This is a genomic window from Pseudomonas sp. fls2-241-TYG-175, from assembly GCF_030209155.1.
GTDB classification, from domain to species: Bacteria; Pseudomonadota; Gammaproteobacteria; order Pseudomonadales; family Pseudomonadaceae; genus Aquipseudomonas; species Aquipseudomonas viridiflava.
The window spans coordinates 57,672-267,123 of record NZ_JARVSO010000003.1; the positions used below are offsets into that span (position 1 = coordinate 57,672).

Consider the following 209,452-nt stretch of genomic DNA (forward strand, 5'->3'; position numbering starts at 1 on the left):
CCGCACCCGGACCTGAGTGGAAAGCGCGTTGACCACCGAAATCCCCACGCCGTGCAGGCCGCCGGAAAACTGGTAGTTCTTGTTGGAAAACTTGCCGCCCGCGTGGAGCTTGGTCAGGATCAGCTCGACGCCCGACACGCCCTCTTCCGGGTGAATGTCCACCGGCATGCCGCGACCATCGTCGGACACTTCAAGAGAGTTGTCGGCATGCAGAATGACCTGCACCGACTTCGCGTGACCGGCCAGGGCTTCGTCGACACTGTTGTCGATGACTTCCTGCGCCAGGTGGTTGGGCCGCGAGGTGTCGGTGTACATGCCCGGACGTTTGCGAACCGGATCGAGGCCCGAGAGGACTTCGATGGCGTCTGCGTTATAAGAGCTAGCGCTGGGATTGGCCATGGGTTCTCGTTATCAATCGTTCATTAAATTTCGGGAGTTGAATGTTCTTTATATGCCTTTGACCGGCAGTCATTTACAGCGCTGACAGATCAATCCCTTGCAACAGGCTCGGGGCAAACCCGGCAAAACTCAGCAGCGCCGGCATTTGCTCGGCAAAACCCTGATAGCTGTGGTCGCCACCGGGCTGGATGCGCAATGCGCAGGCACGGTAGAAAGCCTGGGCGCGGCGGTAATCCAGCGTCTCATCGCCCGTCTGCAGCCAGACCTGAATCTGCTGCGGATCCTGGGGAGCAGGCACTTCCAGCTCCGCCAGCGCGTCGATATGGTCTTGCGTCAGTTGCCACTGCTCACCGGTGTACAGATTCTGCTGCGTGCCAAGAAACCCGTCGAACAGTTGATGCGGATTGACGGCCGGGTTGATCAGCACGGCCTTGAGACCGTGGCGCTGCGCCAAATGAGTCGCATAGTAGCCGCCGAGCGAGCTGCCGACCAGCAAAGGCCGACCCAGCGCAGCAATGGCCGACTCAAGCTGAACCATGGCCTGGCGCGGATGATGATGCAGTTCAGGGACTTGAAGCTGTTCGGCGAGACCCAGCGTCTTCATCAGCGCGAGCAGTTGGCAGGCCTTTTTCGACAAAGCCGAGCTGTTCAGGCCATGGATGTACAGCAATGAGGGGGTTTCACTGGTCACGCTGCCGCTCCTGGGTGCAAAGCAAAGCCGCGCAGTTTACAGGGACTAACGCGACAAAACCTTACTGGAAATAGTTACGTAAGACGATTCAGTAGCCGGTGCCGCCGTAATCGGCCTCGAACACCATGCCGACCACGCGGGAAACCCCCGTTTCAAGCTGTCCGTCGTCGTGCAAACGCAGCCATCGATAGCCTGGCGCAAGGGTGTCCAGCTTGAAGTCTTCACTGCCCGGCGCGAACTGAATGCAGGTCGAAGGTGAAGCCAGCAACCGCACACCCTGGCGCATCTGGTCGAATTCCTGATGCACATGCCCCCAGAGCACGGCGCGAACCTGCGGAAACCGTTCCACAACCGCAAAAAACGCCTCGGCGTTGCGCAAACCAATCGGTGCCATCCATTCACAGCCGATCGCCACCGGATGGTGATGCAGGCAAACCAGATGATGCCGGTCGGGCGCTTCGCTCAACGACTGCGCCAGCAGTTGCAACTGTGATTCAGCCAGAAAACCCGGCACCGAGCCCGGCACCGCAGAATCCAGCAACGTGACACGCCACTGGCCAATATCCAGCACCGGCTCCAGCAACCCGGCCCCCTGCGCCACCTGTTCCATCTGCGGCAACTCGTCGTGATTGCCGGCAAACCAGCGCGCAGGCGCTGCGATCTGTCCGCTGAGCCGACGAAACGCCTCATACGACTCCACGCTGCCATCCTGGGAAATATCCCCACTGGCAATCACCACATCAATATCCGGTTGCTCGGCCAGCACCCGCTCGACCACCTTTTCCAGGCTGTTACGGGTATTCATGCCCAGCAACGTGCCGCCCGCCTCGGCAAACAGGTGGCTGTCGGATAGCTGGACCAGCAAAACTGACGATGAAGGGGCTGCGCTCGGCAAGGCCGTCTCCTGGAAGGGATTCAGCGCGATTATGTGACGGCGAGCGATACGGGTAAACCCGGAATGTGGGTGTGGGTCACATTTGCAGGATGTCAGGGGAAACGTTGGCTCTTGGCTCGAGCTTTGCGAACTGTCTGTGCAATCAACGCACCCAGCGCTATACCTGCCAAAACAATCTGCACAAAAGCATAGCTATTTCCAGTTGAACATTCACCGGATACCCATAAAGACTATATGGCTCTCACGGTCCGGCATATGCAACTTTGCCGGTGCGGCTCCTCACCATACGATCCAAGCTCCGCACAGCCATACAACGATCATATGCGGCTGACAGCGCTTGAGGAGGACTCTGTCTCGACCCTCTGCCTCGAAAACTGCCGCCGTTACTTGGAGCTTTGCAGACCCTTCGGGCGATGAGTAGTTTTACCCAACATCCATCGCCAAAGATATCTGAGAAAGTAATAAAGTGAGCTGCACAAGCGTTCGGCCATCCTCATCCGTAAACTCAACTTCGTACGCAGCTCCCGGCCCTACGCATTCGTGAACAACAGTTCCAATATCACCTGCAAACAATCCTTCTTCAGGAACATCAACATCGAGCCTCACGACATCATTTATTGTCAACTTCATAAATATTTCTACCTTACAAATAATGTTGTCAACCGTGGGACCGATGAGCCCGGATCGTAGATCCAACCTGTGCGAACAATACCTTCTCGCTTTGGACCTTTGACCAGAATATCCACTCTGAAGCGAGCCCCTCTGTCATTCACCACTCCAGGTGTTGAGCCTGTAGTACGAACTCCATGATGAAGCTGCCTTATCAATTCATCCGCATTCTCTATTGTAAAACCAAGAGCAGACTCAAAAACTCGTGCTTTTGGTCCTCCGGAAACATGGTCTTTGTTTAGTGCGTAACCCGTTATCTTTCTAGGGTCAATCAAGGCATTAGCAGCCCCCATCAGAATGCCTGCGGTAGGCGGCTTGGAAACTCTTGCAGGTGTAATACCCTTCGCCTGCGAAATCACAACCGTCTGCGATCCGCTCCCTTTGCCTTCAGCAATCCCTGCCTCGTAAACCCTGGCTTTCTTGAGATTAGCGCCCAACTTGCCCAGTGTCTCGCCTAACCGTGTGAGCAGTGGCGTCAATCGTGTGGACGCGACTGAAGCGCGGGCTGCGAGGCCGGTGCCGCCGGTCAGAAATACCAGCAAGGCTGCCAGTACGATCTCGAAAACCATACCCCCGGTGAACTGGAGAATGGATTCGTGGTTCTGGAGGCTGACGTATTCTGCAGCAAAGTCTCGGAGTGCACGCTTGCTGGCTGCATCTTCGAAGATGTAGTTCGCAGCCTCATAGGCCTGCGCCATTTTTTCCCGGCTAATAGTCGCGGGATCAAAACCAAGCGCAGCGGCCAGGTCGCGGTATTGAGCCGCCGTGTATTGCTCCTGAAATGAATCCAGCCAGCCTTTTCCGGGTTCCGGCTCCGACTTCCAGGCCGCCACTGCCGCCTGTGCAAGCTCATCAAAGGGATTGGCCAGATCAGCGAATTCAAGGCCTGACTCAACCAGCCCCCAGGCGCCGTACAAAAATCCCCGTCCCAGTGCGATCTGGGCATAAAAGCCATTGGCAACCGCGCTGCGCTGCGCCTGGATCGCTGTTAGACGGTCGGCTTCGACTCGCTCGGCAGCCAGGATTTCGTGCAGGATCTTTTGCAGTTCTGCTCGAATGCCACCCAACTGCGCTTTCGGATCGAACTGCGGATTGAGCCGAATCCGATGTGCACGCCCTTCAATGACCTGACTGAGAAAACTCTTGGAATCAAGCGTGCCCCGGATGACCTGACCGTCTTCCTGAGTAAGCCCCCAAGGACAGCCAACCAGACACTCACCGTTACTCCAGAGAAATCGAACCCCCACCAGACAGCTGGATTTGATTTCTTCCTTATAAAGCGTACGTGGCGGCTGATTTTCCCAGGTGTATTCGGGTGGCCGTGGCTCCGGCGGGGGTTTGGCAGGTCCGTTCGGCCGGCAAACACCCGGCGTCGGCGAATAGTTGCCTCTGGTGTCGTAAACACCCATGGCGGTGAACTCCTTGTATCAATGATCACGCGTCCATGCGCTGGGGCGGTGCAGTTCAGTCGGTCGTGAAACCCTGGCTGAACGTAAGCAGATGAAAAACAGCCGGCGAGTTTAAGCGCTGGCGCGAGGTCGTCCAGCGTCAAAAAGTATCGGGAAATTTCGGAAGCGAAGGCTGAAACGTATTCAGCAAAATGCCGCCCATGAATAGCGGCATCTGTCGGCAGAGCGTGTCAAAACGTATCGAAAGATGAATCAGCGGACCGCTTCGAACTCATGTCCGCAGGCCAGACAGTGGCTCAGCCATTCGCCCAGAAACAGATTGAGCTGGGCCTTTTCGTCCGGCTGGTGCATGTCGGCGTTGGGATACGGATAGATCCCCCGGAAGCGACGGGCGTGTTCGGCGCCGATGACTTCGGCCATGCGTGCGTCGTGGTAGACCTGTACTTCCAGACTGGGTATCGGCAGCCATGGCAGGCTGTGTTCCTGGCGCACCTGCAGGGTGGTGGTGTACGGACAGTCGAGCAGAACCTCGACTGCCAGCACGCCCAGCATCTGGTCACCCTGGGTCACCGCAACGCGCCGTGAGCGCTGTTCGTTGCGCATGTCCGGCAACAAACGCATCAAGCGCGCGTAGTTGGCCTCGCAGGCAGCCTGCAGCCCGGCAAGGTCAACACGGTAGCGCTCGCGCAGTAGATTCACGACCATAACCCCCTTATTTCAGCGCGGTTCAACGCCAGCCATTGCAAGGCGATGATCGTTGCCGCGTTCATGATTCTTCCATCAGCCACGGCCTGCATCGCATCGTCGAACGACCAGACTGTCACGCGGATGTCTTCGCCTTCGGATTCAAGCCCGTGCAGGCCGCCCGCCCCCTGACTGTCGCACTGCCCCATGAACAGGTGAACGAACTCGTCACTGCCGCCCGGTGAAGGAAAGTATTTGGTGATCGGCCATAGCGCGCCGAACACAAGCCCAGCTTCCTCTTCTGCCTCACGATGAGCAACTTCTTCTGGTTGCTCGTCCTTGTCGATCAGGCCGGCCACCAGTTCGATCAGCCAGGGGTTGCCAGTCTTCTCGACGGCACCTACGCGAAACTGCTCGATCAACACCACTTCGTCACGTTTGGCGTCATAAGGCAGCACGCAGACAGCGTCGTGGCGAACGAACAGCTCGCGGCTGATTTCCTTGCTGGTGCCGCCATCGAACAGCTCGTGGCGCAGGTACAGTTTGTCCAGTCTGTAAAAACCTTTGAAGCAGTTTTCCCGCCGGGTAATCTCGAAAGCCGTCGGTACTGATCGGGTGGTCTGAGTCATGGGTTTCTCGCTTGCGGCTATCTTGAACTTCCAACCATCCTAACGCGCATCGACCACCGGATGCAGCCCCCTTAAATAAGCAGGGTAGACGGCCGCTACGTAAAACAATTCTAATCCGCCCAGCGGCGAACCGAACCGGGCCTTTGCAGTCCAACCTGCCTGCATACGCACAACACGACCGCCTTTACTGACTCTGCCAAGGATCAACATGTCGTTACTGAGGATCACTTCACTGGCCTGCCTGGCTCTTTTGCTGGGCGCCTGCCAAAGCCTCTTCACGCCCAACATGCGCGCACCGCTGCAGGTTCAGCGTGATGCTTCCGAGCTGATCAAGCCGGGTTGCACCACTGCCGACTGCCCGCTGGTGAACATCGATACCGTGCATTTTCCTGACGAGCCAAAGCTGGACGCCATCGTCCAGAAGACGCTGCTGCAACTGACTGCCGCTGACAGCAGCACGCCGCCGCCCGCGTCGATCAAGGCTTATCAGGAGCAGTTCCTGAACCGCGCCCAAGGCCGCAACAGCAGCTACCTGCAAGCCAAGGTACGCGAGCAGCATGACGGTATCGTGGTCGTCGAGCTGTCCAGTTACCTGGATAACGGCGGCGCTCATGGCAACCCTGGCCGGGCGTTCATCAACTATTCGCGCCAGCAGCAGAAGGTGCTGACGCTGGCCGACATGGTGATTCCAGGCAAGGAGCAGGAGTTCTGGCAGAAAGCCGAACTGGCTCATCAGGGCTGGCTGGTGTCGAGCAAGATGAACGAAGACGCTGCATTCGTGCAGACCTGGCCGTTCAAGCGCACGCCGCACATTGCCCTGACTTACGGCGCTGTGATCCTCAAGTATCCGGTGGAAACCATCGCGCCCTACTCCATGGGCCACATCGAGCTGAAGATTCCTTACCCTCAGCTCAATGGCATCATCAAGTCGGAACTGTTTCCCGGCCGCGGCTGATCGCACGACCGATCAACAGTTGCAGCACGCCAGCGACGATGAGCGCTGGCAGTGTTGCGCCGACATCCGGATACAGGTTGGCCAGCAGGTGGTAGGTGCTGATACCGCCCAGCCAGGACAGCAGACTCATCCAGCGCAAGCCACTCGCCGCGACCTGACTGCCGCGACGACGCAGGATGAAATGATCCACCAGCACCACGCCGAACAGCGGCGCGAACACCGAACCGATCAATAACAGAAAATTCTGGTACTGCGCCAACGGTGCGAGACACGCGATCAGCGTGCAGACGATGCCGATGAACAGCGCCAGATGCTCGACCTTGATCCGGGTCAGCAACGCCGTGGAAACTGCCGCCGAGTGAATATCGGCAAAAGCGTTTTCCGACTCGTCCAGCAGAATCAACAGCAACGGAATCCCCAGACCCGCGCCGGCCAGCGCCAGCAGCAGCGCATTCGTTTCGCCACTCGGCGCGAACGCCAGGGTATAGGCGACGCCCAGCCCCATCAGCCAGAAGTTGCCGATAAAGAAGCCCACAGCGGTGCCACCGAACACGTTGCGTGCGCGCTGGCCGAATCGGGAGTAGTCGGCAATCAGCGGCAGCCAGGAAAGCGGCATGGCGATGGCGATGTCGAAACCCACCGCAAACGGCATCGACCCGTCACCGGTACGCGCCCAGAGTGCGGCGAGGTCAGCCTTGGTCAGCAGGTTCCAGGTCAGCCACAGGCAGGCGGCAAGTAACAGCCAGATGCCCCAGCGGCGCAGGATCTGACGCACAAAGGTCAACGGCCCGCCGACGGCCAGCAGGGTCGCCAACGCACCGAAGAACAACGTCCAGAGCAGCGGATTGGCACACAGGCTGCCTTCCGCGAAAGCACGTGCGCCGAGGAGGCTGGCGGCATCGCGCATGACGATGATCTCGAACGAGCCCCAGCCGATCAGTTGAAGCAGGTTCAGCACGGCAGGCAACGACGCGCCCTTGCTGCCGAGGCTGAGTTTGAGCGCGGCCATGGACGACAGGCCTGTGTCCGTGCCGATCACCGCCACGCTGGCCAGCAGCAGGACGCCGACCAGCGTGCCGAGAAGTATCGCCAGTAACGCGCCGGACATGCCCAGCCCCGGCGCCAGCAAGGCACCGGTCTGCAGCACCATCAGGCCGATGCCCAACGAGAACCACAGGGAAAACAGATCGCGCCCGCCGAATACCCGCTGACTGGCAGCGATGGGTGTGTCGGGGGAATAGGTGCCGGGTGTATTCACGGTTCTGGCTCGTTAGGAAATGAGTGATCTATCGTCTTGCGGTTCGGACGCGGAGCGTCCTGAGCGGCATTCCCATGCAGGAGCATGGGCATGCAGCCGTGACGCTCCGTGTCACATCACGGAGCGCACACAGACAGCAGGCGTGTCAGACCTTTTTATAGAGCTGACTGCCTTCCTGTTTGAAACGCTCGGCCTGATCCGCGAGACCCTGGGCGACGTCTACATCGACGGCCTCGATTCGCTGATTGGCTGCGTACTCGCGCACTTCCTGGGTGATTTTCATCGAACAGAATTTCGGGCCGCACATGGAGCAGAAGTGCGCGACCTTGGCCGAATCCTTGGGCAGGGTTTCGTCGTGATACGAGCGCGCGGTGTCTGGGTCCAGGCCCAGGTTGAACTGGTCTTCCCAGCGGAATTCGAAGCGGGCCTTGCTCAAGGCGTTGTCGCGAATCTGCGCGCCCGGATGCCCTTTGGCGAGATCCGCTGCGTGAGCGGCGATCTTGTAGGTGATGATCCCGGTCTTCACGTCATCCTTGTTCGGCAGGCCCAAATGCTCTTTCGGCGTGACGTAGCAGAGCATGGCGCAACCGAACCAGCCGATCATCGCAGCGCCGATACCCGAGGTGATGTGGTCGTAACCCGGCGCGATATCCGTGGTCAGCGGGCCAAGGGTATAGAACGGTGCTTCGTCACAGCACTCCAGCTGCTTGTCCATGTTCTCCTTGATCAACTGCATCGGCACATGGCCCGGGCCTTCGATCATGGTCTGCACGTCGTGCTTCCAGGCGATCTTGGTCAACTCACCCAGAGTCTCCAGCTCGCCGAACTGGGCCGCGTCGTTGGCGTCGGCAATCGAGCCCGGACGCAGGCCATCGCCCAGCGAGAAGCTGACGTCGTAGGCCTTCATGATTTCGCAGATGTCTTCGAAATGGGTGTAGAGGAAGTTCTCCTTGTGATGCGCCAGGCACCACTTGGCCATGATCGAACCGCCACGGCTGACAATGCCGGTCACGCGCTTGGCCGTCAGCGGCACGTAGCGCAGCAGCACACCGGCGTGGATGGTGAAGTAATCGACGCCCTGCTCGGCCTGTTCGATCAGCGTGTCGCGGAACAACTCCCAGGTCAGGTCTTCGGCCGCACCGCCGACCTTTTCCAGCGCCTGATAGATCGGCACCGTGCCGATAGGGACCGGCGAGTTGCGGATGATCCACTCGCGGGTTTCATGAATATGCTTGCCGGTGGACAGGTCCATGACCGTGTCCGAGCCCCAGCGAATGCCCCACGTCAGCTTGGCGACTTCTTCTTCGATGGAAGAACCCAGCGCACTGTTGCCGATGTTGCCGTTGATCTTCACCAGGAAGTTGCGACCGATGATCATCGGTTCCAACTCGACATGGTTGATGTTGGCCGGAATGATTGCGCGACCGCGGGCGATCTCTTCGCGCACGAACTCGGCAGTGATTTCTTTAGGGATGCTCGCGCCGAAGCTGTGCCCGGCGTGCTGCTGAGTCAGCAGGCCAGCCGCTCGGGCTTCCTGAAGCTTCATGTTTTCGCGGATGGCGACGTATTCCATCTCGGCGGTGATGATGCCCTGACGCGCATAGTGCATCTGGCTGACGTTGGCACCCGCCCTGGCCCGGCGCGGGTTGCGCACGTGGGCAAAGCGCAGCGCGGTCAGCTCGGCGTCGCTCAGGCGCTGCTGACCGAAGTTCGAGCTCAGGCCCGGTAGACGCTCGGTGTCGTTACGTGAGTCGATCCACGGGGAGCGCACATCGGCCAGGCCTTTGCGCACGTCGATGATCACGTTGGGGTCGGTATAGGGACCGGAAGTGTCGTAGACCGTGACCGGGGCGTTGATCTCGCCGCCGAAGTCGGTCGGTGTGATATCCAGAGTGACCTCGCGCATGGGCACGCGAATGTCCGGGCGCGACCCCTGGACGTAGATCTTCTGCGAACGGGTAAACGGCTGTACCGATCCGGAATCGACCTGCGCCGACTCGCTCAAGTGGGGTGCGTTTTTTGGTTTTATGCTCATCACGGTCTCTCCAGACATCCACTGTGGATTTATTGTCGGAGTAACCTGATCGGGACGGACGGGTGCACTGAAGAAGTGCTGAGTATCGAGAGAGGCGTGCTGTTCATTGATTGAACGATCGACCCCGGACGACACTCAAGAGGACTCGCCGGGTGACGAGAAATCTTGTTCCCTACGCAGGCGCTAACCTGATCAGGTTCAACGGGATCCGGTTTAACCGATCTCAGCCTCACAGCAAGGCACCCCGACAAGAACGGCATCAGTCTATGCCGCGTCGAGGCTGTAAAGCCAGCGCAATTGCGTGGGCATCGATAAATGGCTGAAATGGCCGATTGTTGCGGTCTGCGTCTGGCTCTACACTCGCTATCCCGGTTTTTTCCATCGAACCGTGACAATTTTCTTCATGAACAGGGAACGCCTCATGTTGCGCAAACTTTCGTTGGTCGTGGCTGTTTCATTTGCGTCCAACGGACTGACCTGGGCAGCCGATATGCCGCTGCCGACCAAGACGGGTCTGGTGAACGTCTACGAGCAGGCGGTGGACAACAACGCCGATCTGGCCGCTGCACGCGCCGATTACGCTGCGCGCAAGGAAGCCGTGCCTCAGGCGCGTGCCGGTCTGCTGCCCAATCTTTCCGGCAGCGCTCAGGCCAACAACACACGCACCAGCATCGATCAGCCCAGCAGGATCGCAACCCGTAGCGGTACGGTCTATCAGGCGACCCTGAGCCAGCCGATCTTTCGTGCCGACCGCTGGTTCCAGCTCCAGGCCGCCGAAGCGGTCAACGAACAGGCCGCGCTCGAGCTGTCGGCCACTGAACAGAACCTGATTCTGCAATCGGCGCAGAGCTACTTCAGTGTGCTGCGTGCACAGGACAGTCTGGCAGCGACCAAGGCCGAGGAATCGGCATTCAGGCGCCAGCTGGATCAGGCCAGGGAGCGCTTCGATGTCGGCCTGTCGGACAAGACCGACGTGCTGCAGGCGCAGGCCAGCTATGACACCTCGCGCGCCAGCCGCATTCTCGCCCAGCGTCAGGTAGACGATGCGTTTCAGGCGCTGGTAACCCTGACAAATCGCGAATACAACTCCATCGAAGGCATCGTCCACACCCTGCCGGTGCTGGCGCCGACGCCCAACGATGCCAAGGCCTGGGTCGACACCGCAGCCCAGCAGAACCTCAACCTGCTGGCCAGCAACTACGCAGTCAACGCCGCCGAAGAAACCCTGCGTCAACGCAAGGCCGGCCATGCGCCGACGCTGGATGCCGTCGCAACCTATCAACGTGGCGACAACGATGCGCTGGGGTTCAACAACCCCAACTACACCGGGCAGAACTACGGCGGTGATGTAGAGCAACGCACGATTGGCGTTCAGCTGAATATCCCGATCTACAGTGGCGGGCTGGTCAATTCGCAGGTGCGCGAAGCCTATTCAAGGCTGAGCCAGAGTGAACAGCGCCGCGAAGGCCTGCGTCGTCAGGTGGTGGAAAACACCCGTAACCTCCACCGTGCGGTGAACACCGACGTGGAGCAGGTTCAGGCGCGCAAGCAGTCGATCATCTCCAACCAGAGCGCACTGGAAGCCACGGAAATCGGTTATCAGGTGGGGACGCGCAACATCGTCGACGTGCTGGATGCGCAGCGTCAGCTGTACGCGTCGGTGCGCGACTACAACAACACGCGCTATGACTACATTCTCGACAACCTGCGCCTGAAACAGGCCGCTGGCACGCTGAATCCGGGCGACCTGCAGGACCTGTCGCGCTATCTGAAATCCGACTACAACCCGGACAAGGATTTCCTGCCACCGGATCTGGCAGCGGCGGCCCGCAAGAACTTCGAAAGACCGGCCCAGCGCTGAGGGCGGCAGCCTCGGCACTGATCGTGCCCACAGATCCGCGTCACACTCAAGAGCGGACGGGGCGCGTCCTGAGAGGCGTTACCACGCAGAGCGTGGGAACGATCCCATACCGCATTCCTTCAGGTCGATTTGTGTATAACGCCGAGCGCAGAGCGTGGGCATGCAGCCTGGACGCTCTGCGTCACATTCTCTGCATCAACCGCCCGATTCCATCCAGCAAACGCTGCAGTGCGCCCTGATTGGCCTTCATCACACCCAGACCCGCTTCAGCCATGGTGGCTGCCAGCTTCGGCTGATCGAACAGGCGCTGCACGGCGACCGCCAGTGCGGCTGAATCGCTCACCTCTTCCAGCGCTCCGGCAGTGCGTAGCATGGCGGCGATTTCGAGGAAGTTGAACAGGTGCGGGCCGCTCAGCACCGGCTTGGCCAATGCCGCAGGTTCCAGCAGGTTATGGCCGCCATTGGGCACCAGACTGCCGCCGACGAACGCGTTGTCCGCCAGCGCATACAGAAACAGCAGCTCGCCCATGGTGTCGCCCAAAAGTACCGACACGTCGGGGGTGACAACCTGAGCAGTGGAACGCCGAACGGTGCTGAAACCCTGCTGCTGACACAACCCATGCACGCTGTCGAAACGCTCGGGATGGCGCGGCACCAGAATCAGCAAGGCATCGGGATGGCTCGACAGCAGCGTGCGATGCGCCGCCAGCACGCTTTCGTCCTCGCCCGCATGAGTGCTCGCCGCGATCCACACCGGGCGTTGCGTGGCCTGCCACTCTTCCCGCAGCTTGGAAGCGCGCTCCAGCAATGCGGGGTCGATGCTCAGGTCGAACTTGATCGAGCCGGTCACCGTCACGCACTCAGGCCGCGCGCCCAGATCACGGAAACGCTGGGCCTCGACTTCGGTCTGCACAGCGAACCATGCCATCTCGGCGAGCATCGGCCTTGTCAGTTTCGCAAAACGGCCATAACCCCGCGCCGAACGCTCCGACAGCCGAGCGTTGGCCAACACCACCGCAATGCCGCGCTTGCTGCATTGATGAATATGATTGGGCCACAGCTCGGTTTCCATGATGATGCCCAGGCGCGGCTGCACATGATCGAGAAAACGCCCGGCCGCCCACGGCAGGTCATAAGGCAGGTAACAATGTTGAATGCGCGGCTCGTCGGCGAACATCGCCTTGATTCGCTCCGAACCTGTGGGCGTCATGCAAGTCACAGTGATCGGCAGTTCGGGATACTGCGCCAGCAAGGCGCGGATCATGGGCGCGGCAGCAATGCTTTCGCCGACCGACACCGCATGCACCCAGAGACCGCCACGCTGCATCGGCGGCAGGCCCATGGCGAAGCGCTCGCCGATGCGCTGGCGATACGCAGGCGCCTTGCGAGCGCGCAACCACAACCGCAGGGCAACCAGCGGCAGGCCCAGATGAAACAGGAAGGTGTAGAGGGTTCTATTCATGGGCGCGGAGTTTATCAGCCCGCCTGCGCAATGCCACAACGACATGAAGACGCAGACACGATGGCGGGCGGCGTGTGAATCATCAGGTCGGTCACCACCATCCTTTAGAATGCGCTGTCTCATACAAGGAAAAAATCATGAATCCGTATTACCTGCTGGGCATCGCAATCTGCGCCGAAGTCATCGCCACCACCTCGATGAAAGCGGTGAAAGGCTTCAACACACCGCTGCCCCTGCTGCTGGTCATTGGCGGCTATGCGATTGCGTTCTGGATGCTGATTCTGGTGATGCGCACCATTCCCGTCGGCATCACCTATGCCATCTGGTCGGGCATGGGCATTGTCATGGTGAGTATCGCGGCATTCCTCGTCTACGGTCAGAAGCTCGACCTGCCCGCTCTGCTGGGCATGGGAATGATCGTGGCGGGTGTCGTGGTCATTCAGGTGTTCTCGAAAACCGCCGGGCATTGAAAGTCCGTTCCCTTATAATGGCCGCAATCTTTACTCACTGAGGTGCCCATGCCATCTGTTATTTCCACTGACGTCCTGATTGTCGGGGCTGGCGTTGCCGGCCTCTGGCTCAATGCCCGGTTGCGTCGTCAAGGGTTCTCGACAGTGCTGGTAGAAAGCGCAAGCCTGGGTGGCGGACAGAGCCTGAAGTCTCAGGGAATCATCCACGGCGGCGCCAAGTACGCGCTGCACGGCGCCCTGTCGGGAGCCTCGGAAGCCATTGCCGACATGCCGCGTCGCTGGCGTGAAGCCCTCGACGGCAAGGGCGAGCTGGACCTCTCGGGCGTGCGCCTGCTATCCGACGCCCATTACCTCTGGTCGCCGGGCACGATCGCGGGCAACCTGACCAGCTTCTTCGCCAGCAAGGCCGTGCGTGGGCGCGTGGATCAGGTCAAGGGCGAGCAATTGCCGCCCGCACTGCAGCATCCGAAATTCAAGGGCAAGGTCTATCGGCTGGCAGAGCTGGTGGTCGATGTGCCGAGCCTGATCAATCGTCTCGCAGAACTGGCCGGTGACTCGCTGCTCGCCGGAAAACAGATTGAGCCGCTGTACGAAGGCGACGAACTGATTGGCCTGCGGGTCGATGGCACGGATATACATGCCCAGCGCATCGTACTCAGCGCAGGCGGCGGCAATGCCGATCTGCTGAAGGCGGTCGGTATCTCGCAACCCCAGATGCAGCGTCGTCCGCTGCACATGGTGCTGGTCAAAGGGCCGACCCTCAAACCGCTGTATGCCCACTGCCTGGGTGGCGGCACCAAACCGCGCATCACCGTGACCACGCACCCGGCGGCCGACGGCCAGTGGGTGTGGTACCTGGGCGGCGATCTGGCCGAGGCTGATGGCGTCGCCCGCGAGCCCGAGGCGCAGATCGCCGTGGCCCGCAAGGAGCTCGAAGCGCTGCTGCCCTGGGTCGACCTGAGCCAGGCGCAGTGGGCGACCTTGCGCGTTGACCGTGCGGAACCTGCACAATCGGGTCTGGTGCGTCCCGACAACGCCTTTCTGGACAGTCAGAAACGTTTGATGGTGGGCTGGCCGACCAAGCTTGCGCTGGCGCCGGACTTCGCCGACCGCGTATTGTCAGTCCTGTCCAGGGAAGGCATCCACCCGACGCCGCAACCGGCGCTGGCGAATGTGCCGAAGCCACCCATTGCCGTTCCTGTCTGGGATCAACTGCTGCCATGAGCCTGAAAACCCTGCACGACCTGCATCGCCCGTTCGGCAGCACCGGCCTGAGCGTCTCGCCGCTGGGTCTGGGCACCGTGAAGCTGGGACGCGATCAAGGCGTGAAATACCCCAGCGGCTTCAAGATCCCGGATGACCAGCAGGCCGCGATGCTGCTCAGGATGGCCCGCGACATGGGGATCAACCTGATCGACACCGCGCCCGCCTATGGCACCAGCGAGGAACGCCTTGGCCCGCTGCTGCGCGGCCAGCGTCAGGACTGGGTCATCGTCAGCAAGGTAGGCGAAGAGTTCGTGGACGGACAGTCGAGCCACGATTTCAGCGCCGAGCACACCCGTCTGTCAGTCGAGCGCAGCTTGAAACGCCTTGAAACCGACTTTCTTGATCTGGTACTCGTCCACTCGGACGGCAGCGATCTGGCGATTCTCAACGAAACGGCGGTGTACGAAACCCTTGCGGCGCTCAAAAGCGAGGGCAAAATCCGTGGCTTCGGCTTTTCCGGCAAGACTGTCGAAGGCGGCCTGCTTGCCCTGCGCGACGGGGACTGCGCGATGGTCACCTATAATCTCAATGAACAGGGTGAGAAACCGGTTCTGGATTACGCGGCTGCCCACGGCAAAGGCATTCTGGTCAAGAAGGCGTTGGCCAGCGGCCATGTGTGCCTGACGCCCGGGACAGACCCGGTCCAGGCCAGCTTCCAGTTACTGTTTGAACATCCGGGCGTCGCCAGTGCTATTGTCGGGACCATCAACCCCATGCACCTGGCACACAACGTTGCCACCGCTGCTGCCGTGATTTGCCGTCAAGCCTGATTTGGGCGGCCGACCCCAACGCAAGAAGGAGCCGATATGCCGCGAACATTGATTCGGAAGAATCCCAGCAACTTCAAGACCCTGCCGCTGTTCGTCGAAGCCACTCCTGAAAGCCTGAGTTATCAGAGTGTCGGCATGCCGATGAACTTCACGCAGACCTTGCAGCGACGCCGCAAGGTCGAGGTGCCGGACCCTGAGCGATTCGCCACCGAGCTGGCCAATCTCGGGGTGTCGATCCGCCTGACCATCAGTTGGCAGAACCGGGATTACTGGGTGCTGGTCCGGCAACGCCGTCAGGACCGTGGCGACGTGGTGCTCAAGCTGATTTCAGGCTATGTCCCGGCGCACGAGCTGACGCTGCCGCTGCACACCGCCATTCAGGAAGTCGCTGAAGAGTGCCTGATCGAAACGCCGCAGGGCTGGCTGAGCGGAATGTTCAAGGACACATGGCTGCCCGCTCCCTACGCAGCGGCGTTGCATTACCGGGAGGCGATGCCCTTCACCCTCAGCCCGCTCTCGGGTGCTGCCAGACCGGTACGGGCTGGCAACCTGACGCTGCTGGAACGCCCCCGCGCCTATGTCCACCTGCCCACTGCGTCGCTGCAGCTGATCTATGACATGCGTCTGGAAATCCCCAAGGAAGCCCGCCCGATCAGCCTGTTCCACGTCGATGAGGTGCTGGAAAACGATCAATTGGTCGCCCGCCTCAACCGAAGCAAGCCCGACCTCTACCTGATGCCGCTGGAAAACGGCTCGCCACTGCCAGAGCTGTACACGCTCAAGCGTGACAAGCTGACCCCAGCGGGCACGCGTGGTCTGTACCTGGCAGAGAGCTTTGCGGCACAGGATGGCTGGGTGGTGCGTGAGGAAAGGATTCGCTGGAAAGACTGGCTGCGCCAGCAAGGCATGACACCACCGCCAAAGAAGACGGGGCTGAAGCGTTTGACCAGCAAAGCCAGAGAGCTTCTGGGACTGGCACGCGGCAGCTTGAGCAAATAACCGGTTTGCCCGGAACGCTCCGGGCAAACCTGATCCACTCACTGTCCGCGAATTTTCTCGACGATGGCCGTGGTCGAGCTGTTTTCAACCAGCCCCAACACCTTCACTTCGCCGCCGTAGGCCTGCACGATATCGGCACCAACCACCTGATCGATCCCATAGTCGCCGCCCTTGACCAGCACATCGGGCTTGACGTGGGTCAGCAGGTTTTCAGGTGTGCCTTCGGGGAAACTGATCACCCAGTCCACAGCGCCCAGACCGGCCAGAACGGCCATGCGGCGATCCACGCTGTTGATCGGACGACCAGGGCCTTTGAGACGGCTCACGGAGGCATCGTCGTTGACCGCCACGATCAGACGATCACCTTGCGCGCGCGCCTGCTCCAGGTAGGTCACGTGCCCGGCATGCAGGATGTCGAAGCAGCCGTTGGTGAAAACGATCTTTTCCTTGTGTGCCCGCGCGTCATCGACGGCGAGCAGCAACTGCTCCAGCCCCAGAACACCACGCTCCGAGCCCTCTTCGCGCTGAATCGCACGACGCAGTTCAGGCGCGCTGATGGCCGCCGTACCCAGCTTGCCGACCACGATACCTGCCGCCAGATTGGCCAGCGCAACCGCATGTGGCAGTTCTTCACCAGCCGCAATCGCCGCCGCCAGCGTGGAAATGACCGTATCACCGGCACCGGTGACGTCAAAGACTTCACGCGCACGCGCTGGCAAGTGCAGCGCCTGTTGATCGGGGCGCAGCAAGGTCATGCCGTGCTCGCCACGGGTCACCAGCAACGCGCCCAGATCCAGCTCGCTCATCAGCTGCGCGCCCTTGGCAACCAGCTCGGCTTCGTCGACGCAATGGCCGACGATGGCTTCAAATTCGCTGAGATTCGGCGTGATCAGGCTCGCGCCACGGTAGATCGCGAAGTCCTTGCCCTTGGGATCGGCCAACACCGGAATGCCGCGCTCGCGGGCCGCCCGGATCAGTGTCTGATGGTTTTTCAACGCACCTTTGCCGTAATCCGACAGCACCAGCACCTTGACGCCATCCAGCAGGTTTTCGACTTCTGCGCTCAGGGCCTGTGCATCGGTGGCGAAGGGTTCTTCGAAGTCGATACGCAGCAGTTGCTGGTGCCGGCTCATCACCCGCAGTTTGACGATGGTCGGCTGGTCGGCGATGCGCTGGAAACGAGCCAGAACACCGGCTGCCTTGAGGCTGTTGCTCAGACTTTCTGCCGCTTCGTCTTCACCGGTGACGCCCACCAGCGAAGCTGGCGCGCCCAGTGCAGCGATGTTCAATGCCACGTTGGCGGCGCCGCCCGGACGGTCCTCGATCTGGTCGACCTTGACGACGGGCACTGGCGCTTCGGGGGAAATACGCGAGGTACCACCATGCCAGTATCTGTCGAGCATGACATCGCCAACCACCAGGACAGGGGCCTGATCAAAGCGCGGCATGGATAACTTCATCGAACAACCCGTACTAGAAAAATGGACAGGGGCGGAATCTTAGCACAGGGGGTTTGAACAGACAGGCTGTTCATAACCGGATTCCTGACGCTGACAAAAGACGATTCCAGCGGGAGAAAAGATGCGTGTAGTGATGCGGTGAAAAGCCGCTGCGCCGTGTTTGAAACACAGCGCAGCCAGGCTTGATCAGATCGCACCGACAGGCGCTGGCTCGTCCAGGCCCATAGCATGCAGGCGGGCGTAATAGCCGTTCTTTGCCAGCAGTTCGGCGTGGGTGCCGCGCTCGACAATCTGACCGGCATCCATGACCAGAATCAGGTCGGCTTTCTCGATGGTGGAAAGACGGTGCGCGATCACCAGCGTGGTGCGTCCTTTCATGACCTGATCCAGCGCGGCCTGAATGTGACGCTCCGACTCGGTATCCAGCGCAGAGGTCGCTTCATCGAGGATCAGCACCGGCGCGTTTTTGAGCAGCGCACGGGCAATCGCCAGACGTTGGCGTTGGCCACCGGACAGCAGCACGCCGTTCTCGCCCACCGGGGTGTCAAAACCTTGCGGCAGCTGGTCGATGAATTCCTTGGCGTAGGCGTCAGCGGCGGCCGCCTCGATGTCGGCACGCGGCGCACCCGCCAGATCACCGTAGGCGATGTTGTTGGCGATGGTGTCGTTGAACAGTGTGACGTTCTGGTTCACCTGCGCGATGTGGGTACGCAGGTTGCGCAGGCGATAATCGTTGATCTCGACATCATCCAGCAGGATATGACCCAGTTCGTGGGTATAGAACCGCGGAATCAGATTGGCCAGAGTCGACTTGCCGCTGCCCGAACGTCCTACCAGCGCAATCATCTGCCCCGGCGCTGCCGAGAAACTGATGTCGTTGAGGACCTGACGCTCGGTCTCGGGATAGAAGAAGCTGAGGTTCTTCACTTCCAGGCGACCCGAAACACGCTCGCGCTCGAGGGTGCCGGTGTCGATTTCCTGCTGCACATCCAGTTGTTCGAAGATGCTCTCGGCACCGGCAACACCCTTCTGGATGGTAGAACTGACTTCCGACAGCTGACGAATCGGCTTGGGCAGCAGGCCTGCGGCTGTGATGTATGCCACCAGATCGCCCGCCGTCGCATCGCCACGCAGGAACAGCACCAGGAACATCAGCACCGCCATGGCGGTATAGATGACCAGTTGCAGCATCGGCGTATAGATCGCGCCGGTCTTGGTCATGCGCAACTGCTTTTTGGTATTGCTGTTGCTGGCACGCGCGAAACGATCCTGCTCGTAGGTTTCGCCGCCGAAGCTGCGCACCACGCGATAACCCTGAATGGTTTCGGACGCAACGTGGGTCACGTCGCCCATCGCCACCTGGATCTTCTTGCTCTGCTTGCGGAATTTCTTGCTGGCGGTGCCGACCATGATGGCGATCACCGGCAGGATGGCGAGCATGACCAGCGTCAGCTGCCAGTTCATCCACAACAGATAGATGAACAGGAACACAACGGTCAGGCCTTCACGGATCACCACCTTGATGGCATCCGTGGCGGCACCCGTCACCATGGTGACGTTGAAGGTGATGCGTGAAATCAGATGGCCCGAATTGGTGGTGTCGAAGTAGCGATTGGGCAGTACCAGCAGCTTGTTGAACAGTTCGACGCGCAGGTCATGCACCAGCCCCAGCGATACCTTGGCCAGGAAGTAGTTGCCGAGAAACGAACCCAGACCCTGCCAGGCGGCGATCAGCACGATCAGCAGCGGCACGGCCTGCAGCAATTGCAGGTCCCTGAGGTAGGGAACATTGGGGAACAGCACCGCTTCCGGATTGCTCAGCCCATCGACGAAATATTTCAGGATGCCCGCCAGCATCGGCTGAGTGGATGCAAAGATCACGAAACCGAGGATGCTGAGCAGGAAAATGCCCACATACGGACGCACATAGGACAACAGGCGGAAGTAGATTTTCACGCTGGAAGTGGCGGACGATTCGGAGGTTGTCATGAGTATCCGTCGTGTTAAAAAGAAGCGGAATTGTATCACAAGCCGTTTTCGCAACAGCCTGCTGCGGTAACATAGGCGGCCCGTACAGCCCTTGGGGCGCAGAATCCGGAGTATCGATGCAAGCGCTCGACCACGCCCACTACCTTGCCCTGGTTCAAGGTGCCGAAGTGCTTGAAGCCGACGGCACGGGCGATAAAGTACTACGTCTGAATGACGGTTCAATGTTGAAACTGTTTCGACGCAAGCGGCTGATCAGTTCCGCCGCCTGGTATCCCTATGCCAAACGCTTCGCTGACAACTGCCTGACCCTGGCCAAACGCGCCATCCCCTGCCCGCATGTTCGCACTGTCTACAGAATCGCCGACATCGCCCGCGACGCGGTGCATTACGATCCGCTGGCCGGTCACACCCTGCGTCAACTGCTGGGCAAGGCTGCCAGCGATGATGACCTGCGCATGCAACTGGGGCGCTTCATCGCCAACCTGCATGAAAAAGGCATCTATTTTCGCTCAGCGCATCTGGGCAATGTGATTCTTACCCCGGAAGGCACGCTGGGCCTCATCGACATTGCCGACCTGAAAACCTACCGTCGCCCGCTGCGCAAAAATCTGCGGCTGCGCAACTTCAAGCACATGCTGCGCTATCTGGAAGACCGGCAATGGCTGCTGGGCGACGCCAACCCGGCCTTCCTCAATGGCTACCTGAGCGGTCAGAGCGTCTGCACCGCAGCGGAACTGACCCAGGCCATGAACTGAAAAAATGGCCGCTTGCAGGCGGCCATTTCAGCGCTCGGCACTCAGTGCCTTAGCCGATGTTCCTGAACTACCCTTCCCAGCACCATCGCCGCAGGCAGCAGCACCAGCACCCAAAGCTCATCCGGGTTGCCGACCAGCTTCGCGCCGTCGAAATTGAGCATCACCAGTGCGCACGCCAGGTAAAGCCCCCACGCGTCGCGCAGGCGCAATGCGTGCCACAGCGTCATGGCCATCACGATCAGGAATAGCACCAGCGACACCGCGCCGGTGTACAACCCCATCGAGACGTAGATGTTGTGCGGATGCTGAATCGCCATACCGCCTGTCAGCGTCTTGGTGGTGTAGAAATCAACGCCGCAGCCCAGCATCCATCCGCAATTACGCCATTCGCCGGTCATGATTTCGAACAGCTCGATGCGGTAGGAGTCGCCGCGCACCATCAGCAGTTTGATCCACTCCTCATCCCTGACCACCCAGAACAAGGCCGCGCAGATGAGTGCCAGCACCAGCAAAGTGATGAGACTGCGCTTCGGAAAGCGATACACCGAATACAGCGTACAAGCCGCAATAAGGAACGCCGCACCCACCAGCGCGGTGCGGGTCTGCACGATGAAGGCAGCAACGACCAGGGTCAGCACAATACCCGCAACGGCTTCGATCCAGCGCTGCTCCTTCAGCCAGACCGGCAACGCCAGGGCCAGGCAGCAGACCAGCCAGGCACTGGCGTAAATCACGTTAGCCATGCGCGCAGGCAATATCTCGACACGCTTGCCGAACGCGAACTGCCCGGTCATCCAGCTGTAAATGCTGGCCACCAGAATGTAAGCGCAAATGGCCCAGAAAAAGCTGCGTACGAACTGGCCTTGCTGGAAGAATCGATTGTCCGTCAAACCGGCCACAACAAAGACGAACAGGCTGACGTACGCCACATGTTTATAGAACTGGAAATCCTGTCCGTAGAAGGCAGGCACCAGAAACCAGGCCATGAACACTGCCCAGGCCACCCCCAGCGGCTGCGCAAACACGCTGGCGCCACGGTATTTGATCAGGAAAAACAGACCCGGCAATGCGGTCAGGGCGTAGAACAGATTATTGGTCGTCTTGGCTGAAGAGTTCAGGATGAAACTCAGCAGAAAGACGATCAGCGCAGCACCAAAATAGATTTGTGCCTTGCTTGAAGGCATACCAGCTCGGTCAACTGACATTATTAAGCAACCAACCTGCTACCAGTCCAATGACTACCGCGACAATCAATTTGACGCGATCACGACGTTTGCGACGCTTTTTGTCGAGGCGCTCCTGCGGCAGCACCACATGCTCACCAAAGCCGGTGTGCAGTACAGCATCGTTTTCCAGAATCAGAGCGTATCGGTTTTCCGACGCGAACAACTGTGAAAGTTTCTTCTCTCCACCATGGCCCGCATACGGCGCGTGCTGCTTGTAATCGGCCAGACGGCGCAACCCCGGATTGAACGAAAAACCTTGCCACTCGGGCTTGTGCGAACCCAGCTTGTAGAAAGGAATGCCCTGAACCACTTCGCGCTCGTTCAAATAGATGTAAGGGCTGTGAATCTGCAGATCATGATTGAAGCTGCGCAGCCACACCTGCAGCGCCTGCGGATCGTTCTCCAGCAGGATCATCGACTCTTCGATGAAGTGCGGGCGGTAGAAATCCCAGTCATCTTCGCAATGAAACACCCAGGACGTCTCGATCAGCGCATAAGCGGCGTCCACCGAGCGCATCTGTCCCAGCTTGGGATTGTTGATGAGGAAGCGGGTGTGTGCGCGCCAGTGCTCAGGAATACAGGCCTCGACCTGAACGTCTCCTGAATCTTCAGTGATCAGCACATGGCGGATGGCGGCGGTGTTGAAACGATCAAAGGTTTCCAGGGTGCGTTTCAACAGGTCGAATCGCCCGCAACTGGTCACCACCAGCGTGATGTCGCTATTTTCGCTGAATACCATCATCTGTTCCCAATCATTGAAAGTTCAAGAAGCATTACCATGCCCAACGCGAGCGCAGACGGTCGACCCAGCTCGCAGCCGGCATCGGCCGCAGCGGTGGACGCATGTGTTCGACAATGGCTTTGCCCAAAGCGTGGAACGTATAGCGCTCCTCGACGAGCGCCTGCCCGTTACGGGATATTTCATCGGCCAGTGCCGGGGCCGCGCGCAGTTGCGCCAGCTTTTCACGAAGCTGGGGAATATCGCGGTACAGCACGATGTTGTGCATATCCACGAAGCCCAGCGCGCGATTCTCTTCAGCGCCCTGATCGAAGGCAAGCAGCACGCAGCCGCAGGCCATGGCTTCGAAGTTCTTGATCATGTATTCGCCCATGCCGACATCGGCACTGACGAAAAAGCGGATGCGGTTCAGCGTGTCGCAGTATTCCTCGCCCGACTTGGTCCGCGTGACCAGCAGATTCTCATGCTGCCCCAACTCGTCGAGCAGCGCCTTGCGGCCGCTGTAGGCGACGCTGTTGGTGCTGCCGACGAACGCCAACTCGATGTCACGCTCGCGGTTCTGCGCCTGCAACAGCGTCTGATCGTAGCCCTTGGGCACGAACACCGCGTCGAAGCCTTCCTCACGCAGCCGCTCGCTGACCATGAAGCCCGAGCACAGCACCCGGACCCAGGGCAGCTTGCGATAGTGCGCGCTGAACTTGCCGGTGTACTTGCAGGCAATGTAGTTCTGGTAGGCGTCGTGCTCAAGAATGACCAGATTCGGAATCGTACGGATGAAGGCCACCTGACGCACTTCCTGCTTGAAGCGCAGAAAGAACACGATCCGGTCGTAGCGGCTCACATCGATTTCACGCCGGAAATAGCTGCGCAGGTTGCGCTGGTCATTGGAATCCAGCCAGCGCACGTCGCAGTCGCAGCTCGACGCGATGCCGTCGTAAAGACGATCCAGAATCGCACGCTGCTCTTTCTGAACCAGAAGTAGGACTTTCATTGTTTTCCTTGCAGTACTGCGCCTGCTGAATCAGAAATCACGGCTGCGCCAGAACAACTCGTGTCGTCGCACAGCCTTTCGGAAAAATTCGTTCTCGCCTTCTGCAGGCCAGCGGCGCCCAGCGAGCACCTGCTGCAGCCAGCGGCGCACTCGACGTTTGCCCGGCATCGGTGGTTGCAGGTCATGCATCATGCCCAGCGCCATGGCTTTGTCGCGCTGTGTCGGCACCGACAGCTCAAGGCTGTAGGGCTCAAGCTTCAAATCGGCATCGAAAACCGGCGGCAGGCTGATGCCGGTGTACGCATCGCCCATGGGCCAGCGGTCGTTGTCATGCAAGTGATTGGCATACCCCAGGATGACCTCCGGCTGCCATTCAAGCCCGGCCAGCGCCTCACGCACAGCGGCCTGCGCACAGATGTGGTCAGGATGCGGGTCGATGGCGGGGTGCGGCATGACGATGACCTGCGGCCTGGCCTTGAGGATCAGCGCGCGCAGATCGGCCAGCAGGTTATTCCAGGTCGGCTGGCCATCGTCGCCCGGCAGCGGCAAGGTGTTGAACTGGCGAAACAGACGCGTATCGAGCAGATCCGCTTCGCGAGAGCAGACCGGCGTATCCGGTGCGGCCTGCATGGCAGGCAGTTGCAGGCAGAAATAGCCCAGTTGCACACACTGTGCCTCCGCGACACCGCCCCAGCGCGCCACGGCAATGCTGTCCCAGGCACGCAGCCGCCCCTTCATGCGCGCCGCCTCGGCCTTGTCCAGGCCCATCTGCCGATAGTGATCGGCTTCGATTTCACCGGCGGTCAGGGTCACGATCCACGCATCACTGGCCTGGCTGTACAGACCAAAAGCGGCCAACTCGGCGTCATCAGCGTGCGGCGCGATCACCATTACCCGCTGCTGGCGTGCATCAGGTTGACGAAACACCCACAAACGCGGCTGTCCGCTCAGTCGGCAAAAACGTCCGCGCAGGGTTAACGCGCCTGCCGCCAACGGTTCACCGAGCCCGGTCAGGTTCAGATAGCGCACGGCGTCGACACCGCGCTCGAAGGCTTGCCGATCGACGAGACCTGAACCTTGCAACTCGACGACAGGGTCCAGAAAACGTCCCAGCCAGTTACTTTTGATGTTCAGGGCCAGTACCAGCGTTTCGCCGCCAGTCAGCCTCAGAGGTTCGGCGAACGTGAGTCGGCCATTCTCCAGACGCACACCCGAGACTTCGTTTTCGGCGGCGAAGTTGTACTGATAGTCATCGGCAGGCGAATAGAACAGGTGATCGGCGAACCAGGCCTCGTGAGCGATCCATGCGCTGATCGCCAGCACCGGTATCAACCACCACGCTACCGCCACGCCGAGGGCAATCAACAGTAACAGGCCACCCAGCAACGCCAGCCGCTTGTTACGGCGATGGCGTTTGAGCAACTCCTGCTTGCGGCTCAAATCTGGAACACCGGCACGGGGTTGCACCAGCGATCCTTGTATTCGCGGTCGGCGCGGCCGAACGAGAAGCGCAACGATTTGCCCAGCGCACGTGCATCTTCCCAGGCGCTCTGCGTGTTGACGAAACTGAGCACGCTGCCTGGACTGAAATCACGGGTTTCGGGGTCGACACCGCCGTTGACGTATTCGATGCTGACCCACTCGGGCGCTTCGACGCGGTACACCAGTTGAATGGCAATCGGCGCATCGTTGAGAAACACCACCGAGCCGATCAGCAGGTCGCGCAGCAGCTCGATCACTTCAGCCTTGTGCGCAGCACCGGTCGCTTCAAAGCCCCAGCGGCGCTGGAACAGCTCGCAATACATACGCGCCAGCTCTGCGCTGCTGAAATCGTTGACAGGCCGGACCGTGCCGCCCGCCTCTTCCAGCAGACGCAGCTCGCGACGCTGGTTGTAGCGAAACTTTTTGGACAGCTCTTCAGGTGTACGTGCCATGGCCAGTGACTCGGCCTGCGGCTTGAAGGTGCTGACCCGGCCTTCGTTCAACGACGAGATGTAACGCCCGCGATGACGTACCGGCACCTCGATGCCCTGCGCCACCGGCAGAATCAGCTCGGCGTTGCCCAGATCGAAAAGACCTTTCTTGCCGTGACGTTTGAGCTCGTCCTTGGACAGCGCCAGCGAGCGACCCCAAGTGGCAATCGCTGCCCTGATGTCGCCGCCCTGCTCCCAGCCCAGATAGCGCACGGGAATGTCAGCGAACACGGAAAGACGTTCGACGACCTGAGGGTGGGTGGCCACGCTACCGCCAAACCGGTGCCACGCCTGCGTATAGGCAGCGGCATCGATTTCGGTCCAGCCACGTTCACGCACGCCTTGAAATCGGTTGAGCATCAGGACTCCGCAACCAGGCGGGTGACCTGCGGCAGGCGCCAGAACACGTTGCGTACCGCGTGGTCGGAAAAGCGCTCGCGCAGACGCAGAAGCATGCGTTCGGCGCAATCCTGACGCTGATCCGCATCCAGCCCGGCCATGTGCATCAGGCCTTGAGCCAGACGCTGCTCGTCGCCCAGCGGGAACAGCAGACCGACGTCTTCGACCACTTCACGCGCACCGCCGCAGGACGTCGCAACGACCGGCACGCCTGCCACCATGGCTTCCAGCAGCACCATGCCGAACGGTTCGTGATCCGAACTCAGGGCAAAGACATCGAACGCCTTGAAATACCGACGTGCGTCCGCGACCTGGCCCATGAACATCACATTCGCGCCAATGCCCAGTTCACGGGCAAGCTCCTTGAGGGACTCTTCCAGCCGCCCCTTGCCAAGAATCACCAGCTGGCTGTTCTCGGGCAGGCTCGGCAGAGCAAGCGCGAAGCCGCGCAACAGGGTCGCCTGATCCTTGTCAGGATGCAGACGTCCGACATTGCCGACGATCCAGGCCGAAGGTGAAAGCCCCAGTTCGACGCGCGCGTCTTCGGCAGAAAACTGGCTGCCTTGCAGTTGCTCGACATCGATGCGGTTGTACAGGGTCTCGATGCGCTCTGCCGGCCATGCAGGCAGGCTTTTGCGCATGTCGTCGCGCACCGAATCCGAAACGCCCAGCAGGCTCAGGCGTTTGCGGAACAGATTGGCGAACAGCTTGCGGCTGCGGCGCTGATAATCGCCAAACGCGTGATGAACGCCGATCACCGGCAAACGTGTCGCCAAAAGCGCGATATAGACCGGTTTGAATCGATGCGCGATGCAGAAGCTGAAATGACGTGAAGCCACGATACTGCGCAATTCGCGAATGGCACCCAGCTTGAGGCCACGAATGGCCTTCGAGCTGAATTCCATGAACAGCACCTCGTCCGAACCGCAGTCGGCGACCACATCAGGGTCGGCGGCACCGGTCAGAAACACCGTGGTCACCCGATAGCCCTTGCCTGCGAACAGGCTGGCGTACTGACGCGCGCAGTCCAGAAACGGCCCGTCATAGCCGTGACAGAACTGCAGTACGTGACGTTCAGCCGAGCGTGTCATAAGCCTCGACGCCCTCTTTGACCACCAGAATGTCTTCCATGATCAGGTACTCGAGGTCGGAGCCGAAGAACATGTTCAAGGCATCGGTCGGCGAGCAGATCATCGGTTCGCCACGGCGGTTCAGCGAGGTGTTCAGCGACACGCCGTTGCCGGTCAGGTTTTCCAGCGCCTTCATCATGTCGTAGTAGCGCGGGTTGTATTCGCGCTTGAGCACCTGGGCACGGGAAGTGCCGTCTTCATGGACGACTTCCGGCACGCGGGTCTTCCACTCTTCCGCCACTTCGAAGGTGAAGGTCATGAACGGCGCCGGGTGATCGATCTTGATCATCTGTGGTGCGACGGTGTCGAGCATCGACGGGCAGAAAGGCCTCCAGCGCTCGCGGAACTTGATCTGGTGGTTGATGCGGTCGGCCACGCCGGCCACGCTCGGGCAACCGATGATCGAACGACCGCCCAGCGCACGTGGACCGAACTCCATGCGGCCCTGGAACCAGGCCACCGGGTTGCCCTTGACCATGATCTCGGCGATCCGCTCAGGGGTGTTTTCAATCTGGCGCCATACCGGTTTGCTCGGATGACGGGCACACGCGGCGATCACATCTTCGTTGCTGTAAGCGGGGCCGAGGTAGACGTGTTCCATCTTCTCGACCGGCACGCCGCGCGCGTGAGACACGTAGGCCGCCGCGCCCACCGCCGTTCCGGCATCGCCGGACGCAGGCTGAACGAACAGTTCCTTGACCTCGGGACGGGCAATGATGCGCTGGTTCAGTTTGACGTTCAGCGCACAGCCACCGGCGAACGCGATCTTGCCGGTTTCCTTGAGGATGTCACCCAGGTAGTGGTCCATCATCTGCAGCGCGAGCTTTTCGAACAGCGCCTGCATGCTGGCGGCGTAGTGGATGTACGGTTCGTCCGCCACATCGCCGACGCGCTTGGGGCCGAGCCATTCGATCAGTTTCGGCGAGAAGTAGAAGCCCTTGCCGTTCTCTTTGTAGCGACGCAGGCCGATGACGTTGGCCAGTTCGGTGTTGATGACCAGCTCGCCGTTCTCGAACGTGGCCAGACGCGAAAAGTCGTACTTGCTGGCGTCGCCGTACGGCGCCATGCCCATGACCTTGAACTCGCCGTCCAGCATCTCGAAACCGAGGAACTCGGTGATCGCGCCGTACAGGCCGCCCAGCGAATCCGGATCGAAGAATTCCTTGATCTTGTGGATCTTGCCGTTTTCGCCGTAGCCGAAGAAGGTCGTGGCGTACTCACCCTTGCCATCGATACCCATGATCGCGGTTTTCTCGGTAAAACCGGAGCAGTGGTAGGCGCTGGAAGCGTGGGCCAGGTGGTGCTCGACCGGCTCGATCTTGATCTTTTTCGGATCGAAGCCCAATTGCTCGAGGCACCAGACAATCTTGTTGCGATAGCGCTTGTAACGGCGATTGCCCATCAGCAGCGCATCGAGCGCGCGGTCCGGTGCGTACCAGTAACGCTTGGCGTAGTGCCAGCGGGCCTTGCCGAACAGGCTGATCGGCGCAAACGGAATCGCGACCACGTCGACATCGGAAGGCTTGATGCCTGCCTGTTCCAGACAGAACTTTGCCGACTCGTAGGGCATGCGGTTCTTTGCGTGCTTGTCGCGAACGAAGCGCTCTTCTTCGGCCGCTGCGATCAGCTTGCCGTCGATGTAGAGCGCCGCGGAAGGATCATGGCTAAGGGCGCCGGACAGGCCAAGGATCGTCAATGCCACTAGGGTCTAGCCTCTTTAGTCTGCGTACAGGCGCAGCGCGCCCGAGAAAATGTGTGCCCCCGCACAGCGGGCTGAGGGCAGCTAAAGGGCGGGATTATAGCGTAATGACCAAGGATTTGGCTCGGGGGCTGAGAGGGTTTAAACAAACAGATGACATCACGTCCTTCAGGACGCATCCGAAGAATCTCACCCACCCGCTGACATCCAATAACTATCTACGCTCCCGGCCCGCCGAATTCTGATTGATTGAAGGCCATGACTCACGGGCTTACCGCCCTCAATCAACCCGCGCACCTTGCGCTCGTCAGAACCGGAAAAACCATGCAAACACTGACACCCGTGTCACCCAAACCCGCCGACACCTTTATTGAAGCAACGGCGGCCCTCAAAAGACTCAATCAACTGGGCTCTCGACTGGGCGAAACGCTCAAGCTGCTGCCAACACCTGATGAAGCCTTGCTGGACGCACCCGCAGACGAGGCGTCCATTGCCAGCCTGCTCTCGCAGCTCGACGATTACTGGCATGCTGCCGTAGCGGCCGGCGATAGTCGTCACGACCAATTCCTGTCCGCCATGCAGCAGGCGCTGCGCGATGAATTCTGCGTCAAGCTGCACGAGGGTGAACTCTCGGCAGTGCATGCAGGCTGCCTACCCGTTTCAGCCTTGTCCCCCACAGAAACCAGGGCGCCCGACGCTTTCTCGCTGCATATACAGCTTGATGAAGAGATTCAGGCTGAAGTGAGCGGCGCCATGGTGCTGTCCCAGGCGCAGGGACCGACCTTGCTGGTATTGCCGGGCCTGGGCATCAAGGCGTTCGCGACCCAGGAGCAGATGCGCGAAGCGCTCACACAATGGCTCAATTCGCCCGCCCTGAAAGACGCTCTGATCCAGAACTTCGAGCAGATCCATCAGGCTCGGTCGGCACTCATCGACTCGGACCCCGACCTGTACGCCGAACCGTTCCTTGCCATCGATGTGCAGTTGCACGCCATCACCACGGAGCCTGTGGCCCACGCCTTGAAACGCCTGCAGGAAAAACAGCGCGTTGATGTGCGCTACGCCTGCACGCGATCCGGTATTGATGATCGTGAAGCGCGCCGCTTGCTGATTCAGCAGGCGATTGACCAGAAAGGCCTGTTCGGCCCGCAGGCCATGCTCGAACTGCGCGAAATGGCGCTACGCGAATCGCGCTACCAGCGCAGCCTGCCGGACTGGATCAAGCTCGCAAGCCCCAGAGACATGAGCGCCTATATCGAGCGCCTTGAGCACTACGAACAGGCTCGTGCAGCAACCCTGAGCGCGCTGGGCACGGCGGCGTCCGCAAAACAGTTTGCCAGGGCGCACTTGCAGGCACGCCTGGCGGACGATCTGGGCTACGGACTGGATCCGGCATTGATCTCGGTCAGTACGCAGCGAACGCTGCCAGTGACAGGCGAGACCTATACCGTTACGCGCTCGTGGGTGGAACTGGCGCTTTACGGCCTGCACCCCGGCGACCGCCTCCAGACATCGGCTTTTCTGAACCGAACCGCGCTCAGCCATGACGGCATGCCGCTGGCATCCGATTACCAGCACCTGGATGCCGCCTACATTGCACGCATTGTTGAAGAGCTGGACCTGCGGGTACGCTTCGGCACGCATCAGAAAGCGGCTTATCAGCACCCGCACAACCAGTCCCTGATGCGCACCCTGACTCGCACCCAGATCAATGCCCTCGCCTGCGCCGCCAAAATGCAGGGCCATATTCGCCCTGAAGATTTCGCCATCATCGAAGCCATCTCGCACGCAAAACCCGACCCGGCACTGAGCACCTGCCACATCAGGCTGAACGCGAAAAACGCCATGAGCAAACTGTTGGTGTTTCGCAAGCAAAACGCGCAAGGCGAGCTGGAACGTCTGGTCATGTTCATTCAGGACGCACCTGATCAACAGTTTTTCCGGGCATTCGACAACGAAATTCAGTTGGCCCAGGAACTGGTCAGCTGGACCGCGTCGGACGAGCACCGGGATTACCTGCTCCAGCAGACAGACGTCTCCGCACGACCGGAGCTCGAAACGCAACTGGCCGCCCTCAGACTCAAACCTCATCCCGACGAGGATTTCGTCCAGCTTATCGCGCTGCCGGACTACGACGCAGGTCTGGAGTTTTTCGCGAACGGCCACATTGAAGTCGCGCTGTCTGAACAGGACTTGCACACGCCTCGGTGGTACGTGAACGCCAGCCTCGACAAGCGTCAGGAGCTGGTTGCGCTGGAGGATGCAGCCACCGGCGCACAGCGCAATTACGAGGCGAAACCCCATACTCGCGTTCAACCGTTCGAGCAGTATGTTCACCAGCAAGCCAGCCAGCAGATCAACACGTTGCTGGGTGTGCCAGAAGGCACGGTGGATCCCGACCTTATCGTGATCACCAGTGAACGGGAAACCGTCACCTACACCCAACTGCTGCGCAATGGTTATGACGACAGCGTCAATCCGCTGCTTGCCACTGCCGACACGATGGCGACGTTCAAAGGCCCCGAGGGTGTGGACCTCAGCGTCCTGTCACCGGCCAGTGTGGCTGGCTCGGTGCGCGGAAACTGGGTGGCCGACCGCTACATCGCAGAGGTCAGGCTCACCCTGCTCAACCCGCAGGATGAAGGTTATGACTACCGCCGCAAGGCAAGCGCGCTGACGACCCAGTTGCAAATGAAAGCCGCCGCGCTGCGCAGCTATCTGAAAGGCCACATTGATGGCATTCAATACGCCTGGCTGAAAAGCTCGCTGGATCGCGCGCACTCAAGCGATGCGGCAACACGCGAGCAATACCCGCTCTACCCGTTGCAACTGCATGTCGACAAACCGTTCATTGCCTCCAACCTCAAGGTCGTGGACCAACTGGTGTTTCCCGATTCGCTGCTGACGCATACCGAGACCGTGCAAGGCTGCGTGGCGGTGCTCTCGACGCAGACCCGCCAGACCGCCCTGCTCTACACGCCTCAGGCGCCCGACGGGATCGAGTTCCGCCTGTTCAGCAGCTTCATGTCCTCGCTGGATACGCCAGGCATGATCGATTACTACAAGGACCGCTGCCGCTTCAACGCACGCCGGCTGCTGTCGTTCTTCCTGCGTGACATGCAACAGGGCGGCGCGAACAAGGCGCCTTTTCTGCCCAAGGCGTTCATCACCGACTTTGCCGATACCTGCTTCAACCAGACTGTCGAGCGACGATTGCTGGATACGGAGCAGACCACAACTGGTCGCAACGACATGCTGTCGAAGATGGCGTGGGTCAGCGTCGAGCTCATCGCGACGGCACTCACGCTGCCGTTCCCGCCTGCAAGTTTCGCAGTGGGCAGCCTGTTGTCCCTGCACGACAGCGTCCGTGCGGTGCAGGCGCTGACCGATGGCGACCATGAAACAGCTGGCGCCCATGTGATATCGGCGCTGCTCAACAGCCTGGGCGCTGCGGGCGATCTGCATTCAGGCCTCAAGGGTTTCGGCGGTATCGTGCACCAACTGGAGCGCGGCGCTCCGATGAGGTCGGTGCACTCGGTAAGTGCTGCGAACTCGATGGATTCGGTGACCTCGGCATTGCGCCCCCTGTCACGCCAGTCGTCACTGCCGCGCTATGAAGATCTATTCCCGGTCGACCTGCAGGAAAAAACCGTGTGGGTCGGCAAGAAAAACGCCAACGGCCACGCTCCGCTTTACCAGCAGGTCGATCCTTCGTCTTCGCAGGTCGGCCCCACCGGCCAGTTCATCGGCAGCAGGAGCGGCGACACGTGGCTGCCGCTGAGCTCGCCCCTGGACGCGAAACCCGACCTGTCCATCGACCTTCCACTGCACAACGTGCCGCGCATCAAGGACGGCCATGCCAAAGGCGTCTGCCTGGTGGATGGCCAATACTGTATCGGCATGTCCGGAAAGACTTACGTCGTGCAATTCGACGCCGGGCTGCGCTGTTGGCAGATCATCGACCCTGACACCCCGTTCGCGTTCTTCGGTAAACAGCCCGTGCGCCTGGACAGCCGGGGCCAATGGCAAAAAATCGACCGCCATCAGTTACGCGGTGGCGGGCTCGAGGATCAGGCTACCTGGCGGCCGCTACAGGAAGAAGGGGTTGAGTCTGGCGACGCTGTCGTCCGTTCGAGTGATTACGAAATGCCGGTGGCCATGAGGCCGGGTATTTACACCATCATGCACCGGAACATTCCAGACCCGACCAATATGGGCCTGGAGCTGTATTTCGAAAGCTATTTCGCCAGCATGCGTCAGACCCTGGCGGCGCTTCAAGACAAGCTCTATCACGACGCCAAAACCTTCTTCACAAAACCAGTCCTGCCAGCGCGCCCCACGATTCCGACGCTTGCCCCTCGCGCAGACGTCGATACGCTCGTTGAAAACATCTTCAACCACAGCAATGGCCTGGTCATGAGCGAAGCGGCCCAATCGATTGCCAGCAAGCGTCTGCTCATTCTCAACATGCCAATGCTGGCGGAACAAAAGGTTGAGGTTCTGTACATCCAGCATCTGTTCACCGACAAGCATCTCGAAAAGCTGGCCACTTATCGTCAGCTGGGTGCGAGAAGTCGATCCGGCTCTCACGAAATCAAAAGACACCTGAAGTACCTGAACAATGGCGCGCTGAACAATCACGCCTCCGAGTACGACTACTATCACCTGATCAAGGAAGCCCACAAACATGGCATAGAGGTTCGCCCGTTCAGTTCTTCGGCCAGCTACCCCCTGATCGAGAATCCGGTTGCCGCAGCGGCGGACGACCTGAGCGCTGCTCAAAAAATGAGCAACTTCTTTGGTCACACCTTGATCAGTGAAGACGTGGCCCGCCAGCCATCACGACGCTGGGTAGCCTTGCTCGACCAGAAACTGGCCACCACCCACGACAGCATTCCGGGCATCACCGAACTGCAGGGTGCAATCAGCGTTCACGTTCAGGATGTTCCCGCAGGCCGTGCGACTCGTGTACGCAAGAACAGTTTCCCGCCAGCCGCCGAATCGTCAGCCGATTTCACGGTCGAGTTTTGTAACCCGCTGGTGCCTGCGTCCGTCCCGCCACTGCAACCCGGTACCCAACTGGATGCGGTGTTGATGAACCGCATGGTCGATCGGGAAAGCATTGAGTCCGCGGAGCGCTGGGCAGGCGATTATGTCTTCCGCTGGGATACCGAAAAGGGCTGGCTGCGCGGCGACCCAGAGGGTAATCCCCGTTCGATGACAGCCATTCAACAATCTCTGGCAGACGCCACTTACGACGCCCCTGTCGAACACAGAGACGCGTTACACACACTGGCGAACTTCGAACACCGGGGTCTTGATGAGCGCTACTTTCTGTTCGATCCCGAACTGATGGACCCGAGGGAAGATTTTTTCAAGCTGCGCAAACAATTGCTGCGGGATTCGGAAGCGGTGCACACCACAGAATTGCCTGTCAGACCGCTGCTGCCTCAAGTACCGCCCGACATATCACCGGCAGACTTTCTTGAACGGCTTTATCAGCATACTTCCGGCGTGGTGGTGGGCGAATCACATGCCTCAGTCGCAAGCAAAAAGCTGATCATAGATAACCTGCCGCTGCTGGCCGAACAGAACGTCAAGACACTCTATCTGGAGCACCTGCTGAGCGACCTGAATCAAGCCGATCTGGATGATTTCCTCGACACCGGCCAGATGAGCAAGCGCCTGCTGCATGACCTTCAGGCGCTGGACAAGGGTCATCAGACAGATCCCAAGGGTATCTATACCTTCGAGAAACTGGTGATCAAGGCGCAGCAGCAAGGTATCGAGATTCGTGCCATCGATTGCCTGGCCAGCTATCACCTCAAAGGCCTGGCGAACGAAACGTCTACGACCCGCCAACAGATGATGAATTTCTTTGCTTCACGCACCGTTCGCAGGCATCAGGATGTGATGGGGTTTCACAAGTGGATTGCGCTGGTCGGCAATAGCCATTCCAACACCTTCATGGACGCAGTTCCTGGGCTGGCGGAGCTGGAAGGCGGCATCGGTTTGCGGGTCAGGGATGTCCTGCCGGGTGCGTCACGCGGCATCGTGCGCGACCCTGGCGAAGCGTTGCCCCTGGATCTCGGAAAGGCAAAGGTCCACATCCAGGGCGACTATCGGGTTGAAATCGAGATCCCAAGATCCCGCCCTGTCACGCGCCCCCGCTCCATCGAAAAGCGACTCGCCAAGCCTGGCATGTTCCTGATCGAGCAGAACGCTGATGGCTTGCAGATCATCGTGCATCGTTCACGAGACAGTCAGATCTATCGCACCCCCGTGAACACGGATGCCCAGGGCAAGCTGTCCGTTGATCGTCCGAGCTGGGTGCCGGTGCACCTGAAGAGTTACGACGACATGAACGCCCTGACCGTCGCACTCAGGGACATGAACCTCAGTCGCGTGGAATAACGCGAATCATCCGAAGGGCGGGACGACTCAGGCCGTCTCGCCCGTCGGCAAGCGCTGCTCCAGCTTCCGGTGCAGCGCACTTTGCTCCGGCCAGTTGCGCATGAAGCGTGCGCGATCACGGGCAAAAGCTGCAATAAACGACGCCTGAGAGCTGTGTTGCTGCATGGCATCCAGGTCGATCAGCGCCCAGCGGTCTTCCTGCCAGAACACGTTATGACCCTTGAAATCACCATGACTGATGCGCTCGCGAATCAATTGCGCGAACAGCGTATCGAGCGCCTGCAACTCGGCCTCGGGCACATCGCCGGTTTCAACATAGGGCGCAAAACGCTCGATGATGTCCGGACCCGGCAGGAACTCGGTAATCAGATAGGCTTTGCTGCGCATACCCAGCACGCGCTCTTCGCGCACCGCCAGAGGTTTGGGCGTCGCGATGCCCAGAAACGCCAGCCGGTTGGCTTCGCGCCATGAATGCCAGGCCCGGCTCGGGCGCCAGAAGCGCTTGAGCCAGTGGCTGAAATTCTTGATGTTGTAGCGTTTGATGACCAGTGCACGGCCGCCAACTTCGACACGCCCGACACTGGCGGCGCCGCCGGTCTTGTACAGATGCCCGTCATCGAGCAAGGCATCGGCCTGATCCAGTACCGGCAGCATTGCCGCCTCTTCTTCACGACGAATCGCCTGAAACACCGAAGCACTGTCCTTGACGCTGAACAGGCTGCAATCGCGACCGGTCTTGTCGAGAAAGTCCTTCAGACGCCAGTTGCGTATCTTGTCGATCTGCTTCTGCAGCGCTTCCATCGGCAAGCCATGCTCGGCGTTGCTCAACAGGTAATGCACCAGTAACTCTTCGGTGAACGGCTCGAAAGCCCGGGGCAACTGGGCAAAGAATACGCCGAGGTTTTCCAGCACTTTCTGACGTGACAACGGCTGTCCGGCCTGCTCGGCACGAATGCCTGCGCCGTCGATCATGTACAGCTTGCCGTCATGGCGCAGCAGGTTGTCCAGATGCAGGTCTTCCTGCCACAGGCCTTTGGCGTGCAGCAGGGCAATCGCCGAGAGCGCTTCGCCAAGCACGGTCTGTTGCTCATCGGTCAGCGGCGGTTGGTGCTGCACGGCATTCCAGGCGTCGCCCAGGCTTGGCGCGTTCTCAAGAAACTCGAACAACAGCCAGCCGCCCTCGCCTTCCTGCAGACCGTCGGCCAGCAGCAAAGGCGTCGTCACGCCCTGCTCGGCCAACAGCCGTACGCCGCTCAGTTCACGCTGAAAATGCCGGGCGGCCTTGCTGCCGACCAGCAGTTTGGCCAGCACCGTGCGACCACGCCAGACACCCGCTCCCACGTAGCGCTGACCGGGCAATACACGCAGCAGGGTCAGCAGTTGCAGTTCGGCGCTGCCTGCGGCATCGGCCAAGGTCAGGCTCATCGGCAGCTCAGGCTTGCGCCCGGCGTTCTTGAGATCGGACAAACGCATCAACGGGTCTCTTTCTGGTCACGGTGTTGAAGGTCACGCTTGTGCTGGCCTCGCTGCCCGAGGCGCGCACGCCAGGCATTGACCTGTTCGCTGTCGGGACCGGCCTGCAGGTAGGCGGCCAGCAGTTCGCGCTGATCGGCTTCTGTCCACATACGCGCACGGCGCAACAGCGGTTCCAGATCCTTGACCCGGTCACGCCGGCCAAAGATCACCGGCCGGGTCTTTTCCAGATCGATCAGTTGCGCCTGACAGCCCGCCTGATCGGTCCGCAGAAAAATATGCTTGGGATAGAAACACCCATGGATCTGCCCCGCGCCGTGCAGCGTGCGCGCCAACAGCCCACAAGCCTTGAGAATAGCTGATCGCGCGGCGCCGCCCAGTTCCGTCCAACCCTGTAGCAGTTCATCCAGATCGGTCCAGCCGTCCAGCGCGCGCGTCATCAGAATCGCCCGACGTTCGCCATCGACCCTGCTCTCGCCGTAAACCGCCGCCTGCAAGGCCGGGATACCCAGCTTCTGGTAACGGCTGATGTTACGAAACTCACGGGAAAACGACGGTTCGCCAAACGGATGATGCAACGTGTGGGTCAGGTAATTGCTCTGGCGCTTGAGGTAAAAACCCTGGCCGTCCAGATCCAGCCGGAACACGCTGCTCCAGCCGCCTCGTCCGGTATTGGGCTCATCGACTGCGTCCAGCTTCAGCTTCCACAGCGACTCGAAATCGGTCAGGCCGTGGCGCTCCAGCAGGGGCCGGTCGGCACTGGCAATAAACACGCTCATTCGCGCCCCTCGAAAAAGCTGACGACATGACGGATACGCTTTTTGTCGGAGGCGTTCAGACGCGCACGCTGACGGTATTGCAGGTAAAAGCGCAGCCGCTGGGTGGCGGACAGGTGGTACTTGGCGACCTTGTCCAGGCACGCCAGGTCCTTGGTGATCCGGTAGCGCAGCATGAAGCTCCACCAGAAGGCCCCGTTGGGGCAATCGATGAAGAACAGCCGGGCCTGATCGTCCACCAGCAGGTTGCGCCACTTCAGGTCGTTATGGGTGAAGTGATGGTCGTGCATGATCCGCGTGTAGGACGCAAGTTGACAGCTGATACCATCCACCCATTGCCTGTCGGACAACAGCGGATCCTTGCGCTGCGCCAGGGCAGACATGTCTTCGGTATTGGGCAGTTCGCGAGTGATCAACGCACCACGGTCATACGCTGCGCCGTTGCGCTCGAGCCCCCAGGCCACCACTTCAGCCGTAGGAATGCCCCACTTGGCGAAACGCTTGAGATTCTGCCACTCGGACTTGACCCGAGGCCGCCCCAGATAACGTCGCAGGCCTTTGCCAGCGCCCACGTAGCGTTTGACGTAGTAATTGACCCCGGCGCGCTGAACCCGAATCACCTCGGACAGCGGGTCACGGGTCAGGCGTTCACCCTGCAAGGCAAACACAGCGTCCAGGTCGCCGAAGTCTTCAGCCAGAAACGCGTACGCAGGCTCCAGGTTCCAACCCGCCATCAGAGCGCATCCCCGTATCGCAATTTACGCTGATAAAGCTTGTCGGCCTTTGTCTCCAGCCAGCCGAGCAGCTTCGCTTCCCTGACCAGTATTTCCCGCAACGGCTTCTGAAAGTAGCCTTTGAGAAAGCGCAGTTTGTCGCGACGCGTAAGACCGATGTCCAGCGCCGAGAAATACAGCGCCGCCAGGTCCTTGTTGCGCCAGCGCGGGGTGATCGCCCGACGGGTCTGGGCGCGGTGCAGGTCGATGACCGACAGCCTGAAGTCGTCGGCCGTGACGGGCTTGTCGGTGTGCAACAGAAAATGGCAGATGTAACAGTCGCGATGGTTGACCCCGGCGCGGTGCATCATCCCGACCAGTCGCGCGACCTCGGCGATGTACGCCCGCTTGAGGCGCGGCTCGGGCGGCTCGTTGCGCCAATTGATGCTGACGTCTTCAAGGCTGGTGGTGGGTGCCAGTTCTTCGGTGACGATGAACGAGTGCTGCGCGGCCGGATTGTTGCCGCGCTCGCCATAGGCCACGGCGGTCATGGTCGGTACGCCGACTTCATGCAGCCGCTCGATTGCGTCCCACTCCTTGCCTGCGCCCAGCACCGGCAACTTGGCGGTCACCAGGTTCTTGGCGATTTCGCCCCAGCCGATACCGCGATGGATCTTCACGAAATAGCCGCGCCCGTCGACTTCGGTGCGCAGTGTCCGGCGACCTTCGAGCTCGCGATACACCTCACCGCTCAAGGCCTCGACCTCGGCGAACGCATCGCGCCCGGCCCACAGGCTTTTGAACGGTTCAGCAAGGAACAGCTTCATCAATAGTGCTCCGCCAGAATCACATCGGCAGCGTGCTGCGGCATGCTGTAAAGGTCCGCCGTGTCAGCGAACGCCAGGCCGTTTCGGCCCCAGTTGCTGCGCGCCGTATCGTCCTTGAGCATGTCTGCCAGATAACGATTGAGCTGCGCCTGTTCGAACGGCTCATCCAGCACCAGACCGCAGTCGGCTTCGGCGATGTAATGGGCATAGCCACACACGGCGCTGACCAGAACGGGCAAACCCGCCACCAGCGCTTCAAGCAGCACGGTGCCGGTGTTCTCGTTGTAGGCCGGATGAATCAGAACGTCAGCGCCCATCAGGAAACGTGGAATGTCACTGCGACCTTTCATGAAGGTCACTTGATCGCCCAGTCCCAATGCAGCGCTTTGCAGTTGGAATACCTTGGGGTCGTCCTGGCCGATTACAAACAGCCGCGTGCGTTTCTTCAGGTCGGTCGGCAGTGCCGCCAGGGCTTTGAGGCTGCGATCTACGCCTTTCGTCTTGAAACCTGAGCCGATCTGCACCAATAACAAGTCATTTTCAGCAAGACCGAACTCCTGCCTGAAGCCTGAACGAATCTCCGGTGCTTCAGGGGGCGCCCGCCGATCCGGGGAAATGCCGGGCGGCAACAGATGGAAACGTGACAGCGGCGTGTCGTAATGCTTGATGAACAGCGGCTGCTGAACCTCGGAAATCATCAGGACCTGGGTCTTGGCGTCCCTGGCGAAAACAGCACGCTCATAGTCGGCAAAGTGGCGGTAGCGGCCCCACTTGCGATACAGCGGACTGCGCAGGTTCTGCGCCTTGTCCTCGAAGCAGCCATCTGCCGCGTAGTAAACGTCCAGACCTGGCATCTTGTTGAAGCCGATCAGGCGGTCCACCGGGCGTTTGGCCAGATCCGCCTCCATCCACGCGCTGAGCTTTTCATTGCGGCGATGGTTGAAAAAGGCTTTGACCGGCGCGACCAGCACCTCGAAGCCGGGAGGCACGTCGCCTTCCCAGATCAGGGTGTAGACGCGAATCTGATGACCGCGCTTCTGGCACTCCAGCGCGATGCGCATGAAGTCGCGCTGCAGTCCGCCGAACGGAAAGTATTTGTACAGGACGAAAGCCAGTTGCATCAGCCAGGTTCCTTTGCCAGCAACAGCGCGCCCAGTTGGCTCGCTACTCGCTCGGGATTCAGGCGAGTGAAGCACGGTGGCCACTCGCGTTTAAGGTCAAACCGGCGCTGATCGTCAGCGGTCGGCTGGTATGTGCATTTCTTTTGCAGGCACGGCGCGCAGCTTGGGTAATCGGCGGCCAGATGCACCTGCGATTTGCCATAGGCTCCAGTCAGCACCGGGTTGGTCGGTCCGAACAGCGAAACAGTCGGCACATCCAGCGCGGCGGCCAGATGACCGATACCGGTGTCCACCGCCACGCAGGCCTGCGCCTGAGCCAGCACCCGCGCCACGCCTGCAAGATTCAATTTGGGCAGCACCTGCGCCGCGTCCAGCCCGTCGGCGATACGCTCGGCACGGGCCTTTTCAGCCGGATTGCCCCACGGCAGGCGCACTTGCAGGCCTTGAGCGGCCATCCGCTCCGCCAGCTGTCGCCAGTACAGCTCCGGCCAGTGCTTGGTGTCCCAAGTGGTGCCGTGCAGAAACAGCACAAAGGGTGCCTGCGGCGCGTCATCCTGAGCGGTCGGTTTATTCAGCCCGTAGTCACCGATGCCGACCGGCACGCTGTAGCCCAGCGCCTGCGCGAACAGCTGGCGCAAACGCTCGACCGCGTGCTGTCCGCGTGCCACCGGGTAGCGCTTGTCATAGAAACGGCTGGCCAACGGCTCGCGTGCCGAGTCCCGGTCGAGACCGGCCACCGGCGCATCGATATAGCGGGTCAGCCAGGCGCTTTTGAACAGACCCTGAGCGTCGATCACCAGGTCATAACGCTGCTCGCGCAAACGGGCCTTGAAGCCACGCCACTCGCCGTTTCTGAAGGTCTGCCACAGGTTCTTGCGCCAGCGGCGGATCGCCACCGGGATCACCGCGTCGACAGCCGGATGCCAGGCCGGAATCTCGGCAAAGCCTTCCTCCACCACCCAGTCGAAGCGGATACCCGGCAGCGCACGGGCCGCGTCGGTCAGCGCGGGCAAGGCATGAATCACATCACCCAGCGAAGACGTCTTGATCAGCAATACCCGCAACGTCAGACGACCTCTACCGGAGTGCTGTCCAGGCGGCCCAGCGCCTGGATCACTGCGCCCGGCTCAAGCAGGCGCATGCAGTTGTAATGGCCGAAACGGCAAGTGCGGTCAAAGCAGGGGCTGCACTCGATGCCCAACTGGACAACCTCGACCTCGTCGGCCAGCGGCGGAGTAAACGCTGGCGATGTCGAGCCATAAACGGCCACCAGCGGACGATTCAGCGCTGCCGCAACGTGCATCAGACCCGAATCGTTGGAGACGACCGAGTCGGCACACGACAGCAGATCGATGGCTTCGGCCAGCGAGGTCTGCCCGCTCAGGTTGACGGACTCTTCACGCAGACCGGGAATCAGGTTCTCACGGATGGTCTCGCCGACCGGATGATCCTTCTGCGAGCCAAACAGCCAGACCTGCCAGCCTTCGCGGATTCGCGCATCGGCGACCTGCGCATAGTGCTCTGCGGGCCAGCGCTTGGACTCGCCGAACTCGGCACCAGGGCACAGCGCCAGCACCGGGCGGTCCAGCGTCAGCCCGAACTTGGCCAGCGCCGCATCGCGGGTTGCCGAGTCGATCTGCAGGCTGGGCTTGGGGTAAGGCCGAGGCAATTCCGCGTTCTTGTCGTAGGCCAGCGCCATGAAGCGCTCGATCATCAGCGGATAACGTTCTTTATCCAGAGTGCGTACATCGTTGAGCAGCCCGTAGCGGAACTCGCCACGCCAGCCGGTGCGCTGTTTGATGCCTGCGAAAAAAGGCACCAGCGCGGATTTCAGCGAATTGGGCAGCAGAATCGCCTGATCGTACTGACCGGCCAGGGACTTGCCGATGCGACGGCGCGTAGCCAGCTCCAGAGCGCCATGGCCGAGGGGAAAGCTGAGCGCAGCGCGCACTTCGGGCATGCGCTCCAGCAGCGGACGACTCCACTCAGGTGCCAGCACATCGATCTGGCACTCGGGATGACGCTGTTTCAGGCACTGGAACAGCGTTTGCGCCATCACCATGTCACCGACCCAGCTAGGCCCAACGATCAGAATATTCATGTTTCATCCAAAAACGACCGGAAACGATCAGGGAGGCCGATCAGACTGCGTGACGTTCCCACACAACCTGTCGCCTCCCTGTCATAGCTTTATATAGTCTTGTTGTGAACGAACGGCATGTCGTCCGTTCAGCTCAACCCCATCTGCGCCCAGATCCGCATCACTTCACGCCGTTCGCAATGAAACTGATCGCCGCTGACCACACCCGCTTGCTTCTGCAACGCCTGCCGGTGCGCCGCCGAACGGTACGCCTTGTAGGCTTCGCGCAACAGGCTGGCATCGGCATCGGGCAACAACCCGGCCTCTTCCAGCCCTTCGAGAATACGAATGTTATCGGTGTATTGCAGCAGCCCCGGATGCTCTCTGGACCACGCCAAGGCCGCGTATTGCACCATAAATTCGATATCGACGATACCTCCGGCATCCTGCTTGAGGTCGAACGGCATGGAGGACTCGAAGGCATTGGCTCCCCTGCCCGCCGCCGTCAGACGGCTGCCGAGGTTGTCACGCATCTTGGCGCGCATCTCGCTGACTTCGGCGCGCAGCTTGTCCAGATCGCGCTCGCGACCCAGCACGTCGGCGCGCACCTTCTCGACTTCGCGGCCCACATCGGGGCTGCCGGTCAATACACGGGCGCGGACCAGCGCCTGATGCTCCCAGGTCCAGGCTTCCTTGTCCTGATAACGCGAGAAAGCGCCCAGCGAACTGACCAGCAGCCCCGAGGCACCGGACGGACGCAGCCGCATGTCGACGTCATACAACTGGCCGGAGTTGGTCTGAGTGGTCAGCAGGTGAATGATCCGTTGCCCCAGCCGGGTAAAGAACTGCGCGCTGTCGATCGGTCTGGCGCCGTCGGTTTCGGTCTGCGGGTCGCCGTCATGAATGAACACCAGATCGAGATCGGACCCATGGCCCAGCTCGATGCCGCCCACCTTGCCGTACCCGACAATCACGAAACCCGGATCGCATAACGTGCCGTCAGGCCGCGACGGCGTGCCGTGTCGCGCCACGCTGTGACGCCAGGCCAGCGCCAGCACCTGTTCGAGTATCGCCTCGGCCAGCCAGGTCAGGTAGTCGCTGACCTTCATCAACGGTAGGCTGCCGGTGATTTCCGACGCCGCCACCCGCAGACTGTGGGCCAGCTTGAAGTGCCGCAGCGCTTCCATCTGCTGTTCAAGGTCATCCTCGGGAATGCGGATCAACCGTTCGCGCAGTTCGGCGGCCAGCTCAGGCGCCAGTGGCGGATTGAACAGACGGCCTTCATTGAGCAACTCATCGAGCAGCAACGGGAAGCGGGCGATCTGTTCGGCGATCCACGGACTGGCAGCGCACAGGGTCAGCAAGCGGCGCAGTGCATCGGGGTTCTCGGTGAGCAGCACCAGATAGGCCGAACGCCGGGCCACCGCTTCCACCAGCGGCAACACGCGCTCAAGCACCAGATCAGGTTTAGCATGCTCCACCGCCTGCGCCAGCAGACGTGGAATAAAGGCGTCCAGACGTTCGCGACTGAGGCGCTGCATCGAACGCAGGTGCGGACTGCCGCGCAGGTTCGCCAGATGTTTGATCGCCGTCTCGGCGTTGACGAAACCGGCCTGGGAAAGCTGGCGACTGGCGGCCTCTTCGTCCTGGGATTCTTCCCACAATGGCAGCCATTCGCCGCCGACGATGACTTCGCTGTCGTCTTCCTGCTCTTCATCAGGGTCGGAATCGGGATCGGCGATAACCTGACGGAAATGCCACGACACGCGGCCACGCCAGTACATCAGTCGTTCGTGAAAGCTCGCCCAGTCCGAAAAGCCCATCATCAGCGCGATGCGCGCCTGATCCTGCTCGTTGTCCGGCAGCATCTGGGTCTGCCGGTCGGCAATCGCCTGAATCGCATGTTCGGTGTAGCGCAGGAATTCATAACCCTCGCGCAATTCTTCGGTCACGGCGCTGGGCAGATAGCCTTGGCCTTCGAGGGTCTTCAGGACCTTGAACAACGGCCGTTGCTGAAGGCTCAGGTCGCGACCGCCGTGGATCAGTTGAAAGGCCTGGGCGATGAACTCGACTTCCCGAATGCCGCCCGCGCCGAGCTTGATGTTCTCGGCCATGCCCTTGCGCTTCACTTCCTGCTGAATGAGCTGCTTCATGGTGCGCAGCGCTTCGATGGCCGAGAAATCCAGATAACGGCGATAGACAAACGGACGCAGCATTTCCAGCAGCTCGGCGCCCGCCTTCTGATCGCCGCCCACCACACGGGCCTTGATCATCGCGTAACGCTCCCAGTCGCGGCCCTGATCCTGGTAATACTGCTCCAGCGCATTGAAGCTGAGCACCAGCGCCCCGGATGAACCGTAAGGCCGCAGGCGCATGTCGACGCGAAACACAAAGCCATCGACGGTCACCGGGTCAAGCGCCTTGATCAGCCGCTGCCCCAGACGAATGAAGAACTCCTGATTGTCGAGCGGGCGTTTTACGCCGACTGTCTCGCCGCCTTCCGGGTAGCCGAAAATCAGATCGATGTCGGACGACAAGTTCAGCTCGATCGCGCCCAGCTTGCCCATGCCCAGAATTACCATCTGCTGCGGCAGCCCCGTGCGACGCCCGGTGGGCGTACCGAACTGCTGGCAGAGACGCTCGTGCAGCCAGTGACAGGCCAGGTCGATGCAGGCATCGGCCATGTCCGACAGGTCGCGGCAGGTCTCGATCAGGCCTGCCTGACGCGTCAGGTCCCGCCAGATAATCCGCACTTGATGCCGCATGCGTTGGCGACGTAGATTACGCCCCAACTCATCGTCAGTGGTCGCGGTGCTTAATGCGTCGGCGATTTGCCCGCGCAACTCGCCTGCCGAGAAGCTACGCTCCAGTTCGCCTGAATCGGCTAGGTCCAGCAGCATGCGCGGATCCCGGCAGATCTGCTCGGTGACGAAGTCGCTGGCCGCGCAGACCCGGTCGAACGCAAGGCGACGCGACTCGGGCCAGGCGTCGAAAGAAGCCAGTGCTTCGGCAGATAAATCAGCGAGCACTGTACGAAAAGTCTGTTGTGCACGGGTAATCAGTGGCAGCAGGATGGCCGGAAAATCGGCCAGTAAAGGTAGGCTCATGGTCTATCCTTGATCGGCGTGCAACGGGCTACCTGCCATGACTGCGAGATTGACCTGCCACTGCCGCTTGTCGAACAAAGGTTATAAATTGCTGGAAAAATCGTTTTAGAAGCATAAAATTCCGACTTTTTACCGCAACACATTCGAAACACATCAACAGTAACGTTTTATCTCACAACACAACAGGAGCGATTTGGTCGCTTCTCTGTAGTTTTACTACTGGCTACGTAACTCGGAGGGCTGAAATAGTCGTCGATTTGTAGTAAAACTACACGCCGCCGGGCCAACCTCCGGTAATCCAAGAATTTATGTCGTCTGCCCACAAGGCCAGTCGCAAACTCAGGCAACCGATTCTGGAAGCCTTTCCGCCCTGGAGCAAGCCATGCAAGACCTCGATCCCGTCGAAACCCAGGAATGGCTGGACGCCCTGGAATCGGTTCTCGACAAAGAAGGCGAAGACCGTGCTCATTACCTGATGACCCGTCTGGGCGAACTCGCCACCCGCAGTGGTTCGCAGCTGCCTTACGCCATCACCACGCCTTACCGCAATACGATTCCTGTCACCCACGAAGCACGCATGCCTGGCGACCTGTTCATGGAACGCCGCATTCGCTCGCTGGTGCGCTGGAACGCGTTGGCCATGGTTGTCAAAACCAACCTGAACGACCCGGATCTGGGCGGTCACATTTCGAGCTTCGCCTCCAGTGCCACGCTGTATGACATCGGCTTCAACTACTTCTTCCAGGCCCCGACCGAAGAACACGGCGGCGACCTGATCTACTTCCAGGGTCACGCATCGCCAGGCGTCTACGCCCGTGCGTTCATGGAAGGCCGCATCACCGAAGAGCAGATGAACAATTTCCGTCAGGAAGTCGACGGCAATGGCCTGTCGTCTTATCCACACCCGTGGCTGATGAAAGATTTCTGGCAGTTCCCGACTGTATCCATGGGCCTTGGCCCGATCCAGGCGATCTACCAGGCACGCTTCATGAAGTACCTGGAACACCGCGGCTTCATCCCGGAAGGCAAGCAGAAAGTCTGGTGCTTCCTGGGCGACGGCGAGACCGACGAGCCGGAATCCCTGGGCGCCATCGCCCTGGCCGGTCGCGAGAAGCTGGACAACCTGATCTTCGTCGTGAACTGCAACCTGCAGCGTCTGGACGGTCCGGTTCGCGGCAACGCCAAGATCATCCAGGAACTGGAAGGCGTGTTCCGTGGTGCTCAGTGGAACGTCACCAAAGTCATCTGGGGCCGTTTCTGGGACCCACTGCTGGCCAAGGACGTCGACGGCATCCTGCAACGTCGCATGGACGAAGTCATCGACGGCGAATACCAGAACTACAAGGCCAAGGACGGCGCGTTCGTCCGTGAGCACTTCTTCAACTCGCCTGAACTCAAGGCGATGGTTGCCGATCTGTCCGACGACGAGATCTGGAAACTCAACCGTGGTGGTCACGACCCGTACAAGGTCTACGCGGCCTACCACGAAGCCGTCAACCACAAGGGTCAACCGACCGTGGTTCTGGCCAAGACCATCAAGGGTTATGGCACCGGCGCCGGTGAAGCGAAAAACACTGCGCACAACACCAAGAAGGTCGATGTCGACAGCCTGCGTCACTTCCGTGACCGTTTCGACATCCCGGTCAAGGACTCCGAACTCGAAGCCCTGCCGTTCTACAAGCCGGAAGAAGGCAGCGCCGAAGCCCGTTACCTGAGCGAGCGCCGTGCCGCACTGGGCGGTTTCGTGCCACAGCGTCGCGCACAGAGCTTCAACCTGCCGACGCCGCCGCTGGAAACCCTCAAGGCCATCCTTGACGGTTCGGGCGACCGCGAAATCTCCACCACCATGGCGTTCGTGCGCATCCTGACCCAACTGGTCAAGGACAAGGAAATCGGCCAGCGCATTGTGCCGATCATCCCGGACGAAGCCCGTACCTTCGGTATGGAAGGCATGTTCCGCCAGCTGGGCATCTACTCCTCCGTCGGCCAGCTTTACGAGCCAGTCGATAAAGAGCAGGTGATGTTCTACCGCGAGGACAAGAAGGGTCAGATCCTCGAGGAAGGCATTAACGAAGCGGGCGCCATGTCCTCCTTCATCGCTGCAGGTACCTCGTACAGCAGCCACAACCAGCCGATGATTCCGTTTTACATCTTCTACTCGATGTTCGGTTTCCAGCGTATCGGCGACCTGGCCTGGGCCGCTGGCGACAGCCGCACCCGTGGCTTCCTGGTCGGCGGCACCGCCGGTCGTACCACGCTGAACGGCGAAGGCCTGCAGCACGAAGACGGTCACAGCCACATCCTGGCGTCGACCATCCCGAACTGCCGCACCTTCGACCCGACCTACGGTTACGAGCTGGCTGTCATCATTCGTGAAGGCATGCGCCTGATGTTCGAAGAACAACAGGACGTTTTCTACTACCTGACCGTGATGAACGAGTCCTACACCCAGCCAGCCATGCCGGCCGGCGTGGAAGACGGCATCATCAAGGGCATGTACCTGCTTGAAGAAGACACCAAGGAAGCGGCGCACCACGTCCAGTTGCTGGGCTCGGGCACCATCCTGCGTGAAGTTCGCGAAGCGGCGAAGATCCTGCGTGACGAGTTCAACATCGGCGCTGACGTCTGGAGCGTAACCAGCTTCAACGAATTGCGTCGCGACGGTCTGGCGGTAGAGCGCAACAACCGCCTGCATCCAGGTCAGAAGCCTGAGCTGAGCTACGTCGAGCAGTGCCTGAACGGTCGCAAGGGTCCGGTCATCGCATCGACCGACTACATGAAGCTGTTCGCTGACCAGATTCGTCAGTGGGTTCCAACCAAGGAATACAAAGTACTGGGCACCGACGGTTTCGGCCGTAGCGACAGCCGCAAGAAGCTGCGTCACTTCTTTGAAGTCGACCGTCACTTCGTTGTGCTGGCAGCCCTGGAAGCCTTGGCTGATCGCGGCGATATCGAACCTAAAGTCGTGGCTGAAGCCATTGCAAAGTTCGGCATCGATCCAGAAAAACGCAATCCACTGGACTGCTAAGAGTCTGCTTCAAGAGCGCTGATCAGGGCGTGAACAGCCGAAGATGCGGAATTTACCTCGCGTAAATGAGCATCCAAGGCTGTTTTGCTGTAACTGAACCAGCGTATTCGTGAGTGAACAGGTTCTCCCAAGGAGATACAGAGTGAGTGAGCTAATTCGCGTACCCGACATCGGCAACGGTGAAGGTGAAGTCATTGAATTGATGGTCAAGGTCGGTGATCGCATCGAAGCTGACCAGAGCGTTCTGACGCTTGAGTCCGACAAGGCAAGCATGGAAATCCCTGCTCCCAAGGCGGGCGTGATCAAGGCCATGAAGGTCAAGCTGGGCGACCGCCTGAAAGAAGGCGACGAGTTGTTCGAGCTGGAAATCGAAGGCGAAGCGGCTGCCGCGCCGGCCGAGGCCGCACCTGCTGCAGCTCCGGCTGCTGCCGAGAAACCTGCTGAAGCCGCACCGGCTCCAGCAGCCGCACCCGCGCCTGCCGCTGCCGCTTCGGTACAGGACATCCACGTGCCGGACATCGGCTCGTCGGGCAAGGCCAAGATCATCGAACTGATGGTCAAGGTCGGCGACAGTATCCAGGCCGATCAATCGCTGATCACCCTGGAATCCGATAAAGCCAGCATGGAGATCCCGTCTCCAGCTGCGGGCGTTGTCGAAAGCATCGAAGTCAAACTGGACCAGGAAGTCGGCACCGGCGACCTGATCCTCAAGCTGAAAGTCGAAGGCGCAGCCCCTGCCGCCGCTCCTGCTCCGGCAGCCAGCGCACCGGCGGCCGCACCAGCCAAGACTGAAGCCGCACTGGCTCCGGCCGCAGCACCTGCTCCCAAGGCAGAAGCCGCGCCAGCACCGGCTGCACCGGCCAAAGACGGCGCCAAGGTCCATGCAGGCCCGGCGGTTCGTCAACTGGCCCGCGAATTCGGCGTCGAGCTGAACGCCGTCAGCGCCACCGGCCCACACGGCCGCGTGCTGAAGGAAGACGTCCAGGCTTACGTCAAGGCCATGATGCAGAAGGCCAAGGACGCACCAGCCGGCGGCGCAAGCGGCGGCATGGGCATCCAGCCGATCCCGGAAGTCGACTTCAGCCGCTTCGGCGAAATCGAAGAAGTGCCGATGACTCGCCTGATGCAACTGGGCGCAACCGGTCTGCACCGCAGCTGGCTGAACATCCCGCACGTCACGCAATTCGACCAGGCCGACATCACCGAACTGGAAGCTTTCCGCGTCGCGCAGAAAGGCGCTGCCGAGAAGGCGGGCGTCAAGCTGACCGTTCTGCCTCTGCTGCTCAAGTCCTGCGCTCACCTGCTCAAGGAGCTGCCTGACTTCAATGCCTCGCTGGCACCAAGCGGCAAGGCTGTGATCCGCAAGAAGTACGTGCATATCGGTTTCGCCGTGGACACCCCGGACGGCCTGCTGGTCCCGGTCATCCGCGACGTCGACCAGAAGAGCCTGCTGCAACTGGCTGCCGAAGCCGCTGCACTGGCCGAGAAAGCACGCACCAAGAAGCTGACCGCCAACGACATGCAGGGCGCCTGCTTCACCATCTCCAGCCTCGGTCACATTGGCGGCACTGGCTTCACGCCAATCGTCAACGCACCGGAAGTGGCGATCCTGGGTGTTTCCAAGGCAACCATCCAGCCTGTCTGGGACGGCAAAGCCTTCCAGCCAAAGCTGATGCTGCCTCTGTCGCTGTCCTACGATCACCGCGTGATCAACGGCGCGGCCGCTGCCCGTTTCACCAAGCGCTTGAGCGAATTGCTGGCGGACATCCGCACAATCCTGCTGTAAGCCCGAGCAGGCCCGCCTCACAGCGGGCCTTGCCGCATGTGTTTACGAGCTGCCACGCTCGAACCTCAACCCCGCCTTCAAGCGGGGCTTTTTTTGCCTGCTGATTGGTTGTCACCAGTGACGAGCGGCGGTTGTTGTGCACATGTCTGCCTCAACACTGATCGTGCCCATCGCTCCGCGTGGGCATGCCTCCCGTGACGCTCCGCGTCACAAATGGCACAGCCTGAGGATTCAGTGAGCCGAGCGCATGACGTGGATAACGCTGGAGCTTGGGGGCACATCTGCGCCACATTCGAGAGCGGACGCGGAGCGTCCTGAGAGGCATTCCCACGCAGAGCGTGGGAACGATCATCATCAGTGCCGAGGCCGATTTGTGTATAACGATGAGTTCTCTGCGCAGACATGCCCCAGCAGAAATACCCCTTTTTCCGCTCAAAACTGAATCGTTTCCCCTATCCGACCATTTGCGCTGAAGAACTGGCTCTTGCGGCCGACACTTTTATAGCACTAAGCCACCGTGGTCTCTTGTAAGCATTGCCCGCATGATGCAACCTTGCCATACGCGGAAACAGGCCTTTGGCCCAACGCAATCAGTATTCCGGAAGCGAATTTGTTGATGAAGAGCCAGACCGATGCTGCCGGTAGATCCGCAGCCGAGGTAGTGACGCAATTGCCTGTGCCTTCGCGCCTGGGCATGCTGCGTTTCGAGCGGCTTAACGAAGCCAATTGGGCGCTGTTGTACCTCGACGCTAACTGTGAAAAACAGTTCGGCCTGCCTGCCGTGGATCTCTGCGCCCTGATTGGCTCGCCCTACGCCAGCCTGATGGAACCAGAAGCGCGCTATCAGTTGCATGACGAGGTGCAACTGCAACTGGCGACATCCAACAATTACAGCATTCGCTACACACTGCACACGCCCAGAGGCCCGCTTGGCCTTCTGGAAATCGGTGAGGCTTACAAGCAGCACAATCGCCATTTGTTGCGCGGTTATTTCCTCATCGTCGAAGACGCACTCGCAGAAGGCGAAGTGGCGGTCGACAGTGACCTGGAAACCCGCAACTCACGCCTGCAGATCGCCCTGGAACTGAACCAGCGCGCGCAGCGTGATCAGTACGCTCACCTGGAGCGCGTCCGCGCCCAGCAAGACCTGATCCTGCGCCTGACGCGGCATCGCTACACCACCACCAATACCCTGCTGGAAGCTGCAGAGCTGATCACCAAAAGCGCCTGCGTCATCTACGATGTCGATCGCGCCAGTATCTGGAACCTCAATGACAAGTGCATGGAGCCGATCGCCGATTACCACCGGCTGACCGGCGACTACCGGTCTCGTGCAGTCATTGATGTCAGCCCGTACCCCAGCTACCTGCAGGCACTGCACACCAGTCGTGCGATTGATGCATTCAACATTCAGTCCGATCCGCGCACGCGTGAGCTGGCCGAGAGCCTCCGTCCTCAGCAAACCAACGCCACCCTGGACGCCAGCATTCGCATCGACGGCCAGGTGGTGGGTGTACTGTGCCTTGAGCAGACCGGCTCGACGCGTGAATGGCAGTCCGATGAGATCGCCTTTGCCGGTGAGCTGGCCGACCAGTTCGCGCAGGTCATCAACAACCTCAACCGCCGCGCCGCGACCAATGCCTTGCACTTGTTCCAGCGTGCGGTCGAGCAGAGCGCCAATGCCTTTCTGCTGGTCAACTGTGACGGCGTGGTCGAGTACGTCAACCCAAGCTTCACGGCCATCACCCAATACAGTTCCGAAGAGGTCGCAGGCCGCAAGCTCTCTGAATTGCCTGCGTTGGAGAACCTCAACGAATTGCTGCTGGAAGCCAACTCCAGCCTGACCACCAGCAACAGCTGGCAGGGCGAGTTCAAGAGCCGACGCAAGAATCTGGAACCCTACTGGAGCCAACTGTCGATCTCCAAGGTGTACGGCGACAACCGCGAGCTGACGCATTACATCGGCATTTACGAAGACATCACCCAGAGCAAGCTGGCCCAGCAGCGCATCGAGCGCCTGGCCTATACCGACAACCTGACCAACCTGGGCAACCGGCCTGCGTTCATCCGCAATCTGGACGAACGCTTCGACCGTGACACCGATACGCCCATGAGCCTGCTGCTGGTCGATATCGACAACTTCAAGCGCATCAACGACAGCCTCGGCCACCAGACCGGCGACAAGCTGCTGATCAGTCTTGCACGCCGCCTGCGTAACACCTTGAGCCCGACGGACGTGCTGGCGCGCTTTGCCAGTAACGAGTTTGCCGTGCTGCTCGATAACACCGATCAGGAAGCGGGTCAGAACATCGCCAGCGAGGTACTGGCGACGCTGGACAAGCCGATGTTCGTCGACAACCAGCTGATCAGCGTCACCGGCTCGGTTGGCCTGGCCTGCGCGCCACTGCATGGGCGTGATCCGCAGACCCTGATGAAAAACGCGGGCCTGGCGCTGCACAAAGCCAAGGCCAACGGCAAACATCAGGTACAAGTGTTCACTGAAGCACTCAACGCCGAGGCGAGCTACAAGCTGTTCGTCGAGAACAACCTGCGCCGTGCCCTGACGCAGAACGAGCTGGAAGTGTTCTATCAGCCCAAGCTGTGCCTGTTGTCCGGCAGGCTGATCGGTATGGAAGCGCTGCTGCGCTGGAATCACCCTGAAAAAGGCATGATTCGTCCCGACCAGTTCATCAGCGTGGCGGAGGAAACCGGTCTGATCATTCCGATCGGCAAGTGGGTAGCACGCCAGTCCTGCCGCATGAGCAAGGACCTGACCGCAGCGGGCTTCGGCAATCTGCAGGTGGCCATCAACGTTTCGCCCAAACAGTTCTCCGATCCGGAGCTGGTGTCCTCGATTGCCTCGATCCTCAAGGAGGAAGAACTGGACGCCTCTCTGCTGGAACTGGAGCTGACCGAAGGCCTGTTGCTGGAAGCCACCGAAGACACGCGCCAGCAGCTGGACTCGCTGAAGAAGCTGGGCCTGTCGCTGGCCATGGATGACTTCGGCACCGGCTACTCGTCTTTCAGTTATCTGAAGAAATTTCCCATCGACGTGATCAAGATCGATCGCAGCTTCATCCGCGATATTCCGGATGACGAAGACGACATGGAAATCACGTCGGCGGTCATCGCCATGGCGCACAACCTCAAGCTCAAGGTGGTCGCCGAAGGCATTGAAACCGCCGCCCAACTGGCTTTCCTGCGCCGTCATCGCTGCGACGTCGGGCAGGGTTATCTGTTCGACAGACCGATCCCCGGCGAAGCGCTGATCGAAAAGCTGCAGCGTTACCCGCGCCGACCGTCGGCCTGATCCCTCTTCCTGCACCCAGCCCAGTCGGGCACACTGTCGGTCTGTTTTTACACGGCAGCACTTGTTTCTACGTGTAACGGGACCTATGTAATTGCATTCATCTGTCCTGGCCCCTGCTGCCTGTCTCTAAACGAGAGGATATGGTTCATGACTCTGCGCTCGGAAATTCTAGTGAACAAGAACGTACTGCCTACCAAAGAACAAGCACTGCCGGGCCGCGAAACACCCATGGCGCTGCCTGAGACCCACTACGCCAATGGCAACCCGCTGCTCGGGCCGTTCTCCAACAACGTGGAATTCGCCATCTTCGGCATGGGTTGCTTCTGGGGCGCAGAACGCCGCCTCTGGCAACAGGAAGGTGTCGTGAGCACCGTGGTTGGCTACGCGGGCGGACACACGCCGAACCCGACTTACGAAGAAGTCTGCTCCGGCCTCACCGGCCACACCGAAGTGGTGCTGGTGGTCTACGAGCCTGAAAAGATCAGCTATGAGTCGCTGCTTAAAGTGTTCTGGGAAGCGCACAACCCGACCCAGGGCATGCGTCAGGGCAACGACATCGGCACGCAATACCGCTCGGTGATCTACTGCACCACACCTGAACAGCTCGATACAGCCAAGACCAGTGCCGAGATTTTCCAGGCAGAACTGAGCAAGGCCGGTCTGGGCGGGATCACCACAGAAATCGAAGAGGCACCGACCGTGTTCTTCGCCGAGGCGTATCACCAGCAGTACCTGGCCAAGAATCCACAGGGCTATTGCGGCCTGGGCGGTACCGGGGTTTGTCTGCCGGCCTGATCGCTACGACTGATCATGCCCATCGTTCCGTGTGGGCATGCATCCCGTGACGCTCTGCGTCACTTCAAGAGCGGACGCGAAGCGTCCTGAGAGGCGTTACCACGCTGGAGCGTGGGAACGATCAGTCATTCACTCCGCAATCAACCAATCCATCTTCCAGCCGCCCTGGGTCTGGCCCAGTTTGTCGGCCAGGTACGGCATCAGCTCGCGCAGTTCTTCTTCAAGGCCCCACGGCGGGTTGGCGATGGCCAGGCCTGAGCCGTTGAGGCTGGCCGGGGTGTCCAGCGGGTGGACGTACAATTCAACGCGCAGCAACTTGGGTGCGCCGGTCTCGGCGAGGTCCTGATAGAAGCGCCTCAGCAAGCGCGGGTCCTTGATCGGGTACCAGATAGCGGCCACGGTCTGACGCATGCGTCCGATGGTTTCCTTCAGCGCCACAGCGCAGCGCTTCATTTCATCGAGCTGTTCGAACGGCGGATCGATGAGCATCACGGCACGCTTTTCGGCAACCGGCAGCAAGGCACGCGGTACATGCCAGCCTTCGCCCAAGTGAACGGCAACGCGGCGGTCGCCCTTCATGTTTTCCTTGAGCAGACGTCCATCCTCGGGGTGCTTCTCGTTGAGCAGCACACGCTCGCGCTCGCGGGTCAGGCGGCGGGCCAGCTCGGGCGAACCGGGGTAATAGCGCAGCTCGCCATCCGGGTTCATGTCGCGCAGTACCTGCAGGTAATCGGCAGCCAGCGCAGGCACGTCCGCCGCTTCCCACAGACGGCCGATGCCTTCCAGCCATTCGCCGGTACGGGTGGCCTGATCACCCTTGAGGTCGTACAGCCCGAGCCCTGCGTGGGTATCGAGGTAGGCGAACGGCTGCTCCTTGCGCGCCATGAGGGCGATCAAGCGAGTCAGTGCGATGTGTTTGAACACGTCGGCGTGGTTGCCGGCGTGGTAGGCGTGACGGTAATTCATGGCAGCTCCTGGAAGGCTGCGCAGTTTAGCAAAACTGAGCGGTGAACAAGAATTTGTAACGAATTTGCGGGACCGATCCCTTTCCTTTGCAGGACATTTCCGAGAAACTCCCCGGCCCTTGTGCCTGTCGATCCCGGTCACTACTCTGCGCCGGTCGCTGCAAATTCAGCGATGAGGAGTAGTAGCCCTCGGTGTGATTAGGCGCAATGCGCCACCTGTAAAAGGCGCTTTTTTATGGCCTGCATTTTATGGTGGCCATGCGTCAGGGCATCTCCGGATGCACCGGTTCCTAATCACCGGGCTACTACCTACGCATGGCCGCCACCTTCGATTAGTAGCCGACGGTGACGACCTACCGATATTCGATTAGGAGTCATCCGACATGCTGAAAATAGTACCCGCCCCACCCGCCTTCAAAGCCAACCCCGACCTGAGCCATGAAGACGCGCTCATGCATGCCAGCGACCTGCTGCGCTGCGCCGTCACCAGCGCCTACGAATTCAGCGACAGCATGAGCGGCGCGCAACGCGACCTGACCCTGTCGATCATGCACCTCACGGAAATGGCCAAAACCATGGTCGACCTGACGCTGGACAGCATGGCCACCGACTGAAAACGACACGTTCATAGCCAATCCGGCCATTGTTGATCAACGAGGGTTGCCCGAGCGCAAGGCTGCTACCAGAATCGAGGCACATTCGAACAAGGAAAGACACGCCATGATGCACGCGGACCTGATTGATCAAGAAGACCTGATTGGCCAATTCAGGGCGCTGGGCTTCGACATGCCCGGCGGCGCAACAGCCGAACAGGCCTGCGCCCACGTGGTGCGCGGCCTCAACGCCGAACGCGCCACCGCACTTCGGCGTCTGGTCGAACAACTCCTGACCGGCAGCGCAACCATCCTGCCCGCCGTGCGCCAGGCCATCGACCAGCAACTGCTGCCTGCATTGGCGGCTTACAAACAGAGTCAGGGCTGAGCCGGGTGTGACGCGCAGTCCCTCTTCAGACAACACGTACCCGACTGACGAACATGGTTCGTGTGGGAGGCCTCACCACGTCCTCGGCGTAGCGCTGTCGCGCAGCAAACCCGTGGGAGCGGACTTGTCCGCGAATGCAGTATTTCAGCCACTGCATATGCGTCGGATGTACCGGCCTATTCGCGGACAAGTCCGCTTCTACAAAAAATCGCGTTTCTTCAGTAAGTTACAGGTTGTTTGATAAGAGGCGGCTTGCCGGCGAAGCGGTTTTTCAGGCGCCAGGCAAGAGACTGAACTGACGCAATCGCCGGCAAGCCGCCTCCCACGGTCCAGTGTCTGCGGCAAGCCAGCCCTCAACCCTGCGACAGGGTCTTGGCAATCACATCAACCGTCGCACTGACCTGATCTTCATACCGCGCCAGCTCGCCCTTGTGCTTGTCCTTCAGGTCGATCTGCTGGGAGCACAGGTTCAGGGCGGCCAGCACCAGCAGGCGGTCGCCGATCAGGGTCGGGTATTTGCGCTTGGTGTCGGCCAGCGAGGCGTTGAGCATCGCGGCGGCCTGCAGGAGTTTGACGTCCTCGCCTTCCGGCGCCTTCACCGAATACTGGTTACCCAGGATGGACAAGACCGTCACCCCGTTTCGGTCGAAGTTCATGCTTCGACAGCGCTTGCGCTGGTCGCCCGGTCAACCAGTGCCTGAATGCGGGCGGCGGTGCTGCCCTGCTTTTCTTCCTGCTCCATCAGGCTCAATTGCAAGCTGTCGTTTTCATCCCTGACTTTGGCCAGCTCGGCGGTGAGCTGGGCATTCGTGTTCTGCAGGTTCTGGTTCTGTTGCACCAGATCACCGACAAGGTGTTCCAACTGGCTTAGGGAGGCTTCCAACATTCTGATTACTCGAGCAAATTTCAACGGGCGCACACGATAAAGAAAAGTCACTGCGCATGCCAGCGCTCAGGCCCTGCGGCACTGGCGTCTTACGCCATGGACACGTCTGTAACGGAACGCATGGGGGCCTTGTGACTGCGATTCTGGGATCTTGTTCCGGCTGTTCGTCAGACCGTCCCGACCTGCGACATAAACGCACAGCCCATGGGCAAGGTGCCATATGCCGAAACGCCCTATCGCCAGTACTTTCAAGGCTTTGCGAGGGTAATCGCATGCGGATGAAAAAAACGTCATCAATCGAACGTCTATGGGTCATCCCATAACGCTCAAGTCTCCAGTCGTTCGACCGATAGGCACGCATTCACGTTACTTATTGTTTCTGCCGCATGGATTGCGCACCCTGACTCTGGAAGCCATCTATGTCCCTTCGCAATATGAATATCGCCCCGCGCGCCTTTTTCGGTTTTGCCATGATCGGCGCATTGATGCTGATCCTTGGTGTCTTCGCGCTCTCTCAGATGAGCAAGATCCGCGGCGCGACCGAAGTGCTCGCCGACAACAACGTGCCCAGCATCAAGAGCCTTGATCGTTTTGCAGAGGTCAGCATCCGCCTGCGCGTTCTGTCATACCGTCTGCTGGTCAACCGCGAGCCGGAGATCCAGCAGAAGACCATCGAATTGCTGGCCATGCGCAACAAGCAGATCAACGATGCCCAGGCCATCTACGAGAAGCTGATCAGCGATTCGAACGAGCGCAACCTCTACAACCAGTATGTGCAGTTGCTCGGGCAATACCGTGAGCTTGAGTCGCGCATGAAGACGCTGACGCTCGCCAACAAGGTCGACGAGCTGCAGGACCTGCTCAATAAAGACATGCTCAGCAACTCCGATCAGATGAACGCCGTTCTGATCAAGCTGGTCGAGATCAACACCGCGCAGTTGATGCAGGTGAAGAAGCAGGCAGCCGAGGAATACAAGTCGGCGTTCGACATGGTCATCGCGCTGCTGGTCGCGGCCACCCTGCTGACCCTGGTGTTTGCCTGGATGCTGATCAAAAGCATCACCACCCCTATTGCCGTTGCACTCCATGCTGCCGAAACCATTGCCCAGGGCAACCTGACTCAGCCGATCAAGGTTGACGGTACTGACGAAGCCGGTCGCTTGTTGCAGGCCATGAAAACCATGCAGGACAAGCTGCGCGACACGCTGCAGCGCATCTCCGGTTCAGCCACGCAACTGGCGTCTGCCGCTGAAGAACTGAACGCCGTGACCGATGAAAGCGCACGCGGTCTGGTGCAGCAGAATAACGAGATCGAGCAGGCCGCTACTGCGGTCAATGAAATGACCAGCGCGGTGGAAGAAGTGGCGCGCAACGCGACCAGCACTTCCGAAGCGTCACGCAACGCCACCGCTTCGGCGGGTGATGGTCGTGACCTGGTGCTGGAAACCGTCGGCGCCATCGAACGCATGAGCGGTGACGTGAAGGAAACCGCCGAACTGATCGGCAATCTGGCGAATGAATCCCGTGACATCGGCAAGGTGCTGGACGTGATTCGGGGCCTCGCGGACCAGACCAACCTGCTGGCACTCAACGCGGCCATCGAGGCGGCCCGTGCGGGTGAAGCCGGTCGCGGGTTTGCGGTCGTGGCAGACGAAGTTCGCGCACTCGCCCATCGCACTCAGCAATCGACCAGTGAGATCGAACGCATGATCGGCAGCATTCAGGGCGGCACGGAACAGGCTGTGACCTCGATGCGCAACAGCACCGAACGAGCCGAATCGACCCTGAGCATCGCCAAGGGCGCAGGCATGGCGCTGGACACCATCAACATTGCCGTGGAAGAAATCAACGAGCGCAATCTGGTGATCGCCAGCGCAGCCGAAGAACAGGCGCAGGTGGCGCGTGAAGTGGACCGTAATCTGGTCAACATCCGTGACCTGTCCGCACAATCCACCACCGGCGCCAACCAGACCAGCGCAGCCAGCACCGAGCTGTCGCGCCTGGCGGTTGATTTGAACAGCATGGTGGGGCGCTTCAGCCTCTGATCAGCGCCCTGCCCGCGCTCTGCATGGAACGATCAACGTAACTGATCGTTCCTCACGCGCGTGGGAATGCCGCTCAGGACGCTCCGCGTCCGGTCCCGAGCGCGATCACGCCTCTACAGCCTGACACTCGCAAACGTCGATTCATTACGTGCCTGACTGAGTGCCGACATCGGCCCTGACAGCGGAGCCAATACCAAGGCCTGCGGGATCGGCATCATGGCGACCTGCTGTGCGGTGTTGGAGCCTACGCGCTCGTCACGCGGCGGAATGCCGAAGTATTCGCGGTAGCACTTGGAAAAGTGCGGCGTGGAGACGAAGCCGCAGACCGATGCCACTTCGATGATCGACATCGGCGTCTGCTTGAGCAGTTGCCGTGCACGAATCAAACGCAGCTTCAGGTAGTAGCGCGACGGCGAGCAGTGCAGGTATTTCTGGAAAAGCCGCTCCAGCTGTCTGCGTGACACGGCGACGTAGACAGCCAGCTCGTCGAGGTCGATCGGCTCTTCGAGGTTAGCCTCCATCAGCGCCACGATTTCCTGAAGCTTGGGCTGATTGGTGCCCAGCATGTGCTTGAGCGGCACGCGCTGGTGATCCTGCTCGTTGCGAATGCGCTCGTAGACGAACATCTCGGAGATCGCCGCCGACAGTTCACGACCATGATCGCGACTGATCAGGTGCAGCATCATGTCCAGCGGCGCGGTGCCACCGGAACTGGTGAAACGGTTACGGTCGAGGGTGAACAGACGTGTGCTCATCGCCACTCGCGGAAAGGCTTCCTGCATGGACGCCAGACATTCCCAGTGCACGCTGCAGTCGAAACCGTCCAGCAGACCCGCGCAGGCCAACGCCCAACTGCCGGTGCACACCGCACCCAGCCGACGGGACTGACGCGCCTGACTTTGCAGCCAGCTCACATGCTCGCGGGTGACAGTGCGCTGAATGCCGACACCGCCACAGACGATCACGGTGTCCATGACCGGTGCCTGATGCATCGCTGCATCAGGGGTGATCTGCAGACCGTCACTGGCCCAGACCTGACCGCCGTCCACACTCAGGGTGGTCCAGCGATACAGCTCACGGCCGGACAACTGGTTGGCCATTCGCAGAGGTTCTACCGCTGACGCGAGGGAGATCAGTGTGAAGTTGTCCAGCAGCAAAAAGCCGATGGATTGTGGGGCGCGGTTCTGGGGTTGAGCCCCTTGATTGAACGATGTCATCACACTATCTCCTCTCACGTGGCGGGGGTCGGCCTCAGGCGAGGCTCTTGTTATAGCCTTCATCCATCGAGGGCTTTGCAATGACATCGCAAATCCCGTGCCTGAATTTGATCAGCCATTCAATAACCCCTGAAAACGACGTCGCGATGCGTCTATCCGGTAGCGACGTGCCTGTCTGTTTGCGACGTGGAGGCCTGCGCAAGGCGTTGCCGTGTGAGCAGTTCGGTAGCACTGCAAGGAAACGGCAACCGCGTGACTACTCGGGGAGTGCTACCCAAGGCACAGGGGAGCAGGCAAGCGGCCAGCCCCGATTTCGCGCTAAAAGGTGGCGGCTTTCGGGGCTGGTGTTCAAAAATCGAGCAGCCGTTTGCAGCTGCAAGGTCGGGCCATGACCCTGCCATCCCGGAACTAACACGGAACAACCCCCTCAAAAAGACCGCGTTCGCGAAGGCGCTGCTCGTCATGAACGGGTTCACGACCGGTTTTCAGGCCCGAGTGCCTGTGCCCTGCTCTGCTACGCTGGAGCCGCACCGCCCGCAGCATGGGCCTTCACGCAAGCGCTCGACGCCCGGCACCGACATGCCCATACCCATCAGCGCCATAGGCCTCGAGCAGCACAGCCAGCAGACGTTTTTGGCCGTTTTCTGGCTGCTCCACCCCTGCAGAAGTGCGCTTGCACGTTGGAATAAATCTGTAAGCGACCTTGCGCACACTGGATGCGACCCCGCCTGTACTGGATACGACGCCCCCAGTATGCGTTTGATTTTGCCTGTTACATGATCGGCCTCGACTCGATCGCCAGGCGCAGTGATGGAGCTTCGCGAAATGCATTGCCAACACATAAGTCGCGTCAGCGCTCACCTGCTGATGACCAGAAGAAACTCACAGGAGTCCACCCCATGAAAGCTTCCAAATCGTTGCTGTTGGCCGCCACGCTCTGTACCCCGATGCTGGTCCAGGCCGCCGAACCAGAGGCCTGTCATACCGTGAACTTCTCCGATGTCGGCTGGACCGACATCACCGTCACTACCGCAGTGACCAGCGCCGTACTCGAATCCCTCGGCTACAAGACCAAGACCACCATGATCTCCGTTCCCGTGACCTACAAGTCTCTGGCGGACGGCAAAAACATGGACGTGTTTCTGGGCAACTGGATGCCGACCATGGAAAACGACATCAAGGCTTATCGCGAAGCCGGCACCGTCGAAACCGTTCGAGCCAACCTGGAAAACGCCAAGTACACCCTCGCTGTACCTGAAGCGCTCTACAACAAGGGCCTGAAAGACTTTTCCGACATCGCCAAATTCAAGAAGGAACTGGGCGGCAAGATCTACGGCATCGAGCCTGGCAATGACGGCAACCGCCTGATCCAGAGCATGATCGACAAGAACGCCTTCGGCCTGAAAGACGCAGGTTTCAAGGTGGTCGAGTCCAGCGAGGCCGGCATGCTGTCGCAGGTGGATCGTGCGACCCGCCGCGACACCGACGTGGTCTTCCTGGGCTGGGAACCGCACCCGATGAACAAACGCTTCAAGATGAAGTACCTGACCGGTGGCGATGAGTTCTTCGGCCCCAACTTCGGTCAAGCGACCATCTACACCAACACGCGCAAGGGCTACACCCAGGAATGCAGCAACGTAGGCCAGTTGCTCAAGAATCTGTCGTTCACGCTGGACATGGAAAGCACGCTGATGGGCAACGTTCTGGAAGACAAGACCAAGCCTGATGTTGCCGCCAAGGCGTGGATCAAGAAGAACCCTCAAGTGCTCGACACCTGGCTTGCCGGTGTGACCACTGTTGACGGCAAACCGGGGCTGGAGGCTGCCAAGGCCAAGCTGACCCAGTAAGCCGGCGGCAGGCGGGCACGTCCCGCCTGTTGCTTTCATTTTTCCCCGCAAGCGGACAATCACTATCATGCTGACTGATCATAAAATCCCTCTGGGCGAGTACATCGCGGCGTTCGTCGACTGGCTGACGCGTAACGGCGCCGACTACTTCGATGCGATTGCCTCGACACTGGAAATGATGATCCACGGGCTGACCTTCGCCCTCACCTGGTTCAACCCGTTCGTACTGATTGGCCTGATCGCCGCACTCGCACACTTTATCCAGCGCAAATGGGGCCTGACGGTGTTCGTCATCCTCTCCTTCCTGCTGATCCTGAACCTGCATTACTGGCAGGAAACCATGGAAACCCTGGCGCAGGTGCTGTTCGCCACGATGGTCTGTGTCGTGATCGGCGTGCCGCTGGGCATCATTGCCGCGCACAAGCCGATGTTCTACACGGTCATCCGCCCGCTGCTCGACCTGATGCAGACGGTGCCCACTTTCGTTTATCTGATTCCGACGCTGACGCTGTTCGGTCTGGGCGTGGTGCCCGGTCTGATTTCGACGGTGGTGTTCGCCATCGCCGCGCCGATCCGCCTGACGTACCTGGGTATCCGCGACGTGCCGCAGGAACTGCTCGACGCGGGCAAGGCATTCGGCTCCTCGCGCCGCCAGTTGCTGACACGAATCGAACTGCCCTACGCCATGCCAAGCATCGCGGCCGGTATCACCCAGTGCATCATGCTGTCGTTGTCGATGGTGGTGATTGCGGCGCTGGTGGGTGCCGACGGTCTGGGCAAACCTGTGGTCAACGCATTGAACACCGCTGATATCGCCCTGGGCTTCGAAGCCGGCCTGGCGATCGTACTGCTGGCCATCATGCTCGACCGCATCTGCAAACAACCCGAAGGCAAGGTAGGGTCCGACGCATGAGTATCATCAAATTCGACAAGGTAGACGTCATCTTCTCCAGGGATCCGCGTGAGGCCCTGAAGCTGCTGGACGAAGGCCTGACGCGTGACCAGATCCTCAAGAAAACCGGGCAGATCGTGGGGGTGGAAAACGCCACTCTGGAAATCGAGAAAGGCGAAATCTGTGTACTGATGGGCCTGTCCGGCTCCGGCAAATCCAGCCTGCTGCGCTGCATCAACGGCCTCAATACCGTGAGCCGCGGCTCGCTGTTCGTCGAGCATGAAGGCTCGCAGATCAACATTGCCAGTTGCTCGGCGGCGGAGCTGAAGATGATGCGCACCAAGCGCATCGCCATGGTCTTTCAGAAGTTCGCCCTGATGCCTTGGCTGACAGTACGTGAAAACATCAGTTTCGGCCTGGAAATGCAGGGTCGCCCTGAGAAGGAACGACGCAAGCTGGTGGACGAAAAGCTGGAACTGGTCGGCCTGACACAATGGCGCAACAAGAAGCCGGACGAGCTTTCCGGTGGCATGCAGCAACGCGTGGGTCTGGCCCGTGCGCTGGCGATGGACGCCGACATTCTGCTGATGGATGAACCGTTTTCGGCACTCGACCCGTTGATCCGTCAGGGCCTGCAGGATGAACTGCTGGCACTGCAAAGCAAGCTGAGCAAGACCATCGTGTTCGTCAGCCATGACCTGGATGAGGCGCTGAAACTGGGCAGCCGCATCGCGATCATGAAAGACGGCCGCATCGTTCAGTACAGCGTGCCGGAGCAGATCGTGCTCAACCCGGCAGATGAATACGTGCGCACCTTCGTCGCGCATACCAATCCGCTGAACGTGCTGTGCGGCCGCAGCCTGATGCGCACGGTTGACCAGTGCACCCGAGTCAACGGCTCGGTATGCCTGGATCCGGGTGGTGATTCCTGGCTGGACCTGGCCGAAGGCAATGTCATCAAAGGCGCACGTCAGGGCACCGACACGCTGGACCTGCAGAACTGGACTCCGGGCCAGGACGTCAACACCCTCGACCGCCGCCCGACCCTCGTGCACTCCAACATCGGCATGCGCGACGCCTTGCAGATCCGCTACCAGACCGGCAACAAACTGGTGCTGCAGGACGGCAACCAGGTCGTCGGCATCCTTGGCGATACCGAGCTGTACCACGCGCTGCTGGGCAAGAATCACGGCTGAACGATCAGGGGTCTCAAGCACACCGATCGTGCCCATGCTCCGCGCTCAGCGTTATACACAAATCCTCCTGGAGGAATACGATGTTGATCGTTCCCACGCTCTGCGTGGGAATGCCTCCCAGGACGCTCCGCGTCCGCTCTTGAATGTGACGCAGATACGCGCCCAGGCTCCAGCGTTATCCACGTCATGCGCTCGGCTCACTGAATCCTCAGTCTGTGCCATTTGTGACGCGGAGCGTCACGGGAGGCATGCCCACGCGGAGCGATGGGCACGATCAGTTGACACGCCTGTCATTTTTTATTGATTGATCGTTCAATTAAAAATCTTTAGACTGTGTCAGCCATTTCGGTATAACGATCACTTCAGCCACTCGGGAGAATCGCGTTTATGCCAAAGGTCGGCATGCAACCCATCCGCCGCCAACAGTTGATCCAGGCCACGCTTACCGCGGTCGATCAGGTCGGCATGGGCGACGCCAGTATCGCGTTGATCGCCCGTCTTGCAGGCGTTTCGAACGGCATCATCAGTCACTACTTTCAGGACAAGAACGGCCTGATCGCAGCCACCATGCGCCATCTGATGAATGCACTGATCCAGACCGTCAGGGACCGCCGTCAGGCCCTGACCGACGACAGCCCGCGTGCGCATCTGCAAGTAATCATCGAAGGCAACTTCGACGCCAGCCAGGTCAACGGCCCGGCCATGAAAACCTGGCTCGCCTTCTGGGCGACCAGCATGCATCACCCGTCGCTGCACCGTTTGCAGCGCATCAACGACCATCGTCTGTATTCGAACCTGTGCTGTCAGTTCCGCCGCGCGTTGCCGCTGGAACAGGCACGCAACGCGGCCCGCGGGCTCGCAGCCCTGATTGATGGGCTGTGGCTGAGAGGCGCGCTGTCAGGCGATGCATTCGACACCGAGCAAGCGCAACGGATCGCTTACGAATACATGGATTTTCAATTGGCGAAATCGGCGAACTGAGCGCTTTCGAAGCGCCATCACCGAACGACTGAAACGCCGTGTTGCCCAATGTTTCCGGCACACAGAATCAGTCATCGCCTCCCCCACTGAATTTGCGAGGACTTTATGGCCCGTTTTGAATTGCAAAAACTCTACATCGACGGCGGTTATGTCGATGCCAGCAACACCGAGACCTTCGACTCCATCAACCCGGCGAACGGCGAAGTACTGGCCAAGATCCAGCGCGCCAGCAAGGAAGATGTCGAGCGCGCCGTGGTCGCCGCCGAAAAGGGCCAGAAAATCTGGGCCGCCATGACCGCAGTCGAGCGTTCGCGCATCCTGCGTCGTGCCGTGGACATCCTGCGTGAGCGCAACGATGAACTGGCCGCTCTGGAAACCCTGGACACCGGCAAGGCCATCTCGGAAACCCGTTACGTCGACATCGTCACCGGCGCTGACGTGCTGGAGTACTACGCAGGCCTGGTGCCCGCCATCGAAGGCGAACAGATCCCGCTGCGCGACTCCTCCTTCGTCTACACCCGCCGCGAGCCGCTGGGTGTCGTCGCCGGGATCGGCGCGTGGAACTACCCGATCCAGATCGCCCTGTGGAAATCCGCACCGGCGCTGGCGGCAGGCAACGCGATGATCTTCAAGCCAAGTGAAGTCACCTCGCTGACCACCTTGAAGCTGGCTGAAATCTACACCGAAGCGGGCGTCCCGAATGGCGTGTTCAACGTACTGACCGGCAGCGGTCGTGAAGTCGGCACCTGGATCACCGAGCACCCGCGGATCGAGAAAGTCTCCTTCACCGGCGGCACCGACACCGGCAAGAAAGTCATGGCCAGCGCCTCGAGTTCGTCGCTCAAGGAAGTGACCATGGAGCTGGGCGGCAAGTCGCCGCTGATCGTGTTCGACGACGCCGACCTGGACCGCGCCGCCGACATCGCCATGATGGCCAACTTCTACAGCTCGGGCCAAGTCTGCACCAACGGCACCCGCGTATTCGTGCCGAACGCACTGAAGGCCGAGTTCGAAGCGAAGATCCTCGAGCGTGTGAAGCGTATTCGTGCCGGTAACCCGGAAGACGAAAACATCAACTTCGGCCCGCTGGTCAGCTTCGAACACATGGAAAGCGTGCTGGGCTACATCGCCAAGGGCAAGGAACAGGGCGCACGCCTGCTGTGTGGCGGCGAGCGGCTGACTGGCGGTGAGTTCGCCAAAGGCGCTTATGTCGCGCCGACTGTGTTCACCGACTGCACCGACGAGATGACCATCGTGCGCGAAGAGATCTTCGGCCCGGTGATGAGCATCCTCGGCTACGACACTGAAGACGAAGTGGTCGGCCGCGCCAACGATACCGATTTCGGTCTGGCAGCCGGCATCGTGACCCGTGACCTGAACCGCGCACACCGTGTGATCCACCTGCTGGAAGCCGGTATCTGCTGGATCAACGCCTGGGGCGAGTCGGCGGCGCAAATGCCGGTCGGCGGTTACAAGCAGTCGGGCGTGGGCCGTGAAAACGGCATTAGCTCGCTGGCCCAGTACACCCGGATCAAGTCGGTACAGATCGAACTGGGTGACTACGCGTCGGTTTTCTGAGGTTCGTTGAGTTGAATTTCGTCTGAGGCGAGGCCTTCGCGGACAAGTCCGCTCCCACAGGCATTGACTGCGTGGGAGCAGCTTTCTCGTGAAATGGCCCCTCAAGTAGCGCACTAGCATGGGGTGCTAGGGGTCGAGCACTGAGTCGACCCGCGCTGATTTGCATTTGCCCCACCTACCTTGAAGAGGGCGCATTTATGTCCCAGGAATTCGATTACATCATCATTGGTGCCGGTTCGGCCGGTAACACTCTGGCAGCCCGTCTGACCGAAGACGAAGGCGTCACCGTTCTGCTGCTGGAAGCCGGCGGCCCGGACTATCGTCTGGACTTCCGTACCCAGATGCCTGCCGCACTGGCGTTCCCGCTGCAAGGCCGCCGCTACAACTGGGCCTACGAGACCGAGCCAGAGCCGCACATGAACAACCGCCGTATGGAATGCGGTCGCGGCAAGGGCCTTGGCGGCTCGTCGTTGATCAACGGCATGTGCTACATCCGTGGCAACGCAATGGACTATGACGGCTGGGCGAAAGAACCGGGCCTGGAAGACTGGAGCTACCTCGATTGCCTGCCGTATTTCCGCAAGGCAGAGACTCGCGACATCGGCGCCAACGATTATCACGGCGGCGAAGGTCCGGTCAGCGTCACCACGCCCAAGGCAGGCAACAACCCGTTGTTCCATGCCATGGTCGAGGCCGGTGTACAGGCCGGTTATCCGCGTACCGATGACCTGAATGGTTATCAGCAGGAAGGCTTTGGTCCGATGGACCGCACCGTGACGCCCAAAGGCCGTCGCGCCAGCACCGCGCGCGGCTATCTGGACGAAGCGAAAAAGCGATCGACGCTGAACATCGTCACTCACGCGCTGACCGACCGCATCCTGTTCGAAGGCAAGCGTGCCGTCGGCGTCGCGTACCTGGTCGGCGACAGCGACACCCGCCACGAAGCCCGTGCACGCAAGGAAGTCCTGCTGTGTGCCGGGGCGATTGCCTCGCCGCAGATCCTGCAACGCTCAGGCGTCGGCCCTGCCGAATTGCTGAACAAGCTGGACATTCCAGTGGTTCACGACCTGCCGGGCGTCGGCCAGAACCTTCAGGATCACCTGGAGATGTACCTGCAGTACGCCTGCACTCAGCCGGTGTCGCTCTACCCTTCCCTGATGTGGTGGAACCAGCCTGCAATTGGTGCGGAGTGGATGTTCCTCGGCACCGGCATCGGCGCCAGCAACCAGTTCGAAGCCGGTGGTTTCATCCGGTCGAGCGAAGCGTTCGAGTGGCCGAACATTCAGTATCACTTCCTGCCGGTCGCGATTAACTACAACGGCACCAAGGGCGTGCAGGAGCATGGTTTCCAGGCACACGTCGGTTCGATGCGTTCGCCAAGCCGTGGCCGTGTGCACGTCAAGTCCAAGGACCCGCGCGAGTACCCGAGCATCCTGTTCAATTACATGGCGTCTGATCAGGACTGGCAGGAATTTCGCGACGGCATCCGCCTGACCCGCGAAATCATGCAGCAGCCTGCGCTGGATCCGTACCGTGGCCGCGAAATCAGCCCGGGTATTGATGTGCAGTCGGACGAGGCGCTGGACCAGTTCGTGCGCGAACACGCCGAGACGGCCTATCACCCGTCGTGCTCTTGCAAGATGGGCACCGACGAGATGGCCGTGGTCGATGGCCAGGGCCGTGTGCATGGCATGCAGAGCCTGCGTGTGGTGGATGCGTCGATCATGCCGATCATCACCACCGGCAACCTGAACGCCCCCACGATCATGATCGCCGAGAAAATCGCCGACAAGATCCGCGGCCGCCAGCCCCTGCCGCGCAGCACTGCAGACTACTTCGTGGCGGGCGACAAGCCAGCGCGTGGCAAACCACTGCGTGAGATCAGCCATCAGGCCTGAACCGCTGATGATCGTGCTCCGCGTCGTACTCAAGAGCGGACGCAGAGCGTCCTGAGAGGCGTTTCCACGCAGAGTGGGGACGATCATCTGACCGTTCATGATCGTGCCCATACTCTGCGCTCAGCGTTATACACAAGTCATCTGGCTATCCAGTGAGGCAGCAGCACTGATGCGCTTTTGTAGCGCGATGGCATGAACACCGCAGATCGCGACGTGGGTGAAGGCTGAGTCCTGGCGCTGATTCGGGGGCAATCGGCATGGATGCCGATTGAGCTGCACTGGGCCATGGATGGCCCATTTGCAGCGACCCCCGAATCAGTGTCAGGACGAAGGAACCCCGGCGAAGCCGGGGCCGGAACCGGAGCAAAAGGCTTTGCTTACTTTGGCCTCTCAAAGTAAGTCGCCGAGGGGCGAAAAGGTGACTGGAGCCATGCGCTCGGCTAACTGAATCCACAATCTGTGCCATTTGTGACGCGGAGCGTCACGGGAGGCATGCCCACGCGGAGCGATGGGCACGATCATCAGTGTTGTGCACGATCAGTGTGAGCGTCGTGCGCAAAGCGCGACACAGTCTCTCAACTGATCCCCGCCAACAGTTCCCGCGCCAGACGCTGATGCTCTTCGTCAGACTCGGCGATCACCTGCAACAGGATTTCACGGGCCGACTCGATATTCCCGTCGTCGATCAACACTTGAGCCTGATTGATCTGGCTCAACGGTGGCTCCTCCAGATCCAGCAGGTCGAAGTCCGAATCGTCACTCATGAAGCTGTCGAGGAAGTCATCACTCAAATCGTCTGCAGCGGACGGCGCAATCACTTCGATGGGTTCTACGGCATCCGAATCCGAGAAGTCGCTGAGGAATTGCTCGTCAGACAGCTCGAATACTTCCGGCAATTGATTCAGATCTGATGAAAACCCCGGATCTACTTCAGGCCGATCGGCGGGTTTGGTGCGGGCAGGCGGTGCGTCGAACGGATCAACCAGATCCCAGTCAGCGTCCATCGACAACTCGTCCAGATTCAGCTGGAATTCGTCTGACGGCTCGGGATTCAGCGCTGCTGCCGTGGTTTCATCCAACTGCGTGATGGCAGGCTGCTCCTGTTCTGAAACAGGATCGGGCGCAGCCGCAGCGTTGAACTCAGGCCCGCTCTTGGCCAGCGAAACAGCCCCGACAGCAGCGGCCGTCAACGCTGTGGAGGCAGCGAGTGCCTCACGCGTCTTGAGCTGCGGATAACGCTCACGAATGTCCTGAATGGCTTGCGGGGTCACGCCGTGGTTCAACGCCGACTGTTCCTCGGCAGCAAAACCGGTACTGTCGCCCTGCTCGGCCAGCAATTCGAGCAGCCTGATACGAATGTCTTCACGTTCCGGCTGTTTTTCAAGCGCATTGCGCAGGATGCCGATCGCTTCGCTGAAGCGCCCGTAGGCAATGTAGATGCTGACGCCGTCCAGCGCATCGGGGGCAGCGCCCGCCATGCGTTGTGAAGACGAGGCCTTGACCGCGGGTGCGGCGACAGGTGCGACCACCGGCTGTGGCGCGACCGCAGGCACTTCGAAGACCGGGAGAACCGCGGCCTGAGCAGGTTTGATCAGCGGCTCGTCAGGCGTAACGGCCGGGGTCACGCTCGGAGTGCGTTGCTGCCGTCTTCTGTTATAGGCAAATGCCAGGAGCAGCAGGATGATCAACAGACCGGCCAACAGCACTGGAATGCTGAGGAACGGTTCGCTGGGAGCCGACGCCACGACAGGCTGTTGAACAGGCACGACCGCCGGTGGCGGTGTCGACACCTTGCTGGCGCCGGACTGAGCCTGCACGAGATCGGTTCGAAGCGCGGTGATCTGCTTGTCCTTGCCAACCAGCTGGTCCTGCAGATCGGCGGTCTGCGCCTTGAGTTCTTCAAGCGCTTTGGTCAGTTGCTGGGTTTCGATGGCGGCCGTCGCCATCTGCTCGGCCGCCTCCCGGACTTCGGCAGGTTGAACGGATGGCGCTGCAGGACTGGCTGCCGAAGGGCTGGTTGTGGGCAGCACCGCCGAATCAGGCAGTAACAAGTCCTGCCCAGGCTTGAGGCCTGCCCCTTGGGCGAATACCTGAGGATTGAGCAGCCGTATGCCATCGGCCATCTGGGTGGTCGAGACCTTGCTGCCCTGGCCCTGAACACGGGCGGCAATGGCATTCAGGGTATCGCCGCTGACCACCTTGTAGTGTTTGCCTTTGACAGCGGCAGGCGGCGCGACCGGCATGCGCGACTCGGGAGCCGCCGACTGTGCTTTGCGCTGCGTATTGCGACTGCGGGTTGCCGCGACGCCTTCGGGCGACGTGGCAGGATCGAGCAGGACGGTGTATTCGTGCAGCAGATCGCCATTGGGGCGGGACAGCTGCACCAGAAAACTCAAGTAAGGTTCAGTGACCGGTTTGTGCGAAACCACCCGGATCACGCCGCGCCCACCGTTCAGAACAGGGGTGAAACGCAGATCGTTCAGGAAGAACACGCGCTCGACGCCTGCCTTGGCGAATGCCTCCGGCGAGGCCAGCCTGGCCACCACATCGTCAGAGCTCAGGCCATCGGTTTCCAAAAGCGCAATTTCGGCATTCAACGGCTGATTGAGCGCCGAGTGCAGGGTTATTTCACCCAGCCCCAACGCGGACGCCAGCGACGAATAAACCAGCGTCGACGCTACGACAGACGCCGCCATCAGGCGCGCGTAAAAACCATGACCGACGGTGCGACCCGTACTCGCCTGAGAACTCTTCAGCATGCTAACCCTTATGGAAACCACAGCAGGCTTCTCACCTATCCCGATGAACTTCACTATCCGTGGCAAGAGTATGGGGGAGAACTCGCAGACTCGTCTCAGGATCTTTCGAGATTGGCCAGAATTCGCGAGTGCACGCGTACGCACACCCGCAGGTCTTCGTCATCCACACCCTCGAAGAGTTCGATCCGTAAAACATTGGCAATGGTTTCGATCTGTTCGATCAATGGCAGAGCAGTGTCGCACAGCACGATTTTCTTGGCCCGACGGTCCTCAAGCACTGCCTGACGCTGCACCAGTCCCTGGCCTTCAAGGCTGTCGAGCAATCGCGCAAGGGTCGGCCCTTCGACGCCAACACTCTGGGCCAGCTCACGCTGGGTGGGCGCCTCACCGAAGCGGGCAAGGTGCAGGAGCACCAGCCAGCGAGCCTGAGAAAGGCCCATACCGGCCAGACGACGATCCAGTTCGGCCCGCCAGCCACGGGAAATCTGTGCGAGTTGCATCCCGAAACGATGTTCATCAGTCAATGGCATAGAGCACTCGTGATCAAAACTAACTATTAGCGAGCTAAGCATGCTCCTTGCAATCAGGCAAGCACCCCACCGTGGCGTCTCGTCGCAGGTTCCTACATCTCGAATTCGGATTGCAGGGCGGCGCGCACGCAATACAGCACACCTTCGGGAACACGCCCAGTGAATTGTTCGATCACTGAAGAAACCGGAGGCAGTTCACCTTCCCCATCCAGGAACGCATCCTGAATCTCGCCCAGCAAGTCTTCGGGCAGATCCAGTGCCTGTTCGACGGACAATTGCTGTTTGCCGATGGCTTCGGCCAGCAGGGTGTAGACATTCTTTTCCGAGCACTGCAACTGGCCGGCAATCTGCGCCGGGGTCATGCCAGCGTGCGCCAGACTGATCAGTTCATGACGCAGGTCGGTGACCACCCGTGGCGCTTCGGCCTTGCCGCTGAGCACTTCCAGAAACGCCTCGCCGTAGCGCTCCAGCTTGCGCGCGCCGACGCCACCGACCTTGGCCATTTCAGCCATGGAACCGGGTTTGCTGCGCAGCATTTCCAGCAGGGTCGAATCCGGGAAAATGACGTAAGGCGGTACTGCGTGCTCTTCGGCCAGCTTGCGGCGCAGCGTGCGCAGGGCCTCCCACTGCTCGCGTTCCTCGCCTCGCACCAGTTGACTGGCCGGGCTGCCGGAATGGCTCTTGGCGGTGGTCTGCGGCTTGAGATCACGACGCAGCTCCAGCGTGACTTCGCCGCGCAGCAGCGGACGGCAGGTGTCACTCAGACGCAGTCCGCCATAACCTTCCAGATCGATGTCCGCCAGACCCCGCGCGACCAGTTGTCGGAACAACGAGCGCCATTCACCCTCGGAGCGTGCCTTACCGACACCGAACACCGACAGGTGCTGATGGCCGAAGCTTTCGACCTTGTCATTGGATTTGCCGAGCAGGACGTCCACCAGGTGCCCCACGCCATAGCGCTGGCCGGTGCGATAAATGGCCGACAGCGCCTGACGCGCAGGCTCGGTGGCGTCCCAGGTCTGCACGCCATCGACACAGTTGTCGCAATGGCCGCAGGGGTTGGGCATGTCTTCATCGAAATAGGCGAGCAACGTCTGGCGACGGCAGCGGGTTTCTTCGCACAGCGCCAGCATCGCATCGAGCTTGTGGTGTTCGAGCCGCTTGTGTCGCTCATCACCTTCGGAGTTCTGCAGCATCTGCTTGAGCATCAGCACGTCCTGCAGACCGTAGGCCATCCAGGCATCCGCAGGCAGACCGTCACGCCCTGCCCGGCCGGTTTCCTGGTAGTAGGCTTCCAGCGACTTGGGCAGGTCCATGTGTGCGACGAAACGGACGTTGGGCTTGTCGATTCCCATGCCGAACGCGATGGTCGCGACCATAATCAGGCCTTCTTCATTAAGGAAGCGCTTCTGATTGGCGGCACGGGTTTCGGAAGGCAGCCCTGCGTGATACGGCAGCGCCGGGTAGCCGTTGTCGCTGAGGAACACCGCGACCTCGTCGACTTTCTTGCGTGACAGGCAATAGACGATGCCTGCATCGCTGCGACGCTCGGACAGAAACGCCAGCAACTGCTTGCGCGGCGACTCCTTGGGCACGATGCGATAGAAGATGTTGGGGCGATCGAAACTGGACAGAAACCGTTCGGCATTCTGCAGGTGCAGACGCGTGACGATTTCTTCACGTGTCCGCTTGTCGGCGGTGGCCGTCAGGGCGATGCGCGGCACATTGGGAAACAGTTCGGCCAGTTGACCCAGTTGCAGGTATTCCGGGCGGAAGTCATGTCCCCATTGCGAAACGCAGTGCGCTTCATCGATGGCGAACAGTGCGATATCGAGGTTTTGCAGAAAGGACAGCATGCGCGGCTGAACGAGACGTTCCGGCGCCAGATAAAGCATTTTGACTTCACCCTGACGAATCCGGTTGGCCAGGTCGCGCTGCTGTTCGGCACTGAGCGTGGAGTTGAGCGCAGCGGCAGAAACACCCAGCTCTTCAAGGGTCGCGACCTGGTCATCCATCAATGCGATAAGCGGCGAAACCACCACGCACAGGCCGTCGCGCAATAGGCCGGGAACCTGGAAACACAGGGACTTGCCGCCGCCGGTCGGCATCAGCACCAGTGCATCGCCGCCGTTGGCTACACGTTCGATAATGGCACCCTGGCGACCACGGAAGCTGTCATAGCCGAAGATGTCTTTAAGTACGCGTTGTGCCTGTTCGAGCATAAAAACCCCAGATTGTCCTGCTGCACTGCAAAACGGGGGAGTATACCCGAGCGCTCACAGGCAATGGATGACTGGGACATGAGTGGTCGAAATTAACTGCAATGGGCCGCCGCGCTGGCGCCACAGGCGCTCAGGGCCTAGAATTCAGCATCGTTTATTTCCAAGGTAGTGCGTCCATGTCCTTCGCTGAGCAACTAACCCGCCTGCAAGTCTTCCTCGATGCAGATGAACTGCACGAAGAAGCACTGGACTACGTGGCCGCTCATGGCTACCTGACCGCCCTGTCTATCTGTTCCGAACCCGTGCCGGAGCGCGAGTGGATCGATGCCCTGTTCTCCGAGCCGCCACACTACGCGAGCGACGCCCAGCAGGTGGAGATCGAAGCCACTCTGATTGCATTGCAGGCCCATATCGCCCGACAGCTGGCGTCGGACGAAGAGTTCGAACTGCCATGCGATCTGGATCTGGGCGACGACCCGGATGATTCGGATCTGCGCGGCTGGTGCATCGGCTTCATGGAAGGCGTGTTCCTGCGTGAAAATGCCTGGTTCGAAAGCGCCGAAGACGAAGTCAGCGAAATGCTGCTGCCGATCATGGTCGGTTCGGGTCTGTTCGACGAGCAACCGGAGTTCTCCGATATCGCTCAGGACGCCAACCTGATGGACGACATGATCGTGCAGATTCCGGAAGCCCTCACGGCGCTGTACCTGCTGTGCCAGGCTCCGGACGAGAAACCGGCAATTCTCAAACCCCGTCACCACTGAGTCCGCGCCTATGGCGCAGGAGTCAACGCGCACCAGCCGTCACCGGTCGGTGCGCTATGTTCTGATGGCCATCGGCTGGCTGAGCGTTGCGCTGGGCGTTGTCGGGATTGTGCTTCCAGTGCTGCCCACGACGCCTTTTCTGCTATTGGCTGCCGCATGTTTCGCTCGCAGCTCCCCTCGTTTCTATCACTGGCTGGTCAATCACAAGCGGCTCGGCCCGTGGATCAAGGACTACCTTGAAGGCCGCGGCATTCCTCTCAAGGGCAAGGTCTACGCGATTGGCACGATGTGGGCCAGTATCAGCCTGTCCTGCTACCTCGTTCCCCTGCCGTGGGCTCGTGGCTTCATGCTGGTCAGTGCAGTGCTGGTAACGGTTTATATCCTCAGGCAGAAGACATTGCGCAGGCATTGAGTTCCTGGACCTTGATGAACCTCAATACCGTGGACGAGTCCCTTTCCTCAAATGCGTAACCCACTGAATAAAAACTACTTTGTGGGAGGCGGCTTGCCGGCGATGCAGTCTGTCAGGAAAATCGCGTCATCGTTCATCGCCGGCAAGCCGCCTCTTATCAAACAACCTGTAAGCCACTGAAGAAACGCGGTTTTGTGGGAGCGGACTTGTCCGCGAAAAGGCCGGTACATCCGACGCATATGCAGTGGCTGAAATACTGCATTCGCGGACAAGTCCGCTCCCACTGAGTTTGCCGCGCGACAGCGCTGCGTCGAAGACGTGGTGGCGTCTCCCACAGTCAGGTGTTTGCCATAGGCAGTCGCTAAACCACATCCACCTTCAACGAATGATCCCCCAGCATGCCGTTGATGATGGTTGCGGTGTCTGCACCTCCGGCAATCCAGCCACCGGCTCCCGGGGTGACTCCGAATTGCGCGGCGAGGTCGACGCCTTCAAGCTCGATGCTCTGGCTCGGATGCCCCCCATCCATGCCCACTTCAAGGGTAGAAACCGGTTGTGTGCCGACACCGTTGACCCGGACATGCAGGAAATCCTCCAGTGTTTCAGCCTTAGCACCCATGCCCTGCAAGAGCTGGGACAGGTCGAGGCTATCGATACCGACGTTGAAATCCGTCACCCGATCATGGCCTGTGTCGCCCGCCAGCCACATGAACCGGTCCTGCCCTTCACCGCCCGTCAGCACGTCGTCGCCCGGCCCGCCGATCAGCACATCGTTGCCGTTGCCGCCGTTCAGGCAATCATGACCGCCCGCCGCAAGCAGCACGTCGTCGCCATCCGTGCCGATCAACGAGGGACCATGCTGGTAATCAATGCTGACCGCCGCAGCGTCCTGTCCGCCATGCGTGTCCTGGATGGAGTAGCTGCCTTGATAACCTGGGGTGGTATTAACCTGACTGTAGTCGATGCTCAGGCCCAATTGGTAATCCATCCCCTCATTGGGCACGCCCGGATCAGGCTGATGGATCAGAATCAGCCGATAGACGCTGTCCTCGCTGGCAGTGAACGAACCGTCCGCCGCCAGACTGTGGAATTCGCCATCGTCCATCTGCCACGCCAGTCCGACCTGATCGGAAAGCTGCCGGGTATCGACCGTCAGCTTTTCACCCGCCTTCAGCTCAACGCTGTACAGGTCCTGATGATTGAAGGTGTCACCCTGCCAGGCACCCAGATAGCCGCTGAGCAGTACGGTGGCCGTCGCTGCATGAGTGACGTGAAAGTCGGAGCGCTGCAGGTCCTTTATCCGGTTTTCCAGTACATCTTCCTGTCCGCAGAACCGGATCGTGGCCAGCCGTGGCGAAGAGAAGTCTGAAGTGGCATCCCGCCAGCCCGTGTGGAACACGGTGGGCGTCGAGCTCAGTGGATCACCGCTGGGCGAATGATCGTTGGCCAGCAACGCAGCGGCGGGCACGTCGATGCTCGGGGCGAGGATGTTGGTAATGATGTGATCGGCAACGGCTTCGGGCGCTGACGTCGGTGCGCAGGGCCGCACATGAATCGACAACGTTGCGCCCGCCAGATCCCCGTCATGGTCACTGAGCACGTAACCGATGTTTTCCGTAACAGGCGTCCGCGAACTGCCCGGCGTGTAACTGAACGCACCGCTCTCCATGTTCACCACCAGGGTGCCGCCCGCCTGGGTGGTCAGGGTCAGCGTGCGGACGGCGCTGTCGAAGTGGGCCTGCCCCGCACTACCGCTCATACTGCCCTGCCCGCTTCGGTCATAGGTGTAGGCCAGCCCATCGACCATCAGTACCTTGACGAAGCCACCGTCGGCACCGAATGTGCCGCCCGCAAGCAGGCTGCCCTCTGTGCTGCCCTGAACCGTGCCACTGAGCACGGCGTTCAGTTCACGCGGCTCCAGAACGATGACCGAGCGCATGTCGGTGCCGGACTGTCCATCGTGTGCGATAGGGTCCAGGTACGTCTGGCTGACGTCGTTGCCGATACCGATGGCGAACGACTTGATGCCGTGAGCATCGAGAAAGGCCGTCCAGATCGCCTGTTCCCCGGCATCGATGCCGTCGCCCTGGCTCGGGTCGGGCTGGTGGTTGGGTTCGGAATGTTCGGGGGACAGCGTAGGGTTGCCGTCCGACAGAAAGTACGCCAGATTCTGCGCGCCCGTCAGACTGCCAGCGCTGAGAAACCCATGCTGTGCAGCCGCCAGTGCTGCGTCGTAGTTGGTCCCGTTGCCAGCCTCCAGTGCATTGATGATGTCCCGGGCAGTCGCCACGTCGACCCAGACTGAACCGGGCAGGTCGGCCTGGCTGTTGAAAGTCACAATCTGCACCCGAACCTCGCCCATGGCGGCGTACTGATCGAGCAACTGGTTGATTGCCTGTTTGGCCAGGTCCAGCCGTGACAGGCCATCGACGCCGCTCGCGCCCTTCATGCTGTCGGAGTTGTCGATGATCAGCAGCAGGTTCGAGTCTTGCGGCACGGGCGTTACCGTCAGTGCAATGTCGGTGGCGAGCGGCTGGTCATCGACAATGACGATGTCCAGCTGTCCAGTGCCCACGTCTCCATCGTGATCGACGGCCACTACCTCAATGGTCTCACCCAGCGTATTGGCACCCTCGCCGTCCGGATGTGCCAGAGGGTTGAGCAAGGTATAGCTGTAACTGACCTGGTAACTGACCGGGTCGTAGCCCGTGATGCTCAGGCTGTTGCCCAGCGCAGTCAGCACAGGCTGGGAGAAGTCCATGACAACGCCCGCCCTGACGATCTCTACGCCGCCGACCACCAGACTCTGCAGACCGTCAGGCGCCCTGACGATGAAGCTGCCGGTCTGGGTCAGCGCCGCCGGATCAGGCGCCGAGCCGCCGCACAGATTGGCTTCGTGAAGCGTCAGTTCGCTGCCCGATACGCTGACGCAGTGATCGACCGGGGGCTCAACGGGCGGTTCGACCGGTGGCTCTATGGGCGGCTCTGTGGGCGGCAACGGGGGTTCGATTACAGGCGGTTCAGTGATAGGCGGTTCTGTAACAGGTGGCTCTGTAATAGGTGGCTCTGTAACAGGCTGTTCTATAACGGGTGGCTCGGTGACCGGCGGCTCGACGAAGGGCGGCTCAGGAGCAGGTGCAATCACGTCATCAGGCAGGGCTGGGGCATCCCCACCGCCACGTGCAAAGACGTCTCGCCCTTCAGGAAAGATCGGTGTCATCACCAACCCCTCGGTGTAAAAGCCGACCACCGGCAGAACCTCGCCTCCGGTTTCGCTGAGCATGACGACCGTGTGCCCTCCACCGCCTGCATTGGCTTCAGACTCACTCGAAGACCCGTGATCATCGGCGGTCACGATGCCGAGTGTCGGGGTCAGCGGGTCTAGGGTCTCGACGTGCGGCGCCTGATCGTCGAGCACGGCCGCATCAAGCAGCACGCGACTGTCACGCCCCAGGGTCAGCTCTCGACCGGTCTCCAGCCGGATAGCGACAGCCCCGTCAGACCCGGCCTGCACCTGTTCGCCGATGAACACCCGATCGCCAGCGACCAGCAGCCTCTTCGCACCGTCGCCCGCTACCGCAAACACATCGCCCAAGACTCTCCACACTGTTCCGATGACGCTCGCCATAGGCTTCTCCACTGTCGTAATGATCAGCGCTGTCACTGCCTGGCAACACGTTCGACTGCGGTACGCGTGTAACGCCTCGGTGCTGAAAAATAATAATCGCCAAAATATCGACATCCCTCGCGCTTGAGGCTCTCAGGAATGAAAACTGTCCACATAGACGCCTGACAATATTTCGTCGGTGCGACGACAACCTTCTATTGACGCCCATAAATTCTTGAAATATCGATTTTCGAGCGAACAACCATCGCTCGAAATGGAAAAACCGCATAAGTTTTTTTTGGCATAACCCTTATGAAAAAAGCGTCTGAGGTTTTCTCAAAGTTGTTCTTAGCTGTGTTGTTAAACGCCTGATACGGCTGACACCACAAGAATCGTCATTTTTCTGGCGATCAGGAACCACCTTACGGAGAAGTCCTCCATGCGCGATTTAACCCCGCTTTACAGTGCTGTTGTCTTTGCAGTGGCCTGTGCGCAAGCGCAAGCCATTTCGCTGACCGAGGCCATTCAAAGCACCCTCGACAATCACCCTGAAGTACAGGCAGGCAAACATGAACGATTGTCGGCAGATGAAGAGCTGAATGTGGCCAAAGGTGGTTATCTGCCAGTGGTTGATGCCATCGCCGCCTACGGCAGACAGAAGAACGACAGCCCGAGCACACGCGCGCTCTATGGGCATAACACCGAAGCCCTGACCTACACCCAGTCGGAACTGCGCCTGCGCCAGTTGTTGTTCGACGGTTTCAACACGCCGAACGAAGTCGGACGCACACAAGCGGTGGTCAACTCGCGGGCCTACTACGTACAAGGGACGTCGCAGAGCCTGGCGTTGCGCGCTGTCGAGGTGTACCTGGAAGTACTCAAGCGCCGTGAGCTGTTGACGCTGGCGAAAAACAACCTGCAAGCCCACTTGCGCATCAATGACCAGATCAATCTGCGCAGCGAGCGAGGCGTCGGCAGCCTGGCAGACCGTGATCAGTCGCTGGCACGTCGCGCCCTGGCGCAGAATAACTTTCACACCGCTCAAGTGGACTTGGCGGACGCTGAAGCCAACTTCGAGAGCGCCGTGGGTCGCCTGCCGGACGAACTGGAATCGCCACCCTCGATCAGGGGCGAAGTACCGCTGAGCCTGAGTGCTGCGCAGCAAAGCATGTTGCTCAACAACCCTTATCTGAAGTCGGCGCAGGCCGATGTCCAGGCGGCCGAAAAACAGTACGAAATTGCCAAGGCTCCTTTCTACCCGCGCTTCGACGCGGAGCTGGCTGTCGGGGCCAACGACAATCTGCAGGGCGAACGCGGCCACGACAACGAATGGCGCGCCGCCGTGGTGATGAATTACAACCTGTTCAACGGCAACCGCGACAAGGCGCGCATGCGCTCCAATGCGCACAAGACCGGTCAGGCAATGGACATTCGCAACAACGCGTTGCGCATGCTCAACGAGAACATGTCGCTGGCCTGGAATGCCATGAGCAACGCCCGTCAGCAGACACCGATTGCCCGTGAATACGTCGAATCGACGACCCGCGTGCGCACGGCTTATCAGGATCAGTTCGGGCTGGGCCAGCGCAGCCTGCTGGATCTGCTGGACAGCGAAAACGAGCTGTACAACGCCAGCCGTCGCTACACCGAAGTGCGTTACACCGAGGAACTGGCCATGTACCGGGTGCTGGCCAGTGAAGGTGAGCTGCTGCGCAAACAGCGTGTGGTACTGCCTGCCGAAGCAGTGGCGCTGAACGAGGTGCAGAGCGAAGCCCGTCTGCCCGAACTCAAATAAGCCGCGAACGGGAGCACGCTCTTGAACAGTCTGAAAATGCCTGATGCCGATATGCATGAAGCATCGTTCACCGAGGTCGAGGACCCATTGCTCGACGGCCTGATGATGCTCTGCCGGTTGCATGGCCGATCCAACAGCCGCGCCAGCCTGAGTGTGGGTTTGCCGATGAGCGATCAGCGGCTGGAACCCTCGCTGATGCCAAGGGCCGCTGCCCGCGCCGGTCTGCAGGCGCGCTGGCTGCGTCGCGATCTGGAACAGATCCACGCGCTGAACCTGCCCGTGCTGCTGTTGCTGAAGGACCAGCATTGCGCGGTGCTGGTGCGTCGTGACGAATCAGGCCGACTGCTGATCCTGCCCTCGGAAAACCAGGGCGGCGAGCAGTGGGTCGCGCCTGAACAACTGGCGCAGCGCTACACCGGTCAGGCGCTGTTCGCCAGCCCGCACCATGAACTGGAACAACTGCGCTCGCCTCTGTTGCCCAGAGTGACCTCCTGGTTTCGCGACACCGCAAGACTGTCCCGAAGACTGTATGGCGACGCGCTTCTCGCCAGCCTGCTGATCAATGTGCTCGGCCTGATGGTCCCCCTGTTCGTCATGCAGACCTACGACCGCGTGGTGCCCAATCAGGCCACCGCGACCCTTTGGGTGCTGGCCATCGGTCTGCTGATGGGCACGCTGTTCGAAATGGGACTGCGCCTGATCCGCGCCCGGCTGCTGGATCAGGCGGGCAGCAAGACTGACCTGATCCTTTCCGCGACGCTGTTCGAGCGCATCGTCGGCATGAACCTCAAGGCGCGCCCGGCCACGGTCGGCGGCTTCGCCCAGAGCATTCATGACTTTCAGGGACTGCGCGAGTTCCTGACCGCCGTGACCCTGACCAGCCTGATCGACCTGCCCTTCGCGATCCTGATGCTGGCGGTCATCGGTCTGCTGGGCGGCTGGCTGGTGTTGATTCCACTGCTGGCCTTTCCGCTGACGGTCGCCTTTGCCTGGGCGATTCAGATTCGTCTGCGTGACACGGTGCAGAAAAGCCTGAGTCTGGGTGCCGCGCGTCAGGCCTTGCTGATCGAAACCCTCGGCGGTCTGGAAACACTCAAGGCCTGCAACGCCCAGAATGAACGTCAGCATCAGTGGGAAAGCACCCACGGCGCCCTGACCCGACTGGACAGCCACGCCCGTCACCTCGCCGCACTGGCCAGCAACGGCACACTGTTCGTGCAGCAGTTCTGCGGCATGGCCACGCTGGTCGCCGGGGTCTACAGCATCATCGGCGGGCACCTGAGCGTCGGTGCGCTGGTGGCGACTTACATGTTGGGGAGCCGGGTGCTCGCGCCGCTCGGGCAAGTCGCGGGGCTGATCACCCGCTACCAGCAAGCGCAACTGACGATGAAAAGCACCGACGCGTTGATGGCATTGCCTCAGGAACAGGCGCCGGAAAAACGCCCGTTGCAAACACCGCCGCTCACAGGCGCGGTGAGCGTCAGCAACCTGCGTTTTGCTTACGAACCCAAGGGTGCGCCGGCCCTGAACGGTATTCGCTTCAGTCTGGAACCTGGGGAACGCGTCGGCATCATTGGCCGCAGCGGTTCGGGCAAAAGCACACTGGCGCGTCTGCTGATGGGGTTTCACACGCCGGACGAAGGTCAGGTGCTGTTCGACAACCTGGACCTGCAGCAGCTGGACATCAGCGAACTGCGCCAACAGATCGGCTACGTCGCCCACGATTTGCCGCTGCTGGCGGGCAGCCTGCGCGACAACCTGTTACTGGGCGCACGCCAGGTGAGCGACACGCGCATGCTTGAAGTGGCGCGCATCACCGGCGTCGATGAGCTGGCGCTGCGTCATCCGCGGGGCTTCGACCGGCCCGTCGGCGAGCGCGGCCAGTTGCTCTCCGGCGGACAGCGGCAGAGCGTATTGCTGGCTCGCGCCCTGCTGCTGGACCCGCCCATTCTGCTGCTCGACGAGCCTACCAGCCATATGGACAACGCCAGCGAAGAACACCTGCGCCAACACCTGCGTCGCCTGATTCCCGGCAAGACCCTGCTGCTGATCACCCATCGTTTGTCGATGCTGACCCTGGTCGACCGCCTGCTGGTACTCGACCACGGCAAGCTGGTTGCAGACGGCCCGAAGGACGCTGTCATCGAAGCACTGCGCAAGGGCCAGATCGGCCCGACGCCGGTTTGAAGGAGGATTGTTCATGACCATGTCCGGCAGCCGTTACGTCGAGCACAGGTTCCTGCCCTATCGGTCTGCCGCGCTGGCCGATCCCTCATCACGCGCCATGAGCCTGACAGTGTGGATTGCCGCCGCACTGTTGCTTGGCGCTTTGCTCTGGGCCGGATTCGCGATACTGGAAGAAGTCACCACCGGAGAAGGCAAGGCCATTCCGTCGAGCAAGGTGCAGGTCATCCAGAACCTGGAAGGCGGGATCGTGAGCGATATTTTCGTGCGCGAAGGCCAAGTGGTGAACAAAGGCGACACCCTGCTGCGCCTCGATGACACGCGATTCATGTCCAGCCGCAGCGAAAGCGAAGTTGACCGTCTGACCCTGACCGCGCAAGTGGAGCGACTGGCCGCCGAGGCCGAAGGTCGTTCGCTGACGTTGCCTGCTGAAGTGACGTCCAGTGCCCCGCAAGTGGCTGCCGACGAGCAGGCGCTGTATGAATCCCGGCAGCGGCGACTGGCCAGCGAGCAACGCACGCTGAATGAGCAACTGCGTCAGAAGACCCAGGAGCTGGCCGAGTTTCGTTCCAAACAGGAGCAGTTTCGCAGCAGCCTGGCGCTGGTTCAGCAGGAGCTGGACATGTCGGCGCCACTGGTCAGCTCCGGCGCCGTTTCACCGGTGGAAATCCTGCGCCTCAAGCGTAACGCGGTGGAGCTTCGCGGCTCGATGAACGCCAACACCCTGGCGATCCCGAGGGCCGAGGCGGCCATCAGTGAAATCAAAAGCCGGGGGCAGGAATCGGAACTCGCGTTTCGCGCTGACGCTGCCCGCGAGCTCAACGAAAAGCGCAACGACCTGGCCCGGATCAGTGCCAGCCGTATCGCCATCGATGACCGCATGAGCCGTACGACAGTGGTGTCGCCGGTGCGCGGCATCGTCAAGACCCTCAAGGTCAACACCATCGGCGGCGTGGTTCAGCCCGGCAGCGACCTGCTGGAAATCGTGCCACTGGAAGACAACCTGCTGATCGAAGCGAAAGTGCGCCCGCAGGACGTCGCCTTCCTGCACCCCGGCCAGAAGGCCATGGTCAAGTTCAGCGCGTATGACTACACCCTTTATGGCGGCCTGCCTGCGCGTCTGGAATTGATCGGCGCCGACACCATCACTGACGACAAGGACAACAGCTTCTATCTGATACAGGTGCGCACCGACAGCAATCACTTGGGCAGCGACAGCAGGCCGCTGCTGATCATCCCCGGCATGATCGCCACCGTGGACATCATCACCGGGGAGAAAAGCGTGCTGGATTACCTGCTCAAGCCGGTACTCAAGGCCCGGGCCGAAGCGTTGCGTGAGCGGTGAGTCGTGCAACGCTTGCTGAAATCTGTAAGCCACTGAAAAAAAGCGATTTTGTGGGAGGCGGCTTGCCGGCGATGCAGCCGACGCGGTCTGTCAGGAAATCGCGTTATCGTTCATCGCCGGCAAGCCGCCTCCCACAGGTTGTTGTTACTTCTTCTTGTCCTTGGCGAACGCAGCCTCAAGCGCTTCGTTAAGCGTGCGCAGTACCTTGACCCGGGCCCAGCGCTTGTCGTTGGCTTCGACCAGCGTCCAGGGTGCGATTTCGGTGCTGGTGCGGTCGACCATTTCGCCGACGGCCTGACGGTATTGCGGCCACTTCTTGCGGTTGCGCCAATCGTCCTCGGTGATCTTGTAACGCTTGAACGGGATCTGCTCACGTTCCTCGAAGCGCTCCAATTGGGTCTGTTCATCGATCGCCAGCCAGAACTTCACGACCACGATGCCGAAATCGGTGAGCTGTTCTTCGAAGTCGTTGATTTCGGAATAGGCGCGCATCCAGTCGGATTCACTGCAGAAACCTTCGACCCGCTCCACCAGCACGCGCCCGTACCAGGAACGGTCAAAAATGGTGAACTTGCCGCGTGCCGGAATCTGTCGCCAGAATCGCCACAGATAAGGCTGAGCGCGCTCGTCCTGAGTCGGTGCGGCAATCGGCACGATGGCGTACTGCCTCGGGTCCAGTGCCGCCGCAACACGACGGATCGCCCCGCCCTTGCCGGCCGCATCGTTGCCTTCGAACACCGCCACCAGCGCATGACGCTTCATCCGCTTGTCGCGCAGGTTGCCGGACAGGCGCGCCTGCTCGGTGATCAGCGCTTCCTTGTAATCATCCTTTTCCAGACTGCGGCTCAGGTCGAGGCTGTCCAGCAGGGTCAGCTCTTCGTCGTGGCTCGCCTGCGGTCCTGCGCTCTGCGACTTGACCTCAGGTTCGACCTTGTTCAGTGCCGCTTGCATGCCTTCGAGCAGCAAGCGCCCGACGGTGAGGCTGCGATAATTGGCGTCCACGCCTTCAATGACATGCCAAGGCGCGTATTCGCGGCTGGTGCGGCGCAACACACGCTCACCGAAGCGCACGAACTTGTCGTAGGTCCGGGACTGCTGCCAGTCCAGCGGGCTGATGCGCCAGCTGTGCAACGGGTCGTCCTTCAGCGTCTTGAGGCGCAACTTCATCTGCTTCTTGGACAGGTGAAACCAGAACTTGAAGATCACCGCACCTTCATCGCAGAGCATCTTTTCCAGACGTTCGGCACCGCTGATGGCCTGATCCAGCACCGCATCCTTGAAACGACCATGCACCCGGCCCTGCAGCATCTGGCTGTACCAGTTGCCGAAGAAAATCCCCATCCGCCCTTTCGCGGGCAATTGCCGCCAGTAGCGCCAGACCGGTGGATGGGCCAGTTCTTCGTCAGTCTGCTGATCGAAGGTGCGCACTTCGATATAACGCGGGTCCATCCACTCGTTGAGCAGCTTGACGGTCTCGCCCTTGCCCGCGCCTTCGATGCCATTGATCAGCACGATAACCTGACGTCCGGCCTGCTCATGCAGATCGTACTGGGCTTCGAGCAACGCCTCGCGCAAGGCTGGCACGGCGGCCTCGTAGGTTTCGTCGTCGATGGCGTGACCGATTTCAGCGGATTCAAACATGCACTGCTCCCTTCATGATCGGGGCCGGGGATGATGGCCAGATGCATATAGTGACCACCGAATGCCCACATGGGTCAATCGGTGCAACAGCAATGCCGCTTTTATCCGCACACACGGCTAAAATGCGGCCATTGCCACCGCTGAGCCGAACATGACCATTACCCGCCACGCCCAGATCGACTGGGACGAACAAGGCAATCCGCATTCGCGTACGTTTTCCGATGTGTACTTTTCCACCGAATCCGGTCTTGAAGAGACGCGCCATGTGTTTCTGGTGCAGAACGACCTGCGCCGACGCTTTACGGAATTGCCGGAAGACGGACGGCTGATCATCGGCGAAACCGGTTTCGGCACCGGGCTCAATTTCCTTTGCGCCTGGCAGTTGTTCGATGAATGCGCCCGCCCCGGTGCAAGAATGCAGTTCGTCAGCGTCGAAAAATACCCGTTGAGCCGCGACGACCTGCAACGTGCGCTGGCCTTGTGGCCGGAGCTGGCGGCGTTCGCAGATCCTTTGCTTGATCAGTACGTGGCCGTGCATGAGGGCTTTCAGCGCATGGTGTTCGATCAGGGCCGGATCACGCTGACTCTGCTGATCGGCGATGCGCTGGACATGCTGCCGCAACTGGACGGCCAGATCGATGCGTGGTTTCTCGATGGTTTCGCGCCCGCGAAAAATCCCGAGATGTGGACACCGGAGCTGTTTGCCGAGCTGGCGCGACTGTCGACGACAGCGACGACCATCGGCACCTTCACCAGCACCGGCTGGGTACGCCGCGCACTGAATGCTGCGGGTTTCAAGATGAAGCGCGTGCCGGGGATCGGTCATAAATGGGAAGTGCTGCGCGGTACGTACATCGCGTGGCCTGAAGAGGCCGTCCCTGTGCCCGCCGCCAAACCGTGGTTCGCCCGCCCGCCTGCGCTGCACAATGAGCGTAAGGCATTGGTGATCGGCGCCGGGCTGGCCGGTTGCGCCACGGCCGAGAGCCTGGCGAACAGGGGCTGGCAGGTGAGCCTGCTGGAGCGCCATGCCGCGCCCGCGCAGGAAGCGTCGGGCAATCCGCAGGGCGTGCTGTACCTCAAGCTGTCGGCGCACGGCACGGCATTATCCCAATTGATTCTCAGCGGGTTCGGGCATACCCGGCGCCTGCTAGAACGCTTGCAGCGCGGTGTGGACTGGGACGGTTGCGGTGTGCTGCAACTGACCTTCGACGACAAGGAAGGCAAACGTCAGGCACAACTGGCCGAGGCCTTTCCCGAATCGCTTCTGCACCTGCTGGACCAGTCTGCGGCCCAAGCACGCAGCGGTATCCGGCTGGCCAGCGGCGGGCTGTTTTACCCGGAAGGTGGCTGGGTTCATCCGCCTGCCCTCTGCGACAGGCAGGCCACTCACCCGAACATTCGGTTGATCGCTCATCACGAGGCGCTGGAACTGCGTCAGGTCGGTGGGCAGTGGCAGGCGTGGGATAACGAGCGCTTGATCGACAGCGCGCCAGTCGTGGTGCTGGCCGGTGCCGCCGACATCAAACAGTTTCCGCAAAGCGCGGAGTTGCCGCTCAAGCGCATTCGCGGGCAGATCACTCGCCTGAAGGAGACCGAGGCCAGCACGACATTGAGCACGGTGGTCTGCGCCGAAGGTTACGTCGCGCCCGCGCGGCTGGGTGAGCATACGCTGGGGGCAAGCTTCGACTTCAACAGCGTCGATCTGACGCCCAATCTGGCCGATCATCTGGGCAATCTGCAGATGCTGGAAGAGATTTCCCACGATCTTGTACAGCGTCTGGAAGCAGCAGACCTGCCACCCGAGCAACTGCAAGGCCGCGCCGCGTTTCGCTGCACCAGCCCGGATTACCTGCCCATCGTCGGCCCGCTGGCGAACCGGGAAGCTTTTCTCGACGCCTTCGCCGCGCTGGGTAAGGATGCGCGTCAGGTGCCGAACGTCGCCTGTCCCTGGCTGGACGGTTTTTACGTCAATAGCGGCCACGGCTCACGCGGATTGATCACCGCCCCGTTATGCGCCGAGCTGCTCGCCGCCTGGCTCGACAACGAACCGCTGCCGCTGCCTCGCAGCGTCGCCGAAGCCTGTCACCCGAACCGGTTCGCCTTGCGCGGGTTGATTCGGGGCGAGCATAAAGTCTCTGACTGAATGCGTACCCGTGGGAGGCGGCTTGCCGGCGATGGCGTCAGCTCAGTCGCTGATGTGTTGCTTCGGAAAATGCATCGCCGGCAAGCCGCCTCCCACAGTCCGTTGGTTGCAGCAAGACTTGTGTATAACGATGAGTGCAGAGCGATAAGCATGCAGCCCGTAAGGCTCTGCGTCACATTCCCGGCCTTACGCGAGTGTTCAGCGGAACACGCTGCCCTCAGCGCAATCAGTACTAAGCCACTCAGCGACGCACACTCGCTCAGCCGCTATCCTTATTGTCAGTACAGCCAGTCGAGCCCCTCATGTTGCAAGTGCGAGACGTATTCAAGAATTACACCACGGCTCAAGGCCCATTGGCGGTTTTGCGGGGTGTCGATCTGCACATGGCGCGCGGTGAAAGCCTGGCGTTGATGGGCGAATCGGGCAGTGGCAAGAGCACGCTGTTGCATCTGGTTGCCGGGCTCGATCAGGTTGACTCAGGCACGATCGAAATCGCCGGGCAACGTCTGGACCTGATGAACGAAAGCCAGCTGGCAAACTGGCGGCGTACGGAAATCGGTCTGGTGTTCCAGCAATTCAACCTGATCGGCAGCCTCAAGGTTGCCGATAACCTGGCGTTTCAGGCGCGTCTGGCCGGGCGCTACGACCCGGTTTGGCAGGCACGGCTGGTCGAGCGCCTGGGCCTGGATGCGCTGCTGGACCGTTACCCCGAGCAGTTGTCCGGCGGCCAGCAGCAACGTGTCGCCATTGGCCGCGCCCTTGCCTCCCGGCCGAGTCTGCTATTGGCGGACGAACCCACTGGAAACCTCGACGAAACCACCAGTGGCGAAGTGCTGCAATTGTTGCTGGACCTGCTCGACGACAGCGCAACCACCCTCCTGATGGTCACTCACAGCCCGCGCGTTGCGGCACGACTGGCGCGCACACAGGTGCTGCATCTGGGCCGCCTGGCGAACGAAGGCGAGCGCTGACATGCGGGTGTTTTACTGGACCTTGCGCGCCCTGCTCAGTCACTGGCGACGCCACCCCGTGCAGTTCTTCAGCGTGCTGACCGGGCTGTGGCTGGCGACGGCACTGCTGACCGGCGTGCAGGCGCTGAACAGTCAGGCACGGGAAAGCTATCAGCAGGCCAGCCAGTTGATTGGCGGCCAACCGCAGTCCTCCATCGAAGCGGCCGACGGCAATGTGTTCTCACAGGACCTGTTCATTCAATTGCGTCGTGCAGGCTGGCCGGTGTCGCCCATGGTGCAGGGCCGGATCGCGCTCAAAGGGCACGAAGACCAACGGCTTCAGCTGATGGGCATCGAGCCAGTGACCTTACCCAAAGGCTCCTCACTGGCGGGGCAAAGGCTTGATGCGCAACAGGTCGTGGACTTCCTTGCGCCGCCGGGGACGACCTGGATCTCGCCGCAGACCCTGCAGGCGCTGAACCTCAAGGAAGGCCAGCAGCCTCTGGCGGAAAACGGCGAATCGCTGCCGCCTCTGCGCGTGACGCCGGACATGGCCCCCGGCCTGCTGCTCACCGACATCGGTTTTGCCCAGCCGCTGCTCGGTGCCAACGGCCAACTGTCTAGGCTGCTATTGCCCGAGGGATTCTCAGCGCCCATGCCTGCTCCGCTGGCAGGCAAACTGGTGATGAGGAAAGCGGGCGAAGAAAACAATCTTGAGCGCCTGACCGAAAGCTTTCACCTGAACCTGAATGCACTGGGTGTGCTGTCGTTCATCGTCGGGCTATTTATCGTACACGCGGCGATCGGCCTGGCGCTCGAGCAACGCCGCGGCCTGCTGCGCAACCTGAGAGCCTGCGGGGTTACCGCCCGATTGCTGATTGCAACGCTGGGCATGGAGTTGGGTGTTCTGGCACTGCTCGGCGGCCTCCTTGGGGTGATCAGCGGCTACTTGCTGGCAAGCCTGCTGCTGCCGGACGTCGCCGCCAGCTTGCGAGGGCTTTACGGCGCCGAAGTCGCCGGGCAACTGAATCTGAGCGCAGGGTGGTGGTTCAGCGGCATCGGCGTCAGTCTGCTCGGAGCGTTGCTGGCAGGTGCCAACAGCCTGCTGCGTGCAGCGCGTCTGCCCTTGCTGGCACTGGCTGACGCGCAGGCCTGGCAGCAGGCTCACGCTCGCTGGCTGCGACGCCAGGGCTGGGTCGCCGTGATCTGCGCAGTCATCGCGCTGTCTGCCCTGCTGCTGGGCCAGTCGTTGTTGCTGGGGTTCGTGCTGGTGAGTTCGATACTGCTCGGCGCTGCGCTCGGTCTGCCTGTACTGCTGGATGCAGTGCTCGGCACGCTGCTCAAACGCAGCCGTTCGGTCACAGGCCAATGGTTCCTGGCCGATTGCAGACAGCAGTTGCCTGCACTGAGCCTGGCGCTGATGGCACTGCTGCTGGCGATGGCCGCCAATATCGGCGCGGGCAGCATGACCTCGGGCTTTCGTGAAACCTTCAACAGTTGGCTGGAGCAGCGCCTGACCGCTGAACTGTACGTCAGCCCGCAGAACCCTGCTCAGGCCGAGCCGCTGCAGACCTGGCTGAACCAGCAACCGGAGATCAAGGCCGTGCTGCCGAACTGGCAGGTGCCAATCCGCCTGCAAGGCTGGCCCGCCGATCTGTTTGGCGTGATTGATCACACAACTTATCGCCAGCATTGGGAGTTGCTTGAAGCCTCGAACGATGCCTGGGGTCAGTTGGCCAGTCAGGACACCATCATGCTCAGCGAGCAGATGGCGCGTCGTCTCAAGCTGGGGCTGGACGACACGTTGAACATTCCCTTGCCGACAGGCCAATGGTCGGCACGTATCGTGGGTATCTATGCCGATTACGGCAACCCCAAGGGCCACTTGCTGGTCAACGCCAGGCACCTGCTCGCTCACTGGCCGAACCTGACGCCCGTGCGCTTCAATCTGCGAATCGATCAGCTCGCCATCGCACCGTTGATCACTGCGCTAAGGGAGCAATTTGTGCTGGATGACAGCCACATCATCGACCAGAGCCAGCTGAAAAGCTGGTCCAGTCAGGTATTCGAGCGCACGTTCGCAGCCACCGCTGCACTCAATAGCCTGACCCTGGGCGTGGCCGGGATAGCGCTGCTCATCAGCCTGCTGACCCAAAGCCAGAGTCGCCTCGGTCAGCTCGCGCCGCTGTGGGCGATGGGCGTGACTCGACGCAAACTGATGCTGCTCAATCTGGGGCAGACGTGGATGCTGGCGGTACTGACTCTGCTGCTGGCTTTGCCATTGGGCATAGCGCTGGCCTGGTGCCTGAATGCGGTCATCAATGTGCAGGCATTCGGCTGGCGATTGCCGCTTCGGATTTTCCCGCTGCAATTGCTGCAACTGATGTTGCTTGCGATGGTAGCGACCTTGCTGGCTTCGGCCTGGCCGCTGTTCAAGCTGTACAGAAGTCGTCCAAGCGATCTGTTGAGGACGTTTGCCCATGAACGCTAGATGGCTGCTCCTTATGCTGGCTCTATTGCTGAGCGCCTGCGACGACAAGCCGATGCCGGACAACGGTTTCGCCGGGCTGGGCAACACCGCGGACGCTTACAGCCAGGTCACACCGGGCCGGGTGTTTTCGTTCCCGCAGGATCATGGACAGCACCCCGGTTTCCGCCTCGAATGGTGGTACATCACTGCCACCCTCAAGGACGACAAGGGCGAGCAGTTCGGCGTGCAGTGGACGCTGTTTCGCAACGCCATACGGCCAGGCACTCAGACCGGCAGCGGCTGGAACGACGGCACGATCTGGCTGGGGCACGCTGCGGCCACATCAGCGACTCGGCATTACGTGGCAGAGCGCTACGCCCGTGGCGGTGTCGATCAGGCCAATGTCACCACAGCGCCGTTCTCGGCGTGGATCGACGACTGGTCGATGAGCAGCGACTCGCACACTGACGATCCGCTGGCAAGCGTCCAACTGAAGGCCAGCGGCAAGGATTTCCGCTATCACCTGAATCTCACGACGGCCCAGCCAGTGGTGCTGCAAGGCAAGGAAGGCTACAGCCGGAAATCCGATGCAGGACAGGCGTCGTACTACTACAGCCAACCGTTTTTCGATGCCAAGGGCAGCGTCGAGATCGAAGGCAAAACCTATCAGGTCACCGGCAACGCATGGCTGGACCGGGAATGGAGCAGCCAGCCGCTCACTGCCGATCAGACTGGCTGGGACTGGTTCTCCCTGCAACTGGCAGGTGGCGACCGGTTGATGCTCTACAGGATTCGCCAAAACAACGCTAAGCCCTATGTGACAGGCAACTGGATCGGCGCCGATGGCACCACCCGGTTACTGAGCGCTGACGAAATCAGCCTTGAACCCCTCAAGACCACAACCATCGACGACCATCAGGTGCCCACAGTCTGGTCGGTCAAGGTCCCCGGCAAGCATCTGGACATCACCACCGAAGCGCTCAATCCCAAGGCCTGGATGGGCATGAGCATTCCCTACTGGGAGGGGCCTGTGAGGTTCCATGGCAGCCAGAGCGGTGTGGGCTATCTGGAAATGACAGGGCATTGATTCCGGTCACCGGCCAGTCCAATCCATGCGCCTGATACCGGAACCACGTCCAGAGAGCCCTGATCTTTATAACTTTTTGTTCTAAAACTACCGCCTTTGCCTCGGGTCAGTTTCTGGGTGGCTGGACTTTCTCAGCCACCTCCCCAACGGAAACCCGGTAAGGACTTATGTGCGGATTAGCAGGTGAACTACGTTTCGACCATCAACCAGCGGACCTTGCCGCTGTTGAACGCATTACCCATGAGCTGGCGCCTCGCGGCCCGGATGCGTGGGGTTTTCACAGCCAGGGGCCGATTGCCCTTGGTCATCGCCGACTGAAAATCATGGACCTGTCCGATGGGTCGGCGCAGCCGATGATCGACAGCCACCTTGGCCTGTCCATGGCCTTCAACGGTGCGATCTACAACTTCCCGGAACTGCGCGCCGAGCTGGAAGCGCTGGGCTATCAGTTCCATTCCGGTGGCGATACCGAAGTGCTGCTCAAGGGCTACCACGCGTGGGGCGCAGACATGCTGCCCAAGCTCAACGGCATGTTCGCGTTCGCTATCTGGGAGCGTGACAGCAAGCGCCTGTTCATCGCCCGCGACCGTCTGGGCGTCAAGCCGCTGTACCTGTCGAAGACCGACAAGCGTCTGCGTTTCGCCTCGTCGCTGCCTGCGCTGCTCAAGGGCGGCGATATCAGCCCAATGCTCGATCCGGTCGCGCTCAACCATTACCTGAACTTCCACGCCGTGGTGCCTGCGCCACGCACGCTGCTGGCAGGTGTCGAGAAACTGCCACCGGCCAGCTGGATGCGCATCGACGCCAGCGGTCAGGTCGAGCAGAAAGTCTGGTGGACGCTGCCGTACGGTCCTCATGAGGACGAGAAAAACCTCACCCTGGAAGACTGGCGCGACCGCGTGCTCGACAGCACCCGCGAAGCCGTGGCGATTCGTCAACGTGCTGCGGTGGATGTCGGCGTGCTGCTGTCGGGCGGTGTCGATTCCAGCATGCTGGTCGGTCTGCTGCGCGAAGTGGGCGTCGAAGACCTGTCGACCTTCTCCATCGGTTTCCAGGATGCCGGTGGCGAGCGCGGCGACGAGTTCCAGTATTCAGACCTCATCGCCAAGCATTACGGCACCCGTCACCATCAGTTGCGCATTCAGGAAAGCGAGATCATCGAGCAATTGCCCGCTGCCTTCCGTGCGATGAGCGAGCCGATGGTCAGCCACGACTGCATCGCCTTCTACCTGCTGTCGCGTGAAGTGGCCAAGCATTGCAAGGTCGTTCAGAGCGGCCAGGGTGCTGACGAGCTGTTCGCCGGTTACCACTGGTATCCGCAGGTTGACGGTGCGAGCGATCCGGTTGCCGCCTATCGCGACGCCTTTGTCGACCGCAGCTACGCAGAATATGCAGAAACCGTGCAGCCGAAGTGGCTGACCGCCAACGACGCAGCCGGTGATTTTGTCCGTGACCACTTTGCCCAGCCGGGCGCGAGCGCCGCTGTCGACAAGGCCCTGCGTCTGGACAGCACCGTGATGCTGGTGGATGACCCGGTCAAACGTGTCGACAACATGACCATGGCCTGGGGCCTGGAAGCGCGTACGCCGTTTCTGGACTACCGTCTGGTCGAACTGTCCGCCCGCATTCCTGGCAAGTTCAAGCTGCCGGACGGTGGCAAGCATGTGCTCAAAGAAGCGGCGCGCATGGTCATTCCATCCGAAGTGATCGATCGCAAGAAAGGCTATTTTCCGGTGCCCGGTCTCAAGCACTTGCAGGGCGATACCCTGAATTGGGTGCGCGAGTTGCTGACCGATTCCAGTCAGGACCGTGGTCTGTTCAATCCGGCCATGATCGACAAACTGCTGACCAATCCGGAAGGTCAACTCACCCCGCTGCGTGGCTCGAAGCTGTGGCAGTTGGCAGCGCTGAACCTGTGGCTCAGCGAACAAGGACTGTGATCCCATGAAACAGAATGCGACGACTTACAGCCAACGCCTGTTGCGCCGACAGTCGCCCTCGTACGAACGTCTGCAGGCACGGTTTGCCGAAGATGGCAGTCTGCTGGAGGCCGAGCCCCTGGCGCTGCACTGCGGCTGGGGCCGCCTGCTGATCGGCCACACCTACCCTGATCCGGCTGCGCTGGCTCAGGAGTTGCTGAACGAGAAACCGGGTGAGCGTGATATTGCGCTCTACGTGGCTGCGCCCCAACAGGTGCTGGCCCAGTCTCCGCAGCAACTGTTTCTTGATCCGTCGGACACGCTGCGTTTGTGGTTCAGCGACTACCGCCCGGCGCAACGGGTGTTTCGCGGCTATCGCATTCGTCGCGCGCAGAGCGAGTCGGACTGGCAGGCCATCAACAACCTGTATCTGGCACGCGGCATGTTGCCGATCGATCATTCGCTGCTGACGCCGCGTCATCAGGGCGGTCCGGTGTACTGGATCGCCGAGGATGAGAGCACCAATACCGTGATCGGCAGTGTGATGGGACTCAACCATCAGAAAGCCTTCAACGACCCGGAAAAAGGCAGCAGCCTGTGGTGCCTGGCAGTCGATCCGCAGTGCACGCGTCCGGGTGTGGGTGAGGTGCTGGTCCGACATCTGGTCGAGCACTTCATGAGCCGTGGCCTGAGCTACCTTGACCTCTCGGTCCTGCATGACAACGAACAGGCCAAGGCGCTGTACGCCAAGCTGAATTTCCGTAACCTGCAGACCTTCGCCATCAAGCGCAAGAACGGCATTAACGAGTCGCTGTTCCTCGGTCCTGGCCCGCAGGCGGAATTCAACCCTTACGCGCGAATCATCGTCGAAGAAGCTCATCGGCGTGGGATCGACGTACAGGTCGATGATGCGGACGCTGGACTTTTCACCCTCAGCTACGGCGGGCGTCGCATTCGCTGCCGCGAGTCGCTGAGCGATCTGACCAGTGCCGTGAGCATGACCCTGTGTCAGGACAAAAGCCTGACGCACCGCGCTCTGAAGGCAGCCGGTCTGCGCCTACCTGCTCAGCAACGCGCTGGCAGCGAGGAACAGAATCGCGCTTTTCTTGAAGAGCACGGCCAGATTGTGGTCAAGCCGCTGGACGGCGAGCAGGGCCAAGGCGTTGCCGTTGACCTGCGCACGCCGGAAGATGTACAGAACGCCATCGAGCAGGCGAAGCAGTTCGACAGCCGCGTGATTCTGGAAAGTTTTCACGAAGGTCTGGACCTGCGCATCGTGGTGATCGGTTTCGAAGTGGTTGCCGCAGCGATACGCCGCCCGGCCGAGATCATTGGCGATGGTCGCCATACCATCAAGCAGTTGATTGAAGCCCAGAGCCGTCGTCGCGAGGCTGCGACCGATGGCGAGAGCCGCATCCCCATGGATGGCGAGACCGAACGCACCGTGCGCGAGGCCGGCCACGACTACTCCACAGTTCTGCCGATGGACGAGCGTCTGGCTGTGCGCCGCACCGCCAACCTGCACACCGGCGGCTGCCTGGAAGACGTCACGGCCATTCTCCATCCTGTACTGGTGGACGCCGCTGTAAGGGCTGCCCGCGCACTGGACATTCCGGTGGTCGGCCTGGACCTGATGGTTCCGGCTGCCGACCAGCCGGAGTATGTGTTCATCGAAGCCAATGAGCGCGTCGGACTCGCTAACCACGAGCCTCAACCGACCGCCGAACGCTTCGTCGACCTGCTGTTTCCGCACAGCCTGCCTGCGCACAACTAGACAGCTACAAGCGCTGGACCGAAGCGGCGACTGTATTGCCGCTTCGGCCCGCTGCTTTCCGATTGACCCAATAGGAGCCTTCCATGACCCCTGCAAATATCCCCGATCCGGATCTGAAGTACCTGCAGAAAGTGCTGTTGGAAATGCTCGCGATCCCAAGCCCGACCGGCTTCACCGATACCATCGTGCGCTACGTCGCCGAACGTCTCGAAGAAATTGGCATTCCGTTCGAACTGACGCGCCGCGGCACCATTCGCGCCACGCTCAAGGGCAAACAGAATTCACCCGACCGTGCCGTTTCCGCGCACCTGGACACCATCGGTGCCAGCGTCCGTGAGGTCAAGGACAACGGCCGCCTGGCCCTCGCCGCCGTCGGCTGCTGGTCGAGCCGCTTTGCCGAAGGCAGCCGGGTGAGTGTGTTCACCGACACCGGCATCATTCGTGGCAGCGTGTTGCCGCTGATGGCTTCGGGACACGCATTCAATACCGCAGTCGATGAAATGCCGATCAGCTGGGACCACGTCGAACTGCGTCTGGACGCCTACTGCACCACGCGCGCCGACTGTGAGTCACTGGGGATCGGCATCGGCGACTTCGTTGCCTTCGATCCACTGCCGGAGTTCACCGAAAGCGGCCACATCAGCGCCCGTCACCTTGACGACAAGGCCGGTGTTGCGGCCCTCTTGGCCGCGCTGAAATCCATCGTCGACAGTGGCGCAGAGCTGTTGATCGACTGCCACCCGCTGTTCACCATCACCGAAGAAACCGGTACGGGTGCCGCAGGCGTGTTGCCGTGGGACGTGAGCGAATTTGTCGGCATCGACATCGCACCGGTCGCGCCGGGCCAGCACTCCAGCGAGCATGCGGTCAGCGTGGCGATGCAGGATTCGGGCGGCCCTTACGACTATCACCTGTCGCGCCACCTGCTGCGTCTGGGCGTGGACAATGAACTGCCGGTGCGTCGCGACCTGTTCCGTTACTACTACAGTGATGCGCACTCGGCCGTCACCTCGGGCCACGACATCCGCACTGCCCTGCTGGCATTCGGCTGCGACGCGACCCATGGCTACGAGCGTACGCACATCGACAGCCTTGCGGCCCTGAGCAAACTGCTGGGCGCCTACATGCTCAGCCCGCCGGTCTTTGCCAGCGATGCCAAACCGGCCCAGGCCTCACTGGATCAGTTCAGCCATCAGATCGAGCACGACGCGCAGATGGAATCCGACACACGGGTGCCGCCGGTAGACAGCCTGATCGGGCAGAATCGCGAGGAATAAACGCCTTCAGATCGCAGCTATGGTTTTCGCTGCACACTTATAGCGGTACACAAGTCACCTGGCTCTCCAGTGAGACAGCGGCACTGCCGTGCTTTTTTGCGCGATAGTGCGGACACCGCCGATTGCGACGTGGGTGAAGGCTGAGTCCTGGCGCTGATTCGGGGGGCAATCGGCATGGATGCCGATTGAGCTGCACTGGGCCATGGATGGCCCATTTGCAGCGACCCCCGAATCAGTGTCAGGACGAAGGAACCCCGGCGAAGCCGGGGCCGGAACCGGAGCGAAGGACTTTGGCTACTTTGGTCCCTCAAAGTAGCGCGCCGTAAGGGCGCAAAGGTGACCTGAGCCATGCGCTCGGCTCACTGAATCCACAGTCTGTGCCATTTGTGACGCGGAGCGTCACGGGAGGCATACCCACGCAGAGCGATGGGCACGATCAGTGTTGAGGCGGATTTGTGTATAACGATGAGCGCGGAGCATGGGCACGATCAGTGGGCTTGAGATCGCTGATCGTTCCCACGCCAGCGTGGTAACGCCGCTCAGGACGCTCCGCGTCCGCAGCTGAATGTCAGTTCAGCCCCAGTTTGCCGCGCAGGGTCGAGAGGTCTTCGGCCAGGGTGTTGACCGGGCCGACGAGGGCCTTGCGGTCGTTCTCCTTGACCTTGTCGTAGGTTTCAAAGCCGCCGTCCTTTGTCTTGTACTTGGCCAGGATCTTCTCCACCGTGGCAAAGTTCTTGTCGACCTTGCCGGCGAATGCCTTGTCCTGCTGTTCGATCTGCGGGCGGAACAGGTCGACGATTTTCTTCGCGCCGTCGATGTTGCCCTGGAAGTCATACAGGTCGGTGTGGCTGTAACGGTCTTCTTCGCCGGAAATCTTCGTTGCCGCCACTTCTTCCAGCAGCGCCGCTGCGCCACCGACTACTTTCTCAGGCGGGAAGGTCAGGTCGGCCACGCGCTTTTCCAGGTCCTTGACGTCGCTCATCAGCTTGTCCGCGATAGGGCCTTGGTCTTTCGTGGTGTTCTGCGAGAACAGCGCGTATTCCAGACGATGGAAACCGGTGAAGTCTTCAGCCGTCACGCCTTGCTCGTGGTCGTCGACCCGTGAGTCGATGGACGCGTCCAGGTCACTGAACAGCTCGGCAATCGGCTCGACGGATTCGTAGAACACACGCGTCGGTGCATACAGCTTCCTGGCAGTCGCCAGGTCGCCTTTCTTCACCGCGTCGGTGAATTTCTGTGTGTGGCTGACCAGTTCATCGATGTTCTCGGTGACGTAGATCTTGTAATCCGAAACCGGGCCGACCAGATCCAGCGGCGCCGTGGCAGCGAAGGCGGCCAGCGGAGTCTGGAGCAGGCCAAGGGTCAGCAGCAAAGCCAGAGGCGTCTTTTTCATGGTGCTCTTCCGGGTGAGGAGGTTGAAGGTCATGCGGTTTGGGTTTTCGATACGGCCGCCAGCAAGGAGCGTCCGATGAAGTCTTTGTCGTCGGTCACGCCCGGCAGGGTGAAGAAATAGCCGCCACCGACCGGCTTGAGGTACTCCTCGAGCGGCTCGCCGTTGAGGCGGTTCTGCACGGTGATGAAGCCTTTTTCCAGGTCCGCCTGATAGCAGATGAACAGCAACCCCATGTCCAGCTGACCGTTCTTGTTCACGCCGTTGGAGTAGTTGAACGGGCGACGCAGGATCAGGTTGCGCTGAGTCTCTGCGGTGCGAGGGTTGGCCAGACGGATGTGCGAATCCAGACGGGTCTTTTTGCCTTCCGGGTCGGCGGCATAGTTGGGCACGTCGGTTTCGACCTTGCCGTCCATGGGCGCGCCGGTGCTTTTGGTGCGGCCGAAGATCGACTCCTGTTCCTGCAAGGGGGTCCGGTCCCAGCGCTCGACGAAATTGCGGATGATGCGCACGGCCTGATAGCTGCCGTTGGCGGCCCAGGTCGGTTCGTCGCTGCCCGGTTGCACCCAGACCAGCTCGTTCATGGTCTTCTGGTTATTGGAATCCGGGTTGGCCGAACCGTCCCGGAAGCCCAGAAAGTTGCGGGCGCTTTCAGGTGGCTGGCCGGGTTTCTTCGGCGCCTGCGGCGGCACGGTGCCTTCCTGTTTCCAGCGCACCAGCAATAGGTCGGGCAGGTTCTTGACGATGTCGCGCAGGGCATGGATGTTGCTGTCGGCGGTGTTGGCGCAGAACTGGATACTCAGGTCGCCATGGCAGCTGGAAGGCTCCAGCGCGTCGTTGGGGAAGCCGACCATGCGGCTCAGGCGCAGGGGTTTCACGTCGGTCAGACCGAAGCGTTCATCGAACAGCGATTCGCCCACCGACACGGTGATGGTCAGGTTATCGGGCGTGACAACCGGTCCGAGGATGCCGGAGTCCAGCGGTGGCAGTTTCGGATCGACATCCGGCACCGGGCCGCCCGTCATCAGGAAGGCGATGCGCTCGTTCAGGGTGCGGAACAGGCGCTCGAGGTCTTCGCGATCCGAGGCCAGCACGTCGAACGCCACAAACATACCGGCAGCGGGGCGCGGGTTAACGATGCCGGTCTGGTGCAGGCCGTGGAACGCGTTACGGTCCTCGGTCTTGTCGCTGTTCGGCGCTTCGGTGACTTGCGCGGGGGCTGCGGCCAGAACATTGCCGCTCAGGCTGCTGCCGGCCAGTGCGGCCCCGGCAGCGCCGAGACCCATCAGAACGCGACGGCGCTGAATCGAGGCGGGTGCATTATTGGCGTCGGGAGTTTTCATGAGGCTGTGCTGTGCTCCTGATGGGCGGAATCGGTTCGGTTCAGAGGCCGGACAGGCCGAGTGCCGGGTCGATGGTGTTCAGCGCGTCGGCCAATGCCGCCGCCTTGGTCGCGATCTGCTTGCGCTGTCCGGCATCGACCTGGTCGTAAGGGCGATAGCCGTCGTCGGTCTTCAATGCGTCCAGCGTGGTGTCCAGATCAGCCATGGCCGCATCGATTTTCTGCAATTGATCGCCTGCACTTTTGCTCAGCAAGGGGCGCAGCAGATCGACCACCTTGCGCGTCCCTTCCAGATTGGCGGCGAAGCCATTCAGATCGCTGTGGCTGTAACGTTCTTCTTCACCGTTGCTGCGCACATCGGCCAGGCTGCGCATGTTGCGAGTGACGATGGCGGCGAGTTGCTCCGGGGCCAACGACTGGGCCAGCAATTGTTGCTTGAGCTGGGTCACGTCGGTCTGCAGACGCTGCGCCACCGGGCTCAGGCCCTCGACACTGCGCTGCTCGAACAGCGTGTATTCGATGCGGTGGAAGCCGCTGAAGCCCGGGTCCTGCTCGCGTTTTTCGTAGTAATCGGCGCGGGCGTTGATGGCGTTGTCCAGCTCGGCCAGACGCTGTGCGGCGGGGGCGATGCGCTGGTAAGCGGCACGCGCTGGCAGGTAGGCGGCTTGCGCGGCGCTCAGGTCGCCCGCATCGATGGCCTGCTGCAGGCCGGTGACAGCCTTGATCAGCGCCGAGCCCTGCAGGCTCAGGTACACGCGGTATTCGGACAGCGGACCGATGAAGGCGGTCATCGAGGGACGTGCCTTGGCCTTGGCGTCGGACTCGGCGGTAGGCGTCACGTGCAGCGTGCCGCGCGGGTTGCTCAGCAGACCACACGTGATGGCGTAATCGCCAGGCGCCAGGTTGGCATTGATCACCTGGCTCAGGCCGGGCGCAATGTTTTCCCGTTCTTCGATCACCAGTACGCCATCCAGAATTTCCCATTCGACGGCGCGTTCCGAGCGGTTGACGATGCGAAAAGCGTTCTGGCCTGCCGCCACAGTGAGGGCATTCGGCTCGCAGTTGTGGGCGTGAATGTTGACCACGGTTTCAGTGCCTGCATTGGCGGCGCGCTTTTTGGCGGCCACCTGCGAGGCGTAGTAGAACAGCCCGCCCGCAGCGATCATCAGGATCACGGAACCGGCGACTGCCAATCGCAGGACACGGGGAGGCCGGGCTTTCTCGGAAGGCCCTGAGGGACGGTTCGACATGGGTGCCCTTATTCGTTCGTCACGGAAGATGAATGTTGCTGCAACGGTGTGCGGCCGGACGGGGCGTGCGGCAGGAAAAACAGCACCAGCGCCCCGATCAGGTAAATGAGGTAGACACTCAGGGTGCTGACCGTCGGTGCGTCCTGGTAACCGAACATGCCAGCCAGCACCGAGCCGGTCGGACCGTCCATCGGCAGCCAGGCGCTGATGTCGAAGACCACGTCCTGCAAGTGGTTCCAGACGCCTGCTTCATGCAGGGCCTGCACCGAGTTGGCCAGGATTCCAGCTGCCACGATCAGAATGAACAGGCCGGTCCAGCGGAAAAACAGGCTCAGGTTCAGGCGCATGCTGCCGCTGTAGATCGCCACACCAAAGCCGACGGCCAGCAGCAGGCCGAGCAGGGCGCCCAGTGGTGCGCCGGAGCCTTCGCTCTGCTGGAACACGGCGAGCAGGAAAAAAACGGTTTCCAGACCTTCACGGGCCACGGCGAAGAACACCATGGCGATCAGCGCGTATGTCTGGTTTTTCGAGCCGGTGAGGGCAGCGTCCAGCGATTCATGCAGCGCGTGCTTGATCGAACGCGCCACCTTGCGCATCCAGAACACCATCGAACTGAGAATGCCTACGGCAATCAGGCCGACGATGCCTTCGAACAGTTCCTGCTGCTTCTGCGGAAACTCGGCGCTCATCAGCTCCAGGCCGCCGCCGACGAACAGCGACAGTGCGATTGCCAGGAACACACCGATCCAGACGGCGGGCATCCATTCGCCACGGCCGGTCTGCTTCAGGTAACTGGCGATGATGCCAACGATGAGCGCGGCTTCGATGCCTTCGCGCAGCATGATCAAAAACGGAACGAGCATATTTCACCGGGTTGAGACTGAAGACGCACTTGTTTCGAGAGTCTCGGCAAACGGATCGACCGGACACAATGCGTAACATAATGATACTCATTCTTGAATGGAGAAAGTTGTTTTTCGTCCGAAAGTCGTTTTTGCGATGTCGTTCAGGCGAGGTTCAGGTTTTTGAGGCGGGGCGTGGGAACTCCCTGAAAACGTCCGGGTTTGCAGAGTCCGGGGGCGATGCGGCACAGTGGATTGGCCTCGCATTGCGCTTTTTTATGGACTATCAGAATGTCAGCAGAACCGGAAATGCCCATTGCCCATGTTCAGGCCACTGAAATGCTCAAAGCAGTGGATGGGCGCTGGCAATCGTTGATAGACCATGTCGGCCCTTGCCTGCATCCGGTCACTGCTGCGCAGGACCCGTATCAGGCGCTGGTCAAGGGTGTCGCGTATCAACAGTTGCACGCCAGGGCGGGTGACGCGATGGTCACGCGCCTGTGTGCGCTGTTTCCGGCTTCACGTTTCCCTGAACCGCAGGCGCTGGCTGAACTCGATGATCAGGCGTTGCGGGGCTGCGGGTTCTCGGCGTCCAAATGCCGGGCGATCAAGGCGATTGCCGCTGCCAGAGTCAGCGGTCTGGTGCCGGACGTGGTTGAGGCGCTGACCTTGAGCGACGAGGAACTGATCGCTCGTCTCACCGAACTGCCGGGAGTAGGCCGCTGGACGGTCGAGATGATGCTCATCTACGGACTGGGCAAGCTGGACGTGATGCCCGCGAGTGATTTCGGCGTGTGCGAGGGCTATCGACGGCTGTACGGCCTGGAGCTCAAACCCACACCGAAGGCCATGACCGCTCTCGCCGAACGGTTCGCGCCATTTCGAACCGTTGCGGCGTGGTATCTGTGGCGTGTGCCGGTCGACTTCGCGGCTGGCGAGCAGGTTCCTGAAGCCTAGGGTTTGCAGTCGAAGCACTGCACCTGATTCAGAATCCGGTACGCCAGTTTCACCCGTTCCTCGTTCTGGTAGTTTCGGTTGGCCAGGATCACGATGCCCAGTTGCTGCTCGGGGATGAACGCGACGTAGCCGCCAAAGCCGTTGGTGGAACCGGTCTTGTTGACCCAAGTGTTGGATTGCGCCGCAAGGGGCGGGGTGATCGGCTCGGCTTTCTGAGTTTGTAGAACCATGTTGCTGGCATTGCCTTCAAGCAGCGTGTCGAGCTTCACCGGCATCGGGTACTGCTCCCAGATCAGGTCCTGAGTCATGCCGCCGACTTTGAAATAACCGGTTCGGGTGTCCTTGAGCGCTTGTTGCAGGGGCGCGTCGTACTGGCCCCGGCCCATGTTGGCCTCGATAAAGGCCAGCACATCGCGGCTGCTGGACTTCACGCCGTAAGCTTCGGATGCCAGCACGCCGGGATTGACCCTGACCGGCTCATCAAGCTTGTTGTAACCCTGTGCGTAGCGCGACATCTGCTCTTCGGGCACGGTGAGGAAGGTGTTCTTCAGGCCCAATGCCGGAAACAGTCCTTGCTGCATGGCGTTCTCGAAAGGCATTTTCATGCTGCGCGCCGCAACCAGCCCCAGCAAACCGACGCTGGGATTGGCGTAGCTGCGGTAGGTGCCGGGCAGGTAGTCGGGTTGCCAGGCCTTGAAGTACGCCATCATCTGTCCGGTGGTCTGGACCTTGTCGGGAAACTGCAGTGGGAAGCCGCCCGCCGTGTGGGTGCCCAGATGGAAAACCGGCACCTTGCCCAGGCGTGTGTCACGCAATTGCGGCACGTAGGTGTCGATGCGCTCGGTCAACGACAACTGCCCGTTGGACTGCGCCCAAGTGGCGAGGGTTGCGGTGAAGGTCTTGCTGATTGAGCCCAGTTCGAACAGCGTGTCCGGGGTGATGGCCTGAGGGGCATCCTTCGACGCTGTGCCGTAGGTGTAGAACTGTTGCTTGCCGTTGTGGGTAATGGCAATCGACAGGCCTGCGATGCCGTTTTCATGCATGACTTTGCCGGCGGTTTCTCGCACGAAGTCGTCCAGTTTCGGGTTCTGTTCCTGGGCAAGCGCGAGCGAAGAGGTCAGCGTGAGGCCGGTCAGCAGCACGGCCTGCAATGACCGCTTTTGATTCCATTGCATGAAAGCATTCCTTGTTTTTAGGGGTAAGTCTGTTGTTTACGAAGTACTGAAGAAACCCCGTATTTGTGGGGGGGCGCCACCACAATGTGGGGTTTGCCAGGACGCGACTCAACAGGCCTCGCTAGTCAAAACCTCTCTCATCATCTCCACGAACCGATTCGCCGCGGGGCTCAGGGTCTGTTCGGTACGGGTGATCAGGCCGATTTCCCGGCTGACGCCAGGGTGGTCGATGGGCACCTGAACGGTGTCGGACCGGCCTTCGTCGGCCGACTCCGGGAGCAGGGTCATGCCTAGCCCCTGGCGCACCAGCGCCAGAACGGTCGACATGTAGTTGGCCTCAAGGCCGGGCACCAGGGCAAGTCCTTCGTCGGCGAACAGTTGCTCGACCCGCTCGCGCACGCTGCTGTCGCGTCCGGTCAGAATAATCGGCTGGCCCGCCAGATCGGCCAGGCTGACTGACGCTCGTGTGGCCAGCGGGTGAGCGGCGGGGACGAACAGCCGCAGTCGGTCCACCATCAGGCCTTCGAACTCCAGCCCGTGGCTCATCCGGGCGCGAACGCCGAGCCCGAAATCGACTTCGCCTTCACGCACCAGCGCGTCGATACGTTGCGCCACAACATCGCGCAGGCGCACTTCAATGCCGGGAAACCGGGTGCGGAATTCACGCAGGATAATCGGCAGCGAACTGGAGCACATCGAGGGCAGAGCGGCGAGGGTCACTACGCCCCGGCGCAAAGCCGCCAGGTCCCGCGAACCGCTGACGATGTTGTCCAGATCCAACAGCAGCTTTTCCATGGGCTGCAAATTGTTCTGTCCCGCCGCCGTCAGGCTGACGTGGCGTGGGCTGCGTTCCAGCAGCGCAACGCCCAGCCACTCTTCCAGTTGCTGGATCTGAACGGTCAGCGCGGACGGCGAGAGGTTCAGCTCCACCGCAGCCTTGGTAAAGCTGCCGCTGTGAGCGACGGCCAGGAACGCCCGGATGTGCTGGATCGAATTCTTCATGGGCTGGCGATGCTCGCGATCAATGTTCTGTTTTTTGGAATGAGAGGTGCCGAACATTTCAATTTACAAAGCATAACCCCGTTTCGATACTCGTTGAAAACAACAACAGCTCGTCCCGCCACACATTGGTCAGGGATGACAAGGAAAGCCTCCATGCTCGCCACCCTCGGTGTCATTACCATCCTCTGCCTGCTCGCGGCTGTCATGAGCAAGCGTCTCTCGCCCCTCGTTGCTCTTATTGCGTTGCCCATCATCGCGGCCCTGATCGGCGGCTTCGGTCTGCAGACCAGCGCCTTCATCATCACCGGCATCAAGAACGTCGCGCCAGTGGTGGGCATGTTCGTGTTCGCCATCCTGTTCTTCGGAGTGATGACCGATGCGGGCATGCTCGACCCGATCATCGACCGCATTCTCAAGGCCGTCGGCACACGCCCGACGCGAATCGTCATGGGTACGGCGCTGCTGGCGTTGCTGGTGCATCTGGACGGTTCCGGCGCGGTGACCTTTCTGGTGACCATCCCGGCGATGCTGCCGCTCTACACGCGGCTGGGCATGGACAAGCGCATTCTGGCCTGCGTCACGGCCATGGCGGCGGGGGTCAACTTTCTGCCCTGGACCGGTCCGGTACTGCGCTCGTCTGCGGCCTTGCACGTGCCGGTGGCTGACCTGTTTCAGCCGCTGATTCCGGTGCAGATTGTCGGTCTCGCCTTTGTCTTCGCCTGTGCCTGGTTTCTGGGCCGACGTGAAGAGCGGCGTCTGGGCCTTGGCGCGGGAGCGCAGGTCGATGTGGTGCCCAAGCGGGTGCTCACCGAACAGGAAGAGCTGCTGCGTCGGCCGCGTCTGTTCTGGATCAACCTGTTGCTGACCATCGCCGTGATGGGCGTGATGATCTCCGGTGTCGTCGATCCGGTGGTCATGTTCATGCTCGGCACTGTCGTTGCGCTGTGCCTCAATTACCCCAACGTCGATGCCCAGCGCACCCGCATCGATGCTCACGCCAAGACCGCGCTGACCATGGCCAGCATCCTGCTCGCGGCCGGGGTCTTCACCGGCATCATGCAGGGCACCGGCATGCTCAAGGCGATGGCCGAAGTGGCGGTGCACCAGATTCCGGCAGGCCACGGCAAATTGATCCCGATGGTGGTGGGGTTCATCTCGATGCCGCTGAGCCTGCTGTTCGACCCGGATTCGTTTTATTTCGGCGTGATGCCGGTGATTGCCGAGGTCGGCAAGGCCTTGGGCGTCGAGCCGTTGCAAGTGGCCCAGGCTTCGCTGTTGGGTGTGCACACCACCGGCTTCCCGGTCAGCCCGCTGACGCCCGCAACCTTCCTCCTGGTGGGCCTGTGCAAGATCGAGTTGGCCGATCACCAGCGCTTCACCATCCCTTTCCTGTTCGCAGCCTCGGTCCTGATGACCCTGACTGCCATGCTCCTGGGAGTGTTCTGAATGAAAACCCTGCGCATCGGCTCCGGCGCCGGTTACTCCGGAGACCGCATCGAGCCCGCCGTCGAGCTGGCCGAACACGGCGAGCTGGACTACCTGATTTTCGAATGCCTGGCCGAGCGCACCATTGCGCTGGCGCAGCAGGCCCGATTGAGCGACCCCGACGCCGGTTACGATCCGCTGCTGAGCGAGCGCATGCGCCGAGTGCTGCCCTTTGTCGGGCGCACTGCCGGTTCGCGCAGGTTGCGGGTCATCACCAACATGGGCGCGGCCAACCCCTTGGCGGCAGCGCGGGAGGTGCGGCGCATCGCGGCCGAACTGGGTTTGTCAGGGGTCAAGGTCGCGGCCCTGACCGGTGATGACGTACTGGCTGCATTGCAGACCGATGCTTCCAGGCTGATGGACAACGACATGACGCTGGCTTCGCTGGGAGACCGGCTGATCTCGGCCAACGCTTATCTGGGCGCCGAAGGCATCGTGCAGGCGCTCGAAGCCGATGCCGACGTGGTGATTACCGGCCGGGTGGCCGATCCGTCGCTGTTTCTGGCACCGCAGATGTTCGAATTCGGCTGGGCTGCCGATGACTGGACCTTGCTGGGACGCGGCACGCTGGTGGGTCATCTGCTCGAATGTGCGGGCCAGATCAGCGGGGGTTACTTTGCCGATCCGGGTTTCAAGGACGTGCCGGACCTGGCACGGCTGGGTTTTCCGCTGGCAGAAGTCAATGCAGCAGGGCAGGCGACGATCACCAAGGTTGAAGGCTCGGGCGGACGGATCGACACCGCCACTTGCACCGAACAGCTGATCTATGAGGTGCATGACCCGGCGGCTTACCTCACGCCCGACGTGAGCGCAGATTTTTCCGGGGTCAGCTTCCAGAGAGAAGCCGAGAACCGGGTACAGGTTGCCGGAGCGGATGGTCGTGCGCGGCCCGAGACCCTGAAGGTGTCGGTCGGCTATCTGGATGGCTGGATCGGCGAAGGGCAGATTTCCTACGGCGGGCCCGGTGCGCTGGCGCGGGCGCAACTGGCGCGTGAAGTCGTTCTGGAGCGTTTGAAGCTGACGGGCGTGATTGTCGAAGACCTGCGTGCCGAATTGATCGGCGTCGATGCCTTGCATGGCAGCAAGTTGGGTTCGCGCGCCACGGCCGAGCCTTGGGAGGTGCGTTTGCGCATCGCTGCGCGTTGCGTTGAGCGCAGCGAGGCCGTTCGGGTCGGCAATGAAGTCGAGACGTTGTACACCAACGGACCGTATGGCGGTGGCGGGGCGACCAAGGCAGTACGTCAGGTGGTGGCAGTCGCTTCGCTGTTTGTGCCGCGTGATGCTGTCAATCCCGTGATTCATCTGGAGGATTCGGTATGAGTGTTCCCATCAGACTTCGAGAACTGGCCCACTCGCGGACCGGCGACAAGGGCGATACCTCCAACATCTCGGTCATCGCTTACCGTGCAGAAGACTACGCGAGGCTGTGTCAGGCACTGACCGTTGATCGGGTGGCGGCGTACTTCGCGCAGTTACTCGACCCGCAAGCCGGGCCGATTCGGCGTTACGAGCTGCCCAATGTGCATGCCCTGAATTTCGTGATCCCCGGCGTGTTACGCGGCGGAGTGACCCGGTCACTGGCACTGGACGCCCATGGCAAGGCGCTGGGTGCTGCGTTGCTGGACATCGAAATTACCTGACGTGACTGAGCCTGAAGGGTCAGGCTGAACCCTTGCAGCAGTGGCCGGTAGAGACGTGTTTGCGTAACATGCCCCCTTTTTCGCACCGCTGCGGGCTGTTCCGCAGACGTCGTTCAGGTCAGTCATGAAAACAATCCGTCTACGCGCCGAAGTCCTGGCAGGGCTCACCACATCCTTTGCGCTGGTGCCCGAGTGCATCGCCTTTGCGCTGGTGGCGCACCTCAATCCGCTGATGGGCCTGTATGGCGCGTTCATCATCTGCACGTTGACGGCGTTGTTCGGCGGGCGACCGGGAATGGTCTCCGGGGCTGCGGGGTCGATGGCCGTGGTCATCGTGGCGCTGGTGGTGCAGCAGGGCGTTCAGTATTTGCTGGCGACGGTATTGCTGAGCGGCCTGTTGATGATCCTGTTCGGCGTCTTGCGCCTGGGCAAGCTCGTGCGGCTGGTGCCTTATCCGGTGATGCTCGGCTTCGTCAACGGCCTGGCCATCGTCATCGCCATGGCCCAGTTGGAGCATTTCAAGGTCGGCGAGGCCTGGCTGAGTGGGACGCCGCTTTACGTGATGCTGGGGCTGGTCGCGCTGACCATGGCCGTGGTCTATGTGCTGCCGCGTGTGACCCGCGCCGTGCCGCCTGCGCTGGTCGCGATTCTCGGCATCGGCCTGGCGGTGTATTTTCTTGATCTGCCGACCCGGACGCTCGGCGACATGGCCCACATCGCGGGTGGTTTGCCGATGTTCAACCTGCCGGACATTCCGTGGAATCTGGACACCCTGCGCATCATCGCGCCGTACGCGATCCTGATGGCGCTGGTCGGCCTGCTGGAAACCCTGCTGACCCTCAACCTGACGGACGAAATCACCGAAACCCGAGGCTACCCGGATCGCGAATGCGTGGCGCTGGGCGCGGCGAACATGGTATCGGGTGCGTTCGGCGGCATGGGCGGCTGCGCGATGATCGGCCAGACCGTCATCAACCTCAGCTCCGGCGGACGGGGCAGGGTGTCCGGGATTGTCGCGGGCATGATGATTCTGATGTTCGTGCTGTTTCTGTCGCCGTTGATCGAGCGCATTCCCTTGGCGGCGCTGGTCGGTGTCATGTTTGTGGTGGCCCAGCAGACCTTCGCCTGGGCCTCGCTCCGCGTGCTGCGCAAGGTTCCGGTGAACGACGTGCTGGCGATCATTGCCGTGACCGTCGTAACGGTGCTGACCGATCTGGCGACGGCCGTGCTGTTCGGCATTGTCATCGCTGCGATCAACTTCGCCTGGCAGCAGGCTCGTGAGCTATACGCCGACAGCCATGTCGAAGCCGACGGCAGCAAGATCTACCACCTGCACGGCACGCTGTTCTTCGCCTCGGCTACACCCTTTCTCGACCAGTTCAACCCGGCCGAAGACCCGGCGCAGGTCACGCTGGACTGCCGTCACCTGAGCTTCGTCGACTATTCGGCCATCGCTGCACTCAAGACCCTGCGCGAGCGCTATGCCAAGGCGGGCAAGCATCTGCGCGTCGTCCACCTGTCCGAGCGCTGCAAGCGGCTGCTCAAACGTGCGGGCGTGCAGCACGCCTGAACCTGTATATGCTAAGTGTCTTTTCTGTTGCCGAAGGTGCGTGATCGATGAGTGCCGTGTCTCCTCTGGATGCCTACGAACGTGCGGTCAAGCGTGGTTTTCAGCCCGATGAGGCGCAGTTGCAGGCGGCCCGTCAGCTTCAAGCCTGCTACCTGGCGCTGGCCGAAGGGCGTGGCCGGGCGCAGGGTGTTTATCTCTGGGGGCCGGTCGGGCGCGGCAAGACCTGGCTCATGGACCGTTTCTTCGAAAGCCTGAGCGTTCCGGCCCGGCGTCAGCATTTTCATCACTTCATGCGCTGGGTCCACAAGCGCATGTTCGAGCTGATCGGCACACCGCATCCGCTGACCGTGGTGGCGAAAGAGCTGGCGCGTGAAGTGCGGGTGCTGTGTTTCGACGAGCTGTTCGTCACCGACATCGGCGATGCCGTGATTCTCGGTGGCCTGTTGCAGGTCATGTTTGAGGAAGGCGTGGTGCTGGTCTGCACCTCCAATCAGCCGCCGGATCAGCTGTACAGCCACGGTCATAACCGTGAGCGTTTCATGCCTGCGATCATCGCCATCCAGAAATACATGAACGTCGTCGCGGTGGACGGCGGCGAGGACCATCGTCTGCATCCCGGCCAATTGCACCAGCGTTACTGGGTGGCCGAAGCCGGACGTCCCAGCGCCCTGCAAGGGATTTTCGACACGCTCAGCGCCGGGCAGCCGATCCACGATTCCCAGGTCATGCTCGGCTACCGCAGCATCAATGTGGTTCAGCATTCTGACACGGCGGTGTGGTGCCGTTATCGGGATCTGTGCGAACAACCTCTGGCGGCGATGGACTTCATTGCCCTGTGCGACCGGTTCTCGGTGATCCTGATCAGCGAAGTGCCGTCCCTGAGCGCAGCGCAACGCGAATCGAAAATCGCCCGTGGCACCGAGGATGGTGTTGAGCAGGTGGCGGCGGGGGACCGTGAATTGCCGCAGTTGTCACCTCACGACGACGGCGTGCGGCGCTTCATTGCGCTTGTGGACGAGTGCTATGACCGGCGCATTCCGTTGTATGTCGAAGCGCAGGTGGCGATGGATGCGTTGTACACCGAAGGCTACCTGTCCTTCGCGTTCCGCCGCACGCTGAGCCGCCTTCAGGAGATGCAACTGGAGCGTTTCACCGAGCACTGAGGCTCAGGCCGCATCCCGCCGGCGCTGGGCCAGCATGTGTTTGGCGCCTTCCAGAATCAGCACGCCCACCGCGATCCAGATGGGTATGTAAGTCAGCATTTCGTCAGGGCTGATACTTTCGCCCAGCAGCAGCGCAACGCCCACCAGCAGCACCGGCTCGACGTAGCTGAGCAGCCCGAACAGACTGAACGGCAGCAGACGACTGGCGATGATGTAACTGACCAGCGCCGAGGCACTGATGATGCCCAGCACCGGAATCAACAGATAGAGAATGGGCGTCTGCTGGATCGCGAGCGGATGCCCGTTGGCGATGAACCACAGGCCGATGGGCAGCATGAACAGCATGTCGAACCACAGCCCGCCCAGGTTATCGGTCTTGAGTCTGCGCCGCAGCACGAAGTAAAGCGGATAGCCCCCGGCGACCAGCAGCGTTTCCCACGAGAAACTGCCCAGTCGCCACAGCTCGTGGCCGACGCCGATCGTCGCAAAGGCTGCCGCGATCTTCTGCAGATAGGACAGGTGTTCGCCGTACACAACGCGCCCGGTGAGAATCATGCTCAGCGGCAGCAGGAAATAGCCGAGCGAAACTTCGAGGCTGCGACCATGCAGCGGTGCCCACATGAAGATCAGCAATTGTGCGCCCAGCAGGACCGACGACAGCAGCAGCCCGAAGAACAGCGCCGGTTGTTGGCGCAATCTGGCGGCGAGTGCACGCACCAGCTTCCAGTCGCCACTGATCAGCATAAACAGCGTGGCGCAGGGCACGGTCAGCAGCATTCGCCAGCCGAAGATTTCCTGGCCGTCCAGTGGCTTCATCAGCGAGGTATAGAAATACATGACCCCGAACAGCACTGAAGCCAGAACCGACAGCACGACACCTTTGTACACAGCGGCCTCTTGGGTCTATCAATAAGACGCTCTGCCCCGGTTTGGGGCAAACGGCTGCCAGTTTAGTGTGCGGACGGGCAAAAAGCTTCAGTGCAGACGGACTATCACGCTGCCGGCTTCAGAAATCGCCACAGGATGTCGGACTCGAAGTCCTTGATCACGCTGCGGGCGCCTGCTTCGCGAAGCTGCTGTTCCTGCAACCCGGAGAGCATCCCGAAGGTATGAATGCCCGCGGCGTGCGCCGATTGCACGCCTGCCAGCGAGTCCTCGAAGGCAATCGCCTCGTCTGCACTGACGCCCAGTAATTCCAGAGCGGTGAGGTAGGGCATGGGGTGCGGTTTGCCGCGAGCCAGCTCGCCGCCGATCACAATGGTCTCGAAACGATCGACAATGCCCAGTCCGGTCAGCATGGCCATGGCGTTCTCCCGTGGCGCGTTGGTGACCACGGCGGTTTTCAGCCCGAGTTGCCCGGCATGGTCGAGAATGCGCAGCACGCCCGGGACGGGGATGGTTTCGCCAAGCTGGTCGCGAAACAGGGCTTCTTTCTCGGCCGCCAACGTTGTGTAGTGCGAGGCGGGCATATCGGGAAACAGACCGCCGAAAATCATGTCGTCCGGGAAGCCCATCACATTGGCTTTGTAGTAGCTGATATCCATCGAGCGATCCCAGCGTGCCAGCAACTGGTTGTAGGCATTCAGGTGCAGCTCATCGGTATCGATGAGGGTTCCATCCAGGTCGAACAACAGCGCACGAAGGGCCATTGAGTGTTACTCCTTTGAAGGGGCAGTGGTGCCGCCGAAAGCCCAGGCGCCGCGAAGCGCCGGCACCCACGGCAACATGAGAAGCGGGTAGATGATCAACAGGCTGAAGGCGGCCTCGACGCCGATTCGTTCGGACAACAGCCCCAGCAGAAACGGCGCCAGCAGCAACGCGACGCCGACCGCCTGAGATGCCTGGGTACTCAACGCAGAGCTTGCGTGGGGCGCGATGCGCATCGCAGAGCCCAGAATCAGCGGGAAGAAGTTTCCGAGGCATGCACCCAGCACAAAGGTGAAAACCGCAGTGCCCACCAGACCTTGAATCAACGACAGCACCAGCAGTGTCGCGATGGCGCTGAAGATCACCATGGTCAGCAGCGTCAGAGGCGATACGCGGCGCAATGCGAAACTGCTGGCCAGACGTCCGCAGACGGTGCCGGCAAAATAAAGACTCATCAGGGTCGCTGCCACCGAAGCGCTGGTTTGCACATGCGTCTTCATGTATTCCGCACCCCAGAAACCCACACCCCATTCGGCCGAGATGCCGAGAATCACCAGTGCCCACAGGCTCAAACGCGTCAGGCGTGACGCAGGCAACGTATCCGGTGATGCGCCGGTTGCCGCCGTTGCAGGCGGGGTTCCAACCTCGGTTCGATGGATGTCCGACGGCACGCAGAACATCAGCAGCGCCCATGCGCTGACCAGCAGCGGAGCGGTGCGCCACGACAGCCCGATGGCAGTTGCTCCGCCCACCAGCAGCGCGCCCCCGAGCACACACAGCCCGGCCACGACGTGGGCTTCCACCAGTTTCGCCGCGGCCTGCTCGCCATAGCGTCTGCCGAGCATGGCTTGTCCGACCGCCATGACTAGCCCGCCGGAAAAACCCAGTACCACACTGCCGGGCAGTGTCATCGGCAAGCCTGCCGCCACGGCAAAGAACCCGCTGGCCACGATGATCGAGCCTATCGCAATGCGCCCCGTGCCGATGGCTGAAGTCCTGCGCTCAAGCCAGCGATACGGCACGCCGATCAGCACCAGACCCAACGCATAGGCGGCGAAGTGCAGGCCGGTCCAGCGCAGGTCGAGACCGAATTCGGCGCGCAGAAAGGGCATCAAGGGACCGAGCATGCCCTGTTGCGCCCCGAACAGGCCGAACATCAGATAGATCGACCATGGTCGTCCCTCCGTCCGGGATGAGGCGAGGGCTTGAGTCGACTCAGGCTGCGCCATCCCGCTCATAGGCCTGCCCCGGTGTCGAAGAGTGCCTGCCAGCGTGCGCAGCGTTCAACCTTGGCGTGGCTGGCTGCGATGGCATCCAGCGGCTCGGGACCGGTCGCTGCCAGCGTGTCGCTCGATGAGCCGCCGACCACGACCTTGCCATAGCGTCGGCTGATGGCGGCAGCATCGTCCGAGAGCATCCAGCCGAGCGCCAGGCTGGCCTTGACGGCGTGCTGCGAACCTTCGCGGCAGCCGAACGCCTCGAACTCATAACGTTGCGCATCTGCCGGTACGCACCAGCGCAGCGACGGGTGCTGCAGCGCGGCGCGTGTGGCGGCGGTGGACACCGTGACGCCCACCCACGCCCGGCCGTCGAGCACCGCTTCTATGGGGGCAGTCGAAGAACCGCTGATGGCAGGTTGCAGGCGGGCTATATCCGCCAGCCGCGCCCAGGCCTGTTCGCCGTAATGCTCAAGCAGTGCACTGAGGTGCAAATAGCCTGCGCCGGAGCGGCCCGGATCGGGCAGGGCGATGCGTGTCGACCAGGCAGGTGCGCACAGGGCTTCCCAGCACAGTGGCGGTTCCAGGCCATTGGCAGCGAGGACCCGCGGGTCGTAACAAAAGACGGGCACGAAGCCTGACGGGCTGAACCAGCGTCGGCCTGCATCGACTGCGTCCGGCGGCAGGCTCGACACATCGAGTGCATCAAGGACCCGCAGCCTTGAGGTCAGTGCAGGATCAAGAAGCGCAGTGGCGGCGGTGCCCAGCAGCAGGTCCCAGTCGCCGGCCGTGCCGTCGATTACCCGTTCGATCAGTTCGGACGTGGACCAGCGCGACAGGCGCACAGGCATCCCGGCATGCGCCTCCATTCCCGCAATGAATTCCGCGAGCTCGGCGTGCTCCATCGAGCTGATAGCGATCAGTTCATCCATGCGCAGGGTCACTCCAGCAGTCGGTGCAGTTTGGCGTACTGCAGCAGCATGATGGTTTTGCCGTCGCAGATGTCGCCGGTGTCGATCATGGCCAGTGCCTCGTCCAGTGGCAGCTCCAGCACTTCGATTTCTTCGCCTTCACCTTCAAGGCCCCCTCCGGCGCTCAGCCGGTCTTCGTCAAAGTATTCGCCGACGAAGAAATACAGCCGTTCGGTGACCGATCCGGGGCTCATGAAAGCCTCGAACACCTTGCGCACTTCCTGAATGCGATAGCCGGTCTCTTCCTCGGTTTCCTTGCGGATGCAGGTGTGGGGATCATCGCGGTCCAGCAGGCCGGCACAGGTTTCGATGAGCATGCCGTCGTGTTCGTTGACGAACGCAGGAAACCTGAATTGCCGGGTCAGCACGATGGTCTGTTTCAGCTTGCTGTACAGCAGGATGGTCGCGCCGTTGCCCCGGTCATAGGTCTCGCGGCTCAGGGTGCTCCACGTACCGTTGCGGCCGAGAAAGTCGTAGGTGGTCTTGCGCAGCACGTACCAGTTGTCCGACAGCACATCGACCTGCTTTATACGCACGCGATCCTTGGTGGCGATGGTCCCTGTCATGGCTTGGCTCCCAGATGAGTCGCGTTCGGGGCAACGGTCAGCAGGCGCGCGATCATTTCTGGATCACGATGCTGCGGGGCGGTCATCACCGCCGTGTCCAGTGCATGATCACAGCCGTATTCACAGGTGCCCTGGTGCTCGCCCAGACGCGTGACGGCTTCGGTGACCAGACGCCGTGTCAGCGTGAAGGTGTCGGCCATCCGTTCGGCCACCAGCGTCGCGTTCACGTCTTCGTGAGCTTCGTGCCAGCAGTCGAAGTCGGTGGGGATGGCGATCATCGCGTAGCAAAGCTCGGCTTCGCGCGCCAGCTTGGCTTCCGGCATGGCGGTCATGCCGATCACGGTGCCGCCCCATTGACGGTACAGATGGGATTCGGCGCGGGTCGAAAACTGTGGCCCTTCCATGACCACATAAGTCCCGCCATTGAGTGCCTGCACGTCGGCGGTCTGGGCGCTGGCTGCCAGCACGGCGCGCATCCGGGAACAGACCGGATCACCAAACGGCACATGGCCGACCAGCCCCGGACCGAAGAACGTCTTGTCGCGCTGGATCGTGCGGTCGATGAACTGATCGATCAGCACAAAACTGCCCGGCGGCGCATCGTGGGTCAGGCTGCCCACCGCGCTGACCGATAACAGCTGGGTGCAGCCGACGCTGCGCAGGGCGGCAATATTGGCTCGCACGTTGATGAACGACGGCGGGATGGTGTGCCCGATGCCATGGCGCTGCACGAACGCGACCGGCACGTCGTTGAGCGTGCCCAGTGTGACGGGAGAGGAGGGTTTGCCGAATGCGGTTTCGCATTCCACTTGCTGGATGTCTTTCAGGCCGGGCAATTGTTGAAGCCCGCTGCCGCCGATGATGCCGATCCGTTGAATCTGCCGGGATGCCGATGAGTTAGTCACACGCTGCCTCTCGTCTTCAGGGTGGTTTCAGGTTGTCCGGTGTTTGCGACCAGACGCTCGTACAGTTCGGAAAGCGCCGTGGGTGCATTGCCGCGTCGCAGCAACAGGCCTTCGCTGGCGTTGTTGCTGTAGCGTGGCTCATGGATTTTCAGGTGACGGTCTATCGCTGGCAGGTAGTTCCAGCGAACGCCCGGGTACAGTGAGTGCGCCAGATGATAGGCATCGGACGTGGGGGCAATGAAGACGCGGATCAGCCAGCCGGTCAGACCGAAATAATCGGTTGGACGGCCTGCGAGGTACTCCAGGTCGCGCCGGTCGCGTGAAGTCCCCTCGACAAACCAGCGATGTTCCGTGAGCAGCGACACCCAGGCGAACACCGGGTAGGAGGTCAGCAGTGGAACCAGCCAGCCAAACAGCACACCTTTCCAGCCGCCCGCCCAGTAAAGCAGCGCAGCGACGGTCAGCAGGCACACCACACGGACCACGGTGGTCAGATGCGAGTGGTTCAACAGGCTGCTGCGGGCCATGGTCGTCAGGTTGACCCAGGCGCCACGCGGCGTTAGCGGATAGAGCAACAGCGCGTAGAAACCGCCTGGAGAAATACCGGCGACGTAGCCCCCTGCATGGACCCTGGCCCGGTTGGGGTCGAGGCTCGGATGATTGGGGTTGCGATGGTGTTCCAGCGTATGGGTCTGATGGCGGCTGCGCATGTCGCGCTTGAAGGCCGGGAACTGATAGAACACATTGCTCAGCCACCATTGCCATTCATGATTGGGACACAGCGCGAAGTGCACGGCATTGTGTCCGAACTCCTGCAGGGCGCGCAGGCGTCCGCCGGTCCAGAGCACCACCGCCAGCCACATCAGTGGCGTCGAATAGAGCGAGGCCAGCAGTACGGCGGCCACGATGTCCAGCCATGTCCAGAGGAACGGCAGCGGCGCGAGCCAGCCGTCCAGTGGCCGGTAGTACTGTTCCTTGCGGCCGGGCGTTCGCGGGATCAGCTTGAGCAGACGCAGGATGCGCGTGCTATCGCGGTAATAAAAGGCAACCAGCGCACGCAATAACAAGGCCGTGGCGATCAGGCCGATCAGAACCGTCTGTGAAGTTTGCACGGTCATGCGCTCCCGGTTTCGGTTTGCAATGCATGGGCAGGGGCGAAATGTTCGAGCAGCTCGCCCAGATTCTGGAACAGCGGGGCACCGCTGATACGCAGACGCTCGATGTCCTGATGGCCGGTCGAGACCAGCACCGGCGACCAGCCCACCGCGCACGCGACATCGAAATCGTGCAGCGTGTCGCCGATGAACAGGGTCCTTGACGCCGGTTTACCCAGCGTCTGCTGCAGCACCAGCGCCTCGGCGGTCTTGCTGGTGGCCTGGTTATGGCTCAGCCCGACAACGTGCTCGAAGCGGTCATGCAAACCCTTGGCCTTGAGCGTCTGCACCAGCACATCGCAATGCGATGCCGACAGGATTGACACGCCAATGCCGGCGCGCATGGCAGCGTCGAGAAACTCGATCACATAAGGCTGCAGCGGGCACTCGGCCACGTGGGCATCGAAGTGTTCGAGGTAACGCTGCACGATGGTCGGGAAGGGCACGCGGTCCAGATCGAAACCCAGCGCCGCGTAGAAACCGGCAATCGGGAAGTCGAAACGCGCCCGGTACAAGTCAGCATTGATGGGGGCGACATCGTAATGCTCGCCGCACCGGTTGACCGCGAAAACCGCCAGGTCGATGTCGTCGATCAGGGTTCCGTTCCAGTCGAACACCACGTGTTCGATGCCGGAAAAGTGCAAGGAGTCGTTGGTCATTGTCGGGTGTTCCAGGGCAGAAGGGCATTGAGCGCGATGCGCGAGGCAATGGCGGGAGCGTAGAGCCGTCCGGGCGCTACCACCAGATTGGTCACGCCTATCTGGGTTTCCAGTGCACGACGATTGTTGGCCGAGAGTCGGCCAAGCCCCGCGCCGTACCAATGGTCGAAACGGGTACGCCAGGTGCGTTCGCCCGACGTTTCCGGAAAGCGGAAGTCTTCAGTAGTGGCCATGTTCCAGGCGCCGTCGACCACGGCGCACAAAAGCCCCTGCAACTGGTGACAATCCAGCGAGCCTTCCAGCAGCGCCTCCAGCCGGGAATCGATGCAATCGGCTTCGAGTGCGGCAATGGTCATGCCCTGGCTGTACAAGGGATTCATGCTGCTCAAGGCGTCGCCTGCGACCAGCAATCCTTCTGGCCATTGCTCGAGCCGGTCATAGTGAGTACGGCGGCTGCCGGGCATCTTGAAGGTGAATACCTCGGACAGGGGTTCGGCTTCGCGGATAACGTCATGGATGTCCGGCACCGGAAGATCGGCGAGGGCTTGCAGAAAGTCGTCCGGGTCCTTGCCCGGAAAGTGGCCGAACCAGCCGCCGGTGGTCACCATCCAGCGGTCCCCTTCAATGGGGCTGATCACGCCCATCGAACGTTGGATCGGGGCCTTGGGCAGCACCAGCAGGACTTGCCATTGCTCGGCGAACGCAGGGATTCTGCGATAGATGCGCGATGCGTACCCCAGTTCGGTCTTGACCACGCTGTTCTGCACCGTGCCAAAGCCCGCCTCCTTCAGCCACGACGGCAGATGCGTGCCGCGGCCGCTCGCGTCCACCAGCAGATCACAGGACAGGCTGCGCTCGCCTGTGCCGTCGTCGATGAACACGCCGCGCACATGGCGTTGATCGTTGTCACCGGCAAACCCGATGCGGGTGACCCGCGTACCGGACAGGATGTCCACCTGCGGCACTGTCGTCAGGCAACGGCGCAACTGATTGTCGATAAGCCTGCGGCTGCAGTAGTGGGCGTTGATACCGCTGCGATAGCGGTTTTTCCAGCGCCCGCCCTGGAACCACTTCACGTCATGGCCCAGGTCTGCCACCTGAGCACCGCCTTCCTCGAGTGCGCTCAGGATGCCGGGAAAGATCCCTTCGATGATCTGCTTGCCGCGCAACAGCAGCAGGTGAACATGGTGTTCCTGTGGAATGCTTTGACGCGGCCCGGTCTCGTCGTGGAAGTCGCTTTTCTCGATCACCGTGACACGCTCGAAACGGCGTGCAAGCACGGCGGCAGTCAGGCAGCCGGTCACACTGCCGCCGATCACCACTGCATGCCTGGCACGTGAAGCCGGTTCAGTTCGGGGAGTAGTCATTGAGCACCTTGGCCATGTAATGCAGGTCGTCGTCCGTCAGGCTCGGGTGCAACGGCACCGTTGTCAGAGAACGCAGCAGCCTGGCAGCGTTTGGGCAGTCGCGGTGATAACGGGTGAGTATCGGCATCTGGTACAACGGCTGATTGTCGTACTTGCCGATGTCCGATTCGATGCCGTGCCGTTGCTGGTAGTGCACCAGCTGACGCCCGTCATGCCCGACCGATTGCAGCAACAGTGAATAGCCATTGGTTTCGCCATGCCTGACCAGTGGCAGCTCGCGGAACGCCGGATTGTTCAGCAGGCCCAGCAACCGCGTGCGGTTATCCAGACGCCGCTCCCGGTGCGCTGCAAGATTTCGTGAGCGCGCCAACCCGAGGGCAGCCTGCAGGCCGCCCAGTTTCAGATTGATGCCCAGGGTCTCGCCGGTCAGGTTGCCGAAGCGAGTGTAGGCGCGGATACGATGGGCCCGCTGATCGTCGTCGGTCATGACGAAGCCGCCTTCACCGGTCGATATGAACTTGCAGTCGTGGGTGCTGAAGCAACTGATGTCGCCATGCTGCGCGAGCCAGGTTCCCTGCAGACGCGTCATGTGAGCATGGGCCAGGTCCTGAATCAGCGTGATTCCGGCGTCCTTCGCAAACGCCCAGGTCTCGTCCGAACGGATCGGATAACCCCACATCGGCACTTCGATGACGGCACAGGTCCGCTCGCTGATGCAGCGTCGCAGATCCTGCGGGTCAAGCCCGAAGCTGTCGGGCGCGACGTCGCAGAACACCGGCACCAGCCCGAGCGAGAGAATCGGCAGGACCGTACAGATGGGGCCGGTCGGTGCGACGATGACTTCGTCGCCCGGCCTGAAATCGACCCCGGCCAGCGCAGCGGTGACTGAGGCTGCGCCCGACGACACAGCGATCACATGACGAATGCCGTACAGCGCGGCGAGGGCGGCCTCGTACTCTTCGACCACCGGCGAGGTGCCGGTCAGGCCCGAGTGCAGGGCGCGCTCCAGTTCGCGCAAGTCGTCGGGCGAGTCCATGGCGCCTTTCTGCGTCAGGGTTCGCAGGCTCATGACGACACCTTCATCCCCACCAGATCCCACAGTGCATCGTCTGCGAAGACCCGGTCCACCATTCGCCGGAAGTTGGGAAACATCTTCAGATCGGCCGTCTCCTGAAGGCTGAAGAACCGCGCATGCTCGACTTCTCTGTCGTCCGGGCAGGCACGCAGACTGGTCGCCGTGACGTAGATCAGGTCCAGGTGATAATGCGGCCCGCGCTTGTCGTCGATGTACTCGCACAGCACCCGCCACGGCTGATGCAGCACGGTGACGTCGGTTTCGAGGTCTGCAAGCGCTTCGTCGCGCTCACCCAGCAGCTGGGCGTGGATGCCGGTCTCTTCGAAAATCTCCCTCAGCACCGCCTCGTCAGGCGTTTCACCCTGCTCGATATGGCCGCCCGGATAAAGCCAGACGCCCAGCTTGCGGTGATGCAGCAGCAGCATCTTCCGGTCCGGGTTCAACACGAACCCGGACGCCGTGAAGTGCCGATCCAGTTGTGAGCGATCGAGAGGTTCGTTCATTTAGACGGCACCGTACTGGTTGATGCGCTCGGCCATGTAATCCAGTTCGGCGTGGGTGATATCCGGGTGAACCGGAATGGTCGTCATGCCCGCCAGCAGGGCCTCGGCATTCGGGCATTCGTTGCGGTACTGCGCCAGGGCCGGAAATTCGTACAGCGCCTTGCAGCCATAGCGTTTGATGTCGGAGGGAATACCGGCGTCATCAAGGTAGTCAATGAACGCACGATTGTCGGCAAAGTGCAGTTCGAGGTTAAGAAAGTAATAGTTCGGCTGGCCGCCCTTGATGATGGTCTTCTCACGCACTTTGCTGTGATCAAGCTTGCCGAGAAAGTACGCCGCATTCGCCCTGCGCTTCTCGATCTGCCCGGACAGTGAAGCCAGACGGCTGCCGCCCAGCGCTGCGGGCAGTGCAGCCAGTTTGTAGTTGAGGCCGAAATCCTTGCCGTTGAGGTTGCCAAAACGGCTGTAGTCACGGCAGCGCTTGGCCAGGGCATCGTCGTCGGTGAGGATGAAGCCGCCTTCGCCGGTTGCCAGTGGCTTGCGTTCATGAGTACTGAAGCATGAGATGTCGCCGAACCGGGACAGCGGCTGACTGTTGAGCGTCGTGCCGTGGGAGTGGGCCAGGTCGAGGATGAGCTTGATGCCCAGCGCTTGAGTCAGGCTGTGCAATTCATCGACTTCGCTCGGATAGCCCCACATCGGGATGTCTATGATTGCTTTGGTCTGCGGGGTGATGCGTGCCTTGATCGATGCCGGATCCGCACCGAAACCATGGCTGCGGGTGTCGACGAAAATGGGGTTGGCGCCGGCAGCGATGATCGGATAGATGGTGCACAGCGGGCAACTGGGCGTGAGCAGAACATCGTCGCCCGGACCTACGCCTGAGGCATAGATCGCAACGCTGAGTGCTGCGCCACCCGAGGACACGGCGATGGCATGCTGCGCATCGAACCAGGCCGCAAGCTTGCTCTCGTATTCACCGACCACATCGCTGGTGCCCGACAACGGGCGTTCGAGTGTCTGCTGCATGGTCAGCAGGTCGTCGGCGTATACCGGACGGTATTTATCCGAAACGGGTGGGCGTGCGGTCACGGCATTTGAAAGATTGGCTGACATTTTACAGGCTCCGAAACAGGCGTTGATGGGCGAGGGGTCAGGCGCTGAGGGCAAGGTCGGGACGAACGGCATCGGCGTCGCAGATGCTCTCGATGACCCGGTAGGTCGGCCGCAGGCTTTCGAAGCTCGCCTCATAAGCCGTCTTGTTGCGCACGGCGGCGAAGAATTTTTCCAATTCGCCGAAATAACCACTGCGCTCGTAGCCCGAATCCAGCGGGCCTGGCTGCCAGGCGCCGCGCCAGCGTTTGCCTGCACCGGTGGCGCTGGTGCCGTGTACCGGCTCGTGCATGGTGATGTTCCACAGGTTGTTGAGCTCGACCATCATCGAGTTCGAACTGACGATCCTCATGTCGAATTCGAAGTAAGGGAACATGGTGCCGCTGAGCAGGCTGACCGTGGCGCCGGTGGTGAATTGCAGCTCCAGGCTCACCAGCAGCGAATCGCCATGACGCTGTACGCGTGACTCGATATTGCGCAATTCGCCGCCGCCAAAGGTGACGCCCAGATCGATGGTGTGGATCGCCTGCGCCAGCAGGAAAGACCGCAGGGTCGAATCCAGTCCCCACAGCGGTGAGGTCGGTTTGCTTGCGTAATGATTGAGCTGGATATGCACGATCTCGCCGAATTGCTCGGTACTGGTCATCTGTCGCAACTGGCCCATGGGTTTGGCGAACTTGAAGTTCATGCCGACACCTGTGACCACGCCGGAGCGATGGCTGGCCTCAATCAGTTCTTCCAGTTCGGCAAGGGTGAAGCAAGGCGGTTTTTCAACGAAAACGTGAACGCCTCTGGCCATCGCCTTGAACGCGAGATCCCGGTGCGCCTGAGGCGGGCAAGCCATGACCACCGCATCGAGCTGGGCGGAGGCAAGCATCTCGTCGAAGTTGTCGGTGATCATGACGTTCGATACGAAGCGATTGATCTGCTCGGCGCGGCCACGGTCGCTATCGCAGACCGCGACAATACGGATATCCGGCATTTGCAGAAGTGTGGGCAGCAGGTTTTCCTGCATCTGTGCGCCAAGACCAACGATGCCAACTTTGAGTCCAGTCATAATCATCTCCTCATCGGTAAAATCGGATGTATTCATTGGAAAACACGGGCGAACGCGTGCACGAAATCCTCTCGGGCTGCCTTGGGAGCAAGCCGATCAGGTTCAGCGTTCGGTCAAGTCGGTTATGCGGGCTTATGTGCCCTATATCGTGGAATCACGTCGGCGGCGGAGCCTGCTCTCGTGTGTCGCAGCCTGAGTCGGGGCAGGCGTTGTCGTCTGTCGGGTTTCAATCGCTGATCTGGCACGCGCCTCGCCAGTGGAGTTGTTCAGTTCTAACGTCCTCAATTGCAGGGTTTTCGCCAGCCGGGAGCGCAGCGATGCGTCAGCGTTCCGGTCAGGGGCAGGGCACTTGAAGACGGTTGCAAAGTACTGATGTGTTGCCTTGAACGAGGACGTTTCGCTGTCTGAGTGAAGCGTATCCATAAACCAGTCTTCCTTGAATTACAGGTTCTTCCCTGGCGCGGTCGATGCTTCGTGATGAAGCCGTCGCAGCAGACTGTCGCACCGGTTACGTGCGAAACTGAATCTATATCGACGCCTACTGCATGGCAACCTGCGCTCATAGAACCAAAGATTATTAAAAGACGTTAAGGGACTTATGTATGTGAATGAGGTGGGCGCCTATGGTTGTCGATGCTTATGATTAATAACAAGTTTCTGTTTTGATCAATGAATACTGGCTTTTGGCCTATTTTGATAACATGTGTATTTGATTTTTAAGGCATAAGCTCATAATTTTTAGACTTGCATTTATGTTTTAAGCCCGCAGTTAACCTTTTTTATACGGATCGTCACTTGTGCTGACGGCATCCGGCCTCAACAAGGAGCATGCATGACCTCTTTCAGCACCGTAGCCCAGGATGCCAAGGCGCGGGCCGAACAGTCTTCGACGCGTATTGCGTTTTTCATTGCCGGTTTCAGCGTCGCCTCGTGGGCACCACTGGTGCCTTACGCCAAACAACGGATGGGGCTCGATGAGGGCACGCTGGGCCTGTTGCTGTTGTGCCTGGGCGTGGGTTCCATCATCGCCATGCCGCTGGCCGGGGCGCTGGCCGCGCGATTCGGTTGTCGGCGTCTGTTGGTTATCTCGACGCTATTGATTTGTCTGTGCCTGCCGCTGCTGGCGACCGTATCGAGCCTGCCGTTGCTGATCGCTGTGCTGTTTCTGTTCGGTGCCAGCATGGGCGGCGTGGACTGCACGGCCAACGTGCAGGCGGTGATTGTCGAGCGGGCCAGCGGCAGGACCATGATGTCGGGTTTCCACGGCCTGTTCAGTCTGGGCGGTATCGTCGGCGCGGCCGGTGTCAGCGGTCTACTCAGCCTGGGCATTTCGCCGTTCGCATCGATGCTGGTCGTGGTCGCTCTGACGCTGCTGGCGCTGGCCAAGGCCGCGCCCAATCTGTTGTCCTATGGCAGTCGCTCTGACGGCCCGGCGTTCGCCATTCCGCATGGCGTGGTGCTGTTCATCGGGCTGCTGTGCTTCACGGTGTTTCTGGCCGAAGGTGCAATGCTGGACTGGAGCGCGGTGTTCCTGACGTCGTTGCGCGGTGTCGAGGCTTCCTACGCCGGACTGGGCTATGCGGTGTTCGCCGCGACCATGACGCTGGGACGGCTGTTCGGCGATGCGATCGTGCGCCGAGTCGGTTCCAACCGGGTGATTATCCTTGGCGGATTGTGCGCAGCGGCAGGTCTGGCCGTGGCCACACTGATTCCGGCCTGGGAAGCGGCGTTGCTGGGGTATGCACTGGTCGGCGCAGGTTGCTCGAACATCGTGCCGGTGTGTTACAGCGCGGTTGGCCGGCAGAAAAGCATGCCGGAAAGCGTGGCAATCCCGGCAATCACTACCGTCGGTTACGCCGGGATTCTGATCGGGCCTGCTGCCATCGGCTTCATCGCCCATGTCAGCAGCCTTGAAATCGCTTTCATGATCGTCGCCGTGATGCTGCTGGGCGTGGCGATCGGCGGGAGCAAATTGAGGACCTGAGCCTCAGAGCCTGCGCGCCATGCCCGACACGCGGATCGAACTGCCGGTCTGCTGTGGTATCTCGGCGCGCAGGCGCGAACGGCTGCCCATGTCCTCGCCCTGCAGAATGTCGATCATCCCGCCGTGTGGCCAGCCGATGTCACGCAGATAGCCCGCCAGTGCCGCCGTGGCCGCGCCAGTCGCCGGGTCTTCGTATACGCCGCCAAAGGCAAACGGATTACGGGTATGGAAAAACTGTTCGCTTTCGGCATAGGCCAGCAGAATCGTGGCCCAGCTTTCGCGGACCATCAGGTCATGCCCGGCCTGTTGGTCGTACTGCATGGCCTTGAGCGTTGCCCGGCTGTTCAACGCCAGAATCAGATGTCCCGCTCCGCCATTGATGTAGGCAGGCGGAATGCGAGCGTCCAGATCGTCATGGCTGTAACCGAACAGCGCCAGTGCTTCGTCCAGCAGTTCCGTACTGACCGGCTTGCTGTGCGTGGCAGGTGATTGCAGCGCTGCCGAGGTCAGCGAGCCCTGAGCGTGGCCTTCGACGGTGATCTGTGCGTAATTGAGCGTGAGGTTGAACACCCCGTCGCCTTGCTGAGCGGCCAGTGCAGCGCCAAGGGCGATGGTGGCGTGACCGCAGAACGGCACTTCGGCCAACGGCGAAAAATAACGCACTCGCCAGCCACCTTCTACAGGCGCGGCAAATGCGGTTTCGGAGAAACCGACCTCGGCGGCAATCTGCTGCATGACCTGATCGTCAGGCAGTGCATCGCCAATCCATACCCCAGCCGGGTTACCGCCTTGATCCCCATCGCTGAACGCAGCCAGTTTGAGTATTTCAGTCGCCATTGTTGCGGGTCCTTTGCCGTTGTCATGGCCTGACAGTGTGCTTCAGATGCGGGGCGTTAATCCAACCAGAAATCCTTATCCGGTGCATCTCTGGGCTTGATGGATGACCCGCCCTCACACTGCCTCATATTTGGACAGACGTCTTTGCATAACCCGCTCGCGCACTTTGTCATAGGCCCAGTTGAACAGCATGGTGTAGGGCAGGAACATCAGCAGCAGACCTATATCGAGTACGAACGCTTCGAGCAGGCTGATCGACAGCCACCAGGCGGCCAGCGGGACGACCGCCAGAATCAGACCGCCCTCGAAACCCAATGCATGCAGCGCACGCGTCATCAGGCTCATGGCAAACCCGAACCGGGCGCGCAGACGGTCGAACAATGCGTTGTAAACCATGTTCCAGAGCATGGCGACAGTGGAGATCATGACCGTCATCGCGCCCATCATGGTCAGCGAGTGGTTCATCAGCCAGGCCAGCAGCGGGGCGACCAGAATCACACCGCCCAGCTCGAACAGGCCGGCGTGCAGGATGCGCTCCTTGAGGGATTTGTTCGGTACCTGAGTCTGTTCAGAGGTGTTCGTGAGAGTGCGGCTCATGACGCGTCGGTCCTTTGTGCTCATTCGTGACAGCATTATCATCGGTCTTTGCGTTAAGCTGAAAATCATTACCATCGGTAAAACCGATAGAGGTTGCTCATGAGTTATTCACCCGAAGCGCTTGAAGCCTTCGCCCAGATCGCCGCGCTGGGCTCGTTCAGTGCGGCGGCTCGGCGGCTGGGAAAGAGCCAGTCGACCATCAGCGAAGCGATTGCCCGACTGGAGATCGATCTGGGGCTGGAGCTGTTCGATCGCTCGTCACGTCAGCCGGTGCTGACCGAAGCGGGCAAAGTGATGCTGGGTCGGGTCGATGACGTGTTGTGCGCTGCCGACCGCTTGCGTCGGGCCGCAGGAAGACTGGTCGAGGGCGTCGAGCCGAGGCTGACGCTGGTGTTGTCGGACGCCAACCAGTTTGCCGACTTCGAGCGGTTGATGGCCGAGCTGGACCAGCGCTTCCCGGAGTTGGAGATGGAATGCGTGTTTGCCGAGCATGGCGATGCGATCAGTCTGGTGCAGTCGGGCAGGGCGTCGCTGGGTCTGCTCTCGGCGCAGTCCAGTTACCCGCCCGAAATCGGCCATGCGACCATCGATGAGTGCGCCGATTTCGGTCTGTTCGTTTCGCACAAACATCCGCTGGCCGCGCTGGAACGGGTCAATTACCAGCAACTGGCGCGCTATCGGGCTCTGCGCCTCAACACGCTGGTCGAGCAAAGCATACCCACCGATGACCTGCCCACCAGCGGCCATAGACACTGGTCGGCGCCCAATTACCTGCTGCTGATGGACATGGCCGCATTCGGCTTCGGCTGGTCGGCGTTGCCGCGCTGGCTGGTGTCGCGCTATTCGGGCGGGTTGCTCAAGGAACTCAACGTATCCGGCTGGCCGCGTCGTTCGGCAGTGGATGTGATCTGGTCGTTCCAACGCAGTCTGGGCCCGGCCGGTTCATGGCTGCTGGATTCGCTTGTGCCATTTGCCGGGGAATGAACAGGCCTCAATAGTGAGGCTTCGTGCATCAGGTTCGGAACCGTCTGACATATAACTTCGAGCGTGTCCTTTAGCGTCGTCACCCCTGCATCCCGCAGGTGATAAAACAAAGGACCCCGCATGATTCCCTCCGCACGCCAGGGCGACCTGCACGTCTGCCCGATACCCGGGCACATTCCAACACCCATCGTCAGTGCATCCAGCGATGTGCTCGCCAACGTCATGAACGTCGCGCGGGTCGGCGACGTTTGTGCCTGCGGTGCCGTGATCGTCGCGGGTTTCCCGTCGATTCTGGTCAACGGCCGCCCCATGGCCCATCTGGGCAGCCCCACCAGCCATGGCGGAATGATCGTCGCCGGCAGCCCGGATGTGATGGGTGGCTTCAGTGCGGGTGGCGGCGGTGGGGCGCGCGTTGTGGATTTTTCGCGGCTTGGGATGTTGCGCGATGATGGTTCCGTGGATGAGGCCAGGCTGGATGCGTTGGTAAATGATCCTGAGCTGTTGGACAGGGCTGACAGCGGAGGTCATGAATAAGGTGCTAGGGGTGGGCGTATCGGATTGGGAATGTGGCGTGCGGGTCCATGAATGTTACGGCGGGGCAAATTTCAAATGCCAGTGATCGTTGATATTCTTCATATGCCGGAATTAATGTATGCGGTATAGAAAGCCAGGCCTTGGTTTTAAGTCTGTCTGCTGCATTATGTTTCTAGTCTCTCCTTTGGTGGTGGTCAGTCTTATCACCCCCGATGCATGGCTCCATTATCCGGTCGAGGCAAAAAAAACGTTAGGGTTTATCTGGAATACCAATCATCGGATTTACAGAGGGACGCTTTATCCGGGCGAAAGCTCTTTTGAATGGGGCGAAATATTGCGCAATGACGGTTTTTTTATGAGGCTTGAATGGTGGGGGAGCACGGCGGGACGACAGTGCGTTGTAATCACCCCAACACTAAGGGGTACCGATATCTATCTTGATGCCGAAGGCGCTGTCGACACGAGCGCCGGGAGTGGCACTGATCTGGAATTGCTTAAGCCTTGCCCGTATGAGAAAAGTCCATGGTGATTCGCGCCTTTCCGATAGCGGGTCTCCATTTGGTTTGAAGTTGGGGTTGTCCGAGTGCTATTCAAAAAATGTATATGCAACAATCCGAACCACACACGCTGATGGACGCCAAATTCAAATGCCTGATGCTGCTTTCACCTTTCGCGGTGTGGCAAGTATCTACGCCAGATGTGACGCTTCATTACTCTGAAAACGCAACGAGCGAGTTGAGTTATATCTGGAATACCCATCACCGTACCTTCAAACGCCGTTTGCTTTCGGGCGAAACGACGGGTGATTACGGAGCGATTTTTCAGGACGAGGACTTCTTCATGGAGGTTTATTGGCGGGACAGCGGGAATATCAGCGGCTGTGTCCGAATCGATCCCAAGTGGCCTGAGACGCATATCTACCTGAAAGCTGATGGTCGAGTCGATACATCGCCTGCAGGTGGCACGGATGTGGATCGCCTGTATCCGTGCCTCGGGAGCGATGTTTAGCGTACGGAATTGTATTCGCAGGTGTGCCCGGTTTCGTCACGGGGCTCTCTGTCGGTGACCACTGCCATTCGCTACCAAGAGCCTGAAATGAACTGATGAGTTGGCCCTGATCGGGCGGCTTTCGGCCTGATTCGAGCAAAGGCCGACTCGTGACCACTTCTGAATCGCGTTATAACGGGGTGGAGTTTCCTTCATGAGTGAATCGGACATGGCATTCGACTGGCACAGCGATCTGATTAACCGTGACACTGCAGTAGATGCGCACTATCGAAATACTCAGAACGTACGGCGTTTCATGACCGAACAGTGCGGGCCGCAGTTCAGGTTTGATCGCGCGTTCATGGCCTGGATCATCGACGGCGAACCCAAGCGCATGGGGCAGGTGGTGGACGAGTGGCTGCGCAGGCGTTCGGTGGTTGACTGAAGTCCTGTGGTCGCTCGGAAATGTGACGCGGAGCGTCACGGGATGCATGCCCGCGCGGAGCACTCAGCGTTATACACAAGTCCGCAAGACGCGCAAAACCGGGGCCAAAACGAAAGGGACTGACTGAATGCATACCCGTGGGAGGCGGCTTGCCGGCGATGGTGTCCGTTCAGTCACTGATAGGTCGCTTCAGAAAAAGCATCGCCGGCAAGCCGCCTCTTATCAAACAACCTGTAAACCACTGAAGAAACTGGATTTTGTGGGAGCGGACTTGTCCGCGAAAAGGCCAGTGCATTCGACGCATATGCGGTGGCTGAAACACTGCATTCGCGGACAAGTCCGCTCCCACGACGCCCGGTGTTTGATGCGCGACAGCGCTACGTCGAAGACGTGGTGGCGCCTCCCACAGTCCGTGGTCGCTCCGCTTCCGCTTGGGTCGGCGGCACGAGGCATCAGGACACCGCTGACTTTTCCAGCCATAAATCGCCTTTAGTTTTGCCAGCGGGCCGTTTTTCTCGTAGCGTGCTCGTGCCGGCCTGTTGAATGGGGAAACGGCAACGACCATTCTCCCAGGTACAGCCGCTTTGACCCCGACCGAACTGCAACATATTCAGAGCCGCCTGAAGGCTCTGGAGGACGAAAATGCCCTGCTCAAGGAGCGTCTGAGCGTTAACGGTCGTGAGGCCGAGGATGCGCTGGCGCTGTCTCAGGAGCGCTACCGCTTTCTGTTCGACGCCATGGACGAAGGCTTTTGTGTCATCGAATTTTTCGACGGCCCCCATGGCCCGCTCAGCGACTACATTCACATCGAAGCCAACCCGGCGTATGAATACCACGCGGGCATTCCCAACGTGGTCGGCAAAAAGCTGCGCGAGATGGTGCGCGAAGAGGCCGATGACTGGGTGAGGTTCTACGGACAGGTGCTGGCGACCGGTGAACCGATCCGTTTCGAACGTGAGCTTGAGGCAACCGGCCGCTATCTGGCATTGACGGCGTTTCGTATCGAACCGGCCAGCCGCAAGCAGGTTGCCGTACTGTTTCAGGACATCACCGAACGCAAGCGTGCCGAACGTGCGCTGCAGCACCTCAACGAAACCCTTGAAGCCCGTGTTATCGAAGCAGTGGCCGAGCGTAATGTGCTGGCCGATGTGGTCAACGGCACCAACGCGTTCATTCATGTCATTGACTCCAACTATCGCTGGATCGCTATCAACGGCTCGGCGTCACGCGAGTTCGAGCGACTGTTCGGCGTACGGCCCAAGGTCGGCGACAGCATGCTGGAGATGCTGGTTGATCGGCCCGAGAGCCAGGCCGGCCTCCACCAGCGCTGGGCTCGTGCTCTGTCAGGCGAGGACTTCGCCATCAGCGTCAACTTCAGTGATTCCAATGATCCCGCCAGTCATTTCGAGATGCGCTACAGCAGCTTGCGCAATGCTGACGGCCAGCCGATCGGTGCCTATCTGTTTGCCTACGACGTCAGCGAGCGGCGCCGTGAGCAGGAGCGCCTGACGCAAGCCGAAGAAGCCTTGCGCCAATCGCAGAAAATGGAAGCGGTCGGCCAGTTGACCGGCGGCATTGCCCACGATTTCAACAATCTGCTGACCGGGATCACCGGTTCGCTGGAACTGCTCAAGAATCGTCTCAGCCAGGGACGTTTCACTGAAATCGACCGCTACGTGGCTGCCGCTCAGGACGCCTCCAAGCGCGCCGCCTCGCTGACTCATCGCCTGCTGGCGTTCTCCAGACGGCAGACGCTGGACCCCAAACCGGTCGATATCAATCGTTTGGTGGTGGGTATGGAAGAGTTGATCCGCCGCACGGTCGGGCCGCACATTACGGTGGAAGTCGTGACGTCGGTCGGGCTGTGGTCAACCTTCATTGATGCGCCACAGCTGGAAAACGCGCTGCTGAATCTGTGCATCAACGCCCGGGACGCCATGCCACGCGGCGGACGGATCACCATTGAAACCGCCAATAAATGGATTGATCAGCGCGGTTCCCAGAGCCGTGACCTTTCGCCCGGCCAGTACCTGTCGCTGTGTGTCAGCGACACCGGCACCGGGATGACGCCCGAGGTGATGAACCGCGCCTTCGATCCGTTCTTCACCACCAAGCCGCTGGGGCAGGGCACCGGCCTCGGGCTGTCGATGGTGTACGGCTTCGTGCGCCAGTCCGGCGGACAGGTGCGGATCTACTCCGAGCCGGATCAGGGCACCACGATGTGCCTCTACCTGCCGCGTCATTATGTGGGAGCACCGGAAGAGGTCGAGACCGTCGAGGCGTCAGAATCACTGAGAACCCAGAGCCTGCGAACCGTGATGATCGTCGATGACGAGCCCACGATCCGTATGCTCGTGGCCGAAGTGCTCGAAGACCAGGGCTACATTCCCATTGAAGCGGGCGAGGGCGCATCGGCGCTCAAGGTGCTGGAATCCGACAAGCGCATCGACCTGCTGGTGACCGACGTGGGCTTGCCGGGCGGCATGAACGGCCGCCAGTTGGCCGACGCGGCACGGGTCATCCGTCCTGACCTGAAGGTGCTGTTCATCACCGGGTATGCGGAAAACGCCATCATCGGCAATGGCCATCTGGATCCGGGCATGTGGGTGCTGACCAAGCCCTTCACCATGGAGGCACTCGCCAGCCGGATTTACGAAATGATCGAGCGCGACGACTGATAGCGCTGCCTGCCGCCATCCCGGCCTGCACGTTCCTTTTACTGTAAAACCACAGTCAAAGGAGCGTTGCGCCGCTGAGAAAGGCTATGAAACCTAGCCGCGCCAGCCTTTCGTCGCGCGCGCATCGTTCTTGTGAATCTTTCTATCCTGTTGCTGCCTCTCAACCCTTGATGGTGATGATGTTCGCTAAGTCGTCGATCCGTCACTGACGGTCGTTAGCTGATTTTGCCCAAACAAAGCCATGCTTTACGCCTGAAAGGGGAGAAATCATGTTTCTTCACAATAAACGTTTGCAGTACACGGTTCGTGTCTCGGAGCCCAATCCGGGGCTGGCCAATCTGTTGCTGGAGCAGTTCGGTGGTGCACAAGGTGAACTGGCCGCCGCCAGCCGCTACTTTACTCAAGCGCTGTCCGAAGATGATCCAGGCCGCAAGGATCTGCTGTTCGACATCGCGACCGAAGAACTGAGCCACCTGGAGGTGGTGGGATCGATCATCGTCATGCTCAACAAGGGAGCCAAGGGCAAGATCGCCGAGGGCATCCAGGCCGAAGGTGAGCTGTATCGTGAGATCAACGGAGCGGGAAATGACTCGCACATCACCAGCGTGCTCTACGGTGCGGGCGCACCGCTGATCAACTCGGCCGGTGTGCCGTGGACGGCGGCCTACATCGATACCATCGGCGAGCCGACGGCCGACATGCGCTCCAACATTGCCGCCGAGGCGCGGGCCAAGATTGTCTATGAACGCCTGATGAACGTGACGGATGATCCCGGGGTCAAGGACGCGCTCGGGTTTCTGATGACTCGGGAAATTGCTCATCAGCTCTCTTTCGAAAAAGCGCTGCACTCGATTCAGCCGAATTTCCCGCAGGGCAAGCTGCCTGGCATGCCGGAGTTCAGCCGCAAATACTTCAATATGTCGAATGGCGACGCCAGCCCGCGGGGGCCATGGAACAGCGACGAGGACTTCGAATACGTCGAACATCCGCTTCCGGCCGTGGATGGCGGAGACGGAACGGCGTCGGTCATGCTCAGTGAGGATGATGAGGCCACGTTGATGATCATGAAGCAGCGGACGCAATCCGATCCTTCTGCAGAGGTGCCGATCACCGGGGCCGAACTGGGTTCGGGAGAGATGCCTGGCACTCTGGGGACCGGCAACGGTCAGGTTTGATGATCGAATGGGGTCGATAAAAACTGCTGTCCTGATGGGGATGGCAGTTTCCCATTGAGCAGCTAAGCGACGATCGTGTCTCAGCGGGTCGGCATGACCTGAAACTCACCTTTGGACAAGCCTTGCACGTCATTGCCCATGCTGTCGCGCAGGCTCAGGTCGGCACCCTTGTCGGTCAGCTCCTTGAGCACTTCAGTGCGCTTGAACAGTGCCGCGTACATGGCGGCCGTCTGGCCGGCATTGTTGGTCAGGTTGGCGCCGCAATCGGCCTGCACGAGGCGTTTGGCGATGCTCAGCTCACCCTTGAAAATTGCACCCATCAGGGCGGTATTGCCGCGTTTGTCCTTGGCGCAAGGATCAGCGCCGGCATCAATCAGGCGTACGACAGAATCTTCATGGCCGTGATATGCCGCGAGAATAAGGCCGGTATAGCCTTGTTCGTCCCGGACATTAAGGTCGTAATGCGCTTCGATGAAGGTGTCCAGCATCGGATTGTTGCCTTCACGCGACGCATCGAAGAACAGGGTGCGCAGCTGGCTGGCAGTCTGCTCGGCAGTCAGGCTCTGCGCGGGTGTCGATTGGACGGGGTCAGGTTGGGCGGACACGGGTTGCTCGGCATGAGCAACGGCGGTCAACAGCAGCAGTCCGTAAAGAAGGGTTTTCACTGGCGTTCTCCTGGTCTGGCCTGAACCGCCCCGGCCTTCAAGCACCGGGGCGGGACATCAGATCATCAGTCTTTGAGGCTGGCAGCCAACGATTTGACTTTGCCCAGATCACCCTTGGCCACTTCGGTTACCCGAGTGCCGTAGGTTGGATCGGCCTTGTACAGGTACGACAGCATGATGTTCTTGCTCTCGGTGTCGGTATCGGCCAGCGACTCACCGAAGCTCTGGACCAGGTCGGTCTGCTCTTTCGGGCTGTACGAACGATACAGATCACCGGCCTGCTTGAAGTTCTGCTCACGCGTGATCTTCGCCTGCTGGGTGGTGCCACTGATCGGCAGCTGGCTGTAACGCGCGCTGTCCTCGGAAGGACGCGGTTCCAGCCGGCTTGGCTCGTAGTTGACGCCGCTGGTGGTGTGGCCAGCGTTCATCGCGCCATCCTGGTTGCCGTTGTTCACAGCGACCTTGGGCTGGTTGACCGGCAGGCTCAGGCCGTTGGCTCCCAGACGATACATCTGAGTGTCGGCATAAGAGAACACGCGACCTTGCAGCAGGCGGTCTTCGGACGGCTCGATGCCAGGTACCAGGTTGGCCGGGGCCATGGCGACCTGCTCGGTTTCCTGGAAGAAGTTGTCGACGTTCTTGTTCAGGACCATCTGACCGATTTTCTTCTCGGGGACGTCAGGCCAGATCTTGGTGGCGTCCAATGGATCGAAGTCGAACTTGGCCAGTTCTTCAGGCTTGAGCACCTGAATGTAGAGGTCCCATTTCGGGAAATCGCCTTTCTTGATCGCGCCGACCAGATCGTTGGTCAGGTGGCTGTAGTCCTTGGACTGGACCTTGGCGACTTCGTCCGGATCAAGGTTCTTGATGCCTTGCAGGGTTTTCCAGTGGAACTTGACGTAGTGTACTTCGCCCTTGGCGTTGACCAGTTTGTAGGCGTGCACACCGTTGCCGTCCATGAAGCGGTAGCCGGCTGGCGTCCCTTCGTTGGAGTAGAGCAGGGTCAGGGTGCGGGTGGCTTCAGGGACGTGGGAGAAGAAGTCGAAACGACGTGAGTCGTTGTCCAGGTTGGTGCGTGGATCAGGTTTGAAGGCATGCACCATGTCCGGGAACTTGATGGCGTCGCGGATGAAGAAGGTCGGGAAGTTGTTGCCTACCAGGTCCCAGTTACCGTCTGCCGTGTAGAACTTGGTCGCGAAGCCGTGCGGGTCGCGCAGGGTTTCAGGAGAGTGGTTACCGTGCACCACGGAAGAGAAACGTACGAAGACCGGGGTTTTTTCGCCGGACTTGAAAACGGTCGCCTTGCTCAGGTCGCTGATGTCGGCCGATGCGGTGAACTCGCCTTTCACGCCGGTACCACGGGCATGCACGACACGCTCCGGGATGCGTTCGCGGTCGAAACGCTGCAGTTTCTGCAGCAGTTGAACGTCCTGCAGCAGCACCGGGCCCTGGGCACCTGCTGTCTGGGAGTTCTGGTTGTCCCCGACCGCCGCGCCATTGTCGCGGGTCAGGGTGTCGGCTGCGTAGGCGGCCGGAATGCTGATAAGGCCGACTGCTGTTAAACGAACCATGTTTCTGGACCAGTTTAATAACGGCATTTTGAATCCCTCATATTTTTTTAGTAGGCGACGCCATGTTATGCGCGCGGGAGAAAAGTGGGCGATTATAAAAATCAATCGGGGTGATTGAGATAAATACTGGTGCCGGAAGGGAACCGAGTGCCTGGTTGTCTTGAAAGTAGTATTGGTCGATTAAAGGATAGTGGCATTAAAGGTTAATTCATGTGGTTCAGTGGCTTTATATGGAGCTGTTAATACTATAAGTTTATGATAATTATGGATTTATTAAATTAAACAGTGCCACCATGTACTGCATTTCAGAGGGTGGTTTTTCGGTTAATGAAAACCAGTCGCATTGTTCATAAATAAGGGTTTTGGCGTAAAACTTTAAGTTTTAGAACGAGCGTCCCAGAGTAAAGAGCGTTTATTGTTTGGGCTGGTGGCTCATTGATGTTGGTTTTTCATGTCCACAGCGTGCACTAAGAAATAAGCTGTAACAGTTCTGTCGGTAATAACTAAATCAGACGTTGGCATGGAAACTCCGATTGAAACTCTCTGGTTCGGCTCACGACCCTGGCGGGTTATCATGTCGCGCCACCTGCCTCAGGCAAGCCTCACCCTCGGAGCCAGACGTTCAATGTCCACTGTCATGCTGTTGCAAAGCCCGCCGCCGGAATTCATTCGAAGCCAGATCCAACAGATGGTGGTCGATTACGTCACCGATATCAGTCTGGTTGCCATCTCGCCGAGCAATCCGCTGTACAACCTCTATCAGTACGGGGTCGGTTACGAGGTGCATCTTTACCTCAATGCAATGGACGGCTCCGGCAGCATGGCCGTCGAACTGATCGTGGCACTGGATGACGAGGACCCGGAAACGGTACTGGGTTTTCTGCTGTATCTGCCGGTGCAGGGCGATCAGGAGGCGTGCGCGGTGACATACCTTGCAGTCAGGGAAAGCCATCGCGGTCAGGGCATTGCGCGCTCGATGCTAGAGAAGATGGTTGGCCGATACCCGCATGCAGAGTTGTACTGCGTGGTCGACAAGGTGCCGTATTTCGAGTCGCTGGGCTTTCAGGTGTTGGGCGCGCGCGGCCCGCACGTGATCATGAACACTCGTGATCACGGCACCGAAGGGTTGCTCGCAGTGATGGACATCGCGCCGATCTACAGCTCGGTGGAAGTGCGGCAGATTCACGCCTACCTGCTTAAACAGCACGGAGACAAGGCGATGGCTGATGCCGAGAAAGAACGGGACCGACGCCTTGACCGGATGACGCAGGAGGCGAAGGCCTTTGTCGAGCAGCATCGAGGACAGCATGGGACACAGCAGCCGATTCTGCTTCACTGACCCCTGGCCTTGAGTGTTTCAAGACGTCCTCAAGGATGGCCCGCAGCATCTTATGCCGATGTGTAATTAATTTTGCGGCGTGTTGAACGTTTGCGAGATGAGTGAAGTCACTATGACATCATTGCTGAGTGCTAAATCATTTCAGCTTAGTCGTCATCCCTTATCTCGCAACGGTCCACCCTATGAATATCCTGCGTCAGTTCAAGTTTTCGACCAAGCTTCTCTCGGCGTTCATCATCTGTGCGCTTATTACACTGGCTGTGGGTGGGTTGGGCATGACGGGCGTGACCCGTCTGGGCAATGCGCTGGAACAGACGTTCTCCAACAATCTGGTTTCGGTCGGCAACACCAATGAAACGCTGACCAGCATGACTGCCCATAACCGTGGCTTGTATCGCCTGCTGGATGCTCAGGACGGTGGCGTATCGGAAACCGACAAGGAGCGTGTTCGCCAGGCTCTGGCCGATGACCTGGCTCGTGCCCAGAAGGTATTTGCCACCTACCGCGCGACGCCGCTTGAAGACGACGAGCGTGTAGCCGGCGATCAGCTTGAGCAGATGTTGCCTGCTTACATTGCGGGTTCGCAGCAAGTGGTCGAGATGATGAGGGCCGGTGATCTGCAGAACGCCAGGACCCGCCTCAACGCCCTGTCCACCGAAGGGTTTGTGAAAATTCGCGCCTATCTGCGCACCATCATCGATTCCAATAACCGCCAGATCAAGGAAGGCTCTGTAGCGGCTGCGGAGCTGAGAAACAAGTCCGTGATGATGCTGGAAATCGGCGTCGTGATCGCGTTCATCGTGGCGATTCTGCTGGGCATCTTCATCACCCGCATGATCACCCGTCCGCTGGCAGTTGCCGTGGTCAGCGCCCAACGCATCGCTGGCGGCGACCTGACCCAGCCGATCGTCTCCACCAGCAGCGATGAAGCCGGGCTGTTGCTCGATGCCCTGTCGAACATGCAGGACGGTTTGAAAGGCACCATTCAACAGATTGCCAGCGCTTCCGATCAATTGGCCTCGGCGGCAGAAGAACTGAGTGCTGTGACCAACGAGAGCACCCGTGGGCTGACGCGTCAGAACGATGAAATCCAGCAGGCGGCGACTGCCGTGAACCAGATGACCGCAGCTGTGGAAGAAGTGGCGCGCAATGCGGTGTCGACTTCTGAGGCCTCGAAAACCGCAACCGAAGATGCTGTGGATGGTCGCGGGCAGGTGGATCACACCGTCAAGGGCATCACCACCATGGTGCATGAGATCACCGAGTCGACCGAGGCGGTTTCCGAGTTGGCCGGGCATGTGCGCGAGATCAGCAAGGTGCTGGACGTGATCCGCAGCATTGCCGAACAGACCAATCTACTGGCACTCAACGCGGCCATCGAAGCGGCACGAGCAGGCGAGCAGGGTCGCGGGTTTGCGGTGGTGGCTGACGAGGTACGCGCACTGGCTCATCGCACCCAGGCGTCGACCGTGGAAATCGAGGGCATGATCAGCACCGTGCAGTCAGGTGCCGACGGCGCCGTGGCAGCCATGGGCAAGAGCCTGTCGCTGGCCACCCATACTCAGGAACAGGCCCTGCGCGCCGGTTCTGCGCTGGAGAAAATCACACAGGGTGTCGCGACCATCAACGAGCGTAATCTGGTGATCGCCTCGGCTTCCGAAGAACAGGCCCAGGTGGCCCGCGAAGTGGACCGCAACCTGCTGAACATTCAGGACCTCTCGACCCAGAGCGCGGCCGGTGCCGACCAGACCAATGCATCGAGTCAGGAGCTTTCGCGACTGGCGACGTCCTTCAATGGAATGGTGGCGAAGTTCAAGCTCTGATGGGGCAGATACCTCGTCTCCCGCTGAAGAAATGCACTATCTGCTGCATCTGATGCGGGACGCGCCTCCCACAGTTGGATATCTGTGCAAGAACACCATTTTCCCAGCCGCTACGGTTCTCTGCCTGCCTGATCACAATAATCCCGGCACCGTCCGCAAAAAGCAGTTGCATCTCACCGGGTCAGGTCGCGCATGATAGGCGCACTCAATCCGTCGGAGATTTTCATGGGGTCCATCACGTCCGTCCTGCGCGTAGCGGTACTGTCACTCGGGGTGCTTGTCGCCCAGTCGGCTCTGGCCTCTGACGAGACGCAACTGATTGACTCGCTCAATGCCTGGCGCGGTCAGGTGCAGCGCTGTGGTGATCAGGTGTCCATGGAGCTGCCGCCGCTGGTCAGTGACCCGCGTCTGATCCTGCCCGCCAGTGGCGGGGTGGACCTGCAACAGGCACTGTCGCGCGCGTCCTATCCGATGGTCACCGTGCAGGCCATCAGCCTTTCCGGGCCTCGTGATGCGGCGTCGGCGCTGAAGGCCGTGCAGGAAAGCTTCTGCAAGGTTGTGCTCGATCCGCAGTTCATCGACATCGGCGTGAGCCGCGAAGGGCAGGATTGGCGCATTGTGCTGGCTCGCTCGCTGGTCGCGGCGCGTCTGGGGGACTGGCAGGCCGAAGGTCAGAAGGTTCTGGAGATGATCAACGTCGCTCGCACTGCGCCTCGCCAATGCGGGACCCAGGCATTTCCTGCCACCACACCGCTGGCCTGGAACGCCACGCTGGGCACGGCGGCTCAAGCTCACTCCCAGTCCATGGCCAACAACAATTTCTTCGATCACAAGGACCGGGAAGGGCGCATGCCCGGTGATCGGGCGGAGCTGGCTGGCTACATCGGTCAGCAGGTGGGCGAAAACATCGCTGCCGGTCAGGACACTGCACGCAAGGTGGTGGATGGCTGGCTGGCGAGCCCCGGACATTGCGCGAACCTGATGAATGCCGGGTTCCGTGAACTGGGGGCGGCTTATGCAACCGATCCCAAGAGCGATGCAGGCATCTACTGGACCGCAATGTTCGGTACGCAGCAGTGAAAGCCTTCACTCGCTGCGTGCAGGTGGCTGACGTTTAGAAGCGGAACGCCTGACGGCCGATCAGCAGCCATTGGCCGTTCTGCTTTTGCCAGATCTGGAAGTTCTCGATTTCGGTCGGCATCACCTTGCCACTGTTCACGGCCTGGGCCGAGAAGTGATTGCGCACCAGCGCGACATCGCCAGACATGGTGATCTTCTGGTTGAGCATCTTCAGGTCATTGAAGGCACTCTTGCCGGTTTCAATGTCGGCAATGAACGCCTGCTTGTCCTGAATGTTGCCGCTGGAATGCCCGTAGGTCAGGTTGTCGGCGGTCAGCGCCTGAAGCTGCGCTATGTCCTTGTGCCACATGGCCTGGGTCAGCTTGTCCACCGCCTGTGCCACATCAGCCTCATCGGACGGCGCGGCGACGACGTAGCCAGTGAACAGGCAGACAAATCCTACGAGCAGTTTGAGCTTTCTCATGTGCATTCCTTTTTATTGTCATTGTTGGGTGGCCAGAACATGCGCTTGGCATGGCCTGACAGACAGCATGTTCGTCTGTCGTCGTACAACTTAGACGAGGGGCGTATTTCTGACAAGTAGAGGCTGCTTGCAGACTGAACGATGAGCAGGAAGAGGCTAGAGCGAGGGGAGAGGCCGGGAACCAGGTTCCCGGCCAAAGGGGTCAGACGACGCGGAACTGTTTGGTCAGGCGGCTGAGGTCAGCGGCCAGCTTGGTCAGCTCAGCTGTGGCAATGGCGGTCTGGCTGGAGCCTTCGGAGGTCTGGCTGGACAGGTCGCGAATGCTGACCAGACTGCGGTCCACTTCACGCGCCACTTGAGCCTGTTGCTCGGCAGCGGTGGCGATCATCAGGTTGCGTTCGTTGATCTGGCTGATCGAGTCAGTGATATCGAGCAGTGCCTTGCCTGCGCCATTGGCCATGTCCAGGGTCTTCTGAGCCTGGAAGCTGGTCTGCTCCATGGCGGTCACCGCATTGCCGGTGCCGGATTGAATCGAACTGACCATCTGTTCGATCTCCCGGGTCGACTGCTGGGTGCGGTGAGCAAGCGCGCGTACTTCATCCGCGACCACGGCAAAGCCTCGACCCGCCTCACCGGCGCGTGCGGCTTCGATAGCTGCGTTGAGCGCCAGCAGGTTGGTCTGTTCGGCGATTGCGCGGATCACGTCCAGCACTTTGCTGATATCGGTTGCCATGACCGCAAGGCCCTGCACCTCTGTCGAGGTGACTTGAACCTTGGACACCATCAGGTTGATCGCCGAAACCGTCTCATCGACCTGAGCGCGTCCGGCCATGGCTGCGGTGCTGGATTGCGATGTCACTTGCGAGGCAGAGGCCGCGTTGCTGGCCACTTCCTCGACCGCAGCACTCATCTCGTTGACCGCCGTTGCAGCCATTTCGATTTCATTGCTCTGACGCAGGATGGTGCGCGATGCATCCTCGGTCACGGCATGCATTTCTTCGGAGGTGGCCGCCAGTTGAGTCGACGAGTCGCCGATCAGGGTCAGCGCACTGCGCAGATTGGTCTGCATGGTCGCCAGTGCGGCGATCAGCTTGGCCGCTTCGTCGCTGCCTTCGACCGTGATGTTCTTGCTCAGGTCGTTGGCTGCGATGCGTTCGGCTATTTTTAGTGATTCGCCAATGGGGCCAGTCAGGCTGCGGGTATAGAGCCAGGCGAGAAACAGCGTGGTAGCAACGCCCACAGCGATGAAAATGCCAACCAGCCACAGTGTCTGACTGTAAGCCGATTCAGCGGTATCACCGGCTCTCTCGGCTTTTTTGTCGTTGATGCCGATCAGGTTCTTGAGCGAGGACTCAACCTGATCCGCAGCACTTTTCATCTCGTTATTCGATATGGCGACTGCGGTGTCCAGGTCTCCTGCGGCGACAGAGGCCAGATAACGGTCCTGATTGACCTGATAGTCGGCGTTGGCTTTGTTGAGTGCGTCGAATGCTTCGCGCCCTTGTGGCGTTACGATCAGTTTGCTCAGCGAGTTCGAATAGTCGGCGATCAGGACTCGCGCCTGTTTGATGTCGCTCAAGGCCTTGGTCCGACGATCCTGCGGCTCCAGCGGATTGCGCAGGCGGGCGTTGTTACCCCGGATACCGACAAATTCACGGTCCAGCATACCGAGCAGTTTCACGCTGGGCAGCACATTGGTTTCGATGAATTTTTCCGCTTCGTTGAGAATCGCGGCTTGTCGCAACGACAGCAGTCCCAGGGCGACAATCATGAGGCAGAACAAACCGAAGCATAAAGCCGAGCGAGGTGCGAGGTTGAGTTTGCGCAAAAACATGTGCCTTCTCCATGGGTGATTAGAAAGCCTATCGTCTGCATGGAGCTTTTCTTGATGACAAGTGCAATATAAAGCGCCCCGCGCATCGGTAAAGCCCAGTGGCTGGAGATGCGCGGTCTCTGGAAAAAGTCGCCTGAAGCGTCAGGCAAAGGGGCAATCAATTATACGTGGCGGGCAGCTCAGCGTTGGCCCATGCCCAGCAGGAAGGTTTCCACCGCCCGATCTACCATGGTGCGAATCTGCTCGCAGCTCAGTGGCTGCGGGCTTTGCTGATAGAGTCGGATTTCGGTTTCTGCGGTCAGCAGCGAAGTCAGTTGAAGTGCTGCAAGGTCAGGGTCGATTTTGCGAAGTTGTCCGTTCTGCATGGCCTGGGCCATTAGAGTGGAGATGGTTTGCATGCACTGGCGTGGCCCGGATTCATAGAACATCATGCCGATTTCAGATCGACCCGACTCGGCGACCACCATGCGATACACGTCCAGCGCTGTGTTGTCGTTGATCAGCATTGCCAGCATTCGCTCGCCAAAACGGCTGAGCAATCCCCTGAGGTCAAGAGCCTTTTCGCTGTAGGTCGCAAGTTCTGATACTGCCTCTGCCAGGTGAGCCGTGGCATGTCGATTCACAACAGCGATGAAGAGATCTTCTTTTGACGGGAAGTAGCTGTAGATCGTTGCCTTGGAACCGCCCATTCGTTTGGTGACTTCGTTCATCGACGTGCGCTCGTAGCCCATTTCGAGGAAAACGCTGGCTGCCGCATCAATGATGGCTTCACGGCGAGCTTCGGTACGCACCTTCATTTAAATCCTCAATCCTTCAGGGAATCTTCGTTTGTCTGTGTAACGCAAATTAACATGGACTAAAACTGAACCGTTCGGTACGATTTATTCCGTCTCCGTGGAGCTTACTGGAAACGAAGCCTCAAATAAACGCCGCCGCATCAATGCCGAGCCGGCAGATGCCTGAGCCCCAAAGCTTCTGGCCCCTACTACCGTGTTGACCGAATCGTGGAGTGAGCAGACCTGTGAACATCATCGACTTCAAGAAGCCTCGCAACCCATCCGTTCGTGAAGTGGCGATTGCCAGGGCACCGTTGCTGGAGAAAGTCCTGTCGATTACCTTGAAGACGGATGCGCCTACGCTCATGGGAATCTGCAGCGATGGCCTACGCAGCAACAGCTCCATCATCGGCGGCGAGTTCGAAGGTGAAAGCATTCGGGGTTCGGTGCTGCCTGGCGGCAGTGATTTCTTTGTCGAGCTGTCGAGCGAACTTGCCTTTTTCAACGCACGTTTCACGTTGCGAACCCGGACGGGCGAGTTGATCAATGTCGAGAACAAAGGGGTTCTTGTCATGGACGAAGTCGGGCAGGACCAGCTTCAGAACGGGGTATGGCCCATTTCCGACGGGCACTATCAATGCACCTGCACACCGCAGTTTCAGGTGCCACTGGGGCCAAACGACTGGCTGGAGAAAAGCGTGTTCATCGGCAAGGTCGACTATCTGTTCTATAACGAGAAGGTGATGAACATCTACCGGATCAAGTACTGAGCAGGTTCTTGTATCGGGTCGTCTTCAGCCCCTCCGACTGAATGCATACCCCGTGTAGACGGTTCGTCGGCGATGGCGTCCCTTCAGTCACCGATATGTCGCTTCACAAGACGCATCGCCGGCAAGCCGCCTCCCACAGTCCCCTGGTTGCAGCAAAACTTATGTATAACCATGAGTGGCCAGCCCGAGGTGCAGCTCCCACTTTTTCACCCCTTCGCCTTACTCCGTCCTGCGCCGTCTCTTTGCTCCGAAGAGCAGGCACGCCTGAAACAAATTGGTTACAATCCCGGTCGCGATAGCACAGTGCTATCTCTGCTTGCATGCCATGGACCGGCTACGCCCGTGGCATGCCATCAATATTTGCTTCGGGTGCCGTCTGGTGCGACACCTTCAAGGACGTTAAATGAACAAGCTGCAGTACGCCGCCATCGCACTGATGGGGTTGGTGTTGACCGGGTGTGTCTCCTTTGTGCCCGCAGGGCCCATTGGTCTTCCGGTCAAGGCCGTCGAGAATACGTTGCCGGTCGGGGCAATGATCAAGGATGTGAAGATCACTGATCCGGCCATCGATGAACTTCAGAAGCGAAACATCAGTTCACAGCTAACGGCGCAGATCGGCGCCCACGTCGAGCGTGGCGAGTATTTCCAGAAGATGATCGTTTTCCCGGCAAAACTGGGCGAAAAGGATGTCGAGCTGGCTTTCAATTTCACTTCTCTCAAAGGCAAGCGTACGCCACACCCGGCGTATTTCCCCGGCGCTCTGTTGACGCTGACGATCTGGATCTGGGTCAACGGTCCGATCTACGTCGATACCTATGATCTGGCGGCGGAACTGCGTATCAACGACAGCCATGGCAAGCAGTTGGCGCTTTCGCAAAAGACGTTCAAGCGCGACGTGAACACCGGGCTCTGGGACCGCGATTATTTCAACCCTTCGATGGGGGCCAATCAACTGACTGAACTGGTTGAAACGCTGCTTGTAGATGCCACCGGCCAATTGCCTCGTTGAAAGGGATATTTCGAATGAACAAGTTTTTGATGCTGTTGGCTGTGCTGTTTTCACTGTCGTTGCAAGGTTGCATGACCTATTCGCACCATGAGTTGGCGCAGGCTTCGCAATGGCCTCCTGCAACATCGACCAAGGTCAAACCATCGGCCTATCTCAAGGTGCAGGCCGAATATGCGTTGAACGAAGATCGCGCCAATAGCGGCACTAACATCGCTGCGCTGGAAAAGCTGTTGAAAGAAGAGCTGCAGGGCAGTCAGCGTTTCAGCAAAGTGAGCGTCGAGCGGGAGCCCTCCGATCTCTACGTCACGGCAACCCTGCGCAATCACGAAGAGGGCAGCCTTGGCCTGGCATTCCTGACCGGCTTCACGTTTTTCCTGATCCCCAACAAGGTCGACAACACCCTGTCGCTGGAACTCACCTTCCGCGATGGCGAGGGCAAGAAACTGGGGCAAGTCAGCAAGCAGGAAAAACTCACCACCTGGATGCACCTGGTGCTGATCTTTGCCCTGCCGTTCAATGAGTCGAGCGACAAGGTCATCAGGGATCTGGCGCGCAGCGCGCTTGAAGACGCCGCGGGTAAAGGTCTTATCTGAGCAGGTTGAAAGGGCTGGAGCTGCTCCAGCCCTTTCACCATCGTCAGAAGGTGACGCTGGCGCTGAGCCGCGCGGTGCGCGGCTCACCCACGTTGACCTGCAACTGGCTGCCGGTACTGGATGGGTAATACTGCCTGTCGAACAGGTTGTCCACGTTCAACTGCAGGCGGGTCTTGTAACCGGCCATTGGTACATCCCAGCGCAGAAACGCATCGGCCACGGTGTAGCTGCTCATGTAGAACGAGTTGGCGTCATCCCCGGCTCGCTCACCTACGTAGCGTGCGCCGCCACCGGCATGCCAGTCGCCCAGACCCGAAGGCACCTGCAGGTGATGGGTGAGGTACAGGCTCGCGGTGTGCTTTGGTGCCTGGCTCAGGCGATTGCCTTCGTTGCTCGGGTCGTCCAGCACTTCGGTATGGGTGTAAGCGTAGGTGCCGATCATGTCCCAGCGCTCGGCGATGCGACCGGTCACATCCAGCTCCACGCCTCTTGAACCGACCTTGCCGGCCGCCTCGCTGACGCCCGTCACGCCGGTCGGCGTGACGACGTTCTTCTTCTCGATGTCGAACACCGCCATGTTGAAGTCCAGGCCTGGCGCGAGCGCATATTTGGCCCCGACTTCATAGCTGCGACCTTCTTCCGGGTCGAAGGTGGTGCCATCGTCGTTCACGTCTTGGTTGGGCACGAACGAGCGGCTGTAGTTGCCGTACAGCGACAGGTCTTCGTTGACCTTGAACACCAGCCCGGCCATGGGCAGGAACACGTCATCATTCTTGTCCAGATTCACAGCGCGGCTGGAACCCAGACCCTGGGCGATGTATTGATCGTAATGCTGATAGCGTCCGCCGAGTACCAGAATCCAGCGGTCATTCAGGTGCCAGTTGTCTTTCACATAGAGCGAAGACGAGGTCAGCTGATTGCTCAGGTTGCTGGTCGGCTGGCTGACCACGCTCGGTTCAGCGAGGCTGCCGTACACCGGATTGAAAATGTTGAAACCATTCTGTGCGGTGTTTCGGTACGTCTTGCCACGAAACTTGTCGGAGTCTTCCTGCTCGGCACCGATCAGCAGGTCATGCTCCTGACCCAGAAATTGCTGCTTGCCGATGAAATCCCAGCTGGCATAACGCGTTTCATAATCGTAATGCCCGCCGTTGGCCTGGCGACGCAGTACGCCGGTGCTGGACAAGGTGCTGGGCTGCGCGATGGAAAGGCTGTAACGGTCATTGTTCCAGCCATAGGTCAGGCGGGTCTTCCAGTCATCGCTGAGCTGGTATTCAAAACGCGCAGTCGCGGTTTCGCTGATGCCGACGGTGTTGGCCCATTTCTCGTCCAGGCGCTTGTTGTAGCTGATATCGGCTGGATGACCACCGCTGAAAACGGTGCCGCGGTCGAACGGGCTGACGTAATCGTTGTACTCGTAAGCCAGCGTGAGGCTGGCGCGCTCGCCGGTCCATGAGAGGGAAGGGGCAATCAGCGTGTGCTGATCAACGCCGTAGTTGCGCCAGTAATCTTCGCTCTGACGTTCGGCAACCAAGCGGTAAGCCAGGCCGCTGTCGCCCAGCGGACCGGTGGTGTCCACTCCGAAACTGCCGCCACCTTCGCTGAACGCCGAACCGCTCAACGTTGTGCTTTGCACGTACTGCGGCTGTTTGCTGATCACGTTGATCACGCCGCCCGGTTCCATCGCGCCGTACAGCAGTGAAGCCGGGCCTTTGAGCACTTCGACCCGGTCAGTGGTCGCACTGAAGTTCTTCGACACCACCGAGCGCACGCCATCACGCAGGATCGAGCCATCGTCATTGGTGCCGAAGCCGCGCTTGACCAGCGAGTCCTTGGTGTTGCCTAGCGTGTTGCCCTGACTGACGCCACTGACGAACTTCATGGCGTCGTCCAGCGAGCGTACGTTGTAATCGGCAATGGTCTGAGGTGTCACCACATTCACCGACTGCGCTTCTTCCTTGAGCGGCACGTCACTCTTGCTGGCGGTACTGGCGCTGCTTGCGCTGTAGCCTCCCTCGCTCTGGGTGGCGGCCGATACCTGCGTCGCGGGCAGTGTTGCTGCGCCTGCGGCATGGGCCGTACCGCCAGACCACACGGCCAGGGAAATTGCGGACAGCAGAAAAGGACCGGGGCGGCGAGGGCGATGGAAGGTGTTCAAAGGAAGTGCTCTGTCAGGACGTTAATAGCAATAATTGTAATTTGATATTAATTCTCATGTAAATGAGGGAATTGTCTGACGGGCTTTGTATTGAGCTCCTACGCTTTTGTGTCGGGATCGAAAGGGATCCGCTTGCCCATGCTGATCAGGGGTTCCTGAACGTACCCAAGCGACTCATAGAAAGCCTGCACCCCTTCATTGCTGGTACGAATCTGCAGATTGATCTTGAGGCAGCCAAGCTCGATCAACGCCAGTTCTGCATGCCTGATCAAGGCGGTTCCCAGCCCGCGTCCACGCTGGGCGGGATCGACCGCAACCGAGTAGAGCCAGCCCCGGTGGCCGTCATAGCCCGCCAGCAGCGTGCCAGCCAGACGGCCTTCAACGATGACCACAAAGAACAGTCGGTCTTGCGCAGCCAGCTTCATGTCGATCGACAGATCCGGGCGGTTGTGCGGTGCGTCGTCGTTGAATACGGCTGTCCACAGGTCGATGACCGCCTGGCGATGCTGGTCGTTCGAGTACTCGATAACGCAATGCATGGCGCACTCCTGAAAAAGGGAACGCCGACGCTAATGCCTGCCGCCACTGCTGTCTATTCGGGACGTTACCTGTGCAGGTATTTTTTTTCGGGGCTTCAGCCTGCGTGTTTCTGCATGTCGCCCTTTTTGCTGACCTGAGGTAACGACGAGGGCGTTTTCAGTAACGTCTGTATGGCCTGACTGTACGCCTTGCTGCCCAGCCGCATGCTGTTGTTGTGCGTACCGCCAGGCACCAGCAGCAGGTTCTTCGGCTCCCGGGCGGCCTCGAACAACTCTTCGCTGAAACGGGCCGGGACGTAGCGGTCATCGGTGCCATGCACGATCAATACGGGCATGTGAATGTCGGCGATCTTGTCGACTGAATCGAATTTCTGCGACAACAGCCAGCGGACCGGCAGCGAAGTGTTGGCGATTGCGGTGGCGACGTCAGCCAGATTGGTGAAGGTGGACTCGATGATCAGGCCGCGTGCTGCCACTGGCGTCTCGTCCTTCTCTGCTTCACGACCCAGTTCCGCAGCCAAGTCCACGGCGACCGCTCCGCCGAGTGAATGACCATAGATCACCCGACGTTGCGGGTCCGGCTGCAGTTGCTTGAGGCGTTCCCAGGCAATACGTGCATCCTCATAGACGGTCTTTTCGGAGGGCAGTTGGCCCATGCTCTGGCCGAAGCCCCGGTAATCAATGGCCAGAATTGAAAACCCCAGCGCCCTGAGCTGTTCGATGCGAAACAACTGGCCCGTCAGGTTCCAGCGTGAGCCGTGCAGATACAGCACTGCCGGTGCGTCCTTGCGTGGCGCAGGCCACCACCATGCATGAATGTTCTGCGAGGTGCCGAAATCGGCAGCCTTGAGATCCAGCTCCTGAACATCGGAGGGCAGGCCGCTGTACCAGCTGGCGGTGCCCGGCTCGATGCGGAACACCAGTTCGCGCTCCTTATGCTCCAGCACCGCGCAGCCGACCGGCAGTCCGACAATGATCGCGATCATGCATAACCATCTGAAAGGCCGTGCCTTGAAACGGTCGAGGGAGAAAGAGGGCATGAGGAATGTGTTCCGGTAAACAAAATGAAATAAATGCCGTTTCCGTCCAGGCGTTGCAATAGCCGACGGGAAATATCGGTTACAGGATATTGCGCCGTTGGCCGGTTGATCGAGAAGGGCCGCGCCATGGTGTTCGCCCTGAGTGGGAGACGACCTTGGAAGGGGTTCCCTCTCGGCGCGATCTGCTGATAGCGACAGATCGCCTTAAGATCCTGAACGCCTCGTTATTCAGAGACTTGCATCAGCCAGCTTCAGGGCGACGCGACAATCAGGCGTTTTTAGTCCGGTTTGTTATTGAATTAGCCCTTTTTGATAGCCCCGGATTATGCTGTAGGCGCAAGGGCGCTGTATTTCTGTCGCCTGGAGGCGCCGAAATCACAGTTTCATGGCTAACCTGCTCTGTAGGTTCTTCAATTTCTTCAAGAGGTTACCGCTCAATGTTTCTACATCGCCCCCTGGAAGAAAAAGACATTCCGATCGTCTGCGAGCTGCCCCAGAATGCCGACGAGCTGTTCTACATGTTCCCCCGGGCCACCTATCCCTTCACGCCGGCCCAGTTGGTGGACGCGTTGGAGACCCGCTACGACTCCACCGTGATCGAAATGGACGGCGAAGTGGTGGGTTACGCCAATTTCTCACGCTGTGATTTTCGCGACCGCTGTGCGCTGGGCAACGTAATCATCGCCCCCAAGGCCAGGGCAAGAGGCGTGGGACGCTACATGATCAGTTGCATGATGGACATTGCCTTCGACAAGCACGAAGCCACCGAGCTCATCGCATCCTGCTACAACCATAACGTTCCGGGTCTGCTGTTCTATCCGCGCATGGGTTTCCGTCCTTATGCCATTGAAGAACGACGTGACAAGCAAGGTGCGCGGGTTGCGGTGATCCACTTCCGGCTGCCCCGATCCGTGGAATGACGCCTGATACTGATCGTGCCCATCGCGCTGCATGGGCATGCATCCCGTGACGCTCCGCGTCACAAATGGTACAGACTACGGATTCAGTGAACCGGGCGCATGGCTCAGGTTACCTTTTCCCCTCGGTGACTCACGTCCAGTGCAAGCCGCCTGCACGGTCAGAAAAGCGTGCTTGAGGTGTTTCATAAGTGAACAGCCATAATCGATTTCGTGACCGTTCGTCACTCCAAGATCATGTCAAAGCCCGCGCAATATCCCTTTAATGACGCAGATCATGCCTTTCGCCGCTTGAACGCCTACAGTGAATCGTTTTTTCTGACTTTAGTTACAAATAAACACGTTTGTTGCGGCAAGGCGTGATCTACGCTGCACATTGCCGAGTCGATAGAGGCTGGCGTATAAAGAGTGTCAAGGATCAAGTAAGTGGCGACAATTAATTGGCAGGCAAGGGTGTGCCGGGTTTCAGTTAATTGATTATAAATAGCGACAGTAATCTGCTGGAGTCCGGCAGCGCTTACACAATAAGGAGATAGAAAGATGATCGCGAGTGGACTGTCTACTCTGGAACTGCGCAGTATCGTCGAAAGTGCGTTTTTACCGTTGCGTTGTACCTGTACGATCGCACCGGACTATTGCATGACGGTGCAGGTCAACGACCCGGATTCAGGCCGGGTTGAATTGCTGGTGACCGGTATCTCTGCGCACAGGTTGAAAAGCCTTCGCGACATATCGAATCTGGTCTCGGAACTGCGCAGCGAATTGCGTGACGAGCCTGACCACCAAGGTATCCGGCAGAAGCAATACCGTACGGCCTGATCACATCTGCGTTGGTGTGGTCTGTTCCTTATAGCTGCCCGGTTCCGATCTGCTCAGGTCGGGCCCTCCTCCTTTTGAAGCGCAGGACGTCCTCATCCGGGTTCGTCCTGCTTCACGTCATCATCTGTTTCATTCCGCTCGCAATGTCCCTTTCAGTCAATAAGTCGGCGCTGGATTTTTGTAAGTTTTGCTGAGCGTCATGAAGAAAATAAAAGTCGTTCATTGTGTCCTTATGAAAGCCACCCTGAGTGTTTTTCACCTGGCTTAACTGTGTGATCTTTTAAAATCAGGTACTTGCAACGGGTGAGGTCAGGGCGGATGCTGCAGTGGCTTATTTGACACTTTGTGGTTTCTTTGCAACTATCATTTCAACCCGCCCGCTTCGTTGTGCTTAAACCCTTCTGATTAATGCCTCGCGTTTGAACCTCGTTCGAAGGTTTGGCGGTAGCGTGGTGCGTTTTTTTCCTGCGGCTCGAGTGTCGAGCAGACTGCAGACACTGATCAGTGTATGTAACAGCTCATGTCCATTGATAAAAACAGCGGAGCCTTCAGCCGAGTTCTGGTGACGCTGCACGTGCGCTGTTTATTGTGTTGTGGGGTTCTCTTTTTAAATTGTGCATGGACGCTGGTTTGCAGTGTTGGCCAGGTATTCGATCATCCAGAACTTCTGGAATGCACCAACGTTTGGCTATGACGATGGAGCATCATCATGTTTGAAAAATCCTTGGAAACAGTCTGCGGTTGTGTCGTCGGCGGAGCAGGGCTTGCCGGTATGGGCTTTCTGTTCAATGCCTTGAAAAGCGGCACGCTGGCGGAGATTGCTGCAAGTGGACTGACGGTCATCGATGCCAGCGACAGACCCGGTACCGGTGCGCTGGGGCAATACCGGATCACTGCCAACTCGGTAGGAGACGTTTTCATCGATTGCCTGCGTGACCCGGCCCTGCGCGAGATCTTCGAGCCATTGGAGTATTCACCGGCCTATTGGCGTATTCGTGGTCAGGCCCAAAGTGCGCCTCAGTTGTCTGATGTGGGCCAACTGATGGTCGAAGCCTCGCGACTGGTGTTGGAGCACTTGACGCGCTGCTACGGGGTGAAGGTCTGGCATGGCACGACCATCACCGAAGTGATCAGCGAGGATGACGAGTTTTGCCTCAAGGTAGAGACGGAAGGCTGCGCCAGACTCGTGCGCTGCCAGACGCTCGTGCTCAACCTCGGCGGACGTCAGGATCCGCAGCACCTGATCGACAGTCTTGCGCAACAGGGGCTTTCACTGTCACCGGCCACCAATATCCAGAGTGCCGACCGGCTGCTGCGCATGAATGCGGTTCAGTTGCGCGAAGTGTTTGCGCTGGCGCTGGCCAGCGGTAGCCGTATCACTGTTGTCGGCGGTTCGCACAGTGCCTTTTCCATGCTGGAGAACCTCGCCGATGCTCTGGAGTTCGCAGGGCTGGAAGAGCTGACGCTGATCCATCGAACCCGGATCAGGCTGTTTTACGAAAGTGCCGAGCAGGCAGAAGCTGCGGGCTATGTGTTCGACTCTCAGCTGGATGTCTGTCCGGTTTCCGGGCGCATCAATCGCTCCGGCGGGCTGCGCTACCGGGCGTTGGACATTGGTCGCGAGGCGTTGAAGCACGGTCGTATCGGTAAAACCGGTGTGCGTGTGCAGTTGTTGCAGACCAGTGACGGTCCCGCCGGAGCATTCGAAAAGGCCAGACTCGCATTGGCCGAGTCCTGTGTGGTGGTGCAGTGTTCCGGCTATCAACCGCAGTTGCCTGTGATGCGCCATGGTGACGGCAGCCTGATCACCCTGCGTGAGACCAAGGGTGGCCTGGACTCTGATCAGGCGGGCTGCCCGATGGATCAGAACGGACGGCGATTGAAAGGGCTTCACCTGTTCGGCCTGGGTGCTGGGCTGGGGGCTGATCCTCAGCTGGGCAGCGAGCCTTCGTTCGACGGCCGAATCTATGGCGTCTGGCAGTTTCATCATGATGCCAGTCGTGTGGTGATTCAGGCCGTCACGGCGCGATTGCAACAAAAGGCCTCTGCCGTCGATACTTCATGTCTGGCCGGGTTCCTGCAGCTGGAACCGCGTTTTCAGGCCTGATGGCAGGCGGGGTGTGGGGCAATGTCCCTGAGCCAGGGTGCTCGAATGCCGCCAGCGTTCTGTAGAACAGCACAACCAGGAGATTCAGGGCCATGCGTATCTTGATCGTTGGGGCAGGGGCTGTCGGTGGCTATTTCGGTGGCCGACTGTTGGAGGCCGGGCGTCAGGTGTCCTTTCTGGTCCGGCCGGGCCGGGCGGAAGAGCTGGACCGTGACGGGCTCGTGGTGCGCAGTCCACAGGGCAACTTTCAGTACCCGTCGCCTCCTTACGTGCTTGCCAACCGGCTTGCCGATCCTTTCGACCTGATCCTGCTCAGTTGCAAGGCTTTCGATCTGGACTCCGCAATGGACGCCTTCGAGCCTGCCGTGGGGCCGGAGACGTTGATCCTTTCACTGCTCAACGGCATGGCCCACCTTGACCGCCTGACCAAGCGCTTCGGCAAGGACGCTGTGCTGGGCGGGCAGTGTCTGATTTCCGTAGACCGCGACTCGACCGGTGCGATTCTGCACCTGAACGAGATGCATCAATTGTCATTCGGCGAGCTGAGTGGCGCGTTGACCCCGCGAATTCTGCGGGTTGCCGAAGCCCTGGCCGATGCGGGTTTCGAAGCCAACCTGAGTCAGCACATTGTGCAGGCCATGTGGGACAAGTGGTGTTTCATCGCCACGCTGGCGGCGATTACTGCAAGCATGCGCGCATCGGTCGGCGATGTGCTGGACGCAGGTGGAGAGGGTTTGATCCTGAAAGCACTCTCCGAATGCGCAGTGATTGCGCTGGCTGCCGGTTACCCGCCGGATGCAAAGGTCCGTCAGCGCCAGGTCGAGTTGCTGACTGCGCGTGGCTCGACACTCACGGCCTCGATGATGAGGGACATCGAACGGGGTACACCCACAGAGGTCGAACAGATTCTGGGCGATATGCTGATCAGGCGTAACGCGCTGGGTGTCGTTTCGAATGAACTGTCGGTGCTGGACGTTGCCTGCACTCATGTCAGGGCGTACGAAGCACGCCGTATTCGGGAACAGCCGTGAGGTCTGAAATCGTCACGGTTACCCCTGCATTCAAGTAGTCATTTGGAGGTGCTACTCATGCCAGTCAAACACGATTTGTTCGCGGATTTGAGCTTGACCCGAGACGAGGTTGCCGAGCGGGGCAGGCGGGACGCGAGGCTGCAGCAATTGCTCAATGACTATGAGAGCGCCGACGTCGAGGTGCTGAATGCCGAAAAAGGGTCGGCGGGCGGTATCGGTGATGACGCGTTGAGGACACTTAAGGAAAAGCGTCTGCTGGTGAAGGACCGGATCGTCCAGCGTCTTTCCGAAATATAAACGGCTCCGCTGCCTGAACAACAGCTGGCCAATCATTAAAAAACGGCCCCTCCGAGGGGCCGTTTTCAGTGCTCCATCACCCTCAACCGAGTCCAGGCGATGTAGGACGTTCACTGGCGAAAGACGCGCCTGTACCGTTGCCATCGTGCTCTGTCCCGGACAGGTTGCTGTAGCTGCTGGAAGTAGGCGGCGACGACGAAGGTGAAGACAGAGAACCGCTTTTACCCCTCAGTTTTTCCCGTGCTTGCCTGACGATCTGTTGCTCCTTCGTCGTGACAGGCAACGCGGCACCGATCAGCGCTCCCACCGCAATACCCATGGCCGCCAGCGTCAAAGGCTGTTCGTTGACCAGTTGCCGTGTACTGCTCTTCATGTGCTCACGTTTCTCCTGGAATGTAAGGTCTGCGTCCTGCCAGGAGTCAGAGCTGCCGGAACTGCCCGAAAAGGTGTCGCGCACGTTGTGGGTCATGTGGGACGTCTTGTCCTTGATCGTGCTAGCCTTGTCCTTCATATGCGACACAGTTTCCTGCACCCGGGCCTTGGCGCTTCCCAGACTGTCGCTGACTGAGCCAGCCATGCTGCCAGCGCGCTCTGTGACGCTGCCAAGGACCGAAGAACCGTTGGACGAGCCGCCCGTTGCCGGACGATTGTTACCCATCATCATCCAGAGCACGCCGACGGTGGTAAGCACGGCAGGCACTGGATTGGCCTTGACGTTGTTGCCCAGATTGCCGAAAAACTCCCCACCGTTGTCCTTCACATAGCCCAGCGCCTGATCGACCAGTTGACCGGGCGACATTTTCTTTTCCAGCGCATCGACGATGTTGCCGATGCTGGAGCGTTGCTGATCGATTTCCCGCTCCAGGGTTTCCGGGCTCTTTTTCGATTCTTCTTCAAAATGTTCTGGTGTGTCGAAGCTGCTGTCGATGCTCATGAGACTTTCCTCTGAATGGCTTCCTTGTCTTTTTGCAGGGTGCTGGTGGTGCGCTCGGGAATCAGGTTCGAAGCGTCGAGTTTTTTATTGCCCGCCTGAACCATGAAGAAGCCGATGACCAGAGCCGCAACACCGACGATCAGTGCCGCGAGCCAGGGTTCCATGACGTAGCTCAAGGCATAGACGGCGGCCATCAGCACCATGATCAGGCCGCCCAACATCACGACGGCACCCATACCGACGGTGGTGGCTGCTTGCTTGGTCGCCTGAATCGACTCACGAAATTCCGCCTTCACCAGCGCCATTTCCTTGGTCACCAACGCAGGCACTTCATGCGCCAACTGGCGGATCAGACTCAGCACCGACGTTTCATTTTCAGGGTTTCTGTCCTGCTTAGTATTGGGTGGGGTACTCATCACACGTCTCCTTTGGACAAGCCGGACCTGGACGAGCCGTCACGCGTGACTTCATCGTCCAGATCGTCGTTGAATTCGGTCATGGGCGGACTGTCAGGAATCCCTGTTCCGGGGCGCGCGCTGTGCACAACGTCATTGTCGTGTGGGTGGGTCGCGGCCATCTCTTCGGCGGCCAGCGCCGACGGGCTGATGGGATCATAAGGGGCCGACGAGTCGACATCCGTCAGATCACTCTGATTCGACGACCCGGATGTCGACGGATCTGATGCCGATGTACCCGATGTCGAGCTTCCAGACATTGGGCTGTCAGAAAAGCTCGTGTCGGAGGTCGCGTCGTTCGAAGAGGTGGACGCTTTCAGCAGCCGCGACAGACCCAGGCCAAGCGCCACGCTGCCGCTGATGAACAGGACCGGATTTTCCCGGGCGAGCCTGCCTGCATCCTGCAACAGTTGCTCGGCGTTCTTGCTGCGCAGGTTGTCGGCGAGCCGGGTCATCGCTTGCGCCATGTCAGTGACGTACCCCGACAGGCCCAGGGTGTCATTGCTGTCAATCTGCTGCGCCGCCGACTGAGCGTTCTGCGCAAGGTTCTCTATCTGCTCTGCAGCGCTGTCGCGGTACTGCTCGAAGTGTTCGCCTCCCTGTCGGGCGACATTTTCTGTGTTGCCATGTGCGTTGCGCTGGTCGTCATCCTGCAGTCCGTGCAGGTGATCCTGGCCGCTCGTGCTGCCGGTATGGGCATTGCCGCTCATGGAAGTTTCGTTGGTAGTCACCATCATCATTCACCGTTTTCTGTCCCCAGATAAAGAGAATGCTCGGCTCACTGCGTACTACGGGCTGGCATTGATGTGCTCGCTTGCAGAGAGTCGACTGGTGTTTTTTTGGCGATGTTCCGAGAGGGTGACAAATGGTAGTGCCGCAGTGGGCAGCGAAACGGCGGGCATAAAAAACGGCGTCATGAGAGACGCCGTACGGCTGATGACCTGCCGCAAGAGCAGATCAGCATTGAATAAGGGGGTGTCGCGAGGGAGTTATTGTGGGTCCTGGTTTGGAGCCAGTTCTGCCTGAATGCGTTTGTAGATCTCTTCACGGTGTACAGACACATTTTTGGGTGCGTTGATGCCCAGCCGGACCTGAAGCCCTTGAACGCCAAGAATCGTCACGGTGATCTCGTCACCGATATTTATGCTTTCGCCAACTTTGCGAGTGAGTATCAACATAATCTTTTCCTTGATGGCCTCTTGAAAATGCCTCTCTCAAGAGGCTGGCGTTTGCCTTTGCGTGGTGATTGTTGCCGAGTGCATCCAAATGCATCCGCCATAAGACGTTGCGGTGGTGAATTTAATTCCCTCGGTTCATTTTCTTGTCATCGGGATTTGCATCCGCGGCACGACGAGTGCGCCAATTCTGCCCGTTTTGGCCTGAGAATGCCCGTATTTACTGGTGCAACTTAAAAAGTAACGTGATCAGGCGCACAAATCGGGTTTGCCATGACTGTGCTGGAGGCGATTGAGCGGCCTGATCCCGCGTTGTTCCTAAGCGTAGGCATGACTTTGAAACATTGCCTGAGCTTTCCGAAAATTCAACTGAAAGCGTTGTAGGCGCTCGTAGGAAACAGCTTTCAGACAGGTTTCGCAGACGCGCATCGAATCGCTCTGTCATGTTGTCGGCAGCAAACGCAGGTTATGTAGGGGCGGGCGGGTTCAGGAAGGAAATCAGGGGTGCAGGCGGAAAAGCGGAGGGGTAGAGCGGTAACGCTTTGCACCTTCGCTGGCCTGCTGGCCCGCGAAGGTGCTGGACTTTTTAAGCTTAAAGCGCCATGGACAGCAGCATGATGAAGATCAGGCCGACAACCGAAAGGATGGTTTCCATCACGGTCCAGGTCTTGAAGGTTTCGGCTACCGTCATGTTGAAGTACTGCTTGACCAGCCAGAAGCCTGCGTCGTTCACGTGCGACAGGATCAGCGAGCCCGCGCCGGTGGCCAGCACCAGCAACTCGCGGTTCACGCCTGGAATCAGGCCCACGACCGGCGCCACGATGCCTGCACCGGTGATGGTGGCGACAGTCGCCGAACCTGTTGCCACACGAATCACCGCCGCCACCAGCCAGGCGAGCATGATCGGGTTGATCTGCGCCTGCACCGCCATGTGGCCGATCACGTCACCCACACCGCTGGCGACCAGCATCTGCTTGAAGCCACCGCCGGCACCGACGATCAGTACGATGGCGGCGACCGGGGCCAGGCTCTGGTCCAGCAGTTTCATGATCTTGGTACGGTCGAAACCGCGTGCGGCACCGAAGGTGTAGAACGCCAGCAGCAAGGCCGCGAGCAGGGCAGTGATCGGGTGACCGATCAGGTCCATCCAGATGCGGAACATGTTGCCTTCCGGCAACGCAACGTCAGCGAAGGTCTTGAGCAGCATCAGGAACACGGGCAGCAGGATCGTCACCAGCGTAATGCCGAAACCTGGCAGGTTCTCGGTGCTCGATTCCTTGGCGATCTGATCCATCAATTCCTGTGACGGTGTGCCGGGAATGTATTTGGAGATCCACTTGCCGTAGATCGGGCCTGCAATGATTGCGGTCGGTAATGCGACGATCAGGCCGTAGAAAATGGTTTTGCCGATGTCAGCGCCGAAGATGCCGATGGCCAGCAGCGGACCCGGGTGCGGCGGAACCAGACCGTGCACGGCCGAGAGGCCTGCCAGCAACGGGATGCCGATCTTGACGATGGACACACCGGTGCGACGCGCGACGATGAAGACCAGCGGGATCAGCAGCACGAAGCCGATTTCGAAGAACAGCGGGATGCCCACCAGAAACGCAGAAAACATCATCGCCCAGTGGACTTTCTGTTTACCGAAGGTACGGATCAGGGTCTGCGCAATCTGATCCGCGCCACCCGAATCGGCCATCAGCTTGCCGAGCATGGTGCCCAGCCCGAGGATGATGCCGACAAAGCCCAGTACGCCGCCGAAGCCGTCCTGGAAGGATTTCATGACTTTTTCCACCGGCATCCCGGAGGTCAGGCCGAGGAAGCCAGCCGCCAGGGTCAGCGCGACGAAAGGGTGGACCTTGAATTGGGTGATCAGCAGCACAAGGCCGACGATGGTCACCAACGCATCGACTAGCAGAAACGTCTCGTGGGTCATACCGAACATGGGTGTCTCTCCGGTTATTATTCTAGGGTGCTACCAGCAACTGCTAGCGCCATCCGTGCTTCGTGTGTGCAAGACAGCGCTGTCTTTTGCACTCACGCCTTTATCAGGCGTGGGAGTCTTTCCACCAGGCTGCCGCTTGCGTGCCAATCTCTTCGATGGACTGGGTTGCATCAACCACCAGTGTCAACGGTTCGCCGTACGGAGGCTCGAGCGTTGCAAACTGGCTGTCGACCAGACTTGCCGGCATGAAATGCCCCGGGCGGTGCGAGCAACGTTCGGCAGCGAGTTCTTTGGTCAGTTCCAGAAAAACGAAACCCAGACCCGGAACGGCGTCGCGCAGACGCTGGCGATAAATCAGCTTGAGGGACGAGCAGGTCAGGACAGGGTGTTCGCCACGGGCGAGCGCCGCGACCATTTCTTCACCCAGGCGGGTCAGCCAGCCGGCACGGTCGTCATCGTTGAGGGGGGTTCCGGCGCTCATCTTCTCGATGTTGGCCGGTGGATGGAAGGCATCACCTTCGATGAGGCGACCTCCGCTCTTGAGGGCAATCTCGGCACCCACAGCACTTTTGCCGCAGCCCGAAACACCCATCACCACGAGGGCGGAAATAGCAGTTTTCGCAGTTGTCACAGTAGGCACCTCATCTGGAGACAGCGCTGTCTTTATCCGGTGGACATCTTGTCCAGCCTGAGCTGTTCCAGTTCTTGTCGTTGTTTTGGGTTCAACAATACACATCGGAGGCTGTTCTCCGTGGCGACCCGGCGCGGGCGGCAAATGTGAAACCAGCGATAAAGCGTTGTCACGGTCCATGAGACAGCGCTACCTTATGGGGCATTCGACACATTTGGCAACCCCTATGTTAGTTGGCAACGCATGATACGCATTGGTTCCCGCTCTACCGGCCGTCCGACCCTCAACGAAGTTGCCCGCCTTGCCGCGGTTTCCCCCATTACCGCATCCCGTGCATTGCGTGGCGTCACGACCGTGGCGCCGGAACTGGTGGAAAAGGTCCGTGCCGCAGCTCAGAGCCTGGGCTATGTCGCCAACCCCGCAGCGCGGGCACTGGCGTCGTCCTGCAGCCAGACCGTGGTGGTGCTGGTGCCATCGCTGTCCAACCAGCTGTTCATCGAGACGCTTGAGGCGATTCAGGATGTGTTGCGCCCTCGTGGTCTGGATGTGGTGATCGGCAACTATCACTATTCCCCGGAGGAAGAAGAAAAGCTGCTGCGCAACCATCTGGTCAACCGGCCACGGGGCATTCTGCTCACCGGTTTCGACCGCACACCTGCATCGCATCAGATGCTGGAAGCCAGTGGCATTCCCTGCGTGCACATGATGGAGCTGGACCCTCGTCAGGGTGCCTACAGTGTCGGCTTCTCCCAGGAACAGGCGGGTGCTCAGGCAGCCCTTCATTTGCTCGGCCGTGGACGCACGCGGCTGGCCTACATGGCGGCCCAGCTCGATACGCGCGTACTGCAGCGCGGCGCGGGCTTTCGTCAGGTTCTGGAAGACGCCGGCCTGTTCGATGCCGATCTGCAAGTCACGACACCCTTGCCATCGTCTATTGGCCTGGGCGGCGAACTGTTCGCCCGGCTGCTGGATGAGCACCCTGATGTCGACGGCATTTTCTTCTGCAACGACGACCTGGCGCAGGGCGCGTCACTGGAGGCCTTGCGTCTCGGCGTCGCCGTTCCGCAACGGGTTTCGCTGGTGGGTTTCAACGACCTGCCGGGCTCGGCACACATGGTGCCGCGCCTGACTTCCATCCGCACGCCGCGACAGGAAGTGGGCCAGCACGCCGCGCAGTTGCTGCTGGGTTTGCTCGACGGCGTACCCCAGCAGGCAAAGGTTGATCTGGGGTTTGAACTGGTGGTTCGCGAGAGTTCATGATTCAACCCTGGGCAAATTGCTGACCAATGGTGAACGGCCTTTACAGGCCTCACAGGCTTCGACGCCAGCCCCCGATGGCGTTGCCTTTCAACCCTGGAAAGCGCTTTTTGCCACCACTTTCAGCCCGCCTCAAACTGTCATTTCTGTCAGTACCCAACCCGTCCCGGCCAGTATTCAATGACCTGAGGTTTTTGGATCCGGGTGGCATAAGTGCAGTCGCCACATCGTTCGTTGATGGGGCCGTACCTTCCTATCTTTCCCCCATCGTGGCGGTCTCGCGAGACCTATTCACAGGTGAGTGACATGCACAAAAAAGCATCTCAGGACGTAAACGCTTTTACCCACATGGCAGATCCGGACGGCGCAGGAGTACCGCTGGACGTTGCATGGCTGACAGGCATCATTGCGCTGGGTTTCGTGCCCAAGGAAATCGTCATCAGCCCCGATGAAAAGACGCTCTATGTGTCTCATGAAAACGGTAGAGAAATCAGCGTGGTCGATGTCGAGACATCGAGCGTGGTGAGCTGTATCAAGGGGGCCGGGGCGGGCGATATCACCCTCAGCCCCGATGGCAGTCGGCTCTACACGGCAGGCTATAACAAGTGCTTCGTGATCAATACCCTCACGCGCGAGGTGATCAGGGTCATTCCCTCGGGCAGCGTCAACAGGATCGTCTGCAGCCTGGACGGCCGGTTCATTTATCTGTCGTTCCAGTATGCACCGGGCGGGCTGATCCGCCAGATCGAGACGGAGCACTACAGCGTCGTCAACGATTTCGATCTGGGTACCTTGTCCAATGCCTCGCTGGCACTTGGCGTCAGTCCGGGAAACGACCGTGTATATGCCTCGGCACTGGTGGATGGCATCGGCACGACAGCCGTCTCCGCGATCGGTACGATCAGTTACCTGCAGCACGATATTCTTGGCTTCACCGATCCCAGGTCACTGGCAGTCAGTTCGGACGGAACCCATTTGTACGTCGGTGGCATTGATGAGGTATACGTGGTCGATGCGACCACATGCAGAATGTTCTACCGCGAGAAAATCGGCGCACAGGGCTATCCGGTCAGCATCATCGGCATCACGCCGGATGACCGTTACGTGTACGCGGTTTATACCTGCAACTTCGATGTGTACAGAATCGACACGGTCAAGGGAACGGTCAGTTGCGTGGCCTTCTTCCCGTCTATGGGAGGCTCGGTGCTGAACGGGGCAGGTACCCGCCTGTACAGCACTCACACCGACATGAACTGGATCTCCATCTACACGCTGTAGCGTTACCGGCACCGATCCCGCCGCCACCAGCGCTTCGAGAATTTTCCGCCAGACAAACGCCGAATGTTTCTCCTGGCACCGCGCACGGGCCAGAGAAATATTCGGCACTGCAGTGCGGGCGATCTACGGATGCTTCCTGTCCTTGAACGCCAGTCTTGACTCATGCAGCAGTGGCTCGGTGTAACCGGCGGGTTGCTCGCAGCCTTTGAATACCAGATCGCAGGCAGTCCTGAACGCTGACGAATGCTTGAAGTCCTTCGCCATGGCCTGGTAATGCGAGTCTCCGGCGTTCTGCTTGTCCACCACCTTGGCCATGCGCTCCAGCACGCTTTGCACGTACTGGGCATCGACCACCTTGTGCAGCAGCCAGTTGGCCATGTGCTGACTGGAAATGCGCAAAGTCGCGCGGTCTTCCATCAACCCGACATCGTGGATGTCCGGCACCTTGGAACAGCCCACGCCCTGTTCTACCCAGCGCACCACGTAGCCGAGCAGACCCTGTGCGTTGTTCTCCAGCTCTTCGCGAATCTGCTCCAGCGTCCATTGCGGATCGGCGACCACCGGGATGGTGAGCAGATCGTCGAGCAGTTGTTCCCTTACGTCCTCCAGATTCACCTGTTCAAGCGTCTGCTGAACAGCACGCACGTCGACCCGGTGATAGTGCAGGGCGTGCAGGGTCGCGGCCGTCGGCGATGGCACCCAGGCCGTGGTGGCGCCAGACTGCGGATGGCCGATTTTCTGCTCCAGCATGTCCGCCATGCGGTCCGGCATCGCCCACATGCCCTTGCCGATCTGCGCGCGTCCTCTCAATCCGCAGGCCAGTCCCACCAGTACGTTGCTGCGCTCATACGCCCTGATCCACGGCGCGTTTTTCATCTCGCCCTTGCGCAGCACCGGACCTGCCTGCATGGCGCTGTGAATTTCATCGCCGGTTCGGTCCAGAAAGCCGGTATTGATAAACGCGACCCGCGCCGAGGCCGCTTCGATGCACGCCTTGAGGTTGACGCTGGTGCGCCGCTCCTCGTCCATGATGCCCATCTTCACGGTATGGCGAGGCAGCTTGAGCACGTCCTCAATCCGGTTGAACAGTTGATCGGCGAACGCCACTTCGTCCGGGCCGTGCATTTTCGGTTTGACGATGTAGATACTGCCTGCGCGGGAGTTGCCGCGTCGTTTGAGGTCGTGAAGCGCAATCAGGCTGGTCATCACGCCGTCCAGAATGCCCTCGGGAATCTCATGCCCGTCGTGGTCGATGATCGCCGGGTTGGTCATCAGATGGCCGACGTTACGAATGAACAGCAGTGAACGGCCGCGCAGTTTGAGTTCGCCGCCATTCGCTGCCTTGTAGGACCGATCCGGATTGAGGGTGCGAGTGACCGGCTTGCCACCCTTGTCGAGGGTGGCGGCGAGGTCGCCCTTCATCAGGCCCAGCCAGTTGCGGTACACCTGTATCTTGTCGTCGGCGTCCACTGCAGCCACCGAGTCTTCACAGTCGATGATGGTGGACAGTGCCGACTCCAGCAGCAGGTCCTTGATTCCGGCCACATCGCTGCTGCCGACCGGGTGGCGTGGGTCGATCTGGATCTCGATGTGCAGGCCATTGTTCTTGAGCAGGATCGCGTCAGGCTTGCCTGGCTCGCCCTGAAAACCGACGTACTTTTCCGGCTGCTGCAGGACGGTCTGGGTGCCATCGGCCAGCGCGATGCGCAACTGGCCGTCTTCAATGCGGTAATTGCGGGCGTTGATGTGGCTGCCGTTGGCAAGCGGCACGGCTTCGTCGAGCAGTTCGCGGGCGAACACAATCACCTTGGCACCGCGTAGCGGGTTGTAGCCTGCGCTGATTTCGGCGCCGTTGGAGGTATCGATGGCGTCAGTGCCGTACAGCGCGTCGTACAGCGAACCCCAGCGGGCATTGGCGGCGTTCAGCGCGTAGCGTGCATTGCTGGCGGGAACCACCAGTTGCGGGCCTGCCTGTTCGCTGATTTCCAGATCGACATTGGAAGTCGTTGCCTTGACCTGCTCCGGCACCGGGCGCAGGTAGCCGATGGTGGTCAGAAACTCGCGGTAGGCGGGCATGTCGCTGATCGGGCCGGGATGCTTCTTGTGCCAGGCGTCCAGTTCGGCCTGCAGGCGCTCACGCTCGGCCAGCAATTCGCGATTGCGCGGGGCCAGTTCGTGGACCAGCGCATCGAAGCCTTCCCAGAACGCTTCCGGGTCCAGTCCGGTGCCAGGCAGGACTTCTTCCTCGACGAAGCGTTGCAGATTGACGGCCACCTTGAGGCGTTGGCATTTGATGAAGTCGGTCATGAGGAAAGGTCCTTGGTTAAGGTTCTGATCGTGCCAATGCTCCGCGTTGGCAAGCATCCCGTGACGCTCTGCGTCACGTTCAAGAGCGGACGCGGAGCGTCCTGGGCGGCGTTACCACACTGGAGCATGGGAACGACCTGTTTAAGGTGTCGGGCCCTCAATCCGCATTCAGCGCCGCGATACCTGCCTTGGCGACCTGGGCATCCTGATCGGCCTTCACGCCGGATACGCCGACCGCGCCGATCACTTGGCCGTCGACGATCACCGGCACTCCGCCTTCCAGGGACGTCAGCAGCGGGGCGCTGAGAAACGCCGTGCGGCCGCCATTGACCATCTCTTCGTAGCCCTTGGATTCGCGTTTGCCCAATGCCGAGGTTCGGGCTTTTTCGATGGAGATGTAGCTGCTGATCGGCGAGGCGTCGTCCAGGCGTTCGAACGCCAGCAGGTGGCCGCCGTCGTCGACGATGGCAATCGCCACCGCCCAGCCGTTGGTGTGGGCTTCTTCACGCGCAGCGACGAGTATCTGGCTGACTTCGTTCTGGGTCAAAACGGCTTTGATTTTCATGTGTTCTCCTGAGAAAAGAGGTGTGGAACTGTTCAGTGGGTTCCGTTGAGTGCCTGATCGATCAGCTCGATCCAGTGCCGCACCGGCGTTCGATTGGCGCTCGCCAGATGCGTCTGGCAACCGATGTTTGCCGTAGCGATCACCTGAGGTTTGCCGCTTTCCAGCGCGTTCATGCGGTTGTCGCGCAACTGGCGGGCCAGGACCGGCTGGGTGACCGAGTAAGTGCCTGCCGAGCCGCAGCACAGATGGCCATCCGGTACAGCGGTCAGGTTGAAGCCTAGACGAGTCAGCACCCGTTCGACCTCGCCACCCAGCTTTTGCGCATGCTGCAAGGTGCACGGGCAATGGAATGCCAGCCGCGTGTCGGTTTTGATGCCGAGCGTTTCCAGAGGTTCGTCGCGCAGCACCTCGACCAGATCCCGGGCCTTTGCACTGACCTGCGCGGCTTTCTCGGCGTAGTCCGGGTCGTGACGCAACAAATGGCCGTAATCCTTGACGAACGCCCCGCAGCCACTGGCCGTCTGGACAATGCTCTGCGCGCCGGCTTCGATGGCTGGCCACCACGCGTCGATATTGCGCCGGGCACGGTCCAGCCCGGCTTCCTGCGCATTGAGGTGGTAATCCACTGCGCCGCAGCAGCCCGCTTCGCTGATCGGCGTGACGCTGATGCCGAGGCGGTCCAGCACGCGTGCGGTGGCCGCGTTGGTGTTGGGCGACAGGGCCGGTTGCACGCAGCCTTCCAGCATCAACACCTGACGTGCCTGGCGAGTGACCGGACGGACGCCTGCCGGGTGAATCGTGTCCGGCAATTTGTCTTTCAACATACCCGGCAGCAGCGGGCGAAACGTGGTGCCCATGCGGGTCAGCGATTTGAACAGGCTTGCGTTGGGCACCACGTTGCGCAGGCCTTCACGTACCAGTCGTTGACCCAGCGGACGGGGCACGGCGGCATCGACGACAGCGCGGCCGATGTCCAGCAGATTGTGATAATCGACGCCCGACGGGCAGGTGGTCTCGCAGTTGCGGCAGCTCAGGCAACGGTCCAGGTGCAACTGGGTTTTCTCGGTGACTTCATTGCCTTCCAGCACCTGCTTGATCAGGTAGATCCGTCCTCGTGGACCGTCGAGCTCATCGCCCAGCAACTGATAGGTCGGGCAGGTGGCGTTGCAGAAACCGCAGTGCACGCAACTGCGCAGAATACGTTCGGCTTCTTCAGCGCGGGGCAGTTGTCTGGCCTGTTCGCTCAGGGTGGTCTGCATGGTTCAGAGCTCCGCGTACAGTCGGCCGGGGTTGAAGATCCCTTGCGGGTCCAGCCTGGCTTTGAGTTGATGGTGGTAGCGCAGCAGCGGCGTGGCCAAGGGCTGGAACGGGCAGTCATGGTGCCCCGGCGTATAGCAGGTCGCATGCCCACCCACAGCGATGACCATGGCACGAATGGACTCGCCGCTGGCATCGGATTTCAGCCAGCGCTGTCCCCCGGCCCAGTCGATGAGTTGCTCGCCCGGCAGATCCAGCACACCGGTATCGGCCGGCACGCAGAGCCGCCACAGCGCGCGCGGGTCGTCGAAGAACGGCAGGCGCTGTTCATTGAGCGCTTGCCAATACGTCGGCTCCAGTTTTTCGCCACCCAGTCTGTCGTGTGCAGCGGCCACCGAGCCTTCGCCACCTTCAAGGCGCAGACGCAATATCTTTCCATCATGGCTGGCGGCGCTGATCGGCATCGGCTGCTGGCCCCATTCCGTCAGGCTCGTCAGCGCGCGGGCACTGTCCATTTCCAGCGCAATACTGCTGCACAGGCGCGGCCTTGGCAGCACCTTGAGCGACACCTCGGTCAGCACGCCCAGACAACCCATGCTGCCTGCCATCAGACGCGAGACGTCGTAGCCCGCCACGTTCTTCATCACTTCGCCGCCGAAGCGCAGGTGCTTGCCATGGCCGGTGATCACACGGGTGCCCAGTACGAAATCGCGTACCGAGCCGCTCCACGGCCGACGCGGGCCGGACAGCCCGGCCGCGACCATGCCGCCCAGCGTGGCATTGCCGAAGGTCGGCGGCTCGCAGGGCAGCATCTGACCGGCATCTTCAAGCGTCTGCATCAGTTCGCTCAACAGTGTGCCTGCACGCGCGGTGATAACCAGCTCGGTCGGGTCATAACTGACGATGCCGCAGTGAGCGCGAGTGTCCAGCACCTCGCCTGACACTTCACGGCCGAGAAACGCCTTGCTGTTGCTGCCCTGAATACGCAGTGGTGTGGCGTCGCGCAAGGCGTGGTTGACCTGATCGAGCAGGCTGGCGCTGGCGTCTCTGTCCTGTGCAATCATCAGAAGCGCTCCAGATCAGGGAAGGGCAGTTGCCCGGCATGCACATGCATCGCGCCGAACTCTGCACAGCGATGCAGTGTCGGGATGTTCTTGCCGGGGTTGAGCAGGCCGCTGGCATCGAACGCGGCCTTGATCGCATGAAACAGGGTCAGTTCATCGCTGTTGAACTGCGCGCACATCTGATTGATTTTCTCCCGCCCGACGCCGTGCTCGCCGGTGATGCTGCCGCCGACCTTGACGCACAGTTCAAGGATTTTTCCGCCCAGTTCTTCGGCGCGCGCAAGCTCGCCGGGCTGATTGGCATCGAACAGAATCAGCGGGTGCATGTTGCCGTCGCCGGCATGAAACACGTTGGCCACACGCAGGCCGTAGTGTTCGGACAGTTCGCTGATGCCGCGCAGCACACCGGGCAATTCACGACGCGGTATCGTGCCGTCCATGCAGTAATAATCCGGTGACAGGCGGCCGACCGCCGGGAACGCATTCTTGCGACCAGCCCAGAAACGCACACGCTCGGCTTCGTCTCTCGCCTGACGCACTTCTGTGGCGCCCGCCAGCGTCAGCACCTCGCGAACGCGTGCGCAGTCATCGTGGACATCGGCTTCGACACCGTCCAGCTCGCACAACAGAATGGCTTCGGCGTCGACCGGATAGCCTGCGTGAATGAAATCTTCAGCGGCGCGGATCGCCAGGTTATCCATCATCTCCAGCCCACCGGGAATGATGCCCGCTGCGATGATGTCACCCACCGCGCGCCCGGCTTTCTCCACTGAATCAAACGCTGCCAGCAGCACCTTGGCGACCTGTGGCCTGGGCAGCAGTTTGACGGTCACTTCGGTGATAACGCCGAGCATGCCTTCCGAGCCCGTGAACAGCGCAAGCAGGTCGAAGCCGGGAGAATCCAGCGCGTCGCTGCCCAGCGTCATGTATTCGCCTTCGACGGTGAGAATCTCGACCTTGAGCAGGTTATGCACGGTCAGCCCGTATTTGAGGCAATGAACGCCGCCTGCGTTTTCAGCCACGTTGCCGCCGATGGAGCAGGCAATTTGCGAAGAGGGGTCTGGCGCGTAGTACAGGCCATGCGGCGCTGCGGCCTGGGAAATGGCCAGATTGCGCACGCCAGGCTGGACGCGGGCCAGACGGGCAGCAGGATTGATCTCAAGAATCCGGTTGAAACGGGCCATTACCAGCAGCACGCCTTGCTCCAGCGGCAATGCACCGCCTGAAAGCCCGGTGCCAGCTCCGCGGGCGACCACCGGCACGCGTCGTTCATGGCACATTCTGAGCAGCGTCTGCACTTCTTCGATATGGCGCGGCAGTACCACCAGCAACGGCGTGGTGCGGTAGGCGGACAACCCGTCGCACTCGTAGGGCCGCAGCTCTTCGGCGCGGTGCAGAATGTCCAGATCGGGCAACTGCTGTTGAAGGTCGTGAAGCAACTGTTGCTTGTCCACAACAGGCAGTACGCCGTCGAGGCGTTCGTCGTAAAGAATGTTCATCAGGCAACCCAGGATTGTTTTTATCGGGCTAGCGGTTGACTTGCATCATTGAGGTTGCGAGACGTAGTGTCTATGGCGTAAAGCGCTGGTCGAACCAGTTTTTGAGCATCTGATTTCCGATATTGTTTTTTTGGTCTATATAAATCAAATGCTTGTTTTGTATTTGAACTGGTCGGCGCTCGCTCGACTTTACTGGTCATACCAGTAGGCTTGTCCACGCTTCATTGGGCCGCACGTAACGTACTGACTGAACGCGCCTCCCACAGAAAAGATAGCGTTTCTTCAGCGGAGACCTTATGAACAACGAACCCACGCCAAGACCTGCCCAGGTCGCAGACGTGGTCTGCGAGCGGATCGAGCGGCTGATTGTCGATGGCGTGCTGAAGGTCGGGCAGTTGCTGCCTTCCGAACGACGCCTCACCGAAAAGCTCGGTGTGTCGCGAACCGCGTTGCGCGAAGGTCTGAAGCTGTTGCGGGCGCGTGGCATCATTGAAACGAGGCAAGGCAAGGGGTCATTCGTCGCTCGGATGAATGCAGATCAGCACACCTCGCCGCTCATGCACCTGTTCGGCTCACAGCCGCGCACGCTCTATGACCTGTTCGAAGTGCGCAGCCTGCTGGAGGGCGAGTCGGCGCGGCTGGCGGCATTGCGTGGCACCGATGCGGACTTCGTGCTGATCACCCGCAGCTACGACGCACTGGTCGCCGCGCAAGGTAACGAGCTACCGGCCAGCGAGCATGCGCGCCTTGATCACGCCTTTCATCTGGCCATCTGCGAAGCTTCACACAATCCGGTGCTGGTGCAGACCCTGCGTTCGCTGACCGATCTACTCCTGAATACGGTATTTGCCTCGGTCAACAACCTGTATCACCGTGAGCCACAGAAGCGCCAGATTGATCGCCAGCATGCCCGTCTGTACAACGCCGTCACCGGCCGTCTGCCGGAACAGGCGCGCAAGGCCGCGCTGGCGCACATTCAGAGTGTCAGCGATAACCTGCGCGAGATTGAAAATGAAGAGCAAAGGCTGGTCCGCGCGACGCTGCGGCTGGAGGGCTGGACCTGAGCTAACACAGACGTGTGTTGACATGCGTTCAGTGATCACGCAGTTTACGCATTACGTAAGTTGATTACGAAAAATGACGATTAAAATAACAACAGGCAACGCCAGGTGCGTTCCAGCAGGTGGCTTCGGTGGATCTGTTCACTTATTACCGTTCGACGTCCAGCTACCGGGTGCGTATTGCGCTGGCCCTCAAGGGGCTTGAGCCTGCGGCAATTCCGGTCAATCTGATTCGCGACGGCGGCGAGCAGCACACTCTTGAATACCGCACGATCAATCCGCAGGGCAGGGTGCCCGCGCTGCGCCTGGACGGCGGTGAAGTGATCACACAGTCGCCTGCCATTATCGAATACCTTGAAGAACGCTATCCGACACCTTCCCTGCTGGCCGGCGACCTGACCCTGCGTGCCCGTCAGCGTGCGGTCGCCGCGATCATCGCGTGCGACATCCACCCGTTGCACAACGTGTCGGTGCTCAACCGGTTGCGCAGCCTTGGCCAGGACGAACAGGTCGTTTCAGACTGGATAGGCCACTGGATCAGCGAAGGCCTCAATGCAGTAGAACAGTTGATCGACGGCGACATTTTCTGTTTTGGCGACACGCCCGGTATCGCCGATGTGTACCTGCTGCCCCAGTTGTATGCGGCGCATCGCTTCAATGTCGACCTCGACGCCTTTCCCAGGATTCGTCAGGTGGAGCAGCGAGCGTTGCAGCATCCGGCCTTTTTGCAGGCGCACCCTGATGCACAATCGGACAAGCCGGAGTAGGCTGGCCTTATGAAGATTCTTGGACTGCAACTGATTTTCGGTGACTTCCTCGCCCGCAGCGTGCGAGGCATTTCGTGTGCGCCGCCCGCAGGACTGTGACAGCGATCATTCTTCCGCTTACCACTTTCCTGCAAGGAGCCAGACATGGCTGATCTCTACGAAAACCCGATGGGCCTGATGGGCTTTGAATTCATCGAATTTGCCTCGCCGACCCCTAATACTCTCGAACCGGTGTTCGAGATCATGGGCTTCACCAAGGTGGCGACTCACCGTTCCAAGGACGTGACCCTGTATCGTCAGGGCGCGATCAATATCATCCTCAATAACGAGCCGCACAGCCTGGCGTCGTACTTCGCCGCCGAGCACGGTCCTTCGGTGTGCGGCATGGCGTTCCGGGTCAAGGACGCACAGAAGGCCTACAACCGCGCGCTGGAACTGGGTGCGCAGCCGGTTGAAATCGCCACCGGGCCGATGGAACTGCGTCTGCCGGCGATCAAGGGCATCGGCGGTGCGCCGCTCTACCTGATCGACCGGTTTGGTGAAGGCACCTCGATCTATGACATCGACTTCAATTTCATCGAAGGCGTGGACCGTCATCCGGTCGGCGCCGGCCTGAAGTTCATCGACCACCTGACACACAACGTTTATCGCGGGCGCATGGCGTACTGGGCGAATTTCTACGAGAAGCTGTTCAACTTCCGTGAAATTCGCTACTTCGATATCAAGGGCGAATACACCGGGCTGACCTCCAAGGCCATGACTGCACCCGATGGCATGATCCGCATCCCGCTGAACGAGGAGTCGTCCAAGGGTGCAGGGCAGATCGAAGAGTTTCTGATGCAGTTCAACGGCGAAGGCATCCAGCACGTCGCCTTCTTCACTGACGACCTGATCAAGACCTGGGACGCCCTCAAGTCCATCGGCATGCGCTTCATGACGGCACCGCCGGATACCTACTACGAGATGCTCCAGGGTCGTCTGCCAAACCATGGCGAGCCCGAGGATGAGTTGAAAGCCCGAGGCATCCTGCTCGACGGTTCTTCCGACGGCGGTGAACGTCGTTTGCTGCTGCAGATATTTTCCGAAACCCTGATGGGGCCAGTGTTCTTCGAATTTATCCAGCGCAAGGGTGATGACGGGTTCGGCGAAGGCAACTTCAAGGCCCTGTTCGAATCCATCGAACGGGATCAGATCAAGCGTGGCGTACTGACCGCCGATTGATGAGGTTGATGCCCGGTGCTGTCAGCGCCGGGCATCGCCTTCAGGCAGGCATCGAGCCGCCCATGCGTTCGCTGATGGCGGTTGCCGTTTCCAGTAGTCGAGTGGCCGCGATGCTCTGCGCCTGCTCGGTCAGTATCGAGCCCGGCCCGACGACCGTGATCACGCCCGCCAGCTTGTTGCCCATTGTGAACAGCGGGCAGGATGCGGCGTTAATGCCAGGCATCAGCAAGCCCTGGATCTGATGCACGCCCGTTGTGCGGATCTGCGTCAGATGACGGTCGATTTCCTTCAATTGGGCAGCATTCAGGTGCGGCACTTCCTGCTCGCGCAGCAGCGTGGTTTCAGCGGCTGCCAGAAAGCTTTCGAACACCAGACCGGTGGACGAGCTGAGCAACGGCAGTACCGATCCTATCTGCGTGACCAGCGTTACCGCACCCAGCGACGGCTCGACGTACACCACGGTCGGCCCCTTGTTGCCCCATACCGCCAGAAAGCAGGTTTGATTCAGCTCGTCGCGCAGATTCGCGAGCCAGGGCGCGGCGATTTTCAATACGTCCAGCTTGCCCAGCGATGCCAGACCGACCTGCAACGCTTCGCGGCCCAGGCCGTAATGGCTGGTGACGGTGTCCTGTTCAGCGAAGCCACTGGCGACCAGCGCCTGCAGGTAGCGATGCACCTTGGCGGCAGGCATGCCCAGGTGTTCGGCCAGTTTCGACAGCGGCGTGGAAGGTGACAGCTCTGCGAGAGCCTTGAGCACACCAAAGCCGACTTCGGCAGCCTGGACCTTCTGCTGGCGTCCGTTGGCAGGACTATCGGTCTCTTGGGTCATAGGGGAATGCGCCTGTCAGGGAAGGCAGCTTTATAGCTTGACCGGCCTGCAAACTCAAATTACGTTATGCGTAATTGCCTTACGCTTACTGTTACACTTTTCAGTCGCTCGACCCATAACAACAAGAGGTCCAGATGCCTGCACACTCCACGCAACAGCCGCTGACTTATCAGACCGGCTTCGGCAATCAGTTCAGCAGCGAGGCGCTGCCTGATGCGTTGCCCCTCGGACAGAACTCGCCGCAGAAGCATCCGCTGGGCCTTTACGCCGAGCAGTTATCAGGAACAGCGTTCACGGTATCGCGTGACGAAGCGCGACGCAGCTGGCTCTATCGCATCAAGCCGTCTGCCGCGCATCCTGCCTATCAACGCATGACACGACAGATCACCGGAGCCGGGCAGGGGGCGATCACGCCCAACCGCTTGCGCTGGAATGCCTTCGAGATTCCCGATGCCCCCACCGACTTCCTCGACGGCCTGATCGCCCTGGCCAGCACCTCGGCAGCGGATCAGGCCGAGGGCGTCAGTGTGTATGTATATGCGGCCAACGCGTCGATGCAGCGGGCGTTCTTCAACGCGGACGGGGAATGGCTGATCGTGCCGCAACAGGGGCGCCTGCGACTGGTCACCGAGCTGGGCCTGCTGGACATCGAGCCGCAGGAAATTGCCGTAGTGCCGCGCGGCATGAAGTTCAGCGTACACCTGCTCGACGGCGATGCACGTGGCTATGTGTGCGAGAACCACGGCTGTGCGTTACGCCTGCCCGATCTGGGGCCGATCGGCAGCAATGGGCTGGCCAATCCGCGGGACTTCATGGCGCCGGTTGCCTGGTTCGAGGAACGTGACGAACCGATGGAGCTGGTGCAGAAATTCCTCGGCGAACTGTGGTCCACGCAACTGGATCACTCGCCGTTTGACGTGGTCGGCTGGCACGGCAACAACGTGCCCTACAAATATGATCTGCGCCGTTTCAATACCCTCGGCACCGTCAGCTTCGACCATCCCGACCCGTCGATTTTTACCGTGCTGACCTCGCCAAGTGCCATCCATGGACAGGCCAACGTTGACTTCGTGATCTTTCCGCCACGCTGGATGGTGGCGGAAAACACTTTCCGACCGCCCTGGTTTCATCGCAACCTGATGAACGAGTTCATGGGTCTGATCGAGGGGGCCTACGACGCCAAGGCCGAAGGCTTCATGCCCGGTGGCGTTTCGCTGCATAACTGCATGAGCGCGCACGGGCCTGACAACGTCACGGCAGAAAAAGCGACTGCTGCCGAGCTCAAGCCGCACAAGATCGAGAACACCATGGCGTTCATGTTCGAGACCGGCAAGGTCTTGCGCCCCAGTCGTCATGCGCTGGACTGTCCGCAACGACAGACCGATTACGACGCCTGCTGGAACGGCATGGCCAAGACCTTCCACAAGGAACTGCCCTGATGACTACCGCTTCGAACCGCCGCAGTTGGGTGGCGTCCGCCAACGGCCACGCTGATTTCCCTCTGCAGAACCTGCCATTGGGGGTTTTCAGTCACGGAGATTCCGGCCCGCGTGGCGGGGTTGCCATTGGCGACAGCATTCTTGATCTAAAGGCTGCCGTGCAGGCCGGTGTGTTCGACGGCCCTGCAAGCGAGGTCGCCGGGGTCGCCAGCCGCGATCAACTCAACGATTTCTTTGCCCTTGGCGCCAATACGCGCAAAACCTTGCGCACGGCGCTGCTGCACTGGCTGGATGAAGCCAATCCACCTCAAGCCAACGCCGAGCAGTTGCTGCTGCCCATGAGCGACTGCAAGATGCATTTGCCAGCCAGGGTGGGCGATTACACCGATTTCTATGTCGGAATTCATCATGCACTGAACGTCGGCAAGCTGTTTCGACCCGATAATCCGCTGCTGCCCAATTACAAATATGTGCCCATCGGCTATCACGGTCGGGCCTCGACTCTCTGCATATCGGGTACCTCGATCAAGCGCCCGAATGGCCAGACCCTTGCGGCGGGCCAGGACGTACCAACCTTCGGGCCATGCAAGCGTCTGGACTACGAGCTGGAACTGGGTGTCTGGATCGGCCCGGGCAACGAGCAGGGCGAGGCCATCGATATCGGGCAGGCGAGCGAACATATCGCCGGTTTCTGTCTGCTCAATGACTGGTCGGCACGCGACATTCAGGCCTGGGAATACCAGCCGCTGGGGCCTTTCCTGTCCAAGAGTTTTGCGACCACAATTTCGCCCTGGGTGGTGACAGCGGAAGCGCTGGAACCTTTCCGCAGCGCCCAGCCGACGCGTCCCGAAGGCGATCCTCAGCCGTTGCCGTATCTGCTCGATCAGACGGATCAACAGGGCGGCGCACTGGACATCGAACTGGAAGTCCTGCTGCTGACGGAGAAAATGAAAGCCGCTGGCGCGCAGCCCCATCGTCTGGCCGTGAGCAATTCGCTGAACATGTACTGGACCGTGGCGCAGTTGGTGGCGCATCACAGTGTCAACGGCTGCAGGTTGCAGCCGGGTGACCTGTTCGGCACCGGTACCTTGTCCGGCCCGCAGCCGGGGCAGTTCGGCAGTCTGTTGGAAATGACCGAAGGCGGCAAACAGGTGGTAGCCCTGCCCAATGGCGAGGAACGACGCTTTCTGGAACGCGGCGATGAAGTGATTCTGCGGGCACGTTGTCATCGTGCGGGGCAGGTATCGATCGGCTTCGGTGAGTGCCGAGGCATCATCGTCGGTTGATCAATGCGCCAGTGGTCAACCCGCCTTGAAGCCATCCACCAGCGAATCGGTGCGGGGCAGAAACTGTCCCCATCGTTCGGTCTGCCCGACGCCGTCGGCGTAGCTCAGACGGCCGTTGACCCAGACGCGCTCGATGCCCTCGGCGGCGCGTTGTGGGTCCTTGAAATCGGCAACGTCCCTGATGCGCTGCGGGTCGAACAGCACCAGATCCGCCGAATAACCTTCACGTATCAAACCGCGCTGCTGCAGCCCGAAGCGCGCAGCGCAAAGCCCCGTCATCTTATGCACGGCGGTGTGCAGCTCGAACAGTTTGCGGTCGCGACTGAAATGCCCGAGCACCCTGGGGAACGCGCCCCACAGGCGCGGATGCGGGAAGGGATCCTCCGGCAGGCCGTCAGAGCCGATCATGGTCAGCGGATGGCTGAGGATGCGTTCCACGTCAGCCTCGTCCATCCCGTAATACACCGCGCCCGCAGGCTGCAACCGGCGTGCGCTGTCCTCCAGAGAAAGACTCCAGTCGGCGGCGATATCTGCCAGGTCACGTCCGCCCTGATCAGGGTGCGGTGTGGACCAGGTGATCGTGATTCTGAACGCATCGGTCACCTGCTTGAGGTCCAGCGTCGAGGAACTGGCCGCGTAGGGATAACAGTCGCAGCCCACGGGATGAGTGGCGGCAGCGTTTTCCAGGGCTGATAACAACTCTGGACTGCGCCCCCAGTTGCCCGCGCCTGCGCATTTGAGGTGCGAAATCACCACCGGCACCTGTGCATGACGTCCAATGCGAAACGCTTCGTCCATGGCCTCCAGCACTGGCTCGAACTCACTGCGCAGATGCGTGGTGTACACAGCGCCGACCTCCGTCAGTTCTTCGGCAAGCTGCATGACTTCGTCGGTCTCGGCGCTGAAGGCCGATGCGTAGGCCAGTCCGGTGGACAGCCCCAGCGCGCCATTTGCCAGGCTGTCACGCAGTTGCTCGCGCATGGCGCTGATCTCGCCCGCGCTGGCGGTGCGCAGCAGGTCCTTCATGTGATTGCTGCGCAGGGCGGTGTGACCGATCAGGGCCGCGACATTGACGGCTGGCCGGGCGGCCTGCACGGCGGCACGGTAATCGGCAAAGCGTGGATAGATGAACTCGCGGGCTGACCCGAGCAGGTTCATCGGGTCAGGTGGGTCACCGGCCAGGCTGACCGGCGAAGCGCTGATGCCACAATTGCCGACAATGACGGTGGTCACGCCCTGGCTGATCTTGGGCAGCATCTGGGGCTTGCGAATCACTACGGTGTCGTCGTGGGTGTGCACGTCGATGAATCCGGGTGCCAGCACCAGGCCGTGGGCATCGATTTCTTCAATTGCAGAGGCGTCAGGCAGTGCACCAATGCGCAGGATGCGTCCGTCATGGATGGCCACATCGGCGCGGTAACTGGTTGCGCCGCTACCGTCGATCACAAATGCATCACGGATCAGCAGGTCGTACAGCATGTCAGTCTCCGGGGTGCTTTTCGCTGCCCTTCAGGACTCGGTTGGCTTTTCGTACCAGCCAAGAAACAGATTCAAGGTCGACTCGACGATTTCGTCCTGCTTTTCCGGGCTGAGCAGGGCGGCGCCAAAGGTCACCTGCGGCCAGAACGCGAACGACTTGAGCAACGCATGCACCTGCGTGGCGGCAAAGCCCGGATCGACCGGCTTCAGTCGTCCGTCCTTTTGCGCGGCGCGAATCCAGGCGCTGAAGGTTTCCTCGCGCTCGTTGATGCGTGCCAGCCAGACCTGGGCGCGCTCGGGCGAATGGATGGTTGCTCCGACCACGACCCGTGCGAGGTCCAGAAAACTGCTGTCGTTGAGGGTGCGCATTTTGCCCGTCAACAGATCCCTCAACTGTTCGCGCAGACCGACATCGGCGTGATACACCACGTCTGATTGCGGGGGAGAGCAGTTCCAGAGACGCTGGAGGATCTCGGCAAAAAGCTCTTCCTTGCTGGGAAAGTGGTTGTAGACCGTGCGCTTGGAAACCTCGGCCCGCGCGGCGATGCGGTCCATGCTGGTGACCTCGAAACCACGGTCACCGAACTCGGCAATGGCTGCCAGGACGATGGCTTCGCGTTTCTGATCGGTGAGGCGCATGGGTGCTGTCATAGGTTCGCTTCAAACGTGCGTTTAGAGAAAAATTACACTCGGCAGTTTACTTGTCGCGGTGGATCATGCAAGCTTAAAACTACACCGTGTAGTGTAATGCACTGTTACACATTTGAAGCGATGTTGTCGATGCCACATGCTTGACATCAGACTCCTGCAACGTAATAGCAGACACTTTTGCACGGCTGAGCCTCAACCTGTCCCAGGGAGTCAGCAAACCATGGCCACGACCCACCAGAAAACGGATGTCTCTTCACTGCCCGTCCTGTCTCGTCACGAGGGGCGTTATCGTAATCATGCGCCGATGAAACCGTTCAGCCTCGTTCGAACGCTGGGCATTTTCTGGGATCAGGCGTTCAACAAACCCAAGGACACCCGTCCGGCGGGCAAGGTGCCGGTGCAGCCGCTGTCGCGTCAGCAACTGCTGGCCGCGCCGGACAACACGGTGTACCGGCTCGGGCATTCCACCGTTCTGTTGAAACTGCGCAACCGCTTCTTTCTGACCGATCCGGTGTTTGCCGAGCGGGCGTCGCCGGTGCAATGGGCCGGGCCGCAGCGCTTTCACCAGCCGCCGATCAGTCTGGAAGATTTGCCGCCGATCACTGCCGTCATCCTCTCGCACAACCATTACGACCACCTGGATCGTATGGCGATCAAGGCGCTGATGGCAAAGACCGAGCATTTCATCGCGCCGCTTGGCGTGGGCGATACGCTGATCGAATGGGGTGTGCCCGCGCATAAGGTGCGACAACTGGACTGGTGGCAGTCCACGGAAGTGGAGGGCATCGAGTTCGTCGCCACACCGTCCCAACACTTCTCGGGGCGTACCTTGCGCGACAGCAATCAGACGTTGTGGGCGTCCTGGGTGATGATCAACGATCAGCAGCGGATTTTCTTCAGTGGCGACAGCGGTTACTTCGATGGTTTCAAGACCATTGGCGAGCACTACGGCCCGTTCGACCTGACCCTGATGGAAACCGGCGCCTATAACGTGGAATGGCCCCAGGTGCATATGCAGCCCGAAGAGACGTTGCAGGCGCACCTCGACCTGCGCGGTCGCTGGCTGCTGCCGATCCACAACGGCACCTTCGACCTGTCGATGCACGCCTGGCACGAACCGTTTGACCGAATTCTGGCACTGGCCTGGGAGCAGAACGTGACTATTACCACGCCGATGATGGGCCAGCCGTTCTACCTGGATTATCCCTGCCGCGGGATGACCTGGTGGATGGCTGTCGATGAGGTCGCCACGTCTGAAACTGCGCCTGAATCCGAGTCTGAAGCCGCGCATGAAGGACATGTCGCAGCCTGCAGTGGCCGTCGCCAGAGCGCCTGATCGCCAAAGGTTCGAACTGATTTATCGATAGCGCTGCCTGTTTTTTGATTTGCCCCGTGTCACTCGCCCCGGCCTAATCATCACTTCTCTAAAAGGAAGATAATGATATGCAAGGTGCTCGCGGGTCAGCTTCTCAAGGTGTCTGGTTGATGGTCGCCATCGTGTTGGTGGCGTTGAACCTGCGCCCCTCGATGGCAGCGGTCGGCCCATTGTTGTCGGCGATCAGGGTGGACATTTCGCTGGGGTTCGGCATGGCGTCACTGCTGACCATGCTGCCGGTCATGGCCATGGGGCTGGCGATGTTCGTCGGCATGGGCATTGCCGCTCGTGTCGGCTCCTACCGGACCATCACCATCTCGCTGGCGCTGATCGGTGTGGCGACACTGGCGCGGCTGTTTCTCGACTCTGCGGTTGAACTGATCTTCAGCGCCGTGCTGGCGGGGCTGGGCATTGCGATGATTCAGGCGCTGATGCCTGCACTCATCAAGTCACGCTTCAAAGACAATGTCTCGTTGTGCATGGGCCTTTACGTCACGGCGATCATGGGTGGCGCGGCGATTGCCGCGTCTTTCAGTCCGCTGATGCTCAGTCTCAGCGGCAACTGGCGTTTCGGCCTGGCGATCTGGGCTGCGCTGGCGCTGCTGGCGTTGTGTTTCTGGGTGGTTCAACGCCACGCGTTCCAGAGCAGCGGATCGTCCGCCGCACCCCGCAAACAGGCGTTTTCGCAGATGCCGAGGGCCTGGATGCTGGGCGTCTTCTTTGGTCTGGGCACTGCGTCCTACACCTGCGCCCTGGCCTGGCTGGCACCGTATTACCTTGAAAATGGCTGGAGCGAGCAGGACGCCGGACTGTTGTTAGGCTTCATGACCCTGATGGAAGTGGTGTCGGGTCTGGTGACGCCAGCGCTGGCCAATCGCAGTCGCGACAAGCGTCTGGTGCTGGCAGTTCTGCTGGGGCTGATCATGGCGGGCTTCGTCGGTCTTATCCTGATGCCGCAGCAACTGAGCCTGCTATGGACCGGCCTGCTGGGTCTGGGTATCGGCGGCCTGTTCCCCATGAGCCTGATCGTCTCCATGGATCACTACGATGACCCGCAGCAGGCAGGCAGTCTGACCGCGTTCGTCCAGGGTGTGGGTTATTTGATCGCCGGCCTGTCACCCTTGCTGGCTGGCGTGATCCGTGACGTGACAGGCAGTTTCGCAGGCGCGTGGTGGTCGTTGATCGGACTGGTCGCTGTGATGCTGCTGATGGTTGTGCGTCTTGATCCGCGACACTACGCCCGACACCTGCACGAATCGTCAGCACATGCCGGTAGTGCTGAAGGTAGGACGGCCTGATTGCGTTTTGATGTTATCTTGCTGGTGCTGATCTGGTCCTTGATCGCAGTGCCAACGAGATGACTCGATGCTCAACAGTAATGCCCTCAGAAAGCTGGACATGCAGGACCTGATGATCTTCGTCTCGGTCTTCGAGCAGCGCAACCTGACGCTGGTCTCGGAGGCGCTGAACGTCAGCCAGTCCACAGTCAGTTACTGCCTCAAGAAGCTGCGGGCCAACTTCGAGGATGACCTGTTCATCAGCACCCGCAACGGTATGCGTCCTACCCGCAAGGCCATGGCCATGCACGGCCACGTGCAGCAGATACTGCACAAGGTCAACATCTGCCATGACGGGTTGAAGCTGTTCGACCCGAGCAGCGGGCAAACCACCTTCACGGTCTGCGCTCCTGAATACTTTGAACTGCTGGTGCTGCCGCATCTGTTGCGCGGTTTCGTTGCTGCGGGCTTCTCGGTCGCGGTCAACGTTCAGAAACTGGACAGGCACTTGCCGACCGAGCGGCTCATTGACGGTCGTTTCGATCTGGCGCTGTGTTTCGGGCCGGGGTTTCACAAGGTCCCTGACAGCATGATTGCCCAGGTGCTGCTGGAAGACGATCTGGTCTGCGTGATGGATAGCCAGTCGGCACCAGTGAGCGCGCTGATCGACCTTGAGACGTTCACCTCAAGGCATCACGTCTATCCGACGCCGTGGACCTCGGACACCAACATGGTCGATGGCTGGCTTCAGAGCAAAGGCCTGGAGCGCCACATTGTGGCCAGGGCCAACAGTTACCGGGCAGCCTTGCAGCTGCTGGAAGGTACACATTTCATGCTGGTATTACCACGGCGCATCCAGACGCTCTTGTGCAACGAGCCCTGGATAGCCGTTTACGAGTTGCCACCTGATCTGCCGGGCTTTAGCCTGGACATGGTATGGAGCGCCCACGCCGATCAGGACGAAGCCAACGGCTGGTTCCGCGAACAGGTGGTCAAGGTGTGCGCCGAGCAGGGTCTGCTCTGATCAGCGGTCTTTCTGCGGATCAGGTTCGGTTGCAGGCCGTGGCTGCTCGCCCTTTTCGTTGAGCTGCTTGTTCTTCTCGCCCACTTTGCCCGCGTTTTCCGGCTTGTGATCGAGGTCTTCGCGTTCTGATTCCTGAGTCATGACCGGTCTCCGAATGAATGGACTCTCTGGATATTGGTCAACGTGGCGCGCCCAAGATTCGATTTATCGTGATGACGACCCGGCGACCGCCTGCGCAGTGGAGGACCGGGTCGGCGTGATCAGCTCAGCAGGGTGATCAGGTCCTTGGCCGTCTGAGCCGAGCTGGCCGGGTTCTGACCGGTCACCAGCTTGCCGTCGGTGATGACATGGACGCCCCAGTCATCGGTCTTCGAATAGTCGCCGCCCAGTTCCTTGAGCATGTCTTCGACCAGAAACGGCACGACATTGGTCAGGCCGACGCCTTCCTCTTCGCTGTTGGTAAAGCCGGTGACGCGACGGCCCTTGACCAGCGGCTCGCCATTTTCTGCACGAACCTTGCGCAGCACGCCGGGCGCATGGCACACCAGCGCATGGGGTTTGTCGGCCTTGGCGAACGCTTCGATCAGGGCAATGGATTTCGGATCTTCGGCCAGATCCCACAGCGGACCATGGCCACCGGGGTAGAACACCGCGTCGAAGTCGTCGGCCTTCACGTCAGCCAGGCGGCCCGTATTGGCGAGCGCCTGTTGGGCAGCAGAGTCTTCCCGGAAACGCTGGGTTTCGGCGGTCTGTGCGTCCTCTTCATCACTCTTTGGGTCCAGCGGCGGCTGTCCACCTGCAGGCGACACCAGGGTGACTTCGGCCCCTGCGTCCTTGAAGATGTAGTAGGGCGCTGCAAATTCCTCGAGCCAGAAACCGGTTTTCTTGCCGGTATCGCCCAGTTGGTCGTGTGAAGTCAGAACCATCAGGATTTTCATGAGTGTGCTCGTCATTGAGGGATTGAGAGGGTGTAGACAGACGAAAGCGCCAAGTGTTGTGCGCAATGCTGAACGTGAATGAAACAAGGCCGGATTCGACAGTAATGCGTCGAGATCCGGCCTCGTCATGCAGCAGCGCTGATTGCCTGTGTCAGGCGCGAGCGATCACTCCTTGGTCAGGTCCACCAGCGGCTCCTGGCGCACTTCGGTCTCGCGGCCTGCCTGGATGGTCTTGATCTGACCCAGGGCCTTGTCGACGGCGCCCTTGTCCGCCAGCAGGCTGTAGCTGATCTGGAATTGACGCTGCGCCTTCGGCTCGATGGTCGGCACCAGATTCAGCGGGCGCTGGAAGCGGCGGTTATAGGAAAAGCTGGTGCCAGGCTCAAGACCGGTCACATAGCCCTGACCCTTGGTGTCAGTGTTTTTCCACAGCGAGAACACTGGCAACTGCTGGGTATTGAAACCTACCGCCACGCCCAGGCTGCCTGCCTTGTTGTGCAGCACGGTGACAGTGTCGCCCTTGTCATCGCCGTACGGCACGATGTTGTAGACGGTTTCGTCGTAATCCGGGGTCGGTCCGCGATAGGTCTGCCAGTCGCCCAGATCACCCTTGGCCTTTTCGTTGAACGGCGATACCTGCTTGACCGGCGCTTCGAAGCGCGCGCCCTGTTCCAGGAACGGCGTGCTGAAGTTGCTGTGGTACAGCGCTTGATATTCCTTCGGATAGTCGCCGTTGTTGGTCAGCGTGTCGTTCAGCGAGAAGCGTGTGCTGCCCGGCTCGGTGACCAGTTCGGTCTGCACCGAGAAATCGACTTTCTTGAACGCCTGTTCCTTGAGCTCACCCTTGAGGCGGATCGCGTAAGGCGGCTTTTCGTCGATGTGCAGCGTCACCTTGCTGGCCGGGATATTGGCTGCGCGACCATGCAGGGTCAGCAGCTCGCCATTGTCCATGCCCGGATGGCCGACCCATTCGTAGCCGCAACGGGTCACCAGTTCGTTGAACCCTTCCAGCCAGCCCAGCCCGCCGCGACCATTGAGTTCGATGAACGCCGGATTGACCACATCCTTGACCGGCGAATCCCAGCCCATGCGCACATCACCGACCGAGGCCTGCAGCACGTTCATGCCGCGCGTCGGCACCACCGAGAGCTTCATGGTGCCGTTGTCGATATCAATGATGCTCACGCCTTCCTGGCGACCGCCATGCAGGGTTCGCATGGTAATGGTGAACGGCTTGTCGGTCTTGACGCCCAGTTGCTTGCTGGTGATCTGCTGGTTCTGCGCAGGCTTGTCGGTGTCGAGCAGAACGTAGTCCCAGGCAAAGGCGCTGGAGGCGAGGGAGAGGGCGCTGAGGCCCACCAGCAGGGGAAGGGTTTTCATGAGGGTGTGTCCTTCTGACTTATTGGAATTATGAGTGTGCTGGACTGGATTAAACGTTTCAGCAGTCAGCGGAGTCTAGCCAAAGTCGTGGGCGCTGTGGAGTAGAATTTACCCGGTATGAGCACGCCGTCGGTCTGGATCAATCCGATTGGGCCAGCAACCGCTCGATCTGCGCCTGCTCCCATCCGCTGAGCAGACTGACCGGGTCCGTGCGCGGCCAGTCTTCGGCCGATCCCTGTCGGCCATCTGGAGCCAGGCAGTGCGGGCAACCTGTCACGCGGTTGCCCGAGATTTCCAGCGTCAGGCGCCAGCCATCGATGTCGATCCGGAGCAGGTTTGATTCGCAATCATCGAGGCGGCGCAGTGAGCGAACGCCCAGCGCTGCCTCTTTCAGGCACTGATAGACCTCGCGGGCGCTCAGGGTTGGAGTGGGTGGCATGGGCGTTCGCGATCAGGTTGAAAAGGGCGACCAGCATAAAAGCCGGTCGTCCTGCTGTCACTCGGCGGGTGTTCCATCGGTTGGGGCGGCACCAAACAGTGTTTCGACCTCAGGTTGCGTCTGGTTGATAGCGCCCAGCTGGCGAATCAGTTCGGCCTGGCGACTGCCCCGGATACCGGCCGTGGTCATGACCCCGTCACGTACGTAGGTGTAGACGCCGCTGACGGCAAACGGGGTGATGTGGCTCACGTGGGCACTGATGCCATGGGTGATTGCCTTGAAGCGTTCGCTGGCGTAACAGGTGCGTCGGGTCCAGGCCGATTCGAAAGTGATTTCCATGAACACGATGTTCAGGCGTGGTTCGCTGGCGTAATGGGCGACGTCCGGCGCAGGGGGCGCGGGCTGCTCGTTGTCGTAGGGCTGCGCAAGGTGCAGGCGCAGTTTGAGCACCTCGTCCAGACCGGCCAGATCGCGAGCCAGGGTGTCGATGGCTTCGCGCGCAGCGGCAAGGTTGTCGCGATTCAAATGAAAGTGCAGGTGCAGACGATCCAGAGTCGAGGTTTCGTTGGGCGAAGGTTCCGGTAAGCGATCCATCAACGTGCTCGAACCATCCGGCACGTCATAGGCCAGGGTTTCGTCGAACATGTTTTGTTCATCGGAAAACAGAATCGCGCTGGCCTTCTGGAAGCGCTGCTGGTCTTCAGCCGATAGAAAACCGATCTCCACGCCACCATCCAGCACATAGCCTTCCAGTGGCTTGACGCCTTCGATGATCGGCCACAGGTGGGCGTCCTGTTCGCGGGACAGGTGATGCTGCACGTACCAGCCAAGGCCATCGAGACGCGCGCACAAAGGGCCATGCACGTCACGCCAGTAAGTGGCGAAGAGTTCGTGGGGTACGCCGGGTCTGCGCAGTACCGTGGTGTAGGTATTGATGACGATGCGCTGGTCGCGCGCGCCGCGGTTGTCGGCGAAGTGTGAGGTGTGCATGAGTAGGCTCTGCGCTGAAGTGTCTGAATGAGGCGTTCCAGCGACCGCTTAAGTTCAAGGAATATGCCCGGCGGGGCTCTACACGCAGTCTGCCGCAGCGGGCCAGTCGCGCTATCATCAGCGCACCTTGCCAGCGGATAGCCCCATGCAGTTGCCCGACCTGAACCTGTTGATCGCCCTTGATGCGTTGCTCGACGAAGGCAGCGTGGTGGGCGCAGCGCGGCGCATGCACCTCAGCCCGGCAGCCATGAGTCGCACGTTGACGCGGATTCGTGAGGCCACCGGCGATCCGGTACTGGTGCGTGCCGGTCGTGGGCTGGTGCCGACGCCGCGTGCGCTGGCCATGCAGGCGCAGGTGCGCGAACTGGTCGAACAGGCCGCTCAGGTGTTTCAGGCCCGCGATGAAGTGGACATGAGCACCCTGGAGCGCTGTTTCAACGTGCGCTCCAACGACGTGTTCTTCGGCTCGTTCGGTGCTCATGTGCTGGAGGCGATTCGCGTCGGTGCGCCAGGCTGCACCCTGCGCTTCGTGCCTGAGGGGGCTGACGACGATGACGCGCTGCGCGAAGGCAGGATCGACCTTTACATCTCGTCACGGCTCAATTTCGGTCCAGAGATCAAGATTCAGAGCCTGTTCAACACTCGCTTCTGCGGTCTGGCGCGTGAAGGGCATCCCATCTTCGACGGACCGATCACACCCGAGCGATTCGCCGGGTTCGATCACGTCAGCGTATCTCGCAGAGGCCTTGCACGCGGGCCGATAGATCCAGCATTGGCAGAGCTGGGACTGGAGCGGCGTATCGCGCTGATCACACCGCATTTCCACTCGGCGATTTTCGGGGTGGCCGAGTCTGACCTGATCCTGTCTTTGCCGGAGCCTGTGCTATGGGGCCTGAAGCGACTGGGCCTGAAGATGCGCGCGTTTGGCATTCCTCTGGCGCTGGAAACCGTATCGGTCAATCAGGCCTGGCACCCACGCTTCGACAAGGACCCGGCGCACCGCTGGCTACGCCAGACCCTCAAAGAGGTGTGTTCGGTGCCCCGGCAGATGGACCTTTAACGCGGGCTGTTCTGGCACGTAGCAATGCAAGGTGAAACGAACAGATGGCCTCGCCATGCGCCTGCCACTGTCCGGGTTGCAACCAGCGTCCACATCAGCACCAGCAGGGCAACCAGCGCCATGCCGAACTGGTCGAAAAAGCCCAGTTGCAAGGTCGAACCCAGTTTCAGCGTCGCCAGCGCGTACACGCCAAGCGGAAAGGTAAAGGCCCACCAGCCCAGATTGAACTCAATGCCGGCCTTGAAATATCGCAGCGTGATCAAGGCCGCCAGCGCCATCCACCAGAGGCCGAGGCCCCAGAACAGTGTGCCGACGATGACGCCGACCCCTGCGGCTACTTCGCCGACCGACGCCAGGCCGTGCGCGGCGAACACCTGAGGCGCGTCGCTGCCCATCACCAGCATGCCCAACGCGCCTGTCCCGATAGGCCCCAGCGCCAGCCAGCTCGAGGCGGCCATGCTTTCGTGGGGCAGTTTGTGCAACGCCAGACGCAGCAACAGGATCACCAGAATGCTCAGCGCCACCGGCACCGAGTAGGCCCACAACACGTAGCTGGTGATCAGCACCGTGAATTGCGACGCAGTGTCGGTAAGGTGCGGAGTCAGCAGGCCGCCGCAGGCAGCGGCAACTTCCGCAGCCACCACGGGCAGCAGCCAGACAGCGGTCATCTTTTCGATGCTATGTTCCTGGCGGGTGAACATCATGAACGGGATCAACACGCCGCAGGCCATGGCCATTGCCACATCCAGCCACCACAGGGCTTCGGCCACCGGAATCACGCCAGCGCCCCAGCGCTCGGGTCCGAATACCAGAAGACCACTGATGATTGTCGCCAGACCCATGGGAATGGTGCCGAAGAACATCGAGACCGTCGAATGCCCGAACACTTGCCGGGCTTCATCGAAGAACAGCAACCAGCGGCTCGCGTACATCACGCTGAACAGCACGAACAGGGCGATGTTGAAGAACCACAGGGCTTCGCCCACATTGCGCAACAATGCGATGTCGCCGGGCAGTTGCGCCAGCGCCAGAGACAGAACCCCGGTACCCATGGTCACGGCGAACCAGTTGGGGGTGAATTGCCTGACAGCTTCGCGCGGGCTCGATAACGAGGCGAGGGGGGCGATACCCTCGATAACGGTTGCAAGCCTGCTCATGACGTTCTCCTGCTGACGGCCTGGGTTTATGTCGTCAGTTTACGGGCGTGCGAATAATTCTCTAAACGGGTAATCTCGGTTCCAGTTACCTGTTATTCAGGTTGATCTGTATTCGGGAGTCATCGCTTGAAACTCAACCTGCGTCAGTTGCAAATCTTCTGCGCCGTCACCCAGCACGGCAGCACCGTTGGCGCAGGTCTTGCCGTATCGCTTTCACAATCGGCGACCAGCGCGGCCTTGAACGAGCTGGAAAGCGCGCTGGGCACCCGGCTCTTTGATCGGGTCGGCAAGCGTCTGGTCCTGAACGACAACGGACACGCATTGTTGCCTCAGGCCCGGCAGATACTGGAAAGCGCCCAGCAGATCGAAGACAGCTTTCTGTTGCCCGATGCCGGTCTGAACACCCGGTTGCGGATCGGCTGCAGCAGCACCATCGCCAATTACGTGCTGCCACAGATCGTTGCGGCGCTGCGCACCTCGGCGCCTTCGTTGCGGGTGGATATGGACATCGGCAACAGCGCCCTGATTGCCCGCAAGGTCGCGCAATTCGAGATCGACATGGGGATGATCGAGGCACCGTGTCACCTGCCCGAGCTGATCGCCGAACCCTGGCTGGTCGACGAAATGGTCATCGTTGCCGGGCGTGATCATCCGCTGGCCGTGCAGAAACAAGTGTCGCTGAGTGACCTGCAACACGCCGAGTGGCTGCTGCGCGAGCCGGGTTCGGGGACGCGTGGTGAGGTGGAGCATCTGTTGCTCAGGCACCTTCACGACCTGGAAGACATGCGTCAGATGGGCAGCTCCGAAGCGATCAAACGGACCCTGGCCCAAGGGATCGGTATCAGTTGCCTGTCCCGACGCGTGGTGGCTGATCTGTTGGCGAGCGGCGAGCTGCAGATCCTCAACAGCCCCTTGCCACCGCTGACCCGTCGGTTCTTCCTGATTCGTCACCGCGACAAGTTTGTCTCGACCAGCCTGCAGCGATTCAGTGAGCAGTGCAGCGAATCAGCGGATGAAGCGTGATCCGGGGAAAACCTGCCTCTTGTCAAACACTGTAATTTACTGAAATGCACGCACACCTGCTTCTGCCCGAAGGGCGTGGGAGCTCTCGGAGGTTACGACGGCAGCGATGGGCTGCGCAGCGGCCCTAAGGTTGGATCTGACGTACCGCGTGTGCAGGTTTTGCTGCCGGTTCCCGGCAGATCGCGGGCAAGCGCGCTCCTACAGTTCGGTGTTTGCCCCGTGAAAGCGCTGTTTCAGGCCTGATCAATCACTACCCGCCACGGTTTCAGCCACAGCGCCAGGCCTATCAGCAAAAGCATGCCATACGCAGCGCTGAGCCCCAGTTGCAGCCAGGTGTTCTGCAACGGATGCAGCACCAGCGCAGCTACGACCATCAGTCCCGTAGCCAGCAGCCAGTGGCTGCGCCACGGAAGAACGCTCAGCAGCGACTGGCGGCGCATCAGCAGCACGCCGGTCACCAGTGCGCCTCCCAGCGTGGCGATGGCGATGCCGGTCAGGCCGAATATCAAGGGCAGCACGCCCAGCAGCACGGCGTTGCACAGGCTGCCGATCAGTTCACAGTTGAGCGGCAGGCGTGTGTCGCCGGCTGCGTAGGCGTAACGCGCCAACAGCGCATTCCAGGCCCCGAACATCAGCGGCACGGCAAACCAGGCGAGCAACCCCGGCAGCGGGCCGTCATGGGTCTGGTTGGGCAACAGCAGCACGACCAATGCGCCCGCTGCGCCGATCAGACCGGCGACAGCAGGCAAGGTCAGCAGGGTGGCGCTGCCCAGTCCACGTTTTAGCAGGCCGAGGCGTTGATCGCCCGCGCTGCCGCTCATCAATCCCAGCAACACCTGATTCAGACTCATCAAGGCGATCAGGGGCAGGTTGATCAGTTTGCGCGCCAGATTGACCCAGGTGACGGCACCTTCACCCAGCAGCGATGCGACCATCCGTTCCAGCAGCGCCAGGCCCTGACTGGCCAGGTTACTGCTCAGCAGCGGCCCGATGCGTTGCAACAGTTCGCGCACCACGCCTGCTTCGGCCTGCCACTGCCAAAGCCGCCAGCCGGAACGATACAGGCTCGGCAACAGCACGCCCGGCATCAGCAGACTGCCCAGCACGCAGGCACTCGCCAGCCCCGTGGAAGTGGCGGCATGACCGAGAACAGCGAGATAGATGACCGGCGGCAGGTTGAACAGCAATGAACCCAGCCCGGCCAGCACGAAACGCGAGCGCGCCTGCAACGGTACGCACAGCAGGCCGTGCAGCATGAAGCCGGGCGCACACCAGGCCAGCCAGCGCAGTCCGCTGCTCGCCTGAGCGTAACCGTCTGCGTCCAGTCCCGGCCCGATCAGGCGCACCAGCAGACCGGCACCCAGCGCCAGCAGAGCGCTGAGCAGGACGCCCGCCAGCGTCAGGCGCGGCACCATTGCGCCCAGCCAGCGTTGTTGTCCGTCCGCCGAGCGTTGCTGATACAGCGGCAGGGCAGCGGCGCTGAGCAGCCCGGCGGCCAGCGACATGCGCAGGGCTTCGGGCAGAAACATCGACACCAGAAACGCGTCGCTTTGCCCGCCAGCGCCCCAGGCGGCAACCAGCAGCCACTCGCGGGCGAAGCCTGCGGCCAGTCCGGTGAGGGTGGCCAGGGTCAGCCACAGTGTCGAACCCAGCATCGTCGTCGTTTCTGTCAGTGAAACAGGGTGAACAGGCCTTTGCCGCCCACCTTGTAATTGAGATTGCGGGCGCGCTCGCCTTTGATTTCAGCATTCGGCCCGCTGACAATGGCGTAGGGCGGCACCGGTTTGGAGACCACGCTGTTGCCGCCGACCACGGCACCTTCGCCAATGTTGGCGCCGAACGACAGCAATGCGCGGCTGCAGATCCACGCGTAGTCACCGATGAACACCGGGCCGCCGACAGCCCAGAATTCGGGCTCGTTGAGGTCGTGCCCGCCAGCGATGATCAGCACGTGGGATGCAATGGTGACGTGATCACCGATCACCAGACCGCCCCTTGCATCCAGTTGGCAATGCCACCCCACCGTGGTGTCGTTGCCGATGCGCAGGCTGTCCACGCCCAGCACTTCGGTGTTGCGCCATACGGTCGAGCCCTTGCCGATCTTCGCCCCGCCCATGCGCAGCCAGAACAGGCGCAGGGTGTGGCTGGGGATCTTGCAGATCAGGATGTTGTACACCTGCTCCCAGGTGCGCAGCATCCGGTCGCGAAGGGTCGGCCAGTTGATGCCGTACAGCGGGATCAGCGCGCCCAGGGTTTCGCTGGCCAGCAGGCGATAGAAGCGCCGGGCCAGCGGCGGCTCGATCCGCGGTTCGATGTTCAGGTAGCAGATGAACGACAGGGTGGTGTCCTTGACGCGTGTTTCGAAGCACACTTCGTTGTCCAGCATCCATTGGTAGGTGGTTTGCAACTCTTCGAGCGGCACACCCATCTTGCGGGCGTAATCAGGCAATGCGTCGCGCAGATTGTGCGAGTGCATCATGCGATGTTTCATGTGGCGGCTCCCTGCTCGGGTAAGGCGACGGGGGATGGCTGCGGTCTGGCGGCTGTGGCACGCAGGCGCCTGCTTTCGTGCAGGCTGATGCCGATGAACAACCAGAACAGCGCGACCAGTACGCTGGTAAAACTGAAATAGTGGTCAAACAGGCCGCTGCACAGGGCAGCCAGCACGCCGCTCATGCAGCCAAGGTTGATCGCGTTTTCCGGGGTCAGCACGATCCGGCCGGCTGGCGGACGCACTTCTTTCCACCAGCTGACCGTGATGGCGATGAACAGCAGCATGCCTGGCAGGCCCATCTTGTAGATGAAGTTCAGCCACAGGTTGGAGATCCCGAAGTCGGTGTAACCGAGGACCGGCGGGTCGGTCTTGAAGCCGATCCCGAACGGGAAGGTGGCCATCGCATCCGGGAAATGACTGTATTCCAGAAAGCGGATCGCGGTGCTGGTGTCGTCGTCGGAAAACAGGCTCATCAGCCGGTCCTGAAGCGGCGGATAGAACATCATCAGGACCACGCCTGCCGCCGCACCGCCCATCAGTATCCTGCCCAGATGCGGAATGCGCCGACGGGTCATCCACAGCATGACGATGACCAGACTCACCAGTGCGCCGCGCGATCCGGTCAGCAACAGCCCGAGAGCCCCCAGCGCCGCGACCGACAGGCCCAGCATGCGGGCAGAGCCGGTGCGGGTCATGCCGAAACAGAACGCCAGCGGCAACAGCATCGCCAGTGCGCCGCCAGCCACGTTGGGGTGCATCCATGGCGAGCCCATGCGGCTGGACAGTGACAGCAAGGCTTCGCCCAGCACATCGGCACCGCTGTAGCCCATGACCCTGAGGACGGGCGTGATGCTCAGGGCCGAACCGCTCAAGACGTAGATCGGAATCGACAGCAATAACAGCATCAGGGTGCCGCCGAGCAGGGCGATGACGAGTTTTTCCAGTGTCTGCAGGTCCACCAGCAGGCGCGGCACCAGAAACAGGACCGACAGGTTGAACAGCCAGCGCACCCAATTGATCGGTCCGTTACCTTCAGCCACCACGGTCAGTTCGCCGATCAGAAACGGGAACGCGCTGAACATCATCAGCGCCACCAGCAGTCGCTCGGTGCGCAGCATCTTCGGGATTCGGGCCTGATGCTGGATCATTGCCTGCAGCAGATAGCTGCCCCAGGTCAGCATGATCAAGGCCTCGGACACCGTGGTGCGGATGCCGATCTGTACCGTGGAGTAGGGAATGAACGTCGCGATCACACCAAACAGCAGCAGCCCGCGTACCGGGCGTCTGATGATGGTGATGACCGAGGCGGCACCGACGGCCGCCAGCAATACGAACGGTACCGGCAGCATCCAGATCATCACGCCGAACAGCAGACTGAAGAACAGTCCTATGGGCATGGCCATCGGCATCAGCGAAGCTCCTCGAGCGTGGCATGCACCTGCTTGCAGAACGCGTCGAGGTTGTAGCGGGCTGCCCAGGCTTTCGAGACCTCCGGATCTTCTGCGGGGGCGTTCGACAGTGTGCCCATCAGGTGAATCAGGTTGGCGCTGTCGGTGGGTGAGAAGTGCGGGCTGTCGGGCGGTGAAATTTCATCCAGCGACGAGCCGGTCGCGACGGCCACGCGGGTGCCAACGCTCAACGCTTCAATGACCGGCAGGCCGAAGCCTTCGCACAGCGACGGTTGCCACAGACGATCCGCGTCACGGTAAACGGCGTGCAGTTCGGCGTCGCTCAAGCCGGTCAGTACGTGCAGACCCTGAAGCTGACGCTGGGCCTCGGTCAACGGTTCGTCACCACCGACCAGCACCAAATCCGGGGTGTCGACAAATTGCATGCGTGCCGTCTGCCAGGCATCGACGAACCATTTGATGTTCTTGCGCGGCTCGCGAGTGCCTACGCACAGCCAGTAGCGCTGCGGCAGTTTCAACGAGCCGATATCGGCCGCCTCGCCCTTGAAGCCCTCGACCAGCAGCGGCACGATGCGAATCTTGTCCCGCGCCTTGGGAAACAGGCGCAGGACTTCGCTCGCCGTGTAGCTCGACGGCAGCCAGACCTGATCGGCAACCCGGATCGAGTGGGCAATCGAGAGGTAGTCAGTCAGGCGATAGACACGGGCCTTGAGCCGCGATCCATGGTTGTTCTGCTGAGTGATCTGAAACACATCGTGCAACTGCAACACATAGCGCAGCCCCGCCGGTTTGCGACCCAGTGGCAGCCCCATGTTGATGTTGGCGAAGTAGATCTGGATGTCTGCGTCGCGCAGGGCGCGCGGCAGGAACACGCCCTCGAAGCGCAGCCGGTCCGGTATCCGGTGCACCGAATTCAGTGGCGTGGCCCACTGCGGCGCATGGATGAGTCGTCGGATCGGGTGGTCATAAGGCGCCACGCCGAACAGTTGCAACTGAACATCGGGGTGGGCGCGAAAGGCTTCTTCGAGTGCGAAGTTCTGGCGGCCGATACCGCTGACGGGGTAACCGGCTGCTGCGCGGTAATCAAGTCCTATACGCATGAGCGCGATCCTTGCCTGTGTGCGTGAGTCGGGTGTAGATGACTTCCAGCTGTGACGCCGAGACCGACCAGTCGTGGCGGGAGCGCACGTAGACGCGCGCGGCTTCGCCGATCCTGTCCAGGAGCATGGGCTTTTCGATGTTGTCGATGATCAGGTTCGCCAACCCTGCGGCTTCTTCGCTGCCCAGATAGTGCTCACCATTGGTGACTGCCAGACCGGAAACGCCTTGGCTGGTGGTGATGATGGGCAGTCCGGCCGCCATCGATTCCAGTGTTTTGAGTTTCGAACCGCCACCCTGACGCAGGGGTGCGAAGAAGATGGCCGTGGTGGTCTGCAACGCGCGCAGGTCCGGCACGAATCCAAGCCATTCGATGCGTGGGTCCGGCCAGCGCTCGCGCCACGACTCAGGCATCGCGAAACCGCCGATGGCAAAGCGCACGTCGGGCGATCTGGCCCAGACCTGAGGCATGATCTCGTCCAGTGCCCATTCGATGGCGTCGATGTTGGGGCCGTACTCATAATTGCCGATGTACAGCAGGCGACGGCTCGTGCGGTCCGCGTGGACGCTGGCGTAGTAGCCGCAATCGACACTGTTGACCACGAAGGACGTCGCCTTGCCGCTCAGGCGTGAGAGGACCTTGGCATCGTCTTCGGTCACGGCGACCAGTTCGCCTGCCTGACGGAACACGCGGGTTTCCCAGCGGCGGTAACGCCAGCGGTCATACACTGCGAACGCATTGGCCCAGCGGGGTATGCGCTCGTAACTGGCGGCGCCCAGGTCTGATTCGACGTTGTGCTCGGTGAGCACGAACGGTTTGCCTGAACGCTTGAGCGCCTGCTCGAACGGCTGAAAAGCATAGGTGTGCTGAAGCTGGATCACGTCCCAGTCTTCGAGCAGCAGTTCTTCGAATACTTTTTCCAGCTTTGGCGCATAGCCGTTGACGCTGGCGAGCATCGGCGGCTTTGCCAGCGCGACGGCCATCAGGGTCTTGAGGCTGTGCAGAGGGCGTCGCTCAACCACGATCAAACGCTCCAGCCAAGGCTCCAGCGCCGAGCGGCAGCTGTCATCCAGCGCCGTCTTGGATTGCACCAGCAGGGTGATGCGATGACCGCGCGCGGCCAGATTGCGCAGCAAGTGATATTCCCGGGTCTTGCCGCCGCTGGTGGTGGGCCAGGGCAGGTAGGGGAGCGTCCAGAGTATCCGCATGGTCAAGGCTTCCATTCCAGGATTTGCAGGGTCGGCTTGAGCGCCAGGGTGATGCCCTTGGTGGCGGACAAGGGAATCCGGCTGCCGGTCAGCGGGTCATGCACGATGGCGTCGTTGATGGCGGGAAAGGTCAGGCTGACGCCCGAGGCGCTCCAGACCATCAGCAGGTGTTTGCCGTCTTCGCGACTCCAGGCGACGGCGTACAGGTCATCGGGCACTTGGCTGACGGCGGGCGGATCAGTCGGTGTAAGGCGCGGCCCGGTAATGGTCAGAAAGTTCTTCAGTGCGGTGTAGACGGGTTTGGGGCTGGCCTGCAGATCCAGCAGGCCATAGCCCTGATCGCGGGCCGAGGCGCGCTCGTCCAGGTCGCTGAGGTTGAACAGGAAGATGCGCTGGAAATCCAGAGCGCTCATCAGGGCCAGGCGACGCAGGGTGTAGTCGGCCTGACCGGACGTGCCGATCAGTCTTTGCATTTCCACCGGGCCGTCGTAGCTCGACCAGCCCCACTCGGTGGCCCACACCTGGCTGACGCCGTTGCTGTGCAGCAGGTTGTTCATGGCATTGGCACGCACCAGAAAGTCCCGGTCCGGGACCGAATCGCCTTCGGGGTATTCGGAGTACGGATGGTAGGCCGCCACGATGTTCTGTGTGCCCAGCCCGCCATCGAGCAGGCTTTGCAGCATGTAGCCCGGCGTGCTGTGCATCTGGCTGTAGTACGCCATGCCGGCGGTCACGATGGTTTTTTCCGGCAGCGCGGTTCTAAGAGCCTGGGCTGTGGTGGTCAGCAATCGGCCATAGGCTGCCGGGTCTTCCTTGGGCAGCCAGACGATATTCGGCTCGTTCCACACCTGCCAGTTGTTCACCTGCGGGTAACGCTGGGCAAGGCTCACCATGCGCGCGGCGAAGGTGGAAAAATCCTTGGGCGGGTACTGGTCACGACCCGTCGCGCCGGGCGGTGCGCTGCTGGCGAAGGGCGCCGAGCCCACCATATAGGCCAGCGTGTTGTAGTGATGTGCCTTGATCGCTTCCATCGCCGCGTCCAGCTCCGACAGCGCGAACTTGTCCTTCTGCGGTTCGATGATGGGCCAGTGGATGGTCAGGCGAACCCAATTCAGTCCCAGCTCGTCGAGGCGCGCCATCTGTTGCTGATAGATGTCCGGCGCAAAGTACTGAAACTGCACGTTGACGCCGAGAAAGTCCTGCCAGACCACCGACCGCGGTGCTTTCAGCACGGTTGCCGCCTGGCTGGCAGTGGCCAGCGTGGCACTGATCAGGGCGGCGGCCACGGACCGCAGGATGGTTGAACGATGCGCCATCTCAATGCACCTCGCAGGCTTGCCGGAATACGCTCTGGAATCGCTCGGCGGTGTGGCTCCAGACTCTGGCCCGACCCATCAGTGAAGCTTTTTCGGCCCATTGGGCGATGCGCTCCGGGTGAGTGCAGACGTTCACCAGCGCATCGGCCAGCCCCTGAACATCGCCCTGCGGATAGATCATGCCGTTACCGTGCGACACCTCTTCGGCGAATGAGCGCGCGTCGGAGGTGATCACGCCGCGACCGCAGGCCACGGCCCATGACAGCGCGCCGCTGGTCCCGCGCAATTTGCCCAGCACCTTCAATTTGCTGGATTCGCGGTACGGCAGGACCATCACATGATGTGCCTGGATGACCTGCGGAATCTGCTCGGCAGGCAGGTCCAGTTGCCAGTCGATCAGGTCCACCAGCCCGAGTTGACGGATGCGCAGCCGCAACTGCTCCAGATAGCTGCCGGACGGGCCGAACGCCATCTCCGGCTCGCTCCCGCCCGCCAGGGTCAGGCGCACGGTCGAGCGCAGGGCGGGTTTTTCGGTAAAAACGCTGGCCAGTGCATCGAGCAGGTCTTCAATGCCCTTGCCGCGATAGATGAAGCCGAAGTACAGCAAACGCAACGGTTTCATCGGTGGTAACGGCGCCGGAGCGATGTCCATGTTGCCGTGGCTGATGACTTCCATCTGTGCAGGCTTGAGGCCCATGCGTTGGCGCAGGCTTTGGCTGCCTGCCTGGGTCAGTGTCACCAGACGGGTCATGTGCCGGGCCAGTTGGCGTTCTTCATGCAGGCACAACGGATCGGCCAGCACGGTGGCCATTTCCGGCAGTGGAGAGCGCATCCCACTGGCAATCGACAACGGCCAGGGCAGCTTTTCCCGCCGCCAGACCAGACGCTCCGGGTCATGCACGGTGGCGGTCAGCGGCAATTTGGGAAAGCGTCGTTGCAAGGCACGCAATGCCTGGAACTCGGCCAGCCGACCGCCACCCAGTTCGGCGTGGACCACGTCGACTGCGCTCCAGTCGACTTCGGCCACGCGTTGTGTGGCGGCGCGCGGATCGTTGCCGACGCCCTGCAACGGTGTCACCACCTGCAGGCCCAGTGCTTCGAGCGCTTGCCTGAGATGGCCCGCATAATCGGCGATGCCGTTCTGCTCGGGCGGCAGCGGGGCGAGCAAGGCAATACGCATCAGGCACGACTCCCGATACGCTTGAGAAACTTCAGCACGTTCTCGGGCACTTCGAAACGCCGGCGGTTGATGATGACGCCGTCGACTTTCTTGAACGCGGTATTGAGGTTGTGCAAGGTGTCTTCGAGCATCGGCACCGTGGTGTCCTTGGCCCGAACCACCAGCAGAATCAGGTCGGCATTGCGCAACAGCACGAAGGCTTCCTGGTTGGTGGACACCCCGGAGGCGTTGATCAGTACGATCTCGCCCGGCCGTGCAGGCGCACGATTTTCGGTGCGCACCTGATGCCCTTGCTCGATCAGCAGCGCAGCCAGACGCTCGATCACGAACGATACCCCGGCACCATCTTTCACAGAGGTGAAGCCCAGCGTCAGGCCTTTTTCATCCACCTGATCCAGCGGCAGGATGCCGTATATCCGGTGCAGGTTGGAGATAAACGCAGCGCTGCGTTCCTGAGCGTGTTCCAGGTCGGGCAGGGTGGTCCACACCGGCACTTTGAAGGTGCTCTCAATCTTGTCGCCGTCATGGATGCGTTGATCCAGCAGGTAGAAAAAGTACAGGGCCAGCGCGCCGACCACCAGACTGAGCGGGAAGGCGAGCAGCACCATCAGCAGGCTTTTCGGGAAGACACGACTCGGGTTGTAAGTGGCTTCTTCGATGGTCGCGATGTTGCTGATCTGGCTGTTGTCCAGCTCACGGTCGATACGCGCCTTTTCCAGGCTGTCGGTGTACAGCGCGTAGCTTTTCTCGGCCGCGTCCAGTTCGTTCTGCAGGCGCGAAAGCTCCGGCTCCAGATTCAGCGCCTGTTGACGGTCAGCCTCCAGTTGGGCGATCTGGGTATTCTGCTGCGTCAGTTGGGTCTGCAGACGGGCGAAGCTGGTCTGTTGGTCGGCGTACACGTTCTGCATGCGGTTGTAGATCGGGTTGGGCGTGATGCTTTCCGAACGCTGGACCGTGGCGTCCTGCTCGTTGAGCAGTTTCTTGAGGTTGTTGATTTCCTCGTTCACTGCGCGGATCGGCGGCGCCTGTTCCTTGAACGAACGCAACAGTTCCTGACGCTCGACTTCCTTGCCGTTGATGCGGTTCTGCAGGTCCTGGCGGTTGGGGTTGAGGGTCAGTTCGCGTCCGGCGGACACCGTCTTGGGTTGTGCGGCCAGCTGTTTCTTCAGCAGGTCCAGCCCGGCCTTGGTGGAAGCAATGGCGCGGGTCGTGTTGTTGCGCTCGGTGCGCAGATCATTCAAACCTTGCGAGGTGTCTGCCAGACGCTGGGAGATGCTCACTGCACTCAGCTGATTCAGGTAGTTCTGAATCTGCTTCTTGTACGAAATGATGTTGTCGCCGGTGTTCTTCACTTCCGATTCGTAGAACGTATAAAGGCTGACGCGTCCCAGGGTCTTGGTGCGCTGCAATTGATACTCTTCGATCCAGGTCTTGAGCACGGTCTGCGCGGTGGTCGGGTCATTCCAGGTAAACGTCAGCTCCATGACCGACGAGCCGGGCTCGTGACGGACTTTGAAGTTCTTTTCCAAGTCTTCGGCCATGCGTTCGGCCTGAGTGCGTTGTTCGACCAGCCCGATAAATTGCAGCACGCTGCGACCGGCGCCCACGACCGCGCCGACGACGCTTTTCAGACCGTTCTTGATCGACGCCAGAACACCGGTTTCGGGTTCGGCACGGGACAGTTCTGCCAGGTATTTTTCCGATACTTTGCGCATGATCGGGCGTCCCGTCAGCATGCGCTCCTCGTCCAGCAAAGGGTCGCGCAGTGCGCTGGGCACCACGATGGCCTGACGGTTGGACAGCTCGATGGGCACCGTGCTGCTGTCCCGGCCGGGCTTGACCAGCAGCAATGCGGTGGATTCGTAACGGTTGGGCAGCAGCAAGGCCCCCAGCAGCACGACGACGAAGGTCGCGACTACGGTGATCTTGACCTCACGCCTGAAAATGAACAGCAGGCGCAGCAGGTCGCGAAATGAGCGGATATTGATCATGTCTGTTTCCCTGACAATTAATTGTTGTTGCGCAGCTCGTAGTTCAGACCCAGCCCGATCGACTTCGCGAAAGGAATCAACTGGTTGAAGTACAGGGTTACGCCGTCAACCTTGTTGCCGACCGTGGATTTGGGAACGAACACGATGTCGCCGCGCTTGAGCAGAACCGGTGCGGTGGGGCCGCCTGCGCTTGCCCAGAGAAACTTGCTGTAGTCAAAGAAATAGGTCTTGTAGAGGCCGTCGTCCTCCTGGCGCAACAGGGCCACCTGAGACGCATCGGCATCGAGCGCGACACCGCCTGCACCGACAATCGCCTGGGCCAGGCTGGTGGCCACATTGACCGGCAGGGTCACCGAGTTGCGCACCGCGCCGCCCACGAACACCGTATTGCCCGGTGACTGGGAGATGTTGATGGTCAGGGCCGTTTCGCGATAGACGTTCTGCAGCTTGCTTTCCAGCAGGTCGTTGAGTTGCTGGAGCGTCAGACCGGCTGCCTTGACGGTGCCGATATACGGATAGGAAAAGGTCCCGTCGTTGAGCACCTGAAACAGGGTCAGCTCATAGATCGAGTTGGCGGTGAACGCAGAGATGGACGGCGACTCTCCGGTATTACGCACGATGCGCAAGGTGTCACCGGGGCGGATGCGCTCCGGTGGCAACGGCTTGCCCGCCAGCGCCCTTCCGGCTGCCTGGCCTGCTTCGATCTGCGCCGGATCGTCGGGCAGACCGACCCTTGAGGGGGTGTTACAAGCGCCAAGCAGCAATACGCTGACGATCAGCATCATGCGTTTCATTTATCCTGAACTCCTTTCATGCACGAATACGGCTCCCTTTCGGGTAATAAAATCATGTGTAGGGCTACAGCCAGGTTCGTTTCGGGTGGGTCCAGTCCTCAATGTCGAGTAAAGCGGGGCCGCCATCAGCGGCCTTGCCCGTGTGAAGCGTGATCAGATTTTCACGGTCTGCTCGGGTACGCGCCCGTAGACGTCGGTAAAGCGCACGATGTCGTCTTCGCCCAGGTACTCACCGCTCTGCACTTCGATCATCACCAGATCGATAACGCCGGGGTTGACCAGTCGATGGGTGAAACCGGGCTTGATAAAGGTCGACTCGTTGGTGTCGAGCATGAACTCGCGTTCGCCATTGGTGACCCTTGCCATGCCGCTCACCACAATCCAGTGCTCGCTGCGATGGTGGTGCATCTGCAGCGAAAGCGACGCCTGCGGACGGACCACGATGCGCTTGATCTTGAAGCGCTTGCCTTCTTCCAGAACGGTGTAGGTGCCCCAGGGGCGAGTGACCGTGCGGTGCAGGCGATAGGCGTCATGACCCTGACGCTTGAGCTCCTGAGCGATGACCTTCACGTCCTGAGTGCGTGTGCCATCGGCGATCAGCAGCGCGTCCGGGGTGTCGATGATGATCAGGTTGTCCAGACCGATACCGCCGACCAGCCGCTTGGGCGAATCGATGTAGCAATTGGTCACGTCGTGCAGCACGGTCTGGCCGTTGCACTGGTTGCCGTGGGCGTCGGCACCGCTCAGTTCGCGCACGGCTTCCCATGAGCCGATGTCGCTCCAGCCAAGCTCACAGGGCACGACTGCCACCTTGTCGGAGCGCTCCATCAGCGCGTAATCGATGGAAATATCCGGCACCAGGCCAAACGATTCGCTGTCGAGTTCGACCTGCAATTCCCGGTTGCCTTCCTTGCTTACGCTCAGCTCCAGGCAGGCCCTGACGGCGCTCAGCACATCCGGCGCGTGGGTTTCCAGCTCGCGCAAAACCGCATCGGCGCGCAGGCAGAACATTCCCGCGTTCCACAGGTGCAGGCCGCCGTCCAGATAACCCTGGGCGCTCGCCGCATCGGGTTTTTCGACGAAACGTGCAACCTGGTACGCGTCGGCATTGAGCGACTGACCTTTCTCGATATAACCAAAACCGGTTTCCGGCTTGGTCGGCAGAATGCCGAACGTCACCAGCCAGCCTTGCGAGGCAAGCTCTTGCGCAGCCGATACGGCGCGGGAAAAGGCTTCGATATCGGTGATCAGATGGTCGGCAGGCAGCACCAGCAGCTGTGCGTCGCCTCCGTATAAACGGGTGACGTGCACTGCGGCAGCAGCAATGGCAGCGGCAGTGTTGCGCCCGAAAGGCTCGAGGATGAAGTCCAGCCGGACCTTGCTTTTGTTCAACTGTCGGTAGTCATCGACCGTGCGGAAATACACTTCCCGGTTGGTCACCGTCAGCAGGCGCTCGACATGGGGCAGGGCGGCCGCGCGCTTGAAGGTTTTCTGCAGCAGGCTTTCGCCGTCGGGAAGGCGCATGAACGGCTTGGGCATGGCTTCACGGGAGACAGGCCACAAACGGGTGCCGGAGCCGCCGGCGATGATGCAGGGAATGAGGGTGCTCATCAATAAGCCTCACGAGTGAAGAGCACTGCCGGAACAGTGCGCATAAGGATGTAGAGGTCGAACCAGACGGACCAGTTTTCTATGTACTCAAGATCGAACTCGACGCGTTTTTCGATTTTTTCCACGGTGTCTGTTTCCCCACGATAGCCGTTGATCTGAGCCAGTCCGGTGATGCCGGGTTTGACTCGATGTCGCGACGTGTACTCCTTCACCGCTTGCTCGAAAAGAATGCCTGCCGCTTTCGTTGCCGTCGCATGGGGGCGTGGGCCCACCATCGACATGCTGCCTGCCACCACATTGAACAGCTGTGGCAGCTCATCCAGGCTGGTCTTGCGGATGAAACGCCCGACCCGGGTGATCCTGGCATCGCCCCGGGTGGTCTGTTGCTCCGCCGTTGCATCGGCCTGGTGCTGATGCATCGAGCGAAATTTGAATACCTCAATGAGGCGGTTGTTGTAGCCGTAGCGCTTTTGCCTGAAGAACACCGGACCCGGTGAGTCGAGCTTGATCGCCAGTGCGACCAGCAGCATGAACGGTGACAGTGCGAGCAGCGCCAGTGAGGACAGCACAATGTCCTCGGCGCGTTTGATGAACGGAGACCAGCCGTTGAGCGGTACGTCCGAGGCATTGAACATCGGCAGCTTGGCCACTTCCGTGATGCGGTTATGGCTATGACGAAACGCGACCATGTCCGGCACCAGCAGCACGTTGACCGGAAACCGGCGCAGCTCGTGAATGATGTGGTCCATGCGGTTTTCGGCGGTCCAGGGCAGGGCAACCAGTACCTGGGTGACTTTCTCTTCGCGGATCAACCGCTCCAGATCACTGGTGTTGCCCAGCAGCGGCAGGTTGGCGACGGTCTTGGGCATGCGGCCGATGCGGTCATCGATGAAGCCCATCACCCCCGAGCGGATGTCCTGATGCTGGAGCAGGTACTCGGCCAGACGCATACCGTTTTCGGTGGCTCCCAGAATCACGGCGTTCTGCAGAAACACGCCTTTGCGCATCTGGTGCTTGAACAGCGCCAGCATCAGCAAACGGATAACGCAATACAGGAAGAGGCTGGCCACATACCAGAACACCAGATGGTCGTTGGAGAGGTTGCCGAACAGACCGAGGGTGCGTTGCATGAACAGCAGCAGGCCGAACGACGCCGACCAGGCGATCACGATCGAGCGCAGGCGCAGGGCGTTGCTGAACAGCGCCTCCGAATACACGCCCATGGCCTGAAAGATCAGCACCACGACAATGCCAAAGAAGACCTGCATCGCCAGGTAGTTCTGAGGTTTTTCCATCACGCCGTCCGGCATGAACGCACCCAGCAGCAGGCCGGGGAGCATGCAGGCGAGCGCATGCGCGATGCGGATACCGAACAGAAAATACTCCACCAGACTGGTGCGAGTGAGCGACAGGCTGTCTACCGGTTGCAACCTCATAATGCGTCCTTACTTCCTGTAACCCTACGGCACCCGTGCCGATTCTTCGTGTGAGCTGTGTCGTCCAAGCGCAGAGTCAAAAAAACACCTTCTTTACGGAGTTTGCTGAAGCGTAGCCAATAAGTTGTCGAATCGATGGCTTTTGAACCTGCAATTTGTAGTTACCACTTTGTGTATATCGGCCGGTGCCTGCATTAACGTGAGAAATTTCAGCCATTTGTGAGTGAAAACCCTCAAATGGAGGGTTTGGCTGTAGTAAAGCTCATGAAACTGAAAACAGGAGGAAAAAAGTTGCGATGAGCGGTGCGGGCGAGTGGCTATTATGCAGGCCAGCTGATCTACCGACGATTCTGCGGGGGTGATCCCTCTGTCAAGTGGTACAAAAAAATATTCATCCGGACTGGCTTTTTTCATATCGGCGGGGTCACAACCCTGCGCTGTGCCAAATGCAGTCAGGCGCTGGCAAACAAAAGCGTCGCTCATACGTGGTACTCGTACCGTTCACCAGAGGGGGTTTCATGACACAACGCAGGGCTATGCTCATTCTTCACGGCAAGCAATCGCTCAATGAAGATGTAAGAAATGGCGTCGCCGAAAAGCGCAGGCAAGGCTGGGACCTTGATGTGCGTTTGACCTGGGAGGGAGGCGATGCCCAGCGTCTGGTCAGCGAAGCGCTGGCCGCCGGGCACCGCCATATCGTGGCAGGCGGTGGCGACGGTACGTTGCGCGATATCGCCGAGGCCCTGGCGCGGGCACCGGAAACCGATACCAGCCTTACCATTCTGCCGCTTGGCACCGCCAATGACTTTGCCCGGGCCGCTGGCGTGCCGCTGGAAGTCGACCAGGCACTGGCGCTTATGGACGTTACACCGCGTCCCGTCGATCTGGGCGAAGTGGGTGGCAAACTGTTCCTGAACATGGCCACCGGAGGCTTCGGCAGCCAGGTGACCGCCAATACCTCGGAAGACCTCAAGAAGGTGTTGGGGGGCGCCGCTTACCTGTTTACCGGGCTTACCCGGTTCAGCGAGCTGCATGCCGCTCACGGTGAGCTGATCGGGCCGGATTTTCACTGGCGTGGCGATCTTCTGGCGCTGGGCATTGGCAACGGTCGGCAGGCGGGCGGCGGGCATGTGCTGTGTCCGACGGCGATGGCGGATGACGGCCTGCTGGATATCAGCATCCTGCCTGCACCTCAGGAAGTGGTCGGCACACTGAGGAGCCTGCTGGAAGGCGGACTTGGATTCGACAACATGTTCGTTCGCGCGCGTCTGCCGTGGGTCGAACTCAGGTCTGCCCAGGGACTGGAAATCAATCTGGACGGCGAGCCGCTGTCTGGCGAAGACCTGCGGTTCGAGGCACGGCCTGCGGCGCTCAGGGTGCACCTGCCGGACGACTCGCCGGTGCTCTCGACGGTATCGGGCAGTGCGCCGCAGCTCAATCGTCCAGGCTGATGATCCGCTCCCGGACGCAGAACAGCACAAGACCGGCCACATCGAAGATCTGCAGCCGCTTCATGATCTGTGAACGGTGGGTCTCCACGGTCTTGATGCTCAGATTCAGGCCGCTGGCGATCTCGCGAGTGGACTTGCCTCTCACGATCAGGCGCAGGATTTCCAGCTGACGAGCCGTGAGGTTGTATTTTTCCTGCGGCAACTCGGACTTGTCGGTGCGCTGACTCTGCAAGGCCCGGTTGATCACGGTATGGGCGATGGCCGGACTCAGGTAGCGCTTGCCGTTGCGCAAGGCTTTCAACGCCTGTTCCAGCTCGGTCGCCGTGGCGTCCTTCAGCAGATAGCCATGAGCGCCGGCTTCCAGCGCGCGCATGATGATGTCGGGCTCGGTGTGCATCGACAGAATCAGAACCTTGCAGTCCGGCTGTACCTTGACCAGATGCTCCAGTGCGTCCAGCCCGTTCATGTCCTTCATGCCGATGTCCAGCAGGATGATGTCCGGCTTGAGGCGGTGCGCGAGCCCCGACAACTGACTGCCGTCGCACGCTTCCCCGACGATGGCATAGCCGGGAATGTCCGAGACCAGAGCGCGTACGCCAGCCCTGATCAGCGAATGGTCGTCCACCAGTAACAGATTGCAGGTCATTGTGTTTTCTTGTGTAAACGGGCGCGCTCGCCCGAACGGGGCGCCCAGGGAAACATGACTTCGATTCGAGTGCCCAGCCCCGGGCCGCTGTGCAGCGACCAGGACCCATCCAGCAACATGACACGTTCACGCATGCCCGCCAGGCCATTGCCTTCAGGACGCGGGCCGGCGGCAGGCTCGAAGCCCGTGCCATCGTCGGCGATCAGTATCGACAGTCCGGCAGGTTGACGTTCGAAACGTATCACCAGATTTTTCGCCTGCGCATGGCGCAGCATGTTGGTCACCGCTTCCTGGCAGATACGGTAGGCAGCGACGGCCATCTCTTCGGGAATTCCGTTCAAGTGCTGCTTGCACTCCAGGCTCCAGTGGGTCTGGCTGTTGGCAAGAGCGCTCACCAGATGGGCGCGCAGTCCGCCTTCAAGCCCAAGGCTCGATAACTGGCGAGGATTGAGAATCGCGGAAAGGTCGCGGACTTTGCCCAGCGTTTCTGCAAGGGTTGCCTCAAGCTGCCCGGCATGAGTGTTCAATTCGGCAGGCAGTCGACGTTGCAACCAGGCCAGCTGCAACTGAGCGCCGGTCAGCATTTGGCCGATGTCATCATGAAGTTCGCGACTCAGGCGTTGCCGCTCGGTTTCCTGAACATCCAGCATTCGCTGCGCCAGTTCCTGCGGTTGCAACTGAATCAAGCGGCTGGTGCGCCAAAGATAGAAACAGATACTGGCAAAGGTGATCAGGTTGAGCGTCAGCAGGCTTGCCGGAAAATCCGAAGAGCGGATAAACAGCACCGCGTTGCCCAGCGCTGCACTGGCACAGAGCGCCGCTGTGACCCACTTGACCCGGTTGGTCGTATCAAAAACCGACCTGAAAGACTGGACGACGGCATCCATATCGATTCGCGCCATTAATAGACATAGCCAATAATCGGACGGCGTGATGTCAAAGTAATATTAATCGCAGGTTCAGCTGACTGTTTGAGTATATTCAAGGAAATTGAACTCGACACTTTTGATTCCGTTTCAGCCAGACCCGCAGTCATCTCCGCTGTCACTTCCGGGAACAGCACGTCATGGGTGTCGGACAATCTTACCTTACATGCGCGTCAACCAAGCTTTTAACTGCGCAGTGTGCCGACGGAATGGATGGCATGCTGGTCAGTGAAAGCGGGGAGTATTCGCGCGCATATCTCAACGCTGACCGGGGAGGGTGTGAACGCATGATCAAAGTGCCGTGCCTTCTGCAAAGGGGATTATCTTTTCATTGAAAGAAGGTCGGCGTTTTCGTCCTGCTTATTCGCGTGCCGCATCCACGGCTTTATCTGAACAGGCCGAGAGGGCGGCCAGTCTGCCCAGCAGTTCCTGCTGTTCCTCATTGTCCATGACCAGCTCTCCGGTATTGGGGTCGAGGAGTTCCAACTGCCATGAAATAAGGGCCAGGCAACGTTTGACCGTCGCCAGTGTTTCCTGTGACAGTCCGTTGGCCGCATCGGCGTCATCAAGCAGGCAACGCAATCGCCGGGTAAAGTCCGCCACACATTGAACGGATGCGTCATCAGCCTTGTTGGTCAGCGCCAACAGTGAGGCCAGCAGGCAATTGATTGCATCTTCATCGCCGCCGATCAGCTCAAGGTGTGACAGGCACTCTTCCGATTTATACAAAAGCGCCTGGGACTCGGCGAGAAACTGTTCATGTTTCTGCTGCCATTCGTTACTGCTCAGCATCCTGTATCTCCACACATCATGGACAGCGAACTCTCGCCCGCCGCGAATGGCTGACAGTTAATGTCGATTTCATTTGAAAGTCTGTAGGGCGTTTCGGAATGTATCTCAGCGATGGCGTATTGATGTGCGTCAGGGACGATCCATGTGGATCCAATCCCGCTGTCAAGACGCAAAAAACGCGCTGCTTCGTCTGCAATGGTAACCCGTACCAGCGAAACGTCGATCCCGACGGGGCTGGTCGATTGCAAGGACTGGAACGCGAACACAAGCCTGACTCCATTCGTGCAATGAGAATGGCGTCACAATAGTGGCAATGAGATAGCGATCATATCAGGCATTCCCCGATAGACATTCAGGGTAATACCTAGGGGCGAGCGCATCGACCCTGTTTATAAGGTGGAAAGCGTCAGGCGCGAGTTTGTTGTCGCGCGGACACTTTCTGGAATGGCACATCAGTAAAGCATGATGTTAATGTGACATCAATGTCTGAAATTGGCTTTTCATCGCCATTAAGGTCCGGCTCGTTTCAGCCGATACACGTTAAGCAGACTCATCGTGACCAACGCTTCAGGAGCTAAAATGGCTGGCATTCTCGACACAGTAGATCAACGCACACAGCTGGTGGGCGAGAATCGCCTGGAAATTCTCATGTTCCGCCTGGCCGGTCGGCAGTTATTCGCGATCAACGTGTTCAAGGTTCAGGAAGTATTGCAGCTCCCCAAGCTCACCCTGATGCCGCAACGACACTCCTTCGTCTGCGGAGTCGTGAACCTGCGTGGCCAGACACTGCCGGTGATCGACCTGTCCCAGGCGATCGGCATGCGGCCTCTGGTGCCGGGTCCGGGCAGCACCATTATCGTGACCGAATACAACCGCTCGGTTCAGGCGTTTCTGGTGGGCGGTGTGGATCGCATCGTCAACATGAACTGGGATGCGATCATGCCGCCGCCTGCCAGTGCTGGCCGTCAGCATTACCTGACCGCGATCAGCAAGGTCGATGATCAATTGGTAGAAATTATCGATGTCGAGAAAGTGCTCGCCGAGATCGTCCCTTACAACGCCAAGGTCTCTCGCGAGAAGCTCGAAGATCCGGTGCTCGAGGGCGCGCGCGGTCGCGAAGTGCTGCTGGTGGATGACTCCAAGGTTGCCCTGGCGCAGTTGCGTGACACCCTGTCGCAGTTGGGCCTGAAGCTTCACGTTGCCAGTGACGGTCTCAAGGCGCTGAACATGCTCAAGGGCTGGGCTGACGCCGGTGAGGACGTGCACAAGAAACTGCTGATGGTGTTTACCGACGCCGAAATGCCGGAAATGGATGGTTACCGTCTGACCACCGAGATTCGCAACGACCCGCGTCTGCGTGCGTTGTATATCGTGCTGCACACCTCGCTGTCCGGCAGCTTCAACGAATCGATGGTCAAGAAAGTCGGCTGCGACAACTTCCTCTCCAAGTTCCAGCCCGACAAGCTGGTGGAAGTGGTGCGTGAGCGCCTGATGATGCTGACTCACTGATTCACCGCCTTACCCGGACTGCCTGTAAGGTTCCTGTTCGTATAAGCTTTGCCGTTCACGTCAAAGCTTTTCGAACCACCCAAGGAACCGTTCATGCTACGTCTGCGCGCGCTCTATCGTTTTCCTCTCAAATCCTGCAAGGCGGAAATCCTGCAACGGGCGTCGTTCGACTGTCTGGGGTTGGCGGGTGACCGACGCTGGATGCTGGTTGACGAGGGCACGGGGCGTTTTCTGACCCAGCGCGCGGTGTCGCACATGTCACAGCTGTCGGTGCTGTGGAATGCCGGTGGAGGGGTGACACTCGATGCGCCTGGCTTTGCACCGCTTGATGTCGTCGTTCCGATTGATGAGCAGGAAAACCTGCGCGGCGTGACCGTCTGGCGCGACTCGCTGCAGGTGCCTGACGCGGGCCAAGAGGCGGCCGACTGGGTCAGTCGCTTCATCGGCAAGCCGACGCGCATGGTTTACATGCCCGTCGAGCGTGCCCGCTGGCTCCCCGGCGGCTACGGATCGGTCGACAACCGTGTCAACTTCGCCGATGGCTTTCCGCTTCTGTTGATCGGTCAGGGCTCGCTCGACGATCTCTCTGCCAGGCTGGGCAGGGAGGTGGAAATGCTGCGCTTCAGGCCCAATCTGGTGATTGAAGGCGCCGAAGCCTTTGCCGAAGACAACTGGAAACGTATCCGCATCGGCGACATGCAATTCGAACTGCTCAAGCCCTGCGCCCGTTGCATCCTCACCACCATCGACCCGGCTACCGGCGAGCGCAGTCCGGACCGCGAACCCTTCGCGACCCTGAAGACCTATCGCGAAGTCGAAGGCGACGTCATGTTCGGGCAGAACATGGTCAACGTCGGGCCGGGCGAGCTTGAGGTGGGTATGGAGGTAGAGGTGCTGGAGTGAAAGGGTGACTTGAGCCCTGCGTCCGGCTCACTGAATCCGCAATCTGTGCCATCTGTGACGCGGAGCGTCACGGGATGCCTGCCCACGTGGGTTATACACAAGTCGTTTGGCCACCCAGTGAGGCAGAGGCACTGATGCGCTTTTGTAGCGCGATAGTAAGAACACCGCAGATCGCGACGTGGGTGAAGGCTGAGTTCTGGCGCTGATTCGGGGG

Annotated in this window: 169 protein-coding genes, 5 pseudogenes and 1 riboswitch (1 of these 175 running past the window's edge); of the genes and pseudogenes, 74 read left to right on the forward strand and 100 right to left on the reverse strand. The window is 60.4% G+C overall.

Annotation, left to right across the window (positions count from 1 at the left end; all coding sequences use genetic code 11):
• The 7 genes from parE to QRN20_RS02810 all read right to left on the reverse strand — a co-directional run.
• On the reverse strand, window positions 1-399 hold the start of the coding sequence (gene parE / locus QRN20_RS02780; protein WP_004883522.1) for a DNA topoisomerase IV subunit B. It extends 1,506 nt beyond the left edge of the window; 399 of the gene's 1,905 nt are visible here — the first part of the coding sequence; the start codon lies at window positions 397-399; its stop codon lies off the left edge, out of view.
• A 73-nt stretch (window positions 400-472) separates the two neighbouring features.
• On the reverse strand, window positions 473-1,090 hold the full coding sequence (locus QRN20_RS02785; protein WP_029243017.1) for a YqiA/YcfP family alpha/beta fold hydrolase: 618 nt from the start codon (window positions 1,088-1,090) through the stop codon (window positions 473-475).
• 88 nt (window positions 1,091-1,178) lie between these two features.
• Window positions 1,179-1,985, reverse strand: a complete 807-nt coding sequence (gene cpdA, locus QRN20_RS02790; RefSeq protein ID WP_082654213.1) for a 3',5'-cyclic-AMP phosphodiesterase — start codon at window positions 1,983-1,985, stop codon at window positions 1,179-1,181.
• Between the two features lie 423 nt (window positions 1,986-2,408).
• Window positions 2,409-2,615: a DUF4926 domain-containing protein gene (locus tag QRN20_RS02795; RefSeq protein WP_029243019.1), complete on the reverse strand. Its 207-nt coding sequence runs from the start codon at window positions 2,613-2,615 to the stop codon at window positions 2,409-2,411.
• 8 nt (window positions 2,616-2,623) lie between these two features.
• A complete protein-coding gene (locus QRN20_RS02800; RefSeq protein ID WP_285359986.1) occupies window positions 2,624-4,063 on the reverse strand; it encodes a DUF6883 domain-containing protein in 1,440 nt (479 codons plus the stop codon).
• Between the two features lie 252 nt (window positions 4,064-4,315).
• Complete coding sequence (locus QRN20_RS02805; protein WP_004883494.1) at window positions 4,316-4,768, reverse strand: DUF1249 domain-containing protein; 453 nt, start codon at window positions 4,766-4,768, stop codon at window positions 4,316-4,318.
• Entirely contained in the window at window positions 4,759-5,376 is a 618-nt protein-coding gene (locus QRN20_RS02810; protein WP_029243020.1) for an NUDIX domain-containing protein, read from the reverse strand. Before QRN20_RS02810 ends, QRN20_RS02805 begins: the two co-directional genes overlap by 10 nt.
• Window positions 5,377-5,584: 208 nt before the next feature.
• On the opposite strand from QRN20_RS02810, the gene QRN20_RS02815 reads away from it, so the two are divergent.
• Window positions 5,585-6,331: an RsiV family protein gene (locus QRN20_RS02815; RefSeq protein WP_122606959.1), complete on the forward strand. Its 747-nt coding sequence runs from the start codon at window positions 5,585-5,587 to the stop codon at window positions 6,329-6,331.
• Here QRN20_RS02815 and cytX read toward each other — a convergent pair.
• Window positions 6,300-7,589, reverse strand: coding sequence for a putative hydroxymethylpyrimidine transporter CytX (cytX, locus tag QRN20_RS02820; protein ID WP_122412327.1), 1,290 nt, complete (start codon window positions 7,587-7,589; stop codon window positions 6,300-6,302). The two genes, QRN20_RS02815 and cytX, sit on opposite strands and share 32 nt — an antisense overlap.
• Before the next feature lie 145 nt (window positions 7,590-7,734).
• The gene (thiC, locus tag QRN20_RS02825; RefSeq protein WP_029243023.1) at window positions 7,735-9,624 is read right to left on the reverse strand and encodes a phosphomethylpyrimidine synthase ThiC; all 1,890 of its coding nucleotides are present in this window, start codon (window positions 9,622-9,624) and stop codon (window positions 7,735-7,737) included.
• A 152-nt stretch (window positions 9,625-9,776) separates the two neighbouring features.
• Window positions 9,777-9,881: riboswitch (TPP riboswitch) on the reverse strand.
• A gap of 164 nt (window positions 9,882-10,045) precedes the next feature.
• Between thiC and QRN20_RS02830 the strand changes: the two genes are divergently transcribed.
• Window positions 10,046-11,485: a TolC family outer membrane protein gene (locus tag QRN20_RS02830; protein WP_088236054.1), complete on the forward strand. Its 1,440-nt coding sequence runs from the start codon at window positions 10,046-10,048 to the stop codon at window positions 11,483-11,485.
• A gap of 181 nt (window positions 11,486-11,666) precedes the next feature.
• On the opposite strand, the gene waaA is transcribed toward QRN20_RS02830, so the two are convergent.
• Complete coding sequence (gene waaA / locus QRN20_RS02835) at window positions 11,667-12,947, reverse strand: lipid IV(A) 3-deoxy-D-manno-octulosonic acid transferase (protein WP_122468658.1); 1,281 nt, start codon at window positions 12,945-12,947, stop codon at window positions 11,667-11,669.
• A gap of 137 nt (window positions 12,948-13,084) precedes the next feature.
• On the opposite strand from waaA, the gene QRN20_RS02840 reads away from it, so the two are divergent.
• From QRN20_RS02840 to QRN20_RS02855, 4 genes are read left to right on the forward strand one after another with little or no spacing between them, the layout of a single operon-like run.
• Window positions 13,085-13,417 (forward strand): SMR family transporter, encoded by a 333-nt coding sequence (locus QRN20_RS02840; RefSeq protein ID WP_122606963.1) that lies wholly within the window; start codon window positions 13,085-13,087, stop codon window positions 13,415-13,417.
• A 48-nt stretch (window positions 13,418-13,465) separates the two neighbouring features.
• The gene (locus QRN20_RS02845; protein WP_025993089.1) at window positions 13,466-14,641 is read left to right on the forward strand and encodes an NAD(P)/FAD-dependent oxidoreductase; all 1,176 of its coding nucleotides are present in this window, start codon (window positions 13,466-13,468) and stop codon (window positions 14,639-14,641) included.
• Window positions 14,638-15,453: an aldo/keto reductase gene (locus QRN20_RS02850; RefSeq protein WP_122606965.1), complete on the forward strand. Its 816-nt coding sequence runs from the start codon at window positions 14,638-14,640 to the stop codon at window positions 15,451-15,453. The genes QRN20_RS02845 and QRN20_RS02850 overlap by 4 nt, the downstream gene beginning before the upstream one ends.
• A 36-nt stretch (window positions 15,454-15,489) precedes the next feature.
• Complete coding sequence (locus QRN20_RS02855; RefSeq protein ID WP_029243027.1) at window positions 15,490-16,452, forward strand: hypothetical protein; 963 nt, start codon at window positions 15,490-15,492, stop codon at window positions 16,450-16,452.
• Window positions 16,453-16,490: 38 nt separating this feature from the next.
• On the opposite strand, the gene hldE is transcribed toward QRN20_RS02855, so the two are convergent.
• On the reverse strand, window positions 16,491-17,912 hold the full coding sequence (gene hldE, locus QRN20_RS02860) for a bifunctional D-glycero-beta-D-manno-heptose-7-phosphate kinase/D-glycero-beta-D-manno-heptose 1-phosphate adenylyltransferase HldE (protein WP_029243028.1): 1,422 nt from the start codon (window positions 17,910-17,912) through the stop codon (window positions 16,491-16,493).
• A 186-nt stretch (window positions 17,913-18,098) separates the two neighbouring features.
• On the reverse strand, window positions 18,099-19,901 hold the full coding sequence (gene msbA, locus QRN20_RS02865; RefSeq protein ID WP_029243029.1) for a lipid A export permease/ATP-binding protein MsbA: 1,803 nt from the start codon (window positions 19,899-19,901) through the stop codon (window positions 18,099-18,101).
• 116 nt (window positions 19,902-20,017) lie between these two features.
• Here msbA and QRN20_RS02870 point away from each other — a divergent pair, with 116 nt between their 5' ends.
• Window positions 20,018-20,656: a BUD32 family EKC/KEOPS complex subunit gene (locus tag QRN20_RS02870; RefSeq protein WP_029243030.1), complete on the forward strand. Its 639-nt coding sequence runs from the start codon at window positions 20,018-20,020 to the stop codon at window positions 20,654-20,656.
• A gap of 41 nt (window positions 20,657-20,697) precedes the next feature.
• Here the strand turns inward: QRN20_RS02870 and QRN20_RS02875 are convergent, their stop codons facing one another.
• Genes QRN20_RS02875 through QRN20_RS02905 form a run of 7 tightly spaced genes read right to left on the reverse strand, consistent with a single transcriptional unit; the run spans window position 20,698 to window position 28,816 of the window.
• Window positions 20,698-21,861 (reverse strand): O-antigen ligase family protein, encoded by a 1,164-nt coding sequence (locus QRN20_RS02875; protein ID WP_122518007.1) that lies wholly within the window; start codon window positions 21,859-21,861, stop codon window positions 20,698-20,700.
• Window positions 21,851-22,624, reverse strand: coding sequence for a hypothetical protein (locus QRN20_RS02880; RefSeq protein WP_058431390.1), 774 nt, complete (start codon window positions 22,622-22,624; stop codon window positions 21,851-21,853). Before QRN20_RS02880 ends, QRN20_RS02875 begins: the two co-directional genes overlap by 11 nt.
• Before the next feature lie 31 nt (window positions 22,625-22,655).
• Complete coding sequence (locus QRN20_RS02885; RefSeq protein ID WP_004883439.1) at window positions 22,656-23,612, reverse strand: glycosyltransferase family protein; 957 nt, start codon at window positions 23,610-23,612, stop codon at window positions 22,656-22,658.
• Between the two features lie 30 nt (window positions 23,613-23,642).
• Window positions 23,643-25,052: a PIG-L deacetylase family protein gene (locus tag QRN20_RS02890; protein ID WP_163022976.1), complete on the reverse strand. Its 1,410-nt coding sequence runs from the start codon at window positions 25,050-25,052 to the stop codon at window positions 23,643-23,645.
• Window positions 25,049-25,945 carry an antimicrobial resistance protein Mig-14 gene (locus QRN20_RS02895; protein ID WP_029243035.1) on the reverse strand — a complete coding sequence of 299 codons (897 nt, stop codon included), beginning with the start codon at window positions 25,943-25,945 and terminating at the stop codon, window positions 25,049-25,051. Before QRN20_RS02895 ends, QRN20_RS02890 begins: the two co-directional genes overlap by 4 nt.
• The gene (locus QRN20_RS02900; protein ID WP_004883432.1) at window positions 25,945-27,075 is read right to left on the reverse strand and encodes a glycosyltransferase; all 1,131 of its coding nucleotides are present in this window, start codon (window positions 27,073-27,075) and stop codon (window positions 25,945-25,947) included. The genes QRN20_RS02895 and QRN20_RS02900 overlap by 1 nt, the downstream gene beginning before the upstream one ends.
• Complete coding sequence (locus tag QRN20_RS02905; protein WP_004883428.1) at window positions 27,059-28,816, reverse strand: carbamoyltransferase family protein; 1,758 nt, start codon at window positions 28,814-28,816, stop codon at window positions 27,059-27,061. The genes QRN20_RS02900 and QRN20_RS02905 overlap by 17 nt, the downstream gene beginning before the upstream one ends.
• 321 nt (window positions 28,817-29,137) lie before the next feature.
• On the opposite strand from QRN20_RS02905, the gene QRN20_RS02910 reads away from it, so the two are divergent.
• A complete protein-coding gene (locus tag QRN20_RS02910) occupies window positions 29,138-35,227 on the forward strand; it encodes a membrane-targeted effector domain-containing toxin (RefSeq protein WP_122755512.1) in 6,090 nt (2,029 codons plus the stop codon).
• A gap of 27 nt (window positions 35,228-35,254) precedes the next feature.
• On the opposite strand, the gene QRN20_RS02915 is transcribed toward QRN20_RS02910, so the two are convergent.
• The 8 genes from QRN20_RS02915 to glnE form a co-directional block, all read right to left on the reverse strand.
• Entirely contained in the window at window positions 35,255-36,700 is a 1,446-nt protein-coding gene (locus tag QRN20_RS02915; RefSeq protein ID WP_088236061.1) for a lipopolysaccharide kinase InaA family protein, read from the reverse strand.
• On the reverse strand, window positions 36,700-37,479 hold the full coding sequence (locus QRN20_RS02920; protein WP_029243038.1) for a lipopolysaccharide kinase InaA family protein: 780 nt from the start codon (window positions 37,477-37,479) through the stop codon (window positions 36,700-36,702). The genes QRN20_RS02915 and QRN20_RS02920 overlap by 1 nt, the downstream gene beginning before the upstream one ends.
• Window positions 37,476-38,210 carry a lipopolysaccharide kinase InaA family protein gene (locus QRN20_RS02925; RefSeq protein ID WP_217384683.1) on the reverse strand — a complete coding sequence of 245 codons (735 nt, stop codon included), beginning with the start codon at window positions 38,208-38,210 and terminating at the stop codon, window positions 37,476-37,478. Before QRN20_RS02925 ends, QRN20_RS02920 begins: the two co-directional genes overlap by 4 nt.
• Complete coding sequence (gene rfaP / locus QRN20_RS02930) at window positions 38,210-39,016, reverse strand: lipopolysaccharide core heptose(I) kinase RfaP (RefSeq protein WP_029243040.1); 807 nt, start codon at window positions 39,014-39,016, stop codon at window positions 38,210-38,212. Before rfaP ends, QRN20_RS02925 begins: the two co-directional genes overlap by 1 nt.
• Window positions 39,016-40,137: a glycosyltransferase family 4 protein gene (locus QRN20_RS02935; RefSeq protein ID WP_088236062.1), complete on the reverse strand. Its 1,122-nt coding sequence runs from the start codon at window positions 40,135-40,137 to the stop codon at window positions 39,016-39,018. The genes rfaP and QRN20_RS02935 overlap by 1 nt, the downstream gene beginning before the upstream one ends.
• Window positions 40,137-41,201 carry a lipopolysaccharide heptosyltransferase I gene (gene waaC / locus QRN20_RS02940; RefSeq protein ID WP_122418038.1) on the reverse strand — a complete coding sequence of 355 codons (1,065 nt, stop codon included), beginning with the start codon at window positions 41,199-41,201 and terminating at the stop codon, window positions 40,137-40,139. Before waaC ends, QRN20_RS02935 begins: the two co-directional genes overlap by 1 nt.
• A gap of 2 nt (window positions 41,202-41,203) precedes the next feature.
• Entirely contained in the window at window positions 41,204-42,238 is a 1,035-nt protein-coding gene (waaF, locus tag QRN20_RS02945; protein ID WP_004883410.1) for a lipopolysaccharide heptosyltransferase II, read from the reverse strand.
• A 128-nt stretch (window positions 42,239-42,366) separates the two neighbouring features.
• The gene (gene glnE, locus QRN20_RS02950; RefSeq protein WP_285359987.1) at window positions 42,367-45,324 is read right to left on the reverse strand and encodes a bifunctional [glutamate--ammonia ligase]-adenylyl-L-tyrosine phosphorylase/[glutamate--ammonia-ligase] adenylyltransferase; all 2,958 of its coding nucleotides are present in this window, start codon (window positions 45,322-45,324) and stop codon (window positions 42,367-42,369) included.
• A gap of 382 nt (window positions 45,325-45,706) precedes the next feature.
• On the opposite strand from glnE, the gene aceE reads away from it, so the two are divergent.
• The 4 genes from aceE to msrA all read left to right on the forward strand — a co-directional run bounded on the left by aceE (window position 45,707) and on the right by msrA (window position 54,243).
• Window positions 45,707-48,352 carry a pyruvate dehydrogenase (acetyl-transferring), homodimeric type gene (gene aceE / locus QRN20_RS02955; protein ID WP_029243044.1) on the forward strand — a complete coding sequence of 882 codons (2,646 nt, stop codon included), beginning with the start codon at window positions 45,707-45,709 and terminating at the stop codon, window positions 48,350-48,352.
• Between the two features lie 142 nt (window positions 48,353-48,494).
• Window positions 48,495-50,138 (forward strand): dihydrolipoyllysine-residue acetyltransferase, encoded by a 1,644-nt coding sequence (aceF, locus tag QRN20_RS02960; RefSeq protein ID WP_122454998.1) that lies wholly within the window; start codon window positions 48,495-48,497, stop codon window positions 50,136-50,138.
• Between the two features lie 616 nt (window positions 50,139-50,754).
• Window positions 50,755-53,448 (forward strand): putative bifunctional diguanylate cyclase/phosphodiesterase, encoded by a 2,694-nt coding sequence (locus tag QRN20_RS02965; RefSeq protein ID WP_004888419.1) that lies wholly within the window; start codon window positions 50,755-50,757, stop codon window positions 53,446-53,448.
• A gap of 147 nt (window positions 53,449-53,595) precedes the next feature.
• Complete coding sequence (msrA, locus tag QRN20_RS02970) at window positions 53,596-54,243, forward strand: peptide-methionine (S)-S-oxide reductase MsrA (RefSeq protein ID WP_285359988.1); 648 nt, start codon at window positions 53,596-53,598, stop codon at window positions 54,241-54,243.
• A gap of 129 nt (window positions 54,244-54,372) precedes the next feature.
• On the opposite strand, the gene QRN20_RS02975 is transcribed toward msrA, so the two are convergent.
• Window positions 54,373-55,209, reverse strand: a complete 837-nt coding sequence (locus QRN20_RS02975; protein WP_004888053.1) for a 23S rRNA (adenine(2030)-N(6))-methyltransferase RlmJ — start codon at window positions 55,207-55,209, stop codon at window positions 54,373-54,375.
• A gap of 382 nt (window positions 55,210-55,591) precedes the next feature.
• Here QRN20_RS02975 and QRN20_RS02980 point away from each other — a divergent pair, with 382 nt between their 5' ends.
• Both QRN20_RS02980 and QRN20_RS02985 read left to right on the forward strand, forming a co-directional pair.
• Window positions 55,592-55,822 carry a DUF6124 family protein gene (locus QRN20_RS02980; protein WP_004888057.1) on the forward strand — a complete coding sequence of 77 codons (231 nt, stop codon included), beginning with the start codon at window positions 55,592-55,594 and terminating at the stop codon, window positions 55,820-55,822.
• 106 nt (window positions 55,823-55,928) lie between these two features.
• Window positions 55,929-56,189: a hypothetical protein gene (locus QRN20_RS02985; RefSeq protein ID WP_069144881.1), complete on the forward strand. Its 261-nt coding sequence runs from the start codon at window positions 55,929-55,931 to the stop codon at window positions 56,187-56,189.
• A gap of 353 nt (window positions 56,190-56,542) precedes the next feature.
• On the opposite strand, the gene QRN20_RS02990 is transcribed toward QRN20_RS02985, so the two are convergent.
• Window positions 56,543-56,845 (reverse strand): cell division protein ZapA, encoded by a 303-nt coding sequence (locus QRN20_RS02990; RefSeq protein ID WP_004888061.1) that lies wholly within the window; start codon window positions 56,843-56,845, stop codon window positions 56,543-56,545.
• Window positions 56,842-57,075, reverse strand: coding sequence for a hypothetical protein (locus QRN20_RS02995; protein WP_004888063.1), 234 nt, complete (start codon window positions 57,073-57,075; stop codon window positions 56,842-56,844). Before QRN20_RS02995 ends, QRN20_RS02990 begins: the two co-directional genes overlap by 4 nt.
• 434 nt (window positions 57,076-57,509) lie before the next feature.
• Here QRN20_RS02995 and QRN20_RS26755 point away from each other — a divergent pair.
• A pseudogene (locus QRN20_RS26755) lies at window positions 57,510-58,265 on the forward strand (MCP four helix bundle domain-containing protein); the annotation flags it as partial.
• Window positions 58,257-59,120, forward strand: coding sequence for a methyl-accepting chemotaxis protein (locus QRN20_RS26760; RefSeq protein WP_412093213.1), 864 nt, complete (start codon window positions 58,257-58,259; stop codon window positions 59,118-59,120). The pseudogene QRN20_RS26755 and the gene QRN20_RS26760, both read left to right, overlap by 9 nt.
• A 113-nt stretch (window positions 59,121-59,233) precedes the next feature.
• Here QRN20_RS26760 and gbdR read toward each other — a convergent pair whose 3' ends face one another.
• A complete protein-coding gene (gene gbdR / locus QRN20_RS03005; protein WP_004888066.1) occupies window positions 59,234-60,337 on the reverse strand; it encodes a choline metabolism transcriptional regulator GbdR in 1,104 nt (367 codons plus the stop codon).
• Between the two features lie 899 nt (window positions 60,338-61,236).
• Here gbdR and QRN20_RS03010 point away from each other — a divergent pair.
• The 6 genes from QRN20_RS03010 to betA all read left to right on the forward strand — a co-directional run bounded on the left by QRN20_RS03010 (window position 61,237) and on the right by betA (window position 68,729).
• A complete protein-coding gene (locus QRN20_RS03010; RefSeq protein ID WP_029243381.1) occupies window positions 61,237-62,184 on the forward strand; it encodes a choline ABC transporter substrate-binding protein in 948 nt (315 codons plus the stop codon).
• 64 nt (window positions 62,185-62,248) lie between these two features.
• A complete protein-coding gene (choW, locus tag QRN20_RS03015; RefSeq protein ID WP_170968957.1) occupies window positions 62,249-63,097 on the forward strand; it encodes a choline ABC transporter permease subunit in 849 nt (282 codons plus the stop codon).
• Window positions 63,094-64,272 (forward strand): choline ABC transporter ATP-binding protein, encoded by a 1,179-nt coding sequence (gene choV, locus QRN20_RS03020; RefSeq protein ID WP_285359990.1) that lies wholly within the window; start codon window positions 63,094-63,096, stop codon window positions 64,270-64,272. The genes choW and choV overlap by 4 nt, the downstream gene beginning before the upstream one ends.
• 387 nt (window positions 64,273-64,659) lie before the next feature.
• Complete coding sequence (betI, locus tag QRN20_RS03025; RefSeq protein WP_004888075.1) at window positions 64,660-65,253, forward strand: transcriptional regulator BetI; 594 nt, start codon at window positions 64,660-64,662, stop codon at window positions 65,251-65,253.
• 105 nt (window positions 65,254-65,358) lie between these two features.
• Entirely contained in the window at window positions 65,359-66,831 is a 1,473-nt protein-coding gene (gene betB / locus QRN20_RS03030) for a betaine-aldehyde dehydrogenase (RefSeq protein ID WP_122418036.1), read from the forward strand.
• A 197-nt stretch (window positions 66,832-67,028) separates the two neighbouring features.
• The gene (betA, locus tag QRN20_RS03035) at window positions 67,029-68,729 is read left to right on the forward strand and encodes a choline dehydrogenase (protein ID WP_043305802.1); all 1,701 of its coding nucleotides are present in this window, start codon (window positions 67,029-67,031) and stop codon (window positions 68,727-68,729) included.
• A 575-nt stretch (window positions 68,730-69,304) separates the two neighbouring features.
• On the opposite strand, the gene QRN20_RS03040 is transcribed toward betA, so the two are convergent.
• From QRN20_RS03040 to recQ, 3 genes are all read right to left on the reverse strand, one after another.
• Window positions 69,305-71,488: a FimV/HubP family polar landmark protein gene (locus QRN20_RS03040; protein ID WP_285359991.1), complete on the reverse strand. Its 2,184-nt coding sequence runs from the start codon at window positions 71,486-71,488 to the stop codon at window positions 69,305-69,307.
• Between the two features lie 95 nt (window positions 71,489-71,583).
• Window positions 71,584-72,018 (reverse strand): MarR family transcriptional regulator, encoded by a 435-nt coding sequence (locus QRN20_RS03045; protein ID WP_029241577.1) that lies wholly within the window; start codon window positions 72,016-72,018, stop codon window positions 71,584-71,586.
• Window positions 72,019-72,110: 92 nt separating this feature from the next.
• Window positions 72,111-74,240, reverse strand: coding sequence for a DNA helicase RecQ (gene recQ, locus QRN20_RS03050; protein WP_122413447.1), 2,130 nt, complete (start codon window positions 74,238-74,240; stop codon window positions 72,111-72,113).
• Between the two features lie 176 nt (window positions 74,241-74,416).
• On the opposite strand from recQ, the gene QRN20_RS03055 reads away from it, so the two are divergent.
• Together QRN20_RS03055 and QRN20_RS03060 are read left to right on the forward strand one after the other, a co-directional pair.
• Window positions 74,417-75,004 carry a UPF0149 family protein gene (locus QRN20_RS03055; protein ID WP_004879452.1) on the forward strand — a complete coding sequence of 196 codons (588 nt, stop codon included), beginning with the start codon at window positions 74,417-74,419 and terminating at the stop codon, window positions 75,002-75,004.
• A gap of 10 nt (window positions 75,005-75,014) precedes the next feature.
• Window positions 75,015-75,416 (forward strand): YbaN family protein, encoded by a 402-nt coding sequence (locus QRN20_RS03060; protein WP_032650323.1) that lies wholly within the window; start codon window positions 75,015-75,017, stop codon window positions 75,414-75,416.
• 361 nt (window positions 75,417-75,777) lie between these two features.
• On the opposite strand, the gene QRN20_RS03065 is transcribed toward QRN20_RS03060, so the two are convergent.
• On the reverse strand, window positions 75,778-79,044 hold the full coding sequence (locus tag QRN20_RS03065) for a retention module-containing protein (protein WP_285359992.1): 3,267 nt from the start codon (window positions 79,042-79,044) through the stop codon (window positions 75,778-75,780).
• A gap of 418 nt (window positions 79,045-79,462) precedes the next feature.
• On the opposite strand from QRN20_RS03065, the gene QRN20_RS03070 reads away from it, so the two are divergent.
• The 3 genes from QRN20_RS03070 to QRN20_RS03080 are packed head-to-tail and all read left to right on the forward strand — an operon-like array spanning window position 79,463 to window position 84,347.
• Window positions 79,463-80,818, forward strand: a complete 1,356-nt coding sequence (locus QRN20_RS03070; RefSeq protein ID WP_122425746.1) for a TolC family outer membrane protein — start codon at window positions 79,463-79,465, stop codon at window positions 80,816-80,818.
• A gap of 36 nt (window positions 80,819-80,854) precedes the next feature.
• A complete protein-coding gene (locus QRN20_RS03075; protein ID WP_122606747.1) occupies window positions 80,855-83,005 on the forward strand; it encodes a type I secretion system permease/ATPase in 2,151 nt (716 codons plus the stop codon).
• Window positions 83,006-83,018: 13 nt separating this feature from the next.
• Window positions 83,019-84,347 (forward strand): HlyD family type I secretion periplasmic adaptor subunit, encoded by a 1,329-nt coding sequence (locus tag QRN20_RS03080; protein ID WP_122606608.1) that lies wholly within the window; start codon window positions 83,019-83,021, stop codon window positions 84,345-84,347.
• 144 nt (window positions 84,348-84,491) lie between these two features.
• Here QRN20_RS03080 and pap read toward each other — a convergent pair whose 3' ends face one another.
• Window positions 84,492-85,988: a polyphosphate:AMP phosphotransferase gene (gene pap / locus QRN20_RS03085; protein WP_029241919.1), complete on the reverse strand. Its 1,497-nt coding sequence runs from the start codon at window positions 85,986-85,988 to the stop codon at window positions 84,492-84,494.
• Between the two features lie 151 nt (window positions 85,989-86,139).
• Here pap and mnmC point away from each other — a divergent pair, with 151 nt between their 5' ends.
• From mnmC to QRN20_RS03120, 7 genes are all read left to right on the forward strand, one after another.
• On the forward strand, window positions 86,140-88,131 hold the full coding sequence (gene mnmC / locus QRN20_RS03090) for a bifunctional tRNA (5-methylaminomethyl-2-thiouridine)(34)-methyltransferase MnmC2/FAD-dependent 5-carboxymethylaminomethyl-2-thiouridine(34) oxidoreductase MnmC1 (protein ID WP_122606610.1): 1,992 nt from the start codon (window positions 86,140-86,142) through the stop codon (window positions 88,129-88,131).
• A gap of 302 nt (window positions 88,132-88,433) precedes the next feature.
• Window positions 88,434-89,102, forward strand: coding sequence for an ABC transporter ATP-binding protein (locus QRN20_RS03095; RefSeq protein WP_122454444.1), 669 nt, complete (start codon window positions 88,434-88,436; stop codon window positions 89,100-89,102).
• A 1-nt stretch (window position 89,103) separates the two neighbouring features.
• Complete coding sequence (locus tag QRN20_RS03100) at window positions 89,104-91,572, forward strand: FtsX-like permease family protein (protein WP_285359993.1); 2,469 nt, start codon at window positions 89,104-89,106, stop codon at window positions 91,570-91,572.
• Complete coding sequence (locus tag QRN20_RS03105; RefSeq protein ID WP_122606613.1) at window positions 91,562-92,638, forward strand: lipocalin-like domain-containing protein; 1,077 nt, start codon at window positions 91,562-91,564, stop codon at window positions 92,636-92,638. The genes QRN20_RS03100 and QRN20_RS03105 overlap by 11 nt, the downstream gene beginning before the upstream one ends.
• A gap of 167 nt (window positions 92,639-92,805) precedes the next feature.
• On the forward strand, window positions 92,806-94,578 hold the full coding sequence (locus QRN20_RS03110) for an N-acetylglutaminylglutamine amidotransferase (RefSeq protein WP_004879425.1): 1,773 nt from the start codon (window positions 92,806-92,808) through the stop codon (window positions 94,576-94,578).
• Between the two features lie 4 nt (window positions 94,579-94,582).
• Complete coding sequence (gene ngg / locus QRN20_RS03115; RefSeq protein WP_043304660.1) at window positions 94,583-96,331, forward strand: N-acetylglutaminylglutamine synthetase; 1,749 nt, start codon at window positions 94,583-94,585, stop codon at window positions 96,329-96,331.
• 83 nt (window positions 96,332-96,414) lie between these two features.
• Window positions 96,415-97,608, forward strand: a complete 1,194-nt coding sequence (locus QRN20_RS03120; protein WP_285359994.1) for an osmoprotectant NAGGN system M42 family peptidase — start codon at window positions 96,415-96,417, stop codon at window positions 97,606-97,608.
• A 568-nt stretch (window positions 97,609-98,176) separates the two neighbouring features.
• Here QRN20_RS03120 and efeO (QRN20_RS03125) read toward each other — a convergent pair.
• Genes efeO (QRN20_RS03125) through efeU form a run of 4 tightly spaced genes read right to left on the reverse strand, consistent with a single transcriptional unit; the run spans window position 98,177 to window position 102,453 of the window.
• Window positions 98,177-99,001, reverse strand: coding sequence for an iron uptake system protein EfeO (gene efeO / locus QRN20_RS03125; protein ID WP_004883841.1), 825 nt, complete (start codon window positions 98,999-99,001; stop codon window positions 98,177-98,179).
• A 29-nt stretch (window positions 99,002-99,030) separates the two neighbouring features.
• Window positions 99,031-100,341, reverse strand: coding sequence for an iron uptake transporter deferrochelatase/peroxidase subunit (gene efeB / locus QRN20_RS03130; protein ID WP_058431107.1), 1,311 nt, complete (start codon window positions 100,339-100,341; stop codon window positions 99,031-99,033).
• A gap of 40 nt (window positions 100,342-100,381) precedes the next feature.
• A complete protein-coding gene (gene efeO / locus QRN20_RS03135; RefSeq protein WP_285359995.1) occupies window positions 100,382-101,590 on the reverse strand; it encodes an iron uptake system protein EfeO in 1,209 nt (402 codons plus the stop codon).
• 8 nt (window positions 101,591-101,598) lie between these two features.
• Entirely contained in the window at window positions 101,599-102,453 is an 855-nt protein-coding gene (gene efeU / locus QRN20_RS03140) for an iron uptake transporter permease EfeU (RefSeq protein WP_122415094.1), read from the reverse strand.
• Window positions 102,454-102,771: 318 nt separating this feature from the next.
• Here efeU and QRN20_RS03145 point away from each other — a divergent pair, with 318 nt between their 5' ends.
• Entirely contained in the window at window positions 102,772-103,389 is a 618-nt protein-coding gene (locus QRN20_RS03145; RefSeq protein ID WP_162236554.1) for a DNA-3-methyladenine glycosylase family protein, read from the forward strand.
• Here the strand turns inward: QRN20_RS03145 and ampC are convergent.
• Complete coding sequence (gene ampC, locus QRN20_RS03150) at window positions 103,386-104,564, reverse strand: class C beta-lactamase (RefSeq protein WP_285359996.1); 1,179 nt, start codon at window positions 104,562-104,564, stop codon at window positions 103,386-103,388. The two genes, QRN20_RS03145 and ampC, sit on opposite strands and share 4 nt — an antisense overlap.
• A gap of 108 nt (window positions 104,565-104,672) precedes the next feature.
• Entirely contained in the window at window positions 104,673-105,566 is an 894-nt protein-coding gene (locus QRN20_RS03155; RefSeq protein ID WP_058431175.1) for a LysR family transcriptional regulator, read from the reverse strand.
• A gap of 39 nt (window positions 105,567-105,605) precedes the next feature.
• On the opposite strand from QRN20_RS03155, the gene QRN20_RS03160 reads away from it, so the two are divergent.
• The 5 genes from QRN20_RS03160 (at window position 105,606) to zapE (ending at window position 111,424) form a co-directional block, all read left to right on the forward strand.
• Window positions 105,606-107,012: a CitMHS family transporter gene (locus QRN20_RS03160; RefSeq protein ID WP_350310287.1), complete on the forward strand. Its 1,407-nt coding sequence runs from the start codon at window positions 105,606-105,608 to the stop codon at window positions 107,010-107,012.
• Window positions 107,013-108,371: an acyclic terpene utilization AtuA family protein gene (locus tag QRN20_RS03165; protein WP_285359997.1), complete on the forward strand. Its 1,359-nt coding sequence runs from the start codon at window positions 107,013-107,015 to the stop codon at window positions 108,369-108,371.
• The gene (locus QRN20_RS03170) at window positions 108,368-108,691 is read left to right on the forward strand and encodes an AtuA-related protein (protein ID WP_029242218.1); all 324 of its coding nucleotides are present in this window, start codon (window positions 108,368-108,370) and stop codon (window positions 108,689-108,691) included. Before QRN20_RS03165 ends, QRN20_RS03170 begins: the two co-directional genes overlap by 4 nt.
• A gap of 124 nt (window positions 108,692-108,815) precedes the next feature.
• The gene (locus tag QRN20_RS03175; protein WP_285359998.1) at window positions 108,816-110,261 is read left to right on the forward strand and encodes a SulP family inorganic anion transporter; all 1,446 of its coding nucleotides are present in this window, start codon (window positions 108,816-108,818) and stop codon (window positions 110,259-110,261) included.
• 47 nt (window positions 110,262-110,308) lie between these two features.
• The gene (gene zapE, locus QRN20_RS03180; protein ID WP_285359999.1) at window positions 110,309-111,424 is read left to right on the forward strand and encodes a cell division protein ZapE; all 1,116 of its coding nucleotides are present in this window, start codon (window positions 110,309-110,311) and stop codon (window positions 111,422-111,424) included.
• 3 nt (window positions 111,425-111,427) lie between these two features.
• Here zapE and rarD read toward each other — a convergent pair whose 3' ends face one another.
• The 13 genes from rarD to QRN20_RS03245 all read right to left on the reverse strand — a co-directional run bounded on the left by rarD (window position 111,428) and on the right by QRN20_RS03245 (window position 123,658).
• Entirely contained in the window at window positions 111,428-112,312 is an 885-nt protein-coding gene (rarD, locus tag QRN20_RS03185; RefSeq protein ID WP_057410220.1) for an EamA family transporter RarD, read from the reverse strand.
• A gap of 104 nt (window positions 112,313-112,416) precedes the next feature.
• Complete coding sequence (locus tag QRN20_RS03190; RefSeq protein WP_029242222.1) at window positions 112,417-113,073, reverse strand: HAD family hydrolase; 657 nt, start codon at window positions 113,071-113,073, stop codon at window positions 112,417-112,419.
• A gap of 6 nt (window positions 113,074-113,079) precedes the next feature.
• A complete protein-coding gene (locus QRN20_RS03195) occupies window positions 113,080-114,309 on the reverse strand; it encodes an MFS transporter (RefSeq protein WP_122429062.1) in 1,230 nt (409 codons plus the stop codon).
• A complete protein-coding gene (locus QRN20_RS03200) occupies window positions 114,306-115,220 on the reverse strand; it encodes an ABC transporter substrate-binding protein (protein ID WP_122412501.1) in 915 nt (304 codons plus the stop codon). The genes QRN20_RS03195 and QRN20_RS03200 overlap by 4 nt, the downstream gene beginning before the upstream one ends.
• Before the next feature lie 8 nt (window positions 115,221-115,228).
• A complete protein-coding gene (gene nudK, locus QRN20_RS03205) occupies window positions 115,229-115,825 on the reverse strand; it encodes a GDP-mannose pyrophosphatase NudK (protein ID WP_043304620.1) in 597 nt (198 codons plus the stop codon).
• A complete protein-coding gene (gene mtnP / locus QRN20_RS03210; RefSeq protein WP_029242226.1) occupies window positions 115,822-116,730 on the reverse strand; it encodes an S-methyl-5'-thioadenosine phosphorylase in 909 nt (302 codons plus the stop codon). The genes nudK and mtnP overlap by 4 nt, the downstream gene beginning before the upstream one ends.
• On the reverse strand, window positions 116,727-117,842 hold the full coding sequence (locus QRN20_RS03215; protein ID WP_285360000.1) for a fatty acid desaturase family protein: 1,116 nt from the start codon (window positions 117,840-117,842) through the stop codon (window positions 116,727-116,729). The genes mtnP and QRN20_RS03215 overlap by 4 nt, the downstream gene beginning before the upstream one ends.
• A gap of 2 nt (window positions 117,843-117,844) precedes the next feature.
• A complete protein-coding gene (locus QRN20_RS03220; protein WP_122429065.1) occupies window positions 117,845-118,543 on the reverse strand; it encodes an HAD family hydrolase in 699 nt (232 codons plus the stop codon).
• Complete coding sequence (locus tag QRN20_RS03225) at window positions 118,540-119,910, reverse strand: NAD(P)/FAD-dependent oxidoreductase (protein ID WP_285360001.1); 1,371 nt, start codon at window positions 119,908-119,910, stop codon at window positions 118,540-118,542. The genes QRN20_RS03220 and QRN20_RS03225 overlap by 4 nt, the downstream gene beginning before the upstream one ends.
• Entirely contained in the window at window positions 119,891-120,979 is a 1,089-nt protein-coding gene (locus tag QRN20_RS03230) for a DegT/DnrJ/EryC1/StrS family aminotransferase (RefSeq protein ID WP_043304628.1), read from the reverse strand. Before QRN20_RS03230 ends, QRN20_RS03225 begins: the two co-directional genes overlap by 20 nt.
• Complete coding sequence (locus QRN20_RS03235; RefSeq protein ID WP_122433632.1) at window positions 120,976-121,488, reverse strand: NUDIX hydrolase; 513 nt, start codon at window positions 121,486-121,488, stop codon at window positions 120,976-120,978. The genes QRN20_RS03230 and QRN20_RS03235 overlap by 4 nt, the downstream gene beginning before the upstream one ends.
• Window positions 121,489-122,604: a DegT/DnrJ/EryC1/StrS family aminotransferase gene (locus QRN20_RS03240; RefSeq protein WP_122412497.1), complete on the reverse strand. Its 1,116-nt coding sequence runs from the start codon at window positions 122,602-122,604 to the stop codon at window positions 121,489-121,491.
• A gap of 37 nt (window positions 122,605-122,641) precedes the next feature.
• Entirely contained in the window at window positions 122,642-123,658 is a 1,017-nt protein-coding gene (locus tag QRN20_RS03245; RefSeq protein WP_122412496.1) for a Gfo/Idh/MocA family protein, read from the reverse strand.
• A gap of 832 nt (window positions 123,659-124,490) precedes the next feature.
• Here QRN20_RS03245 and QRN20_RS03250 point away from each other — a divergent pair.
• Complete coding sequence (locus tag QRN20_RS03250; RefSeq protein ID WP_029242235.1) at window positions 124,491-125,642, forward strand: MFS transporter; 1,152 nt, start codon at window positions 124,491-124,493, stop codon at window positions 125,640-125,642.
• Window positions 125,643-125,645: 3 nt separating this feature from the next.
• On the opposite strand, the gene QRN20_RS03255 is transcribed toward QRN20_RS03250, so the two are convergent.
• Both QRN20_RS03255 and QRN20_RS03260 read right to left on the reverse strand, forming a co-directional pair.
• Window positions 125,646-126,479, reverse strand: coding sequence for a PhzF family phenazine biosynthesis protein (locus QRN20_RS03255; protein WP_122412495.1), 834 nt, complete (start codon window positions 126,477-126,479; stop codon window positions 125,646-125,648).
• 114 nt (window positions 126,480-126,593) lie between these two features.
• Complete coding sequence (locus tag QRN20_RS03260; protein ID WP_285360002.1) at window positions 126,594-127,076, reverse strand: multidrug/biocide efflux PACE transporter; 483 nt, start codon at window positions 127,074-127,076, stop codon at window positions 126,594-126,596.
• Window positions 127,077-127,175: 99 nt separating this feature from the next.
• On the opposite strand from QRN20_RS03260, the gene QRN20_RS03265 reads away from it, so the two are divergent.
• From QRN20_RS03265 to QRN20_RS03290, 6 genes and pseudogenes are all read left to right on the forward strand, one after another.
• A complete protein-coding gene (locus QRN20_RS03265; protein ID WP_029242238.1) occupies window positions 127,176-128,060 on the forward strand; it encodes a LysR family transcriptional regulator in 885 nt (294 codons plus the stop codon).
• A gap of 120 nt (window positions 128,061-128,180) precedes the next feature.
• Window positions 128,181-128,585 (forward strand): annotated as a pseudogene (locus tag QRN20_RS03270) (PAAR domain-containing protein); the annotation flags it as partial.
• 612 nt (window positions 128,586-129,197) lie between these two features.
• Complete coding sequence (locus tag QRN20_RS03275) at window positions 129,198-129,602, forward strand: hypothetical protein (RefSeq protein WP_240996373.1); 405 nt, start codon at window positions 129,198-129,200, stop codon at window positions 129,600-129,602.
• A 208-nt stretch (window positions 129,603-129,810) separates the two neighbouring features.
• Window positions 129,811-130,026, forward strand: coding sequence for a DUF6434 domain-containing protein (locus QRN20_RS03280; protein WP_122433683.1), 216 nt, complete (start codon window positions 129,811-129,813; stop codon window positions 130,024-130,026).
• Between the two features lie 584 nt (window positions 130,027-130,610).
• Window positions 130,611-132,704: a hybrid sensor histidine kinase/response regulator gene (locus tag QRN20_RS03285; RefSeq protein WP_163004029.1), complete on the forward strand. Its 2,094-nt coding sequence runs from the start codon at window positions 130,611-130,613 to the stop codon at window positions 132,702-132,704.
• Between the two features lie 269 nt (window positions 132,705-132,973).
• Complete coding sequence (locus tag QRN20_RS03290; RefSeq protein ID WP_285360003.1) at window positions 132,974-133,879, forward strand: manganese catalase family protein; 906 nt, start codon at window positions 132,974-132,976, stop codon at window positions 133,877-133,879.
• A gap of 80 nt (window positions 133,880-133,959) precedes the next feature.
• Here QRN20_RS03290 and QRN20_RS03295 read toward each other — a convergent pair whose 3' ends face one another.
• Both QRN20_RS03295 and katB read right to left on the reverse strand, forming a co-directional pair.
• A complete protein-coding gene (locus QRN20_RS03295) occupies window positions 133,960-134,544 on the reverse strand; it encodes an ankyrin repeat domain-containing protein (protein ID WP_122412490.1) in 585 nt (194 codons plus the stop codon).
• 65 nt (window positions 134,545-134,609) lie between these two features.
• The gene (gene katB / locus QRN20_RS03300) at window positions 134,610-136,115 is read right to left on the reverse strand and encodes a catalase KatB (RefSeq protein WP_162868445.1); all 1,506 of its coding nucleotides are present in this window, start codon (window positions 136,113-136,115) and stop codon (window positions 134,610-134,612) included.
• 625 nt (window positions 136,116-136,740) lie between these two features.
• Between katB and QRN20_RS03305 the strand changes: the two genes are divergently transcribed.
• The 4 genes and pseudogenes from QRN20_RS03305 to QRN20_RS03315 all read left to right on the forward strand — a co-directional run bounded on the left by QRN20_RS03305 (window position 136,741) and on the right by QRN20_RS03315 (window position 140,357).
• Complete coding sequence (locus QRN20_RS03305; protein WP_043304357.1) at window positions 136,741-137,454, forward strand: GNAT family N-acetyltransferase; 714 nt, start codon at window positions 136,741-136,743, stop codon at window positions 137,452-137,454.
• Window positions 137,455-137,636: 182 nt separating this feature from the next.
• A pseudogene (locus tag QRN20_RS26765) lies at window positions 137,637-138,419 on the forward strand (MCP four helix bundle domain-containing protein); the annotation flags it as partial.
• A gap of 258 nt (window positions 138,420-138,677) precedes the next feature.
• Window positions 138,678-139,277 (forward strand): annotated as a pseudogene (locus QRN20_RS26770) (methyl-accepting chemotaxis protein); the annotation flags it as partial.
• 225 nt (window positions 139,278-139,502) lie between these two features.
• A complete protein-coding gene (locus QRN20_RS03315) occupies window positions 139,503-140,357 on the forward strand; it encodes a CAP domain-containing protein (RefSeq protein ID WP_029243786.1) in 855 nt (284 codons plus the stop codon).
• Window positions 140,358-140,391: 34 nt separating this feature from the next.
• On the opposite strand, the gene QRN20_RS03320 is transcribed toward QRN20_RS03315, so the two are convergent.
• The 3 genes from QRN20_RS03320 to QRN20_RS03330 form a co-directional block, all read right to left on the reverse strand.
• Window positions 140,392-140,820, reverse strand: coding sequence for a nuclear transport factor 2 family protein (locus tag QRN20_RS03320; protein WP_285360004.1), 429 nt, complete (start codon window positions 140,818-140,820; stop codon window positions 140,392-140,394).
• Between the two features lie 202 nt (window positions 140,821-141,022).
• A complete protein-coding gene (locus tag QRN20_RS03325; RefSeq protein ID WP_029243785.1) occupies window positions 141,023-142,654 on the reverse strand; it encodes a methyl-accepting chemotaxis protein in 1,632 nt (543 codons plus the stop codon).
• Between the two features lie 179 nt (window positions 142,655-142,833).
• Window positions 142,834-143,451 (reverse strand): TetR/AcrR family transcriptional regulator, encoded by a 618-nt coding sequence (locus tag QRN20_RS03330; protein ID WP_029243784.1) that lies wholly within the window; start codon window positions 143,449-143,451, stop codon window positions 142,834-142,836.
• A gap of 224 nt (window positions 143,452-143,675) precedes the next feature.
• Here QRN20_RS03330 and QRN20_RS03335 point away from each other — a divergent pair, with 224 nt between their 5' ends.
• From QRN20_RS03335 to QRN20_RS03345, 3 genes are all read left to right on the forward strand, one after another.
• Window positions 143,676-144,200 carry a DUF3237 domain-containing protein gene (locus QRN20_RS03335; RefSeq protein ID WP_004887217.1) on the forward strand — a complete coding sequence of 175 codons (525 nt, stop codon included), beginning with the start codon at window positions 143,676-143,678 and terminating at the stop codon, window positions 144,198-144,200.
• Window positions 144,201-144,603: 403 nt separating this feature from the next.
• Window positions 144,604-145,209, forward strand: a complete 606-nt coding sequence (locus QRN20_RS03340; protein ID WP_004887216.1) for a hypothetical protein — start codon at window positions 144,604-144,606, stop codon at window positions 145,207-145,209.
• Between the two features lie 14 nt (window positions 145,210-145,223).
• Window positions 145,224-145,802: a hypothetical protein gene (locus QRN20_RS03345; protein WP_029243783.1), complete on the forward strand. Its 579-nt coding sequence runs from the start codon at window positions 145,224-145,226 to the stop codon at window positions 145,800-145,802.
• Window positions 145,803-145,845: 43 nt separating this feature from the next.
• Here QRN20_RS03345 and QRN20_RS03350 read toward each other — a convergent pair whose 3' ends face one another.
• The 3 genes from QRN20_RS03350 to QRN20_RS03360 form a co-directional block, all read right to left on the reverse strand.
• Window positions 145,846-147,918, reverse strand: a complete 2,073-nt coding sequence (locus QRN20_RS03350; protein WP_162864186.1) for a TonB-dependent siderophore receptor — start codon at window positions 147,916-147,918, stop codon at window positions 145,846-145,848.
• Between the two features lie 140 nt (window positions 147,919-148,058).
• Window positions 148,059-148,499 (reverse strand): GNAT family acetyltransferase, encoded by a 441-nt coding sequence (locus QRN20_RS03355; protein ID WP_029243781.1) that lies wholly within the window; start codon window positions 148,497-148,499, stop codon window positions 148,059-148,061.
• A gap of 95 nt (window positions 148,500-148,594) precedes the next feature.
• Window positions 148,595-149,539: an alpha/beta hydrolase gene (locus QRN20_RS03360; RefSeq protein WP_058431128.1), complete on the reverse strand. Its 945-nt coding sequence runs from the start codon at window positions 149,537-149,539 to the stop codon at window positions 148,595-148,597.
• Between the two features lie 437 nt (window positions 149,540-149,976).
• Here QRN20_RS03360 and QRN20_RS03365 point away from each other — a divergent pair, with 437 nt between their 5' ends.
• The 5 genes from QRN20_RS03365 (at window position 149,977) to QRN20_RS03385 (ending at window position 154,710) form a co-directional block, all read left to right on the forward strand.
• Window positions 149,977-150,459, forward strand: a complete 483-nt coding sequence (locus tag QRN20_RS03365) for a GNAT family N-acetyltransferase (protein WP_004887208.1) — start codon at window positions 149,977-149,979, stop codon at window positions 150,457-150,459.
• A gap of 537 nt (window positions 150,460-150,996) precedes the next feature.
• Complete coding sequence (locus QRN20_RS03370; RefSeq protein WP_029243779.1) at window positions 150,997-151,275, forward strand: DUF1652 domain-containing protein; 279 nt, start codon at window positions 150,997-150,999, stop codon at window positions 151,273-151,275.
• A gap of 709 nt (window positions 151,276-151,984) precedes the next feature.
• Window positions 151,985-153,382 (forward strand): hypothetical protein, encoded by a 1,398-nt coding sequence (locus QRN20_RS03375; protein WP_029243778.1) that lies wholly within the window; start codon window positions 151,985-151,987, stop codon window positions 153,380-153,382.
• A gap of 92 nt (window positions 153,383-153,474) precedes the next feature.
• Window positions 153,475-154,413 (forward strand): ketopantoate reductase family protein, encoded by a 939-nt coding sequence (locus QRN20_RS03380; protein ID WP_029243777.1) that lies wholly within the window; start codon window positions 153,475-153,477, stop codon window positions 154,411-154,413.
• A gap of 57 nt (window positions 154,414-154,470) precedes the next feature.
• The gene (locus QRN20_RS03385; protein WP_029243776.1) at window positions 154,471-154,710 is read left to right on the forward strand and encodes a DUF465 domain-containing protein; all 240 of its coding nucleotides are present in this window, start codon (window positions 154,471-154,473) and stop codon (window positions 154,708-154,710) included.
• A gap of 82 nt (window positions 154,711-154,792) precedes the next feature.
• On the opposite strand, the gene QRN20_RS03390 is transcribed toward QRN20_RS03385, so the two are convergent.
• The 6 genes from QRN20_RS03390 to QRN20_RS03415 form a co-directional block, all read right to left on the reverse strand.
• Entirely contained in the window at window positions 154,793-155,644 is an 852-nt protein-coding gene (locus QRN20_RS03390) for a DUF3618 domain-containing protein (RefSeq protein WP_050575455.1), read from the reverse strand.
• Window positions 155,641-156,060 (reverse strand): phage holin family protein, encoded by a 420-nt coding sequence (locus tag QRN20_RS03395; protein WP_029243775.1) that lies wholly within the window; start codon window positions 156,058-156,060, stop codon window positions 155,641-155,643. Before QRN20_RS03395 ends, QRN20_RS03390 begins: the two co-directional genes overlap by 4 nt.
• The gene (locus tag QRN20_RS03400) at window positions 156,060-156,809 is read right to left on the reverse strand and encodes a hypothetical protein (protein ID WP_134672675.1); all 750 of its coding nucleotides are present in this window, start codon (window positions 156,807-156,809) and stop codon (window positions 156,060-156,062) included. The genes QRN20_RS03395 and QRN20_RS03400 overlap by 1 nt, the downstream gene beginning before the upstream one ends.
• Before the next feature lie 279 nt (window positions 156,810-157,088).
• A complete protein-coding gene (gene csrA / locus QRN20_RS03405; protein WP_002554157.1) occupies window positions 157,089-157,277 on the reverse strand; it encodes a carbon storage regulator CsrA in 189 nt (62 codons plus the stop codon).
• 589 nt (window positions 157,278-157,866) lie between these two features.
• On the reverse strand, window positions 157,867-159,219 hold the full coding sequence (locus QRN20_RS03410) for a GntP family permease (RefSeq protein WP_004882666.1): 1,353 nt from the start codon (window positions 159,217-159,219) through the stop codon (window positions 157,867-157,869).
• 103 nt (window positions 159,220-159,322) lie between these two features.
• Window positions 159,323-159,811: a gluconokinase gene (locus QRN20_RS03415; protein ID WP_004882665.1), complete on the reverse strand. Its 489-nt coding sequence runs from the start codon at window positions 159,809-159,811 to the stop codon at window positions 159,323-159,325.
• 282 nt (window positions 159,812-160,093) lie between these two features.
• On the opposite strand from QRN20_RS03415, the gene gntR reads away from it, so the two are divergent.
• On the forward strand, window positions 160,094-161,110 hold the full coding sequence (gntR, locus tag QRN20_RS03420; protein ID WP_285360005.1) for an HTH-type transcriptional regulator GntR: 1,017 nt from the start codon (window positions 160,094-160,096) through the stop codon (window positions 161,108-161,110).
• A gap of 303 nt (window positions 161,111-161,413) precedes the next feature.
• Window positions 161,414-162,385 (forward strand): YncE family protein, encoded by a 972-nt coding sequence (locus tag QRN20_RS03425; RefSeq protein ID WP_029243772.1) that lies wholly within the window; start codon window positions 161,414-161,416, stop codon window positions 162,383-162,385.
• A gap of 123 nt (window positions 162,386-162,508) precedes the next feature.
• On the opposite strand, the gene QRN20_RS03430 is transcribed toward QRN20_RS03425, so the two are convergent.
• From QRN20_RS03430 to glcD, 5 genes are all read right to left on the reverse strand, one after another.
• Complete coding sequence (locus QRN20_RS03430) at window positions 162,509-164,692, reverse strand: malate synthase G (protein WP_058431135.1); 2,184 nt, start codon at window positions 164,690-164,692, stop codon at window positions 162,509-162,511.
• 157 nt (window positions 164,693-164,849) lie between these two features.
• Window positions 164,850-165,257, reverse strand: coding sequence for a heme-binding protein (locus tag QRN20_RS03435; protein ID WP_029243770.1), 408 nt, complete (start codon window positions 165,255-165,257; stop codon window positions 164,850-164,852).
• A 32-nt stretch (window positions 165,258-165,289) separates the two neighbouring features.
• Window positions 165,290-166,516 carry a glycolate oxidase subunit GlcF gene (gene glcF / locus QRN20_RS03440; RefSeq protein ID WP_029243769.1) on the reverse strand — a complete coding sequence of 409 codons (1,227 nt, stop codon included), beginning with the start codon at window positions 166,514-166,516 and terminating at the stop codon, window positions 165,290-165,292.
• 3 nt (window positions 166,517-166,519) lie between these two features.
• Window positions 166,520-167,578 (reverse strand): glycolate oxidase subunit GlcE, encoded by a 1,059-nt coding sequence (glcE, locus tag QRN20_RS03445; protein ID WP_122606485.1) that lies wholly within the window; start codon window positions 167,576-167,578, stop codon window positions 166,520-166,522.
• Entirely contained in the window at window positions 167,578-169,077 is a 1,500-nt protein-coding gene (gene glcD, locus QRN20_RS03450; protein WP_057410248.1) for a glycolate oxidase subunit GlcD, read from the reverse strand. The genes glcE and glcD overlap by 1 nt, the downstream gene beginning before the upstream one ends.
• Window positions 169,078-169,373: 296 nt before the next feature.
• On the opposite strand from glcD, the gene glcC reads away from it, so the two are divergent.
• From glcC to hppD, 3 genes are all read left to right on the forward strand, one after another.
• Window positions 169,374-170,141 (forward strand): transcriptional regulator GlcC, encoded by a 768-nt coding sequence (gene glcC / locus QRN20_RS03455; protein ID WP_043304390.1) that lies wholly within the window; start codon window positions 169,374-169,376, stop codon window positions 170,139-170,141.
• 128 nt (window positions 170,142-170,269) lie between these two features.
• The gene (gene maiA, locus QRN20_RS03460; RefSeq protein WP_088235561.1) at window positions 170,270-170,905 is read left to right on the forward strand and encodes a maleylacetoacetate isomerase; all 636 of its coding nucleotides are present in this window, start codon (window positions 170,270-170,272) and stop codon (window positions 170,903-170,905) included.
• A 144-nt stretch (window positions 170,906-171,049) separates the two neighbouring features.
• Window positions 171,050-172,126 carry a 4-hydroxyphenylpyruvate dioxygenase gene (gene hppD / locus QRN20_RS03465; protein WP_122436235.1) on the forward strand — a complete coding sequence of 359 codons (1,077 nt, stop codon included), beginning with the start codon at window positions 171,050-171,052 and terminating at the stop codon, window positions 172,124-172,126.
• Window positions 172,127-172,166: 40 nt separating this feature from the next.
• Here the strand turns inward: hppD and QRN20_RS03470 are convergent, their stop codons facing one another.
• Window positions 172,167-172,955, reverse strand: a complete 789-nt coding sequence (locus QRN20_RS03470; protein ID WP_122468009.1) for an IclR family transcriptional regulator — start codon at window positions 172,953-172,955, stop codon at window positions 172,167-172,169.
• A 134-nt stretch (window positions 172,956-173,089) separates the two neighbouring features.
• Between QRN20_RS03470 and hmgA the strand changes: the two genes are divergently transcribed.
• A complete protein-coding gene (hmgA, locus tag QRN20_RS03475; RefSeq protein ID WP_122429159.1) occupies window positions 173,090-174,394 on the forward strand; it encodes a homogentisate 1,2-dioxygenase in 1,305 nt (434 codons plus the stop codon).
• On the forward strand, window positions 174,394-175,680 hold the full coding sequence (gene fahA / locus QRN20_RS03480) for a fumarylacetoacetase (protein ID WP_217670583.1): 1,287 nt from the start codon (window positions 174,394-174,396) through the stop codon (window positions 175,678-175,680). Before hmgA ends, fahA begins: the two co-directional genes overlap by 1 nt.
• A 15-nt stretch (window positions 175,681-175,695) precedes the next feature.
• Here the strand turns inward: fahA and QRN20_RS03485 are convergent, their stop codons facing one another.
• Together QRN20_RS03485 and QRN20_RS03490 are read right to left on the reverse strand one after the other, a co-directional pair.
• Window positions 175,696-177,159 carry an N-acyl-D-amino-acid deacylase family protein gene (locus QRN20_RS03485; RefSeq protein ID WP_217384875.1) on the reverse strand — a complete coding sequence of 488 codons (1,464 nt, stop codon included), beginning with the start codon at window positions 177,157-177,159 and terminating at the stop codon, window positions 175,696-175,698.
• Window positions 177,160-177,189: 30 nt separating this feature from the next.
• Window positions 177,190-177,810 (reverse strand): TetR/AcrR family transcriptional regulator, encoded by a 621-nt coding sequence (locus QRN20_RS03490; protein WP_025994549.1) that lies wholly within the window; start codon window positions 177,808-177,810, stop codon window positions 177,190-177,192.
• 220 nt (window positions 177,811-178,030) lie between these two features.
• Between QRN20_RS03490 and QRN20_RS03495 the strand changes: the two genes are divergently transcribed.
• The 3 genes from QRN20_RS03495 (at window position 178,031) to QRN20_RS03505 (ending at window position 181,486) form a co-directional block, all read left to right on the forward strand.
• Entirely contained in the window at window positions 178,031-179,146 is a 1,116-nt protein-coding gene (locus QRN20_RS03495; RefSeq protein WP_122429156.1) for an MBL fold metallo-hydrolase, read from the forward strand.
• Window positions 179,147-179,253: 107 nt separating this feature from the next.
• Window positions 179,254-180,483: a cyanate transporter gene (locus tag QRN20_RS03500; RefSeq protein WP_122414332.1), complete on the forward strand. Its 1,230-nt coding sequence runs from the start codon at window positions 179,254-179,256 to the stop codon at window positions 180,481-180,483.
• Window positions 180,484-180,550: 67 nt separating this feature from the next.
• Window positions 180,551-181,486 carry a LysR family transcriptional regulator gene (locus QRN20_RS03505; protein WP_122412474.1) on the forward strand — a complete coding sequence of 312 codons (936 nt, stop codon included), beginning with the start codon at window positions 180,551-180,553 and terminating at the stop codon, window positions 181,484-181,486.
• On the opposite strand, the gene QRN20_RS03510 is transcribed toward QRN20_RS03505, so the two are convergent.
• From QRN20_RS03510 to QRN20_RS03530, 5 genes are all read right to left on the reverse strand, one after another.
• Window positions 181,487-181,627: a hypothetical protein gene (locus QRN20_RS03510; RefSeq protein WP_004882646.1), complete on the reverse strand. Its 141-nt coding sequence runs from the start codon at window positions 181,625-181,627 to the stop codon at window positions 181,487-181,489.
• Between the two features lie 119 nt (window positions 181,628-181,746).
• Window positions 181,747-182,424 carry a type 1 glutamine amidotransferase domain-containing protein gene (locus QRN20_RS03515; protein WP_122418233.1) on the reverse strand — a complete coding sequence of 226 codons (678 nt, stop codon included), beginning with the start codon at window positions 182,422-182,424 and terminating at the stop codon, window positions 181,747-181,749.
• A gap of 165 nt (window positions 182,425-182,589) precedes the next feature.
• The gene (locus QRN20_RS03520; RefSeq protein ID WP_058431147.1) at window positions 182,590-183,804 is read right to left on the reverse strand and encodes an aldose 1-epimerase family protein; all 1,215 of its coding nucleotides are present in this window, start codon (window positions 183,802-183,804) and stop codon (window positions 182,590-182,592) included.
• A gap of 139 nt (window positions 183,805-183,943) precedes the next feature.
• A complete protein-coding gene (locus QRN20_RS03525; protein WP_058431148.1) occupies window positions 183,944-184,243 on the reverse strand; it encodes a DUF7693 family protein in 300 nt (99 codons plus the stop codon).
• A gap of 57 nt (window positions 184,244-184,300) precedes the next feature.
• Complete coding sequence (locus QRN20_RS03530; RefSeq protein WP_122468033.1) at window positions 184,301-185,233, reverse strand: EthD domain-containing protein; 933 nt, start codon at window positions 185,231-185,233, stop codon at window positions 184,301-184,303.
• Between the two features lie 145 nt (window positions 185,234-185,378).
• On the opposite strand from QRN20_RS03530, the gene QRN20_RS03535 reads away from it, so the two are divergent.
• A complete protein-coding gene (locus QRN20_RS03535; protein ID WP_122412467.1) occupies window positions 185,379-186,293 on the forward strand; it encodes a LysR family transcriptional regulator in 915 nt (304 codons plus the stop codon).
• On the opposite strand, the gene QRN20_RS03540 is transcribed toward QRN20_RS03535, so the two are convergent.
• Window positions 186,290-187,450, reverse strand: coding sequence for a TDT family transporter (locus tag QRN20_RS03540; RefSeq protein ID WP_122468036.1), 1,161 nt, complete (start codon window positions 187,448-187,450; stop codon window positions 186,290-186,292). The genes QRN20_RS03535 and QRN20_RS03540 overlap by 4 nt on opposite strands.
• 126 nt (window positions 187,451-187,576) lie before the next feature.
• On the opposite strand from QRN20_RS03540, the gene QRN20_RS03545 reads away from it, so the two are divergent.
• Window positions 187,577-188,473 (forward strand): LysR family transcriptional regulator, encoded by an 897-nt coding sequence (locus tag QRN20_RS03545; RefSeq protein WP_122414328.1) that lies wholly within the window; start codon window positions 187,577-187,579, stop codon window positions 188,471-188,473.
• A gap of 233 nt (window positions 188,474-188,706) precedes the next feature.
• Here QRN20_RS03545 and QRN20_RS03550 read toward each other — a convergent pair whose 3' ends face one another.
• From QRN20_RS03550 to QRN20_RS03605, 12 genes and pseudogenes are all read right to left on the reverse strand, one after another.
• Window positions 188,707-190,128 (reverse strand): lipid II flippase MurJ, encoded by a 1,422-nt coding sequence (locus tag QRN20_RS03550; protein ID WP_285360006.1) that lies wholly within the window; start codon window positions 190,126-190,128, stop codon window positions 188,707-188,709.
• A 14-nt stretch (window positions 190,129-190,142) separates the two neighbouring features.
• Complete coding sequence (locus QRN20_RS03555) at window positions 190,143-190,964, reverse strand: acyltransferase (protein WP_029243745.1); 822 nt, start codon at window positions 190,962-190,964, stop codon at window positions 190,143-190,145.
• Complete coding sequence (locus tag QRN20_RS03560; protein ID WP_029243744.1) at window positions 190,961-192,376, reverse strand: O-antigen ligase family protein; 1,416 nt, start codon at window positions 192,374-192,376, stop codon at window positions 190,961-190,963. Before QRN20_RS03560 ends, QRN20_RS03555 begins: the two co-directional genes overlap by 4 nt.
• The gene (locus tag QRN20_RS03565) at window positions 192,376-193,476 is read right to left on the reverse strand and encodes a glycosyltransferase family 4 protein (protein ID WP_043304422.1); all 1,101 of its coding nucleotides are present in this window, start codon (window positions 193,474-193,476) and stop codon (window positions 192,376-192,378) included. Before QRN20_RS03565 ends, QRN20_RS03560 begins: the two co-directional genes overlap by 1 nt.
• Window positions 193,467-194,683, reverse strand: a pseudogene (locus QRN20_RS03570) (glycosyltransferase family 4 protein). Before QRN20_RS03570 ends, QRN20_RS03565 begins: the two are co-directional and overlap by 10 nt.
• A gap of 2 nt (window positions 194,684-194,685) precedes the next feature.
• Window positions 194,686-195,999, reverse strand: coding sequence for a cellulase family glycosylhydrolase (locus QRN20_RS03575; RefSeq protein WP_122433658.1), 1,314 nt, complete (start codon window positions 195,997-195,999; stop codon window positions 194,686-194,688).
• 1 nt (window position 196,000) lies between these two features.
• Window positions 196,001-197,179, reverse strand: a complete 1,179-nt coding sequence (locus QRN20_RS03580) for a glycosyltransferase (protein WP_043304426.1) — start codon at window positions 197,177-197,179, stop codon at window positions 196,001-196,003.
• Window positions 197,179-199,170 (reverse strand): exopolysaccharide transport family protein, encoded by a 1,992-nt coding sequence (locus QRN20_RS03585; protein ID WP_122544279.1) that lies wholly within the window; start codon window positions 199,168-199,170, stop codon window positions 197,179-197,181. Before QRN20_RS03585 ends, QRN20_RS03580 begins: the two co-directional genes overlap by 1 nt.
• Before the next feature lie 17 nt (window positions 199,171-199,187).
• Window positions 199,188-199,964, reverse strand: coding sequence for a polysaccharide biosynthesis/export family protein (locus tag QRN20_RS03590; protein ID WP_096768217.1), 777 nt, complete (start codon window positions 199,962-199,964; stop codon window positions 199,188-199,190).
• A 153-nt stretch (window positions 199,965-200,117) separates the two neighbouring features.
• Window positions 200,118-201,575, reverse strand: coding sequence for a mannose-1-phosphate guanylyltransferase/mannose-6-phosphate isomerase (locus tag QRN20_RS03595; RefSeq protein ID WP_029243738.1), 1,458 nt, complete (start codon window positions 201,573-201,575; stop codon window positions 200,118-200,120).
• Window positions 201,575-203,011, reverse strand: a complete 1,437-nt coding sequence (locus QRN20_RS03600) for an undecaprenyl-phosphate glucose phosphotransferase (protein ID WP_029243737.1) — start codon at window positions 203,009-203,011, stop codon at window positions 201,575-201,577. The genes QRN20_RS03595 and QRN20_RS03600 overlap by 1 nt, the downstream gene beginning before the upstream one ends.
• A gap of 93 nt (window positions 203,012-203,104) precedes the next feature.
• Entirely contained in the window at window positions 203,105-203,494 is a 390-nt protein-coding gene (locus QRN20_RS03605; protein WP_096768219.1) for a hypothetical protein, read from the reverse strand.
• Between the two features lie 35 nt (window positions 203,495-203,529).
• Between QRN20_RS03605 and yegS the strand changes: the two genes are divergently transcribed.
• Window positions 203,530-204,462 (forward strand): lipid kinase YegS, encoded by a 933-nt coding sequence (gene yegS / locus QRN20_RS03610; protein ID WP_122588547.1) that lies wholly within the window; start codon window positions 203,530-203,532, stop codon window positions 204,460-204,462.
• Here yegS and QRN20_RS03615 read toward each other — a convergent pair.
• From QRN20_RS03615 to QRN20_RS03625, 3 genes are all read right to left on the reverse strand, one after another.
• Window positions 204,446-205,108, reverse strand: coding sequence for a response regulator (locus QRN20_RS03615; RefSeq protein ID WP_029243735.1), 663 nt, complete (start codon window positions 205,106-205,108; stop codon window positions 204,446-204,448). The two genes, yegS and QRN20_RS03615, sit on opposite strands and share 17 nt — an antisense overlap.
• Complete coding sequence (locus tag QRN20_RS03620) at window positions 205,105-205,995, reverse strand: sensor histidine kinase (RefSeq protein ID WP_058431158.1); 891 nt, start codon at window positions 205,993-205,995, stop codon at window positions 205,105-205,107. Before QRN20_RS03620 ends, QRN20_RS03615 begins: the two co-directional genes overlap by 4 nt.
• A gap of 399 nt (window positions 205,996-206,394) precedes the next feature.
• Window positions 206,395-206,826, reverse strand: a complete 432-nt coding sequence (locus QRN20_RS03625; protein ID WP_043304434.1) for a hypothetical protein — start codon at window positions 206,824-206,826, stop codon at window positions 206,395-206,397.
• Between the two features lie 579 nt (window positions 206,827-207,405).
• Here QRN20_RS03625 and QRN20_RS03630 point away from each other — a divergent pair.
• On the forward strand, window positions 207,406-208,335 hold the full coding sequence (locus tag QRN20_RS03630) for a chemotaxis protein CheV (protein WP_004882618.1): 930 nt from the start codon (window positions 207,406-207,408) through the stop codon (window positions 208,333-208,335).
• Window positions 208,336-208,428: 93 nt separating this feature from the next.
• Window positions 208,429-209,238 (forward strand): MOSC domain-containing protein, encoded by an 810-nt coding sequence (locus tag QRN20_RS03635; protein WP_285360007.1) that lies wholly within the window; start codon window positions 208,429-208,431, stop codon window positions 209,236-209,238.
• The last annotated feature ends 214 nt before the right edge of the window (window positions 209,239-209,452 follow it).

What these genes read in the sequence shown, in the direction of transcription:
- betA (WP_043305802.1), top strand. Translation starts at nt 67,029, where the DNA reads ATGTCCCAGGAATTCGATTACATCATCATTGGTGCCGGTTCGGCCGGT.
- hmgA (WP_122429159.1), top strand. Translation starts at nt 173,090, where the DNA reads ATGCCTGCACACTCCACGCAACAGCCGCTGACTTATCAGACCGGCTTC.
- QRN20_RS03325 (WP_029243785.1), bottom strand. Translation starts at nt 142,654, where the DNA reads ATGTTTTTGCGCAAACTCAACCTCGCACCTCGCTCGGCTTTATGCTTC.
- QRN20_RS03055 (WP_004879452.1), top strand. Translation starts at nt 74,417, where the DNA reads ATGTCCTTCGCTGAGCAACTAACCCGCCTGCAAGTCTTCCTCGATGCA.
- QRN20_RS03590 (WP_096768217.1), bottom strand. Translation starts at nt 199,964, where the DNA reads ATGAAACGCATGATGCTGATCGTCAGCGTATTGCTGCTTGGCGCTTGT.
- QRN20_RS02885 (WP_004883439.1), bottom strand. Translation starts at nt 23,612, where the DNA reads ATGAAAGTCCTACTTCTGGTTCAGAAAGAGCAGCGTGCGATTCTGGAT.
- QRN20_RS03535 (WP_122412467.1), top strand. Translation starts at nt 185,379, where the DNA reads ATGCAGTTGCCCGACCTGAACCTGTTGATCGCCCTTGATGCGTTGCTC.
- QRN20_RS03635 (WP_285360007.1), top strand. Translation starts at nt 208,429, where the DNA reads ATGCTACGTCTGCGCGCGCTCTATCGTTTTCCTCTCAAATCCTGCAAG.
- glcD (WP_057410248.1), bottom strand. Translation starts at nt 169,077, where the DNA reads ATGAACATTCTTTACGACGAACGCCTCGACGGCGTACTGCCTGTTGTG.
- QRN20_RS03105 (WP_122606613.1), top strand. Translation starts at nt 91,562, where the DNA reads ATGAACGCTAGATGGCTGCTCCTTATGCTGGCTCTATTGCTGAGCGCC.
- thiC (WP_029243023.1), bottom strand. Translation starts at nt 9,624, where the DNA reads ATGAGCATAAAACCAAAAAACGCACCCCACTTGAGCGAGTCGGCGCAG.
- QRN20_RS03225 (WP_285360001.1), bottom strand. Translation starts at nt 119,910, where the DNA reads ATGACTACTCCCCGAACTGAACCGGCTTCACGTGCCAGGCATGCAGTG.
- QRN20_RS03355 (WP_029243781.1), bottom strand. Translation starts at nt 148,499, where the DNA reads ATGCATTGCGTTATCGAGTACTCGAACGACCAGCATCGCCAGGCGGTC.
- QRN20_RS03560 (WP_029243744.1), bottom strand. Translation starts at nt 192,376, where the DNA reads ATGCCGATGGCCATGCCCATAGGACTGTTCTTCAGTCTGCTGTTCGGC.
- QRN20_RS02880 (WP_058431390.1), bottom strand. Translation starts at nt 22,624, where the DNA reads ATGATGGTATTCAGCGAAAATAGCGACATCACGCTGGTGGTGACCAGT.
- QRN20_RS03500 (WP_122414332.1), top strand. Translation starts at nt 179,254, where the DNA reads ATGCAAGGTGCTCGCGGGTCAGCTTCTCAAGGTGTCTGGTTGATGGTC.
- rfaP (WP_029243040.1), bottom strand. Translation starts at nt 39,016, where the DNA reads ATGAAGCTGTTCCTTGCTGAACCGTTCAAAAGCCTGTGGGCCGGGCGC.
- QRN20_RS03520 (WP_058431147.1), bottom strand. Translation starts at nt 183,804, where the DNA reads ATGAAAACCCTTCCCCTGCTGGTGGGCCTCAGCGCCCTCTCCCTCGCC.
- QRN20_RS02805 (WP_004883494.1), bottom strand. Translation starts at nt 4,768, where the DNA reads ATGGTCGTGAATCTACTGCGCGAGCGCTACCGTGTTGACCTTGCCGGG.
- QRN20_RS03245 (WP_122412496.1), bottom strand. Translation starts at nt 123,658, where the DNA reads ATGACTGGACTCAAAGTTGGCATCGTTGGTCTTGGCGCACAGATGCAG.
- aceE (WP_029243044.1), top strand. Translation starts at nt 45,707, where the DNA reads ATGCAAGACCTCGATCCCGTCGAAACCCAGGAATGGCTGGACGCCCTG.
- QRN20_RS02980 (WP_004888057.1), top strand. Translation starts at nt 55,592, where the DNA reads ATGCTGAAAATAGTACCCGCCCCACCCGCCTTCAAAGCCAACCCCGAC.
- QRN20_RS03630 (WP_004882618.1), top strand. Translation starts at nt 207,406, where the DNA reads ATGGCTGGCATTCTCGACACAGTAGATCAACGCACACAGCTGGTGGGC.
- QRN20_RS03170 (WP_029242218.1), top strand. Translation starts at nt 108,368, where the DNA reads ATGAGTGTTCCCATCAGACTTCGAGAACTGGCCCACTCGCGGACCGGC.
- ngg (WP_043304660.1), top strand. Translation starts at nt 94,583, where the DNA reads ATGAAACAGAATGCGACGACTTACAGCCAACGCCTGTTGCGCCGACAG.
- QRN20_RS03360 (WP_058431128.1), bottom strand. Translation starts at nt 149,539, where the DNA reads ATGCCCTCTTTCTCCCTCGACCGTTTCAAGGCACGGCCTTTCAGATGG.
- QRN20_RS03345 (WP_029243783.1), top strand. Translation starts at nt 145,224, where the DNA reads ATGAACAAGTTTTTGATGCTGTTGGCTGTGCTGTTTTCACTGTCGTTG.
- csrA (WP_002554157.1), bottom strand. Translation starts at nt 157,277, where the DNA reads ATGTTGATACTCACTCGCAAAGTTGGCGAAAGCATAAATATCGGTGAC.
- QRN20_RS03070 (WP_122425746.1), top strand. Translation starts at nt 79,463, where the DNA reads ATGCGCGATTTAACCCCGCTTTACAGTGCTGTTGTCTTTGCAGTGGCC.
- QRN20_RS03165 (WP_285359997.1), top strand. Translation starts at nt 107,013, where the DNA reads ATGAAAACCCTGCGCATCGGCTCCGGCGCCGGTTACTCCGGAGACCGC.
- QRN20_RS03110 (WP_004879425.1), top strand. Translation starts at nt 92,806, where the DNA reads ATGTGCGGATTAGCAGGTGAACTACGTTTCGACCATCAACCAGCGGAC.
- QRN20_RS03495 (WP_122429156.1), top strand. Translation starts at nt 178,031, where the DNA reads ATGGCCACGACCCACCAGAAAACGGATGTCTCTTCACTGCCCGTCCTG.
- QRN20_RS02830 (WP_088236054.1), top strand. Translation starts at nt 10,046, where the DNA reads ATGTTGCGCAAACTTTCGTTGGTCGTGGCTGTTTCATTTGCGTCCAAC.
- QRN20_RS02920 (WP_029243038.1), bottom strand. Translation starts at nt 37,479, where the DNA reads ATGAGCGTGTTTATTGCCAGTGCCGACCGGCCCCTGCTGGAGCGCCAC.
- QRN20_RS03430 (WP_058431135.1), bottom strand. Translation starts at nt 164,692, where the DNA reads ATGACCGACTTCATCAAATGCCAACGCCTCAAGGTGGCCGTCAATCTG.
- QRN20_RS03540 (WP_122468036.1), bottom strand. Translation starts at nt 187,450, where the DNA reads ATGAGCAGGCTTGCAACCGTTATCGAGGGTATCGCCCCCCTCGCCTCG.
- gbdR (WP_004888066.1), bottom strand. Translation starts at nt 60,337, where the DNA reads ATGACATCGTTCAATCAAGGGGCTCAACCCCAGAACCGCGCCCCACAA.
- QRN20_RS02910 (WP_122755512.1), top strand. Translation starts at nt 29,138, where the DNA reads ATGCAAACACTGACACCCGTGTCACCCAAACCCGCCGACACCTTTATT.
- QRN20_RS03515 (WP_122418233.1), bottom strand. Translation starts at nt 182,424, where the DNA reads ATGAAAATCCTGATGGTTCTGACTTCACACGACCAACTGGGCGATACC.
- QRN20_RS03255 (WP_122412495.1), bottom strand. Translation starts at nt 126,479, where the DNA reads ATGGCGACTGAAATACTCAAACTGGCTGCGTTCAGCGATGGGGATCAA.
- QRN20_RS02995 (WP_004888063.1), bottom strand. Translation starts at nt 57,075, where the DNA reads ATGTTGGAAGCCTCCCTAAGCCAGTTGGAACACCTTGTCGGTGATCTG.
- msrA (WP_285359988.1), top strand. Translation starts at nt 53,596, where the DNA reads ATGACTCTGCGCTCGGAAATTCTAGTGAACAAGAACGTACTGCCTACC.
- QRN20_RS03065 (WP_285359992.1), bottom strand. Translation starts at nt 79,044, where the DNA reads ATGGCGAGCGTCATCGGAACAGTGTGGAGAGTCTTGGGCGATGTGTTT.
- QRN20_RS03190 (WP_029242222.1), bottom strand. Translation starts at nt 113,073, where the DNA reads ATGGCCCTTCGTGCGCTGTTGTTCGACCTGGATGGAACCCTCATCGAT.
- QRN20_RS03315 (WP_029243786.1), top strand. Translation starts at nt 139,503, where the DNA reads ATGGGGTCCATCACGTCCGTCCTGCGCGTAGCGGTACTGTCACTCGGG.
- betB (WP_122418036.1), top strand. Translation starts at nt 65,359, where the DNA reads ATGGCCCGTTTTGAATTGCAAAAACTCTACATCGACGGCGGTTATGTC.
- QRN20_RS02985 (WP_069144881.1), top strand. Translation starts at nt 55,929, where the DNA reads ATGATGCACGCGGACCTGATTGATCAAGAAGACCTGATTGGCCAATTC.
- QRN20_RS03505 (WP_122412474.1), top strand. Translation starts at nt 180,551, where the DNA reads ATGCTCAACAGTAATGCCCTCAGAAAGCTGGACATGCAGGACCTGATG.
- QRN20_RS03470 (WP_122468009.1), bottom strand. Translation starts at nt 172,955, where the DNA reads ATGACCCAAGAGACCGATAGTCCTGCCAACGGACGCCAGCAGAAGGTC.
- QRN20_RS03045 (WP_029241577.1), bottom strand. Translation starts at nt 72,018, where the DNA reads ATGCCATTGACTGATGAACATCGTTTCGGGATGCAACTCGCACAGATT.
- QRN20_RS03220 (WP_122429065.1), bottom strand. Translation starts at nt 118,543, where the DNA reads ATGACCAACGACTCCTTGCACTTTTCCGGCATCGAACACGTGGTGTTC.
- glcC (WP_043304390.1), top strand. Translation starts at nt 169,374, where the DNA reads ATGAACAACGAACCCACGCCAAGACCTGCCCAGGTCGCAGACGTGGTC.
- QRN20_RS03240 (WP_122412497.1), bottom strand. Translation starts at nt 122,604, where the DNA reads ATGTCAGCCAATCTTTCAAATGCCGTGACCGCACGCCCACCCGTTTCG.
- QRN20_RS03595 (WP_029243738.1), bottom strand. Translation starts at nt 201,575, where the DNA reads ATGAGCACCCTCATTCCCTGCATCATCGCCGGCGGCTCCGGCACCCGT.
- QRN20_RS03340 (WP_004887216.1), top strand. Translation starts at nt 144,604, where the DNA reads ATGAACAAGCTGCAGTACGCCGCCATCGCACTGATGGGGTTGGTGTTG.
- QRN20_RS26760 (WP_412093213.1), top strand. Translation starts at nt 58,257, where the DNA reads ATGCAGGACAAGCTGCGCGACACGCTGCAGCGCATCTCCGGTTCAGCC.
- QRN20_RS02975 (WP_004888053.1), bottom strand. Translation starts at nt 55,209, where the DNA reads ATGAATTACCGTCACGCCTACCACGCCGGCAACCACGCCGACGTGTTC.
- waaF (WP_004883410.1), bottom strand. Translation starts at nt 42,238, where the DNA reads ATGAATATTCTGATCGTTGGGCCTAGCTGGGTCGGTGACATGGTGATG.
- nudK (WP_043304620.1), bottom strand. Translation starts at nt 115,825, where the DNA reads ATGACAGGGACCATCGCCACCAAGGATCGCGTGCGTATAAAGCAGGTC.
- QRN20_RS02795 (WP_029243019.1), bottom strand. Translation starts at nt 2,615, where the DNA reads ATGAAGTTGACAATAAATGATGTCGTGAGGCTCGATGTTGATGTTCCT.
- QRN20_RS03580 (WP_043304426.1), bottom strand. Translation starts at nt 197,179, where the DNA reads ATGCGTATTGCCTTGCTCGCCCCGCTGCCGCCCGAGCAGAACGGCATC.
- QRN20_RS03260 (WP_285360002.1), bottom strand. Translation starts at nt 127,076, where the DNA reads ATGAGCCGCACTCTCACGAACACCTCTGAACAGACTCAGGTACCGAAC.
- QRN20_RS03615 (WP_029243735.1), bottom strand. Translation starts at nt 205,108, where the DNA reads ATGACCTGCAATCTGTTACTGGTGGACGACCATTCGCTGATCAGGGCT.
- betI (WP_004888075.1), top strand. Translation starts at nt 64,660, where the DNA reads ATGCCAAAGGTCGGCATGCAACCCATCCGCCGCCAACAGTTGATCCAG.
- QRN20_RS03200 (WP_122412501.1), bottom strand. Translation starts at nt 115,220, where the DNA reads ATGGATGAACTGATCGCTATCAGCTCGATGGAGCACGCCGAGCTCGCG.
- QRN20_RS03195 (WP_122429062.1), bottom strand. Translation starts at nt 114,309, where the DNA reads ATGAGCGGGATGGCGCAGCCTGAGTCGACTCAAGCCCTCGCCTCATCC.
- QRN20_RS03575 (WP_122433658.1), bottom strand. Translation starts at nt 195,999, where the DNA reads ATGGCGCATCGTTCAACCATCCTGCGGTCCGTGGCCGCCGCCCTGATC.
- QRN20_RS03175 (WP_285359998.1), top strand. Translation starts at nt 108,816, where the DNA reads ATGAAAACAATCCGTCTACGCGCCGAAGTCCTGGCAGGGCTCACCACA.
- QRN20_RS03370 (WP_029243779.1), top strand. Translation starts at nt 150,997, where the DNA reads ATGATCGCGAGTGGACTGTCTACTCTGGAACTGCGCAGTATCGTCGAA.
- QRN20_RS03060 (WP_032650323.1), top strand. Translation starts at nt 75,015, where the DNA reads ATGGCGCAGGAGTCAACGCGCACCAGCCGTCACCGGTCGGTGCGCTAT.
- QRN20_RS03490 (WP_025994549.1), bottom strand. Translation starts at nt 177,810, where the DNA reads ATGACAGCACCCATGCGCCTCACCGATCAGAAACGCGAAGCCATCGTC.
- QRN20_RS03390 (WP_050575455.1), bottom strand. Translation starts at nt 155,644, where the DNA reads ATGAGCATCGACAGCAGCTTCGACACACCAGAACATTTTGAAGAAGAA.
- QRN20_RS02965 (WP_004888419.1), top strand. Translation starts at nt 50,755, where the DNA reads ATGAAGAGCCAGACCGATGCTGCCGGTAGATCCGCAGCCGAGGTAGTG.
- QRN20_RS03265 (WP_029242238.1), top strand. Translation starts at nt 127,176, where the DNA reads ATGAGTTATTCACCCGAAGCGCTTGAAGCCTTCGCCCAGATCGCCGCG.
- QRN20_RS03485 (WP_217384875.1), bottom strand. Translation starts at nt 177,159, where the DNA reads ATGCTGTACGACCTGCTGATCCGTGATGCATTTGTGATCGACGGTAGC.
- QRN20_RS02900 (WP_004883432.1), bottom strand. Translation starts at nt 27,075, where the DNA reads ATGACACGCTCGGCTGAACGTCACGTACTGCAGTTCTGTCACGGCTAT.
- QRN20_RS03250 (WP_029242235.1), top strand. Translation starts at nt 124,491, where the DNA reads ATGACCTCTTTCAGCACCGTAGCCCAGGATGCCAAGGCGCGGGCCGAA.
- QRN20_RS03095 (WP_122454444.1), top strand. Translation starts at nt 88,434, where the DNA reads ATGTTGCAAGTGCGAGACGTATTCAAGAATTACACCACGGCTCAAGGC.
- QRN20_RS03605 (WP_096768219.1), bottom strand. Translation starts at nt 203,494, where the DNA reads ATGAGCGACGCTTTTGTTTGCCAGCGCCTGACTGCATTTGGCACAGCG.
- efeB (WP_058431107.1), bottom strand. Translation starts at nt 100,341, where the DNA reads ATGAAAACTCCCGACGCCAATAATGCACCCGCCTCGATTCAGCGCCGT.
- QRN20_RS03600 (WP_029243737.1), bottom strand. Translation starts at nt 203,011, where the DNA reads ATGAGGTTGCAACCGGTAGACAGCCTGTCGCTCACTCGCACCAGTCTG.
- yegS (WP_122588547.1), top strand. Translation starts at nt 203,530, where the DNA reads ATGACACAACGCAGGGCTATGCTCATTCTTCACGGCAAGCAATCGCTC.
- QRN20_RS03565 (WP_043304422.1), bottom strand. Translation starts at nt 193,476, where the DNA reads ATGCGTATAGGACTTGATTACCGCGCAGCAGCCGGTTACCCCGTCAGC.
- QRN20_RS02935 (WP_088236062.1), bottom strand. Translation starts at nt 40,137, where the DNA reads ATGCAACTGGCTTTCGTCCTGTACAAATACTTTCCGTTCGGCGGACTG.
- glcE (WP_122606485.1), bottom strand. Translation starts at nt 167,578, where the DNA reads ATGATTGCACAGGACAGAGACGCCAGCGCCAGCCTGCTCGATCAGGTC.
- QRN20_RS02815 (WP_122606959.1), top strand. Translation starts at nt 5,585, where the DNA reads ATGTCGTTACTGAGGATCACTTCACTGGCCTGCCTGGCTCTTTTGCTG.
- QRN20_RS03410 (WP_004882666.1), bottom strand. Translation starts at nt 159,219, where the DNA reads ATGTTCGGTATGACCCACGAGACGTTTCTGCTAGTCGATGCGTTGGTG.
- QRN20_RS03155 (WP_058431175.1), bottom strand. Translation starts at nt 105,566, where the DNA reads ATGAAGAATTCGATCCAGCACATCCGGGCGTTCCTGGCCGTCGCTCAC.
- msbA (WP_029243029.1), bottom strand. Translation starts at nt 19,901, where the DNA reads ATGACAACCTCCGAATCGTCCGCCACTTCCAGCGTGAAAATCTACTTC.
- QRN20_RS03010 (WP_029243381.1), top strand. Translation starts at nt 61,237, where the DNA reads ATGAAAGCTTCCAAATCGTTGCTGTTGGCCGCCACGCTCTGTACCCCG.
- QRN20_RS03375 (WP_029243778.1), top strand. Translation starts at nt 151,985, where the DNA reads ATGTTTGAAAAATCCTTGGAAACAGTCTGCGGTTGTGTCGTCGGCGGA.
- efeO (WP_004883841.1), bottom strand. Translation starts at nt 99,001, where the DNA reads ATGAAAAAGACGCCTCTGGCTTTGCTGCTGACCCTTGGCCTGCTCCAG.
- QRN20_RS03235 (WP_122433632.1), bottom strand. Translation starts at nt 121,488, where the DNA reads ATGAACGAACCTCTCGATCGCTCACAACTGGATCGGCACTTCACGGCG.
- QRN20_RS03625 (WP_043304434.1), bottom strand. Translation starts at nt 206,826, where the DNA reads ATGCTGAGCAGTAACGAATGGCAGCAGAAACATGAACAGTTTCTCGCC.
- QRN20_RS03275 (WP_240996373.1), top strand. Translation starts at nt 129,198, where the DNA reads ATGCAACAATCCGAACCACACACGCTGATGGACGCCAAATTCAAATGC.
- QRN20_RS03555 (WP_029243745.1), bottom strand. Translation starts at nt 190,964, where the DNA reads ATGAAACATCGCATGATGCACTCGCACAATCTGCGCGACGCATTGCCT.
- recQ (WP_122413447.1), bottom strand. Translation starts at nt 74,240, where the DNA reads ATGCTCGAACAGGCACAACGCGTACTTAAAGACATCTTCGGCTATGAC.
- QRN20_RS03160 (WP_350310287.1), top strand. Translation starts at nt 105,606, where the DNA reads ATGAGAGGTGCCGAACATTTCAATTTACAAAGCATAACCCCGTTTCGA.
- pap (WP_029241919.1), bottom strand. Translation starts at nt 85,988, where the DNA reads ATGTTTGAATCCGCTGAAATCGGTCACGCCATCGACGACGAAACCTAC.
- QRN20_RS03585 (WP_122544279.1), bottom strand. Translation starts at nt 199,170, where the DNA reads ATGATCAATATCCGCTCATTTCGCGACCTGCTGCGCCTGCTGTTCATT.
- glnE (WP_285359987.1), bottom strand. Translation starts at nt 45,324, where the DNA reads ATGAGCCTACCTTTACTGGCCGATTTTCCGGCCATCCTGCTGCCACTG.
- hldE (WP_029243028.1), bottom strand. Translation starts at nt 17,912, where the DNA reads ATGAAGTTATCCATGCCGCGCTTTGATCAGGCCCCTGTCCTGGTGGTT.
- QRN20_RS03305 (WP_043304357.1), top strand. Translation starts at nt 136,741, where the DNA reads ATGTCCACTGTCATGCTGTTGCAAAGCCCGCCGCCGGAATTCATTCGA.
- QRN20_RS03075 (WP_122606747.1), top strand. Translation starts at nt 80,855, where the DNA reads ATGCCTGATGCCGATATGCATGAAGCATCGTTCACCGAGGTCGAGGAC.
- QRN20_RS03120 (WP_285359994.1), top strand. Translation starts at nt 96,415, where the DNA reads ATGACCCCTGCAAATATCCCCGATCCGGATCTGAAGTACCTGCAGAAA.
- QRN20_RS02800 (WP_285359986.1), bottom strand. Translation starts at nt 4,063, where the DNA reads ATGGGTGTTTACGACACCAGAGGCAACTATTCGCCGACGCCGGGTGTT.
- QRN20_RS03395 (WP_029243775.1), bottom strand. Translation starts at nt 156,060, where the DNA reads ATGAGTACCCCACCCAATACTAAGCAGGACAGAAACCCTGAAAATGAA.
- QRN20_RS03365 (WP_004887208.1), top strand. Translation starts at nt 149,977, where the DNA reads ATGTTTCTACATCGCCCCCTGGAAGAAAAAGACATTCCGATCGTCTGC.
- QRN20_RS03620 (WP_058431158.1), bottom strand. Translation starts at nt 205,995, where the DNA reads ATGGATGCCGTCGTCCAGTCTTTCAGGTCGGTTTTTGATACGACCAAC.
- gntR (WP_285360005.1), top strand. Translation starts at nt 160,094, where the DNA reads ATGATACGCATTGGTTCCCGCTCTACCGGCCGTCCGACCCTCAACGAA.
- QRN20_RS03415 (WP_004882665.1), bottom strand. Translation starts at nt 159,811, where the DNA reads ATGGGTGTTTCGGGCTGCGGCAAAAGTGCTGTGGGTGCCGAGATTGCC.
- QRN20_RS02855 (WP_029243027.1), top strand. Translation starts at nt 15,490, where the DNA reads ATGCCGCGAACATTGATTCGGAAGAATCCCAGCAACTTCAAGACCCTG.
- QRN20_RS03145 (WP_162236554.1), top strand. Translation starts at nt 102,772, where the DNA reads ATGCTCAAAGCAGTGGATGGGCGCTGGCAATCGTTGATAGACCATGTC.
- QRN20_RS03280 (WP_122433683.1), top strand. Translation starts at nt 129,811, where the DNA reads ATGGCATTCGACTGGCACAGCGATCTGATTAACCGTGACACTGCAGTA.
- QRN20_RS03330 (WP_029243784.1), bottom strand. Translation starts at nt 143,451, where the DNA reads ATGAAGGTGCGTACCGAAGCTCGCCGTGAAGCCATCATTGATGCGGCA.
- glcF (WP_029243769.1), bottom strand. Translation starts at nt 166,516, where the DNA reads ATGCAGACCACCCTGAGCGAACAGGCCAGACAACTGCCCCGCGCTGAA.
- waaA (WP_122468658.1), bottom strand. Translation starts at nt 12,947, where the DNA reads ATGAATAGAACCCTCTACACCTTCCTGTTTCATCTGGGCCTGCCGCTG.
- QRN20_RS02875 (WP_122518007.1), bottom strand. Translation starts at nt 21,861, where the DNA reads ATGTCAGTTGACCGAGCTGGTATGCCTTCAAGCAAGGCACAAATCTAT.
- fahA (WP_217670583.1), top strand. Translation starts at nt 174,394, where the DNA reads ATGACTACCGCTTCGAACCGCCGCAGTTGGGTGGCGTCCGCCAACGGC.
- efeO (WP_285359995.1), bottom strand. Translation starts at nt 101,590, where the DNA reads ATGTCGAACCGTCCCTCAGGGCCTTCCGAGAAAGCCCGGCCTCCCCGT.
- efeU (WP_122415094.1), bottom strand. Translation starts at nt 102,453, where the DNA reads ATGCTCGTTCCGTTTTTGATCATGCTGCGCGAAGGCATCGAAGCCGCG.
- hppD (WP_122436235.1), top strand. Translation starts at nt 171,050, where the DNA reads ATGGCTGATCTCTACGAAAACCCGATGGGCCTGATGGGCTTTGAATTC.
- QRN20_RS03435 (WP_029243770.1), bottom strand. Translation starts at nt 165,257, where the DNA reads ATGAAAATCAAAGCCGTTTTGACCCAGAACGAAGTCAGCCAGATACTC.
- ampC (WP_285359996.1), bottom strand. Translation starts at nt 104,564, where the DNA reads ATGCAATGGAATCAAAAGCGGTCATTGCAGGCCGTGCTGCTGACCGGC.
- QRN20_RS02870 (WP_029243030.1), top strand. Translation starts at nt 20,018, where the DNA reads ATGCAAGCGCTCGACCACGCCCACTACCTTGCCCTGGTTCAAGGTGCC.
- QRN20_RS02845 (WP_025993089.1), top strand. Translation starts at nt 13,466, where the DNA reads ATGCCATCTGTTATTTCCACTGACGTCCTGATTGTCGGGGCTGGCGTT.
- mnmC (WP_122606610.1), top strand. Translation starts at nt 86,140, where the DNA reads ATGACCATTACCCGCCACGCCCAGATCGACTGGGACGAACAAGGCAAT.
- QRN20_RS02840 (WP_122606963.1), top strand. Translation starts at nt 13,085, where the DNA reads ATGAATCCGTATTACCTGCTGGGCATCGCAATCTGCGCCGAAGTCATC.
- QRN20_RS03040 (WP_285359991.1), bottom strand. Translation starts at nt 71,488, where the DNA reads ATGCTGAAGAGTTCTCAGGCGAGTACGGGTCGCACCGTCGGTCATGGT.
- QRN20_RS03425 (WP_029243772.1), top strand. Translation starts at nt 161,414, where the DNA reads ATGCACAAAAAAGCATCTCAGGACGTAAACGCTTTTACCCACATGGCA.
- QRN20_RS03530 (WP_122468033.1), bottom strand. Translation starts at nt 185,233, where the DNA reads ATGCACACCTCACACTTCGCCGACAACCGCGGCGCGCGCGACCAGCGC.
- QRN20_RS02990 (WP_004888061.1), bottom strand. Translation starts at nt 56,845, where the DNA reads ATGAACTTCGACCGAAACGGGGTGACGGTCTTGTCCATCCTGGGTAAC.
- QRN20_RS03380 (WP_029243777.1), top strand. Translation starts at nt 153,475, where the DNA reads ATGCGTATCTTGATCGTTGGGGCAGGGGCTGTCGGTGGCTATTTCGGT.
- QRN20_RS02915 (WP_088236061.1), bottom strand. Translation starts at nt 36,700, where the DNA reads ATGCGTTTGTCCGATCTCAAGAACGCCGGGCGCAAGCCTGAGCTGCCG.
- QRN20_RS02925 (WP_217384683.1), bottom strand. Translation starts at nt 38,210, where the DNA reads ATGGCGGGTTGGAACCTGGAGCCTGCGTACGCGTTTCTGGCTGAAGAC.
- QRN20_RS02810 (WP_029243020.1), bottom strand. Translation starts at nt 5,376, where the DNA reads ATGACTCAGACCACCCGATCAGTACCGACGGCTTTCGAGATTACCCGG.
- QRN20_RS03385 (WP_029243776.1), top strand. Translation starts at nt 154,471, where the DNA reads ATGCCAGTCAAACACGATTTGTTCGCGGATTTGAGCTTGACCCGAGAC.
- QRN20_RS03230 (WP_043304628.1), bottom strand. Translation starts at nt 120,979, where the DNA reads ATGAGCCTGCGAACCCTGACGCAGAAAGGCGCCATGGACTCGCCCGAC.
- QRN20_RS03400 (WP_134672675.1), bottom strand. Translation starts at nt 156,809, where the DNA reads ATGAGCGGCAATGCCCATACCGGCAGCACGAGCGGCCAGGATCACCTG.
- choV (WP_285359990.1), top strand. Translation starts at nt 63,094, where the DNA reads ATGAGTATCATCAAATTCGACAAGGTAGACGTCATCTTCTCCAGGGAT.
- QRN20_RS02850 (WP_122606965.1), top strand. Translation starts at nt 14,638, where the DNA reads ATGAGCCTGAAAACCCTGCACGACCTGCATCGCCCGTTCGGCAGCACC.
- katB (WP_162868445.1), bottom strand. Translation starts at nt 136,115, where the DNA reads ATGGTTCGTTTAACAGCAGTCGGCCTTATCAGCATTCCGGCCGCCTAC.
- QRN20_RS03080 (WP_122606608.1), top strand. Translation starts at nt 83,019, where the DNA reads ATGACCATGTCCGGCAGCCGTTACGTCGAGCACAGGTTCCTGCCCTAT.
- QRN20_RS03525 (WP_058431148.1), bottom strand. Translation starts at nt 184,243, where the DNA reads ATGCCACCCACTCCAACCCTGAGCGCCCGCGAGGTCTATCAGTGCCTG.
- QRN20_RS03550 (WP_285360006.1), bottom strand. Translation starts at nt 190,128, where the DNA reads ATGCTGGGTTCGACACTGTGGCTGACCCTGGCCACCCTCACCGGACTG.
- QRN20_RS03510 (WP_004882646.1), bottom strand. Translation starts at nt 181,627, where the DNA reads ATGACTCAGGAATCAGAACGCGAAGACCTCGATCACAAGCCGGAAAAC.
- QRN20_RS03290 (WP_285360003.1), top strand. Translation starts at nt 132,974, where the DNA reads ATGTTTCTTCACAATAAACGTTTGCAGTACACGGTTCGTGTCTCGGAG.
- zapE (WP_285359999.1), top strand. Translation starts at nt 110,309, where the DNA reads ATGAGTGCCGTGTCTCCTCTGGATGCCTACGAACGTGCGGTCAAGCGT.
- QRN20_RS03320 (WP_285360004.1), bottom strand. Translation starts at nt 140,820, where the DNA reads ATGAGAAAGCTCAAACTGCTCGTAGGATTTGTCTGCCTGTTCACTGGC.
- QRN20_RS02895 (WP_029243035.1), bottom strand. Translation starts at nt 25,945, where the DNA reads ATGCTCAACCGATTTCAAGGCGTGCGTGAACGTGGCTGGACCGAAATC.
- QRN20_RS03100 (WP_285359993.1), top strand. Translation starts at nt 89,104, where the DNA reads ATGCGGGTGTTTTACTGGACCTTGCGCGCCCTGCTCAGTCACTGGCGA.